The organism is Paenibacillus agaridevorans, from assembly GCF_018604145.1.
GTDB classification, from domain to species: Bacteria; Bacillota; Bacilli; order Paenibacillales; family Paenibacillaceae; genus Pristimantibacillus; species Pristimantibacillus agaridevorans.
Map to the genome: position 1 here is coordinate 5,174,459 of NZ_CP075889.1, position 230,686 is coordinate 5,405,144.

The window sequence follows — 230,686 nt, forward strand, 5'->3', positions numbered from 1 at the left end:
AGTCGGGGTTGACTCGGTGCTGATGTCGTTGTCAGGCCGCTACTTCGATTGCAGCTTCTCAAGCAGCTCTCCGAGCCGCAGGAAGGAATCGTTCATGCCGCCTTCCATGCCGGATTGCAGCATGCCGTCGCGGTCGGCTACCGAGCGGAAGATGGATTCCATCACGATTCGGGTGCGTCCTCCAGGCAACTCGACGAATTCCGCCGTCTCCAGGGAAACGTGCCCCTTCTCCGGCAGTCCCTCGAACTCGAACGTTTGGATGATGCGCACCGGCGCCGTCACTTCATGGAACACGCCGCGGAATGCATAGGCGTTGCCGTCATTGTCGCTATGCACATACTTCCATCTGCCGCCGTCGCGCGGTTCGAACGTCTCGAGGTTCATCTTCAAAATGCGTGGTCCCATCCATTCTACGAACAGTTTGGCATCCGTAAATGCTTCGAATACAAGCTCTCTCGGCGCATTGAATTCTCTTTCGATCTTGATCATTTGGCTGCCGGGCTCCGCAATCAGCTTCGTTTCATTGACTGTTGTCATGATTCATCGTTCCCTTCCGATGATTTGGATTGTTGTCCTGCCTTCATGCGCGCTTCCAGCAACGCGTCTAGCTTCTCGAATCTTCTGCTCCACATCTCGCGGAACTGCTTCGCCCATTCCTCGACCTCGGCCATCGCCTCTGAATTTAGCCGATAGATCCGCTGCTGCGCCCGCTTCTCCACACTCACGACGCCCGCTTCCCTTAGCACCTTCAAGTGCTGGGAGATAGCTTGAGGACTGACTTGAAAGTGTCTGCATATGTCCGTAGCCGACAACTCGCCTTCGGTGGCGAGCAGTTCGATGATGCGCCTTCTCGTGATGTCTGCAATCGCTGTAAATTTGTCCATGTGCTTATTATAAACCAAATACTTAATTAAGTATATTCTTAATTAAGTGGTTGATAGCTTTGTTGTTAGTCTCACCGACAAACTCGCTTGGGGCGCTGGCTGGCGGAGACGAGCGGATGTGTATGAAAAAGCGAGTACATTGGAGCCCAGGGGGCGGAGACGAGCGAATGTGTATGAATAAGCGAGTACATTGGGGAGCTGGCTGGCGGAGACGAGCGAATGTGTATGAATAAGCGAGTACATTGGAGCCCTGGGGGCGGAGACGAGCGAATGTGTATGAATAAGCGAGTACATTGGGGCCCCAGGGGGCGGAGATGAGCGAATGTGTATGAAAAAGCGAGTACATTGGAGCCCCAGGGGGCGGAGACGAGCGAATGTGTATGAATAAGCGAGTACATTGGAGCGCTGGCAGCCGTCAACCGACACACTTGCGCATTTTGGCAGCTTTGACGATCCATTTGTCAGTCTCACCGACAAAACAAAATAGACACCAAGCAGCGCCGAAGCGCTCCTTGGTGTCTTGCCACTTTCGCTATGCGCGGAACAGTCCTTGCAACGCGGACAACTCAACTTTCGTCGCCGGCTGGAAGGCGTCCGACTTGGCGTAGCCCGCGATGCTGCGAAGCAGCTGCCTGCCTTCCGGCGTCTCTGCCAGACCCTCAGCTTCGGCGCCGCAGATGAGCAGCTTGCCGTTCAGCGCGCGGCATTCGAACAGCAGGCCGAGCTTGTGGTTGCGCTCGACATTGTCGATCGTCGCCACGATCGGGCTAAGCTCGCGCGGCAGATCGTCGAGAACGAGCGAGCGCGAACGGGAAACGATGCTCCACCACGGATACGTGGAGTACGTATCGCTCGGGAAGCCCTGCAGCGCGGGATGCTCGTTGTCGATCAGGAGTCCCATCGTGCCGACGGGCACTGGTTTGTTCATGCTCTCCGAGATGGAGCGGAACATCGGATAGTTCCAGAAGTCGGTGCAATACGTGCCTTCGATGCTGGCCGCCAGCGCATCCGGCTTTGCGAACAGTACGACGTTCTCGCCCTTCTCCAGCAACGACGCAGCTTCGTCCGTCAGTTCGTCGAACACATGCAGGCCATCCAGCTCCGAACCGCCTTCTGCACATGGGAACACCCACAGCGCGTAAGACTTGCGCACGTCGGTTCCCTCGATCCATAGACGAAGCTCGAGCTGACTCGCAGCATCCAGCGACGGCAACACAGCTTCGAACGCTCCTAGATCAACATAAGGACTGCCCTCTTCCGCAGCCGCGCTTAATCCCCCTTCGGCGATGACTTCGCCGCTAAGCAGAAGCTCCCACTGCGCCTCTGCTGCGCCAAGCGCCTCCGGTCTGAACCAGACTAGCTCCGCGCTGGCGCGGAACGTATCGCCGGACACCCAGACGTAGGATTCGAACCGCGCCAGCAGCACAGCGTCCGAGCAATAAGTGCGCCATTCCTCCGGCTCCACCAATCCCTTGGAATCCATGAAGGCATCCAGGACGCCCACAAGCGCCGTGCCTTGTCCACTGAAGTCCTGCAGGTCAAGAAGCTGGAAACCTGCAAGCTGCCTCGTACGGAAGGCCGCCTCCAGGGTCCTCTTTGTAACACTCCACGGCGAGCTTGCCGGAGCTCTGAAAAAACTTGTCCGCGAGATGCCCCATCCCCTTGATCTCCAGCCGCTCGCGGAACAGTTCGAAGTTTCGCGCCTTGAGCGGTCCATCGTACTTCTCGATCTCGGCATAATTGGGATACATGCCGAATTGCCCGATCTCATGGGACACGACGGGAATGGACGGTATAAGCTCGGATGCCGCTTCCGCCTTGACCGTGATCGCTTCGGTTCCGTACTGGATTTGAAGCTCACCTCCTCCATCCGTGCCGCCGTCCCCGCCGAGGCCGCTCGGAACGATCTGCTCGTCGTAATCCTTCATCGTGCTCGGCTTATCCGTCTGAATATGCCCTAACGGCGCATCGCACATCGCGTAGGACCCCCGGAACAGACGATCTCTGGAGAATCGAACGCCGCAGTAGAAGTCGTCTTCCTCTAAAATAACCGGCACGAACTGAAAGTTGTTAGAGCCTTGCGTGTAGAGCGGGCGGCTGTCGTAAGCCTTATATCCGCGCATTATTTTCGCGATCCGGCTTTTGCTGCCCCACAGCTCGTTGCCAAGCGACATCATGACGAACGACGGATGATTGCCGAAGGCGCGTAAAATTTCGAAGCCCTCCCGGATCAAATATTGCTGCTCCGCTTCGTTATGCTTCTCGTCGCCTTCCTCCGTTACAGTGCCCCAGAACGGCAGCTCCGGCTCCATGTAGATCCCGAGTATATCGGCGGCTTCGAACGCTGCCTCTGGAGGGCAGCAGGTATGAAAGCGATAATGGTTAATGCCATATGATTTCGATATGCCCAAAATGCGAAGCCACTCTTCCAGCGTCGTCGGAGCATAACCCGTTAGCGGGAAAATCAGCCCGTCATGCTTGCCCCGCAGAAACGTCTTCGCGCCGTTGATCGTGAATTTATCGCCGTCCGCTCTGAAATCCCGCAAGCCGGCCACGATGTTCCGCTCGTCCAGCAATGCACCCCCGTCACTGACAAGACGCAGCTTCAGCTCGTAGAGATTGGGAGAAGCATCGCTCCATAGCTGCGCATCATCGCCAAGGGCGTAGACAACTTCAAGCTCGCCGCCCGATACAGCCACCATAAGAGGCGCAGCTCGATGGACTCCGCTCTCCGTTCCTTCATTCGACTGCGACTCGGCCACATGGACTCCACTCTTCGTTCCTTCAATCGACTGCGACTCGGCCACATGGACTCCACTCTCCGTTCCTTCATTCAACTGCGACTCGGCCACATGGACTCCGCTCTCCGTTCCTTCAATCGTCAAAGTACCCTGCGGCACGCCCGCCACCTTCGCCCGAACCGTAAAAGTACGATTTGCAGTATCCGGGTATACTTGTACGTCGTCCAGATAGGCGTCGCCTGCAAATTGCAGCTCCAGCCGTCCTGTAATGCCGTTCCAATTCGTCTGCGTGTCCGCCGACGTCATATGTCCGCCTTTGGTCGGATATGAAGTGTTGTCGACCCGGATCGTAACGCGGTGCTTCCCTTCCGTCAGCAACTTGCCGAGCTCGTAGACATGCGGCGTGCACAGGCTGTTGCGCGTGCCGATCTCCTCGCCGTCGATCCAGACAGTCGTGACCCGCGTACGCTCCAGATAAAGCATGGCGTTCCATCCCGCTTGCTCCGCAGTAATATCCACCTCGCGCGAGAACCAGGCGTAACCCTCGAACTTGAAGGCGTCCGTCAATGAACCCGCCAGCGCCTCCTCGTTCGCCGGGCCTTTGCCGGCATGGGACGTCGTTCCCGGCAACGTCATGACATCATCGAACGGCTCTGCCTCGTTTCCTGTTTTCTCCGGATCCAGCCGCAGCCGCCATTGTCCTCCCAGACCAATCTTCGTAATCATCTCGTTCCCCAGCTCCTATTTATCCTGTTAATGGTAGTTCAAAAAGTCCGCTTTTGATCACGAAGTAAGCCAAGAAGCTTACTCGACATCGAATATTGAATTCAGGCGAAACTTCCGGTGCTCACGTAGCTTCCACTACGCTCCGCTCCTCACTTTCTACCTTCATCCAATCTTCTACAGCGTTTTTGAAAAAAACGCAGCATCGGAAGCATAAGCTCATGTGCTGAAAACCGAACTTTTTGAACACGTATTTTAGTGGTAGTCCCTATATTCCTGCGGGGTATATCCCGTTGTTTTCTTGAAAAGGTAAGTGAAATAAGCCGCCGTTTGGAAACCAACCTGCTCCGCCACCTCATAGACGCGAACATGCGGGTCGCGCAGCAGCTCCATCGCTTTGTTCATCCGCGTCTCCTGCACGAATTCGGATACGGTCTTGCCGGTCGATTTCTTGAACAACACGCTCAGGTAGCTCGCGTTCAGGTGATGAAGCTCAGCCAGCTGCTTGACGGTTACATTCTCATGAATATGGGCTTCGATATAGTCCGAAATCTTCTGGATCAAATTGTGTTGCTGCGAGCTCTGCTTGTTTTGCTCCGCCTCCGCGTACCTCTTAACGTATTCCATCACGACATCCTTGACCTGCGGCACCGTCGTGCAGTCGATCAGACGCTGCCAGACCGGAATGTTGAGATCGGCCATCGCATCGTCCTGCAGCTTCCGCTTGCGCGCCAGCTCGCTAAGCAGACCGAGCCCGAACGCCTGAATGTATGTGAAGGGATGATGAGCGATAAGCATATCCAGCACGCTGCTGGTATATTCGACCGCCTTGCCCGCTTCGTCGGCCTTCTCCAGCATTCGGACGATCTCCGGAATGTACTCCTCCCTGACGCGGTGCTCCAGAAATTCCGTCTCGTCCAGCCGCTCCTCGTACAGCACTTGTCCGCCTTCCAGCAGCCGCGCCTTGGCCATCATATATTTCACGCGTTTATACGCGATGGGGGCCTCCCCCCAATCCTTAAAGATGCGGCTAAGCCCAACCGTCACCGAGGAGCCGTACTGCTCTCGAATCCACTGCTGCACGAACGCGATGCCCTTCTCCATGCGAACCTGCTCCTCCGGCAAGGGGTTGAGGTGCACGGCGACAACCTCCTCCGATCCCATGCTGGCGGCGATGACGCCGGGGAAGTCCGCCAAGCTGACCTTTACCGCCTTCAGGAATCCGCTCCCTCGCACGATTCGGCTCTTGGCATCCCTGCCGCCGTCCATAAACCGGTCGTAGCCGAAGGAGATGACGCTGATTCCCCGCATCAGCGGGGGCAGCTCCAGCAGCTTGATCCAGGACTCCTTCGTGTCGTCGTCCGCGAGCCCTTCCAACACAAGATCATGGACGAAACGTTCCTTGACGACATCCAGACTGCCGGACACCTTCTCTTGCAGCTCGTTTGTCTCCGCTTCGATATCCCGCTGCTTCTCGATCGCGGCGCGAAATGCGGTCAGCTTCGCTTCCACTTCCTCCGTCTTGATCGGCTTAAGCACGTAAGCCTGTGCGCCGACATGAATCGCTTCCTGCACGAACTCGAACTCGTTGTAGCCGCTGATAATGAGCACCTGCAGCCGATAACCCAGCTCTTTGCATCGCGACACGAGTTCAATCCCCGTCATGATCGGCATCGACACGTCCGAGATGAGCACGTCGACGTCATGATTCCGCAGCAGAGCAAGCGCCGCCTCTCCGGATTGCGCGGTCAGCGGCGGCGCGTAGCCGATCGCCTCCCACCCGACATGCCTGACCAATCCTTGTATATGCGTTGGCTCGTCATCCACAATCAAAGCCTGTATCATACGCCATCTCCTTTCCTGATTTCCGGCTGCTCCAGGTAAGCGGGGATGTCGATCGCCACGAATGTCCCTTCCCCTGGGGCGCTGTCGATTGTCATGCTGCTGCCGCTGCCAAAATAAAGCAGAAGCCTCTCTCTAATGTTGGCGGTGCCGAAGCCATTGCCGGAGCCGGTCCGCTTGCCCTCCCGCAGCGATTCCAGCGTCTCCTCGGACATCCCTGCCCCGTTATCGTGAATGACGAACCGGATGCGGTCTTGCTCCTTCCTGGCCGAGATCCGAATGAAAGCATCTTCCTTCTGCATAATGGCGCCATGCACGTAACAATTTTCGACGATGGGTTGGAGCAGCATTTTGATCGTGTAGTAAGGCCGCGCTTCCGGGTCGATGTCCCACTCGATCTGTACCTGGTCCGGGTAGCGCAGCTCCTGGATATCGAGATAAGCTTCGACATGCTGCAGCTCCGTCTCCACTCTTGTCACGTTTACTCTGTTGTCAAGCGCAAGCCGGTAGAACGTCGTCAGTGCGTCGATCGCGCGAATCTGCGTCTTGTCCCCCTGATCCATGGCACGCCATCTGATTAAGCTCAGCGAATTATAGATAAAATGCGGATTGATCTGCGCCTGCAGCGCGCGGAACGAATGCTCCCGCTCCTTCAGCCTCGACTTCGTAATATCGTTGACCAGCGTCCCCAGCTTGCCCGTCATGGAATTAAACAAAACCTCCAGCTCGCCAAGCTCGTCTTTGTCCCTGCTGGTGACGGTTACATCGAATTCGCCTTCGGCAATGTCGTTCATCCGGCTGCCCAGCTTGCGAATCCGCCATACGACATTCTTTAGCACCGTCATGACCATAAACATGGACAACAGCAGGAAGAAAGCTATAGCGCCCACGATCCCGTAGGCAATCCCTTTGGATTGCCGCTCCAACTGGTCCATGTGCAGCACCGCGGCTACGCTCCATCCCGAAGCCAGCGTCTCGACGATCATCTGTTTGTCATCCAGCATGACCCCTTCCGAGAACGCCCCTTCCCCCATGCCTTCGGCTTGCTTAAGCTCCGGAATACGCGCAGCGACAGTCCCGATCTGATCCTCGCTGGACGAAGCTACAATACGTCCGTTGTGATCCATAATGTAGATATCGCCGGCCCCGTTGAAGGGATTGTCAAAGAGGTCGCCGAACACGGAATCGTAATCCAGCAGCATGTAGGTGGCGCCGACGACGCTAGAGCCGTTCGTGTTAAAAATCTTGTGCGACACCAGAAGCTGGTCGGTCTCGCCCGGTACGTTGATCCACCGCAAGGGCTCGCCTGACGCCAGCGTCTCGCTGTACCAATCCGTCTCCGTCCGTCCGGCGAGCGGTCGACCCTCCGGCTTCCACAGCAGCCTCCCGTCCTGGACGAGAGTGTCATTCGTGTGATAGATCCGGAACATGTCGATGCCCGGCAGCAATTTGCTTGTCGACAAGAACGACCGGTCGACGTATTCCAGCGAGAGCAGCTGGTCGGACATGTCGGCATGTTCTCTGGACAATCTCGCCGACAGCTCCCCGTCGGTCGCCGTACGGACGGCCAGGAGATCGTAGGCTTGCTTTCGGAAATCGATGTTCTGAGAAGTCTGGCGAACCGCTTCCCTGATCGTGACCATGTAATTGTCGCGTACGCTCTGCAATGCGAAATATCCCGCGCCGATACCGAGAATAACGGTAGGCACGAAAACAATGAGCACGTATAGCAACAAAATTTTTCCGCGGAGATGGAGTCCCCTCGTCACACGTATCGCCGTTCGTTCGATTAATCGCAGCACCATTGCTCAACCACTCCCAGCCGTATCATTCCGTTTAAATAGAAGAGAAGCACTCCCCGCAGGAGAAAAGGCAAACGGAGCAACCCCCTTTACGGGATTGCTCCTGCTTGCCTCTATGCTATTGCTTTGCAATCATAGTGTCGTAGGATGTTTGCCATTCTTCCTTCAGCTCGCTCCAATGCGCGCGTTTCTCCAACGCATCGCGGAATTGGTTCCAAACCGTCTCGAATTGCGCGGCATCCTTCGCCATAATCAGCTTGGCTCTGTACTCTTTACGTACGTTCTCAAGCTCCGGTCCGTATTTCTCCCATAGACCGCCCGGCTCCGCTTTCACCATGTCGTATAGCTCCGCGCCGCGTACGCCGCCCATCGCGCCGACTTCGGACGTAAATTCCGACGTACGTTTCGCTCCGGCTTTGTCCGACTCGCCGTAGTTCCACCATGGGTACCAATCATTATTATACGACGAAGCCATGTATAACTCAGGCGTTACTGACGATTTACGCGCCGTGTCGCCGCTATTGCGTTCTGCTTTGTACGCTTCGTCGATATATTTCCATTCGCCGAGAGGCTGGTCGACCCAATCCCAGAACACGCCAGTCGGACCTTCGTTAATGACATGTTGCTGCTCTGCGTTCGGCTGCAGCGTGTAATCGAAAAACTTCAGGATAGCTTCAAGATTTTTGGTGTCTTTGCTAACATACACGTCGTATCCCGGGTACGGGTTCACGACTTGGTTCGCGCCGACTTTGTCTACGCCTTCCACTTTCGGGAACGGCACGACTTGATAGAACCACCCCGGCTCCGTCGGTCCGTCCAGCGTTTCCCACAGCGTCGCGTCGACATTAAAGAAGCTGCCTACGTTCAGCGCGGTGCGTCCCGATTTGTTTTTCTCCTTGTAACGCTCTTTTTTATCCGTTACGACTTCAGGGTCGACCAGCTTGGCCAGATACATTTCGTTAAGCCATTGGTAAGCGGCTTTGAACTGAGGATCGTCATACAGCAGCACAAACTCGCCGTTTTTCTCCTCGACCGGGATTACGCCGCCGGCGCTTCCCGTCGTTACGCCGAACGCGCTCAAAATGGCGTTTTCGTCGTTCCAGCCGATCGTATCGCTCGGATCCATCAGGAATCCCATCGGATTAAGCGTTTTGCCGGCATCATCCTTCACGCTACCCGCTGCCTTCAAGTATTCCTCCACGCCTTCCAGCGTAGCCAGATCGTCCAGCGTCATGCCCACTTTCTCCAGCACGTCCGTCCGAACGAGCCATGTTTGCGAAGCCCAGCCCGGCCACGGATTGTCCGGATTCTGATCGAACCAGGTCGGGATCGACCAGATCTGGCCGTTTTCGTCCTTCATTTCCTCCAAATATTGTTTCGGAATGGAAGCGAGTCCCGGATATTTGTCCGGCATGTCGAAGTATTGCTCCAGCGACATGATTTTCTTCGAGCGCTGCATCGCGCTTTCCACCGTCTCACTGCGACTAAAGATCGCAGCATCCTTGAATCCGTCCGTGTTCAGCCTCAGGTTCAGAGCCGTTGCCGCATCGCCTTGCGTTGCTTCCAGCGTTACCGCTACACCCGGTTCTTTCTCCTTCCAATGTTTCTGAACGGAGCTGTCGTTGTTGATCGTCGCCGACCAGCCGAGCCACAGATTAAATGCCGTGTTGCCTCCGGCTGCCGCGCTGCCGCCTGTTTCCGATGGCGCTTCGTTTGCGCCGCCGGAGCAGCCAGCCAGCACCAGCGTAGTTGCCAGCGCCGCCGCGATCGTACCCTTGCTTTTTAGTCCCCACTTCATGTTTGTCTGCCTCCCCTTGCGATTGTGTAACGATAACGGTATATGGTTGGATCATTATACCCCTGTAAGTCCTAGCCCTTAACGGAGCCGATCAGTACGCCCTTGACGAAATACTTCTGCAAGAACGGATAGACGCACAGGATCGGAATGGCGCTTACCATAACGACGGCCATCTTGATCGACATCAGCGTAATATTCTGCTGCGAGCCGCGTGCCAGTGCTTCCTGGTTATTATTGGAGCCCATGACGGCCGAGAGGTCGGACGCGTTGAGCAATTGCTGCAGGAACGTCTGTACCGGAATCAAAGATTGATCCGTGACGTAGAACGCTCCGGCGAACCAATCGTTCCAGTGCCCCACTGCGGTAAACAAACCCAGCGCGGCCAGCATCGGCTTCGAGAGCGGTATGATGATTTGGAACAGGATCCGTACGGGTCCCGCGCCGTCGAGCTCTGCCGATTCGATCAGCGCCTCCGGAATGCCTTGCAGGAACTTCAGCATGACGAACATATTCCAAGCCGAAAATGCAGTCGGGATGATGTACACGAGGAACGTGTTCGTCAATCCCAGATTGAACAGTTGGATGTAGAACGGCACCAGGCCGCCGCTAAACAGCATGGTGATCAGAACGTAAGCCAGGATGCCTTTGCGGAACGGCAAGCCCCGGTATGACAAGCCGTAGGCCGCGATCAGCGTCACGAGCATGCCAACGATGGTGCCAAGAACCGTCCTGGCGATCGTAATCAGGTAAGCGCTGCGGATAACCTCGTTGCCAAGCACGATCTCATAGTTGATGAGCGTAAATGATCTCGGCCACAAGTAGACGCCGCCTTTTGCCGCGTCCGCCCCTTCATTTAAGGAAATCGCCAGCATATATAGGAACGGGTAGATGACGCTGAGACAAAGCAGCGATAACAACACGACAATAACGGTTTGTCCGACCTTTTCTCCTACTGATAGTCTCATGAGTTACCAAAGCCCTTCGCCGTTAATTTTGCGCGATATCGCGTTCGTCAGAAGAACAAGCACCAGTGCAAGGACCGATGATAATAAACCTACGGCCGTTGCCATCCCGAAGTAACCTTGCTGCAGACCGCTTCGCAATACATACGTATCCAGGACGTCCGATACCGACATATTCGCCGAGTTCATCATCGGGTAGATCTGATCCATGCCGACCGTAATCAGGCTTGGAATGCTCAGAATGAGCACGATCGTGATCGTCGGCATAATGCCCGGCAGTGTAATGTTGCGAATCTGCGCCAACTTGCCCGCGCCTTCTACCTTCGCCGCCTCGTAAAGCTGCGGATCGATAGCCGTAATGGCTGCCAGGTACAGAATCGTATTCCAGCCGACTTCCTTCCACAAGCCGCTCCCGACGATCATTGGTCGGAACCATTCCGTCGAGCCTAGAAAGAAGATCGATTCGTTGCCCGTTTTCTGAATGACATCGTTTACGAGTCCGCCGTCCAGCGTCAGGAACGATTGCAGAATGTACGCGACGACGATCCAAGAGAAGAAGTGGGGCAGGTAGCTCACGGATTGCACGAATCTTTTGAAGCCGGAATGCAGAACCTCGTTAATCATTAATGCCAATAAAATTGGAGCCGGAAAGCCGAAGATAAACTTCAGCACTGAAATGTACAGCGTGTTGGTGACAACGACCCAGAACTGCGGTTCTTTAAAAAAGGCGAAGTTATCGAAGCCCACCCAAGCGCTGTTCCAAATCGACGACCCGATCTGAAAGTCCCGGAAGGCGATCTGAATGCCCGCCATCGGGACGTAGTTGAATAGAAATAGCAGCGTGACTGCCGGTAAAATCATGGCATATTGCCAGCGATATTTATAAAATCTTCCCATCCGGTTCCCCTCCTGCTTTAAATGATAAGCCTTTCAAGATTGGGGAACCATATAACAACGATTGGTTATCTATCGAAATCATTAGTTGTTTCTTATTCGCTTGCAGGTTGCGTTGTCAGTATGCCCAGAAATGACCAAAACAAGGCGGGGCTTAGCGCTCCGCGGCGCACTGCAACCCGGTTTTCGAGACTGTCGATTCATTGTGTGCAAAGCTGGAAATGAAGCTATAATCGATCATCGACAACCTGTAAAGGAACTGAGAAGCCTTATTTTGATCATTTGACGTGATACTAGAATCTAACGGAACTGGGCGTCGTGAGAAATCTAGGCAAACCGCGAACTTTTGCCCCTCTTAAGGGCTGTCAGTTCCATTAGAATTGCGAAATCGCGCTTTTTGATGAAATAAAGCCTTTCAGTTCCGTTTACAGTTGCTCCGTTCATTTCTTACCAGACACATGCCTACAATTTAACTTATGCATCATTAATCGACAGTCTCTTTTCTCGGGTTGCAGCTCTCAAAGTCGCTACGCGACGCACTGTTAACCCGATTTTCACGGGTTGCTGCTCCCACTGTCGCCCCGAGGCATATAGCAACTTTTCTAAGTGACAATTAAAATAGCCGCGACCCCCACCATTTGGTGAAAGCCACGGCTTAAAACGTCAATTGTTAATATTATACGTGCGGGGTGTCTCTCGAGATTCCTTTGCCGCAGTCGCTACCGGTCCCCTACCAGACTAAGACTTAAAAGACAGCCCTTCTTCCCGGAGCGCCTCACGGAGTATCGGCATGCAAGACGGACCAACGCCGTGAAGCTTCAGAATTTCCTTCTCCGAATAAGCGGAAAGCTCAGACAGCGTGGAGATGCCCTCCGTCTCCAGCGCGCGCCGCACCGGCGCAGCCAAGGTCGTCATAAAGCCGGTCTCAGGCGCATTTCCGCTCTCACACTTCGGACAAGTATTGCATTCGCTGCTCTTATAGTAGCGATGCCCTTTCTCGCATATTCTCAGCGTCTTAGGTGCTGCAACCATTATCGTATTCCTCCTGTCCATTGAAGGTGAAGGTGCGCTCTCCGCTGTCGCCGCCTCGGAAGCTATGTGGCCGCCTTGCCATCCTGCATGTCAAAAACAACCGTCATGCGGCACCCACCTTTGCAACGTGAAAGTCACGTGGAACGAAACAGTAAATACTAGCCTTGCTTAGCCGTAATATACCCTTCAGCCTTCAGCAGCTCGGCGATCAGCACCGCTCCGCCAGCCGCACCGCGTAACGTGTTATGCGACAGTCCGACGAACTTGAAATCGTAGAGAGAATCTTCGCGCAGACGACCCGCGGATACTCCCATGCCGCCTTCGATATCGCGATCCAGTCCCGTCTGCGGACGGTTCTCTTCTTCGAAGTACGTGATGAACTGTTTTGGCGCGCTTGGCAGTTCCAGCTCTTGTGGACGGCCTTTAAAGCTGTTCCAGCGATCCAGAATTTCTTCCTTGGATGGTTTGTTCTCAAACGATACGAATACCGTCGCCAGATGACCATCCGTTACAGGGACGCGAATGCATTGCGTTGTAATATGCGGCGCGCTTGCCTTCACGATCTCGCCGTTCTCTACGCTGCCCCAGATACGAAGCGGCTCCTGCTCGCTTTTCTCTTCTTCGCCGCCGATGTAAGGAATGACGTTGTCCAACATTTCCGGCCAATCGGTGAAGTTTTTGCCCGCTCCGGAGATGGCTTGGTACGTCGAAGCGACGACCGTCTTCGGACCAAATTCATTAAGCGCGTTGAGCATCGGCACGTAGCTCTGAATCGAGCAGTTCGGCTTGACCGCGATAAAGCCCGTCTCCGTGCCAAGGCGCTTGCGCTGAGCCGCAATGACGTCCAGGTGACCCGGGTTAATTTCCGGAATAACCATAGGGACATCCGCCGTCCAGCGGTGTGCGGAGTTGTTAGATACGACCGGAGTGCCCGTTTTTGCATAGGCTTCCTCCAACGCTTTGATTTCATCCTTCTTCATGTCGACCGCGCAGAAGATGAAATCGACGCCGGAAGCAACCTCTTCTACCTTCGAAGCGTCTTGCACCACAATGGACTTCACGGCCTCAGGAATCGGAGTATCCAGCTTCCATCTACCCTGTACGGATTGCTCGTAAGTCTTGCCCGCCGAGCCCGCGCTCGCCGCGATTGCCGTTACTTGAAACCACGGATGGCCGTCCAGCAGCTGCACGAACCGCTGACCCACCATTCCCGTACCGCCTACAATGCCGACTTTCAATAATTGTGTCATCTGTTTCGTTGCCTCCTCTATAGTAGTAAACCTGAGTCCTCTATACCTTCATTACATGTGTATTCCGTTTATTTCGGAACCTCTAGCTTTAAAATGCGATTCCGGTACAGCCCGCTTAATTGCAATTTCCGTTTACAGCCAGTTTATTAGCAATTCCGCTTACTGCCGACATATCTGCAATACCATCGACAGCCAGCCAGCTTGCCCCTCTGCCTATTGAATACACAACTCTTGAACTTCTATGCTCATCATATAGCGAAATCGCGCGGATGCCTAGAATCAAAAAAATCCCACCCCCAAGACTATTATCAGTCTCAGGGGCGAGATTGAACTCTCGCGGTACCACCCTAAATTCGCGTATACGTCGCCGCATGCGCCTCTTCAAGTACGGCGCGGGTCTCCCCTCGCTTATACTCTAGCTCTGTAACAGGAGCTCCTGTCGCATCACCCCCCGCCCATTCGGGGATCAGGTTCCGACGCGCTGCTCGGAGTCTTTTTTCGGATAAAGTCTTCTTTGCTCCCTTTCACCGGCCGGAGCTCTCTGATAAAGAATCCATTTACCTACTTGTCTCGTCATCGCATTTGTTGTCATATATAATATCAATTTCTAGCCCTTAGGTAAACCACTATTCGCAATTTCCTCAAAAAATATTGAAAATCACATGTTCAAACAGTGTTAAATTTTTCTTGGCTGCTTGACCCGTGGATGATACACTGTAAGATAGTTCTGGAAATGTCCACATTTTGTAAGGAGGACTAATAAAAAATGAAAAGAAAAAAAACGATGATCCTCGCCGGTCTTGCGGCAGTGCTTGCCTCTTCCGCGCTCGCGTTCGGACCGGTACAAGTCGATGCGGCTAAAACATCGGCGGACTTCACCGATCTAAAGGATTTGGACGCGGCTACCAAAGCCAAGTTCGATGCCTTGATCAGCGCGGGCATCTTCGAAGGAGTCGGCGATGGCACGTTCGGATTGAAGGATGAGATGAATCGCGCACAGTTCGCGAAGGTAGCAGCGTTGATCTATGGACTTGATGTCAATAAGGATGCAAAAACTTCATCCTTCTCGGACGTCAAATCCGACGATCCCGCTAACGGTTACGCTCTTCCGTATATCGAGGCTATCAAGAAAGCTGGCATTACGGATGGCATGGGCGATGGGAGGTTCAACCCGGCCGGCGACGTTACCAAGGAGCAATTGGCCACTTTCTTGGTTCGAGGACTAGGCAAGGATGATGAAGCCAAAGAAGAACAAGGAGTCAAGGATGACACCGTATCCGATTGGGCCAAGGGTTATGTGGCGCTGGCTTTGGAGCTTAAGCTGCTTAGCAATGGATCAGACGGCAAATTCGGAGGGAACTCGAACGCCACAAGAGATTTGCTCGTGTTAGGCGCTTATGAGGCCAAGGAGCAGTTTATACCTCCTGGATCGGTAAAACCGTCGGCATCGCCTACACCGACAACGACGCCTACGGCAACGCCGACACCAACACCTACGTCGACGCCGTATTACCCGCCTGTGTCGACGCCGACGCCGACTGTGCCTGCGATTCAGGGTCTCGAATTGACGAAAGGATCCGTTGCTTTTTCGTCGAAGATTACTTCCTCTGATCTCGCAGAAGGCAATACACTTCACATCGCCATTGCCGAACAAGCGATTGCCGTTCCTTACACGGGTACTAATATTAATAGAATCTCGGATGCCGCTGCCTACGAGATCGGCACCGATATTAAACAACTAAGCAGCGGAAGGCATATCAGATTATACGAAGTAAACCCGAACAACATTATTGTGAAATTCGCAGATATCACGCTTAACAGCAACCAGATCGCAGAAGCTCCGGCCTCTCTCCAATCAAGCGAATATTCAAACCTCACGCCGGGGGAAGGGGACGGCTATGCAAAGTTTGAAGCATTAAGTTTACCAGAAGGCGCCTTCTCCTGGAAGGTCAAATCCGGTACGATTGATATGGACATTCCCGCAGCTGGAGCCCTTTTTGAAGGAAACCCTTATACTCCGGGTGGGAACATAGATATCAGCGGGGGTAAAACAACCGTTATCTTGGTGGCTGTGAATAGCACAGGTCATGCTGTAGGCTACAGTATGAGCACCTACTCCACGACTCCTGGCCCCGTTGAAGAGAACCAGGACTCCTTCAGACTCTCGCCCTTGTATGCTGGACAATCGTCTTCGTTAACCGTCGTCTTCGACGAGCCGCTCAGTTCGTCCACAACTTTATTAAATATCTCAGATTTAATAGCGTCCATTACCGTGACGTCTGTTAGCGGTTCACCGGTTGAGATCGACCCAACTGGCGAGGGAGTCAGTATTCTTTGGTCACCATCAGGCTCCTCTGGAGGAGAACCCCCCTTCAATCAGTTCGAAGATGAGCAGTTTCCTCCTGGTGGCGGGGGCATGCCAATCATGCAAACATCACTCGAAATTATTTTCCCTATCAGAAGTTTTAGTGCTGGCGACGTCGTTCGAGTAACCTTCAAAGAAGGCGCCCTAATAGATGCAAGCAACAGCAATATAACACAGATTGATTGCGAAACTACCGTAATTGCTCCAGTGTAACTTCTGCATCAGCATGCCCGGCTCTCCATAACGAGCCGGGCCTTTCTATTTCACCGCACCAACGTCTGACCTCTCCCCGGTCCCACGGATACGATAGATACGGGGACGCCAATGGCAGATTCGACAAATTGGACATACTACTTCGCGGGCTCCGGCAGCAGTTCATAGCTGGTTATCTGCGAAATAGCGCATCGCCACCCCGGAAGATACCGCAAGCTCGGCCGGGCGGCGGCCAGCTTGGAGGTGACGGGGAACCGCTCCGTCTCGCCGTCAGCCGTCTCGTAGGCCACGCATACCGGAATTTCGTCGAGATAACCCAGCACGTCCAGATTCGTTAACGCGACCGTAATGGCGCCTTGCAGCATGCAGCCGTAACGCGTCGCCACGGCATCGAACCAGTCATCTTCCTCTTGCCCTCGTCTCCCCAATTCGCTCCAACAATCGCCCTAACAGTCATTTTTTCCCCTCCGCATCCTTATTAACTTACAAAACAAATGATAACGGAAGAAAAATGTATTAGAATAATTGATATTACTAATATCTAATATAAGGAGAACTAATTTTATGATTAACCTCGAATGGTATCGCGTATTTTACTGGATTGCCAGAACCGGCAGCCTCACGAAAGCCGCCCTTCGGCTGCACATTACGCAGCCAGCGGTCAGCCAGACCATCAAGCAGCTCGAGAACGCGCTTGGCGGCCCGTTATTTTTCCGAACGTCCAGGGGAGTCACTTTAACGAACGAAGGGGCCATCCTTTACCGGCAGCTGGAGCAAGCCTTCGCGGCCATCGAGGTTGGCGAGAAGTCGATCGCCGATATGAATCGGTTGCATAGCGGCGAAATAACGATCGGAGCAAGCGACACGTTGTGCAAGCATTACCTGTTGCCCTACCTGGAGATGTTCCATGAGCGGTATCCCGGCGTCCGCATTGGCGTAACGAACCGAACGACCCCGGAGACGCTCGCTCTGCTCAAGGAAGGCCGAATCGACTTCGGCATCGTCAGCTTGCCGGCATCCGACCCCGTCATCCATTTCAAGAGCAGCGTTCCGTTGCAAGACTGCCTGGTAGGAGGCAAAAAGTACGCGGAGCTCGCCGCCGGACCGCCTCTTACGCTGGAGGCGCTTGGCAGGCTTCCGCTGTTAATGCTGGAGGAAGGCTCCAGCACGAGACGTTTTCTTGACGCCTATGCATCCGGTCACGGCATTTCGCTCCAACCGGAATTCGAACTGGGCAGCGTGGATTTGCTCGTCCAGTTCGCCCAGAGCGGCTTCGGTGCTGCCTTCGTCATTCGGGACTACGTAAAAAAGGAGCTGGAATCGGGCTCTCTCGTCGAGATCCCCCTCCAGCTCCCTCTTCCAGAGCGACATATCGGCATCGCTACCCTGCGAGGAGTCCCGTTATCCTCTGCGGGCAAAACGTTCCTGGACATGCTGCCCTAAGGCGAGGCCCTTCAATCCGAAGGGCCGCCCAGGAACCGCCGATACCGCTCTCCGTCATGTCCGACGACTTCAGCCAGCAGCGATTCCAGCCGTTTGCCGCTCTCTTGCAGCTGTTCCATATACACATCCGCCCGAATGGCGCCTTGATGAATTATAAGCGCCCTGTCGATGACATGCTCGATCTCGTCCACCAGATGGGTCGTGATCAAAAAGGTTTCGTCCTCCTGCAAACTGGTCACCATCAGCTTTAGGAAGTCGCGTCTCGCGAATACGTCCTTGCCGAGAAACGGCTCATCCATCAGAATAAGCTTGGCCCCCTTGGAGAAGCCGGCGCAGATCTCCATCCTTGCCCGCTGGCCTCTGGATATTTTTCCCATTCGAACGTATTCGTCCAGCTCGAAAAATTTCAGCAGTCGCTCGTAACGCTCCCGGTTGAACTTTGGATAGAAATCGGCAAGAAAGTCCGCATATTCGGAAGCGTTCATATGAGGCGGAAAGCTGCCTTCTTCCGTAATGTAGGCGACTTCGCCATACTGCTCTTGAACCGGCCGACCGCGCCACGACACCTCCCCCTCCTGCAATTCGCCCAGCCCCACAATGGCTTTCAACAGCGAGGTTTTGCCGGCGCCGTTAAGGCCAAGCACACCCACGATTTCGCCCGTCGGGATCGTCAGGCTGCCGATGGACAGCGCCGCCGCGGCCCCTTTGCCGAACGGCTTATAGAGTTGCTTCAGCTCCAACATCCATGCTCCTCCTCTCTACTTTGCATTGCCGATTCGCAGGCCGCCGATCTCGCGATACTCGCTGCGTACTTGCTGAAAGTGCGTCGAAGCCAAGTATCGATCCTCGATGACATCGTCGTTTACATCGGTACGGAGCTCGCCGGCATACAATTTCTCGCCATTCTCATACACTTCGATCATGACCTGCTGGTCATACAACCCTTCGAATAAAGTATACATTTCCGGCTCTACGCTGGAGACCTTCATGACGTACAACCTTCCATTCCGGAAGCTGAACCAATTATTCGACGCTCCCGACGGGGAGCGGTCCCGTCCCTTGTAGCTTAACTCCTGCTTGTTGATGAGCTTTACTTCATCCTTCATGGAGATGCTTGCGACCATATGCCTCGTTTCATTCTCCGGCGACCCCGTATTATAAAACTTCAGATTCAACACGCCAAGATCCTCATCGACATATGCTTCATAATCCTCGTAATAATCGTCGGCCTCTGGCGGTTCCGTTCCCTGGCCCAGCATATACACATATTCGGCTAGCCGAACCCGACCTAGCAAATCTCCCGTCTCGCTGTCATACCCGCTTACCACGATCTCTCCATCCTCCAAGGCAATAAGCGCCAGCTTGTCTCCGACAGCCTCCAATCCCAGAATTTCGAGTCCCTGCCACGCTTCCTGCCGATTCCCTTCCATGTTCAGCTCGACCAATACGCGCGTCTCGTCTTCCTCGGGCTTCTGCATGCTGTTCCGATCACCGAAGCGCAGCACCTCGTAAATGCCGCTCTTCCCCGTATAGTACCGGGTTGTAGGAGGAACGTAAAAGATACGTTCTCCTACGAAAGCCAGCCCCTTCTCCTGATGGTTGGAAAACGAATAGCCGTCCTCCGTCCCTTTGTACTGCAGAGTCGTTTCCACCAATGCCGTTCCTTCCACGTTCATTCTGTAGCCTTCTTGCATGCGCCAAGCTTGAATTTCAAACCCGATTCCGGCATAGAAACCAGGATAAATTTGATATGCCATATCCCCGCTCGGCAACGGCATACCGGGAGAATAATTCGCGATCGGCTGGCTAGGCTTGCCAAACACGACTGTCTCTTTGTCTATTTTGTCCTCGGTAAGCTCAAAGCTCATCCTGTGATAACTATCCTGGACATAACCGGACAAAACAACGTCCCGGAGCGCAGAGCGATCACCGTAAAGATCGACCAGCTCCAGCTTCCCGTTATTTCTGGCCCCCGATATCTGGAAGTAGAGGATGACCAATATCGCCAGTCCTATCGCGAGCAGCGGCAGAGCGGCATGCCGTTTCAGCAGGCGCTTTACTCTTGCAACTCCATCCCTTCTCATACGATCGCTCCCCTTCTCATCAACCGAATGCTGTGCCCGGCGAACCACAGGACAAAGATCAGCAAGGCTACGCTGCTGGCGTTCAAGTTAAAATCCGTCAAATACGGATGAGGCAAGCCGATACGATAGATCAGCACTCTGATGACGAGGAACAGCGATCCGGCAACAAGGAAGAGCCCCCAGTACCGCTTGCTGCGCTCGCACAAAACGCCGTAATAGATGCCGGTCGTCACCGCCGTGCCTATGCTGATCGTGGACAGGAGCCCCTGCAAGCCATAAGGTATTATCAGTCGCAAATAATCGGAGCGAATAACGGCCAGAAACATGCCATTAGCAGGAACGCCAATGCCGTTGGTCGCATGCAGGACCCTATCGTCCAGCAGCCCGAAGCCGAGCCAGATCCCCAGGACCGAAGCCGCCCAGAACACCAACATGCTAACCGCGAAGGCCGCCAGCTTGCCCAAATACAAGCTTTCTCTGCGGACCGGCAACGTCAGCATTGCGTACATGCTTTTGCCGCCCCAATAGCCGGAATAAATGGACTTCAGAAAGAGAGCGAGCAAGGCAACAAAGTAGACAAGCAGGGACGCAAGCGCCCCCGATTCGGCGAAAAGATGCTCGTACCGCCGGATTTCCGCATAGTCCTTGCCCATCTCCGCATGCAGAAACAGCAGCGGCGTCACGACCGCGCCGATCGCGAGCAACATCGTTCCGCGAAACAGCAGGCTGAATTCGTATTGCCATAATCGATACCATGATTTCAATGTTATCCCTCCATGTACTACTCGACTAATACATGTTACTCAAAAAAAATTACTCATTCTACTTCCCAATGCTCGCTCACCAAATCGATAATCTTTTTGAAAGACAGGTTCATCTCCTTGGCGGATGAGATAAATGACAGAACCAGCCCCTTGGTCAACTCCTCCTCCAGCCTGGCCAGCATAAACGCATCAGCGAAGATGACGCTTCCCTGATTGCCGCTCGTATGGACAAAACCTTCGTCTTCCATCATCTTAAAAGCCTTCTGCACCGTATTGGGATTAATGTTCAGCTGCGCGGCGATTTCTCGTCTGGACGGCAGCCGTTCTCCGGAGGAGACGTTGCCGAGGACAATTTGACGCTTGATGTAGCCGGCAATCTGCATATAGACCGGCTCCTTGCCGTGCAGCGCCAATTCGTGGAATGAAAGCACGTTTCCGTCACCGATCCTTTCTATTTTTGTATTATATGCGTAATACACGAATGTTGTAAAGCCTCTTTTTTCCCATTAAGCGATAACTCAATATTACAAACAGCCCACCCTGTCCAACGGACAGGGCGGGCTGTAGCGGCATTCCCTCTTATTCGCATATTTCTCTTAAGGCAAATAAGCGCCTTCCACTGCAACGACGAACCCGCCAGCTCCCATCTCGTATTTGACGCCAATCACTTGGCCTGGTTGAAAGGCGGGGATATGAACGGAGTGTATGGCGGTTCTGACGTCGGTGCGTCTGGTACTGCCGTCCGTCAAAAAGACGTCCAGTTCCAAGATCACGACGGGCTCGCCGCCAAGCCGCGCATTTGTAGGCTTTATGGAACGAATGACAGCTCTGGCCTCCGTTCCTGCCGCCAATACCTTTTTAGCCGTAACGCGATCCTCCCGGCCGGAATTTTGAAGTCCCCGTCGCAGTAGAGGAATCGTTATAAACAGTAAAGTCAGCAGAGAAAATGCAACGATCGCCATTCCGATCCAAGTCGCATTCATGCCATTCACCTCCCGGTTGCAAGGAATTCAACTCGTTCTTTTACCCCAGTCCTAAAAGTTTGAAACAAGAAACTTAGACCTGCAGCGATCCCGGTCTCCCTCCTGATTTCCGCAGTGGTGACGCCTTGGTAGTTCCCGATCGGGAACTACGCCTCGGGAATCTCGAGCAGCTTCTTTTTTATAGCCGTCTTTTTGTCATCTCTTAGGTGTTGTAAAGGCATTCTCGACAATTATAATAGAATTAATATTAATTAAAAGTTGGGGGCTATTGAAAAATGAGGAAAAAACATTTTATGATCTTGGTTATTTGTGCTTTGTTGTACATTCCAAATCTGGGATCGGCCAATGCAAGCTTTTATTTACCCGACTCGTCGGGTATCGAGCTTCAATGGGAGTATACAGAAACTCCGCCGAAACGTCCCTATCCCCGACTTCTTAATTCCGCTCAATATGCCGTAAAATGGAAGCTGGATAACCCGCTCATGTTCGAAATCGTTGAAGATCGTAACGGCATCATTTACATTTCAGATAGCGACAATAGGGTTCTAGCCCTCTATCCTAATGGCCAGGAAAAATGGAGCACGCAACTCGCCTCGGACCAAGATCTTTCCGTTTTTAATTTACATCTAGGCAATGACGGAACCCTTTACGCCTATAGTTCCAACACTTTGTATCAGGGGGGCGGAACGACGGTTTTTGCGCTGTCCGAAGATGGAGCTATCAAGTGGAAGCTCGAATCAGACAATATCTTTAGCCGTTTTGAAGGCAATTTTTCAGGGGATGTTTCCGGCAACTTGATTTATTTCACGAACGAAGGGCTGGTTTCAAGAAACGCTCAAGGCGATATTAATTGGATTAACGGCGACATTACGACTTCTCCCCCTGTCGAGTATAAGGGCCATCAAGCCCAAGTGTATACGGATCTTCAAGGGAATATTTATGTAGATAACAACAAACAACAAATTATCTCTTTGGATCCGGAAGGAAACGAGAGATGGACTTCGCAGCCTCAAAAGCATCTCGATTCCTTTAACGCTTTTCATCCTTTCTTCTCCGGTACAGGATCTATCTATATGCTGACGGAAAAAGGGCTTCATGGCCTGGATAGCCGCAACGGTCAAAACAGGAAAGCTGCCTCTTTATTCGATTACAATGATATTCGCTACTCAGGCATCCCTACGGACGGGCAAGGCGGGTACTACATTTCGATAAGGGGATCTGTACAGAAGATTGATGCGAATGGCAACTCCAAGTGGATGTATACACCTAGAGAATCCGAAAAATACGGTGTAGGCTCGTTAAAACCTTTAGCTACGGACAGTAAAGGAAATGTTTATTTTCCGACTGGCGTCGGTAATATAATTGGATTGGATAGCGAAGGCCAGGAAATATTCGTGTTCCTCCGAAACGGCTTCTGGCACAGGATAACCGAAATCGTCATCGGCGCCAACGACAATATTTATTCCATTAGCCATGATATCGGCATTGTCGCGTTTGGCTTAAAAGGCGTACAGGTGTATTCGGATAATTTGCCGCTCCCGTTATCCGTAAAACCTATTAACGAAAAAGGAACGGTACTGGTTCCATTCCGGTCATTGTTCGAGGCTTATGGTATGAAAGTGGTTTGGGATTCCAGCAGCAAAAAAATAACAGGCTCCAAGGAAGGTCTTCAACTGGAGCTCTCCATTGGCTCGCGCACCGCCTATGTAAATGGAAATGCGATGGAGCTGACCGAAGCGCCTCGAATCGCTAATGGCTCGACTTATGTTCCACTTCGATTTATCGGGGAATCGCTTAAGAAAAAAGTGAGCTGGGATGGTAAAAGCCAATTCGTCAATATCGATCCCGACTAAATTGCATGATTTCCTAAACAAGTACAAAGACACCCCGCAAGCTGCACTTTTTAGAGTGTAGCTGCGGGGTGCTTTCATATGGTTGTAAAAGAATATAATAGCGTAGTCGTTTTAAACAACGCCCTGAGCGATCATAGCATCAGCCACGCGGACGAAACCAGCGATGTTGGCGCCAACGACAAGGTTGCCCGGATGCCCGTATTTGGCCGCTTCCGCTTCGGCATTGCGGTGGATGTTGCGCATGATGTCATGCAGCTTCGCGTCCACTTCTTCGAAGGACCACGATAGACGCATGCTGTTCTGAGCCATCTCCAGCGCCGATACGGCTACGCCGCCGGCATTGGCTGCTTTAGCAGGTCCAAATAGTACGCCTTCATTGATAAATACGTCGATCGCCGCCAGCGTAGAAGGCATGTTCGCTCCTTCGCCTACCGCGATAACACCGTTAGCGACAAGCAGCTTCGCCGCCTCTTCGTCGATCTCGTTCTGAGTCGCACACGGAAGAGCGATCTCGCAAGGAATGGACCAGATGCCTTCGCAGCCCTCTGTATAAGTCGCGTTCGGACGGGACTGAACGTATTCGCTAATCCGCTTGCGCTCAACTTCCTTCAAGCGTTTCAGGAGGGACAGATCGATACCTTCCTCGTCGTGCACGTAACCGCCGGAATCGCTGCAGGCAACGACTTTGGCGCCCATTTGCTGAAGCTTCTCGATCGCGTAGATGGATACGTTGCCGGAGCCGGAGACAACTACCGTTTTCCCTTCCAGTTCCAACCCTTTTGCTTGCAGCATTTCGTTAACAAAGTACACGCAGCCGTAACCGGTCGCTTCCTTACGCGTCAGGCTTCCGCCGTATTGCAGGCCTTTGCCCGTCAGAACGCCGGCTTCGTTGCCGCTGCGAATCCGCTTGTATTGACCGAACATATAACCGATCTCGCGCGCGCCAACGCCGATGTCACCGGCTGGAACGTCGATGTCCGGCCCGATGTAACGATACAGCTCCGTCATAAAGCTTTGCGTGAAACGCATAACTTCTTGCTCGGACTTGCCTTTCGGATCGAAGTCAGAGCCGCCTTTACCGCCGCCGATCGGTTGGCCGGTCAGCGCATTTTTGAAGATCTGCTCGAAGCCGAGGAACTTGATAATGCTTGTGTTAACGGAAGGATGGAAGCGAAGTCCGCCTTTGTACGGACCTAGTGCGCTGTTAAACTGTACGCGGAAACCGCGGTTCACTTGCACCTTGCCTTTGTCGTCCACCCATGGCACGCGGAAATAGACAACACGATCCGGCTCGGTAATCCGCTCCAGAATATTTTGCTCGATGTAATGCGGGTTCGCTTCCAGAACCGGAACAAGCGAATCCAGAATTTCTTTTACCGCCTGAAAAAATTCCTTTTCGCCTTGATTGCGGTGGATAATCAACTCGTAGACGGATTGTACATAGTCTTTCGCCGACTGCTGCTTGGTCAATAACTCATTCACTTATGTGGTCGCTCCTTTGGCTCCAAACGTCGGACCTTCGTACAGGTAATCCGAAGTTTGCGCTATGAATAGGGTAAAGCATATATATTGCGACAATCGTGATTCATGCGGTATGCCTTACAGCAGCTCGCGGCGAAGCTCCTCGGCCGACTTCGGCGACAGATAGGACAATGGTACGTCGAATACTGTGCGCGCTCCCGTCTGGCCCTCCTTGCTCATCCGCTTAGCTGCTCTTGCATAGGCCACAAGCACGCTTGCTGTAAACTCAGGGTTGCTCTCCAGCTTTAGGCCGAAGTCGATAATTTGTTTCGTGCCCGATCCCGTTACGCCGCTTCGAATGACGAAGCCGCCATGCGGCATGCCGCTATGCTCGGACTTCAGCTCATCCTCGGTGATGAACGTAACAGTCGTATCGTAATCGGCGAAGTAGTTCGGCATAGATACGATCGTCTCTGCAATGGCATCGCGATCCGCGCCTTCTTCTGCAACGATGTAACATTGGCGAAGATGCTTCTCGCGCGTCTCCAATTCAGGCGTCTCGCCGTTGCGGATGCGCTCGATGACCGATTGCACGGGCACCGTGTACTGCACGCCTGCTTTTACGCCGGGAACGCGGCGAATCGCGTCGGAATGTCCTTGGCTGACGCCCTTGCCCCAGAACGTGAAGTCCTTGCCTTCCGGCAGGATGGCTTGCCCCAGCAGTCGATTAAGCGAGAACAGTCCAGGATCCCAGCCCGTTGAGATTACGCTCAATTTATCGCTTTGCTCTGCTAAAGCATTAACCTTATCATAAAATTCCGGTATTTTGGCGTGCGTGTCAAAGCTGTCTACCGTGTTGAACATGCTAGCCATAAAAGGCGTTTGCTCCGGAAGATCCGTCGCGGAGCCGCCGCATAGAATCATGACGTCGATTTTGCCGATGTACTGCTCAGTCGCCGAAATATGCTCAAACTTGGCGTCACCCGAAGCCATCTGATCTGGCTGTCTGCGCGTAAAGATCGCAACAAGCTCCATATCCGGATTTTGTTTAATGGCCAGCTCGACTCCTTTGCCAAGATTGCCGTATCCCACGATGCCTACTTTCACAGTTTCCATTTTGCTCCTCCTAAAATAAAGCACACACCCCTACAATCCCGTTTAGGAGTTTAGCCAAGATTTTGCCGCTCTTGCCGAAAATGAGTTCATTTACCTCATAATATCGTTTTATTTTAAATAATCTATCGCAATTATGCAAACAAATAATTAAATCGTGCAAACGCAGGTAATCTGACATGAGTAAGCGATTCTAATTCGATGCAAATACCAGTGGAAAAATGATGCAATGCCGACGTGATGACCGTTTTTTCAATTTCCATTTTTGGATGCATAAGAATGCATGAAAAATGTTGATTTTACATCTGTATTTACCGGCTAACCGCACTGTTGCGCAATTTCAAAAAACTAATGAATCGGTGTAACCCATCCAGGTTTTCAACCGAATAATATCAGTTTCCGGCTTAAAGAAGCGCATACAAATTGGCATTAAAACGGCTAGCAAATGTACATATATTCCACTTCCGCCTTAACATTAGGGGGATTTAGCTACTCATAGAGTTAAATAATATAACATATATCTACAATCAAGTTCATATCCAACTTACATACACTCAATACAGCACGTTATCTAACATTGCTTGTTCGTTTCAACAAATCAAATTTACTATTTTCTTCCCAAAAAAACAAAAAAAAACGTCCCTGGAAGGCTTCATTAGCCCAATTGGACCTGCATCCAGCCTGTTTTGACGCCTGTTCTCGCACATTTTGTTCCGACAATTGCCACAATTGAGGCCGGCTTCGGTTGCCGTTGACTTTGATAATAATGATGGGAAATCGTCTCCGAGTTCTCGAGCTTGTAAATTCTATTGTGGTCCAATAGACTGAAACTATTGGATTTAACTGTTTCTATTATGGAGGTAAACGACATGGTGGATGCCCCCCTCCACGGAAGGCAAGCGCCTTCTTCTCCCGTCATTAATGCGTTCGTATCCGCCGACTGTTACAGCCTCCACGCTGAACTGCGATTGCCGCATGAGCACGCCGTACTGATCGTCGAATCGGGAATGGGCGCCTTAACATTGAACGGTCGCAAATATCCCGTCTCTTCGGGCCGCTGCTATTACGCGCTGCCTAACATGCCCTTTTCCATTGAGCCCTATTTTAACGAATTCTCTGCTATTCTGGTCCGATTCGACAGGCTCATGCCCGTGGAACGTGGCGCGGAGAGCATTCGTTACGCCAGAGAGGACGGCGGCTTTGCCGATTGGGGAGAATTGGCTTCTCCAATGCCAGAGCGGATGTTGCAGCTCGCGCGGGATATGGCGGAGCTTGGTCATAGCCTCGATCTGCTGGGCGTTGCCCGGAGGGAACGCTGCTTCCACGAATGGATGTACGAGCTGACAGCCGCCAATACTTATTCCACGGACATCGAGTCAGACAACGGGGAAGTGATTAATCGTGTTATGAATTACATCGATTTGCATTACCACGAGAATTTAAAGCGCAGCGCACTTGCCGGGATGGCGGGGTTCAGTCCTGAATATTTCTCTTCCTTATTCAAGCAAATCAGCGGCCGCAGTCTGACGGATTACATAACAATGCTGCGTATCCGCCACATTAAAGAAAGGCTGTTGTTCGCAGGAGCACGGTTAAGCGATGTCGCCAAGGAAGTCGGTTACAAGGATGAATATTATGTCAGCCGGCGGTTCAAGCAAGAGGTCGGCATCTCTCCTACGCAGTATGTTCTTGCGGACAAAAGAATCGTCTCGCTTAACCCCCATCTGACGATGCATCTGCTCGCGCTTGGGATTATTCCTGCCGCCACTTCCGCCTACCCCTGGGGCTTCGGCGAATACGACAGCCTTTTGAGGGGCGCCGGATGCGAATGCCGGGACTGGACGACTGATTTCACGAACGATGAGCTTGCCGTCCTTCGTCCCGATCTCCTGATCGGCATCGACAACCTGGATCACGAGCGCCTGCATGCATGCAGGCTATTGGCCCCCACGCTTGTATTGCCCTGGTATATCGGCGATTGGCGCGGCCACTTCCATATACTCTCGCAAGTGTGTCGGCGCTCCGTCGAGGAAACGGAATGGCTGTCACAATTCGATAAGAAGGCCAATCGCGTAAGGCTGGCCCTGTCGGAAAGCGGCATGGCCAAATTTACCGTTACTATCGTTAACATCAGGGATACGACCTCCTATGTTTACCTCAATAGAGGCATGGGCAGCCAGGTTGTTTATAAAGAGCTCCAGTTGAATCCGCCGTCAGGCGTCAGGACAGCCGTAGGAGATCGTGCCTCCGCTGCAATCGAACTTTCCGACATTCTTCCCCGGTTCGAGGCAGATCTAATGATTGTAGTTACCGCACCTTCTCCCCTTGCTGCAGCCCGAACGCAAGACATGCTGGCCAGCGAGCCGTGGGTGAAGTATCGCAAGCAAGGCGGTCTGGTCCACCATGCGGATATGAGTCGCTGGCATGGCTATGATCCGCTGTCTATTCAGTGGCAGCTGTTGGATGTCCAGCAATGGCTGGACAGACCGGAGTAACTTCCTACAATTGTCCAAACAACTTCTTACACCAGACTATGGTCGCCCAAAGGTACCTTTGGTATGATTCTTTACGACAATGAGAATCAATATCAGGAGGTAATACAAGTGAAAGCACAACAAAAGTTATGGATGACAAGCCTCTTATTGCTGGCAGTCGTCCTGCTCGCAGCTTGCGGGAATAACAGCTCCGACGCGAATACGTCCAGTCCCTCGCCTTCGCCATCGGCCACAGTCGCACCGACAGACACAACTGGCGGTTCCAATGCAGCAAGCAATAGCGGAGAAAACGCGACAAGAGAATTCGAACACGGCAAAGGCGTAACCGTCATCCCCGTTAACCCGGAGCGTATCGTCGCGATTCAATACACTGGCGCCATGCTCGCGCTAGGCGTCAAGCCCGTCGGCGCGGACAACGAATGGGCCAAGTACCCTCTCCTGGAACAAGAGTGGGCAGGCATCGAGCATGTTGGCGATCCTTGGACAGGCTTGAATCTTGAGAAAATCGTCGAGTTAAACCCCGACCTGATCGTGACGCATGTCGAGGACACCTACGAAGCCTTGTCCAAAATTGCGCCAACCATCTGGATTCCTTGGCTTCAATACGATCCGCCTGGGCAGATCGCCCTTTTCGGAGATATTCTGGGCAAGCAGGCCGAAGCGGCGGCTTGGCAGAAGCAATTCGATGCCAAAGTCGCGGAGACGAAGCAAACCGTCGGCTCTATCATTGGCGAAGACAAGACGGTTACGATCTTCAACATTCGTCCTGCCAATCAATTTATCTATGGCAACAAAGCAATGGGCGGCTACGTCATCTATGACCTGCTAGGTCTGAAAGCACCGGAAATCGTTCAGCAGGAGGTCATTGACAAAGGGCTCGGACAGCTGGAAATTTCGCTGGAGCTGCTGCCTCAATATGCCAACTCCGACTACGTCTTCCTCTCCGTGCTCGCAAATGACGGCGGAACCGAGCGAGCTGCCGAAGTGACGGAAGGAGCGATTTGGAAGAACCTCCCCGCGTCCGGGAACAATCGAGTCTTCGATCTCAATTGGGATACGTACTTCACGACCGATCCGCTCTCCACCATGAAGCAGCTTGACGCTTTCGCCGAACTGCTGCAAGCTACGCAGCAATAGGAACGCAAGCCGCTAAAGGCGAGCGAGTACGGTATGTAACGGGCTTTGCCAGCACAGTTGTTGCAAAAACGCCTACAGCTGCTCGTTCGCCTACTTTTCGGAGCCATAAGCGTTATTAACTAATCAGAGTTATTTTCTGGTCCATCGGCGTTTTTAACGCCTACAGTTGCTCGTTCGCCTACTTTTCGGAGCCATAAGCGTTATTAACGCCTATGGATGCTAATCAGAGTTACTTTCCAGTCCATCGGCGTTTTTAACGCCTACAGCTGCTCGTTTGCCTACTTTTTGGAGCCATAAGCGTTATTAACGCCTATGGATGCTAATCAGAGTTACTTTACGCTCCATCGGCGTTTTTAACGCCTACAGCTACTCGTTCGCCTACTTTTTGGAGCTATAAGCGATTCTAACTCCTATGGCTGCTAATCAGAGTTATTTTCTGGTCCATCGGCGTTTTTAACGCCTACAGTTGCTCGTTCGCCTACTTTTCGGAGCCATAAGCGTTATTAACGCCTATGACTGCTAATCAGAGTTATTTTCTGGTCCATCGGCGTTTTTAACGCCTACAGTTGCTCGTTCGCCTACTTTTCGGAGCCATAAGCGATTCTAACTCCTATGGCTGCTAATCAGAGTTACTTCACGAACCATCGGCGTTTCAGTCTGGTATGTCGCATCATTTCCTAAACGAGGACAAGTAAAGACCGAGCCGACGGCTCGGTCTTTACTTGTGCGTACCAATTGCATTACAGAGACTCCATTACATCCATCAAGTTCGTTAGCTGCAGGTTATGCAAGCAAAAGAAATGCCCCAAAACCGATTGATTGCTGCACAAAAAAAGCACACATCCGCCGCACACCTTTTTAACAAAGGGTTGCATGCATGTGTACCTTCTTTGGAAAACTACGTTTAGAGGAATTATCTCATAACAAACAGATAGAACAGAATAGCGATAACGAAGCGATAGATCGCGAACCACTCCAGACGGAGCTTCTTGATCAGGTTAAGGAAAGTCACGACGGCGACCATAGCGACTACGAACGCGGCGATAAAGCCGATAAGAAACAGCAGCAGATCATCCGAGGTCAGCATGTCGCGGCTGTCATACAGATCCAGTACCGTTGCTCCAAGCATGACGGGAACCGAGATCATAAACGTAAAGTCCGCGGCAGCCTTCTGGCTTGTCCCTAGCAGCAAGCCGCCAGAGATTGTAGAACCGGAGCGGGAAAAGCCGGGCCACAGCGCCAGACATTGGAAGAGGCCGATGCCAAGCGCCTGCTTGTACGTAATGTCGTCCGTCTCTTCGGCGGTGATCTTACGTTTTACCCGCGCCGCGATGATGAGCAGTATGCCGCCGACAACGAGGCTGATGAGCACCGGACCGGATCCGAACAGCACGCTTTTGATAAAATCATTAAACAACAAGTACACAATCAATGCCGGAATCATCGCCAAAATCATATGTATGACGTTCAGCTTCTTTTTCTTGAAGTCGAGCTTAACCATATCCTTAAGCATCGACATATACCGTTTCCAGTACAGCAGCAGAACCGCCATAACCGCGCCTAGCTGAATCACGATCATGAAAGTCTTCTTCGCTTCCCCGTCAAAGCCTAGCAAGTCGCCGGTCAAAATAAGATGACCCGTGGACGAGACCGGCAGGAACTCCGTCAGTCCTTCTACAATACCCAATATAATCGCATTAATAAAATCCTGCATGCCATAACTCCGCCTTTCACTACGTTCTGGCTCTTGCCCGCCAAAATCCCAAACTCTATTTAGAGGTTCAACACACGTATTATTAGTTTAGTTGAAGAACGGGTCAATAATCAATCGAAAATGAATGACAGAAAGCTTACAATATTGTAACCCGTTTAGTTTTTATCGGACTTTAAAGCATCTTTAAGCAGCTCCGTCATGTCATCTGCCGGCAGCGGCTTGCTATAGTAATAGCCTTGTACGTTAAAGCAGCCCTGCAGCTTCAGCAGTTCTACTTGCTCTCCCGTCTCCGCTCCTTCGGCAATAACATCCATTCGGAGGATGCGCGCCAGCTCGATTATCGTTCGGACGATGGCCAAATTCTCTTCAGAGCTTGTGATGTCCTGGATAAAAGAGCGGTCAATCTTAAGTGTATGCAGCGGGAGGCGCTTTAAGTAGCTTAAGGACGAGTAACCGGTGCCGAAATCGTCCATCGCGATAGAGATGCCGCGCCGCTTAAGCTCGCCCAGCGTCGCCAGCGTATGCTTCTCATCCTGCATGGCTATGCTCTCCGTCAACTCCAGCTCGACATATTGCGGATCAAGCCCCGTCTCGCGCAGCAATGCCGTGACGACCTCGATGAAGTCCTGCGCCTGGAATTGCAACGCGGAGATGTTAATCGCAATCTTGACGGGAGGCAGTCCTTCCTCATGCCACGCCTTGAGCTGCTCGAAGGCCGTTCTCATCACCCAATTTCCGATCGGCACGATCAAGCCCGTGGATTCCGCCACCGGGATAAATTCCGCTGGAGATACGAGCCCCACACCTGCCCGATTCCATCGCACCAATGCCTCCAGCGTCGTAATCCGACCGGTTTGCGAGTGGTATTGCGGCTGATAATGGAGCAAAAACTCTCCTCCCGCCAGCGCCTCTCGCAGCCCCTTCTCCAGATCAATCGTCTGCTCGAAGTCCCTTCTCATCTCCCATGAGAACGTTCTGACCAGGTTCGAATTGTCCTGCTTCGCCTGAAGCATGGCTGCATCCGCATACTTCAGCAGCGATTCCGGATGCTCTCCGTCATTTGGGAAAGCGCTAATGCCGATGCTTGCCGTAATAGAAGCTTCATAGTGTTCCAATTGGTAGGGCTCGGACAGCCGGGATACAATCTTTTCCGCCATTTGATAGGCTTCTTCTACATAAGTATCCGGAAGCAAAATCATGAACTCGTCCCCGCCGAGCCTGGAGGCGATATCCTGCGGACGAATACATGCCAACATCCGCTCCGCAGCCTGCTTGAGCAGCAAATCCCCGTACGAGTGGCCAAGCGAATCGTTTACGAACTTGAAGCGGTCCAAGTCGATACACAGAATCGAGACGCTGCGATTGTCCGGCTTAGCCCTCTCGATGGACTGCTTCAGACTTTGCTGGAGACTGTCCCGGTTAAACAACCCTGTTAACGTGTCGTGATAAGCAATATGCCGGATCAGCTCCTGATCGCGTTTATGCTCCGTGATGTCCGTGCGGATCGAGACATATTGATAGGGCTTATTATTTTTCATAAACGGCACGATGAAAGTTTTTACCCAGTAGTGCGAGCCATCCTTCGCCCGGTTCTTGACCTCGCCGGACCACACCTCGCCCGATGCGATCGTCGCCCACATTTCCCGAAAGAACTGCTTGCTGTGATAACCCGAATTGAGAATGCGGTGCGTGTTGCCGATCAACTCGTCATGGCTGTACTTCGAAAGCTCGCAAAATTTATCGTTGGCATATGTAATAACGCCGCGCGCATCCGTCATGGCCACAATGGAGGATACGTCAAGCGCGTATTTGATCGCGGCGAGTTCTTTGATGCTGCTGGATATCCCGCTGTTGCCGTCGTCCAGGGAGTATGTGCTATTCAATTCGGTTTCGCCTCTATCCTCTGTCTTTTTTCGTTTCTATGTTGTGTTCTATATATTTTCCCACTAGAATGCCGTTATTTCAATCTCTTTCACACAACCCTGCTCGCAAAGTATTGCCTAGTGCCAAAGGACCAGGATTATGCTACTATATAATGGTCTAATCTAGCACGGAATGGTAAAAAACGAAGATAGATTCCCACTTAGCAGAGGGTGTTTGCAATGGCCGAAACCGCCGATCACGTGCATCAATCCAAATCCACCGCATCTCCTGCCCCCGCAGGGCGCAGCGCAAGTACGCCTCAAGCAGCTCCTGGACAAGCCTTGTCGAACTTCAGGCAAGGCAGCATGTCGCCTGCCGACGTCATGCAGTTGCAGCGTTCCTCCGGCAATCAGGCAGTTCTGCAGCTGTTCCGGGATCGCAGCGCGGCAGCCCCGGGCACGCAGGCCCCGATTCAACGGCAGATCACGCGTCCCGGCAATATGTTTCAATCCACACGAACTCCGCCGGCTGCATCGATCGCAGCAACGCCTGCCGCTTCGGTAGCCGCTTCGGTAGCCGCCCCCTCGACTGCCGCTTCGGCAACGCCGGCCGTCGAGACGCCCGCTCGGGCCGAGTCATCGGCGTCTTCCCCGGCCGCCGACGTCCCGGTAGTCCGGACACCGCCGAATCTGCAAGGCAAAGGCGGCTATGGCGAGGTCTACAGCTGGCTGAAGGCGCAAGCCTCTTCCTCCAAGAAGACGGATCTGTTCGGCTTCTTCGATACGCTTAGTCCGGAACAGAAGATGAGCGCCATCCGCTCCATGGCGGGCGGCGCCAGAGTGATCTCGGTCGACGCCGTCAAGAAAAAGATGCTGGCCGGCATTATCAGCAAGTCCGTCGACTGGGACAAGTTCTCCGTTATTGTTAGGGAAGCGAAAAAGATCGACACCACCAACTACAATGCCGATCAGGATCGCGACTACGCCAGCTACGCGGCGATCGGCACATCCAGCGCGGCAGGCGGCGTATCCGGCTCCTCCACAATCAGCCAGACGCTTGGCGCGGCCGGCGCCAAGGGCACGGCTCTCGTCTCCGCTCCGATAGCGGGAGGACTGGGCGGCGTTGCCGCGGTGTCGCAAATCTATAATGCGAGCCAAAATTATGACGGCGCGCTCAGCGCAGCCGGCAAGGCGCAGGTCGTCGCGGGCGAAGGCGCCGGGGGAGCGGCTGACCTGGCGAGAGTTACCGCGGGCACGGTCAACAGCGTTAGACAGGTATCCGGCATGGCGCTTAATGGCGCGGCTACCGCGGCTGCCGGCGCCGGCGCAATTATTGGCGGCGCGGCTTATATGGCGGGCGGCGCGGCCGGCTATATCGAAGGCCGACGCAATGTCAAGCGCATGGGCGAAGTCGAAGAGCGGCTGGCCGGGCAGAACGGAGAGCTGGCTGAGCAGCAGCGGCTCGCGGCCGGACTCGGCAAGTCGACGCAAGAGATGAACAAATCCAAGAGCGGCATGACCGCAGTCAAAGGCGCATTGATGGTCGCGGGCGGAGTAGCATTGATCGCAGCAGCGGCATCTCCTGCCGGACCAATCCTGATCGCGCTAGGCGCGATTTTGGGCGGAGTCGCGGCAATCGTGAAGTTTTACAAGAAGCACAAGAGGAAAGAAGCGTTTGTGGACAAGGCGCTTAAAGTCGATGAAGCCATGGCCTCGGAGGCATACAAGGGGCTTGCCAGAGACAAGGTTCGCCAGTCGTTGCTTGAGAAGCACGGCTTCAACAGCTTGGGGCAATGCTACAATCAGCTCGTTACCGACCTGGCCGGCATGCTGTATGAGAGCGGGGTCGTGGGAGACGATCAGGAGAGCCGGGCGATTATCGAAAACATCGGCCTCAAGATCGACAAGGCGAAGAAGAAACCGGGCAAAGATCTGATCGCCAAGAAATTGCATACGTAGAGGAGAATCGCCATGACCGAGTCATTATCGTTCGCCCGCTCCGTGCTGGGCGGCCTGCACGACTATTACGGCAGTCACGGCATCGCGGCCAAGCTGGCCGAGCCGGACGACGAGGCTCCCTATGCCTCGCTGCTGATCCGATTCGACGAGATCGGCTCCGGCAATGAATCGGTGCTGCTGGAGATGAGCTTTCTTCCAGGATTAGAAGAGGCGGAGCAGGCCGGCGTCTATCTGCTTCAGACGTTCGCCGTACTCCGGGACCGGACGGCCCAGGAGCGCTATACATCCTTGGTACAAATATGCGCGAGCCTCAATCTTACGCTCCCGATCGGCGCTTTCGGCGTCTCGGAGCCTGGAGGAGCCTTATACTTCAAGCATAATGCCATGCTGCGGGCAGAATGGCTGGAGGGAGAGTCGGGCGTTCAGCATCTTGATCGGGTCAATGGCCTGGCGCTTCACCAGCTTCATCTATACTCAGATACGCTAATAGCCGAAGTCTGACATAATAACGGGGGTGTCCAAGGGTCGAAAAGACTCTGCGGGCACCCCCTATTTTTTGGTATCGGCTTTCCTACACCCACGCCTCGTTCGCATAACCGCGCTGCTCCCAATACCCGATATGTTCCCCTTCGATGAGCTCGATCCGGTTAAGCCACTTGACTGATTTATAGGCATACATACCCGGCATAATAAGCCGCACGGGTCCGCCTAGATCGCTCGGAATCGGCTTTCCATCGTGCATGACGGCAATCATCGCATCGTCCTGGGCCAGCTGCTCCAGCGTAATGCCGCTAGTATAGACACCGTCTCCCGAATAGAAGATCGCGGACTTTGCCTTCCCCTTTACGCCAGCCAGCGCCAGTATCTCCTTGACCGGGATACCCTCCCATGTGTTGTTGTAGACCGACCACCCCGTCACGCAATGGAAGTCGCTAACCTGCACCGTCCGCTTAAGCTTAACGAACGTATCCCAGTCCCACTCCAGCGCCTTGTCTACGAGTCCATCGATGCGCAATGACCAGTTCTCATTATTGAACGAAGGGATGGGCGTCACCGTGTACACGCGGAAGCTGCCCTGCGCTCCTCCGCCAATGGGAGGCGCCGAGTCTGGAAGAGGCTCAGGCGCAGGCAGCATTACGTTCGAATCGTTCTGAATCAGTTGCTCCATGTTTCTGCCATTACCCACGCTGCCGAGCTGATCGCCGAACCACTTCAGGAAGGACGGACCGACAGTCACCGCAAGACCGGCGCCTATTGCGCCGCGAATGAACGCGCGGCGCGTATATAACGGCTGCGGGGCCGCGGGATGGTAGACGTCCCTCTCTGCCGGCGGTAATTGCACTGCGCGTCGATCGGAGTCTTTGAGCCAACGAGCTCTCGACAAGGAATGATAGATGATATAAGGCAAGCCGATCCACGTCAGGAGATCGTGAGTGACGAGCGCCGCGTTCGACAAGCGAGGTCCTGCCAGCTTGAACTGCCAGAGGATAACGCCTGACAGCAGCCATCCGAATAGAAAGGTTAGCACGATATAGACGTTAAGCTTCTGCTTGGGCTTGCCCTTCAGCCTCCTCCAATGCTTGCCCGCAAGCACGAGATAATAGGCAATAGGCAGAACGGAGGCGATTCCGACGGCGATATGAAACCACTTGAGCCAGACGCGCCCTTCGCCAAGGACGCCTCGCCAGAAGCCTCCCAACAGAACAAGGCCGGACAAGGCCAGCAACAGGACGATCCACCCATTCCAGGCATGGATGGAGACAAGCTTCTTGCCGTACCCTTGACGCAGCTTTTTCAACAGTCCACTCATACTGGCATCTCCGCCCCCCGAAGGTTCATCATCTGCTTACATTGTACCGTAATGCTCCCGCAACGCGAAAGACCAGCTCCGCGGGAGCGCTCACTCCCCTGGCTGGTCCTTCTTCTGCTGTTCCATCGGGATTGCAAAGGACACCGTCGTGCCAGTCCCCGGCATGCTGACGATAGTCAGGCCTTGCCGGTAACGCTGAGCAAGCCGCCGGTTCGTATTGGCGATGCCAATGCCTCCCGTGCCGCCGAAAACATGCTGAAGCAGATTGTCCGCATCTTGCTGCGTCATCCCCTTGCCATTGTCCTTCACCTCGAACAACGTATCCGGCCCCCGCCGGATGATCCGGATGACAACCGCGCCTCCTTCCGCGCGACTCAGCGCCCCGTGCTTGACGGCGTTTTCTACGATAGGCTGCAGGCTAAGCGGCGGCAGCATGAGATCGATGTTCGCATCGATCTCCCACTCGACGGACAACAACGACCCAAATCGTTCTTGTTCGATGTATAGATAGGAGCGAACAAGCTTCAACTCATGAGCGAACGGCACCATTTCCCCCGCATTCAGGAAGTTAAAGCTAATCCGCAGATAGGATGTAAAAGCTTCTGCGAGCTTCCTCATCTTGTCCGGGTCGATATCGCTTAAGGCCAGAATGGAATTTAAGGTGTTGAACAAAAAATGCGGATGAATCTGCGCCTGCAAATAAGCGGCCTCGAGTCGCAGTCTCTCCGTTACGGAACGCTTAAGCGTCGTTAGCGACCAGACGCGGTATTTCAATTCCAGCGCGTCTACAGGCTTGGTCAGATAGTCGCTCGCTCCAGCGGAAAAACCCGCATAGATATCCGCCTGTTGGCTTCTCGCCGTCAGGAGCAGTACAGGCAGTTCGGAGATGGAATACCGTTCCCTGATCGCTTTGGTCAATTCATAGCCGGACATGCCCGGCATCATGACGTCGGAGATGACGAGATCCCACTGGCCGTTCTCCAGCAGCTCCAGCGCTTCAGAAGCATTTGCCGCTGTTGTGATGGTATAAGAATCATTGCCCAAAATGCCAGCCAACACTTGAAGATTGACGGGATCATCGTCGATAGCGAGAATGTTCTGCTTCACGCCATGCGTTCCCATTTCAGGCGGAGCCAGCTCTATCCAGCTGCCGTTCTCCTCATGTGCCAGGAGCGGACTCTCTCCCGCCCCCAATACATGATTCCATGGCTGGGCCGCTACACTGGGATCTCCTGTGCCATCCGGCGACTGGCTATCTGCGAGAGGCAGCGAGAATTGAAATTCCGTCCCTTTCCCGGGCCGCGAACGAGCGGTAAGCGTTCCTCCATGAAGCTCCGCAAGCTGCTTGCAGATGCCGAGACCAAGCCCGATGCCTCCGTTGTCCGAATGCCCTTGCTCATACGGGAGGAAGACGCGGGCAAGCGTCGCCTCGTCCATGCCGGCCCCGGTATCCGTTACGCTAACGACGGCTCGTCCCTGAATGATCGCCGCTTCGACGAAGACCTCGCCTTTTTCCGTATACTTAATGCCATTATGAATAAGATTGAACAGAATCTGGGCTAGCCGCTTTTCGTCCGCCATGACGACCGGGAAGGAGTCCGGTATTCGCGAAGCCAGCTTGACGGGTTTCTGCTCGACAAGATAGCCCAGCATGCCAATAACGCCTTCCGCGATGGATTGCAACGGGATCGGCCGCATCTGGAGAACGACGTGTTTGTCCTTTAAACGCACGAGATCCAGCAAATCCTCGATCAAATGCGACATACGCCTGCCGATCGTAATGAGCAGCTCCATATCCTTGTAGCTTCTGTCCTCGATCGACTGGCGTTCCCTTAGAGCAACCGTCTGGGCGATATTAATAATGCCGTGGATCGGCGTCCGAAGTTCATGCGACGTGTGCGCAAGAAATTGGTCTTTCAGCTTGTCCGACTGCCTGAGCTGTTCATTAAGCTTCGCGTTCTCGGCCGCATTGCGGAAGTACAGCTTGAACCAGTAAGAAGAGAAGCCGATGATGGCCGCAATAACATCGAACGGATAATATTCCGTGTAATTCATGCCATACGTATTAAGAAGCCCCCACACGATGCTGGATATGACGCCGATCGCGGACAGCAGCAAAAAGATAGCGCCGCTGTGGTTATTTACCACCATTTTGCCTATGAGGTATAGGAACCAGACGACAGGCACGACGTAGAAGAACAAGCCTACGCGGAGGCTCGACAAATAATGAACCGTGTCGATTGGCAGCACCATAATCGTAACAACGTATGCCACGAACAGCCCCGAGAATAAACGAAACAATCGTCCGTCCGACACGCTCCCCGAGAAGATTCGCGTCAGCATCAACATGAAATACGTCAGCATGACATAAGAAATGCTTCCAAGCTTCACCACCCAGGTGTAGTTGACGGGCAGCCAATGCAAAATAAGCTTGTCATGGATTGTAATGATAGACAGCGCAGATGAAAGCATCATCATGAAAAAGACCAGAAACGCGTATTGCTTGCGATTGAAGATATATAAAATGATGGCGTAAATGCCATGCAGCATCAAAATAACGAAAGTCATCAGTTGAAAGCCGATGGAATACCAGCGTTCTCCGTCGATCGCCGCTTGAGAGCCGAAGCGAATCGGAACTACGATTCCGCCGCGAACCGGGTTGTCGTAATTGGAGACGCGGATCAACAGCTCGATGGAGTCCTTTCCATCGTCGTTGGAGTAGGTTGCGGTATAAGACCAGCGACTGGGCTTGTATTGGTCCTTGCTTAAGCCGAGCTGTCCGAATGCCGACTGGGTCTCTCCATTTACGACAACCTGCGAGGCGGCCTCGATTCGTTTGATCCAGAAACCATACGTCTGCTCGGGCTGCTCTTTAAGCAGAATGGTCAGCTTATACGTGCCGGAGCCGTATGCCTCTCCGTCAGGCATGACCTCTCCCCAGCTTCCAGGCACTTGCACATACCGGGGTTCGCCGACAGGCGTTCCTTCCAGCTGGCCAGGGTAGAATGCCCATTCGCCGTCAAGCAGCATGGAGGGGGATTGTTCGAAGTCCCAATGTCCAAGATCGATGACACCTTGTTGAATCGGAGGATGCTCCGGAATAGGATTCCATTCTTGCCATAACCATCGAAAGCCAAGCAGAAGCCCGAGGAAAAGTATCGTCATCATAGCGGATTTTATTAGCGGGTAGTCTCGTAAAGTTTTCATACAGCTAAGATTCGACATCAGGAGCGTTACTCCTTTATGACCGCAGCCGCAGACCGTATGCTGAATGTCCTGGAAGCGAACAGCGAGTCACCGGCTCAGGTATGCAAATGTGCAGAACTTCACGCGCAGCTTCAATTAAGTGATCGGCGTAACGCCTGGTGAGTATAGAAAAAAACAAGGGGGCTGTCTTTTTGGGACAGCCCCCTGTTCTATGCTCCGTTCCGATGAGGAGGCATGCCTTGCGGCATCCATTAACTCTCCTCCCCGGCTTTCGTCCTGCGCCAGCAGTACGCGCTAACCGGGTGGGACGACGTTTTATGGCCATTCCACGTTCTGGAACGTATTCGTCTCGGCGGACTCGTTTGCCTTCAAGCAGAGCAGCGCGCTCAGCAAGCCGTCGCCCAGCGTCGTCCGCGAGCGCTCCTTGCCCCGGACGGTCTGCAGGAAATTGTTCACGAGTATCCCGTCTCCGCCGCCGTGTCCATCCATCGCATTGACATCGATGGCATGCGTCTCCACCCGCGCCTCATGATGCATATAGACCTTAAGCTCATTCGTATACCAGTCGAACTCCAACGTTCCCTTGTAGCCGAGCAAACGGGCGCCGCGCCTTGCCGCTCCCCTGCGCGCAAAAAAATTCTGAGAATAGTTGACATGCATGCCCGTCTCGTAACGCAGCAACGCCCCGCCAGAATCTTCGTTGCCTGTATCTTCCGCAAAACTGCAGTAGTCATCCCCATGACGATTATGCGGCTTCAGTGCGCTTTCCTCGCAGGTTCTATTTTCCTCGCAATTTGAGCATTTCAATCCCGCCGGCTTCGTTCCCGTGAAGACCCGCTTCGACTTCATCGCGCATACGGCAATCGGCTTAAGTCCGATGAGATAGTTGATATAGTCGAAGTCATGTGTCGCCTTTTGCAGAAACAGCCCGCCCGTAATGCGTTCGTCCCTGTACCAGGAATGATAATACACGCCTCCGTATGGGACGTTGTTAACCGCTTGCACATGCTCCACCGTACCGATCTTCCCGGAATCGATAATTTCCTTGGCCAGCCTGACGAGCGGCGTATTGCGGAGCGGGAACGAGACGACTACCTCCGACCGGGAAGCCTCGTATCCGGCCTTGAGCCGCGACAAATCCTCGTAAGTGGTTGCGACCGGCTTCTCCAGATATAGCGGCAAATGCCGGCGAAGCACTTTAAGCGCCATATCCGTATGAAGGTCGCAGCGGGTTCCGATAATAATGCCGTCCAGCTCGCAAGAATCCAGCATTTCGTCCGCATTGTCAAAAAATTGCGTATGGCGAGCTTCCTCTCCAAGCCTGGTCTTTAGTTCATCACGCTTCGGATCCGCTATCGCAGCGATGCTGTAACCTAACTCCTCCGATTGAAGGGCGGGAAAAATACTGCTAACCCGTAGTCCGTAACCGATTACTCCCAATCTCATGTTCCGCACCTGGCTTTCCGTAGTATGAATCGAAAAACTTATTGATTATCGATTAATTACCGAAATAATAACACGGATGATAACGGAAGTATTTGCTTGAATCAGTTCATTAGTTGTATATTATCGATATAAATTTGCGAGGAGGATCACCTCATGGACCTGTGCTTGCAAAAGAATCGCTCTTCCGACATGCAGGATATGAATCCAAGCGTTCACTGGGCACAGCATCAATGGGTGCCTCCCGCCCTGCTGCCGGCAAGAAGAATTTACGATTTCGAGATCATGTATGTTTATTCGGGAGAAATGCGCGTCCATTTCCCTCTGTCTAACGACACAGTTACTTATCTGCCTGGCGATCTGTTGTTCCTCCATGCCGCCATGCCTCACCGCATCGAGACTCGGGCTGCCGAAAGAACGCATCTGCTCGGCATCCATTTTGATTTTTTCGATGAATTCGAGATCTCTCCCGAACTGTTTGTCGATGTCGATGAAAGGAATGTGCGCAACGACCGATTTTGCCGGCCGCCGCTTGACAGCGAAGGGAACAACCTCTTTGCCCGTCGCTATGCTTCCGTGCCCGAAGACATTGTCCGCTTGATGGAGAAGGTTTGCGAGGAGTTTACACAGGAGAAGCCGGGCTTCGGTTCGGCTTGCAAGGGAGGCATGCTGCTGATTGCGACCGCTCTGTCCAGATTGCTGCCTATCCCGGCGCGGACTGTTCCCCAGGCCTATCAAGACGCGTTCAAGGAGCTGACGGAGGAGATTGCCCGCGCTCTACACTTTCCTTGGACTAGCGACATCATGGCTAATCGCCTGAACGTAAGCCCGGATTATTTCATCCGACTGTTCAAGAAGCATTACGGGACGACCCCGGGGCAATATGTCAGCAGGCTTCGCCACCAGGAGGCCAAGCGCTGTCTGAGGGAAAGCGATCTGAAGATCGAGCAGATCGGCCTGCTTATCGGCTATGAGGATTTGCATCACTTCAGTCATGCGTTCAAGCGATGGCAGGGCGTCTCCCCTCGCGAATATCGCAAAATGTCCTCTCTCTTGTAGCGCCAACAACAAAATCGTCCTGACGGGTGCTAGGGAACAACCTCACCCTGACGGATGATTCGATCGCTCCGTTGTACGAGGGTGTCGTTCTAACGGACATGAGCGTCGCTATTCTTCGATTAGCTGATGTTTCAAAAATCTAACAGACACACGTGACCTTATTTGCACCATCCGAGCAACTTTTAGCTATATTTTGGTCATATTGCGTCGCTACTGTCCGTTAAGAATTTGATCCTTGCGTAAAACGGGCTAATAGTGTCGCGTAGGTCCTTTAGATTCTGGGCTGGTCCAGTTACTTTCCGGCCCATCGGCGTTTTTAACGACTACAGCTGCTCGTTCGCCCACTTTTCGGCCCCCTAGGCGTTATTTTCGCCTATGGATGCTAATCAGAGTTACTTTACGATCCATCGGCGTTTTTAACGCCTACAACTGCTCGTTCGCCTACTTTTTGGAGCCATAGACGTTATTATCGTCTATGGACGCTAATTCCAGTTACTTTCCGGCCCATCGGCGTTTTTAACGACTACAGCTGCTCGTTCGCCCACAGTCTGGTATGTCGCATAATTTCCTATACAACAAAAAAACGCAAGCCCCCCGGACTCTGCCGCTAGCTTGCGTTTTACTCTACGTTTTACTCTACGTATTTCTCTAGGTTTTTCTCTGCGCTATATTGTGCGTTTTCCCGATGCGCATGAGCTTGATGCACAACTATTCGTCGCGCTGTTCATACGCGCATTCATTCGCAAACGGCTCCCGCTCCTTCATCCGTATAACAACGGCGGTCAGCGGCTCCAGCACGATCGCCTCTCGCGACAACCCGAAGCCCGCCTGCGCCGCGACTTCGCTGGCGCCAGCCGTCTCGCCGTCCACGAGCACCTCGCCCTGCGTCAGGTCCGCTTGCAGCGACAACCTGATCGTCCTCTCGCGCTCATCCGCGTTCACGAAGACATAATAGGCACCTGTCCCGTCGGTCGATTGACAGCGATAGGCGATCACAAGGTCGAATTCTCCGATATCCGGCGAAAGAATCATCGTCATGTGGCGATTGACAGATTCCATATCGCCGAGACGGAACGCGTTCGTGCTTCGCCTCAGCTCAATCAGACCGGCTGTATAAGAACGGGTCAGAGCGTTTTCCGGATAAATCGTTCCGTCATCCGTCGCTTTGCCCCAATCAAACTTGTTGATGGCATCCGAGGAATCGTAGGAGTTATGCACGAAGTATCCGATGATCTCGCCATGAACGTTATAGTGCGGATAGGCGTGGGCGGCCGGCGCCGCGCTTCCTCCCCATTGCTTCGTCCTGCCGAACTCTTGACCGGCTTGCATAAAGATTGTCCCCTGCGATGTAAAGAGCAGCACATGTCCTAGCCGAAGCCTGCGATGGATGCGCGTTGCGTCCGCAGGAATACGCAGATCCGCCCGAAGCGTCACGGCAATGACGTCGTGCAGCGTCAGGTTATCATGCGCCTCCAGGTATTGCACCATATCTCCAGGAGAATCAGCCGGCGTATTGTACGGCTGCGCCTTCAAATTGCGGAACAACGTGTCGATATGGCGCGCGCCTCCCATCAGAAATCGCGGCTCGCCTTCGCTGCCGAATCCGGACTTCAGCTCGTTTCGGAATTCGTCGGAGAAGACGCCAACGTCGTCCGTTTTGTTCATCCAATCCTGATCTGCGCCCATCCCCGCGAGGGATGGTTCCCCGATATGACCCGCGAAGGTCCGCCAGCCTTCGCCGATAAATAAGGGCTTCGGATGAATGGCAGCCGCCTCGTCGAATGCCCGCTGCACTGCCGGGTACGTCGCATCGCCCATCATGTCCCAGCGCATGCCGTCTATTTTGTACTCCTGAAACCAATACTTCACGGAATCCACCATCAGCTTCTCCGCCATCTTGTGATTGGTGGCCAGATTGCTTCCGAAGCCACCGAGCAGCTCGCCCGCTTCATTCCGGTAGAAATAATAACCCGGCACGATATCCTCCAGCAGCCATGCCTTCGCCATATGCGTGTATACGACATCCAGAATAACGCCCATGCCTGCACGATGGATCGCGGCGATCAGCTCCTTAAGCTCCTTCACACGCAGCTCAGGATCGCGCGGATTCTCGGAATACGCTCCATCCGGGCAAAAATAACCATGGGGATCATAACCCCAGTTGTACTGGTTATTTTCCGTGGATTCGTGTAGTTCGCGCTGCGACATTGCGGCTTCGTCGCCATAATACCAGGCCATAACGGGCAGTAGCTGCACATGCGTAACGCCAAGCTTTCGGATATAATCCAGCTTGTCGATAAACGCCCGGTAAGTGCCCCACCTCGCATGCAAATCTCCCTCGATGGAAGGATCCGACGTAAAATCCCGGATATGCGTCTCGTAGATGATGGCGTCTTCCCTGCGCTCGTAACCTTCGATCTCCGCGAATCCGAGTTCGCCTTCCGGCTCCGTCTCGCTCAAGTCGATGATTGCTGCCTTACCGACGGCATCGCGATCGGCTCCGAGCGGCAGCCCCTCCGGACTGACCCGGAATTCCGCCATCGACTTGGCGTACGGGTCCAGTACCCTGCGCGTCGTCTTGCCGTGCGTAACCTCGTACTGATAGTAATATCCTCTCAGATCCGCGATGTCCAGCAGCTCTGGCGTTGCCGTCACGGACCATACGCCTTGCTCGCCTCGCATCAGTTCGGCGGCGCCGACTTCCCGTTCCGCATCGTCTTTATCGTAGAAGCGGACCGCCACCGCGTCCGCCTTTGGCGCCCACAGTTTCAGCCTGGCTGCGCCTTTGTCGTACGTCGCGCCCAGATCGTCTCCGCCATAATAAAATTTTGCATCCAGTTCAGCCCAATCTGCGCCTGCAGCATCGGAGTCCGGTTTGCCTTCATACCACTCCGCCACTCTCTTGGATGCGGCATCGTCGTGAAAAATAAACGTGACCTCCTTGGGGGCGTCAAGCTTAAACTTGATATTGCCTCCTCCCAGCATCCCGTTGACGCCGTAGTTTTCGGTCCAGCCGCCATTTATGGCAACTTTGTATTCATAATAACCGGGATTCAGCGGTACTTTCAGGATATGCATTTCGCCCCCGATGTTGATCATTCGGAGCTCTTCGGCGTCCGTAGACCAGTCGCTGGCGATGCCGGCTTGCGTCCAAAAGTTGCCTGCGACATGCGCGACTCTCCCCGCGGATCCCGGCTTCCCGGTATGTAATGGATGATTCATGAGAATGGACAAGGCATCCACGCCCTTTTCTGGTAGTGTGCAATCTATCAGCGCTCATAGGAGATTAATTGAGATTAATAGACTGTTGTCAGTAAGTATGGTCACGTTGCGGAGCGATTAAACGGATGCTGATTATCCACCATCCAGCACGTCTTGTCCGCCTTATTGATATGATCGTCAATCAGACGGGGTTTGTTTAGCTTTGCGGAAAAGGCATGTCCGCTTTTTCTGCAGATGATTCCATATTCTTTTTCGACTAGATATGACAATCTTGTCCTTTGTCTGCTATTTTCCGCTATAATAGGAATGATAGCCTCTTACTTCCCGAACCTATCAACCTTACCTGCAAGGGGGCAACGACATGTCCATTGACATTCTCCAACGAAATCATGTTAAAGTGCTCGGAAGCGGTGACCAAACGATCGTCTTCGCCCACGGCTTCGGATGCGACCAGGAGATGTGGAGACACATCGTGCCGTCCTTCGAGCAGAACTATCGTATCGTGTTGTTCGACTACGTCGGATCGGGAAAGTCGCAAATCGACCTTTACGATTCCACTAAATATAATGATCTGCATGGCTATGCGCAGGACGTGCTGGACGTGATGGAGGCGCTGGAGCTTAAGGATACCGTCTTTGTGGGACACTCCGTAAGCGGAATGATCGGCATGTTGGCATCCATCCGCAACCCCGAATATTTCTCGCGGATGATCATGATCGGCTCGTCCCCGAGATACATGAACGATCAGCCGGACTACTTCGGAGGTTTCAACAAAAGCGATATTGACGAGCTTCTCGAAATGATGCAGCTTAACTTCATCGGATGGGCCAGTTACCTGGCGCCGATCGTCATGCAGAATTCCGACAGGAAGGAACTAGCCGAGGAGCTCGAGCGAACCTTCTGCTCCCGGGATCCGCATATCGCCCGGCAATTCGCCGAAGTGACCTTTTATTCCGATTGCCGTTCCAGTCTGGAGAAGGCCTCTGTTCCCTCCCTCATCCTGCAATGCTCGGACGACAGCATCTCTCCTGTAGAGGTCGGCGATTACTTGCATGCGCATCTTAAGAACAGCAAGCTTCGTCAGATGACGGCGAAGGGGCATTATCCCCAGTTAAGTCATCCGGACGAGATGGCGCAGTGTATGAAAGACTATTTGGCTAGCGTGTAAACGCTGAGAAAGGCATGACGAAATGGACGCAAGATTAGACAACGCTCCGTGCGGATACTTCTCGATTACAGATGCCGGCATTATTCGAGAGGTCAATCAGACCTTGTTAAACATGTTGCAGCACGACAACCCCGAGTTGGCCGGCCGTCATGTCGAGTCGGTCTTGTCCGTTACGAACAAGCTTCTGTTCCACACGTACTTCTATCCGCACATCCAATTGTACGGCCAAGTAAACGAGATGTATATGTCGCTTCGCACGAATAGCGGAGGGGATGTGCCCGTCCTGCTGAACGGCATCCGAAGGACGCGGGACGGCGAGAGCCGCATCGATATCGTCGTAGTAGAGATGCGCAAGCGGATCGAACATGAAAAGGATGTTCTGCAGACCAAGGTCAAACTCCAGGAGCTGTATCAAGCGACGAACGAGGCAAATAAGCGGCTCGAGCTTCTTAACGAGGAATACGAACGGAAGCAGCAGGAGCTCATGCTGATTAACAGCAGGCTCGAGGCCATGGCAACCACCGATCCGTTAACGGGGCTTCGCAATCGCCGGTACTTCCAGGATCACTTAACGACTCTTCTCGCGAAGCACCAAAACAGCGGACAGCCCCTGTCCATGCTTATCATCGATATCGACCACTTCAAGAACATTAACGATACGTACGGCCATCCCATCGGCGATATCGTGTTGGCCAAGCTCGCCGAGCTTCTCCAATCGATGTCGCGGGAGACGGATATCATTGCGCGGTTCGGCGGCGAAGAGTTCGTGGCGATTCTCCCCGAGACCGGCAAGGAACAAGCGGTGGATATCGCGGAGGCGTTATGCCGGGCGACCGCCGCCACTCCGATGGACGATTACCGGATCACGATCAGTTTGGGCGTTGCTACGGCTGAAATCGGGGAAACGAATGGAACGCTTGTCAAGAAAGCCGACACGGCGTTGTATGCGTCCAAGAGCGGCGGCCGGAACCGCGTGACGCATGCTGGGGATCTTTGAAATAGAGGACAGCGGCACGGCGAGGACCGTCGACGGCGGGAGTTGCTGACATTGACGTAGATCGTAGCAGTAGTCCAGGCGGCTCATGATAAATAAGAAGGACAAGATCGAGTAGTTGGAGGTGGAGTTGGATGAGTAGTTGGATGAGTAGTTGGATGCGAAGTTGGATGAGTAGTTGGATGAGTAGTTGGATGATGACCAGGGGATGACAAAGAGAAGGACAGTGCAGCAAAGGGAAAACCTCCCTTTATTTCACTGTCCTTTCGCCTATGCAGAGAGATTATAGGAATTCCTCCCTCTATTTCACGAGTATACGGGACTAGCGGCAATTCGATCGCTATTAGATGGCATATTTCCCTTTATATTCGCTGAATAACCTATAAACGCGAGATTAGAGGGTCTTTTTCCCATTGTCATTAAGCATGAATGTTTACAACCAACATCAGCGCACCTGGCAGCCTTATTCGAATTGATCCGTCATATCCGTCCAGTTGCTCCAGTCGGGCAGCTTCTGCTCCCCCCAATACTGCAGGAACATCCTGATGACCTCGTTGCTGTCCACGGTGGAATAACCGTAATGCTTGAAGGTGCCGTCGTCGTTGACCAGGCGAAGCTCGACCACAAAGCCGTTGCCGTCGCCTTCCGCCGTTGCCGCTTGCAGATAGCTGCTGCCTTCGACCGGCTCGCTGGGGTCGAGAACAATGAAGTCATCGGCGTCCAGCGCAAGGATAATATCCGTTATAAGCGAAGCATTAATCGCTTCATTCTCGAAATTTGCCCATTGCGAGGTAATTCGGTAGGTCAATGTACGGCCACCTTCTTGGGGTGCGTTCGTTATTTCACTCATCTTTGTTCCTCCTCGTGAAGTTGTTCCATTTTACCCGTTTAGGAGATCGTATTGTCCCGTCACCGGGTTGAAGATAAGAGTTACCGTTTCTTCCGCTTCCTTAGCTTGGAACACATATCCCGCATTGACGAACCAGTTTGCCCGCGGTTCGAAAGCCATCAAATGAGACTTTTGGATATCATGATATACAGAAGTGGCTTTAACCTCCGCCAATGCTTCATGGACATTGAATGCAGGTTTATACAGCAGAAACAGAACAACGGACAGCGCAGGCAACAACAAGGCGATATAGCGTACCGTTAGTTTAGCGCGAGTTCTCTCTTCGATTTTGCGATAAGACAGTGCAACCAGCCAAATACTGAAAAGACACAAGTAAATGATCATCTGAAGATCGAATACCCCAAAATAATCCATTTGATTACGAGCGATCAGATACACAAGAACGCCAATCGCATACACCGCCGCCACGATTGTCATGAACCAGCCCTTACGCAACATTCGGCTCATACTCATTCCCTTCCTCAGGATCAGTCATAAGACTCTCCTTACACGATGGTATTGCTGATCTCTTTCTCATAACCGTTCTGCTTAGCGGTATCCATGATCTCGTATATGGATTTCCATGCTGCGTCGTTGAACAAATACCATTGATCCTCGGTTACATCATGAAGCAGCATAGGCGGGTATTCCGTTAGCAGCTCGGCCGGGAAGGCGTTAACGATGGAATAAACATCGTAACGAAGCAAGCTCTTCCCTTTTTGATCCAAAAAGTCAAACTGCGCGCCTTTATAATAGGAACCCAATATATCCATCGTGTAGCGCCACGAATAATCCTTCGGCGCTTCTACCTTGTCTCCTTTGTTTTCCGCAAAAATGTGATAAATGGATTTATTATAAGAAGGAGCCGTATAGTGGGAGACAACGCCCCCCATTGTCATGTGGTATTCGTGCTGCAGTACTCCTGCTTGTACGCCATCGATTAACAAGGGCGGAGTGTCGACAGTAACTACGTTGTTCGCGTAATTGACATTGCAGCCAAACGCTTGCGCGATGAAACGCAGCGGCACGAACACGCGATTATTTTTTTTGTAAGGCCGGACATCCAGCTGTACCTTGTCGGCATTCATCTGCGCCGTGCTGCTGTTAATCGATAATGTCACTTTCAGATCGCCTTTGGTGATGACAACCTCGGGATTCAACCATTCGACGTTTGCGCCCAGATTCTCGCTAATGACTCGAACAGGCACCATCATCCGTTGATTCTTGATTTCGGGCTTCACATCGGATGCAACAGTCACTCCGTCAATGATAATTGGTTTATCAGCCGCATACACAGTCGACGCGGACATACTTAACAATACGGCAATCATAATGGCTATTACGGTTTTCTTCATGGCCTGACAGCTCCTCCTCCGCATATTGATCTAACCATCTGCCTCTACTCCCAATACTAAGACGCATCTGGATAAAATTAGTTGCACTTCTTCTTTAGCCGAGCCCATTTTTAAGGTTCGCCATTTCCTGCAGAGAAACTTGTTGCCGGTGGTGCACATGGCATGGCCCGAACATCGCCCTCTCTACTCTACACATTTGTACATATCTACCCAATTTCTTAAACAAATGTGGGCTCTGCAAAGCGAATTGTACGAAAATACACAAATTCTCGCTCCACATCGTCGTTTGGAGCCTCTCTGAACCAAAATTTATGCATATATGTACAAATGTACGAATGAAATGCCCTTACCTCATCTTAATTGTGTATATTCGCTCAATTGTTGTGTCATAACGACGACCATCCGGCACAAAATGCTGATGTCGGAAGAACTTGTTCGATGACCTCGATGACCTCGATTAGATTCGGCAGTACAAAGGCCAAAGGCCATAATAACCTGCCCTCCGGCAAGCTGTCATGACCTTATAATCGCCCTATTATTGGCTCATCCTGCGTCTCCTGCGCGCTGCCGAACGGCGGCGATTCGCTTCCCAGGACTCGCTCCATGCCTTAAACAGCTCGTAGTCCTCCACAACCTGCCGCGAATAGGCCAAAGCTCTCTGAGTCACATCATCGCAAAATGTTTCGGTATCCTTGCCGATGGCCCGGACGATCTCGTCCTCGCTATGATAGCTCAAAATGCCGCTCTCCACGTCCGCATCCGCCCGTGCATGCATCTTGGCCGTAATTTGGCCCATGGTCTCAACCGTCTTGACCCAATCCTTGTGCTCTCTCAGCTTGATCGGCTTCAACTTCTTCTTGTACGGCGACCTCTCCCTGGCGTAGAAGTGACGGCTGTTCAACGTCAAGTGGCCCAGGAAAGGATCCGCTTCGTGGTGCATCGCGCGTTGCGTCGTCGCGACCCGCTTGCCCTGATGGGCGAATTCATCCCAGAACGACTCGTCGTACGGCATAAAATAGACCGGCACCGGCGCGCGCACTTCCTTGATCTCGATAATGATGTCATCGAGTCCCTCGTTCTCTTCTCCGCCCTCCATCAGCACATAATACCGATCGAGCCCGATCGACGCCGTACCCGAGCCGTGTTTGACCGCGATGTCCTTAATATGGTAAAACGATGCCGGAAGCCCGAGCTTGGCAGAAAGTTCGTTCATATATTCGTTCCAGCCTCCCACGATAAGTTCCCGCTCCTCATCCGTCGGCTTTTCGATCTCCTCCGACCACCGGAACATGCGCCGGCCTTCTTCCACCAGCGTTATTTTCTCGATAAAATTGCTGCTGGCCAACTGCTCCGTCTTCCTGAGCAGCTTGCGGACGGGTCCTTTGGTCGTCGCTTCATCGAAAACAAGATCCCCGGGATCATCCTTGCGGTCGGCGTATCTTCTTATCTGATCCGCATAAGCCGTCAAGTAGGCTCTCACCGTATCCGTCTGTTCTTGTTCGGACAGATCATTATCGGACATGACCAGGTACAGGCTGACGGACATACGGAGAATATCGTACAAATAGGAGCCCGTGCATCCCTCGTCGAAATCGTTAACGTCGAATACGATGCGTCCCTTCCCGCTGCGGAAGGCTCCGAAGTTCTCGAAGTGCAGATCGCCCTGTATCCACGTGGGGCGTTCCGGATCGGTATGATAGGGCAGCCATTCGCTGCCTACGTCGAAGTAGAACAAGTAAGCGCTGCCGCGGAAAAACAGATACGCGCTTCCCCTCATTTTGCTATACTTCAACATTCGCTTCTCGTCGCTCAGTCCCATAATTTCGCCGTCGAATTCCTCCAGCACCCGCGACAACGTCAACCCTCTCAACTTGCGCTTTGTATGCTTGACCACTTCCGTGATATTCTCTTCCAGCTTCATAAGTCCACCTCCGCGATTGCGATAATAATTATGTTTATGATTCCCATATTATAGCACGTCCCGAAGACAGCCTGTCATCATTGATCACCAAAAAAGATGCCCCCCGAATACGTCCCCGCAGCAACAGGTTCGTATATCGAAGAAGCATCTTTTTTCACTTTTCTATAACTGCGCGATCATACCGCCGTCGGCAACCAATGTAGCCCCCGTCATAAAGGAGTTGTCGGGGCTTGCCGCGAACATGACGACCGAAGCGATTTCTTCGGGCTGACCCACCCGGCCGATCGGCTGAGACTCATTCCACTGGCGCATGATATCTTCTCTGGGGGTATCCAGATTTTTTACGCTGCTTTCCAGCATCGGCGTCTGAACCGCACCCGGCAGCACCGTGTTGGCGCGAATATTTTGTTTGGCGTAATCCAGCGCGATGGCCCTGGTCATCCCCGCGATCCCGGCCTTGGACGCGGCATAAGCGGAATAACCGTCAAGCGTGGCAAGCGCATGCACGGAACTGACGTTGACGATCGCGCCTCCCCCTTGCGCCAGCATAGCCGGTATGACGCCTCTGCAGAAAAGGAAAACGGAGGTCAGGTTATTCGTGATGACGCCATTCCATTCGTCGAGGCTCATATCCGTTAACCGGACTTGAGGACATACCGCCGCATTGTTGATCATCACATCGATTCTGCCGAATAGGCGAAGCGTATCCGCGATGACCCGGGCAACGTCGCTTTCCGACGACACGTCGGCCGCCATCGCCTCGGCGCTTCCGCCGTCATCCCCGATCTCCGCCGCAACGTCCTGTACTTTGCCAAGCGTACGTCCGACAAGGACAACATGAGCGCCCTCGCGCCCGAATCTCAGCGCGATCGCCCGCCCGATGCCGCCTCCGCCTCCCGTCACGATAACGACTTTATTTTCCCATGTCATATGCGCACCTCTTGTCCTAACCATGATCGGCAGCAAATGTGTTCCGCAGCGTGCCAATTCCTTCGACCGTCGCCTCCACGACATCGCCGGCCTTTAGCCACACTTGCGGATTTTTCCCCATCCCCACGCCAGGCGGCGTTCCCGTGCTGATGATATCCCCAGGCTGCAGAGTGATTGTCCGCGATAGGAACGAAATCAAGTAAGGGACGTCGAATATCAGTTCCTTCGTATTCGAATGCTGCATCGTCTCGCCGTTTAGCTTTAAGGAAATGCCAAGCCGCCCGGGATCTCCTATTTCGTCTCTGGTTACGATCCAGGGACCAGTCGGCGCGAAACCGTCAATCGTCTTGCCGCGCGTCCATTGGGGTTCGTTTAACTGAATGTCCCGCGCGCTGACGTCGTTCACGATCGTGTAACCGTATACGTATTCCATCGCGGATTCCAGCGATACCTTGCTGGCTGTCCGCCCTATGACGACCGCAAGCTCGACCTCGTAGTCGCATTGCGACACTTCTTCCGGAATGACAACCTTATCGTCATGACCGACAAGGCAATTGTTGTATTTCGGAAATAACACCGGCACCTTGGGCACCTGCATGTTCGATTCTACAACGTGATCGTGGTAGTTCAACCCGATGCAAATAATTTTCTCGGGATTCGTTACCGGAGGAAGGAGCTTCACTTCATCCAACCTGCTTTGTTCGACCTCTGCCAGCAAGGACGAATTGCCGGAATCCTTAATGATATCCATAGCCGTCAAACCTTCGCGCAATACCCCGATTTCGGAACCATCCTTTAACAGTCCGACCCTCAAGCGACGTTCTTCATCCTGAAGCTTATAGAATTGCAACAATCTCATTGTAATCGCTCCTCCTGCTTTAAATATGCAAAAATATTTTAGCGGTTTTGCCAGGACCCGCGATCAACTTCTCAAAGCAGGCCCCTCCCTCTTCGAGAGGCGCCGTCTCGGTCCATGCCGTCAAATTCACTCGGCCCTCGGAAATCCATTGCAACGCAGTCTCAAAATCCTCTCGCGAATAAGCGAATGCGCCTTTCGCTTCAATCTCGCCGCGGATCATATCGTTAACGGGCAGCGCGCTCTCCGCTTCGTGAAGCCCCGTAAACACGACTCTCCCGCCGGAACGCGCCGCCGAGACGCTTTGCTGCCGGGTAAAACTCGCACCGACCGCGTCAATGACGGCATCGAAGCTCGCTCTCTCACCTATTTCCTCAAGCCGAGTCGCCGCCATGCCACCCAGCTCGCGCGCGATTTCGAGTCTCGCCTCGTTCAAGTCGAGGATGCCCGGATTCCTCACCCCATACGCTTGCGCAGCTTGAAGCGCGAGCAACCCGATCGGACCGGCCCCGTAAATCAATAACCGATCTGCCGGCGTCAGCCGCAGGAGCCGACACACGTGTACGGCGCAAGCAACCGGTTCCGTTAATGCGCCTTCCTCCATCGTTACATTGTCCGGCAGCCGATAGACATTTTCGGCCGGCACGGCAATGTACTCGGCAAACGCGCCTGGCCGATGGGCGCCCAGCAGCTGTCTGGCGCCGCATAACTGGGACTCTCCGTTCCGGCAATAACGGCAGCTTCCGCAAGTCACGAGCGGATTGGCCGTAACCCGCTCACCGGATGTAAAGCCATTTGCGCGTTCGCCCGTCTTCGCCACGATGCCCGCGAATTCGTGTCCCATTATAAGCGGCGGCTTGCGCAAGGAGTTGTGGCCGAGATATCCGCTAAGCTCGGAGCCGCAGATGCCGACCCGCTCCACGCGGATCAGCACCTCGTCCGGTCCCGGCTCAGGAACGGCTACCGACCGTACGTTCATTTGTTTGGGTCCTTCATAGACAAGGGCTTGCATCTTCATTTTCGTTAGCCTCCTCCTACTCGACGGGTTCCCGCTTCTCCCAATTCTGCTTGAACAACGGCAGCCAATGACCGGGGTGATACGGATATTTGGCCGCTTCCTCCAATTGAAGCTCTACGCCAAGGCCGGGACGTTCCGGTGGCTGCAAGTATCCGTTTTCGACCTTGAACGGAGGGGAGAAAATGTCTTGCGCCCACGAATGATTAAAGTCGTCGAATATTTCATGAAGGAAAAAATTCGGCGTAGCCATGTTCAAGTGCGCGCACACGATGGAGCACACGGGGCCTTGAGCGCTGTGCGGAGCGGTAACCCCGTTATGCGCATGTACCATGCCGCAAATTTGTTTGGATGCGCTAAGGCCCAGGAACTGCGGCTCCAGCTGAATAATATGAACGGCGTCATGTTTGAGCAGCTCCGCAAACTGTTCGCGGTTGTAATAATCCTCTCCGCATGCGATGGGAACCGGGCTTCTCCGCGCCACTTCCACCATGGAGGATATTCGATAAGGAGGAACGGGAGCCTCGAACCAGGTCGGCTCGTAAGGCGCCATGGCCTCCGCGAATTGCAGCGCCGTGTGCACGCTGAACCGATTATGCCCCTCGATCAGAATATCGACGTCCGATCCGACGGCATCGCGGACGGCGGCGATATTGCGGATCGCGCCCGCGAAATCGCTTCTATCCACCGTTCTCCAGGCTGCCCCGAACGGATCGAACTTCAGCGCCGTATACCCTTTGTCGACAACCTCCTTGGCCTGGTTAAAGAAGCTCTCCTCGTCTGCTCCTCCGCGGTACCAGCCATTGGCGTAACAGCGCAGCTTGTCATGGGCTTTGCCGCCTAGCAGCTTATACATCGGTACGCCAAGCGCCTTGCCCATAATATCCCAGCATGCCGTCTCGATCGCGGCAAGCGCCGACCCTTGCACCTGACCTCCGTCCGAATAAACATCCCGAATCATCTTGAGCGAGATGGTCTCCACATCGAACGGGTCCATCCCTATAACTAGATGTTTCAGCTCGTGAATGGCCGCTTCGACCGTTTTGGCGAAGCCGTTCAACGTTCCTTCGCCAAGTCCCGTTATTCCCTCGTCCGTATCCACTTGAACGAACAGCCAGTTCTTCCACGGGTTGCCGACAATATAAGTGCGTATATCCGTTATTCTCATGCCAATATCCTCCCACATGTAAGCGTTGAGATTAACTTAGCATGGCGATATGGGATCCACAAGATGTCTCACTTGTATACATCAAAGCATCACTTTTTCGACAAAATGAATATGCTGGCTGATCAGTCGAACGGTTAGCGCCGGGTCGTTGCCCTCGAGCGCTTTCCGAATTTGTTTATGCTCCTCCAAACTGCCATCCATTCGGTTCCGGTCGCGGTAAAAGGTTGTCCGGACGGCTCGCAGAAATTTATCCTGAAGACGGGACATCGCCTCCGAATATTCCTCGTTGTCCAGGCCCGACACGATTAACTCGTGAAATTGCCGGTCGAGCTCCACGTATTCGACGATATTCCGGGTTTCTACCGCCTCGGCCTGCTTCGCCAGATTTTCGTCCAATCGCTCAAAATAAGGGCCGTCCATTTTGGCCGTCAATTGACTCGCTGCAAACGTTTCGAGCGCCAGGCGCAGCTGATAGACGTCCAAAATTTTTTTTAGCGACATTTCCTGCACGACAAACCCTTGGTTGGCCACAAGCTTGACCAGTCCGATCATTTCCAATCGATCAAGAGCCGAGCGGATCGGCGTTTTGCTCATCTGAAGCCTTTCGCATAGCTGCTTCTCCGAAATAAACGTGCCTCCCTCCCACTCTCCGCTGACAATGCCATGCTTGATAAGCCCGAAAGCTTTATCTCTTAACGTCGTTCCTGTCGTCATATCGCTCCGATCTTCCTTTCCGCAATTGCCTATTATATGATGATCATACTTGATACTCCAGGTCGAAAGGAAGATGAACATGGGCAAGCCCACCCTGCGCCAGCTGGCATACGACAATATTCACTCCTGGATCGTGAACGGAGAATTGCCAAGAGGTTCCGTGACTTCGGAGATCGAGCTCGGCAAAAGGCTCGATATGAGCCGCACCCCGATTCGTGCCGCGCTCCAACAATTGGAGCTGGAGGGTTATGTTCGCATAGCCTCCAAGCACGGCATTCTCATTCTGGATTCTTCCTCCGAGCGGGTCGGCGACCTTCTCGAGATGATTGCGTCCATGATCTTGTTTGCCGGCATCCTTTCCTGGCATACGCGGCAAGAAGAGCTTATCCTGTTTTCCCGCAGCCAATCGGAACGCCTTGCCGTGCTCTTAAGGGAAAACGATGGTGATGCCAGGAACCGGCAAGCGTTTATCGATTTCGAATACGGGCTGCTTCGGGACTTGATTGCGATGTGCCACAACAAGGAGATGGACAAGTCCTACCAAACCGCGTCATCCCGGTTGTTATGGCATCTTAATGATCGCAGATGGACGGCTCCCTATAACGGAACGACATCGGAACAGTTGACTCGCTTCGTTCAGTCTCTCGCCTTGGGGATGGAAGCGTTCCGCGAAGCTTTATTCGCGTATCTGCAAACGTTGAAACGTACGTGGTCGTAGCGCCAAAATCGGTTCTACCTTTTTCACTGGTCATTTCGACACGAAATTACGAGCATATCGCAGGATGTTTTCGGCTGCATTAAGCTATGCAAATCTTTTACCTTCTGAGCGCTTTATATGGGGAAAAATGCTCCGACATGAAAGTTTTCATACCGGTTTTCATCCGATATACTTAAATAAACCGATTGAAAACACGATGAAAGGGTGATTTCGCTGAGTTACGTAGACTTGTTGGGACGTCGGAGCACGATATTGAAACACCGGATGGATGATTTGATCAAGAAGAACAACTCGCAAGGATTAAGCGCCCAGGAAAAGAACTTATACCAAACCATTGTTAAAGAATGGCATCAAGTCGAGAGCGAAATCAACTCCGCTCGCAAAGAATCATAGCTTTGGCTCATATGAAAAGGACGATACCCAGGCATCTATGATGCGAGGGTACCGTCCTTTATTCGTGCTGTATGTCGATTGTTTTGCCGTTTATAAATCCGAGATCCGATGTCGCTATCCTTGCGTTGCTTCCTTGACTGCCGGCTTGCCAGCCTCAATCAATCGTTTGTTCCCTACGAAGAAAAAGGTCAGAACCACGATTAACAATCCCGTTCCCGCAAGCAGCCATTCTATTTCGATCACATCCGCCAGCGGGCCGAAGATCATCATGCCGATTGGCATCATCGAAGTCGAGATCATGCCGAATACGCCAAAGATGCGGCCCATATAGTCCGGATCCACCTTCTCCTGCAGCAGCACCGTCGTCGGCGTATTCGCCATAGGCATTGCTACTCCGAACAGCCCCATGATGATTAAGTATATCCAAAAGACAGGCATAATTCCGAGCAATAACGTACACACTCCCATGACCAGGTTGGCGAAGGCCATTGTGTACACCTTGTTGCGGAAACCGCCCCATGATGCGATAATCGCTCCACCAGCCATCATGCCGACGGAGAAAGCAATTTCAATAGCCGTTAACCGCCAATATTCCTCCCCGAAGCTTCGCGCAACTTGCAGTGGCGTCAAAAATGCAGCCGGTGCCATCAAGACGAAGAAAAAAGCGAAAAAGATAAAGAAGGGCTTAAGAAAGCTATGATTCTTAATGTAGGTTAACCCCAACTTAAAGTCATCCATATAACTAGTCGATTGTTTATCGGTCGCCTTCTTGTGCAGGGGAATCTTGAGAAAGAGAAGTAAAGTGAGGATCGCAAGGATTGCGGTTACGACATCGATAAAAAGAATCAACTCAATGGTTGCAAAGGTGAGCAATGACGCGCTGACAATGGGCGCAACGAACATCATAAGCGCCTGAAGCGTCCCGTTAATGCCGTTAACTCGGGTCAGCTTGTCCTCTGGTACAATCTGAGGCAATATGGCGCCTACTGCCGGCGTTTGGATACCCGCTCCCAGCGCGCGGACGGCGGCGATGACAAACAGCAGCCATGTCGCATTATATCCCATTAGAAAAGTGATGGCGAGAATAAGCGTAACCGCCGCAATCATCGCATCCGCAATTATAATGAGATATTTGCGGTTGAAACGATCCGCCCATACGCCTGCGAACGGCGACAACAGAAAAGTGGGAATGAACCCGCAAATAATAAAGAGCGTCATCATAAGTCCTGATTTGGTGGTCAGCGTGACATGCCACATAATCGCGTATTGAACCAAGGCGGAACCAAATAACGATATCGTTTGACTGCTTAAGAAAAGAATGATGTTTCTTTTCCAGTTCTTTTTTTCTTCCTCGTGCGTCATCTTGTGCCCCTTTCTGGAGATACCCGAATGTATCATCAAGAATTTCTCCGTTTCTTATAGTAAGTCATTACCAAATTACATGCAACTAGGGCGTGTCTGAAAACCCGCTCTGGGGCATCTTTCACCGCCTTTCCGCCCCCTGCTTCGTCACTTTTGCTTGACGTACCCCCGGTACGCCTTCACAAAAGTTCCTTGCATGGAACGAAAATTCGGCAAAATCTGCTCCCCTCGGAGTATTCAGACACGCCCTAATTCCAATTCCCGTCAATCTGTCCACTTCCGTTTGCAACATGACACCCATGGAGGCGCTGCTACGTATTGCTTGGAATTGGGATTAGAATAGTAATAGGTTAAGGAGGACAAAATGTTTATCGTCATTGGTCTCGTATTTATCGTCTTGTACGCCCTGATCGTTTTCTACATAGGTTGGAGCGGCTGGAAGTGGATGAAGCCGGCGGTCTCTCGCAGGTTCCGGCTATTCTATATCATCGCGATCGTTTTCCTGGCAAGCTCTCTCTTTCTCTCCAGAATCGTCGAGGGCTCCACCATACTAAGCGTAATCGGCAGCTATTGGCTGGCCATCTTTAGCTTATTGGTTATGCTGCTCCCTCTCGTGCATCTAATCGTCTGGCTAACCAAGCTGACGAGATTGCCTCGCCGCTCCGTCCAGAAGTGGTCGGGTATCGTTACTTTAATCCTGCTCGTCGGCTTGCTGGGTTATGGAAGCTACAATGCGTTTAGCCCGACCGTGCGTTTCTATGACATCCATATCGACAAAGAAGGCCCGGCGAATGGCGAGCTTCAAATCGTAATGGCCTCCGATATGCATTTTAGTTATTTATCCGGCAGAAACCATGCAGAACGAATGGTAAAGGAAATTAACGCGCTTAACCCCGACATTGTCTTGCTGCCCGGCGATATTGTGGATGACGATATTATTCCCTACAAAGACAAAGGGATCGGCGACGTGTTATCGGAGATCGAAGCGCCTCTCGGCGTGTTCGCCTCGCTTGGCAACCATGATCGGTTCAAGGGAGAGACCGAGGAGTTAATCGGACTTCTGGAGGAAAGCGGCATCGATGTGCTGTACGACGAGACGATCCAAGTGGATAGCTGGCTGACGTTGGTCGGACGGAAGGATTACAGCGATAAGGAAAGAGCCGGGCTGGCCTCATTAACAGACGGTATTGATCGCTCTGAACCCATTTTTATGCTGGAGCATCAGCCGGTTGAATTCGACATCGCGGAGGAGCAGGGCATCGATCTCGTGGTCTCCGGACATACCCATTATGGACAAGTCGCGCCTGGCAATCTGATTACCGGCATGTTGTTCGAAAATGATTGGGGCCTTCTGCAGAAAAGGCAGCTGCATTCCATCGTCTCTTCCGGTTTTGGCTTCTGGGGCCCCCCTATCCGGATCGGATCGCAGGCGGAAATCGTCTCGATTCGTGTTCATTTCGCCAATTTGGGCAGTTAAAGCAGGGGCTCTGTCCAATAAGTCTCATAAGTAAAAAGTTGGGCGAAACGCAATTCCGTCCAACTTTTTTACTTTTTCAGGAAAGTGGCGAGGCAGATGCCTGCCACTTAACATTCGACCAAAACGGGGCGTCCAGCATTTCGTTTTCACTGACTTTTCGGACAGCCATTTGCCAGGTGCCGACCTATTTGGGGGATTGTGTATGAATTTTCATACACATTTGGCTAGGCGCCGGCCTATTTGGTGGATTGTGTATGAATTTTCATACACGTTTGGCCAGGTGCCGGCCTATTTGCCTGGATTGTGTATGAATTTTCATACACGTTTGGCCAGGTGCGCCACTTTGTTGAATCAAAACCATCCAGGCTCCAAGTCCATACAAGGCTGCTCATCCGCAATGCCATCTATATTCCAGCGCAGCCAATGACGTTGCTCTTGCGTCCCGTTTCCCCATTCCTCCCATAAAATCGCGCATAAATCGATACGTCTCTTCTCGATAAACAAAGGCAGCTGCTTCATCCAGTATGAATCGATGGGGCGAATCTGATTGTATCCCTCCATAAAGCCGACAAAAAACCGGTTAGCCCTTTCGGTCGTCTCTTCCCTGCTTGCCGCCGGTTTGCTCCATTGCGAGAAGGTCGATGCATAGTAGACAGCCATAGCCACATCCTGAACAAAATAATCGTAACCGCAATCGTCAAAATCAAACGCGAATATGACCCCGTTATGCACATAAAAATTGCCATGATGCAGATCGCGATGGCATAAGCCGTAGCTGTCCTTCTCCCGGGGCAGACGCAGAATTTGTTCCTCGCGCTTCTTGAAAGCTTGGTACAGCAACTGCTCCTCTGCCGGGGAGGCGTCGGTAGGCTGGTAAGGCAACTCATCCTCCGTAATCCGATCCGGTTCGCCGGCAGGGACAGAATAGTTGACAGCGCACTCATGCATGAGCCCGGTAATACGCCCCCACTCTTGGAACAAGGAATCGTTCCATTCCGATTGGCCTCCATGGATATGGCCGCCGGGTGCTTTCTCAAACGCAGTCAGCAGGAAAGTGCCGCCCTCGTAAGGAATACGCTCCAGAAGCCGACCTCCAGGCGAAGGAAGAGGTTTGCATACGTTCACGTTATGCTCTGCAAGATAGGCGACGAAATTCAGTTCCGCCTGCAATTGCCTCTCTGTACGATGCGAGTCGTGCGTCACTCGCAGAATGGTGTCTCGACCATTGTCATTCATGGCGTAAACGAGATTCTCGAACCCGCCGAATTTGGAGATATCGTGTTCGGCAATGCCATAACAAGCCGCCGCGGCCCCAAGATGCTCCAAAGTAAATTGTTTTTGCCAACTATTCAACTTCCCGTCTCCTTTCCGTTTTTCGATCCATTTTGTTCAACATTCTGTCTTTCGCTTGCTCGCGTCGTTTGGCGTAAGCCATCTCTTTCTCCAATTTAACATAGTTCTGATATCGTTTGGCATCGAGCTCGCCGCTCGCGATTGCGCTCCGAATCGCGCAGCCAGGCTCTCGTTCATGCTTGCAGTCCCGGTATCTGCACGATTCGCTTAAGACCATTATATCTTCGAATGCGGCGCCAGCCCCATCGTCCGATCCGTTTAACTGCAGCTCGCGCATCCCCGGCGTATCGATAATGATTCCGCCTTGAGTCAGTACGATCAATTCGCGATGCGTGGTCGTGTGTTTGCCTCGTCCGTCCCCGTACCGAATATCGTTTACCCGCTGCAGTTCCTTGTCGGCCAAGGCGTTGATGAGCGTTGACTTGCCAACGCCGGACGAGCCGATCACGGCCAGTGTATTCCCTAACACAAGATAAGTCTGAAGCTCATGCATGCCTTCGGTGTTTAAAGCGCTAATGGTGTGGACGGGTACGCCCGGCGCAATAGCCTGCACTTGCGCGGCTTGCTTCTCTGCATCATGGCTCAGATCCGACTTGCTCAGCACGATGACCGGACTCGCCCCGCTTTCCCAGACAAGAAGCAAGTAACGTTCCATTCGGCGAAGATTAAAGTCCTGATTAAGCGCCATGACGATCAGTATCTGATCTATATTGGCAGCCACGATCTGTTCCTCCGTCACGGCTCCGGCGACATTGCGGGACATCTTGCTTTTTCTGGGAAGAACAGCGTAAATAATCGCACGATCCGACTCTTCCTTCATGACCACCCAATCGCCGACCGCAGGAAGATCGGCCCTCTCCATCGCATGATATCGCAGCTTGCCGGCCAGTTCGGCCAGCTTCTCGCCGTTGCTTGAGGCCACATCATACAGTTGCCGATGTTCTTTGATCACACGTCCTACCGAATAACCGCGTTCCCGGTACGGTTCGTAATGCTGCTGGAACATGGGACCCCAGCCTAGTTCAACTAAATTCAATGTACATTCCTCCAATTTTATTGCTTTTCCAACCCTTACATCACGATTGCAGCACAAAAAAGCCGCGACAAATGAAACTCTATCGGCGGCTTTACAATGTCAGATCATTCGTAAAATAGACATAGGAAAGCCCCGGAATCCTGCACTTCGGTTTCCGGGGCGATTAACTCATTCGCTCATTCGTCCAAACAGCTTAGAATAGTGAACGGTGAGGAACGCCTCCTTGAACCAAAGCATTTTTGATCATTTCAGCCATTGTCCTCACTCCTTTCAGTCTTTGTGAAGTAAATATAGCATACAGATCGTTGCAATCATAGACCAAGAACGAGTATAAACAATTAGTTGGAAAGGAATTTAATCGCTTGGAAAAAGAGGAAATATCGTTTAAATTGTCGAATTTTAGCATCTATGATCGATTACCACTTTAAAGGATGACATAAATGCTTCGAAAATTATGGGTGTCCGCCCTTATTCTTTTTACTATCTCTCTGATGGCGCCTTGGCTAACATCCGCGATGGAGCAGCCTAAAGTTCCTTCATCCGGAGAGTTGCCTGATCCCGCCTCGTCTCCCTCCCTCAAGGCCGTTAACGGGATGCTCTCGCTAAATGACTGGGATTTCGCAAGAGACGGAACGGTCCAATTGCAAGGGGACTGGTTGGTGGAGTGGGAAACGATGGGAGATCCGAACCTGCAAGTAACGGAGCACTCCTTTGGAACAGTCAAGGTTCCAAGCTCATGGGGAAATCTTCCCGAACCTAGATCGGATTACGGCCTTGCTACTTATCGATTGCGCGTGTTGCTGCCTGAGGAATGGAGGACTTCCGATCAGGTCCGCCCCCTGGCGATCTATATGCCTGATGTAGCGACGGCTTATTCGTTATGGATAGACGGTCAACAGGTATTGAAGGTGGGTCAAGTAGGAGCAAATAAGGAAGAAATGGTAGCCAGCAACGTGCCTCGAACCGCTTCCTTTGCCGTTAATCGGGATTGGCTGGACATTACAATTCATATTTCGAACTTTGTCCAACGCAAAGGCGGGCTTTGGACGACTCCCTTGCTTGGCACCGCAGATCAAATCGCGCGGTATCATCAGACAAGATTAATTGTCGATAATGCACAGGCAGGCATCTTGATTGTAATGGCGATCTTCCATATCGCTTTGTTCTTCTGGAACAGAAAAGAAAAAAGCCCTTTCTTTTTTGCTGTGTTATGCCTTGCTGTAGCTGTCCGAACCCTTTCGTCCAGTCAAATGACACTTATCTATTTCTTACCGGAATTTTCATGGGAATGGAACACAAAGCTGGAGTATATGTCCGTAGTTGCGGCAAGTCAATTCACGCTTCTCTACTTTTTACAAATGAATGCTCGAAGCGTCGTACTTCCCCGATTGGCCGCAATCTTTATTTGGTCCGGAAGCTTTTATCATTTATTTGTGCTTTTATGCCCGGCGTCCGTTTTTACGACAACCATGAATGTTTTGATGACTTATCTTGTACTGATCTCCTCCTACGTCCTTGCCATTGTCATTCGCGCCTCCTTGCAGAGAGAGGATGGGGCCTTGTTCAATCTGATCGGAATGAGTGTGTTTTTTATTTGTGTACTAAATAATGTTTTATACTATAACTTTATTATCGTTTCGATAGATATGACTGCCATCGGCATGCTCGCCTTCTTGATTTTACAGTCTCTTAATGTTACCAATCGCTTTGCGAGGGCGTACAATCTGGCGGAAGAGACGTCAGCCAAGCTGGTTCAGCTGAACCAAAGCCTGGATAAGCAGGTAGAAGATCGTACACATAAGCTGGAGCACAGCCATCGCGAACTGAAGCAAGCCTATGAGCAGCTTTCCAACATACACGAAGAACGCCGACGGTTGTTTTCCGATATTTCGCACGAGCTTGGCCATCCGGTAAATTCGATTCAAGGTTACATCCGCGGCATGATTGATGGCGTCGTCCCTCAGGGGAAGACGGAATATTTGCATACGGTTTATGAAACAACCTTGTATCTGCAACGGATCTTTCAAGATTTGATCGCGCTCGAGCGGCTCGAATCCGGTCAGATCGAACTGGAAAAGAAACAAATCGATCCCAGTTTGTACATCAAAGAACTTGTCGATAGTTATCGTTGGGATATAGAAGAAAGCGATATTGCATTTCAATATCTGGAAGGCGTACCCCCGGACGAATATTGCGCAGAGGTAGATCCTAGCCGGATCGAGCAAGTATTTTGCAATTTATTGTTTAATGCCAAAAAATTCACGCCTGGCGGCGGAACCATTACGATACATACGACCATTGTAATGGAAAAGCCTGAAACTCCTTATATGCAGGTTACTGTTCAGGATACCGGTGCGGGTATTTCGGAGAGGGATCTCCCCCATCTATTCGAACGATTCTATCAGGTTCGCAAGGGTGACCGCCAAGGAAGCGGGCTGGGACTCGCGATTGTTAAAGGTATTGTAGCGTCACATGGAGGCTATGTGGGCGTACAGAGCGCAATGAGCGAGGGCAGCCGGTTCTACTTCGCCATTCCTGTTTCATTAGCGTCAGCCTATAGAATGAGAAGGTGAGGGTTCATGCTTGTCAATAAATGAGAAAATCATGATTGTAGAAGATGATCCAGATCTTAGCGAGCTGATTCGACTGTATTTAGAGCAAGCCGGATACGATGTACTAAAAACCGATCAAGGATTACATGCCGTTATCGAGTGCAAAAAAGAAAATCCTCCAGATCTCATCCTGCTTGATATTATGCTTCCGGATATGAACGGGATAGAGATTTGCCGCATGCTTCGCGAGCATTCCAATGTGCCGATCGTTTTCATTAGCAGCAAACAAGAGGCGGACGTGATGGTACGTGGACTCGAATGGGGAGGCGATGATTATGTGCTCAAGCCTTTCCATCCGAACGTATTGGTAGCGAAGGTCAAAGCTTTGCTTCGCAGAGTGAAGGGTCAGCCCTCGGAACAGCTGGAGTTGGGGAACTGGCGGTACGATTACAAGACCGCCGAGCTGTATGTGGGCGGAGAAGCGGTGCCGTTGTTTACCAAAGAGAGACAAATGCTCGAGTTTTTTCTCAGAAACCCTAATCAAGTTTTTCATGTGGAGGAGTTGCATCAAGCGATTTGGGGATGGGATAGCCTCAGCAATTTAGGTACGGTGATGGTGTATATCCGTCATTTGCGCAAAAAGATCGAAGCGGATCCGTCCAAACCGCGTTTTATCGTTACTGTCCGAGGTTTTGGCTACAAGTTTATAATGGATCACAAAAGATAGTTCCATTGAACTATCCAGTAGTTATTTCGGCTCCCATTTAAACTGTTTTTAAACTCCCTCTTTTATACTATTAAGCGTATACGTGGAATCGTTTAATGGAGGAGAGTTGCATGCCATACTACCATTTCAAAAAAGTCTGGACGCCCCTTAGCTTGATAGGCGTTCATTTTTTTCAAGATGAACAAGGGGATTATTGGGTAAAATATTGGAATTCGAAAAGACGTCGTTTAAAGGGATAATCCGGATGAAGCATTCATCCTTCCCTGAGGACATCGACTAAAAATAAGGCCAACAGCCGCTCATCGAGCGAACTGCCGGCCTTTTCTTGTATCCCGTTACAGATAGAGAAGCTTGGCGAGCACTTTAGCCGCTTCGGCGCGCGACAAGGCGTTTTGCGGATTAAACTTGCCGTTCCCGCTGCCTTGAATGATTCCTAACTTCTCGACCTGTGCAATCGCCTCGATGGCCCAAGCCCCGGCATCCTCCATATCGCTAAAGCTTGCCGTCTGACCGTTCTCCGCGCTTTTCCCGTTCATGGACGCATAAGCCCGACTCATGATAACCGCCATTTCCTGGCGCGTAATCTTGCCATGCGGATTAAATTGCTGCGGGCTTTTACCATTGATAATTCCCGCTTCGGCTGCAGCGTTGACTGCATCTGCGTACCAAGACCCGGCTTCCACGTCATTAAACGTTCCCTCTCCGCTTGCTGTAAGCTTCAGCGCTCTGGCGATGATCGCCGTAAATTCCGCGCGGGTAATCGTTGCGGTGGGAGCGAACCTCTCGGAATCTACGCCGTTAACCAGATCCGCCGCAGATAACAGTTGCACGTAATCGTACGACCAATGATCGCGATTTAAGTCCGCGTAGTTCGTTACAATCTCGATAGCCACATAAGAATGCCCCGTCAGCAGCTCGGGATGATCCGCGGACAAAACAACATTCGCTTGAACCAACGTCAGTTTGCCGTCGCTGCCGATTTCGTACAAATTCGTGTAAGGGGTCATATCGTCCGGCTTAATGCCGAGAGTATAAGATACGCTGGCCGCTTGGTCGCCTGCCATTGCCTTGACCGTAAAGGCTTTGCTTGCGGCTTTTGCCGTCTTTTTCGACGTTTGAATTTGATTCTCGTAAGCTTGTTGTTCGGCTTGGGTTGCATATTCAACCACGAGTTCAACCGTCTTCGCTTTGCCATTATCCAGCAGCAGTCTGTTCAGCTCTTGTCCGCTCAAAACAATATTCGGCTGATTAGGCACGGTGATGACGACCTCTCCATCCCCTAATTGCTTAAATAGAGCAGCCAATCCGGTTGGAATTTGAATCGTGCCGCCTTCGCCGCTTAGATCAATCACAAGTCGTCCGGCATCAATGGCTTCCGTAACTTCCTTGTCGGACAGCACCTTATCCGCATCAGGAGTTGGCACCGTAGGTCCCCCGCCGCCTGACCCAGGCAAAGACGGCACCTCGGTCTTCGGCTTCGTGACAGAGAACTCGTCGATCAGAACGCCTTCGCTCGTGCGCGCCTCGACGCGGATCTCGTCCTGCGTAACTTGGATTGCGGAATAGACGGGAACATCTTCGTCGAATATTTCTTCCAGGTAATCAAACTTGGAGCCATCATAAAATTTCCAGCCAGAGGCGCCGCCGTCCAGGTAGACCGTTCCCTCATTCGTTTGCTTATTCGGCTTTCCTTCCTGCATCGGGTAAGTGCGCGAATACACATGATCGTGGCCGACCAGCACCAAGTCTACGCCCATTTTCTCCAGGATCGGCGCAAAATAGGTCTGCGTGTACTCCACAAGCGTGTCACGGCCCGCTTCCGTATGGTAAGCAGGGCGATGGAACATCGCGATCGTCCATTTCTTGTCGTTTTGCTCCAGGTCTTCTTGCAGCCAAGCGGCTTGATCGATCATTTGCTCTTTCGTGCCTTCCGAATTCAACACGACAAAATGCGTATCGTCGATATCGTAGGCATAGGCGTATTGCATTTGCGATTCCGGTCCGTTCATAGGGAAGTTCGCGCCTTTGGTAAACACGTCCTTGCCCTCGCTCTTGACGTCGTGGTTCCCAAGCGTAAGCGCGGATGGATACGTAGTCGCATAGATCGAAGAAGCTCTCCAGAACTGTTTCCACTCATCGAAAGCGCCGCCGGCATCCACTATGTCTCCTCCATGCATAATGAATTGCGTGGAAGGATATTGTGTAAAGGCATTCGACATAAGCTCCTGGTAGATTTCTAAGCCATCATCTTCTTTCGTATGAGAATCCGTCACGAACAAGAAAGAAAACGGCGTAGCTTTATCTTGATCCATTGTGGTATACGAGTGCCATATCGACCAAGCATCCTCATACCCGATCCGATAGTTATAAGTCGTATTCGGCTTCAAATTCTCGACCAGAACATTGTGGAAGCGAATTTCGCCCTTGCTGCCCTTCTCTTTCAAGCTGAGTACTTGAAGCTCGCTCTCGGATTGTTGTTCTTTGACGAGGGAAGTTTCAGGCTCTTCGCCCTCTCCCCATTCGCTTGCTTCGATATATTGAATAAACGTATCCCGAGTTGCCGAATTGGTCTGCCATGCCACGCTTAGTTGCGTCGACAAGTCTTCCGCGACATACGTCTGAAGGTATTCCGGCATGCTGGAGCCGTATTGTTCGACGACATCATATTTGACAACCTTGCTGTTCTCCGTGCCGTTGACCGCTTGCACTTGATAGCTGCCACGCGCCAACGTCGCGAGATCCGTCGTCAATTGCCCCTGGGCATTCGTTCGGCCCAGACTGCCGCTGAGCGATAGGCTGATCACGTCGGTTGCGGCAATGTAACCCGATGTCGTACCGTCCGGCAAAATCACCTCGAACCAACCGTCGTCAGGCTCAGCCGATGCGTAATACCGTTGGCCTGCCGTCGCTTCACCCAGTTTGTCAGAAGAAGTGTCATCGTCCTCGTATACGTTAGTCGTTGCGGCGGTGATCGTTATGACGGAGCTTTGCTTCAACAGACCCGTAAAGAAAACATCCGCTCCTTCGAACGGTTGGTTATTGCGATCCGTAACCGTGAAAGTAGTCGTTGTATCGATTCCGACTCCCGTCAGCTCCAGATGATACGGGAATGCGATCGTGTAGCGAATGGGAGTTGCAAGCGGATTGCCTGTCGGCGTGCCGCCAGAAGCAAGCTCGGAGCTGCTCATCGTGATGGACTTGTAAGCCTCGCCTCGCTCCAGCACAGCCGCGGAGTTCACTCTGAAGTTCACCGTCACGATATCGTCGGCCGTTGCCGGGGATATACCGTCCAGGTTCACTTGCAAGATCCCCTTGTCGTCATCGACCGTCGAAGTGGCCGCAACGCCGTTGACTTCCGCCAGCCCTTCGAAGCGAAGGGTGTTCGGATCATAGGCCAATTCGAATCCAGCCGAATCCGCATTCGCGTAGTCATTCATGCCCACCTTAACGGCATAGATCTCATTGCTCACCGCCTCTTCGGGCGCCGTCATGGAGAGGCGTTCTCCGGCTTCGATCGTGAAGGCATACGTTTTTTTCGCCGGATTGCCGTTACTGTCTCTCACCTGAATATCAAGTACATGATAGCCCCCATCCACCGATTCGCCTGGATAGGACAGTATGCCCGTATCTGGCGAATACTGCACTTCGGCCGTAATGTCCCTACCGTCCAAGTGTACGGCCAATGAAGTCAAGTCTAGACCGGAATCCAAGTCGGCAACCCCCACTTGCAAGGCCGCCAGCGGGGCTTTTAATACTTCATCTTCCAGCGGTGTTATTGCCGTAAGAACGGGAACATCGTTATCCTCGTCCACTTCTCCATAGATGAAGCGAATATCGTCAACCCAGATGGAGCCTTTATTTTTTTTGCTCATATCGGATTGCTTCAGTTGGAAAAAGAGTTCAAGAATGATCGGGCCTTGTTTCCCTTGCGGAATATCGGCCTCGATATATTTCCAGCCCGTCCAGTTGATTCCGTCGTTATCCGCATCGTAAAATTCGGCCTGAAAGGAGGAGCCTCTGCCTTCAAGCTCCCTGAATTTCGTCGTCAGAAGATGACCTTCGTTGTGGCCGTACACCCACATGCCCACTTTGGTCGGGTATCCCGAAATCGGTTGATGGCCGCTTTGGTAGCCAACCTCGATCTGGGAGGGATTGTCCACGATATCGATCATGTCGTAGTCGATTCTAGCGGAGTGCGCTCCATTCCTTACGTACTTGGGATTAGACTCCAGATGGAGCGTAGCCTCGTGCATCCGTTTCGGATTGAACTTGATGTCGGCAATTACATTCTCGTCTTCGAAGTCTTCTACCATCACGATTGAATCGCTTTCGTCGGCCGCATGGACGGAGGCCTTGCCCCCCATTGCCGCGAGCAATTCCACTCCTAGAAGCGTTATGACCAACGAGAATATGACTTTCTTGCGCCATTCCTTTACTAACATGTTCATGTTATGATCCTCTCTCTCCTCGCAATATCTGTATATCTCCAAGGAGTCTAACAATCATTTGTTAAGAGAAATCAATCTAGTTGTAAAGGAATTTTATTGTTTTGCGAAACCAGCAGAATGACGCGTTCGCTTATTCTCTCCTTATTCCTCTAAGCTGGCCGTAACGACGGTTTGTCGCAGCTCATTGTTGCTGACTTTAACGTGAATGACTTTCTTCGTGCGCTTGCCTTCCCGATCTGTAATGACAATCGTAATCTGGTCTTCCTTAAGCTCCTCGGGATATTCGTCCAACTGCATATGTCCGATGCCGGATCCGTCGTTGCCTGCAGCGGCCGCCAGCGCCTCTTGAGATGTCAAGTCCTCTGGCAAGGCTTGATTCGCTCCGAGAAAATGAGCATAGTCATCTTCTGCTGCCCACTTGTACATATTCCATGCCGTCCAGCGGTACCAGATGTCCCCGTGGTTGTTGAAATCCTCATCGAAATTCATCGTGATTTTCTTGTCATAAAGCAAGCCAAAATCAGCTTTGGATATTTGGCTTTCTTCATCAAAAGTTTGATAAAGCTCAGAATTCCAGAATTTCTCGTCCTGCGTCTTCGTCCAATCCACGGCGTAAATATATTCATTCTGTGTAGAAATTTCTATTTTCGCGATATTCTCGCCTTCGATATAAAATTCCAACCCAGGCCTTGAATCTACATTGCTGACTATTGTGCCGTATTCACCTGGCCTCTTCTCATTATCCGCCAGTCTGAAGGCAGGTCCGTCTTCCCCGATTCTTACATCAATGGCATACGCGGTTGTTTTCTCTCCGAACGGGACACTTAAGAAGACAGCGATCGCCAACACAAGGCAAATGGCCGGAATTGCCCACCTGGCGCTCAGCAGCCTTGCCCACACTTTCGTATGTGCAACCGGTTGCCTGGAATTTAGAATATTCGCCCTCATCCTCGCCTTTTGTCTCTCGTTAGGCGTCATATTCTCGAAGTGTGCATGTAACTCGTTTTTATTCATAGTCATCCTCTCCTAATTCCAATTTCAGACGTTTCCTCGCCTTTCTCATCTGCGTTTTTACTGTGTTCACATTCATTTTGAGCATAATAGCAATCTCGTTTATCCTATACCCCTCATAGTAATGGAGATATAAGACTAGTCGATGCTTAGCGGGAAGCTTATTTAACTCCTCCTCCATATCGCGGGTCAAAACCATATTCGCTTTCGTTGCTGCTTGCTCCATTGAACTGCTCTCTAGATCGACAACCTTTTTTCTCCACCATTTGCGGAGCAGGTCGCGGCAATGATTCTGCGCAGTCACGATCAGCCACGCCTTCTCATGCTCGACATCAACAAAAGATTTGCCGCATTCCATAAGCTTTATGAATACGGATTGAGCCGCATCTTCCGCATCCGGCTTGTTTCCCATCATAGAGAAGCAAATCCGATAAACAAGATTGATATGACGGTCGTAAGCTGTGCGAATGGAGTTGTCCAACTGCTCAGACTGCTCACTCTCGACAACCATTTTGCGTGTAAACAACATGGACATGATCACTCGCATCGTTTCCCTCCTTTTCTTCTAACACGAAGAACAAGGCCAATTGGTTTTCAAGTTTAATTAAGCATTTCAAAATTAATCGCCAGGGCCATTCGGCCGGACACTTACCCTCTCGGCCAACGATGAGGAGCGACATGCTGCAGCATGGCAAGAAAGAGCGCCGCCCATTGTTCAAGCGATAGTGAAGCGACTGCTTGCTCACGTCTAACATGTGCAAGTCTCAATGTAATTTTCAATTGCGCAGGCGTGAAAATGGTTCCCAGCGCATGCTCTGCCATAAGTCGCGGTTCACGAAGCAGATATGACGCGAAGGCGGCAAATCGCCTTCTTTCCTTCTCGGGGACTAGAGAGGTATCCCTTCTTGCAACTCGAATGATAGCAGCGTCAACGCGAGGCGGCGGCGCAAAATGAGTGCACGGAATGACCTTCCTCATGTCGAAATGAAATTGCATTCTCCATAGGAGCAGCCTCGGATCCAGCGTAGCTCTTTCCGTAAATCGAATAGCCGCTCCTTTCTCCAGGATCAGCGCCCCTCGCTGGAATGATCTGCCTTCGAACCCAAGCAGCTTATCGAGAATGGCCGTTGTGATAGAGAACGGAATATTGGCGATCACGCAGAAGGGTGCGGCCGGCAGCCTCATTTGCCTAAAATCGGCTTCTACAATGTTAATGTGAGGATGGTCTTCTGCTTTGGCTCGAAGCATCCTGACGAACTCTGCATCATTCTCTACAGCGATGACCTTGCCGGCTCTTGCTGCAATCGGAAAAGTAAGACTTCCTTTGCCTGCGCCGATCTCTAGCACGGTATCGCTTGGCTGCGGCCGTATCGTGTCAATTAGTTGCTTAATTGTACGCGGGTGATGCAGCAGATGCTGCCCCGAAAAGTTCGGCCCCGCTTTATGTTTCCTAACCGTTCGATGTTTCTTATTCTGTTTGCGCATAGATTCGTTCCTCCCGTTGTTGTTAAGTTTCTTGGATAAACAAAAGAACCGCAGGCGCGGGCCTGCGGCGGAACAACGGGAATGTAACAACCAATATGCGCATTCAAACAAGCGTCCCTGTGAGCATCGGGACAACAGCTCGCTGTAGGTTTCATTGCATAATTGAATAAGCGTCAACTTTCCCTTGGTATGAGAAGATTAATGCCGTGCTTATTTTGTACACGCAAAAAAGAGACAGACACGCTGTCCCTTATCCTTCAATTATGCAATAGGATATCCTGAAATGGGCAGACCGATTCCGTTTTGCTCCGCTCGCAGGCAGAGCCTTTGTTCACTATGAAGTTAGCGGGACAAAGTGACAAAACGTAATCTTCCGTAATTAACTGCACCCATCGTCAGGACAACCCTCCGTTCCTTAAACTGTTGTTATTGTATCATAAAGGCAGACCTAACCACAATCCGGCTACGATCGTTACAGCGCAATATCCTTGTTCTCGTACGTTAGCTTGGTTCGTTCGAGATATTAAGCTCTTCCTGATCATCGTGAGCTCGCCATATTATTCATAAGGATTGGTCGCAGATGGAAAAGTTTATTTTGACATTTAGTTAGACCCAATCTAAAATGAAATGTAAGTAAGTACTTGCATTAGGGGAGGAGGAATCCCATGAGCGCTACTCCGACTACAAGCGAGAAATTATTGTTGGCAACTATCAACCTCATGGCCGAAAAAGGATATGACGGCACCACGACCAAAGAAATCGCGATAGCTGCCGGAGTGAACGAAGTCACTTTATTTCGCCATTTTGGAACAAAAGAAAAACTGCTTGAGGCCGCCTTTAGCCGGTTTCACTATGGCAATGAGATGACCAGGCTTTTTAACGAAGATCTTAAGGGATATCTGCAAGAGGACCTGCTTACAGTGAGTCGAACGTATCACAGCATTATGAACCGGAATAGAAAATTAATCTCGATCGCGCTTAAAGGAAGCAGTACTTTACCTGACTCTGTTCTGCAAGAGGCTTCGCGCAATCCCACTCACTTAAAAAATTTGCTTACCGATTATCTAACTGCAATGTCATCGGAAGGCAAAGTGGTCACCTCTAATCCAGAGATCCAGGCCTTATCGTTTATGTGGATGAATTACGGGGCTTTCATCAATAGACTAAATGCCGAAGAAGCGGTCTCGGAAGATGTGCTGGACGATTTTATTGAAGAAAGCGTGCGCATATTTACTAAGGCGCTTAGCCCTTAGTTATTGGTTTCCCTACAAATGAAAGGAGAGATTCTTTATGACTAAAACGTCTTTTCCCTACGAAAAAAAGCGTCAACGAGTACTCGGTCTGGAAATGGCCTATGTAGACGAAGGAAGCGGCGATCCGGTTGTTTTTCTGCACGGCAACCCTACTTCCTCTTATCTCTGGCGTGAAATTATTCCTTATGCTCAAAATTTCGGTCGTTGCATTGCTCCTGACCTCATAGGCATGGGGGATTCCGAAAAAATTCCTCAAAGCGGTTCCGACTCTTACACTTTTGTAGAGAATCGTCGCTACCTCGATGCCTTTCTGGATCAACTTGGCGTTCGCGACCGGGTTACGTTTGTGGTGCACGATTGGGGATCGGCCTTGGGATTTGATTGGGCGTACCGCCATCCGGATGCCGTTAAAGGAATCGCCTACATGGAGGGAATCATAAAACCGCGTAGTTGGAGCGAGCTGCCGGAACGTGGACGGAACATTTTCCAGGCATTACGATCCAGCGAGGGTGAGCAAATGGTGTTAGAACACAACTCTTTCATCGAGACGAACCTTCCAATCGGCATTATGCGCAAGTTGACGGAGGATGAGATGGCGGAATATCGTCGGCCCTTCTTGCTGCCCGGCGAAGGACGCCGACCAACGTTAACCTGGCCGCGGCAACTTCCCTTTGATGGAAACCCCGCCGATGTGACGGACATTGTGATCAGGTACGGAGAGTGGTTAGCCCAGAGCTCGTTCCCGAAACTCTTCGTTAACTGCGATCCGGGCACAATGCCGAAATCCCATGTTGAGTTCTGCCGCACCTGGCCCTTGCAAACGGAGATTACCGTCCGCGGACTTCATTATCCCCAGGAGGATTCGCCTCATGAAATTGGCGAGGCACTTGCCGCTTGGTTAAAGAAGCTAGCATAGCCTGCAAGGGGGCTGTCCCGTAGTGACAGCCCCTCGCAGGCGTGAAAAGCGGCTCGTTCTTTCAGCATCCTGAAATTCAGCCCGGAATTTCCGTATAAATTTGAAAGGTCACGCCGAATTTATCCGTCACATCGCCGAAGCCGGGGCTGAAAGCCTCCTCGCTGAAAGGCATGTTTACTTGCCCGCCTTGCCGCAATGCTTCAAAGATTCGTCTGGAATGCTCCACGTCGTTCGTCGTGATGCAGATCGTGACTCTTTTGCCCGCTTCAATTGCCGAACCGCCGGGAGAATCCGAAAACATAAGCTCGGATTCGCCAACTCGCAGCTTGGCATGTGCCACAAAGTCCTTGAGATTATCCGAGAATGTATCCGGCATGTCCGGCATATCTCCATAGGTCAGGATGGAAAGTACTTCCGCTCCGATTGTTTGTTCATAAAACGCGATGGCTTCCTTGGTGTTGCCTTCCAAAGTAATGTACGGCGTAAGTTTTACGGTCATCGATTATTCCTCCTTGGGTTTGTTTGATCATCTATTTCTGCCTTCATAGTTATAGACGAATCAACCGGGAGAAATTCATCGGTGCTTTACAACGGAAAAAACAACGGAAGCACGGCCACCATTACGATGCCCATAATGACCTGCAGCGGCAGTCCAACCTTGAGATAATGAGAGAAACGATAACGTCCAGCCGACATGACTAGCGCATTGGGCGGCGTGGAGAAGGGCGAAGCGAAACACATGCTGGCTCCGATCGATACCGCGAACAGAAACGGATACGGATTGGCGTCAAGCTGAAGCGCCGCCGAGAGGGCTATTGGCGCGAACAGGACGGCACATGCCGTATTGCTGATGAACAAGGTAAGAAGCGAAGTCGTAAAGTAGACGCCCGCAAGCAAGACCATGGGACCGTAGCCGCCTAACGCGCCTACCATTCCTTCGGACAACAGCGCCGCGGCGCCCGTCTTTTCGATCGCGATCGACATTGGAATCATGCCGCCGATCAGCACGACGCTCTCCCAATTGATCGTTTTGTACCCTTCCTCCATGCTTCTCACGCAACCGAACACAATCATCAGGACAGCCGCGATCATGATTGACGCCACTGCGGGAATGAAATCCGATACCAGCAGCACGACCATCAGGAGCATGATACCCGCGGCGATTGGCGCTTTATTGTCCATCGTCACTTTGCGGGATTCCTCGATCGGCTGCCCTACTACGACGACATCCGATTCGTTCGCGAGCCTCGCGATGTCCTTCCATGTCCCCTGCACGAGCAAGGCATCGCCGAAGCGCATTTTCTCTTCTTTCAAATTATGGAGAAGATATTGGTCCTGCCGTTGAATGCCGAGGATGTTCAAACGATACTTCTCCCGGAAGCCGGATTGTTTGACGAGTCTGTTAATAAGCCCGGACGTTGGCGTCAGCATGACTTCGGCGATGCCAACATCCTCCGTCGCAAACAGTTCTGTTCCCGATGCCCGTTTGTTCTCCGAGACTTGATGATCAAGCATCGTCAGGTCGAACTCCCGGGCGAACTCCTGGACCCGCTCGAAGGCACCGTAAACGTACATAATATCCTCTTCCTGGATGATCGTATTCGATCCGGCGACTTCTTGGTTGATCGTTTTAAAAAATTGGTTCTTGGCCGATATCTTTCGCCTGATCTCAATTACGTTTAACGCATGTCGCACGGATATATTCAGTTCTTGCAACGTCTTGGAACGAATCGGGGATTGCGGACTCACTTGCACGCGATAGAGGTTCTGCGTAAGCTGGTACTTCTTCGCCAGATCCTTAAGCGAACGTCCCGTCCGCCGGTCGCCTTCATCCTTTTCGTTCTGCGGCAGAAACCTGCGAAGGAACAGCATCGAGACAATCCCGACCGCAATACACACGAGACCGATCGGCGTATACGTAAAAAAGGATATTCCGTTATATCCGCTTCCCGACAATACCTCTTGAATGACCATATTGGGCGGAGTTCCGATTAAAGTGAGCATCCCGCCCATGCTGCTGGCAAAAGCAAGTGGCATGAGCAGCCTGCCCGGATTCGTCTTTGCGCTCATCGCAAGGCTCACGACAATGGGCATCATGACGGCGATCGTCCCCGTATTGCTCACGAACGCTCCAATGGCTGCCGTGACGACCATAATCATGACGAGCATCCGAGTCTCGTTCGTCCCCGCCAGCTTCAGCATCTTCCTGCTGACCATGTTCGCGAGCCCCGTTTGGAAGATACCGCCGCCTACAATGAATAACCCGATCATCATGATGACGACCGAATTGGCGAAGCCGGACAACGCCTCGGCTGGCGTGAGAATGTTAAACAGCATTAAAACGATTAGCGCTCCGATGGCAACCAAATCGGAACGCACTTTCCCGGAGATGAACAAAACAGACGCAACGGCTAGTACGGATAAAGTGAGAATCATAGGACCGTTCACGTAAAAGCTCCCTTCTAACGGTTATAGCATAAAATGCCTATATGACTAGCTTACTAGAAGTCGGAGCATTAATCACGTGCAAGATCCCCTACATGCGGATCGACTCCATCCAGAAACAGATAGCCGCTGCCGCGGACAGCGGGGTTGCCGCATATTTTTCCTTTTTGCTGACGGAAAATAGATTCGCCACTGTATTCAGTGACAAATAAGCGGCAAAAAACATGCAAATATACTTGGTCGCCGTTTCGGAAAACCAAAAAGGCAACCACCCTCCAGCCTGCAAGATAACGACAATCGCAAACAACTGAACGATAAATGAAATAACGGCGGCATATCTGAGCCGAACGGGCAGCACCTTATATTTTCCGCCCATCGTAAACTCCCCCAGAGGCAGTCCGAAAGCTACCAAAATCGTCATAATGGCAACTACCGCGAATAAGACGGCGCCCGCGATCGCGAACATATGATCAGCCCCTATCGCCTACTTAAGCATTTGATAAACTTGCTCGACATCCTTATCTCCCCGGCCAGACAAATTAATGATAATAATTTGATCCTGTTCCATTGTCGGAGCCAGCTTCTTCGCGTAAGCAATCGCATGAGCGCTCTCCAGGGCGGGAATGATTCCTTCCGTGCGGGATAATTCCTGGAACGCCTCCAGCACTTCCTCATTGGTGACCGTTGCGTATTCTGCCCGACCCGTCACCTTGAGGTGGCTATGCTCTGGCCCAATGCCCGGATAGTCGAGCCCCGCGGCGATGGAATAGGTTTTTTGCGGCTCGCCGTTCTCGTCCAGCAGCACCAGACACTTGAAGCCGTGAATAATACTCGGTACGCCTTGGGTTAAGGACGGTGCTTGATCGGGTTCAACGCCGATTAAACGAACGGTAGGCTCGTCGATGTAGTGCGCGAATGCGCCAATCGCGTTGCTGCCTCCGCCCACGCAAGCCACTACTGCATCCGGCAAACGGCCTTCTTTCTCCACAATCTGCCGCTTCGATTCTTCGCTAACAACGGCCTGAAAGTGCTTGACCATCGTCGGGAACGGATGCGGACCAACCGCGGAGCCCAGCAGATAAAACGTGTTCTTGTAATTGCGGACCAGATCGCCGAGCGCTTCGTCTACGGCGTCCTTCAACCGTCCTTGTCCCTTGTCGACCGGTACGACGGTTGCGCCGAGCAGCTCCATGCGGAACACGTTAAGCGCCTGCCTGCGCGTATCCTCGGCTCCCATGTAGATGACGCATTCCATGTTAAACATCGCGCAGGCCGTTGCCGTGGCAACGCCGTGTTGGCCCGCGCCGGTCTCCGCGATAATCCGCTTGGCGCCCATACGCTTGGCAAGCAGAATCTGGCCGATCGCGTTGTTGATTTTGTGCGCTCCGGTGTGGTTGAGGTCCTCGCGCTTCAAATAAATCTTCGGTCCGCCCCAAGCCTTGGATAACCGCTCCGCATACGTCAGCGGATTCTCGCGGCCAACATATTCGCTCAGGTAATAGCGCAGCTCCTCCTTAAATTCCGGATCGTCTTTCAGCTTGTAGAATTGGTCGCTCAGGTAACCCAAAACCTCCTGTAATTCCGGCGGGACGAAACTGCCCCCAAACTCTCCAAAGTATCCCTCTTGCTGCAATTGTTGGTCCATAGGTAAGCGCCTCCATTATTCGAAATAGAAATGGCTGTTCACACCTAACAGTTTACCATAAATTACTGAAGTCAACTCTTTCAGATTTAGCTTTTCAATCTCGGGAAAAACTGTTAGGATAGTGGCTGTCTATATCGTCAGTCGCGGTTCGTAACCATCCCGCGTTACCAAAACTAAGGAGGCCTTTTTGTCATGTTCAATTTGTTGTGGGGCGTGCTTTTTATGCTCGTCCACTTTGGCCTTTTCCTGCTGTGCTATCGCATGTTCGGCAAGAAAGGACTATACGCCTGGATTGGCTTTGCCACCGTGATCGCCAACATCCAGGTCGCCAAAACGATAGAGATGTCTATTGGCACGTTCGGCATCGTCATGACGCTGGGCAATACGATTTACACGTCTATCTATATGTCGACGGATCTGCTTAATGAAAAGTACGGCCGGCAATCGGCCAAGCAAGCCGTATGGTTCGGCTTCTTTACGCTCATTGCGTCCACGATTCTGATGCAGATGACGCTCGGCTTCGTGCCGCAAGCCGATGACTTCGCGCACGAGCCGATGAAGGCGCTCTTTGGCTTCTTGCCGCAGGTCGCGGCCGGCAGCATGTGCGCCTACTTCGTCAGCCAGTTTCTGGACGTCCGGGTCTTTAGCTACCTAAAGACGAAGTTCCCGGTGCGCAATCAGTTTTGGATCCGGATCAACGGCAGCTCGCTTGTGAGCCAATTCGTCGATTCGCTCGTGTTTTGCACGATCGCTTTTTACAAGGTGCATGCCTTCGACATTTGGATCCAAATCTTTTTGACGACGTATCTGCTGAAGCTGCTCATTTCGTTCCTGGCCACGCCGGTGCTCTATTGGGCAAGAAATATGAAGGTCCGCGAGGAATGAGCCTCGCGGACCTGGGAAGTGTGCAATTTTAATAGCGGCTACCGCATCTATCGTTGCGGGATGAAAGGCCAGCATAGCTAACGGAAATGAAACGCGTTATTCAACGGAAAATCGCGCTTTTGGAGCACTAGCGGAACTGAGCGACTCTATTGCTTGCGATTTGATAGAAACAGCTATAAAAACAGGCGATTAGTAGCGCTCAGTTCCATAAACAATTAAAAAAAGCTGAAATTCTCGAAATAAGGTCCCGCATTTCCGTTACCGGTCAGCCATTACTTTTCAATTGTAAACCACATGTCAGTACGCTGGCCCGTTTCAACGACCCTAGTCTTCTTGAGCACGATCTGCATGCCTTCAAGATGCTCAAAAAGCCGCTGCCCCTCGCCAAGCAAAACAGGCATAATGCCAATTTGCAATTCATCCACCAGACCAGCCTTTAGCAATTGTTGGCCAACGCTCGGGCCGCCCACAACCGTGACATCTTTTTCCCCCGCGGCTTGTTTGGCTTGCTGAATCGCAGCTTCGACATCATCTAAGAACGTAAAACTTATTCGGCCGTTTTCTTTTGGTTTTTTCTCCGGCGCTTGCTCAGTAATAACAAAAATGGGTACTTGAAACTCATAACCATCGGCGTAGCCATCAGGATCACTAGCCATTCCAAAGGTTCTGCGCCCCATAACTGCAGCCCCGGTTGTGTCAATCCACTCCCGCATCAGGTCGGTCTGGCCAAGCTCTATCATATCAGGATAGAGCAGGGCGACACTGCCATTCGCGTCATTAATGAATCCATCAAGCGACATCGTCATACCAAAGACTACTTTTGCCATTTTCAAATCCTCCTCGAAGTATATTACTTTCATTGTTTTGTTCAGCTCCGCCATCCGGCGCGAGCACTCCCCTGTCCTGCAATATTTCTATGATTTTCATCCGGTTAGGTCCGGTCCAGGAGAAAGTTTCTTTCGATCATTCGAGGCTATTCAACATTCTTATTTATGGTAAAAAATCTTGTGTACCCTTTTTCAAAGCTTGGTTTCCTGGGATTTCCCTGAATATTTTCGATCATATCATACAAACCATAGATCCTATCGTACATTTGGCTTCTTTCATATAGTTTTGTATCTGCTGAACCATACTCCTCAAATACCGCGCGCCTGAATTCTATAGGATAATAAGCCATATACATAAAATCCAATGCGGGGTCTTCTCTTCCCGCTTCGCTAAAATCTATAATTCCAATCCAGCCGGTACTCTCATCCCACAGAATATTATCATAGTGGAAATCCCCATGTACAATACATGTCCGAACCGATGCCGAAATTTCATAATAATTTATTAGAAAGTCCTTCACTTGCTCCATCTCTGATTGTGACAGTTTGGACTGCAGCAACTTAACCCCTTCAACCATATCATTCCGAACATCTTCTCCAAAACCGGTTTGTAAAACCAGTTTTTGTTCGGATGTCATATGAAGTTGCTTCAAAAAACTTCCTACTAGTCGACCTATTTGTTGTGCACATTCCAAATGTTTTGCGACATATTGAGGTGTAATTCGAGAACCTGGCACATATTTTTCCACCACAAATGATTGGGTTGGAGAACAATACAGACACTCAGGCAAAACCGCCTCTGTCTGCCTTGCTAAACTCCGAATTAGTTCTTGTCGTACGTTGTAGCGTTCAATCTGCAATCCTTTGCGATAGAAAGCAACTACTGTATTCTTATCCAAAATCAAAACATCTTTTTCGCATCCTGTGGTGATGAACTCAACTTCCTGAAAGGACAGTTCCTCCATCTCCGCTCTCACATGTTCCAACCTTTGCTCCATTAATTGCTTCTCCCAATAATCCAAATCCATCAGCCTCTCATGCGAACGATTGCCTTTCACCACTATCTGCAGCCTCGTTGCACATATACAGGTGTGCAATTATAATTATCCCTAAAGAAGGAGATGTAACAGCTTCTACCTATTACTTTCCAAATGGAGAACCTATGAAAAAGATTGAGGAAACGATATATAAACATTATGAGCTGAACGTGTCGCACCTTACCCCTCAACAAGGCGGCTGGTCCGCGCTTGCTTACAAGATGATTGCGGGCAACCGCCCGTATTTCTTGAAAATTTACGAGAAAAGCAGAGCTTCCACCCCAAAATGGACTGCCCTGATAAACGAATATGTCCCTGTCCTGATCTGGCTCCAACAACACAGCAGTCTAAATGGAAAAATCCCCGTTCCCCGCGTAACAAAGGACGGTAATTACCAATGCTCTAACGCCGACGGTATTTTTCTGCTCTATGATTACATTGAGGGAGAAACCATTGGAAACCGGGATTTAACGGACAACCAGGTGGTACAACTAGCGAACATAATTGCAGAGCTTCACTCGTACGACGAGCAATTGCCAATTAAAACGCAGCATCTTAAAGAAGATTTCTCCATTCCTTTTGTCAGTCAATTAAAGCAGCTAATCAATGGGCAATCGATTGCTTCATTAGACGTAAGAGAAGTGATAGACCAGCATTCGGAACAATTAAGTGAACTTATCGATGAAATTGAAAAACGATCAAGGGATTTGCCGCAACGCCCCTTACGAAATGTACTATGCCATACAGACCTCCATAACTGGAATCTGATGCAAGCAAAAGAACAGGTTATCCTGATCGATTGGGAAGGATTGCGACTGGCACCTGTCGAGGCGGATTTCATGTTCCTTGTTGATCAACCTTATTTTGAAACATTTTTAAGCGTCTATCGGAAACGACATCCTGAGTTTGCCCTGATCCCCGACGTTCTGCGTTTTTATCATGTAAGACGCAGACTTGAGGATACTTGGGAATGGCTAGAACAGCTTTTATTCGACCAACAGGAAACTCATGAACGAACGAAGACGCTGGCTAGCCTAACGAAAGAATTGCAAGAAATGGCCGATTAACGCAAATCCTCGCGCTGTCTGAACACCGCACCTGCCGCGCCGAACAGCAGCAGAAACAGCAGCGCGACGATCGCCGGCTCCAGCACGCCCGCCCCCCCTTGCCCCAGCTCAAGCGGATGCACGATTCGATTGACCAGCCACCATGAGGCGATGCCGGCCCCGTCCTCGCCCAGCAGCAACGCGGCTAGCGCGGACAGACTATAGCCGACGAGATTCAGCGCAAGCAGCAGCCCGATAATCAACCCCGCGATCAGACTGCGCGCCGCCAGCGCCACGAACAGCATCATCACGGCAAATGCCCAATGCAGCAAAAATTGCAGCAGCAGCAGAAGCGCATATTGACCCGGCTCGCCGGTCGGCGCATTCTCAAAAAACAGCAGCCTCCCGAGCGCGTTCGCCGCTACCGCCGCAACAAACAACAATAGCGTAAACAGTGCCAGCAGCAGCGCTTTTGCCAGCACGCTCGATACCCTCGCATGACGCATGGAGATATAGTTTTTGTAGAAGCCTGCGCTGCGTTCGCTCCAGGTATAATGAACCGTGAACACAGCCACATACAGCAGCATCCATGAAGGCGGCTGTGCCAGCATATATTGGAAAAACTCGCTGGCGCTCAGCGAGCCCGGCCCAAGGCCGGCACCGGCACTGTAGCTGTCGGCATAACGGCTCATCATAAATATTCCGAACAACTGAAAGGCGAAAAACACGGCCAATAGCAGGGGCAGCATGTTGTTTTTGCGAAACCGCCGGAAGTCCATTCGCAATATATTAAGCATTCCGCACACCTCCGCTCCCGGTACGCTCCAGAAAATATTGCTCCAGGCTGACCTGCTGCCTGGCGATGCCATGCACCGTGACGCCGCCCTTCACGAGCGCGGCATGGATCTGGTACAGCTCGGCATGCTCGTCATACACCTGCAACAGCTGACTATCAAGCAGCTTGTAACGACGAATGCCCAGCTCCGCCTCCAGAATCGGAATCGCCGCCTCCGGCTCGGTTAGCCGAATCTCAATGCGCTGCTCGCATTGCTGCAGCAGCTCGTCGCGCGAGACGATTTCGACCAACCGTCCCTCATGCAAAATGCCGAACCGAGTCGCCATCTTCGACAGCTCCTCCAATATGTGGCTGGCAATCACGATCGTCAGCCCCGTCTTGTTCAGCTCCAGCAGCAGATGCCGGATATCGACAATGCCTTGCGGGTCCAGTCCGTTGATCGGCTCGTCCAAAACCAGTACATCAGGGCTGCCTAGCAGCGCGAGAGCAATACCGAGCCGCTGCTTCATCCCAAGCGAATATTCCTTGACCTTCCGCCTGCTGCTGTCGGCCAAGCCGACGCGATCCAGCAGCTCCTCGATCCTGGGTTTGCGCGCCTTCATGCCGTAGGCGTCGGCCAGCAGCTCCATATTGTCGAACCCGCTCAGCTGTGCGTACAGGCCGGGGTTCTCCACCAGCAGCCCCATACGTTCATGCAGACTGCGCTGCTCGCGAGTCGAGCGCTCAAATAGGCGCATACTGCCTCCAGTCGGATAGATCAGCCCGCCGAGCAGCTTAAGAAGCGTCGATTTTCCGGCTCCGTTGCGTCCGATAAGTCCAAAGATTTCCCCTCGATACAGCTGCAAATCGATCGGGTGCAGCACCGTGCGCGAGCGATAAGCCTTGCTGATCTGATTCAGCTCTATGATGCATTCCTGCATTCCCGTCACCTCCCTGCTCTCATTTAACACCGAGAAAGCCAAGTTGACGTCAAGAAAAGGTAAAGAAATCGTAAAGCTCGTTTTCGGCACGGGTTGCTGCAATTCCGACAGCGCCGCACAAGAGTATCTGTTATAGCAGCTTTTGCAGCCTACGGCTGCGCCCGGCTCAGGCGAAAGCCGATTCCCCAGATCGTCTCGATATAGCTTTGCTCGCAATGCGCCTTGATTTTATTGCGGATGTTGCTGATGTGCACCGTAATCGTTTTGTCCTCGCCCAAATACGGCTCGTCCCAGGCCAGCGTGTACAAATCCTGCTTGGTAAACACCCGGCTCGGATTTTTGAGCAGCAGCTCGAGAATACGATATTCCTGTCGGGTCAGCTGAAGCGGATGCCCCTTTACGGTCGCCTGATAAGTTCGGCTGTCCAGCAGCAGCTGTTTATGCCGGTACGCAGGCTCCGCCTCCGAGGCTGGCCCAGCACGCTTTAGTTGGGCGTGTATCCTCGCGATCAGCTCCGCCAGCTCAAACGGTTTGGTCACGTAATCGTCGGCGCCTCGTGCAAACAGCTCCAGCTTGTGATCCAGTTGATCCCGCGCCGACAGCACGATGACGGGCACGCTCGAGCGCAGCTCCCCGCGCAGGCGACTGATTAGCGCTTCGCCGCTCAAGCCGGGCAGCATCAGGTCAAGCACGATCAGTTCGTAGTCGGTTTGAGCCAGATGCAGCATCGCCTCGCTGCCGGAATATGCCTGCGTGCATCGGAAGCCTTCGCATCGCAAGCCTGCGGTGATAATGTCGCTGATTTGCACATTATCCTCCACAATCAGAATTCTGCTGTTGGCTCCTTGCTGGTTTTCCGTACCTCGCAAATCGTCGATTTCTCTCCGGCTCATACCCTCTCCTCCCGCTTCTTCGGCCATCGGATCCACAGACAAAATTGCTGATCGAGCTGCTCCGCCCGTACCGATCCCTTCATCTTCTGCACAAGCGATTGCACAATCGTCAGCCCCAGCCCCGAGGTCTGTTCGCTGCGCGCCGGGTCCGCCTTATAAAAACGCTGAAACAACCGCTCCGCGTCAATCGTTCGACCAGGGGGGAGCGGATTGGCGAACATAAACTCCCACTCGCTCTCCGTCTCCCGGCAGTGAATGGTTAGTCGGCCTTCGCCATGATGCACGTAGTTGCTCAGCACATTTCCGAATACCCGCTCGATCGCATGCGCCTGTCCGACGACAAGCGCTTGGCTCGGCAGCGCCAGTTCCGGCTCATAGCCGGTAGCGGCGATCGGCTCCAGTTGCATGACCAGGCTGTGCCGCAGCAACTCCGCGGCGTCGACCGTCGACAACTCCAGCCTGTAGTCCGGGTTCTGCAGCTTCGTATACAGAAACAGCTCCTCGATCAGCTTGGCCATCCCTTTAATCCGGCTGCGGGCCAGCCGCACATAGTCGGCGCGCTGCGATGCCTGCTCGGTTCGCTCCGGCACTGGCTCAGTTCGCTCCTGCACTGGCTCGGCTCGCCCCTGCACTGGCTCGGCTCGCTCCGCCAACTGCAGGTAGCCGTCCAACGCTGCCAGCGGTGTGCGAATATCATGCGAGAGGCTCGCGATCGTCTCGTGGATTTCCTCGTTTTTTTGAATAAATCGCTGATTCAGCGCCCGCCGCTCGCGCAACAGTTCATTGCAGCTTTCCACCAGCCGGGACAATTCCCGCGACTGGAGCTGCGTCGTGATCAGCTTAAAGGAGTCGTGCTTGCCGATGAAGTCCAGTTGGCGACTAACATCTCGAATCTGTCTTCTATAATACAGCCCGTACCCAGTTTGCAGCACCAGCAGCAGCGATACGATGAGTAAAGCAGCGAGCATACGGCCACTTCCTTTTCGATTTGGCATCGGCGAAACCTAAGCCTCGGTAACAATATCCTCATCTTACCACAGCCAAGTGCCTCAAAGGCGCACTGAATGTCTGCCATTTGACTTGCCGATGCTCGCCGCTAAGAATTGCCATGCATCGGAACCAACTCCCTCGCTCCGCAATACACTGGAAGGGTAACCGTGACATTCGCCCGGAAAGGTGTGCTGATCATGAGAGGAACTGCTACTCCCTTCTTCGTGAGGGGTCATACGGCCAGAGGGCCGTGGAATTTGCTGGAATCGTCGTTGATGGGGATAGATTTGCTGTACGTGGCGCGGCCCGCGCCCGCTGCCGCCCAATCCGCCGCGATGCGGATCATCGCCGAAGAGGCGCTTTCCGCATCCTGCGATGTATGGCTGTTGCATCGGCCCGAGGATCACGAGCTGCTCGACGGCGTCATTATTCCATCCAGGAAAACCGGATTTATCCATGAAGGAGCGCTTCCCCTTCACATGCGACCCTTGCCTGCTGATATTCGCTGCAAGGCGATCCATCTGTCGCAGGTGGCGTCCGGTTCGGAGAGCGGATTGGTATCGGGGGATTTAATCGTGGCGGAGGGCTCCTTACAGGAGAGCGAAGGCAACGCCTACAATTGCTTTGCCCGCGCGTTGGACATTCATGACGACTGGGAAGCGATTTATATCAGCGCCATGAGCTTCGAAGCGGCGAACCGCGTGGCGAACGCATACGTCTCGCGTCTGTTCGGCGAAACGTCCTTGCCCAAGGAGGGCCGCCGAGACGACCGTTTCCTCGGCGCTGCAACGCCTGCCGGGGCGGTCGATTTTGTCCCGGAGCTGACCCGAGGCCTGAAACGCTGCCTGATCAAAGGCCGCGCAGGATCCGGCAAGTCGACGCTGCTTAAGCGGCTCGCCGCGGAGGGGCTGCGACGCGGCTTCGATGTAGAGGTGTATCATTGCGGCTTCGATCCGAACAGCATCGACATGGTCATCGTGCGCGAGCTTGGCACAGCCGTCTTCGACAGCACTGCGCCGCATGAATATTTTCCCGACCGCGAAACCGATGAAATTATCGACATGTACGATTTATGCATCGCTCCCGGAACCGATGAATTGCATGCCGATCAACTGGCGCCGATTCAATCCGGCTATGCCTCCGCCATGAAAGAGGCCATCGGGCATTTGGCCGAAGCCAGACGTCTTCGCAATGCCGTCGAGCAGCCTGCGGCCGAGGCTGTTAACATGCAAGAGATTGCAGACGCCGCCCGGGGTTGGGCAGCCGAGCTGCTGCGGAACGGAGCCAACGGTCTGCGTACCGCCCCTGATGGCACGGCATAATGGCTGATGCCAGGGACTTAACAACCCTTTGTTCCAAGCGATTTGCCTACGGGCAATCAAGAAGTCAAGCAGGCCTATGCGCATATGCATAGGCCTGGATGTGTTTTGTCGGCGTCGTAACGATTAATTTGATATATCAATTTAAAGCAGCTTGATTAGCTCCTCCAGCTCATCAACCCATACTTTTGCGAGTTCAAACTCATTATTTTTTAAAGCCAGTTCAATTTTCATTTCAACCGATCTTTTATTTTGTTCCTTTTCTAGATAGTCCTTGTCAAAATGGCTGGCATAAATCATCTGTCTAAATTTTCGAATGCTCATCTTTCTGATCGTCTTATCTTCAATGATTAACACATAATCCATACCATTAACCACAGAATAGAAATCATGAGAAATCATCAGAATCGCGCCTTTATAGTCTGCAATAGCTTTATCCAGCGCGATCTGTGAATAGATGTCCAAATGGCTGGTCGGTTCATCAAGAAGCAATACGTTTGCTTTGCTGGCAGCAGCTTTGGCCAATTGAAGCATATTTTTTTCTCCACCGGATAAAGAAGTTATCCTTTGATTAACGATTTCCCCTTCAAAGCCATAGCTTGCAATAAACGTTCTAACTTCATCATACGTTTTAAACCCGGCATCGATGAATTCTTCTAGTATGGTATTAGATTCCTTTAGCACTTCGCCTTGATTTTGCGATAAGTAAGCCACTTTAGCGTCGTCATTGATTTTAATAGACTCATGATTATTTTTAAAGATATCTCGGAGTAAAGTCGTTTTCCCGGTACCGTTCGAACCAATAATGGCTACTTTGTCCGCAGATTTGATCTCAAAGCTCACATTGTCTAAAAGCAACTCATCAAAGACAGCTCTATAATGATCGACATGTACGACAGTGGTATCTTCTATTACAGTATCCATGTCAAAACTAATATTGGGTTGCTTAATATCAACAAATGGTGCTTTAATTCTTCGCGCTTCCAATCTTTCTTGGAACTTGACTCTGGCTTTTAATGCTTTGCCTCTAGAAGCCTCTGAATTATAAGTTGCGATTACTCTAAGATTAACGATGATGTTCTCGTTTCTCTCCAATTCTTCATCTTCGGCGATTTTGAGCTCCTGCAGCTCAACCTTAGTCTGAAGCAAGGAGAAGTTATAATCTATATATCGCCCTTCGAACTCTTGGATCTCCGTGTTTTCAAGGTGTATGATTTTGTTGAAGCAATGATTCAATAGATAGCGGTTGTGCGTAACCACCAGCAACATGCCTTTGTGGGAATTAATAAGATTCTTAAGTCCATTAAGGTTTTCAAAGTCTAGAAATACATCCGGCTCGTCCATAATCATTAAGTCTGGACGGCTAAGCATTTCCTTCATCACTTGAATCAGCTTGAATTCCCCGCCGCTCAGGTCGGAAACCTTAATATCTTTAAGCTTCATGAGGTTTGCCAGATTAAGCTTCTTACTAATATTGCTTTCAAAATCTTCCCCACCGATGGAATCTAATGCATCTAAAGCGAATTGATATTTTTCTAATAACGCCTCAAGATCCGATGATGTTTCCATCTCCGTACAGATTGCGGTTATTTCGTTTTGTATCTTAAAATATTCTTCCCCTATATATTCATAAACGGTTGTTTCTTTCGTTTTGTCGAATTGCGGGAATTGACTTACATGCCCAATCCTGCAAGTCGAGTCTATTTCCAGCTTACCCTCGAACAGGTATCTTTCCGGATCCATCAGTATGTCTATCAATGTGCTTTTCCCGTTGCCGCTTGTTCCAATAAAAGCGCAATGCTGCCCCTCTTCAAGCGTAAAGGAAATGTTTTTGTATAGTTCCTTTTGCGGAAATGAGAAGGATAAGTTATCAACTTTTATCATCGTGTTTCCTCTCTTATAACTGAAATAGAGACTATTATTAGATGTATTGCAAATTATAGTTTCGAGTTTACCGTTGTAAGAGTAACACTGATTATAACCAACTTCAATCTATTTGTATCTCATATCTAGAGGGAAAAGTTTCATGCTACTCCCCGCATACAGGCGAACCTTCAAAGTCGAACCACGATAAAATGCAATACATTGTTTACATTTTGTTAAACTTCATTTACAATCATTTCAAATCAGCAACCGGAAAGGATCTCTTAGATGCTTGTTAACAACGTACGTGAACTAAGGGCGCGCTTTAGATGGTCGCAGCAAGACCTGGCGGATGCCATCGGAGCCACTCGCCAGACCATTGGGTTAATCGAGAAAGGCGATTACTCCCCTTCGATTACGCTCGCGCTTAAAATCGCCGCAGCTTTTCAACTGCCCGTGGAGAAAGTTTTTTATTTAAAGGAGGAGAGCTAGAATGTTCGCACAGGTTATGCGTTCGCCGTTACTATCAACCCTATTGTTTCTTAGCACGCTGGGTTTGTTTTATCTACTGAAGTTAATGCTAACAGGGGAACTTTCGACTACGACGGGAAGAATTTATTGCGCCATCTTCGCTGTCCCTCTAGGCGTGCTGTGGGTGACGCTTGTAAGAGTTTATAATCGCAAAAATCCGAAAGACCGCATTAATGTCTTGGCCACAGTTCCGTTTGAAATTCGGGGCGTGGATGAGGGGCAGCAATGGATCACGTTCAAAGCTTGCCGAAACGTCTATATTTACTACAGCTCTTGCTTGCCCGTAGCCGTGGGAACGGTTATATTGCTCCCTTCCAATGCTGTTTATACACTCATCACTTTCGGGTTGCTGGGATTGGGCCAGTTCCTCGTCTATAGTCTAACCATGTGGAAGTATAGCCGCGTCTGATTCCTGTTCAGAAATTAACCTATTTCTACCGAGGGGAGCTCAAATTCCGATGAATCTAGCCGTCAAGTGGGTACGAGAATTCAAAGAGCGCGATAACAAGCATAGGCTTAAAGGCTACCGGGACAGAGCGGAGCTCATTCGAAAACGGAACTTGGAAGCGTGGGACGATGGGCAGCTTCAAGCGGAATCCCTTCGGCTGCAAAAAGAAGCAAGATCGGGTACGCCTTTGGACGAGCTGCTTGTCGATGCCTATGCGCTAGTCTGCGAGGCCGCGAAGAGAGCGCTCGGATTACAGCCCTTCGATGTCCAGCTCATGGCTGCCATCGCTCTGCACGAGGGATATGTGATCGAGCAGCATACCGGCGAAGGCAAAACGCTCTCTGCCGTTTTGCCTGCCTATCTGCACGCGCTATCCGGCGAAGGCGTTCATGTACTGACCTTTAACGATTATTTGGCGAAACGGGATGCGGATTGGATGGGGCCGATCTATCGATTACTGGGGTTAACGGCGAGCGCGGTTCAAACGGGCATGCGTTTATCGGAGAAACGGATGGCGTACGCCGCGGATATTACGTATGTGACGGCCAAAGAGGCGGGGTTTGATTATTTGCGCGACACGATCGCTCTGGATGAAGTCGATACCGTGCATCGTCCGTTCCACTACGTCATCGTCGATGAAGCGGACTCCCTTCTTCTCGACGAAGCGCGGGTGCCGCTGGTCATCGCCGGTGAGCCGAGTTCTTCCGGCGACGATGGTTCCCGTTTCGCGGCAGTCGCCAGGCAGCTCCGGCAAGAGGATCATTACGATTTCGACGAGTACAAGCGAAACGTTTATTTAAGCGAGGCGGGTGCGGCAAAAGCGGAGTCGCTGCTAGGATGCGGCAATTTGTACGAAAGCCATAATAGCTATTCGTTAATGGCGTTAAATTGCGCGCTGCATGCGGAACTGTTATTGCAGAGAGACGTCGATTACATCGTTCGGGACGGTAAAATCGAGCTGATCGACGAATATACCGGTCGCGTGGCGGAGAACAGGCATTTGCCGGACGGGCTGCAAGCCGCGCTTTCGGCCAAAGAAGGGCTGCGGTCGAAAGCCGGCGGGAACATTCTCGGCACGATCACCCTTCAACACTTCCTTAGCCTGTATCCGAAGATTTGCGGAATGACGGCTACCGCGCATGTTTCCGCAATGGAATTCGGAGATATTTATGCGCTGGAGGTCGTGCCGATCCCTCCGAATCGTCCCAACATTCGGATCGATTATCCGCACCGGATTTATTCCCATAAGGAGGCCAAACTTAAGGCGCTTGTACAAGAAATCTCGTCCGTCCATGCAACGGGGCGGCCGATTCTCATTGGAACGTTTAGCGTCGAGGAGTCTGAGATGCTGGTGGAGGCGCTAGCGGCGGCCAACGTACCTTGCCATGTTCTGAATGCGAAAAACGACGCAAAAGAAGCCGAGCTCATCGCCAAGGCGGGAGAACTCGGCGCCGTGACGGTGTCCACCAACATGGCGGGACGCGGCGTCGACATTCGGCTAGGGGGAGGCAACCCCGCGCAAGGGGAAGTCGTCGCCAAGCTAGGCGGGTTGTACGTGATCGGTACGCATATGCACCAAAGCGTGCGGATCGACAACCAGCTGCGCGGGCGATCCGGCCGCCAAGGCGACCCGGGGGCTTCCGTTTTTTTCGTAAGCTTGGAAGACGAGATATTGCTTAAGTTCGGCATGGATAAAGAATTGCGCGGTCTCAGACAGGATGAAGCTCTAAGCGAATCCGTGCTCCCCAGCAAAATTTCGCATATTCAGCGCGTGATCATGGGCCAAAACTTCCATATCCGCCAGGAGCTAAACAGTTATTCGGATATGGTGGAGGATCAAAGACGTATGTTATACGCGGAGCGGCTCGATATTTTGAATGGCAAGGCGCCGATGAGCGCTTCGGAGCAGCGGGTGCGGCTTTATTTTATAGACAAGTTCTGGGCCGAGCATCTGGCATACGTTTCTTACATTCGCGAAAGCATCCACTTGACGAGCCTTGCTAACCGCAATCCAATCGACGAATTCCATGAGCAGATCATCCAGGCATTCGCGGAAATTCCGGCTAACATCAATAAAGAATCTGCGGATATGCTAATAAAGCTGGGAGGTTCCAATGATCCGGCGATGTGGGAAAAGTTCGGGCTAAAGACCCCTGCTTCCACTTGGACTTATATCATCAACGATCAATATTTGGAGTTCCTGCAGAATCGCGGTGCATGGAACCCGGGGACGATAATCGCTTATTGGATGCGCAGGATGTTGCGGCCGGTATTCGGGTGGTCGAGGTTTTGATCCCGTGCAGCGAGACACGCTCACCCATTCATTCCGCGCCCATGCCGCTTCTGTTCTCCCGGCTGTTTGTAACGACAAGTTTTTGAAATAAAACAAGGGCATTCATAAGAGTGCCCCTTGGCTTGTACCTTCTTCTATCTTGACGAGCAGACCTGCTTCAACGAGTGATTGGAGCCGCGCGCTCAAAATATTCGTTGAGGTGTGCTCGCGTGAAGCAAGAAACGTGTAGTCAACAATGAGCGAGGTGAGTTAACTTGTATGAATCAAAGTTACAGCACTTTTTTTAAGGTAGACCAAAGCCCCGAAGTTGTCTTCATTAGTCGATATTTTCGTCGTCAGCACCTCTTTGTGTTTCCTTCTCCGTCCCGGTCAACAGCTCTTTCGTCCCGCTCTTGAATTCACGAAGCGTGCGTCCGAAGGCTCTTCCGAGCTCAGGGAGCTTACTGGGACCAAACAACAGCAGCGCCACTAAGATAATCAAGATAATACCCGCCGTACCAATGTTAGGCATACCCATCCCTCCAATTAGTAATTCCCCCGCGAGACTCTCCGATTATCTCGTACCGAAAGTCACGCCGCCGATCGAAGAGATGATGAAAGTGAAGCTTCCCGTAACCGTCCCGCCGCCGCCCGTTTTCGATTTCGGAAATATCTGCAAGGAACCCGAGCTGGACGTTCCCCAGGAAAAAGCGGGCGTGCCATCGATGATTGACGCCTCCTCGCTGAACGAAACGGTTTTGACCTCCGCTACTGTTGCCGAGGCTCGGCGATAGAGCAAATGATAGACGGCGACCTTGGAGCCGTCCGCATTATAGGCTTGGACGAAAATTTCGGCTCCGGTCGGGGTATGGCCGGATATTGTCGACATATCGGTGGGGCCGATTAAGGTTGTTCCCGTATTTTCAGGCACTGTAGCGGTCACGGTTACAGAAGCTACCGCCGCCCGGTTTCCAAGCTTTTTCATATTGGTTCGAAGGGCCGTGGATTCGTTGCGATCCTTCAATTTGCTCGAAACGCCGCCCCCGTTAATGAATAACCCGTCGGATTGGCATTCTCCGTACGCCGCAACGCCGCCCGAAATGGATACGCCGTAATGCTCGATCGTTGACAGATCGGTAGTACCGAAGTAAGACGGACTTGCGTTTGAACCAATTCTTGCATCTATCGCGCCTTGGGTCGTTCCCATATGAATCATGCCGGAAGGGGATGAAATTTCGATACCGTGCAGAGAAGGCTTTTCGAATTTAATCGCGCCGTCTGCAATGCTAGCCGAAAGGAACTTGCTGCTGTTCGCAATCTTCAAAGCGCTTGCCGGCCTATTTTGCCCGGTCAAACCGATTAGAGTGGAACCGCCGATCGCCAATTGGCCAACCTCGCTGATGTATACGGCCTCTTCCCCCCCTTCGAACATCGTGTTCGTTCCTCCGATGTTCAGCCATTCGGCATCTTGGACCCGCAAATGATTTTTGGAAGTTGGCATATTACGCCCGAAGTGGGTGTAATTATCGGCATACACCAGACCGTCTATTTGTTCGATATACGTCCCGTAATCGCGTAAAAACCAGCCTCTGCTGTTCTGTATCTTAATGTCATTAAACGCATATAAGTCCCCGCCTTGTTTGATCAGCTTCACCATAGATCCGACATCAAGCGCGTTAAGATTATCGATCGTGATAAGTCCCACGGTATGTCTGCCCGTATTCGTGTAGGACTCCCCCCTGATCACCGTATCGACCAGCCTTGCCCGAATATTCAAAAAGTCAAGGAACCTGCCTTTTCGTACCACAAAACCGTGATCTCCGCCTGCAGCGGAAGAGATCACCCCTATGCCGTCTATCCGTGCCCACAGATCGCCATTCGTGGCTCCTCCGATGATAAACCTAAGATCCTTGAACCAGCCGCTCCCCCAAATATCGCATGGGGTATCGATAACCAATTCGGCGTCGCCAAAATCAAGAACACCGCTTACGCCAAGCGTCAGCCCGTTGTTATAGCATTCTTGTATCGCGTTAATGAGCGTCGCGGTGTCATTGATGGAGCCGATAGATAACCCGAATTCTCTAGCGTCGATGATGGTTCTTTTTTGAATTCTGTCGAGAGTCTCTTGCACCGTTTCAGCGCCGTAACCGATACCGCTTGCGCCGGTACCGGATGCAAGCGAATGCTGCAGCTTCCGTAATTCGTTATCCCCTTCCTCTTCCGTCATACTTTCCGCACCGTAAGCCGCCGTACCGCCCAGCATAACGGCCGCTCCGGCCATCCCAAGATAAGACAGCACCTCCCGGCGGCCCATCAATCGCTTGTTTTCTTTCATCCTGGCAACCTCCCAAATTGGATTTAACCTCCGCTCATCCCTTAACGGCTCCGAGCGTCATTCCTTTGACGAAGTACTTTTGCAGGAAAGGATACAAGAGTAGAATTGGCAGTGAAGTATACATAACCGTCGCCATTTGGATGGACAGCGGCGGAGGCGGCGGCGCGCTCAAGTCGATTGCCCCGAAAATATCGCTTTGGCCGACCATCACGACCTGTCTTAACAGGACCTGTAAGGGCCATAAATCCGAGCTGTTAGTATATATAATGGAAGCGAAATATTGATTCCAGTTGGCTACCGCATAAAACAACGTGAATGTGGCCAGCGCCGGCAGGGATAACGGCAGCACGATTCGGAAGAAAATGCCGAGATCATTGCAGCCATCAATTTTGGCCGATTCCAGAATGCTTTCGTGAATGCCCTCGAAAAACTCCTTGAGCACGATCATATTGAATGCCGACACGGCGCTCGGAATCACGATCGCCCATAGCGAATCGATAAGACCCAACCCGTTGACCACAAGATAGGTCGGGATCAAGCCGCCGTTGAAGAGCATGGTGAACAAGACCATCAGCATGATCCATCTCTTGCCGCTGAACGAACGACGCGAGCATGAATAAGCCATGGAAGAAGTGACGGCGATATTGATAAGCGTACCGACAACGGTAATCCATACGGTATTTTTTAAGCTGCTAAAAAAAATACGGGTATCGTAAATATACTGATAGGAAGTGAAATCCCATTGTGTCGGCCATAGCAGAAACCGTTGAAACTCCTTCGCGTTGTCGAGCGACAAGAACGACATGGCGAACACATGGAGAAACGGAATGAATGTCAACACGGAGAATCCGAGCAACAGGAGTATATTAGTGCCGTCAAAAATACGATAAGACCATTTCGTGGAAAACAAAGCCGCCCCTCCTTTCGATTAATACGCTGCGAGACGGCGAGGTTCGAAACACGTCCCTCGCAGCGCGCCGAACGAATCCCTACTTTGCGTTCTTGGCCTTGTAGCTTTCGTTCATCTCTTGAATCATTTGATCCGCGCCCCGGGTCTTCCATTCCTCAATCAATAGATCGTAATTGTCGATTGGTTCTCCATTGACGATTATATTAACGACCCCGTCCAGCAAAAATTTGGATAACTCCTCGCCCTTATCGATCTTCGTTTTAGATATCACTCCGAGACTCGCGTCCTTATACGGCGTCCCGGATAGCGCGGTGTCAATGGCTTTTTTCTGAATTTGTTTGATCTCATCGGGCAGGCTTGGGTTAATGAGGAAATCGCCTTCCGGAATCGGATTCGTCATCAAATATAAGCCGGGACGTTCCGAATTGCCCAAGCTCGTGTACGACTTGGTACCGTCGGCATTGTTCGTAAAATGAACGCCTTCTTCCCCGTCGCCGAACGGCACGATGCCGGATGCATTCATTTGATCGTCGAGTATTTGCAATAGGCGGCGGACTTTCCCCTCGTCGCTGCCGGCTTTCGCCGATAGAACATTAAAGCCATAGAACCCACTGCCAAGGGAATACGAGCCTTCCGTCCCGTCCAACGCAGTCAGCGGTGGAACGACGTCCCATTGAAAGTCGGGGTTGGCGGCTCTTGCCTTGTTCAACCGCTCCGGAGAGTACGCATTGAAAGCGAAATCGCCGTGAATGCCGGCCTTGCCGAGCAAGAAATCTTCTTCCGATTGGCTAGATTTCATCAGTACGAAATCTTTGCTGATATACCCCTCTCGGTACCAATCGGTCACAAGCTTAACAAGCTCCCTCCCGTTCGGAGCAGCCCAGCCAGGCAAAATTCCGCCTTTCCCGTCCTCCACCCACGACTGGAACGGCATCACCTTGGTCGGTGTGAACGCCGCAACGCTGCTTATAAATCCAGAGGCGTAGGACATCGCCATGCCGTAAGTATCCTTTTGGCCGTTGCCGTCCGGATCGTTTTCCGTGAATGCTTTCATGACGTTCGTCAATTCCTCGTAGGTGGTCGGCATCGGAAGATTAAGCTTATCCAACCAGTCTTTCCGGATCGATAGTACCCAGTTGGAGGCCGCACGGATCCGTGGAATACCATATAGATGGCCTTTATACGTCATCAGATCTAGTACATCCTGCGGAATTTTGGATAAGTTGGGATAATCCTTGATATAGTCCTCCAGCGGTAAAAAAGCTCCTGCCTCCGCATAGTTGTAGAACGTTTGAGTACTATCTTCTATTAAAGTGATATCAGGAATATTGCCGGATGCGAATGCGGTTGCAAGCTTATTGTTGTAATCGCCGGATGGAACCGAGTTGAATTGAAAATCGATGTTATACCGGTCGTTGATGGCCTGAATCCCGTAGCCGGAAGCTGCCGGCGGATTCCCGTACAAAATCGTCATCGCTTTCACCGCATATTTCTTATTCATGTCGTCCGCTTTCGGACTTGCGGTTGAAGCTGGCGTCGGCGATGGATCTGCCGGGGATGATGCACAGGCGGCAAGCAGGCTTGCTGTCGTCAGGATGCTCAACATCGTGAATGCGGGTTTCGTAACTTTCATAGAATGACCTCCTCCAATTACTTTCAAGTTGAATTTCTTATCTTTTAAAACAACCCTTTTTCTCCCAATCTCCTAGTCAACCAATTCGCCGATGCGATCATGAACAATCCGACAATCCCTTTCGTCAAGCCGACGGCTGCCGCGAAGCTGAAGTTTCCTTGGCGTATCCCCAGAAAGTATACATAAGTATCGATTACTTCACCGACTTGGGATACTTGCGGGTTCAGCATAAGAAAGATTTGCTCGAAGCCGACATCCAGCACGCTCCCCATCCGGAGAATAAGCAGAATGCAAACTGTGCTTCTAATACCCGGAAGCGAAATATTCCACATTTGGCGGAACCGTCCGGCGCCGTCGATTTTGGCCGCTTCGTACAGCTCCGGGTCGACGCCCAGGAGAGCGGCCAAATAAAGGATGGTTCCCCAGCCCGCTTCTTTCCAGATCGATTGCAAAATGATAAGCGGCCGGAACATCGCCGGATCCGTCAGCACATTCGCATTGTCATAGCCAAGGCCCGCGAGAATGCTTGTCACACTTCCGCCGCTGTTGAACAGAAGGTAAAAAACGCCTGCCACGACGACCCAGGACAAAAAATGCGGCAAATAAATGACCGTCTGGATCAGCCGTTTCAACCAAGGATAGGCTATCTCATTAATCATCAACGCCAAAACGATCGGTACGAAAAACACAAAGGCGATCTGATAAAAACTGAGCACAAGCGTGTTCCATAAAACGCGTAAAACATCGGGACTGTCCATCATGCGTTGAAAATATTCGAAGCCGGCCCAGGGGCTCTTCCAAATGCCCGTAAAGGGGTTGTACTTCTTAAAGGCGATCACAATGCCGAACATCGGCAAATACTTAAATACGGCGAAGTAGATCAGCCCCGGTAAAACCAATAACCACAAATACTTTTCTTTCCGTAAACGACGAAAGCCGCTTTGCCGGCGCCTATGAGCTTCTGTACGTATTTGATCCCCGGCGTTTGTCGTTACTTCCAATCGGTTCCCTCCTGTTTTTTTAAAAATGTGTCATCGATGACATGACCCCATCATTGCGGAATTCTCCGTAACAATCAATAATCACTTTTTACTGAATATCTTTTGCCTCTGCGCCGCACTGCCACTAAAAAATGATACATGAGAAAATAATGATACTTCCAATGACGGGTACGCTTGATGCTATAATGGGGTCCAAGCATATTGAAATTATCCGTATAGGAGTTGACTCCCTTGATGAAGAAGCTTCAAGGCTTAAGGACCTGGATACGCTTCGGCCATCAAATGAAAAAAAAGCTGCTGGTCAGCCTGCTGCTTCTATCCAGCATTCCCGTAGCCGTTATCGGACTGTTCACCGCAAAATTTACGTCATCCATCATTCTTGATCAAGCCTATCAATCCAATATGTACTTTTTGCGTCAGAACGAACAAGAAATGGAGGCGGTTTTTAGACGTCTGAACGATCTGCTGTTTCAATTCACCTATCACAATTACAATTCCCATAATCTCGCTACGCTTAATCGTTTCACGAGTGAGGATCTTGTCGCGGCCAATTGGAAAACGGTTCTGCAATTGGGGGAAATGCTCAACGTCGTAAAAGGCGGTATGGACCACGCGCTGGAAGTCGATTTCTACTCTCCTAATTACAAAAAAGTTATGACCTCCGACGGAAACATCTTAACGGAAGAGCAGTTCAACGACCCCAAGGTGCTGGACGAATCCCGTAACCATCCCATCGGCAGCCGATGGATAGATACGCGTATGGGACTGCAAGTCAACGAACGATTTACGAAGCCGGTCATTACGGTGATATACCCTTTCATGCAAAGCACGGGCAACTCGCTGGGCGGAGCCATTATCATTTACTTCGATGCGAGCAAGTTAAGCCGGCTGTTGACGCTGCCTCCCGAATACCCGTCATCGTCCATGTTCATTGCCAATAGAGACGGCTACATCCTTATGCACTCTAACCCGGATGTCGTCGGAACCCGTCTGAACGACGATATCGTTCAGGAGTTAAACCATCCCACGAACTCCGGCGACTCTCCAGGCGATCTTTCCGCCATCGGAAAATATACGGCAAATTTTGGGGGCGAGCATAGCTTGATTTATACAATGCCCTCCGGTACTCATGAATGGAACTATATCATTTCGATTCCTATGGAGGCTTTGAATTCGAAACCCAAACAAACCTTGTATACGATTTCTCTTATTAGTCTCACTCTTATTCTAATCGCCGTATTCATCGCATTGAAAGCATCCCGTAAAATTTACGAACCTGTACAGCGACTTACCGGCAAGCTATCCGATGGGCAGACGGAGGGTTTCGTCGGAGATGAAATTCAATGGCTCGATCGTTTTGTAAGCGGCGTGATGGAACAAAATCAAAAGCTGTCGGAGGAAGCTGCCGCCTACTTTACGCATATGGAACATTACCGTTTGCACCAACTGCTGCTCGGTAATCCCCAGGATTCCGCAGTCATGACAAATTGGACAGCCGGACAAGACGAAGCTCACTACGCTCTGTTCCTCATCGAAACAGATCAGTTGATGCTCGATAAGACCTACTCGCGAAATGACCAATATTTATTTTTCTATTGCTTGCAGAATATCGCTCAAGAGGTTCTGCGGTTACGCAGTCTTGTCCCTCATATTCTAACCATGCATCCGGGCTTATTCGCTGTTCTGATTCCTATGGCGCATCCTCCCGGCAATGAATCGCTTCGGACGTATGGGAACGAGCTGTTGAGCGTTTTTCGCCGTCACTTGCCTTTCCCGGTTTTTATCGCTGCAAGTCATTCAAGCTTTGGCATATCGGATGTACACGATGCCTATATCGAAGCAGTCCGTGCATTGCGCTACCGCTTCATGCTGGGAGATAAAGAAACCATATTAATGAATGAGCTTGAACCCCGGCTTGCTTTCCAGGTGGACGTTCTTTATGAGCAAGAAGTGAAAATATGCGCGGCGTTGCAAGCCTGGCGAATCGAAGAAGCTTTAGAAACATTCGATCTGTTGACCGAGACGATGAAGGATGGATACGAAATGACAAGGGAGTTTGTCACCGGTTTCTTCACCCGGCTTTTTGCATCCTTGATCAAGGCGTCTAAACAACAGCAGAATAAGGCCGTGTCGCAGGAAATGATCGAATCGCTCCTTCTCTCGCTTGCCGAACAACCGACGATATTGGATATGAATCATTATTTCAAGACGGCGATCATCCCGCTCTTGGTGCCCAAGCAGGAGGACCAAACAGCCGAAAGAATCCGCATTGTGCAAGAAGTGCTGAAGTATATCCATGCCCGCTATGATCAAGATATCTCCTTACAGCTCTGTGCCGATCTCGTCCATATTCATCCCGTTCAGCTCAGCCGAATATTCAAACAGATCGTCGAGGCGAATTTTGTAGACTATGTCATTGCATACCGGATGAAGAAAGCGATGGAGATGCTCGACAACCCGACGATCAAGCTTCAGGATATCGCCGAAAAGCTGCGGTATACTTCCGTTCAAAATTTTATCCGTACGTTCAAAAAAACAACGGGCATCACGCCAGGACAATACCGGAAGCATGCGGAACAACAGGCCGCCGAGTTCTCGTTTCCTACGTAAAGCTCCTCCAACCTCAAATATCAAAAAAGGAATGATTGAAGTTGCTAACCGGACGCTATACAAAACAATTAAAATCCAATTTATTGCAGCTGCAGCCCCTTCACCCGTTTGGTCCGGAATGGTCTGCCCAGCGCGAGCTATCCGATGAATTAAAGCACTTTATTGTGCATCGTGCCAAGCAATATTTACATTTTGAATGGCCGTCCCTGAATGCGGCACTTTTTATGGATTTTTCCAGAACCGGCAATAGAGTGCGATATGAAACACCGTATTTCAACCGTCGTCGCGCGCTTCAAGCTTTGATCTTAGGGGAATGGATCGAAGGAAAAGGGAGATTTCTGGATGATCTTATCAATGGTCTTTGGGCTATTTGCGAGGAGACGACTTGGATATTGCCCGCGCATTTATATATGGCGCGGAAAAAGCAAGAGCCGCTTGCGGATGTCACCGAGCCTCTCATTGATTTATTTGCCGGCGAAACGGGTGCCCTTCTCGCATGGGGCCTTTATTTGCTTGAGCCGGCACTTGCAGGAGTAAGCCCTTTGCTGGTAGAGCGCATTCAGAACGAGTTAAAGAGGCGCATAATCGATCCTTATCTAAAACGCAATGATTTCTGGTGGATGCTGGAGGTTAACCCTTTTGGAATTAATAATTGGGCTCCTTGGTGCACGTCTAACTGTCTGGGGATTATTCTGCTACATGAGTCAGACGAGGCAAGACGAATTGAGGCCGTGGTTAAAGGGATGCGCACGCTGGATTTGTATATCGCGAATTATCCGGCCGACGGCGGCTGCGATGAGGGCAGTTCGTATTGGTACCGTGCCGGGGGATCGCTGTTTGACTGTCTTGAAATCCTCCATATGGCCAGTGGCGGACAAATAAATATATACGATGAGCCGTTAATTCGTGAAATTGGGCGTTTTATGCTGAAAGCATATATAGCTGATGATTATTTTGTGAACTATGCGGACGGGGCAGCACGTCAGTGGGGTACTCCGGTTTGTCTTTACAGGTACGGGGAGCGGATTATGGACCAAAAATTATCGGCGCTCGGAAGACGTCTCCATCGGCAAAGGCGCGAACAGGGCATGCTGCTGCAGACGGAATCCCTATTTCGCGAGCTGCAAGAGCTTGCCTGTTACGAGCATTTAACCGCCCCTGGGCAGGAAAAGGTGTTCCTTCAAGATAGTTGGATGTCGGATTTGCAGATCATAACGGCGAGAGAAACATCAGGAGCGGCCAATGGCTTTTATCTATCTGCCAAAGGGGGGCACAACGCTGAAAATCACAATCATAATGATGTTGGGCAGTTCATTGTCTACCTTGACGGCAACCCGCTGTTAGTAGATCCAGGAGTAGGAACCTACACAGCCCAGACATTCTCCAAGCAGCGATATGACATATGGTGTATGCAATCCTCCTATCACAACCTGCCTGCCATCAATGGATTCCAACAGCAGGCTGGCCGGGAATACGCTGCCCATTCTTGTGACTATAAAGTGACGCCAGAGAGGGCCAGCTTTACAGTTGAACTGGCAGGAGCCTATCCGGCCGAGGCGGGATTGGAGAGTTGGAGGCGAAGCGTGGAGCTTCACCGTATAGATACGGCGAAAGTAACGATTACAGAGGAGGTTGCCCTGCTTCAAGAAACGGCTGACATTGCCATGCATTGGATCACCCAATGCTTACCAGTATCTGAAACAAACCATGAACTTCGGCTAATTTCCGAAGGACGGGAAGTTGCACGGGTGCAATATGCGGGTCCGTTCCTAAAATGCCGGATCGAGCGGATTGAACTCGAGGACGAGAAGCTTCGGGACGTGTGGGGAGAGCCACAGCTTTATCGTATTATATGGATACCCGAAAGTAGCGTTAAAACGGCAGCATGGAAATTTTCAGTCTTTCGCGAATGAGCAAGACCCTGACACAAGAAGTATGTAATAGGACTTAGCAAAGATAACTCAAAAGAAGTACATTGCCACCTTGGCAATGTACTTCGAGTTAATTAATGTCGATTAAGCCTTCTCTTAGTCACCTGTCGCTACCGAATTCTCGCTATTCTCACCACTGAAGCGACGATGACTCTAAATTATTGTCCCACTATAGCAGCCGCGACTTCGACAAACCGCTCTCGCGGGAGCTTATCCACCGCCGAATCAAACAACTGATAATATACGTAAAGCTCTCCTTCGCCTTCCGCCCAAGCCATCCTTTGCATATCGCTGTCTTTCTCCTTCAGATAGAATGCCTCTATTTCGCCAATCGTCACTTTTTCCTTAACCAGGTTATCCAATTCGCTTGAATAAATCTGCCGGTCAGGTATGTTGTACCAAGCGCTCAACGTCAATTGATGCCCGCTGGCATCGCGATATTCCGCGCTATACCCGACGGTTTTGCCAATCGGCACCTTGCGCAAGCTGACACTTTCATCCCCGTCCGGGTCCCCCCAGTTCAAGTCGGGCGCCAACTTGTTCAAATCATGCATAAGCGTTCCCTGATGGAAAATAATTCCATCCCCCAGCTCGCGCAGCGGCTTATGCGTGCCGGTTTCCGCTGCAAATTGCTCAAATTCCAATTCGCCATATTCCCGCTCATGCGCTAGCCCAATATATCGATTCTGATCCCTCAAATAAAAAATTGCCGCTTCTCCTTCATTCAACATATCCCGCAAGTCCGAACCGATAGGCTCTATTGACACTTCATCCGGTGAAACGCTGATCAGTTCCAAAGAAACCGCCCCGTCCGGGGCAAACAGCTTCCACGATACCGCAGCATATCCAAAGCCGCATGCAAAAATAACAGCCGCCGCGATAAACGAAACGTACAATGCTTTGCCGCTCTTTCGTTTGATCGGATACCGGTCCGACTCCAGTCTTTGCCCGCTCCCGCTCTTGCTGCGAATCGCCTCCATCACGCGATCGGTCACATCAATCCGGGGCAATCGCTCTTCCAATGCGCTCAGACTCTCTTGCCATTGCATATTTTGTTGCTTCTCCATCTGCATCCCCCTCCAATTCCATCCATATTCGCTTGAGCTTTAATTTGGCACGCTCCACTTTTTTGCGCAGCGCGGCAGGCGATTGGGGAAACGATTGTCCAATCTCTTCATACGATTTCCCCTCTATTACTCTAAGCACGATAAGCGACCGCTCGACAACCGTTAGCCGCCCTAGCGCAAGCTCGCTTTGCGCCGCAACTTCCTTCCGTCTCGCCTCTGCATACCCGTCGTCCGCACCTTCATGGCCAAGCGGTTTGAGCAACTTCGACAGCAGCGCCGTTCTTCGCCGCTTACGCAGCACATTCAAGCAATGATGATAGGCGATCTTATATAGCCACGCTGCAAAAGATTGGTTGTACACAAACTGCGACAGCTTCTCGTAACCTTTAATGAATACCTCTTGCACCGCATCCTCCGCTTCTTCCCGCTGCATCAGCAGATGATAGCAGTAGATGTACAATCGCTGCTGATACCTTCCAATGAGCGCCTCGTATCGTTCAGTCTCCCCTTCCCGTACGGCGCGAATGAGCCCTTCGTCGGAAGCCTCTTCTCGTTCCCGTTCCGCCTCAAGCTCCATCGCATTCCCTCCTCCTTTCAACCTTTATGTCTGTATAACACCCGACAACGCCGTTTGTGACACTAGTTAATGCTCCTTGTTGATTCGAAACAAAAAAACATCGGCCGAGGAGCGTAGTCCGCATGACGATGTATTCAAACTACGTACTGATAATTTGAGAAACCGCGCCTTATCTAATATCCGCGAAAAATGATCTCTTTCAGCTTGACAGTTGATTTCTCGCTTAGCGTATAGCCTGTATGCGTTTCCTCTACAGCCATAATCATGGCTTGCTCGCTTGTTTCGCTGATCCATAGATGAAAAGCGAGTTTTGAATTTGCTGAAATCAGGACGATATCATAGTCGGGAGTTGCCGTATTTAATATTCCAGGTATCGGCGCTGCAGTATAGATAGCCTGAGTGATCGTTTCAATTGTTTCTTTATCCGAAAAGTCGTCTGTGATATCAGCGTTCACCAAGCCGTGGGCAAGAGATTTCGACAAAGTGATTTGCTGGATGTCTTTATTAATCTCGGATCCAATGGTATCAGTCTCAATACCAACCTGATTCTTCTTGCCATCCTTGTTGTCCGAGCCAACAAAGCCAATAAGAATGACTGCAATCGCAGTTAAAAGAACGAGGAGATTGTTTTTTTTCATAATAGCCCCCCTTACATACTTACTTTATTGACGACCGGCAGAGCATAAGGTTGCACAGGACCTACTCAATTAGATCACATCGATGCTTATATACCTCATGGTCATGTCTCTAAGAATCTACTAATCTATATCTTGTAAGCGATTACTTAGTTTAGGAGGGTTGGCTCACTCAGAACCTTACGCCGCGCTTTCGAGATTTGCATGGAACGTAATTCAGTCAAATCGCAATGCCACAAATGATTTTCCATTATGTAGAGGAGGTATTTTTATGACAAGCGTTACCCGCGTAGGAGAACGGGCTAAAAAATTTCTCTTGCTTGGGCTGGGCCTGGCTGTCGTGCTGCAAGCGCTCGTGTGGGCGCCTTCACCAACGTATGCTGCCGTCAAGCCGCTCCCGGATCCAAACACCCCCCTGTACTTTGACGATTTCGACAACAAAGGCGAGTTCAAGCAAGACTGGCAGAACTGGTATAACCAATCAGGAGGAACAGGCACATTCTCGAAAGCGACGGTCGACACGTTTAAAGTCGGCAAATTCGCGCAGACTCCGGCCTCTAGCTCTTCGCAGGCCAAGTTCGAGCCATGGCATCAGACGGTCGATATGTCCGGGTACCGTTACTTGAATTTTAGAATGAAAAATCCCGGCTATCCCAATGCCCGCATCCGCATCGTCATCAACGACGGCTACAAGAACTACGATATGACGGGCGGTTTCGCTTCCGTTCCGACGACCTGGACCGATACGCAGATCGACCTGGACGCGCTCAGCCCCAAAATTAATAAGAAGAGGATTCGCTTCGAAATTTGGCTGAGGCAGACGGCCACTGGCTACGGAGAAATTCTAATGGATCACATTTCGGGTACGACAGACAACACTGGCAGCTCGCCTACCCTGTCGGCTGCGCCGCTTACGTCCAACTCGGGCACGATCAACAATCAGAACACAACCTATACCTTCAAGACGACTTACACGGATGCGGATAACAACAAGCCGATCGCGATGCAGGTTGTTTTCGGGGACAAGGCTTATAACATGCGTGATGCCGATTACACGGACACGAACTACGCCGACGGCAAGGACTACATCTATTTGTCGAAGCTGCCAGTCGGCGCTACATCCTATTACTTCCGCGCGGCCGACGGTTCTTCCCCTGCCGCGTCCACGACACCTCAGAACTCGCCAACCGTTACGCAATCGACGAACATCATTGATGTCCTCGTGAGCCAAGTCGGCTACGGCGCAAACGATTATAAAAACGCCATCGTAACCTCCACGACCTTCCTGGCCGACACCACCTACCAGATCCTTGACGGCTCGAATACTTCGCTACACACTGGGGCCATGACGTACAAAGGGATGGTTTGGGGCAAATACGTCTATGTCATCGATGTCACCGGCATTAAGACAATCGGCGATAACTACACCGTGAAGACAAACGGCGTTTCCTCCTTCCCGTTCCCCATCACGGACAACGTATGGGATGATTACAAGGATGAGATGACCGCCTTCTACCGTGTCCAACGCGCCAGCGTGGCGACGTCCGATGCCTATCCGCCAGGGTACAGCACGATCCCTCCGTCAGATAAAGTTTTCCACCCTGCAGGTCATCTTGACGATGCCATCAGCCTTGACGGCACGACAAGCTACGACCTGACAGGCGGTCATTATGACGCAGGAGACTACGGCAAGTACGGAGCCAATCAATGGGTAGGCGCATCGATCGTCTTGGCCTATCTCCGGAATATCGACTCGCCAAGCGTCAAATTCGATAACGACAATAACGATATTCCCGACCTTATCGATGAAGCGATGTTTGCCAGCGATTATTTGGTGAAGTTTGCCGACCTGTTCGACGGCGCAATGTACAACATCTCCCATCATGGCGCCTTTGTGCACCCCAACAAAGAAACCGATGGCATTCGGGGCAATTCAGACGACCGGAAGCTGCGTACTGACGTACTCAGTGTCGAAGGATCGGCGAAAGGCGCAGCAACGCTCGCGGCGACGGCACGTGCGATCCGTACGGCAATCGCCGAAGGCGATGTGCCGACATCTCTCATCCCAGATCTCACCGTTTCAGCAAACGAATACGAAGCAGCTGCCGTTACGATGTACGACTTCATGGCCGCTAACCTTACTACCACTCCCCAGCACGGGGACCCCAACAAATCGAAAATTTTCGCGGATGTCGAGATGTACCTGCTTACAAACGATGTAGCTTACAAAAATGCGGCAACGGCTGCCGCCAACGCCCTTACGTTCGACGACTTGAGCTCGACGGCGTATTGGAGCATGCGGCCGATTGCGCTCGCCGAATTTTATCCGGTAGCCGATACAGCGACGCAAGCGCATATTAAGAGCCTGCTTGATCAGCAGTTCCACTACGTCTTGTCGCTTATGGACGATACGCCTTACGGCACAATGAACCAATTCAGCAACTTCGGCGTAAACGAGCCGCTTATGTCCTATATCGGGGATATGATGCGTTACTACGAGCTCTTCGGCGATCCCGATACGCTCCGCATCATTCAGAGAGCGATGTACTGGGTTTACGGACAGAATCCATGGAATATTAGCTGGGTTTCCGGCATCGGATCGGACTATGTCGACTTCCTGCATACCCGGTTTGACGAAGAAGCTGGTTCTGCGGCAGGCCAAGGCGTTGTTATCCCTGGCGCAATGGTAAGCGGAGCGAATATCAAGGATACGAAGGATTATTACAGCGTCACTCCTTGGTATCAAGACAGATACCAGGGCGCGGACAATATGAATCAATGGCGTTACAACGAATATAGCATCAACATCCAAGCCGGCATGCTGTACACGGTTATGGGACTCAGCACGATTAACAATGCCCCAACCTCTGCATCGAATCTGCCGGAGCTTCAGGTGTTAAGCCCAATTATCGGCGATTACGTACGGGGCGATGTCACGGTATTCACCAGCACCAACGCCGGTACGCCCGAAGTGAGAACGGGCGGTACCTATGTGCCGATGACGTTGGACGGCGCTGCCTATGAGTACACGTTCGACACCAGCACACTCAATCCGCTCTCCAATCACATTATGAGGATTCGAGGGAGCGATACCTCCGGCAACTATTCGTTTAGCCATATGCACTATACGGTTGCCCGGCCGCTTCCGGATCCGTCGCATCCGCTGCTATTCGATAATTTCGACGGCAAAGGGGTATGGGGATCGATTGGACACCACTGGGTGAACTGGTGGAACCAGAACGGCGGCAACAATGAAGGCACATTCTCCAAAGTTCTAGATACACCTGGGAATTACGTCGGCAAGTTTACGCAGAATCCTTCCCAGGTCAGCTCCGAGGCCAGGTTCCAGCACTGGCACGAGTCGTTTAATCTGGACGGCTACCGATACGTTAACATGAAGGTGAAAAATCCGAGCCACCCGAATCTGCGCATGAAGGTAACCATGTCCGACGGTACGAACGGTTACACTCTGGGGGGCGGCTGGGTCAGCATCCCGACCACTTGGACCGATATGCAGTTCGACACAAGCGCGGCTCCGGCTAACATGAACAGGAAGAAAGCCGTCCTTACAATCTGGCTGAAGCAGACGGTCAAGGGCTACGGCGAAATGTTTATGGACGATTTCCAACTTACGAATACGGCCAGCGGTACCGCGCCGACGTTAACGGCAGGCAGCGTGAATGCTGCAACCGGCAACAGCCAGACGAATTTCACGTTCAATGTCACGTATACGGATGTCGATAACGAAGCTCCTTATGTCGTGGAGGCCGTAATCGACGGCGTCGTACGCCAGATGGTCGAGGTTAACCCGAGCGATACGAACTACGTGGACGGCAAAGCGTACAGACTCGTCACTAGGCTGTCAAAGGGCAACCATTCTTACTACTTTACAACGACGGATAAGACGTCCGACGCGGTCAGCACGACCGTGGCGACCGGCCCGTCCGTCAGCTGACGGCAATTGAATTCAAGCATGTCTCTCAGAAAAAGGTACAGCCCTTCAAGAAAATTGAAGAGGCTGTACCTTTTTTTGAAATTTTTATTGACCTCTACACTAGTGTCAACCTTTAGAATAAGGTCGAATCCCTTCTTACGGAGATTCATCGCTCCGATCCGGTCATCTAATGATAGCAGCCCCTGCTATTCATCGGATACGCCGAGCGCTTTGTTCCGTTCTTTAAACCTCTCGTTATGCGACGATACATAAGCCATTCTCGGCGCCTCGGGATCGATGTACCGTTTGGCGCTGTTAAGCGCTAAGGCCGCATCCGTGAACGCCCCTGCAATCAGGTTGAGCTTGCTTTCGTAATTGGCGAAGTCGCCAGCCCCGAAGATGCCCGGCAAGTTCGTCTCAAGTCTCGGGCTGACGAATATGTTCCAGTCGTCCATATCCAGTCCCCAATTCTTGATGCCTGTAAAATCGGACTTCAGCCCGTGGTTGACGATAACCTCGTCTATTTCCAGCTCGCGCGAGTCCCCTGATTCGATATGGGTGATCGTCACCCGTTCAATCGTCTTTCCGTTGCCGCTGTACAACTGCGTGACTTCATATGGCGTAAGCACATCGGCAGAAGACTCCTTCATTCGAACAATGTTTTTTTCATGTCCGCCGAAGCGGTCGCGCCTATGCACGACTATAACCTGGGCAGCGATAGGAACCAGCTCGTTCGCCCAATCGACAGCGGAGTTTCCCCCACCTGAAATAAGCACTCGTTTCCCCCTAAAAGGCTCCAGTTCCTGCACCGTATAGTGCAGATTGGAAACCTCATAGCGCTCGGCCCCTTCCAGCTCCAGCTTCGCCATTCGCAGAATGCCGCGGCCGATAGCCAGAATGACCGTGCGCGTCCAGTGCTTCTCCCCCGTTGCCGCTTCCAGAATGTACGTCGAATCCGCTTGTTTCTCCAATCCGATGATGTGCTGGCCGAATACGATTGTCGGGTCGAACGTCTTCGCTTGCTCCGATAATCGAGCGATTAACTTCTCGCATAGGATCGGCTCCACCCCTCCGACATCCCAAATCATTTTCTCGGGATAAATAAGCATCCGCCCGCCCAGCTCGTCTTTCGCTTCTATTAGCTTCGTCTTTAAATCGCGCATTCCACTATAGAAAGCAGTATACATTCCCGCAGGACCACCGCCGATAATCGTCACATCGTATAATTCAAGCTGCTCAGTCAATCGAAGTCCTCCTCCAGCCGGCTCATGTAACGTCCATGCTGTGATAATCATTATCAACATAATTGTAGATTCGGCAACGTGACAATAACAATGGACAAAATCGACGGTTGCCTTATACAAAATAGAGGATATGGCCCTTTCGTCGCAAGCATAACCAAATCAAGCTAACGATCGCAGAATATCATCGATTTTTTTGCCGTTGGAAATAATTCCGTTATTCATCCAAGTTAGAAAATCAACCTCGTAAACGCGGTTGTTTCGTACGGCGGGCAGATCGTGCCACTCTGGCTGCTCCAGCAGCTCCCTCTCCTTACCTTCTGCCTGGCTATGCCACTTATCGAAAGTAATGAACAGATGATCCGCGGTTAACGTACGTAGATCCTCTACAGAGAGATTGAACATGCCCGGCTTATTCGCTTTTGAAGCTATACCTACCGCGGAGTGGGAGCGCAAGCCAACATCGCCATAGAGAACAGTCGAAACAAAGCCTTGCCCTTCGTCCGTATATTGAATAATGTGGTCCGCCGAGATACGCAAAAAAGCGACCGTTTCATCTTTCATAACCCGACTCAGCTTATGACTCGCGCTCCGTGCTTTGAAATCATACTTTGCGATAGCATCGTCGGCCAACTCCGTACGACCGAAATAATCGGCGACGGTACGCAGCAGCGTGCGCCAATTATTGGTCTGCTCCCGCAGGATGCACGTGTTGGATATGCGTCGGCACTGGGAATATTGCTGTTGCTCGTAACGATCCATAAGCAATATCAGATCCGGCTTATAGCCGGAAAGCGCGTCAAAGTTGCCGCCGTTCTCGTCAAACGTCGGAATATGGTTTAAGCCTAGATAGTCTTGTTTACCCCATTTCGCATGACAATACTGGGCGATAGGCTGCATATCCAGCGCGACTATGAAATCCTCCAAATACGGCGCCACTACTCTAAGCTGTCCCTTGCGGCTGCGACGGTATTGTCCTGGCGATATGCCTACCGTCTGCTTGAAGCGACGATTGAAATAATATTCATTGTTGAAACCTGCATTCAGCGCAATATCGAGCAGCTTGTCATCGGCGCTTGCCAGCCACCTCTTGGCTTGATTAATTCGCACTTCATTCAAGTACTGGAGCGGAACTTGACCCGTAGTCTCCTTGAACAGCCGGGTATACTTCCAGCGATCAATGCCTGCGAGGGAGGCCAGCTCCTCCACGGTCAGAAGCTCACGGTAATACTGATGAATATGCCGTATGCTAAGCTCTACCCCATGCCGCTCGCTATCCGTTTCCTTATCCTCGGCAGCAGGTGCATTTTGGCGGAATAGAAAGAGCAGCAGCTCTTGAAATCTCACAAATCGTTGGAACAGCTCGAGCTCGCCTGTCGCTCCGCGGAGTCCATATAACTCGTCAAGCAGCTCCATCATCTTCGCGAAGGGTGCGCAGGCAAGCTCTTGCTTATCCGGCAGCAAGCTCGAAGCTGCATCACCGCTCGTCGCAAAGCTCACTCGGTAATAGCTGCAGCTCATAACCTCTTGATCAAGGGATAAAGATCTTCCGGGTCCCCGCAAATAACATTTTCCTTGTCCCGTCCCGCTCATTATAATGATCAGTTCAAGGCCTTCCGTATCGTTTCTATCGCTGCCGTCCAAATCACTCATTCCTGCTTGCTCGCCCGCAACGATTAAGCGGATCGACCGCAGCACATATTGGACTAAAGGAGCAGTCCCAGCTTGTTTGCGCCGTTCGATATCCATCGTTACTATCAACCGCCTTTTAATTGATATTCATTCTCATTAAATATAGTGTAAATCAAAACGAGCCGCCCATCAACCTTCGTTGAGGAGCGGCTCGTTCCCAAATCACTCTTATTTCCTGCTAAGACGCCAGCAATCGAAGTAATTCATCCATCTTCAACCCGTTGGCCGTAATGGCTCCCGTCTGCCAATAGGATCTCTCTACGGGATATACATGGCCGTTCTTAAATGCGGGGACGGTCTGCCATAACGGATCTGCCTTCATTTCTTCAAGTGCTTGCGCGGTACTCTCATCCTCCCATGTCCCGTTGGACGGAAGCAAAATAATATGGTCCGCGTCAAGCTCCGGAATGACCTCCTTCGACAAGACGATATTGCCCTCCGTCATCGCCTCGGCGAAGCCCGGCGCCTTCAGCCCAAGATCCTCATACAAGATTTGTCCGACGAACGTGTTATGAATGCCGAAAATATTAATCGATTTATCTACGACGTTCATCCGCAGAACAACAAGCTTCTCATCGCCGATCGCCTCGTTCAGCTTCGCCTTCACATCGGCAATACGGGCTTCGTAATCGGCAAGAACCTGCTCCGCCTTGTCGCTGATACCAAGCAATTCAGCGATTAAGGTCAATGTTTTGCGCGAATCCGCAAGTACGTCGTCCGGCAAGCGGAACGTCGGCGCAACCTTGGAATAGAGCTCGTATTGTGCTGCATCGACCTCTCCGGCGCCGATGATTAAGTCCGGCTCGGACACGAGCATAGCTTCAATGCTTCCGGTTACGTCGAACAACGGAACTTCCAGCTTCAAATAATCCTGCTTGCCCCACATCGGGTTATAATATTGCACAATAGGCGTTACCCCAAGCGCAACCAAATAATCTTCGCGATAAAGAGCTGAGATTCGCTTCGGATTTGTCGGAATCTCTACCTCTCCGAAGCCATCGGTTACGACGCGTGTTTCCGCCTGAGGCGGAGCTTCGCTTGGCGCTGCCGTTGCCTGTGCAGACTGGTCGGCAGTCGCCGTGGGCACAGCTTGATTGCCTGCCGAGCCGCATCCAGTCACCGTAATCATTGCTGCCGTTATAAGCGATATCCATCCTGTTTTCATAAATCCTGATCTTGCCATGATTAAATTCACTCCCATAAGTATTATGTTTTGTAGCAAAACATTTCATTTATATATAATGATAATCATTATCATTATTCTAGAGTAGATTGTACCCCAGATTGGATGGCATGCTCAATACACATTCTCTACGACCGGCTTTATACAAACTCGTCACCGGATTCCCATCAAAAGAAATGGAAAGTAAACTTGACATTGATCGGGTTGCACGATATGCTTTCATTATGGAAAGTTAGCTTTCCATGAGGAGGATGAACGCTTTGAACAACCGTTTAGAAGAGATCCGCAAGCAACGCGGAATTAAGCAAGAAGAATTAGCAATGGCTCTTGAAGTGTCGCGGCAAACAATCGGTTCGTTGGAAAACGGACGTTATAACCCATCGATCCTTTTAGCGTTCAAGATTGCTCGTTTTTTCGGTATGACTATCGAAGAAATCTTTATTTATGAGGAGGATGAGAATGTATGAACAAGACGATTTTGTCTAATTTGATTACCGTTGTAGGCGTCTCCTTAGTTGCAGTCGGTGTGTACTTCATCAAAACAATTGAAGATCCGCAAGGTCTGCTGCGAGCGTTGCCTTATATCTGCGTTGGACTTGGCTCTGGTATGTTCGGCCTCGGTATGGGAGAAATAATGTTGCGCTACGCGATGAAGCATAGTCCCGCCGCAGCAAAGCAGCTAGAGATCGAGAAGAAAGATGAGCGTAATCTGGCAATCATTAATCGGGCAAAAGCGAAAGCATATGACATGATGATTTTTGTGCTTGGGACCTTAATTACAGCAATTGCCTTGATGGCTATAGATTTAACAGTGGTATTGCTATTGGCTTTTGCCTACCTGTTTATTCTTGGATACGGCGTTTATTACCGATTGAAGTACTTTAAAGAGATGTAATTCGACACATATTCATCATAAAAAAGGAATGAAGACAATGACGAAATTATCTTATAGTGGTTTAAAATACGGAGAAAATAATGTGGAAATAAAATTATTGGTGGATATACAATTCACCATAACCTCTTCTTTCGGCTTACTGCAAAGGGGGGATTCCGATCAGCAAGGCCACGTCAGAAGGTGAAAATCCCCTTTTTCGCAATTGGCACATATATCTCAATAAAATTGTTAGCATTCTGGAGATTTTCGGGAGTTCTCCAACGCTCGATGTCAAATTCTCTGGCATCGCTATAATCGTGTAAGTCCAGCCATTCGTTAATGGCCACATGCGTGGCGTCAATACTGCTTTCATCACCTTGATGCAAGAAGCGAAGAAACCTCCCCTCAGGAACAACGTGTACAATCATCCCTTCCGGAACTGCAGATATATGGTCAACTTCAATCGCTACAATGTGGGTATAAACTACATCTGGCGTCCAGTCGCAATCCGGATACACTTGCACCAACATCATACTCCTGTCGACACTATGCGGTATTTCTGCAACCCGGGGTGCAAGCTTTTTTCGCAGACCAACCACAATCGCTCCCAAAACATCGTCATTCAAGCTTGCCTCAACGCTGTATCCTACCAAGTTCATTTGCTTGCGTGTAACGATTTCAACATCGAGCTGAAGCATCTTACACCTCACTAATTGAATTTTTGATTTATTGCTCGATTTCGCATATTACGACTGACTATGAATTTCTTAAATCATATCATCAAAAGAGAAGGAATTGCCACCTGCAGTTGCTCAAGGGTGGCGCATTATTCCCCTCTCTTTGATACAAAGATAATATTTTATCCAATATTCTGCATGTTGCACGTATAAATAGAGAACGTTATAATAAAACTTAAAGAAGGAGCCGTGCGCTAACACGACTCCGGGCAGCACAGTAGACCGCTTCAAAGGCGGTCGGCTTCGGTGAAACGATCAGAAATAGACCGCTACCTTGCAGGGGGGCGGTCTATTTCTTTTGGTTAATCGCTGCGACGATGGCGACAACCAGCGTCAGCAACGCCACAATTAGCGCTCCAAAACCGATCATCAACGTCAAAGCATCTTTAACCTCCATGGGCATCCCTCCCTTCAACGAGAGGTAGCCGACCACCCTTGCAAGCCGTTCCACGTGCTTGTCTAATTATAGCATAATTTGTAAGAAGCTGAGTGAAGAAACTTCAAAACTGTTGGTTTGATGTTTACAGCTTCGGGGATGCTCATTTCTGGTGGTCTGTTCGATGAATCTAGCAAAAGCTGAGCGTAAGCTCGGCCCGTGCCTGGTCCGAAGGGCTCATGAAAATGTTTTCGGAGAGCCAGAGTTGACCCCTTGTTGACTTCGGGGCTCCTGATCCCCAACGCAAAGAAGTACAACGCTACATGAGCGATGTACTCTGATTTGAATACTGATATACAGCTTTCGGCTCTTACTCGTCGCCAGTAGCTACAGGGTTTTGCGGGTAAGAAATCCAATCGCTCCAGCTGTAGATTCCACCATGAAAATGGTTACAAGCGCAAAGTCCATGCATGTACAGGGCGTCACGATCCGCCGGTCCCATTATGCTACGAACAACGATGATCGAGGGCGGTCGTTTCTACCGCTGAGATCACGAGCTTGGTTCGCGGCGCGTCAGCGTCATTGGTTCTCAGGTCGTAGAAGTGGCCTGTACAGGATTGCTTGCCCCATTAGGCTCATCAGCATGAAGCAGCTTCACAAACTGTATGCCTGCCCCGGCAACGCTGGTGGTACCAAACCGCACCATGGTGGCAGCGAAGCGCAACCCCCGCAACCCCCTTGCCGGCAGGCAGCTCTCGCCCAACCTGCCTTAAATACAGCGCCACGAGTGACGGACTGGTGGCATGTATGGTGGCACGCTCGCGGGAAAGAGCACGAAGCCCCTTTAAATATACAAAATGCCACTCTAAAAATAAAAATAAAATAAAAAACAGATCGGACAATACAGAGTTTGGGGCATGTAGCTCTATTCAGGTGGCGGCATCCCCCTCAAGAGGTGCTGACGCCCTTGCGGGCGAAGGAGCCACCTGTGGTGGCGGCAGCCGGAGGTTGGTGGCAACAATATGGCCTCAAACACTCGTCGGCAAGTACGTGAGCACAAGCGCCACCACAAGCAACAAGTGCCACCACGCCGCACGCTAAGACAATACAACTTCATGTATATCGCCGCAGGCCACTTCTGGAAGCGTCAAACCAATGCAGCTAACGAATACAAGCTCAGGTTCTTTTGCGAGCAGGCCGAACTAAGGACGTAGCTCGTCCATCCACCTAACCGCTGACCGCCAAAGGCTCTGCGGGCAAAAGATCGCTAAAACCCTGATCGGTCAAGCACACTTACTATACTGCACGCCCAGGGCAGCCGAGCTGTACAGCCTGTAGGCCATAATCTAATGGTTCGAAACCAACCGCTTCACTCGAAACCCCTGACCTTGGTTACTCCAAGAACCTGTATTCTCTCGCCTCGACTTCAAACAGGAGTGTTGTCTTTCACGCCTCGCAGATTGCCTGGAACCATCGACTCCGAGACAAGCGGCTGCTGACAAAGCGCGAATGCTTGGACTGTATCTCGGGTATGTACGACCTTCCAGCGGAAGGTACAGCTTGCAGGCAGGTTATCATTTTATTTCTCAAGACGTCTGATACCTCTCGCAACCCCTGAACTTGGCGGCTCCAAAAGCATGTATTCTCTTGCTCCGACCTCAAGCAGGAATACGCCGTCCACGCCTCTCCGACCGCCCAGTGCCAGCGGCCCAAAGCCCCGTTCCGCTCCGCTACCCTTCCCGGCAAGGACGGTTAACTCCGTTTAACCGGGTTTAACCGCGTTTAACAACTCCCTTTTGAAAGTAATTACAGCAAGCGGTCTCTCAAAGTTCACCTCCCGCCAGTACACTCTCGCTGCCGTATGAGTATCACCCGGAGTTATCATACTTCTCTCACAAATACCTTTCCCACAAACCGAAGTATGTCTTCTTTCCATCCAGCTGTCTGCCCTGCTCTGTAAGTACTTTCAGGAATCGCTTGTTGACTCCGTGTTGACTTCGGATATAAAGAGACACTTCGCCGCGGCGCTTGGACCGCATTTACCCCGGGGCTGTACCGGCCACAGGCGGATTGAGGGTCCTTAGGGGTATAGTGGATAGCGGTATAATGCCGGGGAATTGACGAGACGGATCGCGGGCTTCGAGCGCCGAGTCGGACCAGCGAACCGCGCGATAGGAACGGTTAAAAAGTCTTTATGTCCTCCAAAGAGTCTGAACCCAAAGCGGGAAATATTAGATTTTTTCTAACCTTGGCCTGCTACAAACCCAAGCTAACCACACTATTATGGAAGCCAGTGATTTGGAGCCATTAATAAAAGAGCAACGGTGTCAAATTCCACCGTGTTCTGTATTAAATTTCGCGCCCTGCTACTCATTTTTCTACATTCCCTTGTCCCCTACCGCCACCGCGTTCCCCTCAATACTGAACCGAGCTCTAACTGCGAAATTTGCTACGAATGCCGTTCATATATGCATTTGGTGTATCCGCAAGTACCAATCGATTGGCCTATTGGTTCATTGTACCTAACGGCAACAGCTGTTCAATCGGCACTTGGCCTTGTAGAGAGCCATAAGACACTCAAGCTCCGTTTATCATTGTTATAAATCCCCACCATTACAAGGAATCGCGCATTCTGCGACCAACTACATCTACTGCTTCATCCATTGAGATTACTTTAAAGCGGCGTCTACCCGTTCTGCGAATGTCTTCTTGACAACGTTCAAAACTTTCTTTATCGATCCAGTTCCACACCCTGCACCCGGATAACCTGACTCCATTCAAACTAATGACGTCAATTATATAATTGGCTGTTAACTCAGCGCCAAAAAATTCCGCTCGTTCAAAATTTACTCTATGCAAAAGACATTCGTGAATCTTAGCTCCATGTAAGATCGCACCGTAAAAATCCACATCAACCATGGTTGCTCCAAGAAATTCACTGCCCTTTAACATCGTTTTGGGAAACCGTACGTTGTTCAAATATCCCCCATTAATTCGCATTCCTCTCCCATTGATTCCACCAAAATTAACCGAAAGAAGCCTGGAATGATCAATTTCTGCGCCCTGCATTTGGATTCCCTCAAAATTCATATTCATAATGTTAATCGAGCGGATAGAAAAGCCTATTTGTTCCCGGTTCCCGTACTCATTCTCATTCTCATTGGTCACACCGGAAATCGTGTCAATCCACAACGGATGTGAGATTCCATCCAGTTGATTGTGCGACTTGAACATGGACAGCACATTGAAGCTTAAGTCAGCACCAATGAAAGCCTGATTATGTTCGGGGCCATTATTACACCGCTCTCCCGTCAACAGGGCAATCCATCGATCCAAATCGGCAGTGGCCCACTTCTTTTCCGTCACTTGTCCCAATTGGTTGAACGGCACGAATGCAACAGGCTGAAATTCAAACGAAGCAAATTCGGAAGGGGCTCCAATGATCTCCCTGCAAACGACGCCGATTCTTCGGATTACCTCATGGGTTATCGGCCAAGATTGAACGTGCCCATCCGATAATGTTTTATAAGCGTCAAGCTCGTCCATTTTGAAAATATGATCAATCTCGTCGCAATATAAGTAAGAGTCCATTTCGAGGTCCGAGACCCGTTTATGTCCTTCTTTCGATAATCCTAAAGAGGCTATGATGGGAAAAAGCATTTTCCGACATTCGAGCAGTTGATCTTCACTTGTCGACCCAACTCCCGAGGATTGTATCAACAAATCAAGCAGTCCTTGATAAAAGTACATCGTTTGGGGTGTGGGTTCACCGATTAGCAATAGTGATCGGATGGCTTCAGGGTTTGCTTGAGGCTGAAAAGCTGCATATACAAACACGCGTAAATAGTACTCGGCAATTAACATTTCAGCGAAGGATTGATGACTAAAGAAGTACTTATCTTGGTTTTTCTCCAGATAGGTATGGGAAAGAAATCTGTAATGAGTAGCATTGGGAATGCCCCAGATATCAATCAGATCCTGAAGATGTAAATAACTCTTGCCATTATGTGATCTGTTTCGCAACCACAAAATTGCCGTTGCATAGAGCAAGTTTCGATGGGTAATCTCCGTTAATAACCGCGTCTCCATTTCCTTGTTTCCTATATGTTTTGCTTCTTTTGATAATAAATTAATAAAAGACAAATATACGCCCACACGATGCCCTTGCTGGATTTCTTTATGCTGTTGCAGCAGTTTAAAAATCATATAGGCCAGAATCGGTCTACGCCATTCCTCCTCGTTAATGACGCCATTCAGCAGAGCGGCAATACTTTGCCTATCTTTGATATGACGGATTAACTCCTTGTTGAAGCCCAGTGCATGCTCAAGGTCGAGCAGATCGCTTAATTGAAAGAAGTACCGATCGCGCTGTTCTGATGTAAACCCGAATATAGATGCATACTGAAGTTGACCTCTCTCATTCTCGTAGGGTTCGTACTCATGAATAATACGCTCCAGCACACCTGATATTGGTCTTGAAGCCACAACGATTCTGTTTTGTGTCGCTGGCCCCAGACTATTAATTTTTTTGACTGAAAGGATGACCCGCTCAATATCCTGTTTCTCTAGACTTCCCGATTCGTCTAATGAATCGATCAGAAATATGAACGGACATTTACGGAAGGCGGGGTCGTCGACTACGTCATACCCGCACAGTTCGTTTAAATAACTTCCGATGCAGCCATACACATCGTGCGATGGTTGATAGTCATTATACTCACGCAAATTAAAATATACAGGAATGAATCCTGTCCTTGTATCCCGATATTGTTTTGCGAGCACGGACGTGTATTGCTTTAGAAAAGTTGATTTTCCTTTTCCAAAATCCGCGACAACAAAAAAAATACGTTTGGATGGTTTGTTTACGTCTCTCCGATAATACTGTTCGATTAACTCAGCCAACGGTTGCGGATTTCTGTCATATCCGTCTTCATACATTATGCTGTGCGAAAGTATACGCCACGATGCCATCGTTTCCTGGTAGGGCAAATTCTCCCCGTCCTCATATCCGATACGACCCAACCCCTCTCCTTTTGAGAGTATGGCTTCTTCAAAAGGAAGGAGCGGAGGCAAGGTTTGAAACGGGATATTATGGTGCCGAAGAAACGGAATGCACTGCTGAAAAGAGACAGCTCCAAGTGTATCCATTTGATCGTTCGTTACTATGACCCCGTGTACACCGTCTCCCAAAAAAAGTGGAGCGCCTGATGCTCCCCGCATATCGGAATCTCCCTTTAATTCGCCACTAAACAACTCCAGGTCATTTGGTTGTGGTCGATCAATCCTATTCATCAGATAGCCGCTAAGAGGCTGGCCGTCTGTCCTCTTCCATTCAGGATAGCCAAATGACTGATAGGCTTGTTGGTTTGCCTTAAGATTGCAGGCATAGAGAACGGGGAATTCCAAATGAATATCATCAATAGGAGTCGTTAATGTAAGAAGAGCAACTTGCGAATCCGGGAAAAGAGTTAGGATTGCTTTCTTGCTAACGTTCAACGTGATTAGCTCTAAATCCACTTCTTGGCCATCTTCATGGTCGTGAAAGGTATGACTCGCAGCCAATGCCCGTTCGCGATCAATTAAAAAAGCTGTACCTTGTCTGTCGGCTTGCACAATACCGACTAGAGTTTTGATTTGTTGATTATTCATTCTTTAGGTTCACCCACTTATTCAAATCGATCTCAGATGGATTGTATTCAATCTTATAATTCAGCAGATCCTTTTTCTCTGCATTCGCTTCTAAATACCGCGATGCATCCGTCTCATAATTAAATATCAACGTGCGTTGATATCGTTGCGGCTGATCCACGATTTTAATTAGCGTGTCCAGATCAGGATGTCCATGTTTCTCTCCATTGGTTGAAATTAGATACAACGGAGCATCAACGGCTTGTAAGAGTCCGCTAGAAATGTTGTGCTTGCTTCCATGATGCGATACTTTAATAAGATCCATCATACGCGGAAGCGGTTCTTCTTTATATACGCGGTCAATGCCTTGCGCAATTACGGATGGAAATGCATCAGCAGCAAAAAGCAGACGTTTGCTCCCGCATTCCAAAACGAAAGCGATCGAACTGCCGTTTTTGCATGAGCTATCTTCATCGATATATTCATCTTTTAGTGAATCCCACTGGGGCTGTGAAAAGGATATCTCCTGTTTGCCCCGTCGTTTGCGCTCCTCTTCAACAGCTAACAGGAAATATTCGTATGCGTCATCAAACGAAGGGTCAGCCGGTCGGTCGGTCTTAAACCCGGATTTTTGCAATTCCCTTCGCCAATAATTCATCAGATTATCCAGTTGCTCTGTGTTGGGAGACAGGAGTTTCAGACGAACAAAGTCGGCAATTTGGAACGTAGTTAATGCTTGGGTTGTTATTGCCTTTCCGTCAGCCGCTTTATTCCAAGGGTATCCCCCTTTTAAAATCAAGGCTCCTAAACTTGACCCTTGTCTCGCACTGACTTGGTGTTTGCCTAGGGGCATAATTTTACATGCACTTTTCCATCGCTTCGTAAAGCCAATTATCATTTGCTGTTCTTTATCGGTAAGAGTAACTGTTGGAAGTTCTTGATGCATATGGCGGTATGTGTTATGCCAAATTTCTTTAATCGCAATAATGATCGGATTTTCAGCAGAACCATTGTCTTCGAGTAATCGGATGACTCCCCCAATATGATCATCGTCTATATGTGTGACGACCAATAGATCAAGCACTTCGCCACGCTCTTTCATTTCCAATAATTCGCTTTTTATTTCATTGTCGTATACATCCTCGGGGCCAGCATCAACAAGAATATTCACTAATTTTGTCCCTTTAGAGCAGCAAATCAAGAAGGCATCACCGTGTCTAGCCCGAAACATTTTGATTTTTACATTGTACTCCGTCATATATATCCCTCTTATGTATAAACTTTGATATTTATAATCTAGAAAAGTATCTGGGCACCGGCTGGCGTTTCTATTGTATGGCCGGTTCGTGACGTCAGTCACAGACAAACCCCGCAAACGAAAGCGAATGCGGGGTCGTCGAGACGTACGGCTTTGTATACAATTTCTCCCTCATGCGAGTCGCCTCTTGCCGGAAGGATCAGCCCGTTTATCGTGGTGACCAGCTGTGAAATTGTTTGCGAAATCCCTTGCCCCCATTTCAAACGTCAAACCACAAAGTCTCTGGGGATGATATTACATCCGACTGTTATTGGCTCACAGAGACAGAAGTGTTCCTGCTGTTGCGCTGACCACTGTAGCCCATGTGGTCTTCAAGAGAGACGCTATCAGAAGACTGAAATCCATCAGTATCCCTCCTCGGATTGAACAACAATATTTTGCGACTGATTTAAATATTGTCTTCCTCTAGCCAGTCAGTTGGAATTAAGGCTCTTCCATTTCGCCAAGGTTCTTCAACTAATGCACTCTGGAAGTCAGGGCTATCTATATTTGCATGATCCAATACAATGATTTGAAATTCCCCCTGCAATTCATTACATACGGAAAAGAGCAAATTGAAAAGTCTTGAAACAGCTTGGCGATCTTCATCCGTTAATTCTTCAGCCAGTCCTTCCATTACCTCATATTTTTCCGGTGGAAAATACACTTGTGTTGGCTGATCCAGAATAATAAAAGAAGGCACAGGTCTACCGCGCTGGATAAAATATTTGTGGATCGCCAAATGAGAAACCAAATGGCAGCCAAGCCAGTTTTCCCCGCTTCCCATTCTGTACATTGGGATGGGTCTTTCTTCATGATCAGCAATTACAGTCAAATTTTTCAGGTCCAAGCGGTATGGAGAAGATGAATGTTCCAGTTGTAATTCTTCAGCCCATTTTGTCATGTATGTAGATATTCTACTCAGTGCTGATGTAAGTAGTTCGTCCGTTTTATCCTTATCAAGTTCCTGCTCTAACACTTTAATTCTTCTTTCTAATTCTGAAACTTGTGATTTCAAGTCCTTATCTTCTTGGATTTCTTGGTAGCTTTCCAAGAACAAGCTGATTCTTCCAACAACTCTGGCTATCCTTGTATTAATCTCTTTTATTTCATCTGCTACTTCCTGTTCCATTAGTAGAGAGTTCATAGCATTTGTAATGGTTAGCAATTCCTCTTTATATGTTTGAAGTTGCGTCTCCAACTTTTGCAAAAACTCACGCAGCTTTGGTCTTTCTCTTTCAACTAATGTTAAATTATTCCTCAAATTCACAAGTGAATTATTAATCATCTCAACAGAAGGAGTTACTTCTTCTAATCTTGAAGTACAAAGCGGACAATGTTGTTGTCCGTCACCATCATGGGAAAATAAGTTTACTGTCTCAAGTCGTAATCTTTGTTGATTCGCTTCATGAGTATATCCAATCGCTTCTACAGCGTAGGTTTTTGCTGAACTTATTTGATCATTGACTTGTGCTATTTGTTCAACTAAACCTCTTCTTTGTAACTGTAATTCCTGTAGCCGATCAGTTTCGAATATGGGTTCAGCATACGGTTTCCAGTTCAATGTATCTTTTAAACAACTTAAGATAAAATCGGAATCTCCTATTTTAAGCTTTTCATCAAATAATCCAACCTGTTTTGCCTCTTCAAATAGAATGTTTGCTTGTGAGCTTGAATTGCCAGCAATCAAAACTGCATCTTGCAGTTTCCGTTGTAACAATTTGAGTTGCCTCTTCGTTTGTCGAAGTTCCTGCTCTAGCTTTAATTGATCCTCTCGAATAACACCTAAAAAATATGGCAGCGTATCCTTAATCGACTGAGGAATAAATGGTTCATTTTGTCTGTGAAACAAAATAGACTCGTTCGCTATAACGCTTTGCTTTTGAAAGAGAAAAGTTCGTGAGTGTTTGAAATTTGCTTCAAGAGGGTCACGAGATTGTCCCTCCGAAGGAATATGTAAATTAGCTGATATACCAATAAGACTTCCTAAATAGTCAACTAGGCTTTCATCATTACTATTCGTTGTTATCTCATCAATTTCAGGAAAATCCAAGTCTTTTCCTACATCTAAGTGAATCTGGCTTTGACTTAATGCATTTCCTTCCGGCGCCTTTTTTACTATGATGATTTCTTGTTGTTCATAGTTAAGTTTTAAACCAAAATATACAACATGGTTACGAATGACACCTTCTGGAATTCTAAATTCCGATCTTCCCAAACAATATTCGATGATTTCAATTATTGCTGATTTACCAACCTTAGATTTTCCGGTGATAATATTCAACTTACCTAATATAAAAGGGACGATGCGCTTTTGTCCCAGTTTATTATATAGAGCAATCTCTTTTATCTGTAAACTCATGGACAGATCCCCCACATTGTATAGATTGTCGAGCTTGACGAAGTAGAAAACCAACGTCCGACAAATTTACTCTTATTTGCATATTCTTTGATTGCTTCATCAATTTGATATCTCTTGTAACGTTTATCCGTTGCTAAAATACATCCATTCGAAATAGAGATGTATCCCTTATTTATAAGAAACATCATCGTTTCCCTCGTGATATTGATCATTTCATTTACTCGATGGGCAAAACCAATCCTAAGTTCAGGATTAGATTGAAGCCATGCTTGCATATGAGTACGAACAGAAGAGGGTAGTTGTTCGCGTGTATGCCGATGTAATACGATTGGTAACAATAAAAATATGAGTTCATATGGAACTCCTGAGCCTGTTTCACCTTCGTATGACTTGACATACTCTTTAAGTAAATACCCACAAAAGGCTGGATTTAGAAGGTTCGCTACCTCAGTTGGACGTTGATACCAGTTTTTCATCCTACTGCTTCCCCCTTATGCCTTTCAAGTATTTGCTTGAAATGGGGATGCCAGCCGAGCGGAATCTCTTCTTTATCAGCGAGGATATGATAGCTGCCTTTCAATACATAAGGTTCTGTGCAACCTTGTCGGATATTTAAATGGTTTGCCTGCATTAAACGATCATACAGTGCCTTCCCCTTTGCTTCTAGTTCTGCACTTGTTAATCCTTCAATACCAGACTCAATTAATATTTCGAAGTATTCCTCCCACGCCTCATGCAATCTCCTTTCATATCGCTCCAATTCACTAATGCTTACCAAGTGATCAGAGACCCATTTAGATCTTTGCATAAACGCCCGATAATAGTCTCTTAGCGCTAGCTCTATTCGTTTTTCACTTAGTGAAATGATTTGCAATTGTTTTACGAACTGTCTTCCATCATATGATTGTGGATCTTCGGGTTGCTCACCTTGGTAATCAATGGGGAGACTATCCGGTCTCAACTGATCAGCTATGTCATGAATTCTTTCAGATAATTCCGATCCAGAGATGGCTCCATTTGAGTGCCCTTTTAGATGAATTACGACTTGGTGGAACCACCATCCCTCAAGCCGCTCATATAAGGCGTCGATTAAGTTCCTTCTTACCGATAGAGCCAATAGCCCCTTAATTTTATCTGCAATATCAACGATATCCGGTGATTGATCTAGAATGTACATGTTTTCTACTAATGACAATTGATGTTCGGGTGTTAGTGAGGAGAATGCTTGATATGCAGCTTGATTTGTTTGGTTTGTAGAAGAAGCCATTACACTTAGCATCATTGATCTGGCTTTCATAGGATCTCTATATTGATTATCCCTTAAATAGTAACCAATGGAATCTTGGGGTACAGAAGCTGTTGTTACTAAAGTAAGCCTCGCTATTGACCTTTGTGCTTTTAGTGCCTCACTCCATACTCGCACGGTTTTCCATAAATCAGCACAAGAATTTGTGAGAGCAGCAGCCGAATTCAAGTGGTGCTTAAGTTGTAGCAATTCAGCCGGTGAATAACCATCTTCAAAAGCAACATCATCTAACTTCTCTATGGATACTTGAGAATCAATTTTTTGCAATAATAGATAAAGTGCATATCTAGATTGATAAAGGTAACCTATAGCAGATCCCCCAGCTGAAAAAGGTGTGGTCAAGGCAAATTCCCCCAGACAAAATATGACATGTTTCACTATCATTCTATCAGGAAAACATTCCCAAGACTACTCCTTTTAAACAAGGGATCACTAGCGGCACACAGCACTCCATATGTGTTGGAGCATCTACGCTCCTATTCGCAAGTTGAGCATCTCATCTTCCACGTTTAACTCCGCTCTCCGCTTTACCATCACTTGTGATACGGTTCTCCGCGATGTCTGTAACGGCAAGTTTTGCATGCTAGTTAAAGCGGCAAGTTTTAGAGCCTCCCAGTACTGGGAGGCTCTTTCTTGTTCTTTTATGTTAAACTGAACGATTAGCAAGGAAGACAGCGGAATACCCCAATATCAGAGTCTGCCGTCCCGGCATTTATGTACGCCATAATCTGACCGCTGCCGCTGCTGGTTTCACTCCCGCCATCCTATCGCCAGAACCATCCCTTTGGCTACTACACAATCTCTTTATTAAAATGTCCTCTTGTGTCTGTTTCCTGATCAAAGACAACATTATTCATGGAGCCGTTTAATTTGCCTGAGGCCATATTAATGACTTTCTCAACCTGCTCTTTATACTCAACTGTGAAGTTTAATCTGAGCGCCTCGATTCCTCTGATGTTTGGCAGCTCATCCAGAAGATTAAGCGTCTTCCCGTTAAGAATAGTCGTTGTACAATCCTCATGGGAAAGGATAGGGAACGTTCCTTGCTCATCTTTTAACTCATAGCTCTTCGTTTTGCAGACGCTGCATTGATTCATTTTTCTCATCGGACAATATTTGGTGAACATTAAAGGAGCCTTGCCATACACAATCATTTCCAGAGCAGGATAGCCGTCATTTTCTTCATAATAGGCATTCATTAAGTCCTCAATTTGGCTCTTATTCAATTCATAAGATAAAGTGACCCGTTTTGCGCCTAATTTGTATAATTCATAGCAGCTGGTAGCATTAATAACATTTAGAGAATAGTCTGTAACAAACGGATTGCTCTCTCTGTAGTGATAGATACCGCCATATCCTCCGATTAGCAGCTGCCCTTCTTTTTCCTTATAATCATTCTGATTTCTTCTAACCACATTTTCAAAATAGATTTCCTTAATTCCACAGCTCACGCAAGCATCATACTGTTCCTTTGTCGTTACAGAAGCCGTAAGGTATGGTGTTACAGGGGCAAAGCTTATTTTTTCTTTTGCTTCCACAGCCTTGGTTCTTTTCTTCCGGCTGTTAAGCTTTAAGTCATATAAGCCCAGTACAATATCTCTTCTTGCTGCATTTAACAGTTTAGCTGGAATGAATGCATTGCACTCCTCATAATCGACATGATTAAGCTCGAATATCGTATCATTTAATCTTGAGAATTGCTTAATCACCTGGTCTTTTGTTGTTGGATTATTAATGGCTTCGCCCAGTATTTCCTCGCTTTCATATGAATAATTAAAGCCTAAGCCCTCCGCATCTATGAAAAGCTTTGAATCTGGACATGCATGTACTCTAATATCCAGTTTAAACCGCTTAAATTCCTTTTCCAGTGATGCTTCTAACTCTTTCTGATAGAAATAATCCTTCGTCTTATATACTACATCTCCCACAGACAACTTTTCTTTGATTTTGATATAGCAGACATCATCTGCTGTATTGATTAAGTCGCCAACTTTATCGTAAAGTTTGGCAACAGCTAAATTAACATCTTCATTATTGTGACTTATTCGAATGGTATCGTTCTGATTTAAAGGACGTGTAAGTGTTATTTCATACATATCTTTAATAATCTTGCTGATTATTCCAATTTCATAACCAAAGTTATTAGGTCTTAAGATGTTTGTAATATTTCTCCTATCTTCACGAAATAAATATCCTTTAGTAAATGTTCTATTGAATGTTTTCTTCAGATTTTCTTTATCTTCTTCGGTTATTTTATGATCTAAGGCCCTGCGATATTTGGATACAACATTAGCAACATACGTCGGTGCTTTCATTCTGCCTTCTATTTTTAAAGAATCGATTTCTTCTAGATCATGGATGTAATCGATGGTGTTCAAGTCCTTAGTTGATAAAATATAGCTTTTCCCTAAAGATGTATCTGTTGTCTTATCCATAAGCTCATACTCCTTACGGCATGACCCTACACATCTTCCGCGGTTTGCGCATCGGTTGCCGAGTAATCCTGACATTAGACAGTTTCCCGAATAAGATACACATAAAGCACCGTGAACGAAAATTTCTAAAGGGATTTCAGCTATTCTTTTGATCTCCTTTACTTTTTCAATCTTAACCTCACGGGACAGAACAACTCTCTTAGCACCAAGCTCTTTCAATAATAAAGTTCCGTCTACATCGTCGATTCCCATTTGAGTTGAACAATGTGCTTCCAGATCAATAAAGTTTTTAACGATATAATCGAAAGCAGTCAGGTCCTGGACAATAATGCCATCCACACCGACTTCATTTAATTCGCGTATCTGCTCCTTCATCTCTTCAACTTCGTTTTCGAACACGATGGTATTCATTGCAACATAGATTTTAACGTCTCTCAGGTGCGCATAGGTAACAGCCTCTTTTAACAATTCTAAATCAAAATTAGTGGAGTATGCGCGTGCACCAAATTTTTGCATTCCCAAGTATATTGCATCACAACCATTAGATATTGCAGCCTTTAAAGCTTCCATATTTCCTGCTGGCGCTAATAATTCAGTCATAAATTATCCTTACCTCCTACTTCAATAAACGCTCAAATTCAGCACCATTAATCATAAAATAAGAACTACAACTTAAGCTACGGCAAAAAGCACAAGCCAATGGCTTGCGCATAATTCTTGCGGGGCTTATTTATTGAGCTGCTTGGTTAAGGGCGCTTAAGAATATCTCAACGGGTTGTGCGCCGGAAATTGCATATTTTCTATCAATGACAAAGAAAGGGGCTCCTGTTATTCCCAACTGTTTTGCTGCAGCTTCATCTGAACGCACTTCGTTAGCATATTTGGATGGATCCTGGAGAACCGCCATTGTCTCGTCCCTAATCATTCCAACGGATTCTGCAATATCTGCTAATGTATCATGATCGCTAATCAGCTTGGCTTCCGTGTAATAGGAATAGAACAGCTTCTCAGATAATTCCTTATCCTTACCAACCGATTTGGCATATTGGGTTAGACGATGAGCATCAAACGTATTGGTGGGCTTCATTCCGTCGAAATTATACACCAGACCCATCATCTCCGCTTGTTGCCCAAGCTTAGCATTTGCCTCTTTCGCTTGCTCGATACTCACACCATGTTTCTCAGAGGCCATTTGATGCATATTTTTGCCTGAGTACAATGATGCTTGCGGATTAAGTTCAAAGCTTCTATATTCAATCACCACTTCATTCTGATGAGCGAATTGCTCCAGTGCAGATTCCAACCGCCGTTTACCAATATAACAAAATGGACAAACATAATCCGACCATATCTCGATTTTCATTTTTGAATCCTCCTTCACTAACCACTAATCGGTGAATACTGCATTTTTTTGAGCTTATTTGTTATAGACGATAGGCATTTTTCTAATCAATTGGTTGTCACGGGTGGCAGCGTACATGATTTTAGCAACATTTTCCCTGGAAACCGATAATTTAGCCGATTTATCTCCAAATGAATAGCCATAAGATTGCCCTTTGTGTTTAACATTGGGGTTAATAATTCGGACAACTGTCCAATCAAGGTTCGATTGTTTAATAATCCCTTCCATCTTCTTCATTTCCGCATGACCGTTTGGAAGTAAAACTTTAGCCAATACACCTGGAAGTATCGTCGAAATGTTTTTCTTATCGTCATCTGATTGCAAAGCCGGCGTCGCAAGTGTAATTAACCTTTTTTTGTTATGGTTCTTCATAGCCCTAATTATCAGTTCGTGTCCGTCCGCAATCGGCGCGCCTTTAAGCTTTCGTGACATATCGGATGCTGGCCCCAATGTGCTGATTACAACATCAGATTCAGCAACAGCCCGCTCGATGGTTGAAGCATTCGAAAGTTCCCCTTGTACAAGGCTCAAATTGGGATGTTTGAGACTGATTTTGTGGGGGTTTCTAACATATGCCGTAACGAAATCTCCGTGATCTAGAGCTAATTGTGTTAGCAGCTGTCCGATCGCACCACTTGCACCAAAAATGGTGATATTCATTTTTTTACCTCGATTAATTATATTTTGTCTTCTGTTATAAACTCTTCAACGCGATCTCTCTTGGAATACATGTCGTACCAAATATCAGCGATTTTGTCTTGAACTCCTGAATTCGGCTGCATCCAAATTCCGATCGAAAGGTGACCTGCATAAATCCCTTTGTCTGCTAATTCGCTGTTCAAATTAAAGATATAATTACGAAGTCCTGAGATTGCAATTCCGACATTACCCATCCTTGGAACTGGGTGGACTGATGCACCTCCAGTTGTAAATAACAGGGCACCGCTTTGCTTCTCCAACATTTCCGGCAGCACTTGCCGGACACTCGATAAAGCACCTAAAACATTAAATTGAAATTGGTATAACGCATTTTCTTCTGTTACATCTAAAGCTGGTGCTACTGTGTTAATGCTCGGCGTTGGACTGTATTCGAGAACATCAATAAACCCGTATTTCTCTTTAACAGCGGTAAAGGCCCTCTCAATTTCTTCTTTATTTAATATGTCCGCTTGAAATGGAGCAGCTTCAATTCCCAATTGTTCTAATTCACTAACCAGCTGGTTCAGCTTATCTTCATTTCGGGCAATAAGTGCTACGTGAAAGCCATTTTGTCCGAATTTCTTTGCAATGGACATTCCTAATCCTTCTCCTGCTCCAACGATCGCTATAGTTTTCATTTAAATTCTCTCCTTTAGTTAGAGTTAATTATCAATAAGATAAATAATGGTCAATGTGTTGTATATTTATCTTATGTTTATTATGATTAATAAAAGGTCAGCATTCAATATTTAATATTTCTGATTTTGAGAGATAAAATGCAATTTCAGCTCAAATGTCGTATATCTAACAAAAAAATTAAGGGAATGGTCCTAATGAACAAAAAAACCGATTTGCGTGTCATTCGCTCCAAACATTCGATCAAAAAGGCGTTTATAGAGCTTCTTACGGAAAAGGGATACGAAGGAATTACAATTCAAGATATTGCCGATAAAGCGATGATTAACCGGAATACCTTTTACCTTCATTATCAGAACAAACCCGATTTGTTAAATGCATCTATGGACGAATTAATAGAAGAACTAAAGAGTACACTCAAGCAATGCTCAAGCAGCAAAACTCCTGTAAGCGGCCCTATGCTTGAACAACTAATGCAAACCATCCTGGAGAAAATTCAGGACAACATCCCTTTTTACAAAGCATTGTTGCTGGATGAGAATAGAATTTATGGTTTCCAGTCAAAAATGGAGGGAATTATAAAAAATACAGTGGAAGATGGCTTGGACAATACTCCATTGAAGATTTCAAAGGAATTATTACTCCAATATATCGCATCTACTTTTATGGGCATTGTAGTGTGGTGGGTTAAAAATGATTTTTCCTATACCCCAAAGGAACTCGCATCTCAATTTGGTAAAATTCTAACTCACGGACATTTAAAAGCCGCAGGTATTATCGTCAATGATTAAAGTGATAAAATCTTTCCGGATGCCACACAACAAATGTCTGCTGTTGGTACGGCAAAATGCCTAATGTCACGACAGTTTCTTCTGAGTCGGTTCACTCTTTCAATTGCTGGCTGGACTTTTGCTGGATCATTCAGACATATATCATATTCGTGATAATCCCCACTCTCCAATCCCATAATAGATGCATGCCTGCAAATTCCAGGCCTATCATTACAGGAGGGCGATTATGAAGGCTGTTTGCCGGTCGTATAATTTTTCCATTACAGGACAAGATAAAACCGCAGGATTTTGATTTCTTTAATGAAGGAGAAGACTATGGTTGAAAAATACGGCCCTCAAATGAAAAATCATCAAATGTCCACATGGCTAGATGAATTAAAACAGAAATTAAACCATATGGATGATGCCGAAATTGTTGAGCTCAGAATGGGTACCAGTGCCTTAGTCCATCTTTTATACATAAAAACGTTAATCGATCCGGAGCGTTTAAACGAGACGATTATTCAGCCACTTCATCGTTCTGCTTGCCATTCGCTTTCTTCATGCATAACCAATGCCAAAGTTTCGGAAGTTCTATCGATCGAAGATGCTGAGCAAAAAATAATGCAAGGATTTATTCTTCTAAACGATTCACTCAACGATCAGTGGTTAGGCGTCCAACTGGAAAACCCTCTTGGGCGGGCAGTTGAACCTTCCCAAACGGAAACGGTTATATATGGAGCGAAAGACAGCTTCAGTGAACAAATAGACAAAAACATTACAATGTTGCGCAGACGTTTGCCTATAACGACATTAAAAACGGAAAGCTTTACTATCGGTTCACTAAGTAAAACGAAAGTTGTGTTACTGTACATAGACGGATTAATTAATCCAGAATTTGTTTCCCTTGCAAGAAAGAAAATTAACAGTGTGGATTTCGATCAATTTTTAGACTCCTCTCAGCTTGCAGCTTTTATTGAAGATCATAACCATACGGTCTTTCCGCAGTTTCTACAAACGGATCGGCCGGATGCCTGCGCCTACGCCTTAGGTGAGGGAAAACTGACGCTATTGGTTTCCAATTCACCGTTTGCCTTAATTGCTCCCATTACTTTTTTCCATCTAATGCAATCGCCGGAAGACTACTTCCTTCGTTGGCCGGTAGCCAGTTTTTTACGTTTAATCCGGTATGTAAGTTTTATTGTTTCTTTGACGATGATTCCTTTTTATGTTGCGTTAACGACATTTCATTACCAAATGGTTCCGCTGCCGCTTCTTTACGTATTGTTGGAATCGAGAAGCAAATTGCCCTTTACTCCGTTTGCGGAAGGATTATTCATGATCATAACGCTGGAAATCATCAAAGAAGCAAGTTTGCGAATGCCGACCAAAACCAGTCAAACGTTAGGGGTTATCGGTGGTATCGTCATTGGACAAGCTGCAGTAGAAGCAGGCTTTGCAAGTAAAGTACTGATAGTGCTAATGGGTATATCCGCTATTGCTTTCTTTTTAGTTCCCAATTATCAAGTGACTAAATCCATGGTGCTGCTGCAAATTCTTCTTCTTATCCTTGCATCGTTTCTTGGGTTGCCGGGAATCGTGATCGGGCTAATCGGGATTCTTGCACATCTCCATGCATTAACGTCATTAGGTCAACCTTATTTAGCACCGATCGCTCCTTTTTATGGAAAGGACTGGAATGACCTCTTTATCCGCGGACCTTTAATTTGGATGAAAACGCGTCCGAAATATCTAAAACCACTACGGAAATGGCGACAGGAGATGAAGAAGTGAAGAGTATATCCTTATATAATCGATCTTCCACCCTTGGCGGTATCTATTTCCTTCTGTTAGTGAATCGCATGCAAATGCATTATTTTATTTTGATTATGCCGGTTTATTTGGTTCATCCGTATATGGTTTGGGGAATTGTCGTGATGGGGCTACTGTCCCAGCTTAATTTGATGATGATGTCCAAATGGTTTACTTCCAGTTATGCAGCGAAAGGCTATCAAGGATTTTTACAGCTTTTCGGGAAACGGACGGTTCAAGTTTTCGCAATACTTGGATTTTTGATAATACTGTTAAAAATTTCAATTATCACTCTGGGATACGTTGAAATGCTTCATCATTTTATTTTTCCATCTATGGATAAAAGATGGCTGATCCTAATCATTCTTTTGATCAGCTTATATGTGGCTTCACATGGAATGGAGAATACATTGCGTTTTGTCGTCATCGCCTTTCTTTGCGGGGCTTGGATCTCTGTCATGTTTATCCCTTTTTTCTTTCTACCGGATGCAAATTACCGCGATATGTATCCTCTCATACCCACCGAATGGTCAGGACAATCATGGCAAGGTTTGTTGTTTATTTGGTCGGCATTTTCCGGTCCGGTATATTTGGTTTTTATGGTTCCATGGTTAAGCTCCAATAAAAAAATATCGAAATATCTGGTCATTGGAAACATGATGTCGATCATGGAATATGTATTATTGTTCGTTGCTTCGGTATTATTTTACGGTTCGCACTACTTACGCAAGATCGATTTTCCGATAGGATATATGGGAAGCTACATTCAAACGAGCGGTTTAGAACGAATCGATTACATCCTTATCTCTTTCCATATGTTCAATTATGTGTTTGACATTTCAATTCTTCTGTTGTGTTTTTATGGAGCCGGAAGAATCTTTATGAGAAAAATGAAACAACGCACGACTCGGATTGGATTATTATCGAGCTGGTTCGTCATTTTGATAAGTATCATCTTAATGGATCAATGGTTATGGCAAACGGTTCCGGGTCAAAAGATGTTACTGACCCTTCAAATCTGGCTCGGCGCATGCATTTATTTACTTATTCCTACGATCCTTTTCACTGCAGTTAAACGAAAGGAGAGTATGTAGGCATGGTATCATACAAGCACTATGGTTTATTGGCGATTGTAAGCCTTATGTGGATGGCCGGCTGTTCTTCGCCATATGCCGAGAACAATAAGATCGAAGAGATTGCTCCGGTAGTTTTCTGGTCGGTTGACAAGGGGACGGAAGGAAAGTTGAAAATCAGCACTTTAGTACCACCGCTCATCCAAGAAAAAAAACGTCTTCTCTCCAAGGAAGTCGATCTGTTAAAGCAGGGAGACCAGAAGTTTAATTTAATTTATTATCGGGAATTAAAGCAGGGGCAGCTGCGAATGTTATTAATTAATGAGGAGCTGGCAAAAAAAGGAGGCCTCGATAAGCTGATCAATACCATACTGGTTGATCCCGATATTTCAATGCGTGTCTATTTGTTGATTGTCAGAGGCAACTTTGATGAATACATAGAAAATCAATTGACGGAGCAAGAAAACCAAGATTATTTTCTTTATCGGATGTTAAAGCATTACGAGGAGCATAATCAAGGTGAAATGAGCATCGTCAATATTCATAAATTCATGAAAAAGGTATATGCCCCATTTAAGGATCCGATCCTGCCGGTTTTTCGTTCGGATAAGAACAATTTCAATTACGTTGGGACAGCCCTCTTCCAAAACGATAAAGAAGTAATGGTCATTCAAGACGTGGACGATAATATTTTTCAACTTCTGGGGAACGATCATTTCCTAAAAGTCTTGGCCATTCCAAAATTATCTATCAGTTTAGGACGTATTCGCTCCAATGTTCGCCTGAAACTATCGAGGGACTATTCATCCTTGTCTTTACATGTAGGATTGAAAGGAAGAATTGAGGAATATCAGGGAGAATTGAATATTCAAAGTGAGGAACAATTGGAACAAATAATTCATGAAATTGAGGTCTATCTTGAGGAACAAACGTCAGATTTAATAAAAAGAATGCAACGCTTGAAAGTGGATCCCTTAGAGGTCGGAACCCATTCGCTTAAGCCGTTTTCTAAAGAAATAACGGATGAGCAATGGTTGAAACATTGGGGAAACATGAAAATTAATGTTGACTACGACATCAAAGTACATCCTTTGATCAATGGAGCGGTTGATGTGAGGTAGAGTCAGGAAATTTGTGTAAGCTAAGGAAAGTAATTCTTCTCCTGACGTTTGGGCACCTTGTTGGGTTAATTCTTCGTCACTAAGCAGCGGATATTAAGTGAAGTGAATGCTTCCACTATAGCTGCACTCAAGAGCCATCGGCATTGCCGAAATGGTGGTTGACGAAGGTACTGAGCCAAGGTGATAGATTAGCTAGATTATACTCAGACTGATTAGGTCCATATAGGTTAATCTTTAATGTGTTTTTCTTACATTTGGATAGCCAAAAGCCTACGGATTAAATTCCGTAGGCTTTCGATTATATGAAAATTCAGGGAGGAAATATAGAATTAGCTTAATGCTTTTACTAAAGCTTCTCCGAATTCTTTAGCTCCATCTGGACCATCACCAGTGATAATATCATCATGAGCAACAACATGTTTTTCAACATATGTTACTTTATTTGCTTTTAATTGGTCTTTTTGAACATCTACTGGATAGCAGGTTGCTTCTCTACCAGTAAGTAAACCCGTTTTAGCTACAGTAACCGCACCTGCACAAATTCCTGTTACAAGAATTTTATTAGTATACGCCTGTTTCAAGTAGTCTTGCAATTCTTGGTTTCCCCATAGATGATCGTTCGTGCCAGATCCACCAATTACAGATATAACATCATAGTCAGAAGCAAAAACGTCTGAGAAGATGACCTCAACAGTTACTTTACCTTCATAATCGCCTATGATTTCACCTGTTTTTGTACTTGCAATTGTCACATCAATTCCGTTGCTTTCCAATTCCGCTTTAGGTAGAAATAATTCGTCTTCATTGAAACGTTCAGGTGGTATAATTAAGAGTGCTTTTTTACTCATTTGTAGTTCCTCCCATTAGTGAAAAAGATTTGCCTGTAAGACGACCATTTCATTCTACTGCTTGTTTTCTTCACTGTGAAGAATGCACTTTTTTGTAAGCAGGTTACCGACAGGTTACTAATTGATACAAATAAGGAGGTAAGAATTTATGTCAGATACATTTAGAGATGAAGTTAAAGAAAAAATCATAAATGGTGATTATAATTGTGAAAAAGAACTTACCTTATCAATTATAAGTGGTAAATGGAAAATTGTTATTCTATGGCATTTGGGGGTAGAAGGACCACACCGATTCAGTGATCTCCAAAGACTTTTCCCAAAAATATCTCATAAAATATTAACGAATCAATTAAGAGAACTGACGGAAGATGGAATAGTACATCGCGAGGTTTATCCGGAAGTTCCACCGAAAGTGGAATATTCTATGACTGATTTGGGGATGACTTTGCTTCCTATCGTTGAAATGATGTATGAATGGGGAAAAAATCGGATGGCAGATATTATAAAAGAAACGGATATTTCGGAATTAAATAATTAAGCATAAGCTTACATTTACAATCTTGCTTTACAAGGCCTATCAGAAAAGAAGCACCTTCACCTCGTTAAGTGACTTCTGTCTACAGCTCAGTTGAGTATTCCCCATCATGAGGCCATTCTAACGTGTAACTTATCATATATTAGTTTCCCGCAGATTCTTAGTACATTTTCCTAGTACTTTCTTCTTAAGGTACATCCTGACTTGAGGCCCCTTTCGAGGTACATCATTATTTGCAGCACAAATAAACCCGCAGAAGCCCGTTTACGCACCGTCCCGACCGGAGTATGGCCTCTCCTGCTCCTATTCTCGGTATGCTGTAAATACAGCCTCCTGCGAGTTTTTTCTCAAAAAACTTGCCTCTATTTATGATACGGTTCTCCACGATTAATCTTCAACTCTGCATTGTTGACTTTTCGTTGACTTGCCCAATCAATCTTTAACTTGTTGACTCAATAGATATTTATTGTTCGAGTAACAATGATTGTGCACCTCTTTGAAGTGTGTGCCTCTTCTCTATGGGATTATGATGTAAACATTTGCTTCAATCAGTTGTTGATTTCGTGTTGACTTCGGACAATAAAAAATACATCGCCAGGGCATGAAACCTATGTAGCGATGTATTCGAAAATTGCATACTGTTATGGCTTAATCAGTTTTTCTTCGTCCCCCACAGCCACCTTATTCCCCTCATAGCTAATCCAATCGCTCCAGCTCCCCGCATACAACCGAACTTTATTAAAGCCCGCTTCCTGCAAGGCAATCACATTCGGCGTAGCCGTGACACCGGAGCCGCAGTAGACGATCAGCTCGCGGTCGCGGTCCAGGTCGGCGAAACGGTCGGCTTGCGCGTCTGCGTCCTTCCAGGCGCCAGACTCGCCGAGGCCGTCCTTCCAAAAGCGATTAATCGCGCCCGGGATATGGCCGGCGACCTTGTCCAGCGGCTCTACCTCGCCGCGATAGCGGGGCGCTTCCCGCGAGTCGATCAGCGTGACGCGTTCGTCGCCGAGCAACTCCTTGACCTCTGCCATCTCGACCAGCATCGTGTGCTGAACGGTAGCGAGATACTTGGACGGTATAAGCACTCTCTGCTCCGCCGATATCGGGAAGCCCGCGTTGGTCCATGCCGTAAAGCCTTCGTCCAACACGAAAACTTGCTCGTGGCCAAGATACTTCAACAGCCACCATAAGCGTGACGCCATGGCGCCGCCCTGGTCGTCGTAAACGACGACGCGCGATTCGTTGCTGATGCCGACGCGGCTTAGCGCGACGGTCAGAGCGAAGATGTCCGGCAGCGGATGACGGCCGCCATGGCCATCTTCGTCAAGCGGAGCGGACAGATCCTTCTCCAGATCCAGATAGACGGCACCCGGGATATGCGATGCTTCATATAATTCGCGGCCGGCGTCCGGCTTGCCCATCAGGAACCGGCAGTCGACGATTACGATGTCCGACTCGTACAAACGAGCCAGCAGCCATTTCAGTGATACGATATTGTTCATTGCTTCATTCCGCCTTCCAGCTTCTATCTTTCATGCGTCCTATTATACCGGAAACAAGCCCGAAGGAGAAAGCGGCAACTTCACATTCTCTTTTGCCAAGATTATGCTATGATCAGTTTATATAGCAGATGGAGTACGATCCATAACCTATGCTAATGACGAACGATACGATCGGAGGTGACGCATGGAACCAACGACCATTATCGGCGCCCTCGCGCGAATGACGACGATTCCCGAGGAAGAGGAGCGGCATTTCCTCAAGCAGTTGTTCTGGAAGCCCGTCAAAAAAGGACAATTCCTCCTTCATGCCGGAGACTTCTGCGAAAGCATCTTCTATTGCGAAGAAGGGCTCTTCCGTATGTTCTACGAGAACGAGGACGGCTCCGAGCATATCAAAAGCTTCGTGACGAACGGAAAGCTTTTCACGGATTACCGCGCGTTGCTAACGGCCGAACCGGCCTTCCTGTCGATTCAAGCGCTGGAAGATTCCCGCATCGCCTATTTTACGAAAGCCGCGATGGAGACGCTATACGAACGCCATGCCTGTTGGGAACGGTTCGGCAGGAAGCTGGCGGAGGAGCTGTTTATCACCAAGTCGCGCAAAGAGCGGGAGCTTGTCGAACTAACCGCCGAGGAACGATACCGCTTGTTCCAGAAACAGTACCCGGATCTGGAAAGCCGCATTCCCCAGTATCAGATCGCCGCCTTTCTCGCCATCAATCCCGTATCGCTCAGCCGTATTCGCGGCAAACGATAACAAGCCCACAATCACGGAACAGGAACACGAAACACAAAACACAAAACACGAGACACAAGAAACACGAAACACGAAATAAGCTGCATCGGCGGTTCCCTGTATACTAACCCGCGAATGCAGCTTATTTGTATAATGACTGTTGCGGACAGCTCTCCAGCCGTTGTACCTTAATCCCAGTCTTTAGCGCTTCGTCCACGACCAGAATGTTGCTGATCGGACCGTTGCCAAGCGCCAGATTTCTAATGAAGGGAAAAACGTAAAACGTTGTTCACTCCCATCGCGTCAACACGATCGGGCCACCCTTCGTAATCGCGACGGTATGCTCGAACTGCGCCGCCCAGGCGCCGTCGATCGTTCGGGCCGCCCAGCCGTTGCGGGCGTAGAACACGTCGGGCTTGCCGGACGTAATAATCGGTTCGATCGTAATGACCATGCCTTCCTCCAGCTTGACTCCTTGTCCCGGAGGGCCTTGATAGACGACCTCGGGATATTCATGTATATCCCGTCCGATGCCATGACCGAAGAACATCGGTATGACATGGCAGCCCTCCCGCACCGCGCGCTTTTGGACCGCGTGGCCGATATCGCCGATGTAATTGCCGGGAAGCGCCTGCTTGATGCCGTCTTGCATCGCTTGCTTGGCAACGCGAAGCAGCCGCTCCGTGGCGGCCGTGGACTTGCCGACGATGTACGTCCAGGCGGAGTCGGCCTTCCAGCCGTTTAGGTCGGCCACCATATCTATCGTGACGATATCGCCGGATTCCAGCGGTTCCGCGTCGGGAAAGCCGTGGCACGCGACATCGTTGACGGATGCACAGGTTGCGTACGGATAACCTTTGAATCCTTTCTGCGCCGGCACGGCTCCCCGCTCGATCATAAACCGCTCTACGAACCGATCGATCTCCAGCGTCGTCACTCCCGGCGCGAGGCGCTTCGACAATGCCTTGTGGCACGCCGCCACGATCCGTCCGGCCATGCGGATCCCTCTAATGTGCTCCTTCGTCTTTAATTCCACCGCCATCCGCGCTGCCTCCTTCAATACATGAAATAAGGGTAAAGGACCGTATATGCTTACCCTATTCCGGCATTCGGGAACTCATTCCGCCTGGCGGTAACGGAGTTGTGAATTTCCGTACAATCCGCTTGCGCTATAGCGTCCGCTGATGCAGCTGGCGGTATTCTCCGGGCGTCATGCCGATCTTCTTCTTAAATACTTGAAAGAAGGTACTTTCGTTCGTATAACCTACACTCTTCATAATCTCCGCCACGCTCAGCTGCCCTTCTTCCAAATACTTAAGCGCATGCTTCATCCGAGTGTCCGTCAGAAATTCGGCAACCGTTCCGGTTTCTCTCGATCGGAAATATCTGCCCAGATACCTGGGAGACAACTCCAGCTCATCGGCGATGACCTGCAGGCACATGTTGGGATCGCCGTAACCGTTCTCGATCATTTCTTTGACCGCCTCGACCAGATACTCTCTGCGGTCCGGCCGTTCCTGGATGCGCTGCTCGTAGAACTCCGCCAGCATGGTCCCAATCAGCAAACGCGCCTCCAAAAATGTTTCCTGCTCCAGAATCCGGCGCGTGTAAGTCTGGACGCTGACGAGGCAGCTCTGATAGCGGATGGGATCGCTCGCTCGCATCTCTTGCTTGATAAGCGCAAGCACGTGCAGAAGAGCGTCGTCGAGACTGTCGCAATGCAGCCTGCCCAAATGCTCGAACACGCCGTCTAGCGCCGCCCCCCATCGTTCTTCCCGCCCTTCCCGGAGAGCGGCGGCCAGCTCCGCTTCCACTCCGGCCTGCAGCATTCCCTCTTCGGGCAAGCGGCTTCTGTTCTCGTCGAATTGCGGCGTAATAAGGCTCATCGGCCCTTCCGACATCCGGTACAAGGACAGTCGCTTCACCCTGGCATAATGATCCGATACCTGGCGGTAACCGGCAATCGTATCGGAGATAACGGCCGTCAACGATAGCCGGTAATAGCCGTCGAGCAGATTTTGAATGCGGCGTATTCGCTCCGCCAAGCGCTCCGAAGTCGCCACGGATTGACCGGCATCCTCGATCGGAACAAGCACGGCAAATTCGTCGCCGAGCATATCCGTCGTTTGAGTCCCCGGCATATCTGCCATCACATCGGAAGCGATATTTACGATCGCGAACCGGAGCAGCTTCTGCTCCGCCTCGTCCCTTAGCGTTCTGAAGTCCGCGTACCGATCCAGCTTGAACAGGCCTAGCAGATAAGACTGGGCCGACTGCCCCTGCAGCAAATATTCGCCAAATTGCTGCTCCGTAATTGCGGTGCTGTCCGTGATCCACAAGCGCTGCAAATACTGCCTCATGACCTGTTTGCCGGATTGCTTGGAATCCCGCAGCTTCTCCATGCTTCTCGACAATTGATCGTAGGCCGATGAGATGAACAGCCATTCGTCCTTCTCATCCTGTCTGTCGGCGTCGCCATGCCGCTTCCGGAATTTGCTGACCAGGTTGTACATCGGGCGGTACAACCGGATAGACAGCCATAACGATACCAGAAAGGACATGACCGTCAGGATGAACAGCGCAAGGAAGGAGAACAGGCCGATGCGGTTGACGCTCGCGAACACTTCCTCATAAGGCTGGATGCTGACCATGCGCCAATTGCTGACGCCGGATCGCAGATACGTGACCATCTGCTTGCCTTCTCCGCCCTTAATGACGAAGCTTCCCGATTCCGGCGAGTCCGTCAATTCGTCTGCGATCAAGCCCCGAGTCGACTCGTCCAGCTGCGGCATATCGATGGAATCGATAATCCGGCCGCGTTCGCTGAACAAGAAGATGCGTCCCAGCGTGTTCCCGGCATGACTGTTAATGGCCTTAACATTGTCGAATAGCCAATCCGGCTTGACCGTCAGGACGAGCATGCTTTCGCGGCCGTTATAGCTGCCCGCGGAGGCGTACATCGTATAAACAAACACCCTCTGCTGATCCGGTTTGTCCAGATCGGCCGGCACCATCGTGAACTTTGGATAGGATGCCGGATTCCCAATCACGTCGGCCAGCACGGGCTCCTTGTTGTCGCCGCATAGGACCGGAGCGGTCGGCGAGGTGGAGTAGGAGCAGCCGTTGAAGGCGTTATACACCACGATGGAATCCAGGAACAGATTGGAATTCAACGTCGAATCGAGCCTGGCCAGCTTATTATAGAGCTGGAAGATATCCTGGTCCCTCGTGTTCATCAGCGAGACGATATCCCTGTCGTTGAAGGTGGACACGGCGAGATTTTTGATGAAATCGTTCAGATGATCGATGTTGTAATTGACCTGCTCCAGCACTTTCCGGTTCGCTTCTTCCTGCAGATCGGCGGTGAACATGCGCGAATACATAAAGATGCCCGCGCAGAACAAGGCCATAAATCCGCCTACCAGCACGAAATTAGTCAGTAAAAGCTGTGTAAAAAATCTGCCGGAACGATATCCGCCAAAGCCTGTCTTCATCGTCATCCCCCTAAGCCGCTTTCTATCGGTCTGCCCCAGTCAATAGCCCGTTTGCGAGCAGCCATGCCGCCGGATTATGGCGAACGCGGCCATCCAGCTCCAATTGGCTGATCCACGCCTGCCCTCTTCCGAATTTGCGGCCTGCAACCGCCAATGCCGGGGTCCATTCCCCTTCGTCGTTGCGATTGCCGCTCGTTAATACCGGCTGCCAGCCCTCTGCCGTAAAAGTCGTGCCAAGCAAAGGGACAATCCGTTCTTCACGTTCATGATACCATAGTCGGAAATCCTCCGTCCCGGCAAAGTCGACCAGCGGATGCCCCGTATCCCTGGAGACGAAATGGACCGGCATCATGCCGCAAGGCCGCACGTCGACTGTATCGCCAAGCAGGTCCCATCGCCCCTGGGGAAGCTCCAGAAAGAGCACGGTCGCACCCGCTTCCGCAAGGCTTCCCACCTCGACCTTCCGCTCCTGATAAGCTTCGATGCTCCGTATGCAGATGACGTCTCCGGCACCCGCTTCTTCCAATTCTATCGGCACGACCTCCCCAAGCTCGCGCATCCAATCCGGCAACTTGCCGCCAGCGTTGTCCACTACGGCCACACGTCGACCCTCGCTGTCCCGATTCTCCATGTACCGTGCAGCAGCGTCGACTCCTCCTCTCTCCTTAGGCCAGACTGCCGCTTCGAGCGTCGTCTCGTGCAGCGGCTCTCCCGATGCGTCCGCGAGCTGAAGCCGGAGCACCGCCGTCGTTCGTTCGGAGACATGAAGGGGCGGCGTCTCGATATATCCTTGGAATCGGCTGTCGCATAACGGAATATCGGCTTCGTGGGAGCCGCAGGCCAGCACCTCTCCTCCTGCTTCCAATCGATAACGCAGCCTGGCGCCGGGATATTCCAGCTGCGTATCGTTGCAGATCCAGGCTTCGACCTTCATGCATTCGTCGCTCCAGTAAGCGAATCGGTCGGAACGCAGCTGCACCGCAAGCGGCGACAATGCCTCGCGGTAAGCGAAGTAGGCTGGCTTGGGTCGCCTGTTCACGTCCATGATCGTCTTCATCCAGCCGGAAGGGAAGGCGTCGATGAACAGATGGATGGCGAACGTGTTCATGCGGCTGTCCCGCCGGAACGCTTCCGTCATGATTCGAGTCGCCCATGCCTGATAACGGTGACTCGCCGCAACCCAATGCTCAAGCCCCTTAGGCGTTTCATAGAAAAAATAATGGAATCGGCCCGTCTGCGCGCCGATAATGGCGTTCGGCGACCAGCACTCTTCCTTCCCGCTTGCCGGAAGCCAATCGGGAGGGTAATGGGCGGTCATGACTTCCGCATAATCGAGCCCTTCCGCGCCGAATTCGCCGCAACCGTAATGCCAGCCCTCCTTGACGGGCAGCCACCCGCCTTTATGCAGCAAGCCGATGTCCATCCCGTGGCCGTTGTACCAGCATGAGTAACAATGGTAGTCCGGCAGACTGTTGGAAGGCGGATCGTAATCCCCGTCGACGTGTTTGATGACGCGATCGGGATTATGCAGCCTGACGGCGATATCGGCGGCATCGAAGAAACGCTCCAGCTCTTGTCGGTCCAGATGCCGGTGGGGCTTGTTGGCGGCGTTCGGGAACGGCTCGTTGATATACGACACCAGAATGTTGCAGGGATGCGAGCGGACGAGACGCTCCATCTCCTCGGCCTGACGGACCGCCTCGACGAACTTGTTCCGGCGCAGCACGCCGAACAACGGCAGGTCGGTCTGCGTCATAAGGCCGAGCCGGTCGCAATAGTCGTAGACCTCCTCCTGCACCGGCCGCTGGGTTAGACGCAGAAAGTTCATATTGGCGAGCTTCGCCAGCAGCAGGTCCTCCAGCAGCTGCTCCCAATCCTCCTTCATCACGCATTGCTGCTCGTGCCCCATCGTATTCGCCCCGCGCAGCCGGATCTCCCGATCGTTCAGATAAAACTTGCCCTTCGGCTCCGACTCCATATCCTGACGGAAAGATCGCATCCCAAACGTTCGGCTCCCCGTATCCCGCACATCTCCGCGATCGTCCAGCAGCTTCGCCTGCAATTGATAGAGCCACGGGGTGTCCGGCTCCCACAGCCTCGGCTGCTTCAGCTGCAGCGGCACTTTGAAGTAATTGACGCCTTTCGCGACCAATAGCTTGATAGGCTGGCGGTAGGTGCCGTCCCCCTTGACCTTCGCCTCCGTAAAGGTATCGCCCAGTCCCACCTCGACCACGCTTTCGGGCTGCCAGGAATGCCAAGCCACGGTCTCCTCCGCGAAGTTGTACCCGTGCACGGCCAGCTCCAGCCTTATGTTCATCGCGGCTCTGTCTCTGCTGAACACCTCGATCCAGGCTTCGGCGCACTCCCGCTCCGGCACCGGCCGCACGAAGATGTCGCCGATATGGACGGCAGGACGCGCCTCCACGTAGACGTCCTGATAGATGCCCATCCCGGGCGGACAATGATGCCAGCCGTACAGCGGGTCGTCATAGCCGGGACCGGTCGCGGCATACAGCTTGTCGCCCTCGAACCGCTCCCCCGGCGCCTCTTCCGTCTCGCTGCTGCCGAACGTAAAGTCGTTCTCCACCTGCACGACGAGCGTATTTTTACCCGGCCGAACATAGTCGGTGCAATCGAATTCGAACGGGGCGAAGAACCCCTCATGACTGCCCATCCATGTTCCGTTGACGAATACGGCCGCCTTGTAATCCACGCCCTTGAACCGGACGAAGATCGATCCGATCTCGAGTTCCGACTGCGTGATTTCAAAGGTCGTCCGGTAATAGACAACGGCTTGGCCAAGTGGACCGCCGTAATGCGGAATTTGCGCTTCTTCCCAGTCGCCATGGCCATCAAGCACGCGCCGGAACGACTCTCTGTCCTCCCTTGCCTGCCGGCGATACAGGAAGTGCTTCAGCTTCTTTCGCTGCTTCATTGGAGCGAGCTCCGGCGCCAAGCTTCTCATGTATGGCGCGTAACGTTCCTTCATCTCGTCCAGCGCTTGGCGAAGCCCCGGTTCGTCGTCCACCTTCGCCATGACGGTCCAGTCTCCCAAACTATCGCCCATTGCCGCTTTCACAGCAGATAGCCCTATATCGGGCAGCTTCGGCGGAAGGACGGGAGCGAGGTCGCCGTCCCTTCCCTCGATGCGCCTCGTGCCGATATCGGCGAACACGTCTCCGCCTCCGCCGCTCTGTGCAGCATGGGATAATTCCTTGTCAGCAGGTTGTTCTGCCATTTCCACCACTCCCGTATCTCTGTCTGTCTACTGTCCGATAGTCAGCATTCTTGCAAGAGCCGCCGCCGCTTGCGCCCGCGTGACAGCCCTAAGCGGCTGGAATCGTTCATTGCCCGTTCCCTGCATAATGCCCGTCTCCGTCAATTGCCGTACGGCTTCGAGCGCCCACTCGCTGATCTGGCCGCTGTCCGCATAGGCGGTGCCTGCAGTCGCGCTCCCAAACGTCATACCGGCATAACGGCGTGCGCGATCCAGCATAACCGCCATTTGTTCGCGGGTAACGACTTCTTGCGGATGCACGGCTCCGTCGTAGCCGTTCATAATCCCCGCCGCATGAAGCGCCGTGATCTCGCCCGCATACCAGGCATCCGCCTCGACATCCGAGAACGCGCCGGTTTCGTTGGACTTCGGAAGGCCCAGCATTCGAGCCAGCAGCGCCGCGAATTCCGCCCTCGTAATCGTCCGTTCCGGCTCAAAGCGTTCGTTCGCCGTACCTCGCATGTAATCCCGCAGCCCCAGCTCTGCGATATACTCATAAGCCCAGTGCTTATTCGTAACATCCGCGTAATCGCGTTCAAAGAGGAATACGGACGCCTCTACCCCCGAATGAGCGGTATACGACGCTTCGCCGCCGCCAAGCTCCAGTCCGCCTTCGGCGTAACGCCATTCCTTCGCTATTTCGTCGAAAGCGAACAAGGCGATCCGTTTGCCGCTTGCTTGAAGATCATCGTCCAGATCGAGAAAAACCTTGGCCGACAACCCGACGGCCTGGCCGGTCTTTGCGGTTCGGACAGTCAACTTGGCCGCATCGGCAACCCCGCTGAATCCGCTTCGTCCGAACAAGGCCGGAGCGGTCTCCCATTCGATGACGAGATCGCCTTCCGCAAGCGCTTGGCCTAGCTGCTCCGCCGTCAACAGAATGCGGAATCCCTTCCCTTCGAACTGAAGCTCCCTGCCGGATTCCCGCACTTCCTCGCGTATGGCCGCAGGAACCTCGATCCGGTGCCGGCTGACCGATTGCCCGTCGGCGAATCGTAATTCCACTGGTCCGGATTGGCCATTGCGCAGCTCGCGAACCAGCGGCTCCGCATGAATTCGAATGACGGACCTTCCATCGTGCAAAAGGCTTTCATAGGTGCGCTCACCATCCGGCTCCTCGCCTCCGTTGCCGCCATTCCCGGTACCGCCAGTGCCTCCGTCGCCATTGCCTCCTGTGCCTTCGCCGCCATTGCCGCCATTGCCGCCTGTTTCGCCTTCGCCCGCTTCCTCCTCTTCCGGAGCGAATTGGAATTTCTTTAGATTGGCTACCCCGAAGCCGCCTTTAAACACCAGGTAGACGTTATGAATGCCCTGCACGTTCCCTGTTATTGCCGTCTGCTGCACTACGAAGTTGGTGAAGGCGCCCGTGGAAGCGACCGTCAGTTTGCCGAGCAGCGGACCGTCCGCCGCATGCAGCCGTACTTCGATATCTTTGCCTGCCTGCGCCTCCGCTACGGCCACGTCCGCTATGAAGGCGGTTGCTCCCCGATTGAATTCCACGTTGTTGTATTGCACCCAATCGTTGTTGTCCAGACTTCCGATGGAGTCGCTGGCCGCGACGACCGTAACGCCCGACATCTCGTCAAAGCCGGTCGCCGCAATACTCGTATAAGCCGAACGAACAACCGCGTTGCCGTCGGGCACAGCCGTAAAGACTTCCGTCTCGCGTTCCGCGGAGCCGTATTTGGCCGCAATCGAAATATAATAGGTCGTGTCGTTGGTCAGCCCCGTCAAGGTATGGTAGGTCTGTCCCGCCGGCAGCTCCGTCTGCGCGTCGGGATTTCCCGGCACCGTGCCGTATCGGATTACATAGCCCGTTACGCCTTCATGTCCCGTCCAAGACAACGACACCGCGCCGTCCCGCGGAGTGACGTCGCCGACCAGCGGCGCCTTGAGCTCCAGCTCGGAGCGCGACAGCGACACGTCCGAGAAGACCGCTTCCGCGTATGCCTCAGACGTTCGGGAAGATACCGCGAGCCCCGCCAGCATCTCTTCGGGCATATCCAGAATCAGCTGCTGCATTTGCACCCACTCGCCGTTGCTCATGTAGTAGCTCGTAAACAGCTTCTTCTCCCTGGTGACCTTAAGCTTGGTCGGCATCGGTACGGGAGATATATTTTTGTAGGTAGTGAGTCCCCCGTTCGACATGCGCACGGTCGTGAACACCTCGCCGTTCGGCTTCATCCGCAGATAGAAGTTGGCGGCGTCCTGTGCGTCGCGCGAACGGAACATGATGCCCGCCATCGTATTGCTGTCCGTATTCGTAAGCGACTCCAAAGTCGCCTCCATCGTGATCTTCTCTGCGTCCGCGTTCTGTACCCACTGCGAGATATAACCGAATTCGTCGCTTGTTCCCCATACGTCCGCTCCTACCGCGCGAAGCGTATATTCGCCGCGTTCATAGGAGGCATAGTTGGGCTGGGCGCCGTAATTCCGAAGCTCCCACGGCGAAGCCAGGCTATCCCACTTCGGAATGCTAATCCGGTAGTCGTCGACATCCACGTCCGCGTTCCAAATCTGCAGCCCTGCGGATCCTGCAGCCAGCGGGTTTGCATCTTCGTATTCGATGAGCAGCTCGTCATTGACGTACCCCCTTACGTAGCCCGGGCTGACCGACAGCCGGAAAGTATACCATTCTCCCGGTACGAGGGTGAAGTCCGTCTCTTGCACCATGCCGCCCGCCGCCCGCTTCTCGAGCTGAAGCTTGCCGGTATTGCGGTACATCAGCTGATACCGCGTTCCAGCCCCGACGGGATTGGAATCGTTGCCGATCAGGAACACCATCTGCGCCGAAGCGTTGCTTCCCAGCCAGTTGTTCACTCTCAGCCTGGATTCGATCGAGTAATGCGTCCTGCCCAACGCTCTCTTCTGATTGCCGAACGTGCCGTTGAAGTGAAGCAACTTGCCGTCTTCGTCATCCGTCAACTGCCAGGTGCCGGGACTGGCCGAGCTTTCCTGTACCCAGCCGGGCTGTAGCTCGTCTTCGAAGAGATCCTCGAACAACACGGCCGTTCCGCCATAGGAAGCCACTATCGGAGAAGGCTCGCCGGATCCCAGACGATTGACGGCTTCCACGTAATAATAGTAGTCGTGCAAGGCGCTGACGTCGGTGTCGACATAGCTCAGCTCATTCGCCAGCACGGCGATCCGCTCGAATGCCGCGTCAGGATGGGAGCCCCGATACACATGATACTCGGTGGCCATGTCGACCCGGTTCCAGGCAAGCTGCACATGATCCAGGCGGGTAAACGCCAGATTCGGCGCATCCGGCACCCGGTCCGTCACCCGGCTGTCGAACGTCATGACGCCATTGGCATTGGCCAGCTCTGCCGGACGCGAATACGAAGCGCTATATGCGATTACCTTCCAATAGTAGGTTTCGTCATAAGTAATCGCGCCTTCCAAGACATGTCGAGTCCGACCCGTGACCGTGTCCGACACGATCTCGGCGAATTGATTGTCCGTTGCGACGAGAAGACGATACTGTACGGCGCCCGCGGAAGGCTCCCAGCGAAACTCCACGTTTAACGGATCCACGTCTTGTCCGGCGTTGGCCGGCGCGCTGACATCGAACGTCCCCAATGACGCGTTCCAATCCCGGTATTCATCGTCGTACAGACCGATCGACGCAAACGGAATCGGCTCGAAGCCGGGAATTTGCGTATAAACCTCCGAGTTCGGCATCAGCTCGAAGTTCATCGCATCCGCATCGACGAAGCCGGGATCCGCGTTCGTGATCCAGTTCCCTGCGACGGTCATGGGGCCATTGCGGTATAAAGCGCCGCCCACGACGACATTGTCCTCCATGATGTTGCTGTCCAGCGGCAGCTGCACGGGCACGTTATTCCCGTCGTAATAGCCTGATAGAATTGGATACTTGCTGGCGTAAGGCTCCTGCTTAATGTTGATGCTCCCAAGCAGACGATTGCGTTGAATGGGCTCGTTCAGAAATTCCACCCATCGCGTTTGAGTCCAGAGCGTCGCCTGGATGACATGCGGAATGTCGATCGATATATTATTGCGGAATACGTTATGATGACCGCCATGGATGTGCATATTGGCATTGCTGCCCGCCTTGTAGAAGACGTTGCCGTGAATCAACTGCCCGCTTGCCCCATCGTCCAGGAAGACGGCTTGCGAAGCATGGTCGCTGCCCAGATGATGGAAGAAGTTATAGCGAATGACGTTGCCCTGCTCGCTTGCGTTGCGTCCCATGTAGATGGAGCCCATATCGTCCGCTTCCCGCAGCACGTGATGAATCTCGTTTTTCTCAATCACATGATCGTTGCCGTTCAAATAAATCGCCATATGCGGCGAGTTGTAAATCTCGTTATTTGCCGCGACATTGCCCGCGCCGGTCAGCCAGATGCCCGGTCGATAACCTTCGTCGCGACGGTTGAAGTCGCTGATCTTGTTGTTTCGCACCTGCACGTTGCCCGGCGTCAGCGTTTCTCGATTGCCCGCGCCGACGTAGATGCCGCCCGCTCCCGTTCCCGTCACCTCGTTGCCGGCAATGACGTGGTTGACGCCGCCAAGCCGGTCCCAATCCTGATTCAGATAGATGTGTCCCTGAATATTGCCCACCACGCGGGACTCCGGCACGCCCGTAAATTCGTGAACGGTATAACCAGGCCCCCGCACGCCCTGACCGACGGAGATCGCCACGGTTCCGAGATTGCGGAACGTATTGCCGGCAATCGTATTGCCGTCGCCGCCCTCCATGTAGATTCCCATATCCCGGCTGTTTTCGAAGATAAAGCCTTGTATCTTAATAAAGGAAGCATCCTCTATTGCGGCAAGCGGCTCCTCCAGCATGGAGGCCTGTATGCGCGCTCCGCTTAACGAAACGGTCGGGTACAAGTACAGCGTGCTGCTGTCATAGTCCAGGAAATATTCGCCCGGCTCGTCGATCTCCTCTAGCAGATTATAGGCGTAGTAGGTTTTCCAGGCGGCGTTGGCGGTCGACAAGCCGTACAAATGGGCGTCTGCAAGCTTGATCGTGCGGGCCGTCGTATCGATTTCCTCCACCCGGATATTGTCTTCCGCGAAGCCGTAGCCGAAGTAACCGTGCAGCATAAGCTGCGTTGCCCCGGTCCAACGGTCGGCGCGATCATAATCGTATTTGAACTTGCCTCCCCGATTGCTATTGTCGTTCTGCCGCGGAATCGAGCCGGTATCCAGCACCTGTCCGAGCGGCAGATAACCTTCATTGGGCCAACGGGCCAGATGCATGGCCTGCTCGTTTACGAACAGCTCCAGAGGCGCGGACACAACGTCGTGCAGATAACCATGTCTGCGGTATTGCCCCAGATCGGTTATTCCCTCCGCGTCGAGATCGATCTGCAGCACATGCGCCCTTCCCTCCTCCGGAATGCGGGCCAGCGTCGCCGGATCGCTCACCGGCGAAAACGCTGTTCCGTCCAACTGGAGGCCGCCGCTGATGCGCACCTCTTCGCCCGGGTACGCGGAGTAGACGATCGGCTTCGAAGCCGTGCCGGAATCCTCCTCCAGCAATTCGAAGGTAGACGTCAGCCGATATTCCCCTTCCCTTACATAGACGGCAACGCCGCCTTCGGGCAGTCCCGCTCCGGTCTTTAGTTGACGGATGCGGTCTCTCGCTCCCTCAAGCGTCGCTAGCGGATGCGTGAGCGTTCCGTCATTGCCGTCGTCCCCGGTCAGACTGACGTACAGCTCCGCTCCGGGAGTCGGACTGTCGGCGGATACTTCCCTGTCATTGCGGTAAACCGTCTCCAGTACAACCTGAAGGGCGAGCAAAATAGCGAGCAACAACGCTGCTTTGGATTTCATTATTTCTCCTCCTTTTTTATAGCCATTGCAATGATAACGCTTTCTTTAGTTCCCCTAATTAAAGGGCCGGCGAGACGGCGTTCCATGCCGCCTCGTCCCCGCCCCTTCCACGCTGCCTTTTATTGCCCGGACGCCTTCCATTCGTCCAATTGACGTTGCGCTTCCTCAATGACTCTGTCGATGCCGGCCTGCTTGAGCTTGCCCTGGAACTCTTCCAGAATGCGGTCCGCAGCGACCGTGCCTGTATTTAGACCAGGCCCGTATTCGTCGATGACGGTCGTTACGTTCGCGATCTCCGCGCTGACGCTTTCCGTTACGAACTTGAAGCCGATAATCGGCGACGGCGTAGCGGATTCGTTAAGCTCCTTCGTCTCTTTGGCGACGTTCGGATCCTTGCCCGCCAGCGTATAGCCGTTGAAGACGTTGCCGAATACCCAGTCCGATGCGGTGTACGCGCTGTCGGGAACAAGCTCCACGCTGCCGTCGGACTTCTTGTTGTAATGGGTTCCCTCGATGCCGAACGCAAGCAGATTAAACAGCTCCGGGTCCGTATTTACCAAATTGATAAGCATCATCGCCCGCTCGGGGTTGCCGGAATGCACGGGAATGGCCTGCAGCGTCGTAATGATGGTGTTCGTGCCTACGTAGGCGTCCGTCGTAAAAGCGTATTGCATATCCTTGCCGCCTTGCGACGCCTTGGCTTCCGCTTCGCCGCCGGGTTTCAGCACGTTATGGAAGCCGCCTACGGCTTGGCCTGCCTTCTGATAGTCGCCGATCGACTTGAGCGTCGCCGCGTCTTCGTTGATGTATCCCTTTTCGTAGAAGTCTCTCATCGTATCCAGATACTGACGGTACTCTTCTGTCTCGTACATATTGACGATCTTGTCCGGATTGTCCAGATGGATGACCGCGATATTGGCAAGCACGCTCTCAAGTCCGTATGTGCGGTTCATGTAGCTGAACATCCCTTGGCGGCCTACCGCGAACGGGATCAAGTCGGGATGCTTCCGCTTGACCTGCTCCAGCAGCGGCGCAAGGTCCGCCAATTGTTTCATCTCCGCTTCAGGCTTGTACAGATCATAGAATTCCTTCTGCAGGACGAAGCCCTCGCGGTTCGTGACCGTCTGGTAATTCGGCACGCCGTAGATTTGGCCGTCGATCCGGGTGGCTTCCCATACGAAGTCGGGCATGCTCGCCTTCACGTCCGGGGCATAGCGGTCGATTAATTCGTCCAGCGGAATAAACGCGCCTTTGCTTTGATTCTGGACATAGTTGAAGTTCCAGTTGGAGGTCCAGACGATATCAGCCTTTTCGCCGGAGGCGATGACCGTATTCATCTTCTGCGTATAATCGCCAAAGGCCAGCGGCATCAGCTTGACGGTTGCGTTGATTTTCGGCTCGATGAGCTCGTTGACCTTGCTCTCCACGCTTTTTAGATCGGATGGTATCGCAGGCTGAGGATAATACCAGACCAGCTCTACCTTGGACAGTTCTTCGGCAGGTTTTTTCTCTTCCCCGTTCTGAGCCGTCCCCTTGTTGCCCGGCGCGGGATCGCTGCCGCCGTTTTTTCCGTTGCCGTTGCCCCCGCTGCATGCGGACAGCACTAGCGCGAGACAGAGTACGACTAACAGCATGATGTTTTTCTTCGGATACATGATTGCTCCTCCTTTGATGAAACCCCTTAATTGTATTATATCAACTCGAAGGACAAGGTCCTTCAAGAATGACATCGATAGGCAGCGGCAAGTGCGCCGTACGATCGTCGCAGAGCTAACGTTAGCTTTTGACCGAGCCGACCGTAAGTCCCGCCACGAAGTAACGTTGGAACATGGGGAATACGAACATCATCGGTCCCGCGGCAAGCACGGCCATCGCCATTCTTGTGGACAAGCTGGGGAACTGGGCCGAGGTCAAATTGACATTCACCAGATCCATGTTGGCCGATATAAATTCGATCGTATCCATGATGCGGTAGAGCAGCAGTTGCAGCGGCACAAGATGTTGCTCATTGATGAACAGCAGCCCCAGCCACCAGTCGTTCCAGTAGGCGAAAGAGATGAACAAGCCTACGGTTGCAAGCGCCGGCGTCGAAAGCGGCAAGACGATGCGGAGAAATATGCGCCATTCGCTCGCCCCGTCGATCTTGGCGGAATCAAAGATTTCGACCGGCAGCTTCTCCAGGAACCCTTTCATGATGAGCAGGTAAAACGGACTGACCAGATAGGGAACGATCAGCGCGCCGAGCGTATCCTTTAATTGCAGATACTGCGTTACCAGAATATAGAACGGAACAAGTCCGCCGTTAAACAGCATCGTAAATACGATAAACAGCATCGTCGGTCGGCGATATCGATAATCTCTGCGCGATACCGCGTAGGCCGCCATCGTAGTCATCAGCAATGCGCACGCCGTGCCGATGACCGTTACGCCGATGGTCACCTGGTACGCCTGCAGCAGCTGCAGCGGATTGCGGAGCACGATCTCGTAAGCGAACGTGTCCCACTGCGCCGGGATGAACCGGTATCCGTTATGGAGCAGCGACTCCTCGCTCGACAGGGAGATGGCGACCACCAGCAGGAGCGGCGCGAGAATGGCGGCGGATAGGACCGCGAAAAAGAGATTGATCACGATGGGCGCCGCATTCGGTTTCCGGGTTGTCATTAGTCGCTCCTCCTTACCATAAGGCGTTGTCCGAGTTGATTTTTTTAATAATGTAGTTGGTGGTCAGCACCAGCGCGAAGCCAACGACGGACTGGTACAGCCCTACCGCGGTCGACATGCCGATATCCCCCACCACCCGCAGCGAGCGGTATACGTACGTATCGATGACGTCCGTCGCGCCGTACAGAAATCCGACATCGTTGGGAATAAAGTAGAACAATCCGAAGTCCGCCCTGAAAATATTGCCGACCGCCACGATGAACAGAATGACGACCAGCGGCGTCAGCAAGGGAATCGTAATATGGCGGATCATCTGCATCTTGCCCGCTCCGTCGATCCGAGCCGCTTCGTAATAACTGGAGTCGATCCCCAATATGCCCGCGTAGTAGATCAGCGTGGAGAACCCCACCGACTTCCATAAGTAGACGAGAATGATGATGACCGGCCAGTATGCCGAGGTCTCGTACCATCGCACGGGATCTTGCCCTAAGAACGTCAACAGCTGGTTGAGGAATCCGCTTTTGTGATCCAGAAATCCCATCGTCACGTAGCTGACCACGACCCAGGACAAGAAGTAGGGCAGAAACATGACCGTCTGGTGGATCTTCAGCCATCGTCGCCCGATCTCGTTCATCATAATGGCAAAAGCGATCGCGATGACGGTGCCCAACACGATAAAAGCGCCGTTGTACAAAATGGTGTTTCTCGTAATCCGAAAGGCCGTATCCGACTGGAAGAAGAAACGGAAGTTATCCCAGCCTACCCAGTCGCTGCCCCACAGACCTTTGGCGAAGTTGTATTTCTTGAAGGCGATAATCAAGCCTACTAGGGGCAAATAATTAAAGATCAGCTTAAACGTCACGGCGGGCAGCGCCAGCATGAACAGCTCCCTGTTTCTCCGTCCGTGCTTCCACTCCGCTCGGGCCCATGATAGTATTCGCATTGCCGTCCGACTCCTTTTCTGCTTGCTCGACTCATGCCGCCTGCCGGTTGCATATCCCCATTATGTCAGCCGACATGGGCGTTGTTTACTGTAAATCGGGCACTTTGGACTGTCGTTTGGGACCACTATGAATTCGGACTATGCTCCGGGACGCCGTCCGAAACGGCATTTGTGCGTCAACATGAAAAAATCACCCCTGAAGGGGGGGATAACGGGGGACGGATTGTCTAAGTTATATGCATGCGTTAAGCTGCTCGTCATCGCCATTCTAACGGACATCAGCGACGCTAACGCTCGGCATTTATGCTTTTCAGAATCGTAACCGACATTACAGCCTATTTGCGCCAAACCTGCCTGATTTCGCACCATTTATGCGTAGTAGCGTCCCCTTGTCCGTTAAAACGTGACTATAACGAAAAAGCGAACAATAGAGCTTCTGATGTCCGTTAGCCCCATTAACTACTCCAGGTTCATAGTCGCTGCATCGTCATCCGTATCGCATTTTCACGCTAAACATCCTATCTACAATAAAAATCAACAACAACAAATCAACAACAAAAAAGCTTTCCCCCGAAGGAGAAAGCTCTTTGAACATATACTTTTACTTGTCCAGCGTCCCGACTATCCTGTCGGAGCCGCTGCAATGGCCATTACTTGTCCAACGCCTCAACCACCGTGTCAATGCCGTAGCTTTGGCCAATTGGTCCGTAGCCCATGCCGAGCGTACCGTTGAAGCCGTACACTTGACCGTTCTTGACGGCCTTCAGACCTTTCCATACTTCGGTTTTCTCCCATTCGTCGGAGACGGCAGCCATGTCCGGATTGTCATAGTTGAAGTACCCCAGGAAGAGATGGTCCGGGTTCAGCGCGGCCAAACCTTCCAGCGACATCTCGGCACCGGCTGTCATAATGGGATCCTCCGGCGCTTTAAGCCCGATCCCCTTATCGTAATAAGGAGTCAGCGTCTGAGTGCCGCCCTGGTAGGCTACCGTATCGCGAATTTGCAGGAAGGCGACTCCGCCTTCTACGTCTGCCAGCTTTTCCTTCGCGTCCTTGATCTTGTTCTCGAAGCCGGCGATAAAGTCCGATGCCACTGTTTCTTGACCAAGCATTTCACCGAATTTGGCGACAAGAGCCGGCCAGTTGGTCCATACGTCCGTCTGCGCTTCGTCGATGACGACGGTCGTCGCGATTTTCTCCAACTGCTCCGTTATTTCGGCGTTGACCGCGTTGCCCGCGATGATGAGATCCGGACCATACTCAAGCAGACTCTCCATGTTCACCGTCGTGTTCTCGCCGACGACCGCCAGTTCGTCGATCTTGTCGACAAAAGGCTTGTAGTTCTCGGAGTCCAGCGAGGAGTTTTCCTTTGTAAACGGCAGCGCAAGCCCCACCGTCTTCAGGTCGAATACCAGAATGGATTCGATATACCCCCAGTGAACGACGGCCACGCGCTCCGGCTGCTTCTCGATGACGATGATTCCGTTTGCCGCTTCGATCGTGCGCGGGAATGCCGCGGTCGGCTCTTGCGTTGCTTCCGCGTTCGGCGAAGCAGTAGGCGATGAGCTTGGCTCGCCTCCGTTATTGGATCCCGCGTTGCCGGAGCAAGCGCTCAGGAACAGGATAAGGCTTAACATTCCGATAATTGCGGCATAACTTGTTTTGCTCGACTTTCTAAACATGACTAGCATCCTCTCTTCGGCTACCCATACCGATAACGATTCTCATTAACAATTAAAACAGTACCATCCCTCGAGCGGAATGAGAATAGAGAGATTCCCGCGGGAGGGATGGACGATTTCCATGCCAGGCTGCGCGTCAGCGTTCCAGCTCCCTGCCGATCAGTCCGATTTGACTGGGAGCGATGCCTTTATATTTTTTGAACAAGCGGCTGAAATAATACGGATCCGCATAACCGACGCTGCGGGCGACGGCGGACACCGAAAATTGCTTCGTCTGCAGCCACTCCTGCGCCTTGTTCATCCGATAGTGGATCAAGTAGTCGATAGGACCCATTCCGGTATACTTCGTGAATAGATGCGAGAAGTACTTGGCCTTCAGCTTGTACCGCTCGGCGAGCGTCGCAAGAGTAATTGGTTCCGTAAAATGCGTCTGGATATACTGGATCGCATCTTCGATGACAGGATAACTTTCCTTATTCTGCCCATGACGCTCCGATTGCAATACATTGGCGATAATCTGGTAGAAGATCGACTTCTTCTCCAGCAGATTCATGAAATCCGGGGACGAGTCGGCCTCCAGCAAACTGTCGACGAGCCTCAGCAGCTCAGGCGCAAGCGCAGCCTCCAGAAAAGCAATGTCCCGGGGCTCCCTTATTCTCCCTTCAGCAGCCGCGCCTTCCTCCGAACGGTCGAGAAGAGCCTTATCCGAATCAACATGCACAGGCAAATAATGGACAAGACAATACCGAAATCCCCGTTCTCCGGCAATAATCTCCAGCCGCCTGCCCGCTCCGCCGATCAATACCTTCCCCGGTGCAAGCAGATAGCTCTCATCGTCGAACAGAAACTCCGCTTCCCCATCGAGCGCGATAAGGACGCCGCATCGGGCCGTCGGCTTGTCCACATGCCCGCCGTAGACCCGATTGGCTTCCAACTGCGTGCGGTATACGCCGTACAGCGCAAGCGGCGTATTGGCGAAATATTGAGCCAGCTCTTCGTAGGCATATCCCACGGTCGACAACCTCCTAGCCTCTCGTTCTTGTCATCAAATACAAGAAATAAGGCGCTCCGATTACGGCCGTGACGATGCCCGTAGGAATCTCGGTAGGCTGGATAACCCAGCGCCCGATCGTATCTGCCGTAAGGACCAGCAACGCGCCGACTAGTGCCGATGCCGGCAGCAGTCCTTGATGCTTCGGTCCGACGAGCCGCTTCGCGAGATGCGGGCCGATCAAGCCGACAAAACCGATACCGCCGCTGACCGCGACGCAGGATGCTGCCAGCGCTACGCCTGCCGCAAGAAGCTTAAGCTGCTCGCGCGAGACATGGGCGCCGAGACCGCGCGCCGTCGCGTCGCTTAAGTTCAGCACGTTCATTGTCTGGGCCTTGGTCATGACGTACGGAATCAGGAACAACAGCCATGGCAACAGCGCCATTACGAACTTCCAGTTGGTGCCCCATATGGAGCCTGCCAGCCATGTAGCGACCATCTGATATTTCTCAGGATTGAGGCGCAGCGTCAATACGATCATGGCCGCGCTGATGCCGGCGGCCACTGCGACCCCCGTCAGAATGAGACGGGTTGGCATAATGCCTTCATGTTTTTTGTACGCGAGCACATAGATCAGAAACGCCGTCAGCGCCGCTCCCCCGAAAGCCAGCATAGGCAGGAAAAAGACGGGAACGTTGGCCGTTGTCGGGAAGTAAGACACATACAGCATGACGACGAGACCCGCGCCTGCGTTGATGCCCAGCAGGCCGGGATCGGCAAGCGCGTTGCGCGTGATGCCCTGCATAATACAGCCGGATAATGCGAGTCCTGCGCCGATCAGCATCGAGATAACGATACGGGGCAGCCTGAATTGGAAAAGAACAAGCTCTTGCCGATCCGTTCCTTGCCCGAACAAGGTCATAAATAAATCCTTTGGCGTCAGTTTGATGACGCCGGTGTTCATGCTTATGATGAATGTGGTGAAGATAAGCACGGCAAGTATGCTCATTACCAGGATGGAGCGGCTGCGGCGTTTCTTCTCGATGGATTCTGCGGTGATGGCCTGCATCTACAGCTCCCTCCTTTCCTTGCGCGCCAGATACAGGAAAAACGGCACGCCGATAAGCGCGATGAGCGCTCCGATAGGCGTCTCTTCGGGCGGATTAACCATACGGGCGGCAATGTCGGCAAAGATAACGAGCAGCGCGCCCAGAATGGCGGAGCACGGAATGATCCAGCGATAGTCGACGCCGACAAGCTTCCGCGTCAGATGCGGAATAATGAGGCCGACGAAGCCGACCGCACCGACGACGGCTACCGCGGAGCCCGCCAGAATAAGCACCACGATGGCGCAAAGAGCTTTAACCAAACCCGTTCTCTGGCCGAGACCGCGCGCAATGTCCTCGCCCAGGCTGAGCATAGTCACCGAACGGGATAACACGATGCCCATCACGAGCGCCACGGCAACCCACGGAAACATAACCTGCAATTGATCCCAGCGTGTTCCCGCGACGCCTCCCGCATACCAGAAAGCGATATCTTGCCCGATCTTGAAGTAAAGCGCGATGCCCTCTGCCAGCGCGCTAAGCAATGCGCTCAACGCGGCTCCGGCCAATACGAGGCGGGCAGGCGAAAGGCCTCCCTTGGCAAGCGCGCCGATGCCGTATACCAAGCCCGCGCCGAGCGCCGCTCCCACAAACGAGAACAGGATAACGGACATGAACGGCAGGCCCGGGAAAAATGCGAAGCAGATAGCAAGCATAAAACCCGCCCCTGAGTTGATGCCCAGCAAGCCGGAGTCGGCAAGCGGGTTGCGGGTCATGCCCTGCATGATCGCGCCGGCCACCGCGAAACTCGCCCCCACCATTGCGCCGCCAAACACGCGCGGCAGACGGAGCTCTCTGATAATCTGGTGATCGGTCAGCTCGGGATTGAACTGAAAGATCGCTTGCCACACGACCTTGAATGAGATGTCCGCTGCCCCGAAGTTAATAGAAAGGAAAAGTCCAAGCACGAGCGCGATAAGACCGCCAAACAAGACGACCGTAGCAGCAATCGGTCTGCTCTTGATGGGGGCGTGCGAGGATGGCGTAGTCGTTGCGGTACCAGAAAATGCGGGATGATAAGAATGGGATGACTGCTGCGCTTCCGATACGGAAGATGTTTGCATTGTCGCATTTATTGCTGCTGCGTCCGCCTCTGCCGGCTTGGAGCCGTTTCTGGTCTTGTTTGATCTAGTCGACATGGGTTCCTATACCTTCTTATCTTTTATTGATATTGATTCTCAATAACAATCACATTGAAATTATAGAGGAAATGCCCCCCGATTGCAACGATAAAAACTCTTTGCTCAGCAATTCGAGCGTGACTGCCCGCCTCAGCGCGTAATATCGGAGGTATAACTCCCGGGCTCTAACGGACAGCACTTGCTAATTTTTGTACTTTTTAGAGTCATAAGCGTTACTAACGCCTATGGACGCTAATCAGAGTTACTTTCCGGTCCATCGGCGCTTTTAACGCCTACAGCTGCTTGTTCGCCTACTTTTTGGAGCCATAATCGTTATTAACGCTTATGAACGTTAATCAAAGTTACTTTCCGGTCCATCGGCGCTTTTAACGCCTACAGCTGCTCGTTCGCCTACTTTTTGGAGCCATAAGCGTTACTAACGCCTATGGACGTCAATCAGAGTTACTTTCTGGTCCATCGGCGTTTTTAACGCCTACAGCTGCTTGTTCGCCTACTTTTTGGAGCCATAAGCGTTACTAACGCCTATGGATGTTAATCAGAGTTACTTTCTGGTCCATCGGCGCTTTTAACGCCTACAGCTGCTCGTTCGCCTACTTTTTGGAGCCATAATCGTTATTAACGCTTATGGACGTTAATCAAAGTTACTTTCCGGTCCATCGGCGCTTTTAACGCCTACAGCTGCTCGTTCGCCTACTTTTTGGAGCCATAGGCGTAAAAAGCGCCTATGGACGCTATGTCGCATAATTTCCTAAAATAAAAAAGCCCTGCTCCCCGTCCTGCAAACGGGAAACAAAGCTTGAATTGTCACTGTGTCATCATCCTACCGAGGAGTTCAATCTGCCGAGCTCGTCTTCGACAAGGGAAGTTAACTCATCCTCATATCCGCCTGTTATGCGATATTTGCGAATGTAATCCTTCACAAACTTGCGCGGGTCCTTGGGCTGGAAAATTCTCGTAAGTTCCTTCAGGCTTTCCTTGACTTCATTCTGGCTATGCTTCGCCATGAAATCTCCTCCCTTATACGATGGATGGTCGTCCTAAACAGTATAATCCGAGAACGTATGCGGCTCTTACACCGCAAGAACCCCCTTCGGTGCAGGCTAACTCCATGGCCAATGAGTCACAATGTTTTCATTTTTCTTACTATTATATCAGTTTGCCCACAATTATGAAAGTGAACAAAAATTAACCCTTGGTCTGTTTTCGTTCGTCATCTGCCTCCGAGTCCGTGCTGGAGGCATCCTCCGAGGACTTGGATTCGGCGAGTTTCTCCTTTCTGTACATACGCAAATAAGCCACTACGCCGACTACGCCAACCGCAATTCCGAATGCGAGCAACGCGATCGTAACCCAATCCCGGGGCATGCCCCCACCTCCAATCTAATTCAAATATCGGCGAATCCCGACGTGGAATGTAGGGTCAAATTGCCCAAAAATTATTCCATATATTAGCTAATATTATATCGAAATCAACATAGACTGGCAACTCGTGGAAACTGTCCTTATGGAAAAATTTTCTTGCGATCATATTTTCCGGTAAGCTCCGCTCCCCCAGGCAAGAAGCTTTCCGTCCCCATCCATGACCGACGCTCGCAAAGTAATCGTACGTCCTGTGCGATGAATGGTTTCCGCTTCGCAGATCAAAGTTCCTTCCCTTGCACTGGATAGGAAATGGGTGTTCATATTGGCGGTAACTGTCCGCTCATTGCTCTCGGCAAGCATGACGAGTAGCCCCATTGCATTGTCCATCATCGACATCAGCACTCCGCCATGCACGATGCCCAGCATGTTCAGATGAGAGGGCTCGATGTTCAAACTGATCGTCGTCTTGGCTCCGTCCGCCGACACGACCTTGCACCCGAGCCTCCCCCAAAAAGTCTCCTCGGCCCGCTCCGCAAGCCGCTGCCATGCTTCTGCCTCCTCGGCTCGGCGCGCTGCCTCGTCTTCCCTCATTGCCTTCTAACCCTCCTTCGCCTTCTCCATCGACTCGGCTTCCTCTTCGGCCAACTTGCGGCGCAGCACCTTGCCTACCATCGTTTTTGGAAGCGTTTCCCTAAATGCATACCGGTGCGGCACCTTGTAAGCGGCCAGACGGTCTCTGCACCATCGGTCAAGCTGACTGTCCGACACATGCCAGCCTTCCTTCAGCACAATGAAAGCCTTCACCGTTTCGCCGCGGTATTCGTCCTTCACTCCGATGACGGCAGCCTCCCTCACCGCCGGGTGCTCGAACAGCACCTCCTCAACCTCGCGCGGGTAGACATTGAAGCCGCTCGCGATAATGACGTCCTTGATTCGATCCATAATCGTACAGTAGCCCTCTTCGTCGATTGTCGCCAAGTCTCCCGTATGGAGCCAGCCTTCTCGAAGCGTTGCGGCAGTTTCCTCGGGACGGTTCCAATACCCTGCCATTACCTGAGGGCCGCGAACGACAAGCTCGCCCATTTCCCCCGTCTTCAGCCTGCGTCCGGTAGACGGATCGACAATCGCGACATCGGTATCCGGGAACGGGAGGCCGATCGTGCCGATCTTCCGCTTGCCCCAGATGGGATTCGCATGAGTGACTGGCGACGCCTCTGTCAGCCCGTAACCTTCCACCAGCCTGCCGCCCGTAAGCGATTCGAATTGCTCCTGAACCTCCAGCGGCAGAGCCGACGATCCGCTGATGCACACATTAATGGAAGACAGATCGTTTTTGGCGGCGTTCGCATGGTTGATCAGGGCCACATACATCGTTGGAGCGCCAGGGAAAATCGTCGGTTTCTCGGCGTCGATCGTCTTTAGCACGACGTCCAGCTCGAAGCGCGGCAGCAGCACGAGCATCCCGGCCCGCAAGACGGACATGTTCATTAGTACCGTCAAACCGAACACATGGAACAACGGCAGCGCGGCCAGAAATTTTTCCTTGCCGTCCTCCGCCTTATAGCACCATGCCGACGTCTGGAGCGTGTTGGAGACCAAGTTGCCGTGCGTCAGCATCACTCCCTTTGGCGTCCCGGTAGTGCCTCCGGTATATTGCAGCGCCGCAAGCTCATCCCCGCGTCCAAGCTCCGGCAGCTCCAGGGAAGGCGCATGACCGGCGAGCAGCTTTTTGTACGCCAGCACGCCGTGCTTCCCGTACGGAATGTCGTTCATGAATCCTTCCTTGCGCTGCTTGATGGGATAAAGCAAATTTTTCGGGAAGGGCAGACCGTCTTTAATGGACGTGACAATGACATGACGAAGTGCCGGAACCGGTCCTTCCTCCGGCTTCTCGCCGCGAACGCGCGACAGCCTGCCGTAGAGAAGATCAATCGTGAGGATCGCGACGGCGCCGCTATCCTTCAATTGATGCTCCAGCTCCCGCTCCACGTACAGCGGATTCGTCTGCACGACGACGGCGCCGGCGAGCAGCACGCCATAGTAAGACACGACCGCCTGCGGACAATTCGGCAGCATAATGGCAACGCGGTCGCCCTTCGAGACTCCGAGCGCGACGAGTTCGGTGGCCAGTCGGACGGCGGCGGTATGGAGCTCGCGGTAGGTCATCGTTTTGCCCAGGAAGTGCAGCGCCTTGTGATCTGGAAAACGTCCCACCGAGTCCAGCAGGAACTGCGCGATGCTCTGATTCGGGTAGTTCAGCGAATGCGGCACCTCCGCCGGGTAGTTCGCCAGCCAAGGCCGGCTAAATGGCGCCTTGTCGCCAGGCGGAGTGCTCTCGCTCGACACTTCAGGATCCGGCGGGACGGTTTCGACTGAGCCTGATGCGGTGAGAGAAGAGGCTTCGCTGGAGCTCTCCGAAACGGCAGATGCCGACTCTGCCGGCGGTGACTCTTCGGATGGCGTTGCGGCTTCGTTGGAGAATTTTGCAGTGGCAGAGGGGGACTCGGATGGCGATGCATCTGCGTTGGAGGTAGCTATGTTCGTTTCGTCGACGGACGCGAGCTCACTGTCGCCAGACAACGCTCCTGATTCGGCCGGTATATCCGCAATCGGTGTCCCACCAGGCGACTCGCCCGCAGTGCCCCCCGAAGGATCCCCTTCGGCGGATGGGCTATCTGCTTCTTGCAGAACTCCTAACGCAACTTCAAGCGAAGTTTCCTCGGCTGGCGAATCCGCCCCCGGGAGCGCTTCGGTATCCCCGGCTTGATCCGCTGCCGGTTCAGGCGCCGCTTCCGATGCGGGAGCAGACTGCTCCGGCGGCGGAATGGCATCAACCGGTATTCTCGCAGCCAGAGTCGACGCTCCCTCTTCCCCGACGGCATCGGCGTCATGATCCATCGCTTCCGGCGAGTTAAGGAAGATGTCCGTTTCATCATCGACATGACCAGCGTCTGACGCTTGGTTCTGCGAGGAGGATTCTTCCCCCGAGTCGGTGTCGCCGCTCTGAGCTTGAAGCTCGCTCAGAACTGACGGACTCTCCCCAGTCCCAGGCTCTGCAACGTCCCAATCCCCCCGAGCCTCCCCAGACTCGGCAGGTTCGGGAGCCGCGAGGCTCCCTTCCGAGGCGTTCTCACGTGCTTGCGGCTCTGCGAATACAGCTTCGGCCGAATTTCCCTCCTGCTGATCTGCGGCGCGCGAATCTTCGTTCGGCAATGAATCGGACGATAGCGGGTCTCCAGGTCTACGCGATTCCATCGCTGCACTCCCCCTCTACACGACATAGTGTTCACTGCGAATCACGCGGGCCGCGATCTCTCGCTTGAGAGCGATCGTATCCGACAGTGGCGCCCGCATCAGCTTCTTCAAGACGGACAGTTGCATCTGCAGCCCGTCGCCGCGCTCCAGAGCAGAGAGCGCAGTCTTGGCAAGCGATTCGATCTTCTCCATGGCCTCCTGCACGAACACCTCCGTCATAGACAGCGCAAGGCGAGCGTCCTCCGTTTGCGCTCCCCCTTCTCTGGACAGCATCTTCTGCGACCGCAGCAGCGCGCTTTCCATCGCGAAGACTTGAATCATCAGATCCGCTAATACGCATAGCACCTCCTGCTCTCTTTCAAGCTTCGTGCCCAGCTTTTGGACCGCGAGGCCGCCGATGGCGAGAAATGTTTTTTTCGCTTGGGCAACGCGGTAAGTTTCCTTGTCCAGCGGCTCCGAGAATGTCGGCAACGACATGGGTCCCATCAGCTCGCCCAGAAGCGACTGCGTTTTTTCCATGAGCGGGAGCTCGCCTTTCATTGCCTTTTTGAGCAGCGTGCCAGGGATGAGCATTCGGTTGATCTCATTGGTCCCCTCGAAAATCCGGTTAATCCGCGAATCCCGATAAATCCGCTCTACCTTATATTCGCGAATATAGCCATAACCGCCGTGAATCTGCACGCCCTCGTCGATGACGGAATCAAGCGCCTCCGATGCAAAAACCTTTAGAATCGAGCATTCTATCGCATACTCGCTGATCGCCTTCACCGCCCGAGCCCCGGCACCCGCCGAGCTTTCGGAGTAATCGTCTCCGCCCCCCTCCTGCTCCTCCAGCTCGCGCAGCGTCGCATCAATGTAACCCGCGATCCGGTATACCATGCTCTCCAGCACGAACGTCGTAATGTTCATGTCCGCAAGCTTGGCTCCGATTAGCGGGTAACGCGACAACTCGTGACCGAACTGCTTGCGCGTATTGGCATAAGCGGATGCCAGCTCAATGGTCTCCTTCGACGAGCCAAGGCAAGCCGCGCCGAGCTTGAAGCGGCCAATATTCAAAATATTGAAGGCGATGAGATGGCCTTTGCCGACCTCCCCGAGCACATTCCCGACCGGGACGTGGACGTCCTCGAAAAACAGCGGGCACGTCGAAGAGCCCTTGATGCCCATCTTATGCTCCTCCGGACCGATACTGAACCCCGCCATCTCCCGTTCCACGATAAACGCCGTAAATCGTTCTCCGTCCACCTTGGCATACACGATGAACACGTCTGCGAATCCCGCATTCGTAATGTATAACTTGGAACCGTTAAGCACATAAAATTGCCCATTCTCCGTCAGCTTCGCCGTCGACTTCGCACCGAGCGCGTCGGAGCCTGAAGCCGGCTCGGTCAAGCAATAGGCCGCGATCCGATTCCCCGACGCCAGGTCCGGAAGGTACTTGGCCTTCTGCTCCGGCGTGCCGAAGAACACGATCGGGAGCGTCCCAATGCCGGTATGAGCGCCGACCGACAATGCGAACGACGATGCCCTCGCCATCGTCTCGGCAAGCAGCGTCGTGCTCACCTTGTCGAGCCCGATGCCTCCGTAAAGCTCCGGCACGTCTGCGCCAAGCAGGCCCAGCTCCCCGGCTTTGCGCATAAGCTGAACCGTCAGCTCATAATTGAGCGCTTCGACCTCCGCATCGCGCGGCGCCAGCTCCGTCTCCAGGAACTGCTCTGCCGCCTGGGCCATCATCATTTGCTCCTCCGTGAAGTCCTCCGGCGTCACTACCGACGCCGGATCGCTGTCCTGTACGACGAACCGCCCGCCGAAACGTATCGTTCCCGTCGCCACTATCGCATTCCTCCTCAAGTCATAGTCAGTCGAACATCCGATGCTTCCATCCCGCCTCCGATGCACATCGTCACGACGCCAATTCCGCCACCGCGACGGCGCAGCTCATGGATGAGCGTTGCACGCTAACTCTCCGGATAGACCTCAATAACGCCAGCAGCTCCCATTCTGCTCCGTGACGGCGCAACTCGTGGATGAGCGTTGCACGCTAACTCTCCGGATAGACCTCAATAACGCCAGCGGCTCCCATCCCGCCTCCGATGCACATCGTCACGACGCCAATTCCGCCACCGCGACGGCGCAGCTCGTGGATGAGCGACACGGTCAGCTTCGTGCCGGTACATCCCAAGGGATGCCCGAGCGCGATCGCTCCTCCGTTCACGTTCACACGTTCGGGATCCAGCCCCAACTCGCGGATGATCGGCACGCACTGGGCCGCGAACGCTTCGTTTAGCTCGAACAGGTCCACCTGCTCCTTCGTAATGCCCGCTTTCGCCAGAGCCTTGGGAATCGCCTCGATAGGACCGATGCCCATCACCTCGGGTGCAACGCCCGCAACCGCGAAGCTGCGAAAAGCGGCAAGCGGCCTCACGCCAAGTTCTTCGGCCTTCTCGCGGCTCGTAACGATGACGGCTGCTGCCCCGTCGCTCATCTGGGAGGCATTGCCCGCCGTCACCGTTCCTTCGCGAGCGAAGGAGGGCTTGAGCGGAGCCAGCGTCTTTGGCGTCGTCTCCGGTCGAACCCCCTCGTCGACTCTAAACACGAATGTTTTCTCCCAAGGACGACCTGCATCGTTCGTGCCGGAGCGTGTAGCGGTGACCGGAACGATCTCGTCCTCGAAGCGTCCCGCCGCAATCGCGGCCGCCGCTTTCCGATGACTGCCTGCCGCGAATTCATCCTGCTCCTCCCTAGATACGCCGTACCTTCTGGCGACCTCCTCTGCCGTATGGCCCATTCCCATGTATACTTCCGGCATAGCATCTACAATTCCGGGGTGCGGTGACACACGGAAGCCGCTCATCGGCACGTGGCTCATGCTCTCCACGCCGCCGGCGACGACAACGTCCGCTTCACCTAGCCGAATGCGTTCGGCGGCATATGCGATAGACTGCAGCCCCGAAGCGCAGAAGCGGTTAATCGTAACCGCCGGCGTGGTGACTGGCAGCCCTGCGTATAACGACACGATGCGCGCCATATTAAGCCCTTGCTCGCCCTCCGGCATGGCACAGCCGATGATGACATCCTCGATGAATGCCGGATCAAGCTCCGGCACTTTCTCCAGCGCCCCCAGCAGTACGGCCCGCCCCAGATCCTCCGCGCGGGTCTCGGCCAGACTGCCTTTATTCGCTTTGCCTACCGCCGTCCTCGCCGCCGCGACGATAACGGCATCTCGCCCTGACTGCGCGAACGGCGAACCCGGCAACGATTGCTCGGTCCCCATAGTCAAATGCTCCTTTCGCAAAACATATTGTTGGTCTCGCCGACTTATTCGGCGGATTCGACCGCCGGACGGACCTGTAAGGCGGTCTCGCCGACTTATTCGGCGGATTCGACCGTCGGGTGGACCTGTAAAGCGGTTTCTTGGATTGGTCGAGTTCACTATTTAGTAGTACAGTAATCGACGTGGTGGAAGTGCGTAGCGCCTACAGTCGCTCGAACGCCGCCTTTTAGACGCTACGCACGTTAATAGGCCAATGGCAGCACATCTCAGCTACTTTCCGACCTATCGGCGTTTATACCGCCTATGGCAGCACATCTCAGCTACTTTTCACCCTATCGGCGTTTATACCGCCTATGGCAGCACATCTCAGCTACTTTTCGACCTATAGGCGTTTATACCGCCTATGGCAGCACATCTCAGCTACTTTTCAACCTATAGGCGTTAATAACGCCTATGACACCACATCTCAGCTACTTTTCGCCCTATAGGCGTTAATAACGCCTATGACACCACATCTCAGCTACTTTTCACCCTATAGGCGTTAATAACGACTATGGCAGCACATCTTAGCTACTTTTCGACCTATCGGCGTTAATAACGCCTATGACAACACATCTCAGCTACTTTTCAACCTATAGGCGTTAATAACGACTATGGCAGCACATCTCATCTACTTTTCGACCTATAGGCGTTTATACCGCCTATGGCAGCACAACCGAACGTGTAAGCTTCTATGCAAAATCCTGCGGATTCGACCGCCGGGCGGGCCTGCAAGACGGCCTCGCCGGTCTCGCCCACAATCTTGCCGAGCCCGGCCCCTGCGGCCACGACGCTAGTTCCGCAGCGGCTTGCCTTTGGTCAGCATGTGGCTCATCCGCTCCTGCGTCTTGCTCTCGCCGCACAGGCTGAGGAACGCCTCGCACTCCAGATCGAGCAGATACTGCTCGCTCACCCGCGCGCCCTGGCGAACGTCGCCGCCCGAGAGCACATGCGCAAGCTTGCCCGCGATAAGCGCATCGTGCGCGCTAATATGGCCGGAGAGCCGCATCGCCTGCACGTCCATGGCGAGCACCGCCTTGCTCTCCCTGCCGCCGACGGCGACGCGCTCCTCCTCGGGCGCCGTGTAACCCGCGCGGTCGAGCTCGAGCACGAGCCGCTTCGCTTCCGCGATGCGGGCGTCCTGCCGGACGAGCGTCCGGTCCTGCGGGCGTAGCAGTCCCAGCTTGGCGGCGTCATGGCCGCTCGTGGACGTCTTCGCCATCGCAATCGTCTCGAACAGCGCGTTCAGATGCGGCTGCAAGTCACCCGGCGTCGCCCCGTCTCTGCCAGCCCCCGCTGCCGCCGAAAGCCCCGCCCGCTGCATCGCCGAGATCGCCGCTTCCTTGCAGCCGCCACCAGCCGGGATCAAGCCGACCCCCGTCTCCACCAAGCCGAAATATGTCTCCGGCGACAGAAGGATGACATCCGCCGGCAAGCAGGCTTCGACGCCGCCGCCCAGCGTCATCCGGTGCGGGGCCGCAACGACGGGACGATCCAGCCTCTTGAGCCGGAGCATGCTGTCCTGGAAGAAGCGGATGATGTCCTCCACCTCTTCCCACTCCCCAGCCTGCGCTTCCATAAGCAGCAGCATGAGGTTGGCGCCGACGCAGAAGTTCCGGCCTTCGTTCGCCAGCACGAGCCCGCGCCAGTTGCGCGACACCTCCGCCGCGCTCTGGCGAATCGCGGACAGGACATCTCCGCCGATCGCATTGTTCGGAGAATGGAATTCCAGGCAGACGACGTCGCCGCCGATGTCGATCAAGCTTGCGCCGGGCGTGCCGAGCACCGTCCGTCCGTCCGCTTTTAGCGCCGCCAGCGAAATGACGTCCTCCTCCTGCCTTTCCTCGCTCAATCCGCCGGAAGGCGATGCGTAGAACCGCTTACGCTCCGATGTCTGGTAGAAGGAGGCATGCCCCTCCCGCAGCCACGCCTCCACCCACTCCGGAACGCTCTCGCCCTCCTGTTTCATCCGCTCAACGGATGCCTCAAGGCCGATGGCATCCCACAGCTCGAACGGCCCCAGCTCCCAGTTGAACCCCCACTTCATCGCGCGGTCGATATCGACGACGGATTCCGCGATGACGCCCACTTGCGCCGCCGAATACAACAAAGTCGCCTTGACGGTCGACCAGGCGAACTGCGCGTATCGATCCTTCGGATTAGCGCCAAGCAGCGCTTTCGCCTTCGCCGCCGCCCCCTTCGCGGACTTCGCGGCGTCGATGACCGGCGAGGAGACCCGCACCTGCGGCCCGTACTCCATCGTCCCGAAGCGAAGCGACTCGATGCGGCTGCGTCCGTCCGCGTCCTTGCGCTTGCGATAAAAGCCGGCGCCGCTTTTTTCCCCCAGCCTTCCCGACGCCACCAGCTCCTCCAGCAATTGCGGCCTTGCAAAAACAGCCCGCTCCGCCTCGTCCCCGCTCCGTTCCCTCACGTTGTCGACAACGTGCAGCAGCGTATCGAGGCCGACGAGATCCAGCATGCGGTAAGTTGCGGTCTTCGGCCGGCCCAGCGCCGGACCCGTCAACGCATCTGCTTCCTCTACCGTGAGCCCGAAACGGATCGTGTCCGCCAGCGTGACGAGCATCCCGTACGTGCCGATCCGGTTCGCGATGAAGTTCGGCGTATCCCTGGCGACGACGACGCCCTTGCCCAGCCGGCTCACGCAGAGCTCCTCCAGCAGTTCCATTACCTCGGGCGCCGTGTCCTCCGTCGGCACGATCTCGACTAGCTTCATGTACCGCGGAGGATTAAAGAAATGCGTCGCCGCAAAATGCTCCCGAAATTCCTTGCTCCTTCCTTCCGCCATCGCGGCCACGGACAGACCGGACGTGTTCGTGGTGACGAGCGTTCCGGGCCGCCTTGCCGATTCGATCGCCGCGAGCACCTCCCGCTTGACGTCCAGCCGCTCGACGACCGCCTCGACGATCCAGTCCGTGTCGCCCAGCAGCGCGAGATCGTCCGTCAGGTTGCCCGGTCTGATCCGCGAGGTCCATGACGAATCGTACAGGAGCGCGGGCTGGCTTCGGGCCATGTTCGCGACGGCTCTGCCCGCCAAACGGTTGCGGACCGCCGCATCGTCCAGCGTCAACCCTTTGTCCGCTTCTTCGTTCGTCAGCTCTCCCGGAACAACATCGAGCAGCAGCACCCGCATTCCCGAGTTGGCCAAGTGGGCGGCGATTCCCGCTCCCATGACCCCCGAGCCGATGACGGCGGCGGTCCGGACGGCTGTCGCGCTCCTCCTTCGAGTCGTTGAAATCGACATCGCTTGCTTCACTCTCCTTTTGGATGTTGTGTTACCTGCCAAATACGCTCTCCGCCAGCAGCTCCGCCACGTCCCGCGCTTCGACCTCCTCGTCCGCGGACAGGAAGCGGAGGCCGTCCTCCATCATGGTCAGGCAATACGGACAAGCGGAGCTAATGACGGACGGCTTCACCTCCAGCGCCTGCGCCGTCCGGGCGTAATTGACCCGAGTACCGGAATGCTCCTCCATCCACATCAGACCGCCGCCGGCTCCGCAGCACATGCCTTGAGGACCGGAACGCTCCATTTCGCGCACGGATATGCCCGGTATAGCCTGCAGCACGCTGCGCGGCGCCTCATACGAGTTGTTGTAACGCCCCAGATAACAGGAGTCGTGAATCGTCACTTGCTCTTCCACGGCGAACCTCGTCTTCAGCCTCCGTTCCGCCACCAGCCTGGCCAGCAGCTCCGTATGATGTTCCACCCGCACGCCCGGCGACAACCCGAAGTCCGGGTATTCATTCTTGAACGTGTTAAACGTATGCGGACACACGGTCACGATATGACTAATCCCATATTTGCCTAATGTCGCGATATTCTCCCTGCACAGCTCCTGGAATAGCAGTTCGTTGCCAATGCGTCTGGCCGTATCGCCGGAGCTTTTCTCCTCATTCCCCAACGTTGCAAAATCGATGCCCGCATGCTTCAGCAGCCGAATAACGTCAAACAGCACTTTGCGGCTTCTCGTGTCGTAAGCGCCCATGGAGCCCGCCCAGATCAGCAGCGATGGCAGTTTCTCGCCGCGCTGCTTCCGCTCCGCCATCGTGTCAACCCGGATGCCCGTACGGCTGTAGCACTCTTCGATCCATGCGGCGCGCTCCGCACGCGGCAGCCCCCAAGGGTTGCTTTGGCGTTCAATGTTTTGCAGCGCCCGCTGGCCGTCTGCCGGAAGCCGCCCTTCCATCAGCACGAGATATCTGCGCATGTCGATGATTTTGTCCACGTGCTCGTTGCCGACCGGGCATTGCTCCTCGCAGTTCCGGCACGTCGTGCAAGCCCACAGTTCATCCTCCGTCATCACGTCGCCGATCAGCTCAAGGTCCTCCGCCTTCGCTCCGGCTTGTTTCGCCCATCCGGCCTTCTGCACATCCATCGTAGGCGCGATATTCGTCTTGTAGGCGGCAAGCGGCTCCGCCTCGTCTCCATGACTGTCCCAGTCCGGCATGACGGAGCCCATGGCATGCGCGGCCGGCTCGGCGCCCTGCCATATCAGGCTGCCCGGCAGCCATGGCGACTTTGAGGTGATGGATGCCCCTTTCTCCGTGAGATGGTCGCGCAGCTTCACGATGAGATGCATCGGCGACAACAGCTTGCCGGTGCTCGAAGCCGGGCACACATTCGTGCATCGCCCGCACTCCACGCAAGCGTACAGGTCCAGCAGCTGCTTCTGCGTAAATTGCTCCACCTTGCCGACCCCGAAGCTCTCCGCCTCCTCGTTCTCCAAGTCGAGCGGGGCCAGCCTTCCCGGCGGCGTATTGCGGCGGAACCAGATGTTTACGGGCGCGGTGATGAGGTGGAAGTGTTTGGACTGCGGAACGTACACGAGAAAGCTTAGCAGGATAACCAGATGCAGCCACCAGAAGGCTTCGAACCAGGCATGGGCCAGCGGGCTGCCCCGTGCGACCAGATGGCCCAGCAGCTCCGAAACAGGACCGCTGATAGGAGCGTACCGGGCTTCGGCGACAGGTGCCGCCCCCAATCTCTCGAAGGAGAGAGACAGCAGGATCGACAACATCAATCCCCCGATGAACCAGAGCACGATAGAGGGTTTCCATCCCTTTTTGAGCCGGGCCAGTTGCTCGCCGTACCTCCTATACCCGCCATAGACGACAGCCAGCAACACGAGGAACACGGTAACCTCCTGCAGCCAGGAGAACGGCCCGTAGAACGGAATCGGCAAGGCTTCGCCGCCGTTAAGCCCCTTCCATATAAGGTCTACCGCTCCGAACTGCAGCATGATGAATCCGTAAAAATAAACCAAATGCATGGATCCGCTTCGCCAATCATTCAGCAGCCGGCGGTGACCGAACATCTCGCTTCCGATCCCCGTCTTCCCGCGGCTGCGGACGCTTCTCCCTCGCCAACGACTTTCCTTGATTCCGGAACCGGGTTCGCTGCCAACGCTATCCTGCAGAGCTCCGTCTTTGGCGGTCTTTCGCTCCAAGCCTCCCGGCCGATGCCGCTCGAACACGGCTGGAACGCCCAGCTTCATATAGCCGATTCTTCGCCGCACGACAGCCGCGAACATCCAGACGGCCGCCGCTACGAGCAGCGCGAACAGCAACCATCTCATCCACGACGCATTAGACCCGCCTACGGCCAGCAAGGCCGCAAGCGCCCTCTTTTCCGTCAATACGCCAATCTGCACACCGACAGAAAGGAGCATTATCCATTGCCCTGCCACTTGTCAGCCCTCCCTTGTCGACCGATCCCATCTGGCTCCCCTCATTACGGAGCTCTTTTTTGGGACAAGCTTTTGAAGCGCTTTCATAATTATCCCCGGTCCTCCATTTATATGAACGGGATGGCGCGAACATGCTTTTTTCGGATGGCTCGCAGGGGGTCTAAAGCCGGCGGCAGCATCATAAGGTAGCACTGATGGACAGTGTGTTCCGACCGGAATAACATCAGTAAATCCAAGCTCGCAAGGGAGGTTGCCATGCAAACAATTGTGGTTCTGCTTAAACAAACCTTCGACACCGAGGAGAAAATAACCGTCACCCCTCAAGGCATCGAGGAACGGGATGCCAAGCTGGTCATTAACCCGTACGACGAATACGCATTGGAAGAAGCGCTTCGGATCAAAGAGCGCTCCGGCGCCAACGTCGTCGTTGTGACCTGCGGTTCCGAACGCGCGCAGGAGGCGCTCCGCACGGCGCTTGCCGTAGGCGCCGACGAGGCGATCCGCATCGACTCCGCCGGACTCGGCAGCGATAGCCACGCGCTCTCCGCGGCACTTGCCGCCATTATCGAGCCGCTGTCTCCCGACCTGCTGCTCGCCGGTTTGTTCGCCGTCGATAGCGGCTCCGGAAGCGTCGCTCTCCAAGTAGCAGAGCGGCTGGGCCTGCCCCATGCTTCCGCGGCCGTAAAGCTCTCGATCGGCAGCGCTGCGGAGCTTGGCGTCGACCCTGTCGGCAGCGCTGCGCTCTATGCGCTTGTGGAGCGCGACGTTGAGGGCGATACGGAGACCGTCGCGATTCCGCTGCCGGCGATGGTTACGGCGCAACAGGGCTTAAACGAGCCGCGATACCCTTCGCTGCCCGGTATAATGAAAGCCAAACGAAAGCCCTTGAAGGTGGTCGAGCCGGACGAGATCGGGTTAAGCAGGGACAAGGCGGGCGAAGCCGTCCGCACCCGCCAGATCTCCCTCTCCCCTCCCCCGCCTCGGGCGGCGGGCAAACGGATCGGCGGAGCTGCGGCGCAGCAAGCTTCCGAGCTTTTAAAGCTGCTGCAGGATGAAGCGAAAGTATTGTAAGCGGGTGACGGCAAAGTGCTGTGTTGAACGGGAAAGCGTAGGGACCGTAGCGGAGTAACTTTCTTTCAATGACTTATAGAAAATGACTTATAGAAGTGGGAGCAACAGCTCCCCTGTAGGTATAGCTGACTTTCACATTGCTTCGAAAGGAGTCACGAATCATGAGCAGAACGGTATTAATCTACGCGGAGCGCCGTGATGGCGTTTTACGGCGAGTTGCCCTGGAGGCGCTTGGCGCAGCCAGACGCCTTGCTGGCAACGATGGCGCCGTGCATGCCATCGTTGCTTGCTCGGGCGGCGCTGCGGATGATGTCGACGCCTTGCTGGCGCGTGGCGCAGATGTCGTACATGTTGCCGACAATCCCGCCCTCCAAAGTTACACCCCCGAAGTTTACGCTGCCGTCTTGGGAGCGGCAATGACTGCAATCAGTCCCGACGCATTGCTGCTTGGCCATACTGCGGCTGGACGCGAGCTTGCGCCTCGTCTTGCCGCAGCCCACGGTGCCGGCCATATTGCCGACGTCACCGAGATCGAACTGTCCGGCGACGGGACCGTCGCCTTCGTCCGCCCGCTCTATGCCGGCAAGGCGTTCGAGCGGCGCAGCTTCGAGCCCGGCCATCCGTGGATCGTCACGGTGCGCCCGAACAATCTCCCGCCAGCCGAGCCGCTGGACGCTGGCGGCAGGAGCGGCACTGTCACCGGGCTGGCCTTCCCGGTGCCGCCGCTGGTGACGGCCGTGCGCGGTGTCGTGCGCCGCACGGCCGGCGGCATTGATCTCGCCGAAGCCGACATCGTCGTATCGGGAGGCAGAGGCGTGCGCAGCGCAGCGGGCTTCGAGCCGCTTCAAGCGCTGGCCGCGGCGCTTGGCGGCGCGGTCGGCGCTTCGCGTGCCGCTTGCGACGCCGGCTACTGCGACTATGCCCTCCAGATCGGGCAGACGGGCAAAGTCGTAACGCCGCAGCTGTACATCGCTTGCGGCATCAGCGGCGCCATCCAGCATCTGGCCGGAATGAGTCAGTCGCGTACGATTGTCGCCATCAACAAGGACCCCGACGCCCCCATCTTCAGCATCGCGGACTACAGCATCGTCGGCGACCTGTTCGAAGTTGTTCCGCTGTTTACCGCGGAGATCCTTCGTACCCGATCAGCGGGTTGAGACGGTCGTGCCGCACGAACGTTTCTTACATCGTGAAGAGGCTGCGTTGCATGAGCAACGCAGCCTCACTTCGTTCCAGTTAAGGATTCTTTATTCATGAACTCACATGCACTCCGCCTTGCCCCTAACCCGATGCAACAAAAAACAGGCTGTCATCCAACTAGTCGCACTGGACGACCATTTGGATGACAGCCTTCTTATTTGTCCCTAAGCGAAATCCGGCATCCGGATTTCCATGACGCAGTCCGGCGACTCGTACCAGTCGTCGCGCACTGCGTTGGTGACGGGGTAGGAGCGCATGAGGTAGCTCTCCATGGGCTCCAGGTGTTTCCGCAGACGGCTGAATTCCGTCAACTTCGGATTCAGCCAGTCTTCCATGCCTTCCACATCCAGCACGACCGGCACGTTGGGCTGCCAGACGGACATGGCCCCGGAAGAGGCAGCGGTCACCATCGTAAACGCCCGCACTTCCTCCCTGCCGTTTACATGGCGCCAGCAATCGAAAATGCCGGGTATGCCAAGAATGGGCTGGTTCGGCACAACCGTGTGCATGACGCGGGGGTCGCGCTCCTGGCCGAACGTTTTTTGGCCGTAGAAGCCGCTGCAAGGAATGATGCAGCGCTGGCGCTTCAGCATGCGCTCCAGAAACGGCTTCTCCGACAGGGTGCTGTAATCCGTGTTCACGGAATCTTTCGCCCAGAACGGGAACAGCCCCCATCTTGCTTCTTGCAGGACCCGCGTGTCATGCCTGTCGTTCATAATGATGGTGACATTCTGCGTCGGGGTTATGTTGAACCGACCCTTGTGTCCCTTCATATTTTTGCGCACTTGGAATTGATCCATCAGCTCGCCGATCTCCGCCGTCAATGAAAACCGTTCAATCATCACATTCACTCCTCACTGGATGCTTGCGTTGTTGACACCAGTGTTTGTTAAGTGAATGGAAATTATGCACAGCGGAGGAAATAATCGACGCGCTTCATCTTTCACGCCGCCGATATTTCATGCCATGACCGATTAACACCATGAATGACTACGCTCACCATGCTAAGTAGTAAAACGTTTGCGAAATTTAAGAGGCGGCATGCCGGTATGCGCGGCGAACAGTCTGGAGAAATGCGGCGTTTGGCGGAAGCCCGTCTCTTCGGCGATACGCGCGATCGTCCAATCCGTCTTGATCAATAGCAGCTTCGCCTGATCAAGCCTGTAGTAGAGCAGATATTGTTGAGGCGTGCAGCCGAATACTTCCGTCATACAGCGCGTGATATAGTTCGTATGCAGCTCCAGCACCTCGCTCAGCATGGTGTTGCTGATGGTACTCCGGTAATTGAGCTTCAAATAGGCGGCGGCTCTCTCCGCGATCGATACCGCAGCCTTCGCCGCATCGGAACGCCAGCCTTCGTCCATCATCTGCAACAGATGGAGGAACCGCTGTTGCCGGTCCCAAAATGCTCCGTGGGACGAGCTCTTGGCCGCTTCGTGCAGCTGAGAGAAGATCAGCTTGGCTTCGTCGGGATAGCTCAGCTTCATACGCTTCGGCACCCGTATCGCATACGTGTAATAGTCGCCCCGCAGCGTGCCCGGCTGGCTCCCCTGCGTCTCCTCCCAAGCTCCCGCCGCCTGAAAATGCACCCAATCGAACACCGTGGCCTCATTGCAGGGCTTGAAGGAGTAATGCCAGCTGTCCGGCCTCAGGATAAGCACGTCTCCCGGCGTCAGCGTCCATCTATTATTCTCTTCCGCGACATGAAGCGTCCCCTCGTTTACGAACAGCATGTCGAACACGCCGAGGTTCGTCCGGTTGGGATGCTCGTCTCCCGGCAAGTAAGTCGTACGGTTGGATTCGATAAAGAAAGGCAACGGCGGCGATCGGAACGTCACTAATAAATCGTCTGACAAAAAATCTCCCCCAGCATGGCAATCTCGTTGTTGTAGAAATTCTCCACCTTATTGTAATCGGCACCGAGCTAATCAACAACGACTTTTTCCGCGAAATGGTTCCTTCCCATCGGTCTCCGGGATGATTTTGCGTAAAAATTCGTCTTATCGCTTGACTCTCCCCTATACGTCACAGTTTACTATTAGAAGCACAAGCCTGACGCAACATATGGAAGGAGCGGTCGTTCCCGTGTACAAAATAGGCAAGCTCGCGGCAGATGCCGGCATTACGATCCGCACGCTGCGCTACTATGATCGAATGAACCTGCTCAAGCCGTCGCTCGTCTCGGAATCCGGCTATCGCTATTACACCATGGACGACGTTCTGCGCTTGCAGCATATCACGACCCTCAAGCATCTTGGCTTCACGCTTGCAGAGATTAAGGCAGTCTTCGAAGACGCCGAGCAAACAACGAGCAGCGTCGATGCCTGGAGACAAGCCATTCGCCTCCAAATCGAAGCCGTGCGCAACGAAGTCGATAGGCTTAATCTGCTGGACCGCATGTTGCATACGACGCTCTACACGCTGGAAATACGCGGAGATGTCAACGCAACCGAAGTATTAGGCTTCATTCAGCAAATGGCGCATCACCAGAAGATCGACAAGGATAATAAAATTCGTGCAAACCTTCGGAAGTCACGGTTCCAGCCGGAAGAGATCGAAATCTTGGAAGATCTTCCGCGACTGGATACGGACGACCCCCGTAATATGGCATGGGTCGCCTTGCTTCGCGAAGTTCGCGAGCAGAGTCACGCTCCCCCGAATCCGGAGGTCGAGCATCGTCTCGCGGCACGGCTGGTCGATATCGGAGAAGACTGGTTCCGCGGCAGCGACGAGACGCTGGGCAAGTACTGGGAGTGGATACGCCCCGAGCCGGGCAACGAAGCGAAGGTATTGGGGCTCGACTCCGAGACGATGGCGTTTATCGATCGGATCGTGGACAACTATTTGGCGAAAGTCCAACAATAAGATATGAAGGAAGGGAATCATCGTGAGCGAAACAATCGAACGGAAAGCGCCGCCTAAAGCGGAAAAGCCTCTGTCCAAAAATCGTGCTTGGCTGTACGTCATAGCCGGCGGAGGGCTTGAAATCATATGGGCCATGGGCTTTAAATACGAGGCCGTGCCCTCACTCGTCGTGCTGATCTCCCTGCTGCTCAGCTTCGACCTCATCATACGCGCCACCAAGGTGCTCCCTATCGGAACGGTCTACGCGGTATTCGCGGGCATAGGCACGGTCGGAACCGTCGTAGTCGAAGCCGTCATGGAAGGCACCATCAGCGCCGCCAAGGTGGGCATTATTCTGCTATTGCTGCTCTTCATTATCGGATTGAAGCTTAGCGCCGGAGGGAGCGAACAGAAATGAACGAAGCATGGTGGTTGTTAATCGGAGCAGGCATGATGGAGATTGTCGGGGTCATCGGAATCAAGCGCGTCGCGGAGAACAACAACTGGACCAATAATCTGATCCTGATCGGCGGATTCATAATCAGCTTTCAATTGCTGCTCGGCGCGCTGGAGACGATTCCGTTATCTACCGCGTACGCCGTGTGGACGGGAATCGGCACGGTAGGGGCAGCCGTAGTGGGCATGACCTTCTTCAAGGAATCCAAGAGCCTGCTGCGCATCGTCTGCATTGCAGGCGTCATTGGCTGCGTCATCGGACTGAAATTAATTGGTTGAACACTTGTGCGGCATGCTTCGGACGATGCCGTTATCGCACTTGCACGCTCACATAGCCGGAAGCGCGTGTCGGCTGCCGGATGTCTCCTCGGAGCCCTCCAGCATGGACTTCACCAGCCGCATATAATCCAGCGACCTCTGCCATTGCCGCCATTCCGGCTTCCAAGTGAAACGCCGGCCGCTTAGAGGTACCAACGCTTCTACGCGAGAAGGCAGCCGGCCGAACGCGCACATGCCGAATACGACGGTCATGTGAAAATACAGCTCCAACGACTCCGGGTTTTCGTCGGCGACCAGCTTTTGGACGATATAGCCGCCTTCCCCGTCGGCCTGATCTTGCACAGTGATCAGGTGGAATTGCTGCGTCAGCTCCATGTCCAGCTCCTCCACATATACCGTGAACGACTCGAAGCGCGCCATTACCTCTCCATCGCACGGGTCCTGGACCATAAACCTCTGCAAATGCCGAATGATATCGCAACGCGTCTGAAGATAATGCTCGCCGGAGTGGAACTGTTGATGCCGGTTGGAGAAGCTGCGCAGGCACGCTTCTTCCACCAAGGCTTCCGTCCGTTCTTGCCGAGGCACCACGCAAATATCATGGACCGCGAGGCATACAGACAAAAGTACGAGTCTAGACCAGCTCTCCTTGCGTCTCCCCTTCTCGTCTTGACTGCGTGGGGATTCACCTCCTCCTCGAAGCATTTGCTCGATCTTAACATCTTCGATTCGAACGAGCGGCGGCATCAGCTTTTGCACAATGCACCTGCCACTATTGCCCCCATACGCTTGCCTTCTTCCTTCTCTTCGCCCGAAGCATTGTATTCGAACTTCAGGCTGGGACATACGATCGACGCGCCAAGCTCCTGCAGCTTTGCCTCGATCAGATCTACCGCCCCGCAATATACGGGATAGCTCGCGTCGCCGGAACCGAACGCCGCCGCTTGCTTGCCGGACAGGTCCAATCCATCCATATCCTCGTAAAAATCGAGGAATTCATCCGGCAGCTCGCCATCTCCCCATGTATATGCGCCTATAACGATAGCATCGTATTCCAGCAGCTCCGCCGGTTTGGCGTCATAGGCTTCCTTGCATACGACCTCGAAGCCCGATTCCTTGGCGCCTTGGGCAATCGCCTCCGCCATTTCTTCGGTATTGCCCGTCAAGCTTGTGTACAGCACGATGACCTTCGGCATCTGCAGGCTCCTCTCCCGAATCCAGCCGCACGTAATACGGCATGTTCTCTACTATATCTCGATGGACTGAACGCCCTGGAACAGCGTCGCCATATATAACCTTTCTCCTAGCACGTCGACATCCGTCACGGGAAAGCCCAGCTTGACGGACATCAGGACGAGCCGATCTGCCACGTAAGCCAGCGAAAACAAGCCCTGATCCGTGCAGACATACACGTTCTTGCCCCTGGTGGTCACGGAGAAGATAAACTTCCCTCCGAATGTGATCCGGTCGAATCTGCCTTGCTTATCGCCGACAAGCAGCTCGCCCTCGTCGCTCGCGCCAATCAGATGCCCGCGGAATACCGCAAGACTGCTGACTCTCCGCTCCATCTCGAACTCCGCCCACTCATCCATAAACCGGTCGTATAGCGAGATCCCGGTTTCATGAGCGACAATGACGTACTGAGGCAGGTTGATAAAATCATAAATTCGTTTCCCCTCGCATGCCAGCAAGCCCCACTTGCTCCCCGTGCGCATCCAAAGTCCGTTATCCGTAGCCGCATAACGCGCGCCGCCGATGTTGCGGTATTGATAACAGGGCAGCGAGAGCCCGTCGTTCTCCCATTGCTCCCCCGTCCATTCATAAAGCCCTTTGCTCGTGCAGGCGTGGAGATGCTCATGTTGAAGCTGAAGCCGATGAACACTAGCCGAATCCGGCAGTCCTTGGCCAAGCTTGTCCCAATTGGAATTTCCGTCTATTTCATATACGCCGTAACCGACCGAACCCGCATACACGCCGTACGGGGTCGCTTTCACCGACGAGAACGGGAACAGCAGCCAGTTCCACGGTTTATGGGTATCCGTTCGCATGGATTGATTTCCCCTTATATTATATTGATAATGATTATCACTTTCATAAATAGGATAGCTATTCTCCGTTTTTTTGTCAATGCCTGGCGTTTGAAATGCGATGACGGCGTACTTGCCCGAGATCGCCCATTTTTCGTAAAAATAGTCAAGCGCCTAGCGATTCGGGCTATTGCACCCAATCACGAATGCCTATCGCGCCGTAAGATGGATAAACAACTAGGAGGTGCTTAAACTGAAACAACCATTCAAAAATAGAAGCCGCTCCGCGAAGAAGCAGCTCGTCTTCGTTAGCAAATACAGCGGCGGCGGATCTTCTGCAAAACATAAGCACAGAGGCAAGAGATACGGCACAAAGAGAAAACGGATCGTCGTTCAAGCAACCGGCAGCGAAAATCGACACGGGCATCCAGACGACTGGATAGGCCCAATGGGTCCGACCGGGGCAAACGGGGAAATGGGTCCACAGGGAGAACGCGGGGAGCGCGGCAAAAAAGGCGATGACGGCGAGCGCGGCAAACGTGGACATACAGGAGCAACGGGAGCAACAGGTCCAGCGGGGCCTCAGGGAATTCCAGGTATTCCGGGAATTCCAGGACTTCCAGGACTTCCTGGGCAGGTGGGTCCAATGGGTCCAATGGGCCCAATGGGCCCTACTGGGGCAGCCGGGGGGCCACCCGGCGCGACTGGAGCAACTGGTGCCACAGGAGCCACAGGCTCACAAGGACCCATTGGACCCCAAGGGCCTCAAGGTGCGCAGGGCTCGGTCGGCCCTCAAGGTCCTCAAGGTTTCCGAGGCGATCAAGGTGTTCAAGGACCTCAGGGCGCCGTTGGCCCTCAGGGACCCCAAGGTCCTCAAGGTCCTCAAGGACCGCAAGGCAATGCCGGGCCGGTCGGTCCACAAGGTCCGATAGGCGTCGGTCTTGTAGGCCCGACAGGCGCTACCGGAGCGACAGGGGCCGTTGGCGGTCAAGGGGTGCCAGGGGTACAAGGACCACAAGGGAATGCCGGGGCTACGGGCGCAACCGGAGCAACCGGAGAGATTGGACTCCAGGGACCTGTCGGACCACAAGGGCCGCAAGGCAATGCTGGACCTCAGGGGACGCAAGGAGCGGCTGGACCTCAAGGACCACAGGGACCGCAAGGACCGATCGGAGCGACAGGTGCAACCGGTCCTGCCGGGCCTACCGGCGCTAATGGTCTCTCTGGCTCTACCGGTGCCACGGGGGCAGCCGGAGCAGCAGGCGCGACCGGTCCGACGGGCGCCGACGGGGCTGCAGGTGCGACGGGAGCTACGGGCGCAACTGGACCAGCGGGCGTTGACGGAGCTACAGGCGCAACCGGACCGACAGGCGCTGACGGGGCTGCAGGTGCGACGGGAGCTACGGGCGCAACCGGACCGACGGGCGCTGACGGAGCTGCAGGTGCGACGGGAGCTACGGGCGCAACCGGACCGACGGGCGCTGACGGAGCTGCAGGTGCGACGGGAGCTACGGGCGCAACCGGACCGACAGGCGCTGACGGGGCTGCAGGTGCGACGGGAGCTACGGGCGCAACCGGACCGACGGGCGCTGACGGGGCTGCAGGTGCGACGGGAGCTACGGGAGCTGACGGGGCTGCAGGTGCGACGGGAGCTACGGGCGCAACCGGGCCGACGGGCGCTGACGGAGCAACAGGCGCCGCGGGTCCAGGTACTATCATTCCTTTCGCTTCCGGCTTGCCTCTTGTGCTGGCATCTACGGTAGGCGGATTGGCGTCAACAGTTGGCCTTGTCGGATTCGGCAATAGCGCTCCTACCATTCTGATCGCGGGCAATAGCATTGATCTGACAGGCGGAGCCGGCACGTTGTTGAACTTCGCATTCTCCGTACCAAGAGACGGTATCATCACATCGATAGCCGCTTTCTTCAGCACAACTTTGGCCCTCTCCCTTCTCGATTCAACGGTTACCGTCAGCGCTCAGCTGTTCGGTACCCCTGTACCAAGCAATACGCTGACAGCCATTCCTGGAACCGAAGTCGCCCTCTCCCCTCCATTGACCGGCAGTTTAGCCATCGGCCAGCCATTGGATGGCTTGTTGACAGACCTCGCTGTTCCAGTAACAGCAGGAACAAGGCTATTGCTGGGCTTTACGATCACGGCAACTGGCTTGACTCTTGTCAATACGGTCGCAGGATATGGAAGTGCGGGCATTACGATCGAATAACGACATCCTCATAGACCAATAAGCCGTATCTACGAATTGGCTTATTGGTCTTTTCCCCATTTTTTATCAGCATTTGAAGGTATGGACACCAACTATGAACATATACAGATTGTTTTCTATTCCTCGAATTAGCCGGTAGATTCGCACATTTTACTTACTTAATCCTCGAAAATATGAAACTTTTTCCTAAACGCACATACAAAACCTCCCACCGCCTCGTACTATGAAGAAGCTCAAAAGGAGGTGTTTCAACTGGATAAACCAACAAAAAAAAATCGACAAATCAAACTAGTGAATATGAAAAAGAAAAATAACAGTCAATCTATCAGCATTCATGCCAGCTCTTCCAACAAACGCGACAAGAAAAAAAGCTGCAAAAAGGAAAAGAAAGTCGTTGTCGTCAAACGCTGCAGAAGAGGAGTGGTCGGACCGGTCGGACCAACCGGAGCCACCGGACCTACAGGAGCGACCGGCGAACGAGGACGCCGCGGCAAACGCGGTGATGACGGCAAACGCGGCAGACCTGGCGCAACAGGACCTGAGGGAGCACCTGGTCCTCGAGGACTTCCTGGATTAGCAGGCGCGACGGGTGCCACTGGAGCTACAGGCGCAACAGGTACGATAGAGGGAGCATTATTTAATGTAATCGGAGAAGTGGGTTCGGCAGTCGTGGAGGTTGGCGAAGACCTGATCTTTGTATCCGACACGCTGGATATCACGGTTACCGAGGGCTCCGCAATCGTTCGTATCGAGGACCCATACCTTGGCGAGACGGGACCGACTGGTCCTACTGGTCCTACAGGTCCTACAGGGCCTACGGGAGCTACTGGCGCTACGGGAGCTACGGGCAATGATGGTGCTACGGGTGCTACCGGAGCTACCGGAGCGACTGGAATGACCGGGGCTACCGGAGCTACGGGCAATGATGGCGCTACGGGTGCAACGGGGGCTACCGGAGCGACTGGAATGACCGGGGCTACCGGAGCTACAGGCAATGACGGCCCTACGGGTGCTACCGGAGCTACCGGAGCTACTGGAATGACCGGTGTTACTGGAGCTACTGGCAATGATGGCGCGACGGGTGCAACCGGGGCTACCGGAGCTACAGGAATGACCGGTGCTACGGGAGCGACTGGCACTGATGGCGCTACGGGAGCCACAGGATCAACAGGTGCTACGGGAGCTACCGGCGCAGATGGCGCGACAGGTGAAACCGGAGCTACGGGACCTACCGGGGCGGACGGCGCTACTGGTGCAACAGGACCGACGGGGCCTACAGGAGCAGACGGCGCGACGGGAGCAACGGGCGCTGACGGGGCTACTGGCGCTGATGGCGCGACGGGGGCAACCGGGGCAACCGGAGCTACAGGGCCTACCGGTCCGGACGGCGCGACGGGTGCAACCGGAGCCACTGGCACTGATGGCGCGACGGGTGCAACAGGTGCTACGGGAGCCACTGGCGCTACGGGAGCCACTGGCGCTGATGGCGCGACGGGTGCAACTGGAGCTACAGGGCCTACCGGTGCGGACGGCGCGACGGGAGCAACGGGCGCTGATGGCGCGACGGGTGCAACCGGAGCTACGGGACCTACCGGTGCGGACGGGGCTACGGGAGCGACAGGTGCTACGGGAGCCACTGGCGCTGATGGCGCGACGGGTGCAACCGGAGCTACGGGACCTACTGGCGCTGATGGCGCGACGGGTGCAACCGGAGCTACGGGAGCCACTGGCGCTGATGGCGCGACGGGTGCAACCGGAGCTACGGGACCTACTGGCGCTGATGGCGCGACGGGAGCGACAGGTGCTACGGGAGCCACTGGCGCTGATGGCGCGACGGGTGCAACAGGTGCTACGGGACCTACTGGTGCGGACGGCGCGACGGGAGCGACAGGTGCTACGGGAGCCACTGGCGCTGATGGCGCGACGGGTGCCACTGGAGCTACAGGGCCTACTGGTGCGGACGGCGCGACGGGAGCGACAGGTGCTACGGGAGCCACTGGCGCTGATGGCGCGACGGGTGCAACCGGAGCTACGGGACCTACCGGTGCGGACGGGGCTACGGGGGCGACAGGTGCTACGGGGGCGACAGGTGCTACGGGAGCCACTGGTGCTGATGGCGCGACGGGTGCAACCGGAGCTACGGGACCTACCGGTGCGGACGGCGCTACGGGAGCCACTGGCGCGGATGGCGCGACGGGTGCAACCGGAGCTACGGGACCTACCGGTGCGGACGGGGCTACGGGAGCCACTGGCGCGGATGGCGCGACGGGTGCAACCGGAGCTACGGGACCTACCGGTGCGAACGGGGCAACGGGCGCTGACGGGGCTACTGGTGCTGCGGGAGCGACTGGACCAACCGGAGCCGATGGCGCGACGGGTGCAACAGGGGCGGACGGGGCTACCGGAACGACGGGAGCAACGGGCGCGGATGGCGCGACTGGACCAACCGGAGCCGATGGCGCAACGGGTGCAACAGGGGCGGACGGGGCTACCGGACCGACGGGAGCAACGGGCGCGGATGGCGCGACTGGACCAACCGGAGCCGATGGCGCGACGGGTGCAACAGGGGCGGACGGGGCTACCGGACCGACGGGAGCAACGGGCGCGGATGGCGCGACTGGACCAACCGGAGCCGATGGCGCAACGGGTGCAACAGGTGCGGACGGGGCTACCGGACCGACGGGACCAACGGGCGCGGATGGCGCGACTGGACCAACCGGAGCCGATGGCGCGACGGGTGCAACAGGGGCGGACGGGGCTACCGGACCGACGGGAGCAACGGGCGCGGATGGCGCGACGGGTGCAACAGGCGGCGGCGGCGCGATTATTCCATTCTCTTCCGGCGGACCGCTTGCAGTTACCGTTCTTGTAGGAGGTCTTGCAGGTCTGCCTGGCTTGATCGGCTTCGGAGGATCTGCTCAGGCATTGACCGTACTTGGCGGTACAATCACGATTACCGGCTTGACCAACTATGCGTTTTCGTTGCCACGGGATGGCGTCATTTCGTCGTTGGCCAGTTATATTGCAGCTACAGCGGGACTAACGCTTCTGACTCCACTGACGTACCGATTGCAGGTGTACAGCTCTACTGGGCCAAGTGAAGTTTTCGCTCCGATCCCTGGTGCGCTCGTTGATATCGTCATACCAACGACTATCACCGTGGGAAGCACGTACAATAACGTCACCACAGGATTGAGCATTCCCGTTACTACGGAAACGCGGCTGCTTCTAGTAGCCAGTGCTACTGGCGGTGGTCTCCTGGTTGCAGGATCAGTCGTCGGATCGGTCAGCGCGGGATTGGCTATCGAGTAACGCACTTTAATAATCTCCGCTCGAATAAAACCAGAAAGCCTCGAAGCCAGTGTAATCACTCGCTTCGAGGCTTTTTCCTTCCCAGAATGGGGATTCGAATCACTTTAATCTACTCCGCCCCAAACGTGACATCCTCTATTTGCATCTGATCTTCGGTAGGCAAATCAAGCGGGCAACACGATCTTTTCCAGCAACTCCGAATTCTATTATGTATCGGCTTGGTAATATCCCTCAGAAAAAAACATTTTCATACTAACCGATGTCTGTTTGGTATCGAGGCTGCTTTTCTCTTAATCCACCAATCTCTAATACCCATTCAGCCCTATAGAGCCAGACAACAGGCTTGTCCCTCTCCCCTGCTAAAAATCAGACCTTCAGCTACGACTAGTTATTAGCACATTTATTTTATTTCTTCAAAAAAGCAGAAGACTGCTAATTCAAACGCACATACAAGAATCACAGATTCTACGTACATTAAAGGAGTATCTGAGGAGGTGTTTCAACTGGATAAACCAACAAAAAAACATCGACAAATCAAACTAGTAAATATGAAAAAGAAGAATAACAGTCAATCTATCAGTATTCATGCCAGCTCTTCCAACAAACGTGGCAAGAAAAAATGCTGCAAAAAAGAAAAGAAAATCGTTGTCGTCAAACGATGCAGAAGAGGACCCGTCGGGCCGGTCGGACCAACTGGAGCCACCGGGCCTACAGGAGCGACCGGTGAACGTGGACGCCGCGGCAAACGCGGTGATGACGGTAAACGCGGCAGACCTGGCGCAACAGGACCTGCTGGACCTGCGGGAGCCACAGGCGCTCAAGGACTTCCTGGATTAGCGGGTGCAACCGGTGCAACTGGAGCTACAGGCGCACCAGGTACGATGGAAGGACCATTATTTAATGTAATCGGTGAAGTAGGTACGGCAGTCGTGGAAGTTGGCGAAGACCTGATCTTTGTATCCGACACGCTGGATATTACGGTTACCGAGGGCTCCGCCATCGTTCGTATCGAAGACCCATACCTTGGCGAGACGGGAGCGACGGGCCCTACGGGTCCTACGGGAGCTACTGGCGCTACGGGGGCAACCGGAGCTACGGGAATGACCGGTGCTACGGGAGCGACTGGCAACGATGGCTCGACAGGGGCAACCGGAGCTACGGGAGCTACAGGAATGACCGGTGCGACGGGAGCGACTGGCAACGATGGCTCGACGGGGGCAACCGGGGCTACCGGTGCTACAGGAATGACCGGTGCTACTGGAGCTACTGGCAATGATGGCTCGACGGGGGCAACCGGAGCTACCGGTGCTACAGGAATGACCGGTTCTACTGGAGCTACTGGCAATGATGGCGCTACGGGAGCCACAGGATCAACAGGTGCTACGGGAGCTACCGGCGCTGACGGGGTTACAGGTGCAACCGGGCCGACGGGCGCCGACGGGGCTGCTGGAGCTACTGGCGCTGACGGAGCTACGGGTGCAACAGGAGCTACTGGACCTACCGGAGCCGACGGCGCTACGGGTGCTACGGGAGCCACTGGTGCCGATGGCTCGACGGGGGCAACTGGAGCTACGGGACCTACCGGAACCGACGGCGCTACTGGTGCTACAGGAGCGACTGGCGCAACCGGACCGACGGGACCGACAGGCGCCGACGGCGTAACTGGAGCTACTGGTGCTACTGGTGCTACAGGGGCTGACGGAGTTACCGGAGCCACTGGCGCAACCGGACCGACAGGACCGACAGGCGCCGACGGCGTAACTGGAGCTACTGGTGCTACAGGGGCTGACGGTGTTACCGGAGCCACTGGCGCAACCGGACCAACGGGGCCGACGGGCACCGACGGCGTAACGGGAGCTACTGGTGCTACAGGGGCTGATGGTGTTACCGGAGCCACTGGCGCAACCGGACCGACAGGACCGACAGGCGCCGACGGCGTAACTGGAGCTACTGGTGCTACAGGGGCTGACGGTGTTACCGGAGCCACTGGCGCAACCGGACCGACGGGGCCGACGGGCACCGACGGCGTAACGGGAGCTACTGGTGCTACAGGGGCTGATGGTGTTACCGGAGCCACTGGCGCAACCGGACCAACGGGACCGACAGGCGCCGACGGCGTAACGGGAGCTACTGGTGCTACGGGGGCTGACGGTGTTACCGGAGCCACTGGCGCAACCGGACCGACGGGGCCGACGGGCGCCGACGGCGTAACGGGAGCTACTGGTGCTACAGGGGCTGATGGTGTTACCGGAGCCACTGGCGCAACCGGACCGACGGGGCCGACGGGCACCGACGGCGTAACGGGAGCTACTGGTGCTACAGGGGCTGATGGTGTTACCGGAGCCACTGGCGCAACCGGACCAACGGGACCGACAGGCGCCGACGGCGTAACGGGAGCTACTGGTGCTACAGGGGCTGACGGAGTTACCGGAGCCACTGGCGCCACAGGAACGGACGGCGCTACGGGTGCTACCGGGGCTGATGGTGCTACAGGGGCGACAGGCGCTACTGGTGAATCTTTTGGAGCCGTAGGTTTCTCCGCTAGTCGCGATGCTGCAACCGTCACTACGGATGCACAGCTCGGCGGATGGGTCGTAACGACGCCTAACTACGGTGACCCTTCATTTGATCAAGCTACTGGAACATTCACAGTACCAGCAACGGGTAGATATTCTATTAAAGCCACCATTAGCTACACTACTACTGCAGCAATCACGATCAACTTAGGTGCAGGTATTGACCCGGCATTTGTCGTACGAAATATTACAACAGCGACCCTTCTTATCTCTGGATTGTTCCCTGTCCTGAACGTCAACGTAGCTCTAATCCTTACGTTGAGAACAGTCCTTGGAAACGGAACTGTAACACTAGCCGGCGATGTAGAGCTCACAGCCGGCGATGAGGTAGGCCTCTTCTATGTAGCTGACGGGCTGACAATTGCGCTCAATCTTGGCGGTTCGGCAGCCCCAGTGATCTGGTCGATTCACCAAATCGCATAATTTAAAATGAGGAAGCTTGGCAACGAACTTTGCCGGGCTTTCTTTTTTGTATACTGCACTATAGCTACTAGCAGCCCTCCTCTGCCTCCTCTTCATAACTTGAAAAATAATGATACCAACGTTCCCCAGCTCTCCTCCATTACATAGACTGATTAGGCTACTGACTATAGGGGTGAGGTGAACATGAGTCGGACGAATCGATTCAAAAAGGTTCATTGCTCAAAGCTGATGCGAAGAATTCAATCTTCTGGGAAAGATCGTATTACTTATTCCACTAGACCAATCAAAAAATGCTGCTTAATGGGTCCGACTGGACCCACGGGTCCAATGGGTTCGACTGGAGCCAAAGGTAAACGAGGCAAGAAAGGCAAGTCCGGTGCGACGGGACCGACCGGTGCGACGGGAACGATTGATGAAGATTTATTTCGAGTAATTGGTCCGACTGGGATGGCAACTGTGGCTTTAGGAGAAGATTTGATTTTTGAATCAGATTCTATAGTTATTACGGTCACTGAAGGCTCTGCCATTGTACGTCTTGAAACAACTTGCGGAAATATAGGAGCGACCGGAGCTACAGGGCCAACTGGGGCAACAGGTTCGGCAGGAAGTACTGGAGCAACGGGTGCCGACGGGGCTAAGGGTGCAACGGGGCCAACAGGTGCCGACGGGGCTACTGGATCCACAGGGCCGACTGGAACAACTGGTGCCAATGGCGCAAGGGGTTCCACTGGAGCAACCGGTCCAACAGGCGCTGACGGTGCTACTGGATCCACAGGACCGACAGGACCAACGGGCTCCGATGGCGTTACGGGACCAACGGGGCTTACTGGATCGACTGGCACCGACGGCGTTACTGGACCCACAGGGTCAACGGGACCAACAGGCCCTGACGGCGTAACGGGTTCCACCGGAGCGACTGGACCAACTGGCGCCGACGGCCTTACTGGACCCACAGGGCTGACTGGACCAACGGGCGCTGACGGTGTAACTGGCCCGACGGGACCAACTGGCGTTACTGGATACACGGGGCCGACTGGCGTTACTGGATACACGGGGCCGACTGGGCCAACTGGGGCCGACGGCGCTACTGGACCCACAGGGCCAACTGGAGCAACAGGCACTGACGGCGCAACGGGTTCCACCGGAGCAACCGGTCCAACTGGTGCCGACGGGGCTACTGGATCCACGGGACTGACCGGACCAACGGGCGCCGACGGCGCTATTGGACCCACAGGAACGACTGGGCCAACTGGTGCCGACGGGGCTACGGGTTCCACCGGAGTTACCGGACCAACTGGCGCCAACGGCGCTATTGGACCCACAGGAACGACCGGGTCAACTGGTGCCGACGGGGCTACGGGTGCCATCGGAGTAACCGGTCCAACTGGTGCCGATGGCGTTACTGGATCCACGGGGCCGACGGGACCAACCGGTGCCATCGGAGCGACCGGACCAACGGGCGCCAACGGCGCTATTGGACCCACAGGGTCGACTGGTCAAACGGGTGCTGACGGCGCAACGGGTGCCATCGGAGCGACCGGACCAACGGGTGCCGATGGCGTTACTGGATCCATGGGGCCGACTGGACCAGAGGGTGCCAACGGCGCTACTGGACCCACAGGAACGACAGGAGCCAAAGGCGCTGACGGTGTAACTGGTCCGACGGGACCGACCGGGCCAACAGGTGCCGACGGGGCTGCTGGATCCACAGGGCCGACTGGATCAACTGGTTCCGACGGCGCTACTGGGTCCACAGGACCAACTGGACCAACTGGACCAACAGGCGCTGACGGGGAAACGGGTTCCACCGGAGCCACTGGCCCAACTGGCGCCAATGGCGCTACTGGACCAACTGGGGCGAATGGGGCAAAGGGCTCCGACGGCGCTACTGGACCCACAGGGCCGGCCGGGCCAACGGGCGCCGACGGCGCTACTGGATCCACTGGAGCAATCGGGCCAACGGGCGCTGACGGCGCTACTGGATCCACTGGAGCAACCGGGCCAACGGGCGCTGACGGCGCTACTGGATCCACTGGAGCAACCGGGCCAACGGGCGCTGACGGCACTACTGGATCCACTGGAGCAACCGGGCCAACGGGCGCTGACGGCGCTACTGGATCCACTGGAGCAACCGGGCCAACGGGCGCCGACGGCGCTACTGGATCCACTGGAGCAACCGGGCCAACGGGCGCTGACGGCGCTACTGGATCCACTGGAGCAACCGGGCCAACGGGCGCCGACGGCGCTACTGGACCTACGGGGCTAAGTGGACCAACTGGTGCCGATGGTGCTACTGGATCCACGGGGCCGACCGGGCCAACGGGCGCTGACGGCGCTACTGGACCCACGGGGCCGACTGGGCCAACGGGCGCCGACGGCGTTACTGGACCCACAGGGCCGACTGGTCCAACAGGTACTGACGGTGTTACGGGTTCCACCGGAGTAACTGGACCAACGGGACCGACTGGTCCAACTGGCGCCAACGGCGCTACTGGTGCCATCGGCGCGACCGGACCAACGGGGCCAACGGGAGCAACTGGCACCGACGGCGCTACTGGATCCACGGGACCGACTGGTCCAACGGGTGCCGACGGCGTTACTGGAGCTGACGGTGCTATGGGTTCCACCGGAGTGACCGGACCAACTGGCGCCGACGGCGCTACTGGTGCCATCGGCGCGACCGGACCAACTGGTGCCGATGGCGCTACTGGACCCACAGGGCCGACTGGCCCAACAGGTGCTGACGGTGTTACGGGTTCCAACGGAGTAACCGGACCAACGGGAGCGACTGGTCCAACGGGTGCCGACGGTGTTACTGGCGCTGACGGCGCTACTGGATCCACAGGACCAACAGGAGCAACAGGCACTGACGGCGCAACGGGTTCCACCGGAGCAACCGGGCCAACGGGCGCCGATGGCGCTACTGGATCCACGGGGCCGACCGGGCCAACGGGCGCTGACGGCGCTACTGGATCCACGGGACCGACTGGTCCAACTGGCGCCGACGGCGCTACTGGCGCCGACGGCGCTACTGGTGCCATCGGCGCGACCGGACCAACTGGTGCCGATGGCGCTACTGGACCCACAGGGCCGACTGGCCCAACAGGTGCTGACGGTGTTACGGGTTCCAACGGAGTAACCGGACCAACGGGAGCGACTGGTCCAACGGGTGCCGACGGTGTTACTGGCGCTGACGGCGCTACTGGATCCACAGGACCAACAGGAGCAACAGGCACTGACGGCGCAACGGGTTCCACCGGAGCAACCGGGCCAACGGGCGCCGATGGCGCTACTGGATCCACGGGGCCGACCGGGCCAACGGGCGCTGACGGCGCTACTGGATCCACGGGACCGACTGGTCCAACGGGCGCCGACGGTGCTACTGGACCAACGGGACCGACTGGTCCAACGGGCGCCGACGGCGCTACTGGATCCACAGGACCGACCGGACCAACTGGCGCTGACGGCGCTACTGGATCCACAGGACCAACAGGAGCAACAGGCACTGACGGCGCAACGGGTTCCACCGGAGCAACCGGGCCAACTGGCGCTGACGGCGCTACTGGATCCACGGGAGCAACCGGGCCAACTGGCGCTGACGGCGCGACGGGTTCCACCGGAGCAACCGGGCCAACTGGCGCTGTTGGCGTTACTGGACCTACGGGTCCGACTGGGCCAACGGGCACCGATGGCGCTACTGGACCCACGGGACCGACTGGACCGGCTGGCGCCGACGGCGCTACTGGACCAACTGGTCCGACTGGTCCAACGGGCGCCGATGGCGCTACTGGAGCAACGGGGCCGACTGGGTCGACGGGCGCCGACGGCGTTACTGGACCCACAGGGCCGACTGGTCCAACAGGTACTGACGGTGTTACGGGTTCCACCGGAGTAACTGGACCAACGGGACCGAATGGTCCAACTGGTGCCGACGGCGCTACTGGATCCACGGGGCCAACAGGTGCCACAGGCGCCGATGGCGTGACTGGCCCGACGGGGCCAACTGGCGCCGACGGCGTTACTGGACCCACAGGTCCGACTGGTCCAACGGGCGCTGACGGTGATACAGGCTCCACCGGAGCAACCGGACCAACTGGTGTCGACGGCGCTACTGGTACCATCGGCGCGACCGGACCAACTGGTGCCGATGGCGCTACAGGTTCAACGGGGCCGACCGGGCCAACTGGCGCTGACGGTGCTACAGGCTCCACTGGAGCAACCGGACCAACTGGTGCCGACGGTGCTTCAGGTTCCACCGGAGCAACCGGGCCAACTGGCGCCGACGGCGTTACTGGACCAACAGGTCCGACTGGTCCTACGGGCGCTGACGGTGCTACAGGCTCCACTGGAGCAACAGGGCCAACTGGTGCCAACGGCGCTACCGGATCCACAGGTCCGACTGGTCCTACGGGCGCTGACGGTGCTACAGGCTCCACTGGAGCAACCGGACCAACTGGCGCCAACGGCGCTACCGGATCCACAGGTCCGACTGGTCCAACGGGCGCTGACGGTGATACAGGCTCCACCGGAGCAACCGGACCAACTGGCGCCGATGGCGCTACTGGTGCCATCGGCGCGACCGGACCAACTGGCACTGACGGCGCAACGGGTCTCACCGGAGCAACCGGTCCAACTGGCGCTGACGGCGTTACTGGACCAACAGGTCCGACTGGTCCTACGGGCGCTGACGGTGCTACAGGCTCCACTGGAGCAACAGGACCAACTGGTGCCAACGGCGCTACCGGATCCACGGGGCCGACGGGACCAACGGGCACTGACGGCGCAACCGGTTCAACTGGCGCCGACGGCGCTACTGGACCAACGGGGCTAACCGGTCCAACTGGCGCCGACGGCGCTACTGGATCCACGGGGCCAACAGGTGCCACAGGCGCCGATGGCGTGACTGGCCCGACGGGGCCGACCGGACCAACTGGTGCCATCGGCGCTACTGGACCAACGGGACCAACAGGCACTGACGGCGCAACGGGTCTCACCGGAGCAACCGGTCCAACTGGCGCCGACGGCGTTACTGGACCAACAGGTCCGACTGGTCCAACGGGCACTGACGGTGCTACAGGCTCCACCGGAGCAACCGGACCAACTGGTGTCGACGGCGCTACTGGACCAACAGGGCCAACCGGGCCAACTGGTGCCGACGGCGCTACTGGACCAACAGGGCCAACCGGGCCAACTGGTGCCGGCGGCGCTACTGGACCAACGGGGCCAACCGGGCCAACTGGCGCCGACGGCGTTACTGGACCAACGGGGCCAACCGGCGCCGACGGCGCTACTGGACCAAACGGCGTTACTGGACCCACAGGCCCGACTGGTCCAACGGGCGCTGACGGTGCTACAGGCTCCACTGGAGCAACCGGACCAACTGGCGCCAACGGCGTTACTGGACCAACGGGGCCAACCGGTTCAACTGGCGCCGACGGCGCTACTGGATCCACAGGACCGACCGGACCAACTGGCGCTGACGGTCTTACTGGACCAACTGGGCCAACGGGACCAACTGGCGCGGATGGCGCAACGGGTGCCATCGGCGCGACCGGACCAACTGGTGCCGACGGCGCTACTGGACCAACAGGGCCAACCGGGCCAACTGGTGCCGACGGCACTACTGGACCAACCGGGTCAACCGGGTCAACCGGGCCAACGGGTCCCACCGGAGCAACCGGACCAACTGGCGCCGACGGCGTTACTGGACCAACAGGTCCGACTGGTCCAACGGGCGCTGACGGTGCTACAGGCTCCACCGGAGTGACTGGACCAACTGGCGCCAACGGCGTTACTGGACCAACGGGGCCAACCGGGCCAACTGGCGCCGACGGCGCTACTGGATCCACGGGGCCGACAGGCGCCGATGGCGCTACTGGACCAAACGGCGTTACTGGACCCACAGGTCCGGCTGGTCCAACGGGCGCTGACGGTGCTACAGGCTCCACTGGACCAACCGGTCCAACCGGGCCAACTGGTGCCGGCGGCGCTACTGGACCAACGGGGCCAACCGGTCAAACTGGCGCCGACGGCGCTACCGGATCCACGGGGCCGACTGGTGCCGACGGCGCTACTGGATCCACTGGACCGACCGGACCAACGGGCGCTGACGGTCTTACTGGACCAACAGGGCCAACAGGACCAACTGGTGTCAACGGCGCTACTGGATCCACAGGACCGACCGGGTCAACTGGCACCGACGGCGCTACTGGATCCACAGGACCGACCGGGCCAACTGGCGCCGACGGCGCTACTGGACCAACAGGGCCAACCGGGCCAACCGGGCCAACTGGTGCCGGCGGCGCTACTGGACCGACGGGGCCAACCGGGCCAACTGGTGCCGACGGCGCTACTGGATCCACGGGGCCAACCGGGCCAACTGGTGCCGACGGCGCTACTGGATCCACGGGGCCAACTGGTGCCACAGGCGCCGATGGCGTGACTGGCCCGACGGGGCCAACAGGTGCCACAGGCGCCGATGGCGTGACTGGCCCGACGGGGCCGACCGGGCCAACTGGTGCCGACGGCGTTACTGGACCCAAAGGTCCGACTGGTCCAACGGGCGCTGACGGTGCTACAGGCTCCACCGGAGCAACCGGTCCAACTGGCGCCGACGGCGCTACTGGATCCACGGGGCCGACAGGTGCCACAGGCGCCGATGGCGCTACTGGACCAAACGGCGTTACTGGACCCACAGGTCCGGCTGGACCAACGGGCACTGACGGCGCAACCGGTTCAACTGGCGCCGACGGCGCTACTGGACCAACTGGACCGACAGGGCCAACTGGCGCCGACGGCGCTACTGGATCCACAGGACCGACCGGACCAACTGGCGCTGACGGCCTTACTGGACCAGCAGGACCAACGGGACCAACTGGCGCGGATGGCGCAACGGGTGCCGACGGCGCTACCGGATCCACGGGGCCGGCGGGACCAACGGGCACTGACGGCGCAACCGGTTCAACTGGCGCCGACGGCGCAACCGGACCCACGGGGTCGACCGGGCCAACTGGCGCCGACGGCGCAACCGGACCAACGGGGCTGACCGGCAATACGGGCGCTACCGGCGCTACCGGTAACACGGGACCGACGGGTGCAACGGGTCCAAACTTTGCTACCAATGGATTCTCCGGGCGAATTAATGCGGTATCCGTCAGCACCTCCGGACAGTTGGTCAACTGGTCGACGGCCAGCCCCTATTTCAGCAATGCCAACTTTAATGCCGCCACCGGCACTTTCACCGTTCCGACGGCTGGCCGATACTCCATCAAAGCAACGATTAACTACTCCACAGCGGCAGCGATTACCGTCCAACTGGGGGCAGGCGTTAACCCGGCCTTCACCGTGCGCAGAATTACGCCCGGCACAACGGATTTGATTACGGGAATCTTCCCGATCCTGAACGTCAGCATCGCGCTTCTTCTTACTTTGCGCACCATTCTCGGAAGCGGCTCTATTAATATCACGGGAGACGTAACGCTGAACGCGAACGATCAGATCGGTCTCTTCTATGTCGCCAACGGACTTACAATCAATCTCAATCTCGGCGGCTCCGGCAACGAGGGCATCGTCTGGTCCATTCACCAGCTCTCATAGCCGACTGCCTTCTATCGACTCACGAAAGAAAAACCCTTCCGGCTTCAAATATGAAGCAGAAGGGTTTTTCATAATTACGCAAGCATAGATCAGATCCCCAGACTCAGAACGGCAAGCTCAAATTAAATTCAACCCGTACCGTATTCCCCTCGAACCGGACTTCCTTCACTTTAACCAAATCTCCCGTCGGAAGATCGAGGTCGACAATAATCGTCTCCAGCATGTCTAGAGGCAAGTCGATTCCCTTGATGGATAGCGACTGCGGCCTCAACGCAAGATTAGGATCCTGCCACTCCAACCGATACTCCGCCCGGATCGCCATCGGCACGCGGTCCCGATACTTCACGTTCATATTCGCGATCAACCGGTCTCCCTCCAGATCGAACAATGCTCCTTCTACGATAACATGTTCGCTCACGTTGGGATCCAGATTCTTTTTGATCAGATTATTAACGTCCGCTTCCGTCAATATCAGTTCCGGCTTAAGCTGCTTGATCATATCGGTCGCTTTCTCGCGAATGTTGATATTCTGATAGGATAAGTCCAGTTCCTCATCGGGAGCAATATAGGACAGCAGCCACCACGCTCCTCCCGCAGCCAGCAATAGCAGAATGACAATGACCGCGAATAACCTTTTTAACACTTTCCCCATGCTCGGCTCCCCCTCTCCCAATCTCTCGCCCATTCCGCACGGCAAAGTGGTATAATGGTTGACAACTATCTCGGCTGCCCTACTTACGGCAACCCATTCCCTATTCAAAAGCTGGAAAGAAGGTTCGTTCGTTATGAGCACACAATCGTTGCATCGCATCGGTCTGGAAGAAATCATGCAAGCACACATGCACCTGAAGGATGTCATCGTTCGCACGCCCCTCCAATATAACCGCGTACTTTCAGAGAGATACAACTGCCAAGTATGGCTAAAGCGCGAGGATCTCCAAATTGTACGTTCGTTCAAAATAAGAGGAGCCTACCATCTCATGCGTTCTCTCGCTCCCGAGGATGTCGCCAAGGGCGTCGTCTGTGCCAGTGCCGGCAATCACGCCCAAGGCGTCGCTTATTCGTGCCAAACTCTCGGTATTCCCGGCAAAATCTACATGCCGAGCACCACTCCGCGGCAAAAGGTGAAACAAGTCTCCTTCTTCGGCGGCGATCAAGTTGAGGTCATTTTGACCGGCGATACCTTTGACGATGCCTACTCGGAAGCGATTGCGGAGAGCACTCGCAGCGGCATGGCGTTTATCCACCCCTTCGACGACCGCAAGATTATCGCGGGCAACGGCACCGTCGGTCAAGAGCTCATGGAGAAGGCGGAATCCGCGCCCGATTTTATTTTCGTTACGGTAGGCGGCGGCGGACTGGCGGCGGGAGTAGCCTCCTATATCAAGATCGTCTCTCCCGCCACCCATATTATAGGCGTCGAACCGGAAGGCGCGCCCTCCCTTCGCGCGTCGCTTGATGCAGGAGAGGTCGTCCCGTTGGAGCAAATCGACAAGTTCGTGGACGGCGCAGCCGTAAAGCGAATCGGCGACCTGACTTTCGCCATTTGTCGCGATCTGGTCGACGATGTCATCACGGTTCCGGAAGGCAAGGTTTGTACGACGATGCTGGATCTGTATAACGAGAACGCGATCGTCGCCGAACCCGCCGGAGCTCTGCCAATCGCGGCGCTTGACGCTTACCGCGACCAGATTGCGGGCAAAAACGTTGTCTGCGTCGTCAGCGGCGGCAATAACGACGTCGACCGCATGCAAGAGATCAAGGAACGTTCGCTTATCTACGAAGGGTACAAACATTATTTCATGGTCAGCTTCCCGCAGCGCGCAGGAGCTTTGCGAGAGTTTCTGGATCAGGTGCTCGGTCCAAACGACGATATTACCCGCTTCGAGTATACGAAGAAGTCGAACAAGGACAACGGTCCGGCATTGGTGGGAATCGAGCTCAAGCATCGCGAAGACTATGAGCCGCTGATCGACAGGATGGCCAAGAAAGGCTTCCAATTTTTCGAGCTGAACAAGGATCCGGTTCTGTTTAATCTGCTCATCTAACGATTATTCCGGCATTATGCAAGAGGGCTGCAACTCGACATCTTCCCATGATGCGAGGGTTGCAGCCTTTTTTGTTAAAAGCTATTACCAGGCGTAAGCCTTAGGAGCATCCCCGCCCGGGCCAGGGAAAATCTCGTCGATTCGGGCCAGCGTCGATGCGTCCAACTCCAACTCCACGGCCCGCAGCGAACGCTCGAATTGATTAAGCGTCCGAACGCCGATGATCGGCGCCGTTACGGCCGGGTTAGAGAGCAGCCATGCAAGCGACACCAGATCTTCCGGCTCGCCAAGCTCGTCGCACAGCTCGGCGTAGGCTTCCAACTGCTCGCCATGCTTGTCCAGCCGCTTTTGATCCCCGCTCCGGCGTCCGCCGTCCTTGCGACGATGGTTGCCCGCGAGCAATCCCCCGTCCAACGGGCTCCACGGAATGACGCCAAGTCCCAGCGCTTGCGATGCCGGCAGCACTTCCAGCTCCGGCAGTCGGCACAGCAGATTGTATTTGTGCTGTTCCGAGACAAGACCCAGCACGCCCCTTGCCTTTGCTTCTCCTTGCGCAACCGCAATGTCCCATCCGGCAAAGTTGCTGGAACCGACATAACCGATCTTCCCTTGCTGCTGGGCCGTTCCAAACGCGCTCCACAATTCGCTCCAGTTGACGTTACGATCGACATGATGCATCTGGTACAGCTCGATGTGGTCAGTCTGGAGACGCTTCAAAGAACCTTCGAGGTGACGCCTGATTTTGTAGGCGGACAATCCTTGGTCTCGGTTAGGTCCGTCATATGCGTCATGCATGTCGCCATACACTTTAGTAGCTAGTACCGTGCGCTCCCTTCTGCCGTCCCCCTGCTTGAACCACTTGCCGATGATCTCTTCCGTGCGGCCGGAATTCTTCCCCCAGCCATAGATGTTAGCCGTATCGAAGAAGTTGATTCCCGCATCAAGCGCGGCGTCCATGATCTTGAAAGCTTCCTGCTCGTCGGTATCGACCCCGAAATTCATCGTGCCCAGACATAGTCGGCTAACCCGCAATCCCGATCGGCCCAGATAAGCATATTGCATTCATAATCGCTCCTTCGCCATAAATGATAAATTGGTGGATATTAATCCAAGTATACAAAAAAAATATAAAGGATCCAAACCGCGTTCACTCGGGCTTTACAGTCGACCCCTACACTTGGGGTCAGGAGGTGTATCCATGCTTTATCCAGCTCATTACCGTCAACCGAAAATTTTGATTCTGTACGCCTCTTACGGAGAAGGGCATATCCAGGCGGCAAGAGCGCTGAAGAACGCCATGGAGCAGTTCGGCAACGATCGCACGGTTCTCTACGATCTGATGGCGGAATCCCATCCGTGGCTAAACGGAGTAACGCGCCGCTTTTACCAGAGCAGCTACACGCATATGCCGCATCTTTACGGCTGGATGTACAACTTCACGAAGCCTATGAAACACGATTCGTTGTTTGGCAGCTGGCTTCACTCTTTCGGTCAACATAAGATTCGCCAGCTGTTGGACCAAGAACGTCCGGATGCGGTTATTTATACATTCCCCATCTATGCAATGGGATCCTCGCACCAAGGACGGAGCACTCGCCAGATCCCTACCTACGCCGTCATCACCGACTTCGACCTGCACCGGAGATGGGTTCACCCCGTCGTCGACCGTTATTACGTAGCTACGGAGGATCTCCGAAGCGAGCTGCGCGGAATCGGCATCCCTACGAGGAAAGTGAGAGTCAGCGGCATCCCCCTCAAGCAGGGCTTCGCGGCTGCCGAGGCTACACCCGAGCTCTACCGGAAGTACGGGCTCTCTCCCTCCATGCGAACCGTGCTGATTATGGCTGGCGCCCAAGGCGTTATGCCGAACGTCCCTGCGCTTTGCGAAAGCCTTCTTGAGGACCCCGCCGTTCAATTGGCTGTCGTCTGCGGCAGGAACGAAGAGCTCCGCGCAGACTTGCTAATGCGTGTCCCGGGGCACGACTCCTGCTCAAGGCTGCATGCTTACGGCTTCCAACATGCTATACATGAGCTAATGTCGCTTGCGGATTGCTTGATTACGAAGCCCGGCGGCATTACGCTTGCCGAAGCGATCGCGATCGGTCTCCCAATCTTCATCTATCGCCCCGTTCCGGGTCAGGAGAAGCAGAATGCACGTTATCTCGAATCGAAAGGGGCTGCATTCGTGTCCTATGACGCCAGCTCCCTAACCGACCAGCTTCGAGCGTTGATTCACGATCCCGAAAAGCTGGGCGCCTGCCGCCGCAATATCATGAAACTTCGCGCACCGATCCATGAGACTATGCAGTCTGGCGAACGTTATTCAACAATGACAGCGAATGCAGCGGAATCCATTGTTTTGGATATAATAACCAATAGGGGTATAATGGAACGTATTCCAATCTTCTAACTGGCAAAGGAGCTCGAAACGTGCCTACACAATCCAAACGTTGGTTCGGGGCGGAAATGAGCCTCATCTCGCTCGTTATGTTTATCGTGGAATTTGTCCGGGGAGCCGTGCTCGTCAGCTTGCTGCCCATCTATGGAGCGAATTCGCTGGGCCTCTCGCCCGACGTTATCGGAGCGGCCATCTCCGCTCACTATATTACGGATACGATTCTTAAGATTGCGATCGGTTACCTGCTCGACCGCTTCTCCGCACGGCTTATCGTTCAGGTCAGTCTGATCATCGCGCTTGCGGGCGTCTATGCGTTGCAATTCGCGGACGTTGCATGGATGTTCATTGGCGCTTCCGCGATCTACGGCATTGGCATGTCGCCCATCTGGATCGTCTGCTTGACCAAAGTGACGGAGGAGCATCGCGCTACGCAGATGGGCTTCCTCTATACCATCTGGCTGTTCGGTCTTGGCAGCGGCCCGATCGTGTGTAATATTTTGCTCGACTACAGCTCGTCCCTCACCTACTTGCTGCTCGTCCTGCTTTCCGTGTTGGCTTGCCTGCTCTCCTTCTTTATGCCTACGCAGAAGGCGCTCTCCGGCACGACCCGAATTCCGCTGGGAAGGCAAGTTTCCGTGCTTAAAGAACGGCTGGTCAAGATGAAGCTGCTGCTGCCCGGCATGATTTTGCAGACGATGGCTGCCAGCATGCTAATCCCCATCCTGCCAGGCTTCGCGGCGGACGAGCTTGGTTTGAGCGGCGCTCAATACTCCATTTTGCTTACCGTCGGAGGATTGTTTGCCGTGGCCGGTCTCATCCCGATGGGCAAGCTGTCCGATAAGCTTGGCGGCGGACGCTGGTTCCTGGTCATAGGCTTTGGCGCCTTCGCTATCGGGCTGTACGTCTTGGCATTGGGGCTTACGTTCTGGTATTGTTTAGGTATTGCGATTATCCTCGGCTTGTCGTATTCGACGATTCTGCCGACTTGGAACGCATTGCTGGCCACTTACGTACCTCCTAAGCAAGAGGGCGTAGGCTGGGGGCTCTTGTCCACGTTCGAAGGGGTCGGCGTCATGATCGGCCCAGTGGTCGGCGGCGTGCTTGCCTTATGGGGCGGCGAGTCGGCCGTGTTCTGGACAAGCGCCGTCATTTTCGCGTTCATCGGAATATTCTATGCTTCATTAAAGGGGATTGGGGCTAAATCATGAGTACATGGCAAGACTGGTTAAATCATCTCAAAAATATGGATATCGACAGCATACAGCGCACACTCGAAAGTTATTCGCAATTCGGGCCGCTTCCCGGCCTTCTTCTCCCGTTTATTGAATCCTTCTTGCCGTTTCTGCCGCTTATACTGATTATCGCGGCCAACGCCAATATTTACGGACTGGGCTTCGGCTTTCTGTTCTCCTGGATAGGCGTGACCGCTGGAGCATTATGCGTCTTTCTGATCTGCCGCACGCTTGGCAAGAACGTCAAGGATAAGCTGATGAGAAGATTCCCCAAGTCCGAACGATTCTTCAATTGGATCGAGCGCAAAGGTTTCACTCCTTTATTTTTGCTTGCCTGCTTCCCGTTCACGCCTTCCGTTATCATTACCGTGATTTCCGGTCTCAGCAAGGTGCCCTTCCATACTTTCCTTCTTGCCACCCTGATGGGTAAGGCTGTCATGATCTTCTGCATCTCGATCATCAGCTTCGACATAGCCAATCTCGTCGAGGAGCCTTGGCGGATCTTCGTCTCCATTACAGCTGTGCTAGTCATGTGGTTCGGAGGCAAAAGTCTGGAGAGCCGTTATCAGGTTCACGGTTAAGCAGGTGAAGCAATGAATTGGTCAGACATTGCAGCCACGACATTTGTGCTTCTTATCGCAGGCGCGCTTATCCTCGCGATGTTCTATATCGTTCGCGTCGCTTCGGGGGAATCAGAGGGCTCTAAGACGATTCGGGACATGGTCGAGACGTTGTTCGGCACGCCGGCCCATCTGCGGGGCGGAGACGATTCCGCCTCGGGCGAAGGTTCAAGCGGTGGAAGCAGGCTTGCCGGCGCATCGACGCAGCTTCCCTTCCGCGAGCCTTGTCCCGCTTGCGGCGAGGAAGTAACCGAAGAGAATGTCAACTGTCCTTCCTGTGAGCTTAGACTGCTGTAATCCCGCCGATTCCTCTCCGGTACTCATACATTGTTTCCTTCCGTGGCAAACTAAGCCGATCTTCCTTGGGAGATCATATTTCCTGAAGAAGAAGGGGCGATTTATATGTCCGGCAAGCAACCATCACATCTTCAGAAAGCGGCCAGCAAAGCGCAATCGATGGCGGACCGCGGCGCGGCAGGCAAGAAACGCGCCAGCGAGCTGCAATCCGACGCTGACCGCGCCGCCGTACCTAAGCACGGCTTATAGTCTCTGCAATCGCGGCGGACAGCACGGGCAGCACTCCAACCTGTACCATAGGAGGAATTGGGCATCATGAGCAAGGAAGATAAGGAGCAGCACCGAATGGAGCCGATCTCCGGCGAGCACGTAGAAGCCGACGGCGTTTACCGCAACGAGTGGGGACGCGACGAGCGATTGGAGCGCGGCGACGTATTCCCCGCCGATCCTATGTTAGGTTCGACGGAGTGGAAGCAAGTGGAGCTGGAGTTCGATAACCATCATGAAGGACGGACGGATCCCCGCCTTGTGCCGCATGATGACGACGATGATCCCGAAGCGCACATGCAGCATCCGAGACGGCATAAAGGCAGCAATAAGGATCAGGAATAAACACGAAATGGCGCTGCCAGGGAGCTCCCTGCACCGCCATTTCTGTCTTTTGTTCGATAAATTGGCTAATGCCTATTAGCCCGCTTCTCCGGCATCAACCTGCAGCTCGCTCCTCGCGACTTCGATCCCGTTAACCCATAACGTGAACACATGATTGCCGGCGTAATGCTTGCGCGTGGTCAGATCGGCGAACCGATGCGTACGCTCTCCTTCAACCCGCTTGCCGCCTTGCCATTCCCGATCGGATAACAGAAACCGTTTGAGCGACGTGCTGCCGCTCGACTTCACGAAGTCGATGCCGTATTCCACTCGCAGCTTAAGAGGCTCGCTGCCCTCTTCCCTCTCCGCGGTCGTGAATGCATATCGGAGCTGGACCTCTCCGCCGAGTACTATACTCTCCTCCGATAGCGTAAGGGTAGCGTCCGTAATAAGGCGACCGCCGACCGTTCCCGCTTCCGTATAGCCGAACAGCTCCATAACGTCCGGATCAGCGCGTTTGATTAACGTTCTGCAAGCATGCCGAACAATCCAGTCCGTAAGCGGGTTATGTCCCTTCCAGCGCTTGGCCGTGGCAATAACAAGCTCCGGATGGTCCTTCGCAATATCATTTAGATGGTTCGCAACGCTCTTGCGCACATACAGCGCCGGATCTGCTTTAAGCTTCTCCAGCACGGGCATAACCGGTAAAGGATCCCGCTTGAACATCGGCAAGGCAGGAGCCCATGGCAACCTTGGGCGCGAACCTTCGCTGGCGAGACGTCTCACATGCTCGCTCGGATGTTCCGCCCAGATCAGCAGCTGCCTTACCATCTCCTGTGGATGATCAAGGATGAACGGCCTGACGGCGAATTCGGCCGAGGATCGCTGCGTAAATCTCTCCAGCGCCTCCATCGAATGAGGGAAGTCCTCCTCCTTCCTTCCGAACACTTCTACGAAATCGGGGAAAAACAGGTAAGGAAAGCCCGTGCAGGCCTCGTCCACCAAATACAGGACATCCAGCGCCTCGCGGTAATTAGTCGGCAGCGCTTCTCCCAGAGACTCCGTTATTCGACGCATTCTTGCTTTCAACTCCAGGCTCTCCCAGTCCCCTTGGCGAGTCTGCCTGAGGAATCGATCACTATCGAAGGGTGGCCACGCATCCTTCATGCGTTTTGCAAACCCTTCGAGAAACAGGCCGTCATATATATGTTTTAATGGTTCCGCCATGACTTTTCAGCTCCTATTTCGCCCTATGCATAAGGGATCATACGTTCCGATCCAGTATACCATACATACGTTCGCGTTCGAAAGGACGAATGCGGCTCGAGTTTAGGATAGCTGTTGTTTGAGCGCCTCGGGCATTTGAATGCGATTGTCCCGATACAGTTCTTTGGTCTTGCGCGGAACCACCGGTACGGTGATCGCCATCGAATCATCCCCCTTCCGAACCGAAGCGGTCAACCACATTCCGTCCGGCTTAAGCGTGACAGCAGGCAATGCCTGTTCTTCTCCCAGCGAAAGGATAAAGATCCATACGGCCTTATCCAGTGCGTGGAAATCAAATTCCCGCTCCTCTCCCGACGCAATTACATAATCGAGGTTTACCCCGTCAGCCGTACGCTCCGCTTGGGCGGAGAGCGGGCCGTACCCAGAGTCGTCCAGCACCGCTTCCACTTGCAGGGCCGTTGCTCCGAGCTGCGCCGCGAGCCGCGCGCCATCTTGAACGACAGGTATATCCAGCGCTGCGGCGTCGCCCCCAATTAGCAATCGAATGCGTAGATCCTCGGCTCTGAATCTGCCGTTAATGATATCGAGATCCTGATGCCAGGCTCCATTATCCGTCGCCAGGTTAAAGCTGAACAACACTTGCTTCCGCGACTGCACACCGGTAAATATGGCGGAGCAAAAGTCCTTGCCGTCCTTTAGAAACTGCAGCTGGACCGACACGACCTTCCCGTCTCCGGCGTTGACGTAGCCTATCAAATTGCGTCGCTGGTTCCACATGCTTCCGCTGCTGAAACTGCCCAGCGTCAGCGCCTCATTCTGATAGGTGGTTGCATAATTTTGATAGCCGGTCTCCGCCGCAAGCACCGTCGGCTCTGTATAATAACGCTCCTCCGATGAGTCGAATAAGGAACGATACTTCTCGGGACAACGGGGACCGGATGATTCTATCGCCAGTCCGTTTGCCAGAAACTCCCGTTCAATAGGGCGAAGCGCCGTTCTGTACGTCCGGCTATGCGGTCCTCCCCATGCACCCGTCGCCGCATGATAATGCCTCCCGATCATAAACCACGCAATGTCCAGCAGTTGCCCGGCAATCTCCACGGCCTCTGCCGAGCTCGATTGCGAATAAATGACCTGCAGTTCTTCAATCGCAATAGGCGTATAGCACGGGCTGTTGTATTCCGAGAACGTGCCAATCCCCGTTGTATACGCATGAAACCTTCTGAGACGCTGCTCTCCATAACTTCTAAACTCTTCTTTCCCCAGCACTTCGCCGCCAAGAAGCGTCACCACCGCTCCCATGATGGCAATATTCGTATAATGAGGCCCAACATCCCGAATCATGATAGCCCTGCAAGCGTGATACACAGCGTCTCGGAGTTTCGACAGAAGCGGTTGCGGAAGGAGCTGAGCATTATTTTTTAGAATCATCAGCAGCTTCTTGCCGTGAAAGTCGGCCATATTCCAGTCGGGCCGATCCATCTCATCTAACGTTTCCTCATAGAAGTACGGCCAAACCCCATAAGTCGCCCGTGTCGAATCCTGATCCTGACAGGACGTCACTACCTCCAGAATGGCAGCAGCTTTCCGTATATAGTCCTCGCCCCCATACTGAAGCAAATCATAAGCATAACAAGTAGACGGATACAACGCGTAGACAAAAGGATGCGCATCCGGCTTCAGCGCCGTATGATAAGTTGCCGTCAGCGGAGTGCGGACGAGCTTGACCCGAGCGTCATAGTTTGTTTCCGTTTCTTTAATCCTGGCCGCCAGTTCGGCACTGCGCATGATCGATCTCTCCTTCTCCTTTATCTTTTAATGCGATATTCACCTGCAGAAAGCTTCCTTGTCGCATCCCCATGCCCGAACGTTGCAGATACCCCTTGCGGAAGAACAACGTTTATATATTCCCGATCCCACGAAATTTCCAATCTGCCGTAAGGGGTTTGATGCCATGCTCGGAACTCGCCGATGTCCGCCGGGATATGGGGGGTTAATCTGACATGCTTAAATCCCGGGTTATTGTCGTCAATATTGAATCCTGCGAGCGACTTGTAATACCACGCGCCAATTTCGGCGAACATAAAATGATTCATCGATGAACCGCCGTACCAGTTCTCGCCCAACGTTCCCGCGCATAAGCCTGCCAGGTGCCCCCAGCCCGGAAAATCCTCTTGTGAGGCAATTTTATAGGCAAGGTCAAACCGGCCGTTGTCTGTAAGTACGTCCAAAAGCATTTTCGAACAAAACATGCCTCCCATAATATGATCATCCGCTAATTCCACTGTTCGGATCAGGTTATCCAGCGTTGCTGATACGTCCTCTGCAAGGCCAAAATAAAGCATCATTGCATAAAAAATCTGACTGTCCGTCCGAATAGCGGCAAATTGCTTTATAAATGCTGATTTTATATCATTCGAAAGCTCTGCGGCCTGCAGCTCGCTTTCTTCCTCGTGCAGAATCCCGGATATCTTCCGGAAAATATCCGCCATGTAATAAGAATAGGCGGTAAGCAGCGATTCTACCGGGAATGCTGGCGCAACCGAAGGAGCAGACCAGTCGCCTAGCCCGATCCGGCAAATGCCATTGTCGAGAATGGATTGCAGATAGCCGATATATTTTCCCATTGGCTCATAGTACTTGAGTATATATTCGACCTTCCCTGTGTATCGGTACAACTCCCAGGGAATAACGAATAAAGCGGCATCCCATGTAGGCCCGCACAACATGTGATCATATCCCCAACTGCTTGTCGGAGCGATGCAAGGAATACGGCCGCTTGGACGTTGGCAATCTACAATATCATCCAGCCATTTGATATAGGCTTCACCCATTTGAAAGTTGAACAGCGCTTGTTCGCAAGCCAAATGCGCATCTCCGGTCCAGCCGTTTTTTTCGCGGTGCGGACAATCGGTTGGAATATGATGAAAATTAGTCAAAGTAGACCGGCGCACGGCTGCCTGAATTTTCGCAACGAGGGGATTGTCGCATTGAATGCCCCCTGCATCGGATAGATCGGTATGGAAACAACGAGCGACAACCTCGAGCGATTCATATTCGCCATAGACTCTTGCATAACGGAAGCCGTTGTAATTGAATTCGCTATGCCAGGTCTCGACTCCCTCGCCTGATAATATATACTCGTCGCATTGAAATCTGTCATCATAAACATGTTGTTTATATCTTTCCAAATCCGGAGTCCCCGTAGCTCTCAGCAGTTCGAAATACTGAATCGTCACTTTGCTGCCTTGCCGTCCGGCTACCTGAATTTCTACATTCCCCGAAAGATTGACGCCGAAATCATAGATGACAGGCAATGGGCTCGGCAAAATAGCGACAGGCTTAATAAGCTCCCTCACTCGTATAGGAGAAATCTGCTGCTCTTTCATCACGCCGCCAGGCGCGGGCGCGATGGAGGGTTTCTCCCATCTATCGATCTTAAATCCCGCATCGAACGTTTCGCCGCACCGCAAGGAGTTAAAGCGGGTGCCGCTCTGAGCGCATTCCCACGTTGTATCCGACACCAGAAACAATTGCCCGTCCATATACAATTCCGCAATCAGTCTCGGCTGTGCGCGCCATGCCGCGTGTTCGAACTGCCATGCCGAAGGCTGCAATTCATTGTACCAGCCGTTGCCCAATGTAACCTCGAGCTCATTGGCCCCTTCTGCCAAATTGTTGTCCACCTCGTAAACGTTAAACAAGACCGTTTTGTCGTAAGCGGTAAACGCCGGCTGCATAATGTCGTCGCCAAAGCGCCGTCCATTTATTTTCAACACATAGAAGCCTAGTCCGCATATACGAATTTGCGCTTTTTTTATGCCGCCGGGCATTTGAAACTTTTTTCTGAAGACAGGCGCTGCATGATCGGGACATCCGGTATGTGTTATCCATTTTGCTTTCCATGCTTGGTTGATATTTATTGCGTTATGTTCTTTCATCGAGAATCACTCCTGTTGCTCCTGCCTCTGCTCCCGGTACTCCGAAGGGGTGAGCGCCGTAAGCTTCTTGAAGATGCGAATAAACGTATTGACATTGCTGTAACCGACGGATTCCGCAATCACCTTGATTTTCTCATCGGTTTCCATCAACAGCCGCTTGGCTTGATTGATTCGCAGATTCATCAGGTAATCAATAAAGTTGCTTTCCGTCTGCTCCTTGAACAGCCTGCTCAAGTGAGATACGCTCACGCGCAATTCGTCGGCCAACAAATTCAGCGACAGGTCGGCTCTGCCGAAATCCTTGTTAATGTAGTCCAGCACCTTGACGATCAGATCGCTTTTCTCCCGTTTGCCGCGTTTTGTCCGAATCAGATCCATGTACTCTCGAAGCATGGTCAAAAAGAAACCTTTCATCTCATCCAAACTGTCGTATTGATTCAGGGCATCTCTCATTTCCTGCGGCATGCGGAATTGCTCCGGCTCGATGCCCGCTTCCCCTGCCACTACGGCAGCCTTCATCAAACATTGCAGATTCAGTTGGCGAATCATCTCCGGAGGCACTCCGTATTGGGTAAAGGCCTCGAACCAGCGGTCCGTCTGCGCCTTCAGCTTCTCCCCGTCCAAGAGCTTCAATGAATCCATCATCCCGTCCGTCATCGCTACCAACCTGTAATATTGGGCGGACTCGTCACTTTGCACATCATCCCGGGTGATCACCATATTCGAGCCCAGTATCAACCGATAAGCCAATACGTCGCATGCTTGTTTGAAGGACTGACTGATCTCCCCCGCCGCTTCCGCCAGACCGCCCACGCCGATCGTGACCGTGCGTTTGAAGTTTTCGGCGACATAATTTTTGATCAAATCCGCCACAACGCTGGCTCGAAGTTCGGCTTCCACGCCGCTATCCTGGAAACTCATCAAAATAGCGCAGCAGCCATTTTCCAATTCAATTGCCACGCCCTTGCCTTCCGCCTGAATCAACTCCTCGGCTACATTGCACAGCGCGTAATTGTACAGATGCGTATCTTGGGCGGTCAAGCTTTCGTTACGCTGGTCAAATTCCGCCACCATCACGACAAAACGGTTCATATCCAGCTGAATCCCCAGCATACCCATATGCTGCCTTGTATTGGAGATGTTGATCTTGGAATCGGACAGCAGTTCTATGACCAGCTGCCACTTCAGAATCGGCTTGGTCTCTCGGACCTGCTGCTGCAACTGCTCGCTGTTGACCAGGAAATCCTCAAACCGGGACTCCAATATTCGGAATCCGTCTCCTCCCGCTTCCCCCGTGAGCCCAGGAGATACGGCATTCAATCTGGAGGAGATCGTTCCCAGGAATCGGTTCAGCGGCTTGAACGTCCATCTGCCTACGGCAAGAGCCAGAACTGCCGCCGTTATCAAGATCATGCCGGACAGAACGGCCAGCGTATTGCGAATTACCGTCAACGGTTTGTTGAGCTCGATCTCCGAAACGATTCTCGTAATTCTCCATCCGGTATACGGATTCACCTTGTAGAAGACGATAGAATCTTTGTTCTCGACCTTGGCATGGAAGTAACCTGCGCTCTTGCCCTCCGCTGCCATTTGCGCCACGAAAGGCGTGGAGCCCATGTTCTCCCCCAGCTTGGTCTCGTCGGGATGGAGCACTACCAATCCCCCTTTGTCCAGCACAAGATTCAGGCCTTGAGCATCCCCCTCGTGATGGATCAGAGGCAGCAGCATCTCCTCCTTCAAATTAAAGGCGATGGCTCCCTTCCTTGTGCCCGTGGAATGAATCAGCGGATAGGTCCGAATGAACGACACCACATTGCGGTAAATTGGAAAGTTGGAATTGCTTATCAACAGCTTGCGACTTGCCAACCAGTTGGAATACCCGTCGAATTGGGCGAACTGTCCGATCCAGGCGTAATCCTTGAGCCTCATCTCCTCCGTCAAGATATCTCCAGACACGAGCCTGTCCTGAGAATAGGAGTAGATGTCCACGGAGAACAGATATTCATTGCTGCGGATAAGTCTGTCGATGTGACTGCCGATCCGATAGTCGTTTTCGGTTCGCTCCCCTTGGGGCAAACTATCGTCAAAAAACGTTTTGATTTCATCGTACTGAACCAGTTGGATGGCTTCGTTGTCGATGCTCTTCAGCACCAAATCCAGCTTCTGCTCCATATGATCCAGGAGCTCCACATTTGTTCTGACGAGCTGGTCCTTCAGATCATTGGTGAAAATAAAATAAAACAACACGGCCGACACGGTTACGATCAGGAACAGGAACATGATCAGACCTGTAATTATTTTTTTCATCCATCGGCTCTGTACACTCTTCATTGTCCCGTTCCTTTCGTGCGGTTGCTATTTAAAGTCGGTTTTGTTCCCCTCGTACCATTCCTGAGCCATGGCCTCTACGTCTTCCCCGCCCAGGCGCGTCCATTCCTTGCGGATTTCCTCCAGCCCCCATGCCGCCGTATACGGGCTGCCCTGCATCGTCACCTTGGCGCGAACCGCCTCGATAAAAGGTTTCAGCGCCGTCTGGATATCGTTCAGCTCCGTAAAGTTCGGCTGATACGGAATATCCCGGCGGAACTTGTTAAGAGTCGCCGTCTCCAGTCCCTTCTGGCTCAATGCCGCCAGCCTCCGGGAAATCTCGTCAGGCGCCGCCTTCACCAGCAGATCCTCGGGCGAGAACTTCGCATCCCGCACAACCGCATATTCGCCCGCATACGACACTTCTTTTTTGAACTTTTCCGCATCCAGCATTTGGGCCACTCCGTTAACATCCTTGTAATGAACGCCCTCTTCTCCGTTGACCAGCGACTTCCATCCCTCATCTACCATCCAGTCCAAATATTCGACCGCGGCCTTCGGGTTTTTCATTTCCTTATTGAAGGCTACGAAGATATTCGGCGGCGTTTCTTGGTACAGACCGAATTTCCCGTTTTTGGTGGACACGGGCTCAAGCGGTACCGGATTAGCTTCCGGCTCGTTCTTTAGCATATTCCGGATGTGGTTCTCCATCGCGCTGCCGCCCCAACTACCGGCGAAGATGCCCGCTTTGCCCGTCGTCCACAGTTGGATAGCCCTCTGAAAGTTTTTGTCCGTCAAATATTCCTTGTCCACCAGCCCCGCTTCGTACATTTGTTTCTCCAACTCCATCGCATCCCCGAACCGGTCGAGCGTGGCTCCGTACTTCATGCTGCCGTTCTCCAGGTACCATTGATTGCCGATAGCCGCGTTCATCGCCGCATAGCTATCAAAGACCGTGCTGCCTACCAGCGCCGTTGTATCGTCCTGCTTGTTGCCGTCCGGGTCCCGCTCCTTGAATGCCTTCGCCACCTCGATCAATTCGTCCATCGTTGTCGGCGTCTTGAGGCCCAGCTTATCCAACCAATCTTGCCGGATCCACAGACCATGATTGGCGATGCCATCCGTCGTCCGAGCGGTCGCGACCGCATACATTTGACCATCGAAGGTCAGGTAAGGCAACAGCTCGGGATGCTCCTGCAAATAGGTTTTGTAGGATGTGCTGTACTGCTCGATATAAGCGTCCACCGGCTGCAGCGCGCCTTGGGTAATCAGCTTGCCGATATAAGCCCGATCGTACTCCCAGATCAGATCCGGCGCCCGATTCGAGGCGATAAGCACATTCAGCTTGTCCTGAGCCTGGTTGCGGGGCACGGGCACCATCGTTACGTCAATGCCGGACTGCTCCCGGATCCATTTCACCCAACGATTGTTTTCATAGGTTCCCTCGTCGCTGGATACGGCTCCCCGGTCGAACGCGGAGATGCTGACCGCTTTCGGCAGATCGGCATACGGATCTGCTGCCGTCGCGGACGACTCGTTTCCGGGCAATGCCGAGTGTTCATCCGCTCCTGGATTCGAACAGCCAGTCAACCCCGTTCCCGCAAACAGGCATGCGGCGGTTGTCAGGGCAGTAAGCATCTTATGTCTTGTTTCCATTCGTAGCCCGACCTCCTGAATTCCGTATCGTATACATGGCCGCCAGAGATGAGCCTGCGATATCGGCCACTGCCGCGCATATGCGTCAGACCCACTCTAACGGTAACATGCTGCAATGAATATCCGAAATCTCTACTTTTTGCGGAAGTGTCTATTTTTTGAGGATATGCCCTTGATCGGCATGCCATATCGTGCTTGCGGCAGCTTTGAACGTCATAGACGTATCAGGGGACCAGCAGCAGATCCCCAAAAGCACTGCGGTCTTTGCCCGAGCCAATCCCGCCCATATACTCCATCCAGCCGCGTCTGCCGGAACCGTCATTGTCATTGATGAGCATAGCAAATCCAAAATTCGAGCCTGGGGCTGCCGTCACGCCAGCCGGCAATAACGCATCCCATGGAATCGCCATTTCATAAGCGGTCGTATTGCTGTTGTCGTCTCGAATGACCGAAGTTTGTGCGTTGCTCAGGCTTGAAACTCCCAAGGCGGCGGTCCATCTCCAGACAACGACATTGGAGGTGTTCGGGTTCAAAGCAATACCGATTTCATTATATCCGAGATTGGACGCCCCCGACTTTCTGCCGGGATCTATAGTGAACTGTATGCTGTCCCCTTTCCATATATCGCCGTTCGTATCGGCTTGTACATGAACATCATCCTTTATCGCAACGGCATAATAGAAATAATCGTCATCCCATTGGATAAAACCCGTGCCGCTTAGATCGTTGACTCCTCCCCAGTTGCTCATCTGCACCTGCGACGTTTGATCGATGAGGATTGGCATCGCATCGGACCATTCGCCCGGCGATAACACTCCGTCGATGATTGGCGCAGTAGAAGTTTGCTGCGCGGCGAGGAAGCTGATTCTCCGATCAACAACCGCGCTGGCTCCGCCGTTTAATGTGGTTTGAATTTGCAAATCATACAGCTTTGGCTCCGGATTTCCCGGAAACGCATAGGTTACGGTTGCCGTTTGATTGGCCGCGGCGGCAAACGTTTTGTTCTGACTCCCTTGATCCCATGGCGAAGAACCGATAATTTGGATCTCTCCGGATATTCCCGTATTCATATTGTTGTCGATGCTAATGCTGACATGCCATTGTTTTCCTTGCGGCGTTTCCAGCAATTGCGGGTCTACCCGGACTTGATAAGGATCCTTGACCTCTATATTCTGAGCGAAGTTTCCTTCCACGTATACAGGCACTTCCGAGATCGGCAACGTTATGATGCCATTGCCGTCAGCGGTTGCACTGCTGCTATTGCCAAACAAATCATACGATGCCGCAGTGGAAGTACCTAGAGTTAACGCGAGATTTTTGGCATCGCCTTTGCTCCATAACACAAGCACGTCTTTTTGATCCGAGTTGCGATAAAATCGATAAGCTTGGACTTGATCGCCAGCGGCATAGGCTTGAACAAACTCCGATCCTGAAAGCATGTTAGTAAGCGAACGATAAGCCACATAGTTCTCTTTCGCGGACCAAGGCGTACCTTCGTGCTCCCCTCTGACCAGACCGAAATGACCTTCAAGACTTGTCGGCGGTTTAGGGTCATTCTTAAAATCATACCAGAAAACCTTATCTGCAAGGCCGCTGCCAAGCGCCAAAGTATACGTCTTAACGACATTAGCTCCCGACGTTAACTCGCTTACGCCTCTGGTCAAACTTTCGCTGGTCGGCCAGCCTATCTCGGTCACCCATATCGGCTTGGCGGGGCCATAGGCCAGAAACAGATTCTTGATCGACTGTAGACTGGCTACGAATCCACCGTCATCAGGGTTGATCGGATAGGTATAGGGATGCACGGATACGGCATCCATATCATCATATCCGCCTGCCGCCAATACTCTGCTGATCCATCCTGCATCCGCCCCCGATGTGGCGCCGCCAATGACTACCGCATCGGGATTGACCGCCTTGATGGCGGCATATGCCGCTTTAAGCACTTTTGCGTACGCCTCCGGCGAAAGACGATCCGGGTTGCCTCCTCCGATATTCCATTCATTCCATATTTCAAAGTGATCCACCCTGCCCAAAAAATGTTCTGCCAGCTCGCCCGCATAACGGGCATAGGCTGCAATTCCTTCATCGGTATAAGGCGCCTTGCCATCATCGTAAAACGGATTGCCGTAATCGACAATAAACAAAGGACTGATGCCTTTGGACAATGCAGTGTCCACAAACATATCCCATGCGGGTGGAATGCTAATCTGTCCTTTCACCGTTTCGGCGACTGTCCATCTCGCGTCGTCCCTGATCCACTGGATTCCTGTCTGTGCGATCTGAGTAAGATACTTGTCGACATAATTGGCATCGGTTTTATTAAGCAGATGAATCGCAGTGCCGAACACGCTGCTCGGAGAGCTTTCGCCCGGAGCCGGCGCCCTGCTGAACGGGAAGCTCTCCTGCTCGTTAATATTGCCATTGTCGCCTGTTGCCGTTACCTCCAAAGTATATACGCCGTAACGATCGATAGCCGAGAAGTCCAGATCTTGATCCAGTACCCCGCTCATGGGCACATCCGCATTAAAATTTCCGGTTGCGATCAAGTTATTGCCGGAATCCTTTACGCCGTAATCCACTTGAACATTTTTGATCTGGTTTGTGGAGTTTTTCAGCGTCAGACTCAATATCGCCGGTTCATTAGCCGAAAAAATATGACCCGTTGGTCCATCGACGCCAATAACGAAGTCCTTCGGCTTGAATACGATGTCGTCAAACCAAACGTCGCCGCCCGCATTGCCATCCAACCTGACATATATGCGGATATAGGCCGCCCCAACCGCAAATCGGCTTAGCTCTGTCGTATACTCCGTCCAATCCTGACTGCCTCCGGTCTGAATCAGCTTCATCGTATCGTGCCAACCCAGAGAATTCATATTGGCATCAATCACTAAAGCGTTTACACTCGCGGCATCCGAAACAGATATGCCGGCTGTTTTGATCCAAGTAGACAGCGTATAAACTTCGTTGGATTGTATAGGAATCAACGAGCTTCCCCAATACTGTGTCGTCGTGGCCGCCGTCATGCTCGCACTCTGGTTGCCGTTTCGTTTAACAGCCGTATCCAGACTCCCCCCTGCTCTGGGCGACCATAGACCCGACTCAAAGCCGCCGTTGACCAGCATATTGTCGGATACCTTCAACTCGACGTCATCAAACCATACGGAACCGCTCGCATTGCCATCCAACCTGACATATATTCGGATATAGGCCGTACCAGCTGCAAATTGGCTCAGCTCGGTCGTATATTTCGTCCAATCTTGACTGCCTCCGGTCCGAATCAGCTTCATCGTATTGTACCAGCCTATTGCGTTCATGTTGGCATCAACCATTAAAGCGTTTACACTTGCTGAATCAGAAACGGAGATGCCTGATGTTTTAATCCAAGTAGAAAGCTCATAGATGATGTTCGATTCTACAGGTATCAATGCGCTTCCCAGATACTGTGTCGTCGCGGTTGCAGTCATACTCGCACTCTGGTTGCCGTTATGCTTAACCGTCGTATCTATGCTTCCTCCCGCTCTGGGAGACCATAGACCTGATTCAAAACCTCCGTTGGCAATGAGATTTTCAGTGGAAACGATAGATGCTACCGAATTCGGTGCAGCCGCTTGCGCAGTTGCGGCAAGATCAGCAGGAAATACGGCTTGGAATAACAAAAAGATAACTATAAAAATGGCTAAACGAACCGTTCTCGTTGTTTCATTCCGCTTACTCGTCGACATCATGTATACCCCTTTCAATTTTGTGTTTTGAGAGAAGAGACAGAACCTCTGCCTTTCTTGAAATCTTTTCGTGAAAGTCGAGGCCTGTCTCGCTTTGCTGGCAATCTCTACGCTTTATTTAGAAGTTCGCTTTGTTCGCTTCGTACCATTCCTGCGCCTTGACTTCTACCGCTTCTCCGCCCAGACGCTTCCATTCCTTGCGAATTTCCTCCAGTCCCCATGCCGCCGTATACGGGCTGCCCTGCATCGTCACCTTGGCGCGAACCTCTTCGATAAAAGGTTTCAGCGCCGTCTGGATATCGTTCAGCTCCGTAAAGTTCGGCTGATACGGAATATCCCGGCGGAACTTGTTAAGAGTCGCCGTTTCCAATCCCTGTTTGCTCAATGCCGCCAGCTTCTGAGAAATCTCGTCTGGCGCCGCCTTCACCAGCAGATCCTCGGGCGAGAACTTCGCATCCCGCACAACCGCATATTCGCCCGCATAAGAAACTTCCTTTTTGAACTTCTCCGCATCCAGCATTTGGGCCACTCCGTTAACATCCTTGTAATGAACGTCCTCTTCTCCGTTGACCAGCGACTTCCAGCCCTCTTCTACCATCCAGTCCAAATATTCGACCGCGGCCTTCGGGTTTTTCATTTCCTTATTGAAGGCTACGAAAATATTAGGCGGCGTTTCTTGGTACAGACCGAATTTTCCGTTTTTGGTGGACACCGGCTCAAGCGGTACCGGATTGGCTTCCGGCTCGTTCTTTAGCATATTCCGGATGTGGTTCTCCATCGCGCTGCCGCCCCAACTGCCGGCGAAGATGCCCGCTTTGCCCGTCGTCCACAGTTGGATAGCCCTCTGAAAGTTTTTGTCCGTCAAATATTCCTTGTCCACCAGCCCCGCTTCGTACATTTGTTTCTCCAACTCCATCGCATCCCCGAACCGGTCGAGCGTGGCTCCGTACTTCATGCTGCCGTTCTCCAGGTACCATTGATTGCCGATAGCCGCGTTCATCGCCGCATAGCTATCAAAGACCGTGCTGCCTACCAGCGCCGTTGTATCGTCCTGCTTGTTGCCGTCCGGGTCCCGCTCCTTGAATGCCTTCGCCACCTCGATCAATTCGTCCATCGTTGTCGGCGTCTTGAGGCCCAGCTTATCCAACCAATCTTGCCGGATCCACAGACCATGATTGGCGATGCCATCCGTCGTCCGAGCGGTCGCGACCGCATACATTTGACCATCGAAGGTCAGGTAAGGCAACAGCTCGGGATGCTCCTGCAAATAGGTTTTGTAGGATGTGCTGTACTGCTCGATATAAGCGTCCACCGGCTGCAGCGCGCCTTGGGTAATCAGCTTGCCGATATAAGCCCGATCGTACTCCCAGATCAGATCCGGCGCCTGATTCGAAGCGATAAGCACGTTCAGCTTGTCTTGTGCCTGGTTTCGAGGCACGGGCACCATCGTTACGTCAATGCCGGACTGCTCCCGGATCCACTTCACCCAACGATTGTTTTCATAGGTTCCCTCGTCGCTGGATACGGCTCCCCGGTCGAACGCGGAGATGCTGACCGCTTTCGGCAGATCGGCATACGGATCCGCAATCGACGTTGCCGTTGCAGACGGTTCAGCCCCGGACGATGCGGTGGGCGATGCGGAGGGGCTGCTCGCGCCTTTCTCCGAACATCCAGCCAATACCGTTCCCGCTAGCATACATAAGGCAGCCGTTGAAACAACCCACTTTTTTTGTTGACTGATTTTCATGTCTAGACCTCCTAAATTAATGTTTCTTATATCAAGGCTGTTTGACAGCCAGCGATATCAACCTTTGACGGAGCCGAGCAGAACGCCCTTTACAAAGTACTTCTGCAAGAACGGATACACGGACAGAATAGGTATAATCGAAAACACGATGGCGGCCGCGCGGATGCCTTCCGGCGTCAGGGTCTGTTCGGTGACCCCCTCCCCGCTCCGAAGCATCTCGGGACTGACCAGGTCTATCATCTGATAGAGCTTCACCATCAAAGACATCTTGTCGGTGCTTCGAATGTAAATCAGTACATTCATATAGGAGTTCCACCAGCCCACGGCATAAAATAGGGTCAGCGCCGCGATCACCGGCATAGACAACGGAATAATAATCTTTAGCAGCAGCACCCATTCGTTAGCGCCGTCGATGGAAGCCGATTCCTCCAATTCTGCCGGAATTCCCTCGAAGAAGGATTTCATGACGAACATGTTATAGACGCTAATCAAAGCGGGCAACCAGATCGCCCAATAGGTATTTACCAGTCCCAAACTGTTGATGAGCAGGAAATGAGGGATCATCCCGCCGCCGAATAACATGGTAAACAGCACGGCCTGCAGCATGATGCTTCTGCCCCGAAGTCTGGATTTGGACAACGGGTACGCAGCCAAAATGGTAAATACCATATTCAGCAGAGTGCCTACGACAGTCATCAGAACCGTGTTTTTCATAGCTACGATCAGTTGCCCGTCGTCAATCAGATTGCGGTAAGCATCCCAATTAAATTCGATGGGCCACAAGAATACCTCCCCTGCCGAGATCGCTCTGCTGTCGCTAAAGGAGACCGCAATAATATTAAGAAAAGGAAACACGGTTGCAGCGGCGCATAACGCCAAAAAGATGTAGTTGAGCCATCGGAATAGGCTCGCCGAGTTAAAATAATTAGTCTTCACGGGACAGTCATCCCCTTTCTGTTCGGTCTACCATAACCCTCGTTCTCCCATGATCTTAATCAGCTTGTTCACGCTGACGATCAAGATCAATGCAACAATCGACTGGAACAAACCGAGAGCCGTGGTATAGCTGTATTGGAGATTCTCAATGCCGCGAGTATATACAAAAGTACTGATGACTTCGGCAACCTGGGTAACAGCTGGATTTTTCATCGTAAATACCTGCTCAAAGCCTACGTCCATAATTCGCCCCACCTGGAGAATTAAAATAATCGCTGCAGTGCTGCGAATCCCGGGCAAAGTTACATGCCAGATCTGCCGAAGCTTATTGGCTCCGTCAATCTTTGCGGCTTCATACAGAGTAGGATCAATGCCCGCCATGGCGGCCATATAGAGGATGGTGCCGAAGCCCGCCTCCTTCCAGATCCCGGAGCCTACGAAGGATATCGGCCACCAGAACGGACTCGCCATAAAATAGATAGGCTCCATGCCAAACAACTCAAGAATCGTGTTGACAATACCCGTCGAGGGGGACAACATGGCAATGACGATGGTGCCCAGCACCACCCAGGATATAAAGTGGGGGATGTAGAGCAGATTTTGCAGCACCCGCTTGTATCCATTCCAGCGAACCTCGTTCAGAAGGATCGCCAGCACAATTGGTACCGGGAAAGCAAATACCAAATTGTACAGATTAAGCAGAAGCGTATTGCGCATAACAACATAAAACTCTTTGCTGGAAAACAGCTGGCGGAAGTGATCCAGCCCTGCCCAACTGCTTCCCCAGATGCCATCCGTCAGGCGGTAGTTCTTGAAGGCAATGATTTCCCCGTAGAGGGGCGCATACTTGAATAGCAGAAAATAGACGGCCACCGGCACTAGCATCAGATACAAATATTTGTCCCGAATGATATGCCTCGTTAGACCTCGTTTAGGGACGGCCGCGGCCAAAGCAGCTTCGGCTGGCTGCGGGTGCAGGCTTTCGGAATGCCGCATGGGAATTGCTCCTTTCATGTGCTGACCATGTGTTGAATCTGCCCTAAAGGTAGCACGTGGCTAAGGAGCCGCGAAATCGCTACAATTTTATCCGTAAACGATTTTTGCGCTTTTTTCATCTTTATTTTTTGTTGAAGTCCTTATTATTTGAGAAAAACAGCTCTTTGAGGGGGGAATTCCGTGGATTCGGACCCGGCAGTGAGGTGAAAGCGAATTTCGGCTCAAAAAAAAGAAGGGCGGGCGCCCTTCATCCAAATCGATCCTATAGTCCATTCGTCCGGCAAATGGAATCTAGCCGCATATATCCGGATAGATGTCGTTTCCTTAGCTATCGCTGTCGTCCGGCTGGGAGGATGCAGGCAATGTAAATCTCAGCGTCGTCCCGCCGCCCAGTACGCTGTCTATGGCGATCTTGCCGTCATGGTTGTCGATAATCTTATAGGTCACGAGCAGACCGAGCCCCGTTCCCTTGTCCTTCGTCGAATAAAAGGGCTGCCCCAGCTTGGCAAGCTGTTCTTCGGGCATCCCGCTCCCATTGTCCGCTACGGTAACGAGATGCGTTTCCGGATCGCCGCGTTTCAGTTCGATCAACAGCAGTCCCCCGTCCGGCATAGCTTCCACCGCATTTTTCATCACATTAATAAATGCTTGCTTGAGCTGTACGGCTACGCCGAGGACCCAGGCCGGAGCCGGATCGAAGCGATGTTGGATACGTACCCGCTGTGCCTTCGCCTGCGCGCCGACAGCAGCAGTGCATTCGCTCAGCAGCTCCCTGAGATTGTTGCGTCTGAGCTCTAACGCTTGCGGCTTGGATAACATTAGCAGCTCCGTGACCGTGCTTTCGATACGCGACAGCTCCGATCTCATCAAGGGCAAGTATTGCTGGTCCTGTATTCGCCCGGTAGCGAGCAATTGCATGAAGCCCTTGAGCGAAGTAAGCGGATTTCGGATCTCGTGAGCGACCCCTGCGGCCAGCTGCCCCGCTATCGACAGCTTCTCCGCGTTGACGTACAACTGCTCGTTTCGCTTCCGTTCGGAGATATCCCGGATCATGACCTGTTCCACCTGCTTGCCGTCGTAAGTGGCTCGTATCCTCACCATTTCCGTCAAAATGGGGTTGCCTCGCAGCGTCTGCCACTGCAGCTCGATTGGGCGCAAGGCATATTCACTTCCATCCGGAGTTTGCTGCAGCCATGTCTGCATCTCGAGATGCTTGCCGCCATGCAGAAGCTTGAAGATGCAGTGTCCGACCAGCTCATCCTCGTTCTCCGCTTCGAACAACCTCAAGCCGGAAGGATTGAGATATTCCCACTTGCCTTCGACGATAATGGCGATCGTGTCCGTTGAATTCTCGACCAGCAGCTTGTAGCGCTCGTCGATCTGGGTATACTTTTTCATCCCGAGCCAGGTGGTGTAAGAGAATGTAATGATGAGCAGCACCAGAATACACAGAATGAACGCCAGCAGCATCAGGAATTGATTCAGTCTGTCCAACGTCATCACATGTCGATACTCAACCGTGAGTGCAAACATCCCTACCGTATGCATGGTTAAGCTGCCAAGGCCGGCAACGAAACTCGCGGCTGCATAACGCCATTGCGCGGGGCGGCGCATAAGCACGAACGCTGCATAACAACCCGCAAAACCTAGAAGGAACGATACGGCTACTAATGGAATATTGAATTCGAGACGATTAATAGAATGGCTGAGAATGGAGAAATAGTGCAGACAAGCAACTCCTCCAACCATAAGAAGCGCTGAAATAACCTCCGCGAGTCGAACGGGAAGTCTGCCGGAATGATAATAGCGAAGCGACAAAAACACCAAAAACGTAGTGATGGCAAAGTTAATGGCAAGGGTCCACCGGATATCCATCATGAAATCAGAGGCGAGCAGCAGGACGACATGCATCGTCCACAGTCCGAGAGTGAAGACAAGCGCCGCGGCGATGCAGTTGGAAGCAGAAACTTGCGTTCCGCTCGGCTTGCGCCGCCATTGCATGATGAACATCATATAAGTTGCAAAGCTTATAATAAACAGGGAGAGCAGCAGAAAGGAAGGGCTCCCAAGCTGAGACAATGGATTCATTGCGCTCCTCCAGGTTACATATTGTGATACATCTCTAGAAAGTTCGACATTTTCCCGAAATATCCTTTTCTTCCGCTCGAAGTATGACGGTTTATGCCGCAATTCTTGCCTTCGGCTCTTGAAATCGCCGATTAGCAGTGCTAGATTTGGTGTACACTACTAGTTATAATGGAATGATAGTTTGAACAGGACTTAAACGGAGGAGATTGTATTGAAAATTGTAAAAGAGTTTAGAGAATTTGCGATGCGCGGCAACGTCATCGATCTCGCTGTCGGCGTGATCATCGGCGGCGCATTCGGCAAAATCGTCACGTCGCTCGTGAATGATATTATTATGCCGCCGATCGGCATGATTCTAGGGGGCGTCAATTTTAAGGATTTAAAAATCTCCCTCGACCCGAGTTACAGCGGCGACCCAGCAACCGAGCCATTCATCCGTTACGGTCAGTTCATAAACGTGATGCTGGACTTCCTCATCGTTGCCTTCTGCATCTTCTTACTCGTCAAAGGAATAAATGCGCTGCGCCGCCTGAAAGAAAAAGAAGAACCAAAAGCCGAGGCGGCGCCTACGGAAAAGGATTGCCCGTACTGCCTGTCCAAGGTGCCGATCAAAGCTTCGCGCTGCAAGCATTGCACTTCCCAACTGGAGGAGACTCCGGCGAATGCCTGAGGAACGGTTCGATATCTATGACGAGTCCATGAACCACTTAGGCACGGCTGCTCGCTCGGAGGCGCATAAGCACGGTTACTGGCACCGCACGTTCCACTGCTGGCTGCTCCGCCATGAGGACGATCGCCTTCTTGTCCGCTTCCAGCGTCGCCAGTTGACGAAGGATACGAATCCAGGTTGCTACGATACGACGGCCGCGGGACATCTGGCCGCCGGCGAGACGATGCGCGATGCCGCCCGCGAGCTCGAGGAGGAGCTGGGCGTAAAAGTGCGGTTCGAGGAGCTCATCCCGCTTATGCAGGTCCGCGAGGACGTCAGCGGTATTGCGGATGGAGAACTGTTTATCGACCGTGAAGTGAGCGACGTATTCGGATTGGTATCCAACCTTCCCCTGAGCGAGTTCAAACTTCAGCGTGAGGAAGTATACGGCATCTACGAAACCGAACTTGCCGATATGCTTGCGCTCTTCCGGGGCGAGCTGGAGTACGTCGAGGCAGACGGCGCCGAGCTCTCGGAAACCGGGGACGGACTGACGCCTTGCGTGCGGAAGGTTCTGGCCAAAGAATTCGTTACACGCGACAACAGCTATTATATCGACGCGATGCTGGGGCTTCGCGATATGCAGAATCGAGTCGAGAAATAGAGAAAAAGTCTGCGAAATGATATCGTTTCCTATATCTGAACAAAGAGAGGCTGCCGTCGGCAGCCTTTCTTTGGTTCCATTATTGAGATGAAAAATCATAATTAGAAAAATCCGTTCTCGAAACCACCGCCGAACCCTCCGCAGCCACAGCCTCTGTGGCAACGGTCATGCAAGCTTCTTACGCAGATATCGAAGCTCACGATAACGGAGTTGCGACGACCGAATCCGCAAGCGATCTTAACGCAATCAAAGCCCGGTTTCTTGAAGAAGCACACAGCTCTGCAATCGCGACTTAATAAACGGTTCACCTCATGGTGATTGCAATGGCGAATGGCCGCTACCAGCCTTCTTGCATTGCGCCGATTGCGCAGCCTTGCGAACGTACGGCTAAGCTGTCTGCCGGCGTCCTGCACGCCTGCTACATCGAACTCGATTCTGTCATGATGTCTGAAAGAACTCACCCTCATTTTTTCGGACATAGGAACCCTCCTCTCTACTACGCTTACTCTATGATATGCAGCAGAAGTAGAGACGATTGGGTAGATTCATAGAGTCATTCGCGCAATTCGAGAGGAGGCAAATACAGGATGCAATAAAGGCTTGACAGCGTCCCCGAAAATTCGTATTCTATTATTTGTCGATTCCATATTCGCTGATGTAGCTCAGGGGTAGAGCAACGCACTCGTAATGCGTAGGCCGGGGGTTCAATTCCCTTCATCAGCATCCTTAAAAACCAGCAATGACGCGGATTCCATGTTTCCCGGAATCCGCGTCATTGCTTTTCGTCTTCAACAGAATTATTGCGTGAGCATGACTTAAATCATGGAAGCGAATTGGAGGCAGCTCACTTTATTAATTAGTTTGTAGTAATTTCTCATCATATTTCTTGAATTTACCAACGTTCCGTTTCAATCATGCTCTTCAAGCAATCGTTCCATTGCCGGATTTAACTTGAGCAGCTTCCATAACATGGTTATTGTTTCTGCGCGAGTAGCTTCATCCTGTGGCCGTAGATTGCCCTTATATCCTTGAATAATTCCCGCTCTAGCCGCCGCCAGCATGCTGTGACGAGCGTATTCGGATACGTCGGTCCAGTCATCAAACCGTTTGGCTTCCTCCTGCGGTAACGCCGATTCGTCGACGAGCCTCATCATGATTGTAATGATTTGCTCGCGCGTAATCGTGGAATCAGGCTGGAAGCTGCCGTCTTGATACCCCTTGACGATACCGCTTTTCTCCAGCATCGCCACCTCTCGTTCCGCCCAATGCCCATTCATGTCCGAGAATCCTGGTCCACTCTCCGCCTCAGAGCCCAATCCGAGCAATCTGACAAGCATGACCGAAAATTGCGCTCTTGATATGGCATGATCTGGCTTGAAGCTGCCATCCTCGTAACCTTTAGCGGTGCCTAACCTTGTGAACCAATCAATCAATTGTTTTCCCCAATGATTATCCGTGTCCGAAAATACAGGTTGATCTGCACTCGTTGATTGAAGTCGAGATTCTATAGATGGCAGTAGTTCCTCCCAATGAACGAGATCGCTCTTCCATATGGAAGGCGCTAACGAAGTAGTCGTTGGCGTTGGGGCTGTTGTAGCAGTTGGCGTTGGAGCAGGCGTCGGGTACGCGATTGGCACAGTCGTAGTCGTTCCTGGTGACGCAGCCACCCATCCGGTGCCATTCCAAAGCAAAAGCGCCCCTATGTCCGTGTCAAAATAGAGCGAACGGTACGGGATAAGCCGCTCCGCAGGTCGCTGCGCCGTTCCGCCGGAAGTACGCACAACGCCCAGCTTCTCGAAGGTTATGCGCCCCTCTGGATCCGCAGGAAAACTCCGATAGACGGCTTGATCGTCCTGGAACGTATACCATACGTAATTATCAAGCTGAACCGCATAGTCGCCAATCGCCGACGAAGGACGATCGAAGAAGACGAAGCCGGAGGCATCGGAACGGTTCAGTCCCCCCACCTTGGCTCCGTGCAGGGCGGCGTTGGGATCGTTCAAACCTTTGACGTGCAGTGTGCCGATTCGGAGGAATCCTGCCGTCTCCGGCTTATAGCTCTGGCCGATGTCATAAGTACCGTCCAACACCTTGACCAGACTAATGCCATTCTCCTGAATAGGCGTGTAGTAGACGGTCAGACTTTCAATCGAACCGGCGCTGTGGTTCAGTGTCACATAACCGGTATCCGGGCTCCTCAGCGTCACACCTTCGATATGAACCGTGGATGCCGCCAGGCCGTAGACGCCCTCCAGCAGAATTGCCGTATTGACCAACGTATGCTCCACGTTGAGCTGCTCGATGTGAACCTCGCTTTCCTCGCCGGTCATGGCGAAGGGAATATCCACATGAGGACGGGACGACTTAAGGTAAATATTGCGAAACACGTTCCCCGTCCGAATATCCGAGCGAAAATCGATGCCGCGATAAGAGAATTGCTCAATCTCCAGCGTATCGTAAGTCACAGAGAACGACTCCGCGCCGTTCGGCGAATAGATGCCGGTGCCGACATCGGCGATCCGCACGTTGCGAATGGTCGAGCCGCGCTGCAACGACCACTGCGCCCCGGTATAGATGGCGACGCGATCGCCTTCCCCTTCATTGTCGGTAATCAACTCCGGTGCGAAATACAAGCCGATATCGGCGACGGTCGACGTCCTGCCCGCCTTCAGTATCGGTGCCTTTGCATCGGGCATTGTGCCGACGAGACCCGTAACGAACATGCCTGAGCCGATCAGGTTCTGATTCTGGAATTCAAGCGTCTCGCTCACATGATACGTCCCGGCGGGAATATAAATGCTCTTGCCGGTTGCGATCGCTTGCTTGAACGCCGCCGTATCATCGCCGCCATCGTCCGGCACGGCACCGTAGTGAACGACGTTGGCATAGCCGATTTCGTCGCCGTCCGCCATCGGAATAACGGCTTTGCCCTTCACGACCGTAATGTCGTCGATGACAATTCCTCCTCCCTGGCGTATGCCCCACTTCAGCACCGTGTCTGGCGAAGCCGCCGTCGTAAAAGCCATGCGGGCCACACCGTAATCGCCGCGGTCCGCCAGCTCCGCTTCGGCCGCATTGCTCCAAATGACCTCTCCCGCCGAACCGAAATTCATCGCCGTCGATGAAGCCCCCGCCTCTGCCAGCGCATAGAAATATTGGCCGGACGGCTCCGGTTCAACGATCTCGTATTTAAACATAACGGTATACTCCGTTAATGGAGCCAGCTTCAACTTGTCTGTATCCGATCGGAGATACTCGTGCCACTCCTGTTGCGCGTCCGCCCGAGCGGCCACTGAATAGCTGCCACGGATGGCTTCCGCGCCGTTAAGCAACGTACCGCTGCCCTGAGCCGCAAACGCCGTTTCCGATAGCGCCCCGGCTTCGAAACCTTCCAGCGCTATCGATTCCATAATGATTGGAGCTTGCGCCAGCGTGCCGGGACTGATGGCAATATCGTCGACGACGATGCCACCTCCGCCTTGAATGCCCCAGATCATCTCATAAAGACCGTCGTTCGCGGCCGTAAACTCCATCTCGGCCATCCAGAAGCCATCCGCTTCGCGCAATAGCGCCTTGTCAGCGCCGATGCCAGTTCGGTAAGGGATGCTACCGTTGCTTTTGAAATTAAACCCGGTGGTCGTCTCACCTGTGCTGCCCTGCTGCTTCATATATAAGTAGAAGAAATTCCCTTCGGGCGCAAGCACCTTATAGTTGAACGACAGCACATAGGTTTCGCCTTGCGTCAACGCCACCTTACGGTCCAGCTTCAAATATTCCGCCCACGCTTCCGCTGCGGTGCTTGTCCCTTTGACTGCATTCAGTCCGCTAATCAATTCATCGGCGCTTGTCGTCAAGCTACCGTACGGGGATAACAAATCATATTCGTGAGCGTCCTCGAAATCCTCCTGATGCAGGGGATTTCCCTGCTGCGCTGATGCCGCAAGCCCGTCCGGCTTCAGCAGGATCATGCATGCCAGCAGCAGAGTTGCTGCCATAAAGATGGACCAGCTTTTTTTTATTGTTGCCATAATCGGCCTCCACACCTCAGTGATTCAGCATGTCCGCCCCACTCTGTCTCTTTGTTGTCATTAACCTTTGACGCTGCCGATGACCATTCCTTTGACGAAATAACGCTGCAGAAAC

At 52.6% G+C, this 230,686-nt stretch carries 166 protein-coding genes, 1 tRNA gene, 1 pseudogene and 1 other annotated feature (1 of these 169 only partly in view); of the genes and pseudogenes, 52 read left to right on the forward strand and 116 right to left on the reverse strand.

The window, feature by feature from the left end; all coding sequences use genetic code 11:
* Window positions 1-39 precede the first annotated feature (39 nt).
* The 11 genes from KJW29_RS21065 to asd form a co-directional block, all read right to left on the reverse strand.
* Window positions 40-537, reverse strand: a complete 498-nt coding sequence (locus tag KJW29_RS21065; RefSeq protein ID WP_214626050.1) for an SRPBCC family protein — start codon at window positions 535-537, stop codon at window positions 40-42.
* Window positions 534-884: an ArsR/SmtB family transcription factor gene (locus tag KJW29_RS21070; RefSeq protein WP_214626051.1), complete on the reverse strand. Its 351-nt coding sequence runs from the start codon at window positions 882-884 to the stop codon at window positions 534-536. The genes KJW29_RS21065 and KJW29_RS21070 overlap by 4 nt, the downstream gene beginning before the upstream one ends.
* Window positions 885-1,416: 532 nt before the next feature.
* Complete coding sequence (locus tag KJW29_RS21075) at window positions 1,417-2,367, reverse strand: DUF8487 domain-containing protein (protein ID WP_214626052.1); 951 nt, start codon at window positions 2,365-2,367, stop codon at window positions 1,417-1,419.
* A 55-nt stretch (window positions 2,368-2,422) separates the two neighbouring features.
* Window positions 2,423-4,351, reverse strand: a complete 1,929-nt coding sequence (locus tag KJW29_RS21080; protein WP_214626053.1) for a glycoside hydrolase family 2 TIM barrel-domain containing protein — start codon at window positions 4,349-4,351, stop codon at window positions 2,423-2,425.
* Window positions 4,352-4,603: 252 nt separating this feature from the next.
* On the reverse strand, window positions 4,604-6,193 hold the full coding sequence (locus KJW29_RS21085) for a response regulator transcription factor (protein WP_246608310.1): 1,590 nt from the start codon (window positions 6,191-6,193) through the stop codon (window positions 4,604-4,606).
* Window positions 6,190-7,995: a cache domain-containing sensor histidine kinase gene (locus tag KJW29_RS21090; protein WP_214626054.1), complete on the reverse strand. Its 1,806-nt coding sequence runs from the start codon at window positions 7,993-7,995 to the stop codon at window positions 6,190-6,192. The genes KJW29_RS21085 and KJW29_RS21090 overlap by 4 nt, the downstream gene beginning before the upstream one ends.
* Window positions 7,996-8,110: 115 nt before the next feature.
* Complete coding sequence (locus KJW29_RS21095) at window positions 8,111-9,790, reverse strand: type 2 periplasmic-binding domain-containing protein (RefSeq protein WP_214626055.1); 1,680 nt, start codon at window positions 9,788-9,790, stop codon at window positions 8,111-8,113.
* Window positions 9,791-9,861: 71 nt separating this feature from the next.
* Entirely contained in the window at window positions 9,862-10,755 is an 894-nt protein-coding gene (locus KJW29_RS21100; protein WP_214626056.1) for a carbohydrate ABC transporter permease, read from the reverse strand.
* Between the two features lie 3 nt (window positions 10,756-10,758).
* The gene (locus tag KJW29_RS21105) at window positions 10,759-11,649 is read right to left on the reverse strand and encodes an ABC transporter permease (RefSeq protein WP_214626057.1); all 891 of its coding nucleotides are present in this window, start codon (window positions 11,647-11,649) and stop codon (window positions 10,759-10,761) included.
* A 735-nt stretch (window positions 11,650-12,384) separates the two neighbouring features.
* Window positions 12,385-12,678, reverse strand: a complete 294-nt coding sequence (locus tag KJW29_RS21110; protein ID WP_214626058.1) for an RNA polymerase alpha subunit C-terminal domain-containing protein — start codon at window positions 12,676-12,678, stop codon at window positions 12,385-12,387.
* Window positions 12,679-12,836: 158 nt separating this feature from the next.
* Window positions 12,837-13,928 (reverse strand): aspartate-semialdehyde dehydrogenase, encoded by a 1,092-nt coding sequence (gene asd, locus KJW29_RS21115; protein ID WP_214626059.1) that lies wholly within the window; start codon window positions 13,926-13,928, stop codon window positions 12,837-12,839.
* A gap of 313 nt (window positions 13,929-14,241) precedes the next feature.
* Window positions 14,242-14,514: a binding site (T-box leader), on the reverse strand.
* A gap of 180 nt (window positions 14,515-14,694) precedes the next feature.
* Here asd and KJW29_RS21120 point away from each other — a divergent pair.
* Window positions 14,695-16,506, forward strand: coding sequence for an S-layer homology domain-containing protein (locus KJW29_RS21120; RefSeq protein WP_214626060.1), 1,812 nt, complete (start codon window positions 14,695-14,697; stop codon window positions 16,504-16,506).
* A gap of 137 nt (window positions 16,507-16,643) precedes the next feature.
* On the opposite strand, the gene KJW29_RS21125 is transcribed toward KJW29_RS21120, so the two are convergent.
* The gene (locus tag KJW29_RS21125) at window positions 16,644-16,934 is read right to left on the reverse strand and encodes an adenylosuccinate synthetase (protein ID WP_246608311.1); all 291 of its coding nucleotides are present in this window, start codon (window positions 16,932-16,934) and stop codon (window positions 16,644-16,646) included.
* Between the two features lie 136 nt (window positions 16,935-17,070).
* On the opposite strand from KJW29_RS21125, the gene KJW29_RS21130 reads away from it, so the two are divergent.
* Complete coding sequence (locus KJW29_RS21130; protein WP_214626061.1) at window positions 17,071-17,949, forward strand: LysR family transcriptional regulator; 879 nt, start codon at window positions 17,071-17,073, stop codon at window positions 17,947-17,949.
* A gap of 11 nt (window positions 17,950-17,960) precedes the next feature.
* Here the strand turns inward: KJW29_RS21130 and KJW29_RS21135 are convergent, their stop codons facing one another.
* The 5 genes from KJW29_RS21135 to KJW29_RS21155 all read right to left on the reverse strand — a co-directional run bounded on the left by KJW29_RS21135 (window position 17,961) and on the right by KJW29_RS21155 (window position 21,780).
* A complete protein-coding gene (locus KJW29_RS21135; protein WP_214626062.1) occupies window positions 17,961-18,692 on the reverse strand; it encodes an ATP-binding cassette domain-containing protein in 732 nt (243 codons plus the stop codon).
* Window positions 18,693-18,707: 15 nt separating this feature from the next.
* Complete coding sequence (locus tag KJW29_RS21140) at window positions 18,708-20,033, reverse strand: hypothetical protein (protein WP_214626063.1); 1,326 nt, start codon at window positions 20,031-20,033, stop codon at window positions 18,708-18,710.
* On the reverse strand, window positions 20,030-20,797 hold the full coding sequence (locus KJW29_RS21145; RefSeq protein ID WP_214626064.1) for a hypothetical protein: 768 nt from the start codon (window positions 20,795-20,797) through the stop codon (window positions 20,030-20,032). Before KJW29_RS21145 ends, KJW29_RS21140 begins: the two co-directional genes overlap by 4 nt.
* A gap of 53 nt (window positions 20,798-20,850) precedes the next feature.
* Window positions 20,851-21,276, reverse strand: a complete 426-nt coding sequence (locus KJW29_RS21150) for a GntR family transcriptional regulator (protein ID WP_246608312.1) — start codon at window positions 21,274-21,276, stop codon at window positions 20,851-20,853.
* A 117-nt stretch (window positions 21,277-21,393) separates the two neighbouring features.
* Complete coding sequence (locus tag KJW29_RS21155) at window positions 21,394-21,780, reverse strand: hypothetical protein (RefSeq protein WP_214626065.1); 387 nt, start codon at window positions 21,778-21,780, stop codon at window positions 21,394-21,396.
* 275 nt (window positions 21,781-22,055) lie between these two features.
* On the opposite strand from KJW29_RS21155, the gene KJW29_RS21160 reads away from it, so the two are divergent.
* On the forward strand, window positions 22,056-23,633 hold the full coding sequence (locus tag KJW29_RS21160; RefSeq protein ID WP_214626066.1) for a stalk domain-containing protein: 1,578 nt from the start codon (window positions 22,056-22,058) through the stop codon (window positions 23,631-23,633).
* A 111-nt stretch (window positions 23,634-23,744) separates the two neighbouring features.
* Here KJW29_RS21160 and gdhA read toward each other — a convergent pair whose 3' ends face one another.
* On the reverse strand, window positions 23,745-25,115 hold the full coding sequence (gene gdhA, locus KJW29_RS21165) for an NADP-specific glutamate dehydrogenase (RefSeq protein WP_214626067.1): 1,371 nt from the start codon (window positions 25,113-25,115) through the stop codon (window positions 23,745-23,747).
* 117 nt (window positions 25,116-25,232) lie between these two features.
* The gene (locus KJW29_RS21170) at window positions 25,233-26,210 is read right to left on the reverse strand and encodes a diaminopimelate dehydrogenase (protein ID WP_087572081.1); all 978 of its coding nucleotides are present in this window, start codon (window positions 26,208-26,210) and stop codon (window positions 25,233-25,235) included.
* An 866-nt stretch (window positions 26,211-27,076) separates the two neighbouring features.
* On the opposite strand from KJW29_RS21170, the gene KJW29_RS21175 reads away from it, so the two are divergent.
* The gene (locus KJW29_RS21175; RefSeq protein ID WP_214626068.1) at window positions 27,077-28,702 is read left to right on the forward strand and encodes an AraC family transcriptional regulator; all 1,626 of its coding nucleotides are present in this window, start codon (window positions 27,077-27,079) and stop codon (window positions 28,700-28,702) included.
* A gap of 108 nt (window positions 28,703-28,810) precedes the next feature.
* Entirely contained in the window at window positions 28,811-29,839 is a 1,029-nt protein-coding gene (locus tag KJW29_RS21180) for an ABC transporter substrate-binding protein (protein WP_214626069.1), read from the forward strand.
* Window positions 29,840-30,752: 913 nt separating this feature from the next.
* Here KJW29_RS21180 and KJW29_RS21185 read toward each other — a convergent pair.
* Both KJW29_RS21185 and KJW29_RS21190 read right to left on the reverse strand, forming a co-directional pair.
* Window positions 30,753-31,553, reverse strand: coding sequence for an undecaprenyl-diphosphate phosphatase (locus tag KJW29_RS21185; protein ID WP_214626070.1), 801 nt, complete (start codon window positions 31,551-31,553; stop codon window positions 30,753-30,755).
* A gap of 155 nt (window positions 31,554-31,708) precedes the next feature.
* Entirely contained in the window at window positions 31,709-33,436 is a 1,728-nt protein-coding gene (locus tag KJW29_RS21190; RefSeq protein WP_214626071.1) for a bifunctional diguanylate cyclase/phosphodiesterase, read from the reverse strand.
* Window positions 33,437-33,655: 219 nt separating this feature from the next.
* Here KJW29_RS21190 and KJW29_RS21195 point away from each other — a divergent pair, with 219 nt between their 5' ends.
* On the forward strand, window positions 33,656-35,374 hold the full coding sequence (locus tag KJW29_RS21195) for a hypothetical protein (protein ID WP_214626072.1): 1,719 nt from the start codon (window positions 33,656-33,658) through the stop codon (window positions 35,372-35,374).
* Between the two features lie 12 nt (window positions 35,375-35,386).
* The gene (locus KJW29_RS21200) at window positions 35,387-35,875 is read left to right on the forward strand and encodes a hypothetical protein (RefSeq protein ID WP_214626073.1); all 489 of its coding nucleotides are present in this window, start codon (window positions 35,387-35,389) and stop codon (window positions 35,873-35,875) included.
* Window positions 35,876-35,945: 70 nt separating this feature from the next.
* Here the strand turns inward: KJW29_RS21200 and KJW29_RS21205 are convergent, their stop codons facing one another.
* The 3 genes from KJW29_RS21205 to KJW29_RS21215 form a co-directional block, all read right to left on the reverse strand.
* Window positions 35,946-37,184 (reverse strand): molybdopterin-dependent oxidoreductase, encoded by a 1,239-nt coding sequence (locus tag KJW29_RS21205; protein WP_214626074.1) that lies wholly within the window; start codon window positions 37,182-37,184, stop codon window positions 35,946-35,948.
* A gap of 90 nt (window positions 37,185-37,274) precedes the next feature.
* Window positions 37,275-40,409, reverse strand: a complete 3,135-nt coding sequence (locus KJW29_RS21210; protein WP_246608313.1) for an ATP-binding protein — start codon at window positions 40,407-40,409, stop codon at window positions 37,275-37,277.
* Window positions 40,410-40,706: 297 nt separating this feature from the next.
* Window positions 40,707-41,837 (reverse strand): Gfo/Idh/MocA family protein, encoded by a 1,131-nt coding sequence (locus tag KJW29_RS21215; RefSeq protein WP_214626075.1) that lies wholly within the window; start codon window positions 41,835-41,837, stop codon window positions 40,707-40,709.
* A gap of 153 nt (window positions 41,838-41,990) precedes the next feature.
* Between KJW29_RS21215 and KJW29_RS21220 the strand changes: the two genes are divergently transcribed.
* Entirely contained in the window at window positions 41,991-42,893 is a 903-nt protein-coding gene (locus KJW29_RS21220) for a helix-turn-helix transcriptional regulator (protein WP_214626076.1), read from the forward strand.
* A 708-nt stretch (window positions 42,894-43,601) separates the two neighbouring features.
* On the opposite strand, the gene KJW29_RS21225 is transcribed toward KJW29_RS21220, so the two are convergent.
* Complete coding sequence (locus KJW29_RS21225) at window positions 43,602-46,115, reverse strand: pullulanase X25 domain-containing protein (protein WP_214626077.1); 2,514 nt, start codon at window positions 46,113-46,115, stop codon at window positions 43,602-43,604.
* Window positions 46,116-46,476: 361 nt separating this feature from the next.
* Between KJW29_RS21225 and KJW29_RS21230 the strand changes: the two genes are divergently transcribed.
* Window positions 46,477-47,283, forward strand: coding sequence for an alpha/beta fold hydrolase (locus KJW29_RS21230; RefSeq protein WP_214626078.1), 807 nt, complete (start codon window positions 46,477-46,479; stop codon window positions 47,281-47,283).
* Window positions 47,284-47,305: 22 nt separating this feature from the next.
* Window positions 47,306-48,280 (forward strand): sensor domain-containing diguanylate cyclase, encoded by a 975-nt coding sequence (locus KJW29_RS21235; protein ID WP_214626079.1) that lies wholly within the window; start codon window positions 47,306-47,308, stop codon window positions 48,278-48,280.
* 460 nt (window positions 48,281-48,740) lie between these two features.
* Here KJW29_RS21235 and KJW29_RS21240 read toward each other — a convergent pair whose 3' ends face one another.
* From KJW29_RS21240 to KJW29_RS21280, 9 genes are all read right to left on the reverse strand, one after another.
* Window positions 48,741-49,127: a hypothetical protein gene (locus tag KJW29_RS21240; protein WP_246608314.1), complete on the reverse strand. Its 387-nt coding sequence runs from the start codon at window positions 49,125-49,127 to the stop codon at window positions 48,741-48,743.
* A gap of 30 nt (window positions 49,128-49,157) precedes the next feature.
* The gene (locus KJW29_RS21245) at window positions 49,158-49,634 is read right to left on the reverse strand and encodes a hypothetical protein (RefSeq protein WP_214626080.1); all 477 of its coding nucleotides are present in this window, start codon (window positions 49,632-49,634) and stop codon (window positions 49,158-49,160) included.
* Between the two features lie 38 nt (window positions 49,635-49,672).
* Window positions 49,673-50,521, reverse strand: a complete 849-nt coding sequence (locus KJW29_RS21250; RefSeq protein ID WP_214626081.1) for a stalk domain-containing protein — start codon at window positions 50,519-50,521, stop codon at window positions 49,673-49,675.
* A gap of 535 nt (window positions 50,522-51,056) precedes the next feature.
* Complete coding sequence (locus tag KJW29_RS21255; RefSeq protein ID WP_214626082.1) at window positions 51,057-52,442, reverse strand: DUF2252 domain-containing protein; 1,386 nt, start codon at window positions 52,440-52,442, stop codon at window positions 51,057-51,059.
* Between the two features lie 162 nt (window positions 52,443-52,604).
* Window positions 52,605-53,372, reverse strand: coding sequence for an SDR family NAD(P)-dependent oxidoreductase (locus KJW29_RS21260; protein WP_214626083.1), 768 nt, complete (start codon window positions 53,370-53,372; stop codon window positions 52,605-52,607).
* A 16-nt stretch (window positions 53,373-53,388) separates the two neighbouring features.
* A complete protein-coding gene (locus KJW29_RS21265; protein WP_214626084.1) occupies window positions 53,389-54,231 on the reverse strand; it encodes a fumarylacetoacetate hydrolase family protein in 843 nt (280 codons plus the stop codon).
* A gap of 19 nt (window positions 54,232-54,250) precedes the next feature.
* Window positions 54,251-55,246 carry a galactitol-1-phosphate 5-dehydrogenase gene (locus KJW29_RS21270; protein WP_246608315.1) on the reverse strand — a complete coding sequence of 332 codons (996 nt, stop codon included), beginning with the start codon at window positions 55,244-55,246 and terminating at the stop codon, window positions 54,251-54,253.
* A 16-nt stretch (window positions 55,247-55,262) separates the two neighbouring features.
* Window positions 55,263-56,411 carry a mandelate racemase/muconate lactonizing enzyme family protein gene (locus KJW29_RS21275; protein ID WP_214626085.1) on the reverse strand — a complete coding sequence of 383 codons (1,149 nt, stop codon included), beginning with the start codon at window positions 56,409-56,411 and terminating at the stop codon, window positions 55,263-55,265.
* A gap of 81 nt (window positions 56,412-56,492) precedes the next feature.
* Window positions 56,493-57,125, reverse strand: coding sequence for a GntR family transcriptional regulator (locus KJW29_RS21280; protein ID WP_214626086.1), 633 nt, complete (start codon window positions 57,123-57,125; stop codon window positions 56,493-56,495).
* 79 nt (window positions 57,126-57,204) lie between these two features.
* On the opposite strand from KJW29_RS21280, the gene KJW29_RS21285 reads away from it, so the two are divergent.
* A complete protein-coding gene (locus KJW29_RS21285; RefSeq protein ID WP_214626087.1) occupies window positions 57,205-57,843 on the forward strand; it encodes a GntR family transcriptional regulator in 639 nt (212 codons plus the stop codon).
* Between the two features lie 507 nt (window positions 57,844-58,350).
* Here KJW29_RS21285 and KJW29_RS21290 read toward each other — a convergent pair.
* Window positions 58,351-59,598, reverse strand: coding sequence for an MFS transporter (locus KJW29_RS21290; protein WP_214631248.1), 1,248 nt, complete (start codon window positions 59,596-59,598; stop codon window positions 58,351-58,353).
* A 364-nt stretch (window positions 59,599-59,962) separates the two neighbouring features.
* Here KJW29_RS21290 and KJW29_RS21295 point away from each other — a divergent pair, with 364 nt between their 5' ends.
* Window positions 59,963-61,075 (forward strand): metallophosphoesterase, encoded by a 1,113-nt coding sequence (locus KJW29_RS21295; protein ID WP_214626088.1) that lies wholly within the window; start codon window positions 59,963-59,965, stop codon window positions 61,073-61,075.
* Between the two features lie 351 nt (window positions 61,076-61,426).
* Here KJW29_RS21295 and KJW29_RS21300 read toward each other — a convergent pair whose 3' ends face one another.
* A complete protein-coding gene (locus tag KJW29_RS21300) occupies window positions 61,427-62,428 on the reverse strand; it encodes a phosphotransferase enzyme family protein (protein WP_214626089.1) in 1,002 nt (333 codons plus the stop codon).
* Window positions 62,421-63,464 (reverse strand): ribosome small subunit-dependent GTPase A, encoded by a 1,044-nt coding sequence (gene rsgA / locus KJW29_RS21305; RefSeq protein WP_214626090.1) that lies wholly within the window; start codon window positions 63,462-63,464, stop codon window positions 62,421-62,423. The genes KJW29_RS21300 and rsgA overlap by 8 nt, the downstream gene beginning before the upstream one ends.
* Window positions 63,465-63,904: 440 nt before the next feature.
* Here rsgA and KJW29_RS21310 point away from each other — a divergent pair, with 440 nt between their 5' ends.
* Both KJW29_RS21310 and KJW29_RS21315 read left to right on the forward strand, forming a co-directional pair.
* On the forward strand, window positions 63,905-66,037 hold the full coding sequence (locus tag KJW29_RS21310) for a sensor histidine kinase (RefSeq protein WP_214626091.1): 2,133 nt from the start codon (window positions 63,905-63,907) through the stop codon (window positions 66,035-66,037).
* 10 nt (window positions 66,038-66,047) lie between these two features.
* The gene (locus KJW29_RS21315; protein ID WP_214626092.1) at window positions 66,048-66,743 is read left to right on the forward strand and encodes a response regulator transcription factor; all 696 of its coding nucleotides are present in this window, start codon (window positions 66,048-66,050) and stop codon (window positions 66,741-66,743) included.
* Between the two features lie 335 nt (window positions 66,744-67,078).
* On the opposite strand, the gene KJW29_RS21320 is transcribed toward KJW29_RS21315, so the two are convergent.
* The 4 genes from KJW29_RS21320 to erm all read right to left on the reverse strand — a co-directional run bounded on the left by KJW29_RS21320 (window position 67,079) and on the right by erm (window position 73,687).
* On the reverse strand, window positions 67,079-71,191 hold the full coding sequence (locus KJW29_RS21320) for an S-layer homology domain-containing protein (RefSeq protein WP_214626093.1): 4,113 nt from the start codon (window positions 71,189-71,191) through the stop codon (window positions 67,079-67,081).
* A gap of 141 nt (window positions 71,192-71,332) precedes the next feature.
* Window positions 71,333-72,205 carry a hypothetical protein gene (locus KJW29_RS21325; protein ID WP_214626094.1) on the reverse strand — a complete coding sequence of 291 codons (873 nt, stop codon included), beginning with the start codon at window positions 72,203-72,205 and terminating at the stop codon, window positions 71,333-71,335.
* Window positions 72,198-72,749, reverse strand: a complete 552-nt coding sequence (locus KJW29_RS21330; protein WP_214626095.1) for an RNA polymerase sigma factor — start codon at window positions 72,747-72,749, stop codon at window positions 72,198-72,200. Before KJW29_RS21330 ends, KJW29_RS21325 begins: the two co-directional genes overlap by 8 nt.
* 101 nt (window positions 72,750-72,850) lie before the next feature.
* A complete protein-coding gene (erm, locus tag KJW29_RS21335; RefSeq protein ID WP_214626096.1) occupies window positions 72,851-73,687 on the reverse strand; it encodes a 23S ribosomal RNA methyltransferase Erm in 837 nt (278 codons plus the stop codon).
* Between the two features lie 665 nt (window positions 73,688-74,352).
* Here erm and KJW29_RS21340 point away from each other — a divergent pair.
* Complete coding sequence (locus tag KJW29_RS21340) at window positions 74,353-74,940, forward strand: TetR/AcrR family transcriptional regulator (protein WP_214626097.1); 588 nt, start codon at window positions 74,353-74,355, stop codon at window positions 74,938-74,940.
* A gap of 37 nt (window positions 74,941-74,977) precedes the next feature.
* Window positions 74,978-75,856, forward strand: coding sequence for a haloalkane dehalogenase (locus KJW29_RS21345; protein ID WP_214626098.1), 879 nt, complete (start codon window positions 74,978-74,980; stop codon window positions 75,854-75,856).
* Between the two features lie 76 nt (window positions 75,857-75,932).
* Here KJW29_RS21345 and KJW29_RS21350 read toward each other — a convergent pair whose 3' ends face one another.
* The 4 genes from KJW29_RS21350 to trpB all read right to left on the reverse strand — a co-directional run bounded on the left by KJW29_RS21350 (window position 75,933) and on the right by trpB (window position 79,946).
* Window positions 75,933-76,355, reverse strand: coding sequence for a VOC family protein (locus KJW29_RS21350; protein ID WP_214626099.1), 423 nt, complete (start codon window positions 76,353-76,355; stop codon window positions 75,933-75,935).
* Between the two features lie 86 nt (window positions 76,356-76,441).
* Complete coding sequence (locus tag KJW29_RS21355) at window positions 76,442-78,304, reverse strand: SLC13 family permease (protein ID WP_214626100.1); 1,863 nt, start codon at window positions 78,302-78,304, stop codon at window positions 76,442-76,444.
* Window positions 78,305-78,392: 88 nt separating this feature from the next.
* Window positions 78,393-78,767, reverse strand: a complete 375-nt coding sequence (locus KJW29_RS21360) for a hypothetical protein (protein ID WP_108995092.1) — start codon at window positions 78,765-78,767, stop codon at window positions 78,393-78,395.
* An 18-nt stretch (window positions 78,768-78,785) separates the two neighbouring features.
* Complete coding sequence (gene trpB / locus KJW29_RS21365; protein WP_214626101.1) at window positions 78,786-79,946, reverse strand: tryptophan synthase subunit beta; 1,161 nt, start codon at window positions 79,944-79,946, stop codon at window positions 78,786-78,788.
* A gap of 192 nt (window positions 79,947-80,138) precedes the next feature.
* Between trpB and KJW29_RS21370 the strand changes: the two genes are divergently transcribed.
* On the forward strand, window positions 80,139-80,831 hold the full coding sequence (locus tag KJW29_RS21370) for a queuosine precursor transporter (protein WP_087570438.1): 693 nt from the start codon (window positions 80,139-80,141) through the stop codon (window positions 80,829-80,831).
* Between the two features lie 272 nt (window positions 80,832-81,103).
* On the opposite strand, the gene KJW29_RS21375 is transcribed toward KJW29_RS21370, so the two are convergent.
* Both KJW29_RS21375 and KJW29_RS21380 read right to left on the reverse strand, forming a co-directional pair.
* Window positions 81,104-81,712, reverse strand: coding sequence for a dihydrofolate reductase family protein (locus tag KJW29_RS21375; protein ID WP_214626102.1), 609 nt, complete (start codon window positions 81,710-81,712; stop codon window positions 81,104-81,106).
* Between the two features lie 92 nt (window positions 81,713-81,804).
* Window positions 81,805-82,719, reverse strand: a complete 915-nt coding sequence (locus KJW29_RS21380) for a phosphotransferase family protein (RefSeq protein WP_214626103.1) — start codon at window positions 82,717-82,719, stop codon at window positions 81,805-81,807.
* Between the two features lie 101 nt (window positions 82,720-82,820).
* Here KJW29_RS21380 and KJW29_RS21385 point away from each other — a divergent pair, with 101 nt between their 5' ends.
* Window positions 82,821-83,762 carry an aminoglycoside phosphotransferase family protein gene (locus tag KJW29_RS21385; RefSeq protein ID WP_214626104.1) on the forward strand — a complete coding sequence of 314 codons (942 nt, stop codon included), beginning with the start codon at window positions 82,821-82,823 and terminating at the stop codon, window positions 83,760-83,762.
* On the opposite strand, the gene KJW29_RS21390 is transcribed toward KJW29_RS21385, so the two are convergent.
* From KJW29_RS21390 to KJW29_RS21405, 4 genes are all read right to left on the reverse strand, one after another.
* Window positions 83,759-84,538, reverse strand: coding sequence for an ABC transporter permease (locus KJW29_RS21390; protein ID WP_214626105.1), 780 nt, complete (start codon window positions 84,536-84,538; stop codon window positions 83,759-83,761). The two genes, KJW29_RS21385 and KJW29_RS21390, sit on opposite strands and share 4 nt — an antisense overlap.
* Window positions 84,531-85,457, reverse strand: coding sequence for an ABC transporter ATP-binding protein (locus KJW29_RS21395; protein ID WP_214626106.1), 927 nt, complete (start codon window positions 85,455-85,457; stop codon window positions 84,531-84,533). Before KJW29_RS21395 ends, KJW29_RS21390 begins: the two co-directional genes overlap by 8 nt.
* 149 nt (window positions 85,458-85,606) lie before the next feature.
* Window positions 85,607-86,350: a response regulator transcription factor gene (locus tag KJW29_RS21400; protein ID WP_214626107.1), complete on the reverse strand. Its 744-nt coding sequence runs from the start codon at window positions 86,348-86,350 to the stop codon at window positions 85,607-85,609.
* Window positions 86,347-87,318: a sensor histidine kinase gene (locus tag KJW29_RS21405; protein ID WP_214626108.1), complete on the reverse strand. Its 972-nt coding sequence runs from the start codon at window positions 87,316-87,318 to the stop codon at window positions 86,347-86,349. Before KJW29_RS21405 ends, KJW29_RS21400 begins: the two co-directional genes overlap by 4 nt.
* 219 nt (window positions 87,319-87,537) lie before the next feature.
* Here KJW29_RS21405 and KJW29_RS21410 point away from each other — a divergent pair, with 219 nt between their 5' ends.
* Window positions 87,538-88,662: a hypothetical protein gene (locus KJW29_RS21410; protein WP_214626109.1), complete on the forward strand. Its 1,125-nt coding sequence runs from the start codon at window positions 87,538-87,540 to the stop codon at window positions 88,660-88,662.
* Between the two features lie 141 nt (window positions 88,663-88,803).
* Here KJW29_RS21410 and KJW29_RS21415 read toward each other — a convergent pair whose 3' ends face one another.
* Complete coding sequence (locus KJW29_RS21415; protein WP_214626110.1) at window positions 88,804-90,543, reverse strand: ABC-F family ATP-binding cassette domain-containing protein; 1,740 nt, start codon at window positions 90,541-90,543, stop codon at window positions 88,804-88,806.
* Between the two features lie 267 nt (window positions 90,544-90,810).
* On the opposite strand from KJW29_RS21415, the gene KJW29_RS21420 reads away from it, so the two are divergent.
* From KJW29_RS21420 to secA2, 3 genes are read left to right on the forward strand one after another with little or no spacing between them, the layout of a single operon-like run.
* Entirely contained in the window at window positions 90,811-91,014 is a 204-nt protein-coding gene (locus tag KJW29_RS21420; protein WP_214626111.1) for a helix-turn-helix transcriptional regulator, read from the forward strand.
* 1 nt (window position 91,015) lies between these two features.
* Window positions 91,016-91,462: a hypothetical protein gene (locus tag KJW29_RS21425; RefSeq protein WP_214626112.1), complete on the forward strand. Its 447-nt coding sequence runs from the start codon at window positions 91,016-91,018 to the stop codon at window positions 91,460-91,462.
* 49 nt (window positions 91,463-91,511) lie between these two features.
* Entirely contained in the window at window positions 91,512-93,794 is a 2,283-nt protein-coding gene (gene secA2, locus KJW29_RS21430; RefSeq protein ID WP_214626113.1) for an accessory Sec system translocase SecA2, read from the forward strand.
* 316 nt (window positions 93,795-94,110) lie between these two features.
* On the opposite strand, the gene tatA is transcribed toward secA2, so the two are convergent.
* From tatA to KJW29_RS21455, 5 genes are all read right to left on the reverse strand, one after another.
* Window positions 94,111-94,305, reverse strand: coding sequence for a twin-arginine translocase TatA/TatE family subunit (tatA, locus tag KJW29_RS21435; protein ID WP_214626114.1), 195 nt, complete (start codon window positions 94,303-94,305; stop codon window positions 94,111-94,113).
* Window positions 94,306-94,347: 42 nt separating this feature from the next.
* A complete protein-coding gene (locus tag KJW29_RS21440) occupies window positions 94,348-96,108 on the reverse strand; it encodes a hypothetical protein (RefSeq protein ID WP_214626115.1) in 1,761 nt (586 codons plus the stop codon).
* Between the two features lie 34 nt (window positions 96,109-96,142).
* Window positions 96,143-97,018: a carbohydrate ABC transporter permease gene (locus KJW29_RS21445; RefSeq protein ID WP_246608317.1), complete on the reverse strand. Its 876-nt coding sequence runs from the start codon at window positions 97,016-97,018 to the stop codon at window positions 96,143-96,145.
* A gap of 79 nt (window positions 97,019-97,097) precedes the next feature.
* Window positions 97,098-98,651: an extracellular solute-binding protein gene (locus KJW29_RS21450; protein WP_214626116.1), complete on the reverse strand. Its 1,554-nt coding sequence runs from the start codon at window positions 98,649-98,651 to the stop codon at window positions 97,098-97,100.
* 44 nt (window positions 98,652-98,695) lie between these two features.
* Window positions 98,696-99,652 (reverse strand): ABC transporter permease, encoded by a 957-nt coding sequence (locus tag KJW29_RS21455; RefSeq protein WP_246608318.1) that lies wholly within the window; start codon window positions 99,650-99,652, stop codon window positions 98,696-98,698.
* Between the two features lie 234 nt (window positions 99,653-99,886).
* Between KJW29_RS21455 and KJW29_RS21460 the strand changes: the two genes are divergently transcribed.
* The gene (locus KJW29_RS21460) at window positions 99,887-102,262 is read left to right on the forward strand and encodes a helix-turn-helix domain-containing protein (protein ID WP_214626117.1); all 2,376 of its coding nucleotides are present in this window, start codon (window positions 99,887-99,889) and stop codon (window positions 102,260-102,262) included.
* A gap of 41 nt (window positions 102,263-102,303) precedes the next feature.
* Window positions 102,304-104,175: a heparinase II/III domain-containing protein gene (locus tag KJW29_RS21465; protein WP_214626118.1), complete on the forward strand. Its 1,872-nt coding sequence runs from the start codon at window positions 102,304-102,306 to the stop codon at window positions 104,173-104,175.
* Window positions 104,176-104,351: 176 nt separating this feature from the next.
* Here the strand turns inward: KJW29_RS21465 and KJW29_RS21470 are convergent, their stop codons facing one another.
* The 3 genes from KJW29_RS21470 to KJW29_RS21480 form a co-directional block, all read right to left on the reverse strand.
* Entirely contained in the window at window positions 104,352-105,260 is a 909-nt protein-coding gene (locus tag KJW29_RS21470) for a hypothetical protein (protein WP_214626119.1), read from the reverse strand.
* Window positions 105,190-105,837, reverse strand: coding sequence for an RNA polymerase sigma factor (locus KJW29_RS21475; RefSeq protein WP_214626120.1), 648 nt, complete (start codon window positions 105,835-105,837; stop codon window positions 105,190-105,192). Before KJW29_RS21475 ends, KJW29_RS21470 begins: the two co-directional genes overlap by 71 nt.
* A gap of 173 nt (window positions 105,838-106,010) precedes the next feature.
* Entirely contained in the window at window positions 106,011-106,475 is a 465-nt protein-coding gene (locus KJW29_RS21480; RefSeq protein WP_214626121.1) for a YhfM domain-containing protein, read from the reverse strand.
* Between the two features lie 268 nt (window positions 106,476-106,743).
* On the opposite strand from KJW29_RS21480, the gene KJW29_RS21485 reads away from it, so the two are divergent.
* Window positions 106,744-110,427 carry a glycoside hydrolase family 9 protein gene (locus tag KJW29_RS21485; protein WP_214626122.1) on the forward strand — a complete coding sequence of 1,228 codons (3,684 nt, stop codon included), beginning with the start codon at window positions 106,744-106,746 and terminating at the stop codon, window positions 110,425-110,427.
* Window positions 110,428-110,612: 185 nt separating this feature from the next.
* On the opposite strand, the gene KJW29_RS21490 is transcribed toward KJW29_RS21485, so the two are convergent.
* The 3 genes from KJW29_RS21490 to KJW29_RS21500 form a co-directional block, all read right to left on the reverse strand.
* Window positions 110,613-111,650, reverse strand: a complete 1,038-nt coding sequence (locus KJW29_RS21490) for an NAD(P)/FAD-dependent oxidoreductase (protein ID WP_214626123.1) — start codon at window positions 111,648-111,650, stop codon at window positions 110,613-110,615.
* Between the two features lie 159 nt (window positions 111,651-111,809).
* A complete protein-coding gene (locus KJW29_RS21495) occupies window positions 111,810-113,396 on the reverse strand; it encodes a helix-turn-helix domain-containing protein (protein ID WP_214626124.1) in 1,587 nt (528 codons plus the stop codon).
* A 121-nt stretch (window positions 113,397-113,517) separates the two neighbouring features.
* Window positions 113,518-114,522 (reverse strand): ABC transporter substrate-binding protein, encoded by a 1,005-nt coding sequence (locus tag KJW29_RS21500; RefSeq protein ID WP_214626125.1) that lies wholly within the window; start codon window positions 114,520-114,522, stop codon window positions 113,518-113,520.
* Window positions 114,523-114,782: 260 nt separating this feature from the next.
* On the opposite strand from KJW29_RS21500, the gene KJW29_RS21505 reads away from it, so the two are divergent.
* Both KJW29_RS21505 and KJW29_RS21510 read left to right on the forward strand, forming a co-directional pair.
* Complete coding sequence (locus KJW29_RS21505; protein WP_187102023.1) at window positions 114,783-114,989, forward strand: helix-turn-helix transcriptional regulator; 207 nt, start codon at window positions 114,783-114,785, stop codon at window positions 114,987-114,989.
* On the forward strand, window positions 114,986-115,417 hold the full coding sequence (locus KJW29_RS21510; protein ID WP_214626126.1) for a hypothetical protein: 432 nt from the start codon (window positions 114,986-114,988) through the stop codon (window positions 115,415-115,417). The genes KJW29_RS21505 and KJW29_RS21510 overlap by 4 nt, the downstream gene beginning before the upstream one ends.
* 173 nt (window positions 115,418-115,590) lie before the next feature.
* Here the strand turns inward: KJW29_RS21510 and KJW29_RS21515 are convergent, their stop codons facing one another.
* The 11 genes from KJW29_RS21515 to KJW29_RS21565 form a co-directional block, all read right to left on the reverse strand.
* A complete protein-coding gene (locus tag KJW29_RS21515) occupies window positions 115,591-116,094 on the reverse strand; it encodes a GyrI-like domain-containing protein (RefSeq protein ID WP_214626127.1) in 504 nt (167 codons plus the stop codon).
* A gap of 328 nt (window positions 116,095-116,422) precedes the next feature.
* Entirely contained in the window at window positions 116,423-116,530 is a 108-nt protein-coding gene (locus KJW29_RS21520; protein WP_214626128.1) for a putative holin-like toxin, read from the reverse strand.
* Window positions 116,531-119,122: 2,592 nt separating this feature from the next.
* Window positions 119,123-122,158 (reverse strand): hypothetical protein, encoded by a 3,036-nt coding sequence (locus KJW29_RS21525; protein ID WP_214626129.1) that lies wholly within the window; start codon window positions 122,156-122,158, stop codon window positions 119,123-119,125.
* Window positions 122,151-123,395, reverse strand: coding sequence for an AVAST type 1 anti-phage system MBL fold metallo-hydrolase Avs1a (gene avs1a / locus KJW29_RS21530; protein ID WP_214626130.1), 1,245 nt, complete (start codon window positions 123,393-123,395; stop codon window positions 122,151-122,153). The genes KJW29_RS21525 and avs1a overlap by 8 nt, the downstream gene beginning before the upstream one ends.
* Window positions 123,396-123,843: 448 nt before the next feature.
* Entirely contained in the window at window positions 123,844-125,796 is a 1,953-nt protein-coding gene (locus KJW29_RS21535) for a DUF3732 domain-containing protein (protein WP_214626131.1), read from the reverse strand.
* Window positions 125,793-126,272 (reverse strand): three component ABC system middle component, encoded by a 480-nt coding sequence (locus KJW29_RS21540; protein WP_214626132.1) that lies wholly within the window; start codon window positions 126,270-126,272, stop codon window positions 125,793-125,795. The genes KJW29_RS21535 and KJW29_RS21540 overlap by 4 nt, the downstream gene beginning before the upstream one ends.
* Window positions 126,269-127,444: an ABC-three component system protein gene (locus KJW29_RS21545; RefSeq protein ID WP_214626133.1), complete on the reverse strand. Its 1,176-nt coding sequence runs from the start codon at window positions 127,442-127,444 to the stop codon at window positions 126,269-126,271. The genes KJW29_RS21540 and KJW29_RS21545 overlap by 4 nt, the downstream gene beginning before the upstream one ends.
* 449 nt (window positions 127,445-127,893) lie before the next feature.
* Window positions 127,894-130,137 (reverse strand): U32 family peptidase, encoded by a 2,244-nt coding sequence (locus KJW29_RS21550; protein WP_214626134.1) that lies wholly within the window; start codon window positions 130,135-130,137, stop codon window positions 127,894-127,896.
* A 130-nt stretch (window positions 130,138-130,267) separates the two neighbouring features.
* Window positions 130,268-130,900 carry a DsbA family oxidoreductase gene (locus tag KJW29_RS21555; RefSeq protein ID WP_214626135.1) on the reverse strand — a complete coding sequence of 211 codons (633 nt, stop codon included), beginning with the start codon at window positions 130,898-130,900 and terminating at the stop codon, window positions 130,268-130,270.
* A 54-nt stretch (window positions 130,901-130,954) separates the two neighbouring features.
* A complete protein-coding gene (locus tag KJW29_RS21560) occupies window positions 130,955-131,599 on the reverse strand; it encodes an NAD(P)-dependent oxidoreductase (protein WP_214626136.1) in 645 nt (214 codons plus the stop codon).
* Between the two features lie 17 nt (window positions 131,600-131,616).
* Window positions 131,617-132,276 carry an SDR family NAD(P)-dependent oxidoreductase gene (locus KJW29_RS21565; protein WP_214626137.1) on the reverse strand — a complete coding sequence of 220 codons (660 nt, stop codon included), beginning with the start codon at window positions 132,274-132,276 and terminating at the stop codon, window positions 131,617-131,619.
* Window positions 132,277-132,471: 195 nt separating this feature from the next.
* Here KJW29_RS21565 and KJW29_RS21570 point away from each other — a divergent pair, with 195 nt between their 5' ends.
* The 4 genes from KJW29_RS21570 to KJW29_RS21585 all read left to right on the forward strand — a co-directional run bounded on the left by KJW29_RS21570 (window position 132,472) and on the right by KJW29_RS21585 (window position 137,050).
* Entirely contained in the window at window positions 132,472-133,065 is a 594-nt protein-coding gene (locus KJW29_RS21570) for a TetR/AcrR family transcriptional regulator (RefSeq protein WP_214626138.1), read from the forward strand.
* Window positions 133,066-133,380: 315 nt separating this feature from the next.
* Window positions 133,381-134,838 (forward strand): spore germination protein, encoded by a 1,458-nt coding sequence (locus tag KJW29_RS21575; protein ID WP_214626139.1) that lies wholly within the window; start codon window positions 133,381-133,383, stop codon window positions 134,836-134,838.
* Entirely contained in the window at window positions 134,835-135,950 is a 1,116-nt protein-coding gene (locus KJW29_RS21580) for a GerAB/ArcD/ProY family transporter (RefSeq protein ID WP_214626140.1), read from the forward strand. The genes KJW29_RS21575 and KJW29_RS21580 overlap by 4 nt, the downstream gene beginning before the upstream one ends.
* 2 nt (window positions 135,951-135,952) lie before the next feature.
* The gene (locus KJW29_RS21585) at window positions 135,953-137,050 is read left to right on the forward strand and encodes a Ger(x)C family spore germination protein (protein ID WP_214626141.1); all 1,098 of its coding nucleotides are present in this window, start codon (window positions 135,953-135,955) and stop codon (window positions 137,048-137,050) included.
* A 329-nt stretch (window positions 137,051-137,379) separates the two neighbouring features.
* Here the strand turns inward: KJW29_RS21585 and KJW29_RS21590 are convergent, their stop codons facing one another.
* Window positions 137,380-137,898, reverse strand: a complete 519-nt coding sequence (locus KJW29_RS21590) for a DJ-1/PfpI family protein (RefSeq protein WP_214626142.1) — start codon at window positions 137,896-137,898, stop codon at window positions 137,380-137,382.
* Window positions 137,899-138,046: 148 nt separating this feature from the next.
* Between KJW29_RS21590 and KJW29_RS21595 the strand changes: the two genes are divergently transcribed.
* Window positions 138,047-138,436 carry a winged helix-turn-helix transcriptional regulator gene (locus KJW29_RS21595; RefSeq protein ID WP_214626143.1) on the forward strand — a complete coding sequence of 130 codons (390 nt, stop codon included), beginning with the start codon at window positions 138,047-138,049 and terminating at the stop codon, window positions 138,434-138,436.
* Window positions 138,437-139,074: 638 nt separating this feature from the next.
* On the opposite strand, the gene KJW29_RS21600 is transcribed toward KJW29_RS21595, so the two are convergent.
* Window positions 139,075-139,935, reverse strand: a complete 861-nt coding sequence (locus KJW29_RS21600; protein WP_214626144.1) for a sulfurtransferase — start codon at window positions 139,933-139,935, stop codon at window positions 139,075-139,077.
* A 184-nt stretch (window positions 139,936-140,119) separates the two neighbouring features.
* Here KJW29_RS21600 and KJW29_RS21605 point away from each other — a divergent pair, with 184 nt between their 5' ends.
* On the forward strand, window positions 140,120-140,692 hold the full coding sequence (locus KJW29_RS21605; protein WP_214626145.1) for a Crp/Fnr family transcriptional regulator: 573 nt from the start codon (window positions 140,120-140,122) through the stop codon (window positions 140,690-140,692).
* A 268-nt stretch (window positions 140,693-140,960) separates the two neighbouring features.
* On the opposite strand, the gene map is transcribed toward KJW29_RS21605, so the two are convergent.
* The 20 genes and pseudogenes from map to KJW29_RS21705 all read right to left on the reverse strand — a co-directional run bounded on the left by map (window position 140,961) and on the right by KJW29_RS21705 (window position 175,299).
* Window positions 140,961-141,713 (reverse strand): type I methionyl aminopeptidase, encoded by a 753-nt coding sequence (map, locus tag KJW29_RS21610; protein WP_214626146.1) that lies wholly within the window; start codon window positions 141,711-141,713, stop codon window positions 140,961-140,963.
* 127 nt (window positions 141,714-141,840) lie between these two features.
* On the reverse strand, window positions 141,841-144,165 hold the full coding sequence (locus KJW29_RS21615) for an AraC family transcriptional regulator (protein WP_214626147.1): 2,325 nt from the start codon (window positions 144,163-144,165) through the stop codon (window positions 141,841-141,843).
* 22 nt (window positions 144,166-144,187) lie between these two features.
* Entirely contained in the window at window positions 144,188-147,403 is a 3,216-nt protein-coding gene (locus tag KJW29_RS21620; RefSeq protein ID WP_214626148.1) for a glycoside hydrolase family 2 protein, read from the reverse strand.
* A gap of 27 nt (window positions 147,404-147,430) precedes the next feature.
* Window positions 147,431-153,250 (reverse strand): S-layer homology domain-containing protein, encoded by a 5,820-nt coding sequence (locus KJW29_RS21625; protein ID WP_214626149.1) that lies wholly within the window; start codon window positions 153,248-153,250, stop codon window positions 147,431-147,433.
* A gap of 119 nt (window positions 153,251-153,369) precedes the next feature.
* Window positions 153,370-154,905 carry an ABC transporter substrate-binding protein gene (locus KJW29_RS21630; protein WP_214626150.1) on the reverse strand — a complete coding sequence of 512 codons (1,536 nt, stop codon included), beginning with the start codon at window positions 154,903-154,905 and terminating at the stop codon, window positions 153,370-153,372.
* 121 nt (window positions 154,906-155,026) lie between these two features.
* Window positions 155,027-155,911, reverse strand: coding sequence for a carbohydrate ABC transporter permease (locus KJW29_RS21635; protein ID WP_214626151.1), 885 nt, complete (start codon window positions 155,909-155,911; stop codon window positions 155,027-155,029).
* 13 nt (window positions 155,912-155,924) lie between these two features.
* Window positions 155,925-156,854, reverse strand: coding sequence for an ABC transporter permease (locus KJW29_RS21640; protein WP_214626152.1), 930 nt, complete (start codon window positions 156,852-156,854; stop codon window positions 155,925-155,927).
* Between the two features lie 650 nt (window positions 156,855-157,504).
* On the reverse strand, window positions 157,505-158,536 hold the full coding sequence (locus tag KJW29_RS21645; protein WP_214626153.1) for an ABC transporter substrate-binding protein: 1,032 nt from the start codon (window positions 158,534-158,536) through the stop codon (window positions 157,505-157,507).
* A gap of 136 nt (window positions 158,537-158,672) precedes the next feature.
* Window positions 158,673-159,548, reverse strand: coding sequence for an AraC family transcriptional regulator (locus tag KJW29_RS21650; protein ID WP_214626154.1), 876 nt, complete (start codon window positions 159,546-159,548; stop codon window positions 158,673-158,675).
* A 13-nt stretch (window positions 159,549-159,561) separates the two neighbouring features.
* Window positions 159,562-160,596, reverse strand: a complete 1,035-nt coding sequence (locus tag KJW29_RS21655) for a FecCD family ABC transporter permease (protein ID WP_214626155.1) — start codon at window positions 160,594-160,596, stop codon at window positions 159,562-159,564.
* Window positions 160,597-161,772 (reverse strand): FecCD family ABC transporter permease, encoded by a 1,176-nt coding sequence (locus KJW29_RS21660; RefSeq protein WP_246608319.1) that lies wholly within the window; start codon window positions 161,770-161,772, stop codon window positions 160,597-160,599. It lies immediately after the preceding gene.
* Between the two features lie 818 nt (window positions 161,773-162,590).
* The gene (locus tag KJW29_RS21665; RefSeq protein ID WP_068687297.1) at window positions 162,591-162,779 is read right to left on the reverse strand and encodes a hypothetical protein; all 189 of its coding nucleotides are present in this window, start codon (window positions 162,777-162,779) and stop codon (window positions 162,591-162,593) included.
* Window positions 162,780-162,960: 181 nt separating this feature from the next.
* Complete coding sequence (locus KJW29_RS21670) at window positions 162,961-163,140, reverse strand: hypothetical protein (protein ID WP_087570476.1); 180 nt, start codon at window positions 163,138-163,140, stop codon at window positions 162,961-162,963.
* 159 nt (window positions 163,141-163,299) lie between these two features.
* Entirely contained in the window at window positions 163,300-163,728 is a 429-nt protein-coding gene (locus tag KJW29_RS21675; protein WP_214626156.1) for a PaaI family thioesterase, read from the reverse strand.
* Window positions 163,729-163,734: 6 nt separating this feature from the next.
* Entirely contained in the window at window positions 163,735-165,483 is a 1,749-nt protein-coding gene (locus KJW29_RS21680) for a long-chain-fatty-acid--CoA ligase (RefSeq protein ID WP_246608875.1), read from the reverse strand.
* A gap of 924 nt (window positions 165,484-166,407) precedes the next feature.
* Entirely contained in the window at window positions 166,408-168,228 is a 1,821-nt protein-coding gene (locus KJW29_RS21685) for an acyl-CoA dehydrogenase FadE (protein WP_425517571.1), read from the reverse strand.
* A gap of 11 nt (window positions 168,229-168,239) precedes the next feature.
* A pseudogene (locus KJW29_RS36880) lies at window positions 168,240-168,347 on the reverse strand (hypothetical protein); the annotation flags it as partial.
* A gap of 86 nt (window positions 168,348-168,433) precedes the next feature.
* The gene (locus tag KJW29_RS21695) at window positions 168,434-169,666 is read right to left on the reverse strand and encodes an acetyl-CoA C-acyltransferase (RefSeq protein ID WP_214626157.1); all 1,233 of its coding nucleotides are present in this window, start codon (window positions 169,664-169,666) and stop codon (window positions 168,434-168,436) included.
* Window positions 169,667-170,498: 832 nt separating this feature from the next.
* Window positions 170,499-172,967, reverse strand: a complete 2,469-nt coding sequence (locus KJW29_RS21700) for a 3-hydroxyacyl-CoA dehydrogenase/enoyl-CoA hydratase family protein (RefSeq protein ID WP_214626158.1) — start codon at window positions 172,965-172,967, stop codon at window positions 170,499-170,501.
* 31 nt (window positions 172,968-172,998) lie between these two features.
* Window positions 172,999-175,299, reverse strand: a complete 2,301-nt coding sequence (locus tag KJW29_RS21705) for a (Fe-S)-binding protein (RefSeq protein WP_246608876.1) — start codon at window positions 175,297-175,299, stop codon at window positions 172,999-173,001.
* Between the two features lie 366 nt (window positions 175,300-175,665).
* On the opposite strand from KJW29_RS21705, the gene KJW29_RS21710 reads away from it, so the two are divergent.
* Both KJW29_RS21710 and KJW29_RS21715 read left to right on the forward strand, forming a co-directional pair.
* Complete coding sequence (locus KJW29_RS21710; protein ID WP_214626159.1) at window positions 175,666-176,481, forward strand: electron transfer flavoprotein subunit beta/FixA family protein; 816 nt, start codon at window positions 175,666-175,668, stop codon at window positions 176,479-176,481.
* Window positions 176,482-176,642: 161 nt separating this feature from the next.
* Window positions 176,643-177,638 (forward strand): electron transfer flavoprotein subunit alpha/FixB family protein, encoded by a 996-nt coding sequence (locus KJW29_RS21715; RefSeq protein ID WP_214626160.1) that lies wholly within the window; start codon window positions 176,643-176,645, stop codon window positions 177,636-177,638.
* 207 nt (window positions 177,639-177,845) lie between these two features.
* Here the strand turns inward: KJW29_RS21715 and KJW29_RS21720 are convergent, their stop codons facing one another.
* On the reverse strand, window positions 177,846-178,523 hold the full coding sequence (locus KJW29_RS21720) for an SOS response-associated peptidase (RefSeq protein ID WP_214626161.1): 678 nt from the start codon (window positions 178,521-178,523) through the stop codon (window positions 177,846-177,848).
* A gap of 162 nt (window positions 178,524-178,685) precedes the next feature.
* Complete coding sequence (locus tag KJW29_RS21725) at window positions 178,686-179,537, reverse strand: helix-turn-helix domain-containing protein (protein ID WP_087572720.1); 852 nt, start codon at window positions 179,535-179,537, stop codon at window positions 178,686-178,688.
* A gap of 229 nt (window positions 179,538-179,766) precedes the next feature.
* Between KJW29_RS21725 and KJW29_RS21730 the strand changes: the two genes are divergently transcribed.
* The 3 genes from KJW29_RS21730 to KJW29_RS21740 are packed head-to-tail and all read left to right on the forward strand — an operon-like array spanning window position 179,767 to window position 181,260.
* Window positions 179,767-180,546 carry a MerR family transcriptional regulator gene (locus tag KJW29_RS21730; RefSeq protein WP_214626162.1) on the forward strand — a complete coding sequence of 260 codons (780 nt, stop codon included), beginning with the start codon at window positions 179,767-179,769 and terminating at the stop codon, window positions 180,544-180,546.
* Window positions 180,547-180,568: 22 nt separating this feature from the next.
* Window positions 180,569-180,943 (forward strand): DMT family transporter, encoded by a 375-nt coding sequence (locus tag KJW29_RS21735; RefSeq protein ID WP_246608321.1) that lies wholly within the window; start codon window positions 180,569-180,571, stop codon window positions 180,941-180,943.
* Complete coding sequence (locus KJW29_RS21740) at window positions 180,940-181,260, forward strand: DMT family transporter (RefSeq protein WP_087572722.1); 321 nt, start codon at window positions 180,940-180,942, stop codon at window positions 181,258-181,260. Before KJW29_RS21735 ends, KJW29_RS21740 begins: the two co-directional genes overlap by 4 nt.
* 48 nt (window positions 181,261-181,308) lie before the next feature.
* Here KJW29_RS21740 and KJW29_RS21745 read toward each other — a convergent pair whose 3' ends face one another.
* From KJW29_RS21745 to KJW29_RS21755, 3 genes are read right to left on the reverse strand one after another with little or no spacing between them, the layout of a single operon-like run.
* A complete protein-coding gene (locus tag KJW29_RS21745) occupies window positions 181,309-182,019 on the reverse strand; it encodes a hypothetical protein (RefSeq protein WP_214626163.1) in 711 nt (236 codons plus the stop codon).
* A complete protein-coding gene (locus KJW29_RS21750) occupies window positions 182,007-182,456 on the reverse strand; it encodes a flavodoxin (RefSeq protein WP_214626164.1) in 450 nt (149 codons plus the stop codon). Before KJW29_RS21750 ends, KJW29_RS21745 begins: the two co-directional genes overlap by 13 nt.
* A gap of 51 nt (window positions 182,457-182,507) precedes the next feature.
* Complete coding sequence (locus KJW29_RS21755; protein WP_214626165.1) at window positions 182,508-183,308, reverse strand: hypothetical protein; 801 nt, start codon at window positions 183,306-183,308, stop codon at window positions 182,508-182,510.
* A 223-nt stretch (window positions 183,309-183,531) separates the two neighbouring features.
* Between KJW29_RS21755 and KJW29_RS36530 the strand changes: the two genes are divergently transcribed.
* The 4 genes from KJW29_RS36530 (at window position 183,532) to KJW29_RS36220 (ending at window position 199,418) form a co-directional block, all read left to right on the forward strand.
* Window positions 183,532-185,511 (forward strand): exosporium glycoprotein BclB-related protein, encoded by a 1,980-nt coding sequence (locus tag KJW29_RS36530; RefSeq protein WP_281426277.1) that lies wholly within the window; start codon window positions 183,532-183,534, stop codon window positions 185,509-185,511.
* Window positions 185,512-185,754: 243 nt separating this feature from the next.
* The gene (locus KJW29_RS21765; protein WP_246608322.1) at window positions 185,755-188,823 is read left to right on the forward strand and encodes an exosporium glycoprotein BclB-related protein; all 3,069 of its coding nucleotides are present in this window, start codon (window positions 185,755-185,757) and stop codon (window positions 188,821-188,823) included.
* 494 nt (window positions 188,824-189,317) lie between these two features.
* Window positions 189,318-191,822: a collagen-like domain-containing protein gene (locus KJW29_RS36215; RefSeq protein ID WP_246608323.1), complete on the forward strand. Its 2,505-nt coding sequence runs from the start codon at window positions 189,318-189,320 to the stop codon at window positions 191,820-191,822.
* A 327-nt stretch (window positions 191,823-192,149) separates the two neighbouring features.
* Window positions 192,150-199,418, forward strand: a complete 7,269-nt coding sequence (locus KJW29_RS36220; RefSeq protein ID WP_246608324.1) for a hypothetical protein — start codon at window positions 192,150-192,152, stop codon at window positions 199,416-199,418.
* Window positions 199,419-199,521: 103 nt separating this feature from the next.
* On the opposite strand, the gene KJW29_RS21790 is transcribed toward KJW29_RS36220, so the two are convergent.
* On the reverse strand, window positions 199,522-200,070 hold the full coding sequence (locus KJW29_RS21790) for a hypothetical protein (RefSeq protein WP_214626166.1): 549 nt from the start codon (window positions 200,068-200,070) through the stop codon (window positions 199,522-199,524).
* A 133-nt stretch (window positions 200,071-200,203) separates the two neighbouring features.
* Between KJW29_RS21790 and ilvA the strand changes: the two genes are divergently transcribed.
* On the forward strand, window positions 200,204-201,466 hold the full coding sequence (gene ilvA, locus KJW29_RS21795; protein ID WP_214626167.1) for a threonine ammonia-lyase IlvA: 1,263 nt from the start codon (window positions 200,204-200,206) through the stop codon (window positions 201,464-201,466).
* A gap of 84 nt (window positions 201,467-201,550) precedes the next feature.
* Here ilvA and KJW29_RS21800 read toward each other — a convergent pair whose 3' ends face one another.
* A complete protein-coding gene (locus tag KJW29_RS21800; protein WP_214626168.1) occupies window positions 201,551-202,528 on the reverse strand; it encodes an aldo/keto reductase in 978 nt (325 codons plus the stop codon).
* Between the two features lie 136 nt (window positions 202,529-202,664).
* Here KJW29_RS21800 and KJW29_RS21805 point away from each other — a divergent pair, with 136 nt between their 5' ends.
* The 6 genes from KJW29_RS21805 (at window position 202,665) to KJW29_RS21830 (ending at window position 206,625) form a co-directional block, all read left to right on the forward strand.
* Window positions 202,665-203,876: an MGDG synthase family glycosyltransferase gene (locus tag KJW29_RS21805; protein ID WP_214626169.1), complete on the forward strand. Its 1,212-nt coding sequence runs from the start codon at window positions 202,665-202,667 to the stop codon at window positions 203,874-203,876.
* Window positions 203,877-203,896: 20 nt separating this feature from the next.
* A complete protein-coding gene (locus KJW29_RS21810; RefSeq protein ID WP_246608325.1) occupies window positions 203,897-205,072 on the forward strand; it encodes an MFS transporter in 1,176 nt (391 codons plus the stop codon).
* On the forward strand, window positions 205,069-205,677 hold the full coding sequence (locus tag KJW29_RS21815; RefSeq protein WP_214626170.1) for a TVP38/TMEM64 family protein: 609 nt from the start codon (window positions 205,069-205,071) through the stop codon (window positions 205,675-205,677). Before KJW29_RS21810 ends, KJW29_RS21815 begins: the two co-directional genes overlap by 4 nt.
* Before the next feature lie 12 nt (window positions 205,678-205,689).
* Window positions 205,690-206,013, forward strand: a complete 324-nt coding sequence (locus KJW29_RS21820) for a zinc ribbon domain-containing protein (RefSeq protein ID WP_214626171.1) — start codon at window positions 205,690-205,692, stop codon at window positions 206,011-206,013.
* A 105-nt stretch (window positions 206,014-206,118) separates the two neighbouring features.
* A complete protein-coding gene (locus KJW29_RS21825) occupies window positions 206,119-206,262 on the forward strand; it encodes a hypothetical protein (protein ID WP_179216006.1) in 144 nt (47 codons plus the stop codon).
* 66 nt (window positions 206,263-206,328) lie between these two features.
* The gene (locus KJW29_RS21830) at window positions 206,329-206,625 is read left to right on the forward strand and encodes a transposase (RefSeq protein WP_214626172.1); all 297 of its coding nucleotides are present in this window, start codon (window positions 206,329-206,331) and stop codon (window positions 206,623-206,625) included.
* 75 nt (window positions 206,626-206,700) lie between these two features.
* Here KJW29_RS21830 and KJW29_RS21835 read toward each other — a convergent pair whose 3' ends face one another.
* The 10 genes from KJW29_RS21835 to KJW29_RS21880 all read right to left on the reverse strand — a co-directional run bounded on the left by KJW29_RS21835 (window position 206,701) and on the right by KJW29_RS21880 (window position 225,230).
* Window positions 206,701-207,831: a DNA alkylation repair protein gene (locus KJW29_RS21835; protein WP_214626173.1), complete on the reverse strand. Its 1,131-nt coding sequence runs from the start codon at window positions 207,829-207,831 to the stop codon at window positions 206,701-206,703.
* A 102-nt stretch (window positions 207,832-207,933) separates the two neighbouring features.
* Window positions 207,934-209,619 carry a DUF8769 domain-containing protein gene (locus KJW29_RS21840; protein WP_214626174.1) on the reverse strand — a complete coding sequence of 562 codons (1,686 nt, stop codon included), beginning with the start codon at window positions 209,617-209,619 and terminating at the stop codon, window positions 207,934-207,936.
* Window positions 209,620-209,639: 20 nt separating this feature from the next.
* Complete coding sequence (locus tag KJW29_RS21845) at window positions 209,640-211,772, reverse strand: family 78 glycoside hydrolase catalytic domain (RefSeq protein WP_214626175.1); 2,133 nt, start codon at window positions 211,770-211,772, stop codon at window positions 209,640-209,642.
* Window positions 211,773-211,778: 6 nt separating this feature from the next.
* The gene (locus KJW29_RS21850) at window positions 211,779-214,079 is read right to left on the reverse strand and encodes a helix-turn-helix domain-containing protein (protein WP_214626176.1); all 2,301 of its coding nucleotides are present in this window, start codon (window positions 214,077-214,079) and stop codon (window positions 211,779-211,781) included.
* A 48-nt stretch (window positions 214,080-214,127) separates the two neighbouring features.
* Window positions 214,128-215,735 carry an extracellular solute-binding protein gene (locus KJW29_RS21855; protein ID WP_214626177.1) on the reverse strand — a complete coding sequence of 536 codons (1,608 nt, stop codon included), beginning with the start codon at window positions 215,733-215,735 and terminating at the stop codon, window positions 214,128-214,130.
* 224 nt (window positions 215,736-215,959) lie between these two features.
* Window positions 215,960-219,466, reverse strand: a complete 3,507-nt coding sequence (locus KJW29_RS21860; protein ID WP_214626178.1) for a sugar-binding protein — start codon at window positions 219,464-219,466, stop codon at window positions 215,960-215,962.
* Between the two features lie 115 nt (window positions 219,467-219,581).
* Window positions 219,582-221,210 (reverse strand): extracellular solute-binding protein, encoded by a 1,629-nt coding sequence (locus KJW29_RS21865; protein ID WP_214626179.1) that lies wholly within the window; start codon window positions 221,208-221,210, stop codon window positions 219,582-219,584.
* A gap of 57 nt (window positions 221,211-221,267) precedes the next feature.
* Complete coding sequence (locus KJW29_RS21870; protein WP_214626180.1) at window positions 221,268-222,146, reverse strand: carbohydrate ABC transporter permease; 879 nt, start codon at window positions 222,144-222,146, stop codon at window positions 221,268-221,270.
* A gap of 27 nt (window positions 222,147-222,173) precedes the next feature.
* Window positions 222,174-223,142, reverse strand: a complete 969-nt coding sequence (locus tag KJW29_RS21875) for an ABC transporter permease (RefSeq protein ID WP_214626181.1) — start codon at window positions 223,140-223,142, stop codon at window positions 222,174-222,176.
* Between the two features lie 324 nt (window positions 223,143-223,466).
* Window positions 223,467-225,230, reverse strand: a complete 1,764-nt coding sequence (locus KJW29_RS21880; RefSeq protein ID WP_214626182.1) for an ATP-binding protein — start codon at window positions 225,228-225,230, stop codon at window positions 223,467-223,469.
* Window positions 225,231-225,474: 244 nt separating this feature from the next.
* Between KJW29_RS21880 and mscL the strand changes: the two genes are divergently transcribed.
* Window positions 225,475-225,900 (forward strand): large-conductance mechanosensitive channel protein MscL, encoded by a 426-nt coding sequence (mscL, locus tag KJW29_RS21885; RefSeq protein WP_246608878.1) that lies wholly within the window; start codon window positions 225,475-225,477, stop codon window positions 225,898-225,900.
* Window positions 225,893-226,543 carry an NUDIX hydrolase gene (locus tag KJW29_RS21890; RefSeq protein ID WP_214626183.1) on the forward strand — a complete coding sequence of 217 codons (651 nt, stop codon included), beginning with the start codon at window positions 225,893-225,895 and terminating at the stop codon, window positions 226,541-226,543. Before mscL ends, KJW29_RS21890 begins: the two co-directional genes overlap by 8 nt.
* Before the next feature lie 101 nt (window positions 226,544-226,644).
* Here the strand turns inward: KJW29_RS21890 and KJW29_RS21895 are convergent, their stop codons facing one another.
* Window positions 226,645-227,022 carry a hypothetical protein gene (locus tag KJW29_RS21895; protein WP_214626184.1) on the reverse strand — a complete coding sequence of 126 codons (378 nt, stop codon included), beginning with the start codon at window positions 227,020-227,022 and terminating at the stop codon, window positions 226,645-226,647.
* A gap of 172 nt (window positions 227,023-227,194) precedes the next feature.
* On the opposite strand from KJW29_RS21895, the gene KJW29_RS21900 reads away from it, so the two are divergent.
* A tRNA-Thr gene (locus KJW29_RS21900) sits at window positions 227,195-227,266 on the forward strand.
* Between the two features lie 185 nt (window positions 227,267-227,451).
* Here KJW29_RS21900 and KJW29_RS21905 read toward each other — a convergent pair.
* Complete coding sequence (locus KJW29_RS21905) at window positions 227,452-230,571, reverse strand: S-layer homology domain-containing protein (RefSeq protein WP_214626185.1); 3,120 nt, start codon at window positions 230,569-230,571, stop codon at window positions 227,452-227,454.
* Between the two features lie 60 nt (window positions 230,572-230,631).
* A protein-coding gene (locus KJW29_RS21910; protein ID WP_214626186.1) for a carbohydrate ABC transporter permease crosses the window boundary here: on the reverse strand, window positions 230,632-230,686 show its 3' end. 827 nt of this gene lie beyond the right edge of the window; 55 of the gene's 882 nt are visible here — the last part of the coding sequence; its start codon lies off the right edge, out of view; it ends in the stop codon at window positions 230,632-230,634.

Excerpts from the sequence above, each read along its gene's own strand:
- KJW29_RS21065 (WP_214626050.1), bottom strand. The coding sequence starts at position 537 with ATGACAACAGTCAATGAAACGAAGCTGATTGCGGAGCCCGGCAGCCAA.
- KJW29_RS21070 (WP_214626051.1), bottom strand. The coding sequence starts at position 884 with ATGGACAAATTTACAGCGATTGCAGACATCACGAGAAGGCGCATCATC.
- KJW29_RS21075 (WP_214626052.1), bottom strand. The coding sequence starts at position 2,367 with ATGGATTCCAAGGGATTGGTGGAGCCGGAGGAATGGCGCACTTATTGC.
- KJW29_RS21080 (WP_214626053.1), bottom strand. The coding sequence starts at position 4,351 with ATGATTACGAAGATTGGTCTGGGAGGACAATGGCGGCTGCGGCTGGAT.
- KJW29_RS21085 (WP_246608310.1), bottom strand. The coding sequence starts at position 6,193 with ATGATACAGGCTTTGATTGTGGATGACGAGCCAACGCATATACAAGGA.
- KJW29_RS21090 (WP_214626054.1), bottom strand. The coding sequence starts at position 7,995 with ATGGTGCTGCGATTAATCGAACGAACGGCGATACGTGTGACGAGGGGA.
- KJW29_RS21095 (WP_214626055.1), bottom strand. The coding sequence starts at position 9,790 with ATGAAGTGGGGACTAAAAAGCAAGGGTACGATCGCGGCGGCGCTGGCA.
- KJW29_RS21100 (WP_214626056.1), bottom strand. The coding sequence starts at position 10,755 with ATGAGACTATCAGTAGGAGAAAAGGTCGGACAAACCGTTATTGTCGTG.
- KJW29_RS21105 (WP_214626057.1), bottom strand. The coding sequence starts at position 11,649 with ATGGGAAGATTTTATAAATATCGCTGGCAATATGCCATGATTTTACCG.
- KJW29_RS21110 (WP_214626058.1), bottom strand. The coding sequence starts at position 12,678 with ATGGTTGCAGCACCTAAGACGCTGAGAATATGCGAGAAAGGGCATCGC.
- asd (WP_214626059.1), bottom strand. The coding sequence starts at position 13,928 with ATGACACAATTATTGAAAGTCGGCATTGTAGGCGGTACGGGAATGGTG.
- KJW29_RS21120 (WP_214626060.1), top strand. The coding sequence starts at position 14,695 with ATGAAAAGAAAAAAAACGATGATCCTCGCCGGTCTTGCGGCAGTGCTT.
- KJW29_RS21130 (WP_214626061.1), top strand. The coding sequence starts at position 17,071 with ATGATTAACCTCGAATGGTATCGCGTATTTTACTGGATTGCCAGAACC.
- KJW29_RS21135 (WP_214626062.1), bottom strand. The coding sequence starts at position 18,692 with ATGTTGGAGCTGAAGCAACTCTATAAGCCGTTCGGCAAAGGGGCCGCG.
- KJW29_RS21140 (WP_214626063.1), bottom strand. The coding sequence starts at position 20,033 with ATGAGAAGGGATGGAGTTGCAAGAGTAAAGCGCCTGCTGAAACGGCAT.
- KJW29_RS21155 (WP_214626065.1), bottom strand. The coding sequence starts at position 21,780 with ATGAATGCGACTTGGATCGGAATGGCGATCGTTGCATTTTCTCTGCTG.
- KJW29_RS21160 (WP_214626066.1), top strand. The coding sequence starts at position 22,056 with ATGAGGAAAAAACATTTTATGATCTTGGTTATTTGTGCTTTGTTGTAC.
- KJW29_RS21170 (WP_087572081.1), bottom strand. The coding sequence starts at position 26,210 with ATGGAAACTGTGAAAGTAGGCATCGTGGGATACGGCAATCTTGGCAAA.
- KJW29_RS21175 (WP_214626068.1), top strand. The coding sequence starts at position 27,077 with ATGGTGGATGCCCCCCTCCACGGAAGGCAAGCGCCTTCTTCTCCCGTC.
- KJW29_RS21185 (WP_214626070.1), bottom strand. The coding sequence starts at position 31,553 with ATGCAGGATTTTATTAATGCGATTATATTGGGTATTGTAGAAGGACTG.
- KJW29_RS21195 (WP_214626072.1), top strand. The coding sequence starts at position 33,656 with ATGGCCGAAACCGCCGATCACGTGCATCAATCCAAATCCACCGCATCT.
- KJW29_RS21200 (WP_214626073.1), top strand. The coding sequence starts at position 35,387 with ATGACCGAGTCATTATCGTTCGCCCGCTCCGTGCTGGGCGGCCTGCAC.
- KJW29_RS21205 (WP_214626074.1), bottom strand. The coding sequence starts at position 37,184 with ATGAGTGGACTGTTGAAAAAGCTGCGTCAAGGGTACGGCAAGAAGCTT.
- KJW29_RS21210 (WP_246608313.1), bottom strand. The coding sequence starts at position 40,409 with ATGTCGAATCTTAGCTGTATGAAAACTTTACGAGACTACCCGCTAATA.
- KJW29_RS21215 (WP_214626075.1), bottom strand. The coding sequence starts at position 41,837 with ATGAGATTGGGAGTAATCGGTTACGGACTACGGGTTAGCAGTATTTTT.
- KJW29_RS21220 (WP_214626076.1), top strand. The coding sequence starts at position 41,991 with ATGGACCTGTGCTTGCAAAAGAATCGCTCTTCCGACATGCAGGATATG.
- KJW29_RS21225 (WP_214626077.1), bottom strand. The coding sequence starts at position 46,115 with ATGAATCATCCATTACATACCGGGAAGCCGGGATCCGCGGGGAGAGTC.
- KJW29_RS21230 (WP_214626078.1), top strand. The coding sequence starts at position 46,477 with ATGTCCATTGACATTCTCCAACGAAATCATGTTAAAGTGCTCGGAAGC.
- KJW29_RS21235 (WP_214626079.1), top strand. The coding sequence starts at position 47,306 with ATGGACGCAAGATTAGACAACGCTCCGTGCGGATACTTCTCGATTACA.
- KJW29_RS21240 (WP_246608314.1), bottom strand. The coding sequence starts at position 49,127 with ATGAGTGAAATAACGAACGCACCCCAAGAAGGTGGCCGTACATTGACC.
- KJW29_RS21245 (WP_214626080.1), bottom strand. The coding sequence starts at position 49,634 with ATGAGCCGAATGTTGCGTAAGGGCTGGTTCATGACAATCGTGGCGGCG.
- KJW29_RS21250 (WP_214626081.1), bottom strand. The coding sequence starts at position 50,521 with ATGAAGAAAACCGTAATAGCCATTATGATTGCCGTATTGTTAAGTATG.
- KJW29_RS21255 (WP_214626082.1), bottom strand. The coding sequence starts at position 52,442 with ATGAAGCTGGAAGAGAATATCACGGAAGTGGTCAAGCATACAAAGCGC.
- KJW29_RS21260 (WP_214626083.1), bottom strand. The coding sequence starts at position 53,372 with ATGACATGGGAAAATAAAGTCGTTATCGTGACGGGAGGCGGAGGCGGC.
- KJW29_RS21265 (WP_214626084.1), bottom strand. The coding sequence starts at position 54,231 with ATGAGATTGTTGCAATTCTATAAGCTTCAGGATGAAGAACGTCGCTTG.
- KJW29_RS21270 (WP_246608315.1), bottom strand. The coding sequence starts at position 55,246 with ATGAAGATGCAAGCCCTTGTCTATGAAGGACCCAAACAAATGAACGTA.
- KJW29_RS21275 (WP_214626085.1), bottom strand. The coding sequence starts at position 56,411 with ATGAGAATAACGGATATACGCACTTATATTGTCGGCAACCCGTGGAAG.
- KJW29_RS21280 (WP_214626086.1), bottom strand. The coding sequence starts at position 57,125 with ATGACGACAGGAACGACGTTAAGAGATAAAGCTTTCGGGCTTATCAAG.
- KJW29_RS21285 (WP_214626087.1), top strand. The coding sequence starts at position 57,205 with ATGGGCAAGCCCACCCTGCGCCAGCTGGCATACGACAATATTCACTCC.
- KJW29_RS21290 (WP_214631248.1), bottom strand. The coding sequence starts at position 59,598 with ATGACGCACGAGGAAGAAAAAAAGAACTGGAAAAGAAACATCATTCTT.
- KJW29_RS21295 (WP_214626088.1), top strand. The coding sequence starts at position 59,963 with ATGTTTATCGTCATTGGTCTCGTATTTATCGTCTTGTACGCCCTGATC.
- KJW29_RS21310 (WP_214626091.1), top strand. The coding sequence starts at position 63,905 with ATGCTTCGAAAATTATGGGTGTCCGCCCTTATTCTTTTTACTATCTCT.
- KJW29_RS21320 (WP_214626093.1), bottom strand. The coding sequence starts at position 71,191 with ATGAACATGTTAGTAAAGGAATGGCGCAAGAAAGTCATATTCTCGTTG.
- KJW29_RS21325 (WP_214626094.1), bottom strand. The coding sequence starts at position 72,205 with ATGAATAAAAACGAGTTACATGCACACTTCGAGAATATGACGCCTAAC.
- KJW29_RS21330 (WP_214626095.1), bottom strand. The coding sequence starts at position 72,749 with ATGCGAGTGATCATGTCCATGTTGTTTACACGCAAAATGGTTGTCGAG.
- erm (WP_214626096.1), bottom strand. The coding sequence starts at position 73,687 with ATGCGCAAACAGAATAAGAAACATCGAACGGTTAGGAAACATAAAGCG.
- KJW29_RS21340 (WP_214626097.1), top strand. The coding sequence starts at position 74,353 with ATGAGCGCTACTCCGACTACAAGCGAGAAATTATTGTTGGCAACTATC.
- KJW29_RS21345 (WP_214626098.1), top strand. The coding sequence starts at position 74,978 with ATGACTAAAACGTCTTTTCCCTACGAAAAAAAGCGTCAACGAGTACTC.
- KJW29_RS21350 (WP_214626099.1), bottom strand. The coding sequence starts at position 76,355 with ATGACCGTAAAACTTACGCCGTACATTACTTTGGAAGGCAACACCAAG.
- KJW29_RS21360 (WP_108995092.1), bottom strand. The coding sequence starts at position 78,767 with ATGTTCGCGATCGCGGGCGCCGTCTTATTCGCGGTAGTTGCCATTATG.
- trpB (WP_214626101.1), bottom strand. The coding sequence starts at position 79,946 with ATGGACCAACAATTGCAGCAAGAGGGATACTTTGGAGAGTTTGGGGGC.
- KJW29_RS21370 (WP_087570438.1), top strand. The coding sequence starts at position 80,139 with ATGTTCAATTTGTTGTGGGGCGTGCTTTTTATGCTCGTCCACTTTGGC.
- KJW29_RS21375 (WP_214626102.1), bottom strand. The coding sequence starts at position 81,712 with ATGGCGGAGCTGAACAAAACAATGAAAGTAATATACTTCGAGGAGGAT.
- KJW29_RS21385 (WP_214626104.1), top strand. The coding sequence starts at position 82,821 with ATGAAAAAGATTGAGGAAACGATATATAAACATTATGAGCTGAACGTG.
- KJW29_RS21390 (WP_214626105.1), bottom strand. The coding sequence starts at position 84,538 with ATGCTTAATATATTGCGAATGGACTTCCGGCGGTTTCGCAAAAACAAC.
- KJW29_RS21395 (WP_214626106.1), bottom strand. The coding sequence starts at position 85,457 with ATGCAGGAATGCATCATAGAGCTGAATCAGATCAGCAAGGCTTATCGC.
- KJW29_RS21400 (WP_214626107.1), bottom strand. The coding sequence starts at position 86,350 with ATGAGCCGGAGAGAAATCGACGATTTGCGAGGTACGGAAAACCAGCAA.
- KJW29_RS21405 (WP_214626108.1), bottom strand. The coding sequence starts at position 87,318 with ATGCTCGCTGCTTTACTCATCGTATCGCTGCTGCTGGTGCTGCAAACT.
- KJW29_RS21410 (WP_214626109.1), top strand. The coding sequence starts at position 87,538 with ATGAGAGGAACTGCTACTCCCTTCTTCGTGAGGGGTCATACGGCCAGA.
- KJW29_RS21415 (WP_214626110.1), bottom strand. The coding sequence starts at position 90,543 with ATGATAAAAGTTGATAACTTATCCTTCTCATTTCCGCAAAAGGAACTA.
- KJW29_RS21420 (WP_214626111.1), top strand. The coding sequence starts at position 90,811 with ATGCTTGTTAACAACGTACGTGAACTAAGGGCGCGCTTTAGATGGTCG.
- KJW29_RS21425 (WP_214626112.1), top strand. The coding sequence starts at position 91,016 with ATGTTCGCACAGGTTATGCGTTCGCCGTTACTATCAACCCTATTGTTT.
- secA2 (WP_214626113.1), top strand. The coding sequence starts at position 91,512 with ATGAATCTAGCCGTCAAGTGGGTACGAGAATTCAAAGAGCGCGATAAC.
- tatA (WP_214626114.1), bottom strand. The coding sequence starts at position 94,305 with ATGCCTAACATTGGTACGGCGGGTATTATCTTGATTATCTTAGTGGCG.
- KJW29_RS21440 (WP_214626115.1), bottom strand. The coding sequence starts at position 96,108 with ATGAAAGAAAACAAGCGATTGATGGGCCGCCGGGAGGTGCTGTCTTAT.
- KJW29_RS21450 (WP_214626116.1), bottom strand. The coding sequence starts at position 98,651 with ATGAAAGTTACGAAACCCGCATTCACGATGTTGAGCATCCTGACGACA.
- KJW29_RS21460 (WP_214626117.1), top strand. The coding sequence starts at position 99,887 with ATGAAGAAGCTTCAAGGCTTAAGGACCTGGATACGCTTCGGCCATCAA.
- KJW29_RS21470 (WP_214626119.1), bottom strand. The coding sequence starts at position 105,260 with ATGGAGAAGCAACAAAATATGCAATGGCAAGAGAGTCTGAGCGCATTG.
- KJW29_RS21475 (WP_214626120.1), bottom strand. The coding sequence starts at position 105,837 with ATGGAGCTTGAGGCGGAACGGGAACGAGAAGAGGCTTCCGACGAAGGG.
- KJW29_RS21480 (WP_214626121.1), bottom strand. The coding sequence starts at position 106,475 with ATGAAAAAAAACAATCTCCTCGTTCTTTTAACTGCGATTGCAGTCATT.
- KJW29_RS21485 (WP_214626122.1), top strand. The coding sequence starts at position 106,744 with ATGACAAGCGTTACCCGCGTAGGAGAACGGGCTAAAAAATTTCTCTTG.
- KJW29_RS21495 (WP_214626124.1), bottom strand. The coding sequence starts at position 113,396 with ATGGATATCGAACGGCGCAAACAAGCTGGGACTGCTCCTTTAGTCCAA.
- KJW29_RS21500 (WP_214626125.1), bottom strand. The coding sequence starts at position 114,522 with ATGGCAAGATCAGGATTTATGAAAACAGGATGGATATCGCTTATAACG.
- KJW29_RS21510 (WP_214626126.1), top strand. The coding sequence starts at position 114,986 with ATGAACAAGACGATTTTGTCTAATTTGATTACCGTTGTAGGCGTCTCC.
- KJW29_RS21515 (WP_214626127.1), bottom strand. The coding sequence starts at position 116,094 with ATGCTTCAGCTCGATGTTGAAATCGTTACACGCAAGCAAATGAACTTG.
- KJW29_RS21520 (WP_214626128.1), bottom strand. The coding sequence starts at position 116,530 with ATGGAGGTTAAAGATGCTTTGACGTTGATGATCGGTTTTGGAGCGCTA.
- KJW29_RS21525 (WP_214626129.1), bottom strand. The coding sequence starts at position 122,158 with ATGAATAATCAACAAATCAAAACTCTAGTCGGTATTGTGCAAGCCGAC.
- avs1a (WP_214626130.1), bottom strand. The coding sequence starts at position 123,395 with ATGACGGAGTACAATGTAAAAATCAAAATGTTTCGGGCTAGACACGGT.
- KJW29_RS21535 (WP_214626131.1), bottom strand. The coding sequence starts at position 125,796 with ATGAGTTTACAGATAAAAGAGATTGCTCTATATAATAAACTGGGACAA.
- KJW29_RS21540 (WP_214626132.1), bottom strand. The coding sequence starts at position 126,272 with ATGAAAAACTGGTATCAACGTCCAACTGAGGTAGCGAACCTTCTAAAT.
- KJW29_RS21550 (WP_214626134.1), bottom strand. The coding sequence starts at position 130,137 with ATGACTGAATTATTAGCGCCAGCAGGAAATATGGAAGCTTTAAAGGCT.
- KJW29_RS21555 (WP_214626135.1), bottom strand. The coding sequence starts at position 130,900 with ATGAAAATCGAGATATGGTCGGATTATGTTTGTCCATTTTGTTATATT.
- KJW29_RS21560 (WP_214626136.1), bottom strand. The coding sequence starts at position 131,599 with ATGAATATCACCATTTTTGGTGCAAGTGGTGCGATCGGACAGCTGCTA.
- KJW29_RS21565 (WP_214626137.1), bottom strand. The coding sequence starts at position 132,276 with ATGAAAACTATAGCGATCGTTGGAGCAGGAGAAGGATTAGGAATGTCC.
- KJW29_RS21570 (WP_214626138.1), top strand. The coding sequence starts at position 132,472 with ATGAACAAAAAAACCGATTTGCGTGTCATTCGCTCCAAACATTCGATC.
- KJW29_RS21575 (WP_214626139.1), top strand. The coding sequence starts at position 133,381 with ATGGTTGAAAAATACGGCCCTCAAATGAAAAATCATCAAATGTCCACA.
- KJW29_RS21585 (WP_214626141.1), top strand. The coding sequence starts at position 135,953 with ATGGTATCATACAAGCACTATGGTTTATTGGCGATTGTAAGCCTTATG.
- KJW29_RS21590 (WP_214626142.1), bottom strand. The coding sequence starts at position 137,898 with ATGAGTAAAAAAGCACTCTTAATTATACCACCTGAACGTTTCAATGAA.
- KJW29_RS21595 (WP_214626143.1), top strand. The coding sequence starts at position 138,047 with ATGTCAGATACATTTAGAGATGAAGTTAAAGAAAAAATCATAAATGGT.
- KJW29_RS21600 (WP_214626144.1), bottom strand. The coding sequence starts at position 139,935 with ATGAACAATATCGTATCACTGAAATGGCTGCTGGCTCGTTTGTACGAG.
- KJW29_RS21605 (WP_214626145.1), top strand. The coding sequence starts at position 140,120 with ATGGAACCAACGACCATTATCGGCGCCCTCGCGCGAATGACGACGATT.
- map (WP_214626146.1), bottom strand. The coding sequence starts at position 141,713 with ATGGCGGTGGAATTAAAGACGAAGGAGCACATTAGAGGGATCCGCATG.
- KJW29_RS21615 (WP_214626147.1), bottom strand. The coding sequence starts at position 144,165 with ATGAAGACAGGCTTTGGCGGATATCGTTCCGGCAGATTTTTTACACAG.
- KJW29_RS21620 (WP_214626148.1), bottom strand. The coding sequence starts at position 147,403 with ATGGCAGAACAACCTGCTGACAAGGAATTATCCCATGCTGCACAGAGC.
- KJW29_RS21625 (WP_214626149.1), bottom strand. The coding sequence starts at position 153,250 with ATGAAATCCAAAGCAGCGTTGTTGCTCGCTATTTTGCTCGCCCTTCAG.
- KJW29_RS21630 (WP_214626150.1), bottom strand. The coding sequence starts at position 154,905 with ATGTATCCGAAGAAAAACATCATGCTGTTAGTCGTACTCTGTCTCGCG.
- KJW29_RS21635 (WP_214626151.1), bottom strand. The coding sequence starts at position 155,911 with ATGACAACCCGGAAACCGAATGCGGCGCCCATCGTGATCAATCTCTTT.
- KJW29_RS21640 (WP_214626152.1), bottom strand. The coding sequence starts at position 156,854 with ATGCGAATACTATCATGGGCCCGAGCGGAGTGGAAGCACGGACGGAGA.
- KJW29_RS21645 (WP_214626153.1), bottom strand. The coding sequence starts at position 158,536 with ATGTTTAGAAAGTCGAGCAAAACAAGTTATGCCGCAATTATCGGAATG.
- KJW29_RS21655 (WP_214626155.1), bottom strand. The coding sequence starts at position 160,596 with ATGCAGGCCATCACCGCAGAATCCATCGAGAAGAAACGCCGCAGCCGC.
- KJW29_RS21660 (WP_246608319.1), bottom strand. The coding sequence starts at position 161,772 with ATGTCGACTAGATCAAACAAGACCAGAAACGGCTCCAAGCCGGCAGAG.
- KJW29_RS21665 (WP_068687297.1), bottom strand. The coding sequence starts at position 162,779 with ATGGCGAAGCATAGCCAGAATGAAGTCAAGGAAAGCCTGAAGGAACTT.
- KJW29_RS21670 (WP_087570476.1), bottom strand. The coding sequence starts at position 163,140 with ATGCCCCGGGATTGGGTTACGATCGCGTTGCTCGCATTCGGAATTGCG.
- KJW29_RS21675 (WP_214626156.1), bottom strand. The coding sequence starts at position 163,728 with ATGAGGGAAGACGAGGCAGCGCGCCGAGCCGAGGAGGCAGAAGCATGG.
- KJW29_RS21695 (WP_214626157.1), bottom strand. The coding sequence starts at position 169,666 with ATGGGGACCGAGCAATCGTTGCCGGGTTCGCCGTTCGCGCAGTCAGGG.
- KJW29_RS21700 (WP_214626158.1), bottom strand. The coding sequence starts at position 172,967 with ATGTCGATTTCAACGACTCGAAGGAGGAGCGCGACAGCCGTCCGGACC.
- KJW29_RS21705 (WP_246608876.1), bottom strand. The coding sequence starts at position 175,299 with ATGAGATGGTTGCTGTTCGCGCTGCTCGTAGCGGCGGCCGTCTGGATG.
- KJW29_RS21710 (WP_214626159.1), top strand. The coding sequence starts at position 175,666 with ATGCAAACAATTGTGGTTCTGCTTAAACAAACCTTCGACACCGAGGAG.
- KJW29_RS21715 (WP_214626160.1), top strand. The coding sequence starts at position 176,643 with ATGAGCAGAACGGTATTAATCTACGCGGAGCGCCGTGATGGCGTTTTA.
- KJW29_RS21720 (WP_214626161.1), bottom strand. The coding sequence starts at position 178,523 with ATGATTGAACGGTTTTCATTGACGGCGGAGATCGGCGAGCTGATGGAT.
- KJW29_RS21740 (WP_087572722.1), top strand. The coding sequence starts at position 180,940 with ATGAACGAAGCATGGTGGTTGTTAATCGGAGCAGGCATGATGGAGATT.
- KJW29_RS21750 (WP_214626164.1), bottom strand. The coding sequence starts at position 182,456 with ATGCCGAAGGTCATCGTGCTGTACACAAGCTTGACGGGCAATACCGAA.
- KJW29_RS21755 (WP_214626165.1), bottom strand. The coding sequence starts at position 183,308 with ATGCGAACGGATACCCATAAACCGTGGAACTGGCTGCTGTTCCCGTTC.
- KJW29_RS36220 (WP_246608324.1), top strand. The coding sequence starts at position 192,150 with ATGGGTTCGACTGGAGCCAAAGGTAAACGAGGCAAGAAAGGCAAGTCC.
- KJW29_RS21790 (WP_214626166.1), bottom strand. The coding sequence starts at position 200,070 with ATGGGGAAAGTGTTAAAAAGGTTATTCGCGGTCATTGTCATTCTGCTA.
- ilvA (WP_214626167.1), top strand. The coding sequence starts at position 200,204 with ATGAGCACACAATCGTTGCATCGCATCGGTCTGGAAGAAATCATGCAA.
- KJW29_RS21800 (WP_214626168.1), bottom strand. The coding sequence starts at position 202,528 with ATGCAATATGCTTATCTGGGCCGATCGGGATTGCGGGTTAGCCGACTA.
- KJW29_RS21805 (WP_214626169.1), top strand. The coding sequence starts at position 202,665 with ATGCTTTATCCAGCTCATTACCGTCAACCGAAAATTTTGATTCTGTAC.
- KJW29_RS21815 (WP_214626170.1), top strand. The coding sequence starts at position 205,069 with ATGAGTACATGGCAAGACTGGTTAAATCATCTCAAAAATATGGATATC.
- KJW29_RS21820 (WP_214626171.1), top strand. The coding sequence starts at position 205,690 with ATGAATTGGTCAGACATTGCAGCCACGACATTTGTGCTTCTTATCGCA.
- KJW29_RS21825 (WP_179216006.1), top strand. The coding sequence starts at position 206,119 with ATGTCCGGCAAGCAACCATCACATCTTCAGAAAGCGGCCAGCAAAGCG.
- KJW29_RS21830 (WP_214626172.1), top strand. The coding sequence starts at position 206,329 with ATGAGCAAGGAAGATAAGGAGCAGCACCGAATGGAGCCGATCTCCGGC.
- KJW29_RS21835 (WP_214626173.1), bottom strand. The coding sequence starts at position 207,831 with ATGGCGGAACCATTAAAACATATATATGACGGCCTGTTTCTCGAAGGG.
- KJW29_RS21840 (WP_214626174.1), bottom strand. The coding sequence starts at position 209,619 with ATGCGCAGTGCCGAACTGGCGGCCAGGATTAAAGAAACGGAAACAAAC.
- KJW29_RS21845 (WP_214626175.1), bottom strand. The coding sequence starts at position 211,772 with ATGAAAGAACATAACGCAATAAATATCAACCAAGCATGGAAAGCAAAA.
- KJW29_RS21850 (WP_214626176.1), bottom strand. The coding sequence starts at position 214,079 with ATGAAAAAAATAATTACAGGTCTGATCATGTTCCTGTTCCTGATCGTA.
- KJW29_RS21855 (WP_214626177.1), bottom strand. The coding sequence starts at position 215,735 with ATGGAAACAAGACATAAGATGCTTACTGCCCTGACAACCGCCGCATGC.
- KJW29_RS21860 (WP_214626178.1), bottom strand. The coding sequence starts at position 219,466 with ATGATGTCGACGAGTAAGCGGAATGAAACAACGAGAACGGTTCGTTTA.
- KJW29_RS21865 (WP_214626179.1), bottom strand. The coding sequence starts at position 221,210 with ATGAAAATCAGTCAACAAAAAAAGTGGGTTGTTTCAACGGCTGCCTTA.
- KJW29_RS21875 (WP_214626181.1), bottom strand. The coding sequence starts at position 223,142 with ATGCGGCATTCCGAAAGCCTGCACCCGCAGCCAGCCGAAGCTGCTTTG.
- KJW29_RS21880 (WP_214626182.1), bottom strand. The coding sequence starts at position 225,230 with ATGAATCCATTGTCTCAGCTTGGGAGCCCTTCCTTTCTGCTGCTCTCC.
- mscL (WP_246608878.1), top strand. The coding sequence starts at position 225,475 with ATGCGCGGCAACGTCATCGATCTCGCTGTCGGCGTGATCATCGGCGGC.
- KJW29_RS21890 (WP_214626183.1), top strand. The coding sequence starts at position 225,893 with ATGCCTGAGGAACGGTTCGATATCTATGACGAGTCCATGAACCACTTA.
- KJW29_RS21895 (WP_214626184.1), bottom strand. The coding sequence starts at position 227,022 with ATGTCCGAAAAAATGAGGGTGAGTTCTTTCAGACATCATGACAGAATC.
- KJW29_RS21905 (WP_214626185.1), bottom strand. The coding sequence starts at position 230,571 with ATGGCAACAATAAAAAAAAGCTGGTCCATCTTTATGGCAGCAACTCTG.